Source organism: Pseudomonas caspiana (assembly GCF_040224095.2).
Taxonomy (GTDB): Bacteria; Pseudomonadota; Gammaproteobacteria; order Pseudomonadales; family Pseudomonadaceae; genus Aquipseudomonas; species Aquipseudomonas caspiana.
In genome coordinates this window covers 4,539,871-4,770,556 of the sequence record NZ_CP167995.1, presented here as the reverse complement: position 1 = coordinate 4,770,556, position 230,686 = coordinate 4,539,871, and the positions used below count along the sequence as shown (strand labels likewise).

At 57.0% G+C, this 230,686-nt stretch carries 211 protein-coding genes, 1 tRNA gene and 4 pseudogenes (2 of these 216 running past the window's edge); 143 read left to right on the top strand and 73 right to left on the bottom strand.

Annotation, left to right across the window (positions count from 1 at the left end; all coding sequences use genetic code 11):
• The 4 genes from ABRP31_RS21615 to ABRP31_RS21600 form a co-directional block, all read right to left on the bottom strand.
• On the bottom strand, positions 1–706 hold the 5' portion of the coding sequence (locus ABRP31_RS21615; protein ID WP_349969806.1) for an AbrB family transcriptional regulator. The gene continues 329 nt to the left of window position 1, outside the view; the window shows 706 of its 1,035 coding nt (coding positions 1–706); it begins with the start codon at positions 704–706; its stop codon lies off the left edge, out of view.
• The gene (locus ABRP31_RS21610) at positions 699–2,213 is read right to left on the bottom strand and encodes a tripartite tricarboxylate transporter permease (RefSeq protein WP_087264701.1); all 1,515 of its coding nucleotides are present in this window, start codon (positions 2,211–2,213) and stop codon (positions 699–701) included. The genes ABRP31_RS21615 and ABRP31_RS21610 overlap by 8 nt, the downstream gene beginning before the upstream one ends.
• A 3-nt stretch (positions 2,214–2,216) precedes the next feature.
• A complete protein-coding gene (locus tag ABRP31_RS21605; protein WP_349969808.1) occupies positions 2,217–2,675 on the bottom strand; it encodes a tripartite tricarboxylate transporter TctB family protein in 459 nt (152 codons plus the stop codon).
• A gap of 61 nt (positions 2,676–2,736) precedes the next feature.
• Positions 2,737–3,726 (bottom strand): tripartite tricarboxylate transporter substrate binding protein, encoded by a 990-nt coding sequence (locus ABRP31_RS21600; RefSeq protein WP_167384308.1) that lies wholly within the window; start codon positions 3,724–3,726, stop codon positions 2,737–2,739.
• A gap of 444 nt (positions 3,727–4,170) precedes the next feature.
• Here ABRP31_RS21600 and ABRP31_RS21595 point away from each other — a divergent pair, with 444 nt between their 5' ends.
• Both ABRP31_RS21595 and ABRP31_RS21590 read left to right on the top strand, forming a co-directional pair.
• The gene (locus ABRP31_RS21595) at positions 4,171–4,848 is read left to right on the top strand and encodes a response regulator (RefSeq protein WP_087264698.1); all 678 of its coding nucleotides are present in this window, start codon (positions 4,171–4,173) and stop codon (positions 4,846–4,848) included.
• Positions 4,835–6,223 carry a sensor histidine kinase N-terminal domain-containing protein gene (locus ABRP31_RS21590; RefSeq protein ID WP_349969810.1) on the top strand — a complete coding sequence of 463 codons (1,389 nt, stop codon included), beginning with the start codon at positions 4,835–4,837 and terminating at the stop codon, positions 6,221–6,223. Before ABRP31_RS21595 ends, ABRP31_RS21590 begins: the two co-directional genes overlap by 14 nt.
• Before the next feature lie 193 nt (positions 6,224–6,416).
• Here ABRP31_RS21590 and ABRP31_RS21585 read toward each other — a convergent pair whose 3' ends face one another.
• Both ABRP31_RS21585 and ABRP31_RS21580 read right to left on the bottom strand, forming a co-directional pair.
• On the bottom strand, positions 6,417–7,238 hold the full coding sequence (locus ABRP31_RS21585) for an HDOD domain-containing protein (protein ID WP_087264696.1): 822 nt from the start codon (positions 7,236–7,238) through the stop codon (positions 6,417–6,419).
• A gap of 106 nt (positions 7,239–7,344) precedes the next feature.
• A complete protein-coding gene (locus ABRP31_RS21580; RefSeq protein ID WP_087264695.1) occupies positions 7,345–8,286 on the bottom strand; it encodes a folate-binding protein YgfZ in 942 nt (313 codons plus the stop codon).
• Positions 8,287–8,429: 143 nt separating this feature from the next.
• On the opposite strand from ABRP31_RS21580, the gene ABRP31_RS21575 reads away from it, so the two are divergent.
• Together ABRP31_RS21575 and ABRP31_RS21570 are read left to right on the top strand one after the other, a co-directional pair.
• The gene (locus ABRP31_RS21575) at positions 8,430–8,684 is read left to right on the top strand and encodes a succinate dehydrogenase assembly factor 2 (RefSeq protein ID WP_087264694.1); all 255 of its coding nucleotides are present in this window, start codon (positions 8,430–8,432) and stop codon (positions 8,682–8,684) included.
• Positions 8,668–9,135, top strand: a complete 468-nt coding sequence (locus tag ABRP31_RS21570; RefSeq protein WP_349969811.1) for a protein YgfX — start codon at positions 8,668–8,670, stop codon at positions 9,133–9,135. The genes ABRP31_RS21575 and ABRP31_RS21570 overlap by 17 nt, the downstream gene beginning before the upstream one ends.
• Here ABRP31_RS21570 and nadB read toward each other — a convergent pair.
• Positions 9,104–10,720 (bottom strand): L-aspartate oxidase, encoded by a 1,617-nt coding sequence (gene nadB, locus ABRP31_RS21565; RefSeq protein ID WP_349969812.1) that lies wholly within the window; start codon positions 10,718–10,720, stop codon positions 9,104–9,106. The two genes, ABRP31_RS21570 and nadB, sit on opposite strands and share 32 nt — an antisense overlap.
• A 496-nt stretch (positions 10,721–11,216) precedes the next feature.
• Here nadB and rpoE point away from each other — a divergent pair, with 496 nt between their 5' ends.
• From rpoE to pdxJ, 11 genes are all read left to right on the top strand, one after another.
• Positions 11,217–11,798 carry an RNA polymerase sigma factor RpoE gene (rpoE, locus tag ABRP31_RS21560; RefSeq protein WP_020288878.1) on the top strand — a complete coding sequence of 194 codons (582 nt, stop codon included), beginning with the start codon at positions 11,217–11,219 and terminating at the stop codon, positions 11,796–11,798.
• 31 nt (positions 11,799–11,829) lie between these two features.
• The gene (locus tag ABRP31_RS21555) at positions 11,830–12,420 is read left to right on the top strand and encodes a sigma-E factor negative regulatory protein (RefSeq protein WP_087264691.1); all 591 of its coding nucleotides are present in this window, start codon (positions 11,830–11,832) and stop codon (positions 12,418–12,420) included.
• An 8-nt stretch (positions 12,421–12,428) separates the two neighbouring features.
• The gene (locus ABRP31_RS21550) at positions 12,429–13,391 is read left to right on the top strand and encodes a MucB/RseB C-terminal domain-containing protein (protein ID WP_349969814.1); all 963 of its coding nucleotides are present in this window, start codon (positions 12,429–12,431) and stop codon (positions 13,389–13,391) included.
• A 350-nt stretch (positions 13,392–13,741) separates the two neighbouring features.
• Entirely contained in the window at positions 13,742–15,130 is a 1,389-nt protein-coding gene (locus tag ABRP31_RS21545; RefSeq protein WP_372489462.1) for a DegQ family serine endoprotease, read from the top strand.
• Positions 15,131–15,301: 171 nt separating this feature from the next.
• Complete coding sequence (gene lepA / locus ABRP31_RS21540) at positions 15,302–17,098, top strand: translation elongation factor 4 (RefSeq protein ID WP_087264688.1); 1,797 nt, start codon at positions 15,302–15,304, stop codon at positions 17,096–17,098.
• 9 nt (positions 17,099–17,107) lie between these two features.
• Complete coding sequence (lepB, locus tag ABRP31_RS21535) at positions 17,108–17,962, top strand: signal peptidase I (protein WP_087264687.1); 855 nt, start codon at positions 17,108–17,110, stop codon at positions 17,960–17,962.
• A gap of 114 nt (positions 17,963–18,076) precedes the next feature.
• Entirely contained in the window at positions 18,077–18,454 is a 378-nt protein-coding gene (locus tag ABRP31_RS21530) for a DUF4845 domain-containing protein (RefSeq protein WP_087264686.1), read from the top strand.
• A complete protein-coding gene (rnc, locus tag ABRP31_RS21525; RefSeq protein ID WP_027899778.1) occupies positions 18,451–19,140 on the top strand; it encodes a ribonuclease III in 690 nt (229 codons plus the stop codon). The genes ABRP31_RS21530 and rnc overlap by 4 nt, the downstream gene beginning before the upstream one ends.
• Positions 19,133–20,035: a GTPase Era gene (era, locus tag ABRP31_RS21520; protein WP_087264685.1), complete on the top strand. Its 903-nt coding sequence runs from the start codon at positions 19,133–19,135 to the stop codon at positions 20,033–20,035. The genes rnc and era overlap by 8 nt, the downstream gene beginning before the upstream one ends.
• A gap of 69 nt (positions 20,036–20,104) precedes the next feature.
• Complete coding sequence (gene recO, locus ABRP31_RS21515) at positions 20,105–20,791, top strand: DNA repair protein RecO (RefSeq protein WP_087264684.1); 687 nt, start codon at positions 20,105–20,107, stop codon at positions 20,789–20,791.
• Between the two features lie 50 nt (positions 20,792–20,841).
• The gene (pdxJ, locus tag ABRP31_RS21510) at positions 20,842–21,588 is read left to right on the top strand and encodes a pyridoxine 5'-phosphate synthase (protein ID WP_349969816.1); all 747 of its coding nucleotides are present in this window, start codon (positions 20,842–20,844) and stop codon (positions 21,586–21,588) included.
• 125 nt (positions 21,589–21,713) lie between these two features.
• Here pdxJ and cmoB read toward each other — a convergent pair whose 3' ends face one another.
• From cmoB to lon, 4 genes are all read right to left on the bottom strand, one after another.
• A complete protein-coding gene (cmoB, locus tag ABRP31_RS21505) occupies positions 21,714–22,673 on the bottom strand; it encodes a tRNA 5-methoxyuridine(34)/uridine 5-oxyacetic acid(34) synthase CmoB (protein WP_087264682.1) in 960 nt (319 codons plus the stop codon).
• Positions 22,670–23,446 carry a carboxy-S-adenosyl-L-methionine synthase CmoA gene (gene cmoA / locus ABRP31_RS21500; RefSeq protein ID WP_193441838.1) on the bottom strand — a complete coding sequence of 259 codons (777 nt, stop codon included), beginning with the start codon at positions 23,444–23,446 and terminating at the stop codon, positions 22,670–22,672. Before cmoA ends, cmoB begins: the two co-directional genes overlap by 4 nt.
• 59 nt (positions 23,447–23,505) lie before the next feature.
• Positions 23,506–23,898: a protease inhibitor I42 family protein gene (locus tag ABRP31_RS21495; protein WP_349969818.1), complete on the bottom strand. Its 393-nt coding sequence runs from the start codon at positions 23,896–23,898 to the stop codon at positions 23,506–23,508.
• A gap of 117 nt (positions 23,899–24,015) precedes the next feature.
• Positions 24,016–26,436, bottom strand: a complete 2,421-nt coding sequence (gene lon / locus ABRP31_RS21490; RefSeq protein WP_349969819.1) for an endopeptidase La — start codon at positions 26,434–26,436, stop codon at positions 24,016–24,018.
• A 265-nt stretch (positions 26,437–26,701) separates the two neighbouring features.
• Here lon and ABRP31_RS21485 point away from each other — a divergent pair, with 265 nt between their 5' ends.
• Genes ABRP31_RS21485 through ABRP31_RS21470 form a run of 4 tightly spaced genes read left to right on the top strand, consistent with a single transcriptional unit; the run spans position 26,702 to position 31,013 of the window.
• Complete coding sequence (locus tag ABRP31_RS21485; protein ID WP_349969821.1) at positions 26,702–27,373, top strand: methylamine utilization protein; 672 nt, start codon at positions 26,702–26,704, stop codon at positions 27,371–27,373.
• Positions 27,370–29,721, top strand: coding sequence for an EAL domain-containing protein (locus ABRP31_RS21480; RefSeq protein WP_349969822.1), 2,352 nt, complete (start codon positions 27,370–27,372; stop codon positions 29,719–29,721). The genes ABRP31_RS21485 and ABRP31_RS21480 overlap by 4 nt, the downstream gene beginning before the upstream one ends.
• A 3-nt stretch (positions 29,722–29,724) precedes the next feature.
• Positions 29,725–30,591 carry a DUF3034 family protein gene (locus ABRP31_RS21475; protein ID WP_349969823.1) on the top strand — a complete coding sequence of 289 codons (867 nt, stop codon included), beginning with the start codon at positions 29,725–29,727 and terminating at the stop codon, positions 30,589–30,591.
• A 2-nt stretch (positions 30,592–30,593) separates the two neighbouring features.
• Complete coding sequence (locus ABRP31_RS21470; protein WP_372488972.1) at positions 30,594–31,013, top strand: group 1 truncated hemoglobin; 420 nt, start codon at positions 30,594–30,596, stop codon at positions 31,011–31,013.
• A gap of 62 nt (positions 31,014–31,075) precedes the next feature.
• Here the strand turns inward: ABRP31_RS21470 and ABRP31_RS21465 are convergent, their stop codons facing one another.
• A complete protein-coding gene (locus tag ABRP31_RS21465; RefSeq protein ID WP_349969825.1) occupies positions 31,076–32,068 on the bottom strand; it encodes a GntR family transcriptional regulator in 993 nt (330 codons plus the stop codon).
• Positions 32,069–32,420: 352 nt separating this feature from the next.
• On the opposite strand from ABRP31_RS21465, the gene ABRP31_RS21460 reads away from it, so the two are divergent.
• The 8 genes from ABRP31_RS21460 to ABRP31_RS21425 all read left to right on the top strand — a co-directional run bounded on the left by ABRP31_RS21460 (position 32,421) and on the right by ABRP31_RS21425 (position 40,270).
• Positions 32,421–33,794 carry an amidase gene (locus tag ABRP31_RS21460; protein WP_349969875.1) on the top strand — a complete coding sequence of 458 codons (1,374 nt, stop codon included), beginning with the start codon at positions 32,421–32,423 and terminating at the stop codon, positions 33,792–33,794.
• An 86-nt stretch (positions 33,795–33,880) separates the two neighbouring features.
• Positions 33,881–34,762 (top strand): polysaccharide deacetylase, encoded by an 882-nt coding sequence (locus ABRP31_RS21455; protein ID WP_349969827.1) that lies wholly within the window; start codon positions 33,881–33,883, stop codon positions 34,760–34,762.
• A gap of 27 nt (positions 34,763–34,789) precedes the next feature.
• The gene (locus ABRP31_RS21450) at positions 34,790–36,130 is read left to right on the top strand and encodes an MFS transporter (RefSeq protein ID WP_087264673.1); all 1,341 of its coding nucleotides are present in this window, start codon (positions 34,790–34,792) and stop codon (positions 36,128–36,130) included.
• A gap of 10 nt (positions 36,131–36,140) precedes the next feature.
• Positions 36,141–36,902: an SDR family NAD(P)-dependent oxidoreductase gene (locus ABRP31_RS21445; protein ID WP_349969828.1), complete on the top strand. Its 762-nt coding sequence runs from the start codon at positions 36,141–36,143 to the stop codon at positions 36,900–36,902.
• 112 nt (positions 36,903–37,014) lie between these two features.
• Positions 37,015–37,764, top strand: a complete 750-nt coding sequence (locus tag ABRP31_RS21440) for an SDR family NAD(P)-dependent oxidoreductase (protein ID WP_349969830.1) — start codon at positions 37,015–37,017, stop codon at positions 37,762–37,764.
• A 21-nt stretch (positions 37,765–37,785) separates the two neighbouring features.
• Positions 37,786–38,085 (top strand): hypothetical protein, encoded by a 300-nt coding sequence (locus tag ABRP31_RS21435; protein ID WP_087264670.1) that lies wholly within the window; start codon positions 37,786–37,788, stop codon positions 38,083–38,085.
• Entirely contained in the window at positions 38,082–39,089 is a 1,008-nt protein-coding gene (locus ABRP31_RS21430; protein ID WP_349969832.1) for a GTP-binding protein, read from the top strand. Before ABRP31_RS21435 ends, ABRP31_RS21430 begins: the two co-directional genes overlap by 4 nt.
• A complete protein-coding gene (locus ABRP31_RS21425; protein ID WP_087264668.1) occupies positions 39,086–40,270 on the top strand; it encodes a PotD/PotF family extracellular solute-binding protein in 1,185 nt (394 codons plus the stop codon). The genes ABRP31_RS21430 and ABRP31_RS21425 overlap by 4 nt, the downstream gene beginning before the upstream one ends.
• Positions 40,271–40,464: 194 nt before the next feature.
• On the opposite strand, the gene ABRP31_RS21420 is transcribed toward ABRP31_RS21425, so the two are convergent.
• The 3 genes from ABRP31_RS21420 to ABRP31_RS21410 all read right to left on the bottom strand — a co-directional run bounded on the left by ABRP31_RS21420 (position 40,465) and on the right by ABRP31_RS21410 (position 46,775).
• Positions 40,465–42,879 carry a glucose/quinate/shikimate family membrane-bound PQQ-dependent dehydrogenase gene (locus ABRP31_RS21420; protein ID WP_349969833.1) on the bottom strand — a complete coding sequence of 805 codons (2,415 nt, stop codon included), beginning with the start codon at positions 42,877–42,879 and terminating at the stop codon, positions 40,465–40,467.
• A gap of 131 nt (positions 42,880–43,010) precedes the next feature.
• A complete protein-coding gene (locus ABRP31_RS21415; RefSeq protein WP_349969834.1) occupies positions 43,011–44,393 on the bottom strand; it encodes a carbohydrate porin in 1,383 nt (460 codons plus the stop codon).
• A 345-nt stretch (positions 44,394–44,738) separates the two neighbouring features.
• Positions 44,739–46,775, bottom strand: a complete 2,037-nt coding sequence (locus ABRP31_RS21410; protein WP_349969836.1) for a TonB-dependent receptor — start codon at positions 46,773–46,775, stop codon at positions 44,739–44,741.
• Between the two features lie 254 nt (positions 46,776–47,029).
• Between ABRP31_RS21410 and ABRP31_RS21405 the strand changes: the two genes are divergently transcribed.
• Both ABRP31_RS21405 and ABRP31_RS21400 read left to right on the top strand, forming a co-directional pair.
• Complete coding sequence (locus ABRP31_RS21405) at positions 47,030–47,257, top strand: VF530 family DNA-binding protein (RefSeq protein ID WP_087264664.1); 228 nt, start codon at positions 47,030–47,032, stop codon at positions 47,255–47,257.
• 38 nt (positions 47,258–47,295) lie between these two features.
• Positions 47,296–47,949 carry a Pr6Pr family membrane protein gene (locus tag ABRP31_RS21400; RefSeq protein WP_349969837.1) on the top strand — a complete coding sequence of 218 codons (654 nt, stop codon included), beginning with the start codon at positions 47,296–47,298 and terminating at the stop codon, positions 47,947–47,949.
• Between the two features lie 188 nt (positions 47,950–48,137).
• On the opposite strand, the gene ABRP31_RS21395 is transcribed toward ABRP31_RS21400, so the two are convergent.
• From ABRP31_RS21395 to ABRP31_RS21385, 3 genes are all read right to left on the bottom strand, one after another.
• Positions 48,138–48,908, bottom strand: coding sequence for a siderophore-interacting protein (locus tag ABRP31_RS21395; protein ID WP_349969839.1), 771 nt, complete (start codon positions 48,906–48,908; stop codon positions 48,138–48,140).
• Entirely contained in the window at positions 48,905–49,492 is a 588-nt protein-coding gene (locus tag ABRP31_RS21390; protein WP_087264661.1) for a PadR family transcriptional regulator, read from the bottom strand. The genes ABRP31_RS21395 and ABRP31_RS21390 overlap by 4 nt, the downstream gene beginning before the upstream one ends.
• 197 nt (positions 49,493–49,689) lie before the next feature.
• Positions 49,690–52,794: a transglycosylase domain-containing protein gene (locus tag ABRP31_RS21385; RefSeq protein ID WP_349969840.1), complete on the bottom strand. Its 3,105-nt coding sequence runs from the start codon at positions 52,792–52,794 to the stop codon at positions 49,690–49,692.
• 443 nt (positions 52,795–53,237) lie between these two features.
• Here ABRP31_RS21385 and ABRP31_RS21380 point away from each other — a divergent pair, with 443 nt between their 5' ends.
• A complete protein-coding gene (locus ABRP31_RS21380; RefSeq protein WP_349969841.1) occupies positions 53,238–54,230 on the top strand; it encodes a hypothetical protein in 993 nt (330 codons plus the stop codon).
• Between the two features lie 43 nt (positions 54,231–54,273).
• Here ABRP31_RS21380 and ABRP31_RS21375 read toward each other — a convergent pair whose 3' ends face one another.
• Together ABRP31_RS21375 and ABRP31_RS21370 are read right to left on the bottom strand one after the other, a co-directional pair.
• Entirely contained in the window at positions 54,274–54,963 is a 690-nt protein-coding gene (locus tag ABRP31_RS21375) for a hypothetical protein (protein ID WP_349969843.1), read from the bottom strand.
• 116 nt (positions 54,964–55,079) lie between these two features.
• On the bottom strand, positions 55,080–56,222 hold the full coding sequence (locus ABRP31_RS21370; protein WP_349969844.1) for an OpgC domain-containing protein: 1,143 nt from the start codon (positions 56,220–56,222) through the stop codon (positions 55,080–55,082).
• Positions 56,223–56,523: 301 nt separating this feature from the next.
• Between ABRP31_RS21370 and ABRP31_RS21365 the strand changes: the two genes are divergently transcribed.
• The 3 genes from ABRP31_RS21365 to ABRP31_RS21355 are packed head-to-tail and all read left to right on the top strand — an operon-like array spanning position 56,524 to position 59,347.
• A complete protein-coding gene (locus ABRP31_RS21365; protein ID WP_349969846.1) occupies positions 56,524–56,895 on the top strand; it encodes a GtrA family protein in 372 nt (123 codons plus the stop codon).
• Positions 56,892–57,821, top strand: coding sequence for a glycosyltransferase family 2 protein (locus ABRP31_RS21360; RefSeq protein ID WP_349969847.1), 930 nt, complete (start codon positions 56,892–56,894; stop codon positions 57,819–57,821). The genes ABRP31_RS21365 and ABRP31_RS21360 overlap by 4 nt, the downstream gene beginning before the upstream one ends.
• Before the next feature lie 23 nt (positions 57,822–57,844).
• Complete coding sequence (locus ABRP31_RS21355; protein WP_349969848.1) at positions 57,845–59,347, top strand: hypothetical protein; 1,503 nt, start codon at positions 57,845–57,847, stop codon at positions 59,345–59,347.
• A gap of 17 nt (positions 59,348–59,364) precedes the next feature.
• On the opposite strand, the gene ABRP31_RS21350 is transcribed toward ABRP31_RS21355, so the two are convergent.
• Together ABRP31_RS21350 and ABRP31_RS21345 are read right to left on the bottom strand one after the other, a co-directional pair.
• The gene (locus ABRP31_RS21350) at positions 59,365–60,978 is read right to left on the bottom strand and encodes an FMN-binding glutamate synthase family protein (RefSeq protein ID WP_349969849.1); all 1,614 of its coding nucleotides are present in this window, start codon (positions 60,976–60,978) and stop codon (positions 59,365–59,367) included.
• 214 nt (positions 60,979–61,192) lie between these two features.
• Positions 61,193–61,558, bottom strand: coding sequence for a hypothetical protein (locus ABRP31_RS21345; RefSeq protein ID WP_087264652.1), 366 nt, complete (start codon positions 61,556–61,558; stop codon positions 61,193–61,195).
• Between the two features lie 195 nt (positions 61,559–61,753).
• On the opposite strand from ABRP31_RS21345, the gene ABRP31_RS21340 reads away from it, so the two are divergent.
• The 3 genes from ABRP31_RS21340 to ABRP31_RS21330 all read left to right on the top strand — a co-directional run bounded on the left by ABRP31_RS21340 (position 61,754) and on the right by ABRP31_RS21330 (position 63,696).
• On the top strand, positions 61,754–62,035 hold the full coding sequence (locus ABRP31_RS21340) for a type B 50S ribosomal protein L31 (protein WP_087264651.1): 282 nt from the start codon (positions 61,754–61,756) through the stop codon (positions 62,033–62,035).
• Between the two features lie 165 nt (positions 62,036–62,200).
• Positions 62,201–63,292, top strand: coding sequence for a D-alanine--D-alanine ligase (gene ddlA / locus ABRP31_RS21335; RefSeq protein ID WP_349969852.1), 1,092 nt, complete (start codon positions 62,201–62,203; stop codon positions 63,290–63,292).
• Positions 63,289–63,696: an NUDIX domain-containing protein gene (locus ABRP31_RS21330; RefSeq protein ID WP_087264649.1), complete on the top strand. Its 408-nt coding sequence runs from the start codon at positions 63,289–63,291 to the stop codon at positions 63,694–63,696. Before ddlA ends, ABRP31_RS21330 begins: the two co-directional genes overlap by 4 nt.
• Before the next feature lie 7 nt (positions 63,697–63,703).
• Here the strand turns inward: ABRP31_RS21330 and ABRP31_RS21325 are convergent, their stop codons facing one another.
• From ABRP31_RS21325 to gap, 8 genes are all read right to left on the bottom strand, one after another.
• A complete protein-coding gene (locus ABRP31_RS21325; RefSeq protein WP_087264648.1) occupies positions 63,704–65,212 on the bottom strand; it encodes a sigma-54-dependent transcriptional regulator in 1,509 nt (502 codons plus the stop codon).
• Between the two features lie 214 nt (positions 65,213–65,426).
• Positions 65,427–65,783: a DUF5064 family protein gene (locus ABRP31_RS21320; RefSeq protein ID WP_087264647.1), complete on the bottom strand. Its 357-nt coding sequence runs from the start codon at positions 65,781–65,783 to the stop codon at positions 65,427–65,429.
• A 111-nt stretch (positions 65,784–65,894) separates the two neighbouring features.
• Positions 65,895–66,350, bottom strand: a complete 456-nt coding sequence (locus ABRP31_RS21315) for a YbaN family protein (RefSeq protein WP_349969854.1) — start codon at positions 66,348–66,350, stop codon at positions 65,895–65,897.
• On the bottom strand, positions 66,347–66,961 hold the full coding sequence (locus ABRP31_RS21310) for a biliverdin-producing heme oxygenase (RefSeq protein WP_349969856.1): 615 nt from the start codon (positions 66,959–66,961) through the stop codon (positions 66,347–66,349). The genes ABRP31_RS21315 and ABRP31_RS21310 overlap by 4 nt, the downstream gene beginning before the upstream one ends.
• A gap of 119 nt (positions 66,962–67,080) precedes the next feature.
• Positions 67,081–69,690 carry a TonB-dependent receptor gene (locus ABRP31_RS21305; protein ID WP_349969857.1) on the bottom strand — a complete coding sequence of 870 codons (2,610 nt, stop codon included), beginning with the start codon at positions 69,688–69,690 and terminating at the stop codon, positions 67,081–67,083.
• Positions 69,691–69,810: 120 nt separating this feature from the next.
• Complete coding sequence (locus ABRP31_RS21300) at positions 69,811–70,776, bottom strand: FecR domain-containing protein (RefSeq protein WP_372488969.1); 966 nt, start codon at positions 70,774–70,776, stop codon at positions 69,811–69,813.
• A 66-nt stretch (positions 70,777–70,842) separates the two neighbouring features.
• Positions 70,843–71,361 (bottom strand): sigma-70 family RNA polymerase sigma factor, encoded by a 519-nt coding sequence (locus ABRP31_RS21295; protein WP_349969859.1) that lies wholly within the window; start codon positions 71,359–71,361, stop codon positions 70,843–70,845.
• Positions 71,362–71,597: 236 nt separating this feature from the next.
• The gene (gap, locus tag ABRP31_RS21290) at positions 71,598–72,599 is read right to left on the bottom strand and encodes a type I glyceraldehyde-3-phosphate dehydrogenase (protein ID WP_087264643.1); all 1,002 of its coding nucleotides are present in this window, start codon (positions 72,597–72,599) and stop codon (positions 71,598–71,600) included.
• A 219-nt stretch (positions 72,600–72,818) separates the two neighbouring features.
• Here gap and edd point away from each other — a divergent pair, with 219 nt between their 5' ends.
• The 10 genes from edd to ABRP31_RS21240 all read left to right on the top strand — a co-directional run bounded on the left by edd (position 72,819) and on the right by ABRP31_RS21240 (position 84,982).
• Positions 72,819–74,645, top strand: coding sequence for a phosphogluconate dehydratase (gene edd, locus ABRP31_RS21285; RefSeq protein WP_349973798.1), 1,827 nt, complete (start codon positions 72,819–72,821; stop codon positions 74,643–74,645).
• Entirely contained in the window at positions 74,642–75,619 is a 978-nt protein-coding gene (locus ABRP31_RS21280; protein ID WP_087264641.1) for a glucokinase, read from the top strand. The genes edd and ABRP31_RS21280 overlap by 4 nt, the downstream gene beginning before the upstream one ends.
• Before the next feature lie 139 nt (positions 75,620–75,758).
• Positions 75,759–76,496, top strand: a complete 738-nt coding sequence (locus ABRP31_RS21275) for a response regulator (RefSeq protein ID WP_087264640.1) — start codon at positions 75,759–75,761, stop codon at positions 76,494–76,496.
• A 60-nt stretch (positions 76,497–76,556) separates the two neighbouring features.
• Positions 76,557–77,963 carry an ATP-binding protein gene (locus ABRP31_RS21270; RefSeq protein WP_349973810.1) on the top strand — a complete coding sequence of 469 codons (1,407 nt, stop codon included), beginning with the start codon at positions 76,557–76,559 and terminating at the stop codon, positions 77,961–77,963.
• A gap of 165 nt (positions 77,964–78,128) precedes the next feature.
• The gene (locus ABRP31_RS21265) at positions 78,129–79,415 is read left to right on the top strand and encodes an ABC transporter substrate-binding protein (RefSeq protein WP_087264639.1); all 1,287 of its coding nucleotides are present in this window, start codon (positions 78,129–78,131) and stop codon (positions 79,413–79,415) included.
• Between the two features lie 113 nt (positions 79,416–79,528).
• The gene (locus tag ABRP31_RS21260; protein WP_087264638.1) at positions 79,529–80,437 is read left to right on the top strand and encodes a carbohydrate ABC transporter permease; all 909 of its coding nucleotides are present in this window, start codon (positions 79,529–79,531) and stop codon (positions 80,435–80,437) included.
• Positions 80,430–81,275, top strand: coding sequence for a carbohydrate ABC transporter permease (locus tag ABRP31_RS21255; RefSeq protein ID WP_087264637.1), 846 nt, complete (start codon positions 80,430–80,432; stop codon positions 81,273–81,275). Before ABRP31_RS21260 ends, ABRP31_RS21255 begins: the two co-directional genes overlap by 8 nt.
• A gap of 2 nt (positions 81,276–81,277) precedes the next feature.
• The gene (locus tag ABRP31_RS21250; protein ID WP_349973801.1) at positions 81,278–82,438 is read left to right on the top strand and encodes an ABC transporter ATP-binding protein; all 1,161 of its coding nucleotides are present in this window, start codon (positions 81,278–81,280) and stop codon (positions 82,436–82,438) included.
• Positions 82,439–82,550: 112 nt separating this feature from the next.
• On the top strand, positions 82,551–83,906 hold the full coding sequence (locus ABRP31_RS21245; protein WP_087264635.1) for a carbohydrate porin: 1,356 nt from the start codon (positions 82,551–82,553) through the stop codon (positions 83,904–83,906).
• 221 nt (positions 83,907–84,127) lie between these two features.
• The gene (locus ABRP31_RS21240) at positions 84,128–84,982 is read left to right on the top strand and encodes a D-hexose-6-phosphate mutarotase (protein ID WP_087264634.1); all 855 of its coding nucleotides are present in this window, start codon (positions 84,128–84,130) and stop codon (positions 84,980–84,982) included.
• A gap of 107 nt (positions 84,983–85,089) precedes the next feature.
• Here ABRP31_RS21240 and ABRP31_RS21235 read toward each other — a convergent pair whose 3' ends face one another.
• Positions 85,090–85,956 (bottom strand): MurR/RpiR family transcriptional regulator, encoded by an 867-nt coding sequence (locus tag ABRP31_RS21235; RefSeq protein ID WP_087264633.1) that lies wholly within the window; start codon positions 85,954–85,956, stop codon positions 85,090–85,092.
• A 218-nt stretch (positions 85,957–86,174) separates the two neighbouring features.
• Between ABRP31_RS21235 and zwf the strand changes: the two genes are divergently transcribed.
• From zwf to ABRP31_RS21220, 3 genes are read left to right on the top strand one after another with little or no spacing between them, the layout of a single operon-like run.
• Positions 86,175–87,644 (top strand): glucose-6-phosphate dehydrogenase, encoded by a 1,470-nt coding sequence (gene zwf / locus ABRP31_RS21230; protein WP_087264632.1) that lies wholly within the window; start codon positions 86,175–86,177, stop codon positions 87,642–87,644.
• A complete protein-coding gene (pgl, locus tag ABRP31_RS21225; protein ID WP_349973804.1) occupies positions 87,631–88,344 on the top strand; it encodes a 6-phosphogluconolactonase in 714 nt (237 codons plus the stop codon). The genes zwf and pgl overlap by 14 nt, the downstream gene beginning before the upstream one ends.
• Positions 88,345–88,361: 17 nt before the next feature.
• Entirely contained in the window at positions 88,362–89,036 is a 675-nt protein-coding gene (locus ABRP31_RS21220; RefSeq protein WP_349973806.1) for a bifunctional 4-hydroxy-2-oxoglutarate aldolase/2-dehydro-3-deoxy-phosphogluconate aldolase, read from the top strand.
• Between the two features lie 106 nt (positions 89,037–89,142).
• Here ABRP31_RS21220 and ABRP31_RS21215 read toward each other — a convergent pair whose 3' ends face one another.
• Positions 89,143–90,318 carry an aminotransferase class V-fold PLP-dependent enzyme gene (locus ABRP31_RS21215; protein WP_349973808.1) on the bottom strand — a complete coding sequence of 392 codons (1,176 nt, stop codon included), beginning with the start codon at positions 90,316–90,318 and terminating at the stop codon, positions 89,143–89,145.
• Positions 90,319–90,495: 177 nt separating this feature from the next.
• The gene (locus tag ABRP31_RS21210) at positions 90,496–90,732 is read right to left on the bottom strand and encodes a DUF3820 family protein (protein ID WP_087264628.1); all 237 of its coding nucleotides are present in this window, start codon (positions 90,730–90,732) and stop codon (positions 90,496–90,498) included.
• A 219-nt stretch (positions 90,733–90,951) separates the two neighbouring features.
• Here ABRP31_RS21210 and ABRP31_RS21205 point away from each other — a divergent pair, with 219 nt between their 5' ends.
• Positions 90,952–91,422 (top strand): PA2169 family four-helix-bundle protein, encoded by a 471-nt coding sequence (locus ABRP31_RS21205; RefSeq protein WP_349970481.1) that lies wholly within the window; start codon positions 90,952–90,954, stop codon positions 91,420–91,422.
• Between the two features lie 116 nt (positions 91,423–91,538).
• Here the strand turns inward: ABRP31_RS21205 and ABRP31_RS21200 are convergent, their stop codons facing one another.
• The 5 genes from ABRP31_RS21200 to ABRP31_RS21180 form a co-directional block, all read right to left on the bottom strand.
• Complete coding sequence (locus ABRP31_RS21200; protein WP_349970479.1) at positions 91,539–93,041, bottom strand: GGDEF domain-containing protein; 1,503 nt, start codon at positions 93,039–93,041, stop codon at positions 91,539–91,541.
• A gap of 373 nt (positions 93,042–93,414) precedes the next feature.
• Complete coding sequence (locus ABRP31_RS21195; RefSeq protein WP_087264625.1) at positions 93,415–94,779, bottom strand: heavy metal sensor histidine kinase; 1,365 nt, start codon at positions 94,777–94,779, stop codon at positions 93,415–93,417.
• A complete protein-coding gene (locus ABRP31_RS21190) occupies positions 94,769–95,458 on the bottom strand; it encodes a heavy metal response regulator transcription factor (RefSeq protein ID WP_087264624.1) in 690 nt (229 codons plus the stop codon). Before ABRP31_RS21190 ends, ABRP31_RS21195 begins: the two co-directional genes overlap by 11 nt.
• Positions 95,459–95,634: 176 nt before the next feature.
• Positions 95,635–98,736 (bottom strand): multidrug efflux RND transporter permease subunit, encoded by a 3,102-nt coding sequence (locus tag ABRP31_RS21185; protein WP_349970477.1) that lies wholly within the window; start codon positions 98,734–98,736, stop codon positions 95,635–95,637.
• Positions 98,733–99,893, bottom strand: coding sequence for an efflux RND transporter periplasmic adaptor subunit (locus ABRP31_RS21180; protein WP_349970475.1), 1,161 nt, complete (start codon positions 99,891–99,893; stop codon positions 98,733–98,735). Before ABRP31_RS21180 ends, ABRP31_RS21185 begins: the two co-directional genes overlap by 4 nt.
• Before the next feature lie 81 nt (positions 99,894–99,974).
• Between ABRP31_RS21180 and ABRP31_RS21175 the strand changes: the two genes are divergently transcribed.
• The 7 genes from ABRP31_RS21175 to ABRP31_RS21145 all read left to right on the top strand — a co-directional run bounded on the left by ABRP31_RS21175 (position 99,975) and on the right by ABRP31_RS21145 (position 107,261).
• On the top strand, positions 99,975–100,514 hold the full coding sequence (locus tag ABRP31_RS21175; protein WP_349970473.1) for a hypothetical protein: 540 nt from the start codon (positions 99,975–99,977) through the stop codon (positions 100,512–100,514).
• 425 nt (positions 100,515–100,939) lie between these two features.
• Positions 100,940–101,524: a fimbrial protein gene (locus tag ABRP31_RS21170; protein WP_087264621.1), complete on the top strand. Its 585-nt coding sequence runs from the start codon at positions 100,940–100,942 to the stop codon at positions 101,522–101,524.
• Between the two features lie 178 nt (positions 101,525–101,702).
• Positions 101,703–102,452 carry a molecular chaperone gene (locus ABRP31_RS21165; protein WP_349970470.1) on the top strand — a complete coding sequence of 250 codons (750 nt, stop codon included), beginning with the start codon at positions 101,703–101,705 and terminating at the stop codon, positions 102,450–102,452.
• Positions 102,453–102,585: 133 nt separating this feature from the next.
• Positions 102,586–105,141, top strand: a complete 2,556-nt coding sequence (locus ABRP31_RS21160) for a fimbria/pilus outer membrane usher protein (RefSeq protein ID WP_372489460.1) — start codon at positions 102,586–102,588, stop codon at positions 105,139–105,141.
• On the top strand, positions 105,138–105,869 hold the full coding sequence (locus ABRP31_RS21155) for a molecular chaperone (protein WP_349970468.1): 732 nt from the start codon (positions 105,138–105,140) through the stop codon (positions 105,867–105,869). The genes ABRP31_RS21160 and ABRP31_RS21155 overlap by 4 nt, the downstream gene beginning before the upstream one ends.
• Before the next feature lie 108 nt (positions 105,870–105,977).
• The gene (locus ABRP31_RS21150; protein WP_349970466.1) at positions 105,978–106,934 is read left to right on the top strand and encodes a fimbrial protein; all 957 of its coding nucleotides are present in this window, start codon (positions 105,978–105,980) and stop codon (positions 106,932–106,934) included.
• Between the two features lie 102 nt (positions 106,935–107,036).
• The gene (locus tag ABRP31_RS21145) at positions 107,037–107,261 is read left to right on the top strand and encodes a hypothetical protein (RefSeq protein WP_349970487.1); all 225 of its coding nucleotides are present in this window, start codon (positions 107,037–107,039) and stop codon (positions 107,259–107,261) included.
• Between the two features lie 114 nt (positions 107,262–107,375).
• Here the strand turns inward: ABRP31_RS21145 and ABRP31_RS21140 are convergent, their stop codons facing one another.
• The 4 genes from ABRP31_RS21140 to ABRP31_RS21125 form a co-directional block, all read right to left on the bottom strand.
• A complete protein-coding gene (locus ABRP31_RS21140) occupies positions 107,376–108,128 on the bottom strand; it encodes a YkgJ family cysteine cluster protein (protein WP_087264617.1) in 753 nt (250 codons plus the stop codon).
• 106 nt (positions 108,129–108,234) lie between these two features.
• On the bottom strand, positions 108,235–108,555 hold the full coding sequence (locus ABRP31_RS21135; protein ID WP_349970464.1) for a hypothetical protein: 321 nt from the start codon (positions 108,553–108,555) through the stop codon (positions 108,235–108,237).
• A gap of 43 nt (positions 108,556–108,598) precedes the next feature.
• Positions 108,599–109,105: a GNAT family N-acetyltransferase gene (locus tag ABRP31_RS21130; RefSeq protein ID WP_349970462.1), complete on the bottom strand. Its 507-nt coding sequence runs from the start codon at positions 109,103–109,105 to the stop codon at positions 108,599–108,601.
• Positions 109,102–110,001 (bottom strand): chemotaxis protein, encoded by a 900-nt coding sequence (locus ABRP31_RS21125; RefSeq protein ID WP_087264615.1) that lies wholly within the window; start codon positions 109,999–110,001, stop codon positions 109,102–109,104. Before ABRP31_RS21125 ends, ABRP31_RS21130 begins: the two co-directional genes overlap by 4 nt.
• Before the next feature lie 324 nt (positions 110,002–110,325).
• Here ABRP31_RS21125 and hmpA point away from each other — a divergent pair, with 324 nt between their 5' ends.
• The 7 genes from hmpA to cyoE all read left to right on the top strand — a co-directional run bounded on the left by hmpA (position 110,326) and on the right by cyoE (position 117,747).
• Positions 110,326–111,507 carry an NO-inducible flavohemoprotein gene (gene hmpA, locus ABRP31_RS21120; RefSeq protein WP_349970459.1) on the top strand — a complete coding sequence of 394 codons (1,182 nt, stop codon included), beginning with the start codon at positions 110,326–110,328 and terminating at the stop codon, positions 111,505–111,507.
• 418 nt (positions 111,508–111,925) lie between these two features.
• Complete coding sequence (locus ABRP31_RS21115) at positions 111,926–112,450, top strand: disulfide bond formation protein B (protein WP_087264613.1); 525 nt, start codon at positions 111,926–111,928, stop codon at positions 112,448–112,450.
• Positions 112,451–112,904: 454 nt separating this feature from the next.
• Positions 112,905–113,864 (top strand): ubiquinol oxidase subunit II, encoded by a 960-nt coding sequence (gene cyoA, locus ABRP31_RS21110; RefSeq protein WP_087264948.1) that lies wholly within the window; start codon positions 112,905–112,907, stop codon positions 113,862–113,864.
• A gap of 3 nt (positions 113,865–113,867) precedes the next feature.
• A complete protein-coding gene (gene cyoB, locus ABRP31_RS21105; RefSeq protein WP_087264612.1) occupies positions 113,868–115,886 on the top strand; it encodes a cytochrome o ubiquinol oxidase subunit I in 2,019 nt (672 codons plus the stop codon).
• A gap of 2 nt (positions 115,887–115,888) precedes the next feature.
• A complete protein-coding gene (locus ABRP31_RS21100; RefSeq protein WP_087264611.1) occupies positions 115,889–116,512 on the top strand; it encodes a cytochrome o ubiquinol oxidase subunit III in 624 nt (207 codons plus the stop codon).
• Positions 116,513–116,848 (top strand): cytochrome o ubiquinol oxidase subunit IV, encoded by a 336-nt coding sequence (gene cyoD, locus ABRP31_RS21095; protein ID WP_087264610.1) that lies wholly within the window; start codon positions 116,513–116,515, stop codon positions 116,846–116,848.
• A gap of 11 nt (positions 116,849–116,859) precedes the next feature.
• The gene (gene cyoE / locus ABRP31_RS21090) at positions 116,860–117,747 is read left to right on the top strand and encodes a heme o synthase (protein WP_087264609.1); all 888 of its coding nucleotides are present in this window, start codon (positions 116,860–116,862) and stop codon (positions 117,745–117,747) included.
• 84 nt (positions 117,748–117,831) lie between these two features.
• On the opposite strand, the gene ABRP31_RS21085 is transcribed toward cyoE, so the two are convergent.
• Positions 117,832–119,352 (bottom strand): hypothetical protein, encoded by a 1,521-nt coding sequence (locus ABRP31_RS21085; RefSeq protein ID WP_349970455.1) that lies wholly within the window; start codon positions 119,350–119,352, stop codon positions 117,832–117,834.
• Between the two features lie 307 nt (positions 119,353–119,659).
• Between ABRP31_RS21085 and ABRP31_RS21080 the strand changes: the two genes are divergently transcribed.
• Positions 119,660–120,547 carry a glycosyltransferase family 2 protein gene (locus ABRP31_RS21080; RefSeq protein ID WP_349970453.1) on the top strand — a complete coding sequence of 296 codons (888 nt, stop codon included), beginning with the start codon at positions 119,660–119,662 and terminating at the stop codon, positions 120,545–120,547.
• A gap of 27 nt (positions 120,548–120,574) precedes the next feature.
• Here ABRP31_RS21080 and ABRP31_RS21075 read toward each other — a convergent pair whose 3' ends face one another.
• Positions 120,575–121,000 (bottom strand): VOC family protein, encoded by a 426-nt coding sequence (locus ABRP31_RS21075; protein ID WP_087264607.1) that lies wholly within the window; start codon positions 120,998–121,000, stop codon positions 120,575–120,577.
• Positions 121,001–121,125: 125 nt separating this feature from the next.
• Between ABRP31_RS21075 and ABRP31_RS21070 the strand changes: the two genes are divergently transcribed.
• Both ABRP31_RS21070 and ABRP31_RS21065 read left to right on the top strand, forming a co-directional pair.
• Positions 121,126–122,010: a LysR family transcriptional regulator gene (locus ABRP31_RS21070; RefSeq protein ID WP_349970450.1), complete on the top strand. Its 885-nt coding sequence runs from the start codon at positions 121,126–121,128 to the stop codon at positions 122,008–122,010.
• Between the two features lie 109 nt (positions 122,011–122,119).
• Complete coding sequence (locus tag ABRP31_RS21065; RefSeq protein ID WP_087264605.1) at positions 122,120–123,139, top strand: branched-chain amino acid aminotransferase; 1,020 nt, start codon at positions 122,120–122,122, stop codon at positions 123,137–123,139.
• 90 nt (positions 123,140–123,229) lie between these two features.
• Here the strand turns inward: ABRP31_RS21065 and ABRP31_RS21060 are convergent.
• The 4 genes and pseudogenes from ABRP31_RS21060 to ABRP31_RS21045 all read right to left on the bottom strand — a co-directional run.
• Positions 123,230–123,724: pseudogene (locus ABRP31_RS21060) on the bottom strand (ATPase); the annotation flags it as partial.
• 92 nt (positions 123,725–123,816) lie between these two features.
• Positions 123,817–124,207: pseudogene (locus ABRP31_RS21055) on the bottom strand (ATPase); the annotation flags it as partial.
• A 158-nt stretch (positions 124,208–124,365) separates the two neighbouring features.
• A complete protein-coding gene (locus ABRP31_RS21050; protein ID WP_349970446.1) occupies positions 124,366–125,154 on the bottom strand; it encodes a transporter substrate-binding domain-containing protein in 789 nt (262 codons plus the stop codon).
• Between the two features lie 190 nt (positions 125,155–125,344).
• The gene (locus tag ABRP31_RS21045; protein WP_349970444.1) at positions 125,345–126,133 is read right to left on the bottom strand and encodes a transporter substrate-binding domain-containing protein; all 789 of its coding nucleotides are present in this window, start codon (positions 126,131–126,133) and stop codon (positions 125,345–125,347) included.
• A 325-nt stretch (positions 126,134–126,458) separates the two neighbouring features.
• Here ABRP31_RS21045 and ABRP31_RS21040 point away from each other — a divergent pair, with 325 nt between their 5' ends.
• Positions 126,459–127,073: a YitT family protein gene (locus tag ABRP31_RS21040; RefSeq protein ID WP_087264601.1), complete on the top strand. Its 615-nt coding sequence runs from the start codon at positions 126,459–126,461 to the stop codon at positions 127,071–127,073.
• A 78-nt stretch (positions 127,074–127,151) separates the two neighbouring features.
• On the opposite strand, the gene ABRP31_RS21035 is transcribed toward ABRP31_RS21040, so the two are convergent.
• Both ABRP31_RS21035 and ABRP31_RS21030 read right to left on the bottom strand, forming a co-directional pair.
• Positions 127,152–127,391 carry a hypothetical protein gene (locus tag ABRP31_RS21035; RefSeq protein WP_349970442.1) on the bottom strand — a complete coding sequence of 80 codons (240 nt, stop codon included), beginning with the start codon at positions 127,389–127,391 and terminating at the stop codon, positions 127,152–127,154.
• A gap of 50 nt (positions 127,392–127,441) precedes the next feature.
• The gene (locus tag ABRP31_RS21030) at positions 127,442–128,326 is read right to left on the bottom strand and encodes a manganese catalase family protein (protein WP_087264600.1); all 885 of its coding nucleotides are present in this window, start codon (positions 128,324–128,326) and stop codon (positions 127,442–127,444) included.
• A 746-nt stretch (positions 128,327–129,072) separates the two neighbouring features.
• Between ABRP31_RS21030 and ABRP31_RS21025 the strand changes: the two are divergent.
• Positions 129,073–129,852: pseudogene (locus ABRP31_RS21025) on the top strand (PAS domain-containing protein); the annotation flags it as partial.
• Between the two features lie 84 nt (positions 129,853–129,936).
• Positions 129,937–130,392: a methyl-accepting chemotaxis protein gene (locus ABRP31_RS21020; protein ID WP_372489459.1), complete on the top strand. Its 456-nt coding sequence runs from the start codon at positions 129,937–129,939 to the stop codon at positions 130,390–130,392.
• Positions 130,393–130,595: 203 nt separating this feature from the next.
• Here ABRP31_RS21020 and ABRP31_RS21015 read toward each other — a convergent pair whose 3' ends face one another.
• Positions 130,596–130,838 (bottom strand): hypothetical protein, encoded by a 243-nt coding sequence (locus tag ABRP31_RS21015; RefSeq protein ID WP_349970440.1) that lies wholly within the window; start codon positions 130,836–130,838, stop codon positions 130,596–130,598.
• Positions 130,839–131,619: 781 nt separating this feature from the next.
• The gene (locus ABRP31_RS21010) at positions 131,620–132,507 is read right to left on the bottom strand and encodes a LysR family transcriptional regulator (RefSeq protein ID WP_349970438.1); all 888 of its coding nucleotides are present in this window, start codon (positions 132,505–132,507) and stop codon (positions 131,620–131,622) included.
• Between the two features lie 131 nt (positions 132,508–132,638).
• Here ABRP31_RS21010 and ABRP31_RS21005 point away from each other — a divergent pair, with 131 nt between their 5' ends.
• Positions 132,639–133,385 carry an SDR family oxidoreductase gene (locus ABRP31_RS21005; protein ID WP_349970436.1) on the top strand — a complete coding sequence of 249 codons (747 nt, stop codon included), beginning with the start codon at positions 132,639–132,641 and terminating at the stop codon, positions 133,383–133,385.
• A 68-nt stretch (positions 133,386–133,453) separates the two neighbouring features.
• The gene (locus tag ABRP31_RS21000) at positions 133,454–134,140 is read left to right on the top strand and encodes a glutathione S-transferase family protein (RefSeq protein ID WP_349970434.1); all 687 of its coding nucleotides are present in this window, start codon (positions 133,454–133,456) and stop codon (positions 134,138–134,140) included.
• Between the two features lie 293 nt (positions 134,141–134,433).
• Here ABRP31_RS21000 and ABRP31_RS20995 read toward each other — a convergent pair whose 3' ends face one another.
• A complete protein-coding gene (locus tag ABRP31_RS20995) occupies positions 134,434–134,970 on the bottom strand; it encodes a hypothetical protein (RefSeq protein ID WP_372488962.1) in 537 nt (178 codons plus the stop codon).
• Between the two features lie 329 nt (positions 134,971–135,299).
• Positions 135,300–135,384, bottom strand: a tRNA-Leu gene (locus tag ABRP31_RS20990).
• Between the two features lie 108 nt (positions 135,385–135,492).
• Between ABRP31_RS20990 and queA the strand changes: the two genes are divergently transcribed.
• From queA to ABRP31_RS20960, 6 genes are all read left to right on the top strand, one after another.
• Complete coding sequence (gene queA / locus ABRP31_RS20985; RefSeq protein ID WP_087264576.1) at positions 135,493–136,557, top strand: tRNA preQ1(34) S-adenosylmethionine ribosyltransferase-isomerase QueA; 1,065 nt, start codon at positions 135,493–135,495, stop codon at positions 136,555–136,557.
• Between the two features lie 14 nt (positions 136,558–136,571).
• Positions 136,572–137,687: a tRNA guanosine(34) transglycosylase Tgt gene (gene tgt / locus ABRP31_RS20980; protein WP_087264944.1), complete on the top strand. Its 1,116-nt coding sequence runs from the start codon at positions 136,572–136,574 to the stop codon at positions 137,685–137,687.
• Between the two features lie 51 nt (positions 137,688–137,738).
• On the top strand, positions 137,739–138,074 hold the full coding sequence (gene yajC, locus ABRP31_RS20975; RefSeq protein WP_349970430.1) for a preprotein translocase subunit YajC: 336 nt from the start codon (positions 137,739–137,741) through the stop codon (positions 138,072–138,074).
• 63 nt (positions 138,075–138,137) lie between these two features.
• Positions 138,138–140,006, top strand: a complete 1,869-nt coding sequence (secD, locus tag ABRP31_RS20970; RefSeq protein ID WP_087264574.1) for a protein translocase subunit SecD — start codon at positions 138,138–138,140, stop codon at positions 140,004–140,006.
• Positions 140,007–140,015: 9 nt separating this feature from the next.
• Positions 140,016–140,927, top strand: coding sequence for a protein translocase subunit SecF (secF, locus tag ABRP31_RS20965; RefSeq protein WP_087264573.1), 912 nt, complete (start codon positions 140,016–140,018; stop codon positions 140,925–140,927).
• 170 nt (positions 140,928–141,097) lie between these two features.
• A complete protein-coding gene (locus ABRP31_RS20960; RefSeq protein ID WP_027899883.1) occupies positions 141,098–141,640 on the top strand; it encodes a glycine zipper 2TM domain-containing protein in 543 nt (180 codons plus the stop codon).
• A 117-nt stretch (positions 141,641–141,757) separates the two neighbouring features.
• Here the strand turns inward: ABRP31_RS20960 and suhB are convergent, their stop codons facing one another.
• Positions 141,758–142,573 carry an inositol-phosphate phosphatase gene (gene suhB / locus ABRP31_RS20955; RefSeq protein WP_027899882.1) on the bottom strand — a complete coding sequence of 272 codons (816 nt, stop codon included), beginning with the start codon at positions 142,571–142,573 and terminating at the stop codon, positions 141,758–141,760.
• Between the two features lie 208 nt (positions 142,574–142,781).
• Between suhB and trmJ the strand changes: the two genes are divergently transcribed.
• The 22 genes from trmJ to ABRP31_RS20845 all read left to right on the top strand — a co-directional run bounded on the left by trmJ (position 142,782) and on the right by ABRP31_RS20845 (position 162,225).
• Positions 142,782–143,555, top strand: coding sequence for a tRNA (cytosine(32)/uridine(32)-2'-O)-methyltransferase TrmJ (trmJ, locus tag ABRP31_RS20950; RefSeq protein WP_087264572.1), 774 nt, complete (start codon positions 142,782–142,784; stop codon positions 143,553–143,555).
• Positions 143,555–144,331 (top strand): serine O-acetyltransferase, encoded by a 777-nt coding sequence (cysE, locus tag ABRP31_RS20945; protein ID WP_027902651.1) that lies wholly within the window; start codon positions 143,555–143,557, stop codon positions 144,329–144,331. Before trmJ ends, cysE begins: the two co-directional genes overlap by 1 nt.
• Positions 144,332–144,489: 158 nt before the next feature.
• Positions 144,490–144,981: a Fe-S cluster assembly transcriptional regulator IscR gene (gene iscR, locus ABRP31_RS20940; protein WP_087264570.1), complete on the top strand. Its 492-nt coding sequence runs from the start codon at positions 144,490–144,492 to the stop codon at positions 144,979–144,981.
• A gap of 44 nt (positions 144,982–145,025) precedes the next feature.
• Positions 145,026–146,240 (top strand): IscS subfamily cysteine desulfurase, encoded by a 1,215-nt coding sequence (locus tag ABRP31_RS20935; RefSeq protein WP_087264569.1) that lies wholly within the window; start codon positions 145,026–145,028, stop codon positions 146,238–146,240.
• An 84-nt stretch (positions 146,241–146,324) separates the two neighbouring features.
• Positions 146,325–146,711, top strand: a complete 387-nt coding sequence (iscU, locus tag ABRP31_RS20930) for a Fe-S cluster assembly scaffold IscU (RefSeq protein ID WP_002552476.1) — start codon at positions 146,325–146,327, stop codon at positions 146,709–146,711.
• A gap of 47 nt (positions 146,712–146,758) precedes the next feature.
• The gene (gene iscA, locus ABRP31_RS20925) at positions 146,759–147,082 is read left to right on the top strand and encodes an iron-sulfur cluster assembly protein IscA (RefSeq protein ID WP_087264568.1); all 324 of its coding nucleotides are present in this window, start codon (positions 146,759–146,761) and stop codon (positions 147,080–147,082) included.
• 8 nt (positions 147,083–147,090) lie between these two features.
• Positions 147,091–147,609, top strand: coding sequence for a co-chaperone HscB (gene hscB, locus ABRP31_RS20920; protein WP_087264567.1), 519 nt, complete (start codon positions 147,091–147,093; stop codon positions 147,607–147,609).
• Positions 147,610–147,654: 45 nt separating this feature from the next.
• A complete protein-coding gene (gene hscA / locus ABRP31_RS20915; protein WP_349970423.1) occupies positions 147,655–149,517 on the top strand; it encodes a Fe-S protein assembly chaperone HscA in 1,863 nt (620 codons plus the stop codon).
• Between the two features lie 3 nt (positions 149,518–149,520).
• Entirely contained in the window at positions 149,521–149,862 is a 342-nt protein-coding gene (fdx, locus tag ABRP31_RS20910; protein WP_087264565.1) for an ISC system 2Fe-2S type ferredoxin, read from the top strand.
• A gap of 13 nt (positions 149,863–149,875) precedes the next feature.
• A complete protein-coding gene (gene iscX, locus ABRP31_RS20905) occupies positions 149,876–150,076 on the top strand; it encodes a Fe-S cluster assembly protein IscX (RefSeq protein ID WP_349970420.1) in 201 nt (66 codons plus the stop codon).
• A 90-nt stretch (positions 150,077–150,166) separates the two neighbouring features.
• Positions 150,167–150,592: a nucleoside-diphosphate kinase gene (gene ndk / locus ABRP31_RS20900; RefSeq protein WP_002552482.1), complete on the top strand. Its 426-nt coding sequence runs from the start codon at positions 150,167–150,169 to the stop codon at positions 150,590–150,592.
• A 30-nt stretch (positions 150,593–150,622) separates the two neighbouring features.
• Positions 150,623–151,771 (top strand): 23S rRNA (adenine(2503)-C(2))-methyltransferase RlmN, encoded by a 1,149-nt coding sequence (rlmN, locus tag ABRP31_RS20895; protein ID WP_087264943.1) that lies wholly within the window; start codon positions 150,623–150,625, stop codon positions 151,769–151,771.
• 26 nt (positions 151,772–151,797) lie between these two features.
• Positions 151,798–152,556 carry a type IV pilus biogenesis/stability protein PilW gene (gene pilW, locus ABRP31_RS20890; protein WP_087264563.1) on the top strand — a complete coding sequence of 253 codons (759 nt, stop codon included), beginning with the start codon at positions 151,798–151,800 and terminating at the stop codon, positions 152,554–152,556.
• Complete coding sequence (locus ABRP31_RS20885) at positions 152,556–153,551, top strand: RodZ family helix-turn-helix domain-containing protein (RefSeq protein WP_349970411.1); 996 nt, start codon at positions 152,556–152,558, stop codon at positions 153,549–153,551. Before pilW ends, ABRP31_RS20885 begins: the two co-directional genes overlap by 1 nt.
• Before the next feature lie 3 nt (positions 153,552–153,554).
• A complete protein-coding gene (ispG, locus tag ABRP31_RS20880; RefSeq protein ID WP_087264561.1) occupies positions 153,555–154,664 on the top strand; it encodes a flavodoxin-dependent (E)-4-hydroxy-3-methylbut-2-enyl-diphosphate synthase in 1,110 nt (369 codons plus the stop codon).
• Positions 154,665–154,686: 22 nt separating this feature from the next.
• Positions 154,687–155,976 carry a histidine--tRNA ligase gene (hisS, locus tag ABRP31_RS20875; protein WP_087264560.1) on the top strand — a complete coding sequence of 430 codons (1,290 nt, stop codon included), beginning with the start codon at positions 154,687–154,689 and terminating at the stop codon, positions 155,974–155,976.
• 39 nt (positions 155,977–156,015) lie between these two features.
• Positions 156,016–156,657 carry a YfgM family protein gene (locus tag ABRP31_RS20870; protein ID WP_027902637.1) on the top strand — a complete coding sequence of 214 codons (642 nt, stop codon included), beginning with the start codon at positions 156,016–156,018 and terminating at the stop codon, positions 156,655–156,657.
• A complete protein-coding gene (gene bamB, locus ABRP31_RS20865; protein ID WP_349970409.1) occupies positions 156,650–157,801 on the top strand; it encodes an outer membrane protein assembly factor BamB in 1,152 nt (383 codons plus the stop codon). The genes ABRP31_RS20870 and bamB overlap by 8 nt, the downstream gene beginning before the upstream one ends.
• Before the next feature lie 140 nt (positions 157,802–157,941).
• A complete protein-coding gene (der, locus tag ABRP31_RS20860; protein WP_087264558.1) occupies positions 157,942–159,411 on the top strand; it encodes a ribosome biogenesis GTPase Der in 1,470 nt (489 codons plus the stop codon).
• 334 nt (positions 159,412–159,745) lie between these two features.
• Entirely contained in the window at positions 159,746–160,894 is a 1,149-nt protein-coding gene (locus ABRP31_RS20855) for a pyridoxal phosphate-dependent aminotransferase (RefSeq protein ID WP_349970406.1), read from the top strand.
• Positions 160,882–161,673, top strand: coding sequence for an amidohydrolase (locus ABRP31_RS20850; protein WP_349970404.1), 792 nt, complete (start codon positions 160,882–160,884; stop codon positions 161,671–161,673). Before ABRP31_RS20855 ends, ABRP31_RS20850 begins: the two co-directional genes overlap by 13 nt.
• Positions 161,674–161,802: 129 nt before the next feature.
• Entirely contained in the window at positions 161,803–162,225 is a 423-nt protein-coding gene (locus ABRP31_RS20845; RefSeq protein ID WP_087264555.1) for a hypothetical protein, read from the top strand.
• 179 nt (positions 162,226–162,404) lie between these two features.
• Here ABRP31_RS20845 and leuA read toward each other — a convergent pair whose 3' ends face one another.
• From leuA to xseA, 3 genes are all read right to left on the bottom strand, one after another.
• Positions 162,405–164,075 carry a 2-isopropylmalate synthase gene (leuA, locus tag ABRP31_RS20840; RefSeq protein WP_349970401.1) on the bottom strand — a complete coding sequence of 557 codons (1,671 nt, stop codon included), beginning with the start codon at positions 164,073–164,075 and terminating at the stop codon, positions 162,405–162,407.
• A gap of 387 nt (positions 164,076–164,462) precedes the next feature.
• Positions 164,463–165,299 carry a peptidoglycan DD-metalloendopeptidase family protein gene (locus ABRP31_RS20835; RefSeq protein ID WP_349970399.1) on the bottom strand — a complete coding sequence of 279 codons (837 nt, stop codon included), beginning with the start codon at positions 165,297–165,299 and terminating at the stop codon, positions 164,463–164,465.
• A 6-nt stretch (positions 165,300–165,305) separates the two neighbouring features.
• On the bottom strand, positions 165,306–166,685 hold the full coding sequence (gene xseA, locus ABRP31_RS20830) for an exodeoxyribonuclease VII large subunit (RefSeq protein ID WP_349970397.1): 1,380 nt from the start codon (positions 166,683–166,685) through the stop codon (positions 165,306–165,308).
• 127 nt (positions 166,686–166,812) lie between these two features.
• Here xseA and ABRP31_RS20825 point away from each other — a divergent pair, with 127 nt between their 5' ends.
• From ABRP31_RS20825 to tadA, 6 genes are all read left to right on the top strand, one after another.
• Positions 166,813–167,592 (top strand): sulfite exporter TauE/SafE family protein, encoded by a 780-nt coding sequence (locus ABRP31_RS20825; RefSeq protein WP_349970395.1) that lies wholly within the window; start codon positions 166,813–166,815, stop codon positions 167,590–167,592.
• 68 nt (positions 167,593–167,660) lie between these two features.
• A complete protein-coding gene (locus ABRP31_RS20820) occupies positions 167,661–168,209 on the top strand; it encodes a sugar ABC transporter ATPase (protein WP_087264551.1) in 549 nt (182 codons plus the stop codon).
• 94 nt (positions 168,210–168,303) lie between these two features.
• Positions 168,304–169,773, top strand: coding sequence for an IMP dehydrogenase (gene guaB / locus ABRP31_RS20815; protein ID WP_087264550.1), 1,470 nt, complete (start codon positions 168,304–168,306; stop codon positions 169,771–169,773).
• A gap of 105 nt (positions 169,774–169,878) precedes the next feature.
• Entirely contained in the window at positions 169,879–171,456 is a 1,578-nt protein-coding gene (gene guaA / locus ABRP31_RS20810; RefSeq protein WP_087264549.1) for a glutamine-hydrolyzing GMP synthase, read from the top strand.
• Between the two features lie 275 nt (positions 171,457–171,731).
• Positions 171,732–173,105, top strand: a complete 1,374-nt coding sequence (locus tag ABRP31_RS20805; protein ID WP_349970392.1) for a multicopper oxidase family protein — start codon at positions 171,732–171,734, stop codon at positions 173,103–173,105.
• The gene (gene tadA, locus ABRP31_RS20800) at positions 173,105–173,587 is read left to right on the top strand and encodes a tRNA adenosine(34) deaminase TadA (RefSeq protein WP_087264542.1); all 483 of its coding nucleotides are present in this window, start codon (positions 173,105–173,107) and stop codon (positions 173,585–173,587) included. Before ABRP31_RS20805 ends, tadA begins: the two co-directional genes overlap by 1 nt.
• A gap of 72 nt (positions 173,588–173,659) precedes the next feature.
• On the opposite strand, the gene mltF is transcribed toward tadA, so the two are convergent.
• A complete protein-coding gene (gene mltF, locus ABRP31_RS20795) occupies positions 173,660–175,120 on the bottom strand; it encodes a membrane-bound lytic murein transglycosylase MltF (RefSeq protein ID WP_087264541.1) in 1,461 nt (486 codons plus the stop codon).
• Between the two features lie 237 nt (positions 175,121–175,357).
• Here mltF and purL point away from each other — a divergent pair, with 237 nt between their 5' ends.
• Together purL and ABRP31_RS20785 are read left to right on the top strand one after the other, a co-directional pair.
• On the top strand, positions 175,358–179,254 hold the full coding sequence (gene purL / locus ABRP31_RS20790; protein ID WP_349970390.1) for a phosphoribosylformylglycinamidine synthase: 3,897 nt from the start codon (positions 175,358–175,360) through the stop codon (positions 179,252–179,254).
• A 6-nt stretch (positions 179,255–179,260) separates the two neighbouring features.
• Complete coding sequence (locus tag ABRP31_RS20785) at positions 179,261–179,572, top strand: YqfO family protein (protein ID WP_243246098.1); 312 nt, start codon at positions 179,261–179,263, stop codon at positions 179,570–179,572.
• A 95-nt stretch (positions 179,573–179,667) separates the two neighbouring features.
• On the opposite strand, the pseudogene ABRP31_RS20780 reads toward ABRP31_RS20785, so the two are convergent.
• Positions 179,668–180,090, bottom strand: a pseudogene (locus ABRP31_RS20780) (murein L,D-transpeptidase family protein); the annotation flags it as partial.
• Between the two features lie 185 nt (positions 180,091–180,275).
• Positions 180,276–180,827 carry an NUDIX hydrolase gene (locus ABRP31_RS20775; RefSeq protein WP_349970385.1) on the bottom strand — a complete coding sequence of 184 codons (552 nt, stop codon included), beginning with the start codon at positions 180,825–180,827 and terminating at the stop codon, positions 180,276–180,278.
• 156 nt (positions 180,828–180,983) lie between these two features.
• Here ABRP31_RS20775 and ABRP31_RS20770 point away from each other — a divergent pair, with 156 nt between their 5' ends.
• From ABRP31_RS20770 to purT, 5 genes are all read left to right on the top strand, one after another.
• Positions 180,984–181,580 carry a CoA pyrophosphatase gene (locus tag ABRP31_RS20770; RefSeq protein ID WP_087264536.1) on the top strand — a complete coding sequence of 199 codons (597 nt, stop codon included), beginning with the start codon at positions 180,984–180,986 and terminating at the stop codon, positions 181,578–181,580.
• Positions 181,581–181,622: 42 nt separating this feature from the next.
• The gene (locus tag ABRP31_RS20765) at positions 181,623–182,147 is read left to right on the top strand and encodes a gamma carbonic anhydrase family protein (protein WP_087264535.1); all 525 of its coding nucleotides are present in this window, start codon (positions 181,623–181,625) and stop codon (positions 182,145–182,147) included.
• Entirely contained in the window at positions 182,147–182,341 is a 195-nt protein-coding gene (locus ABRP31_RS20760) for a DUF1289 domain-containing protein (RefSeq protein ID WP_371856717.1), read from the top strand. Before ABRP31_RS20765 ends, ABRP31_RS20760 begins: the two co-directional genes overlap by 1 nt.
• A gap of 192 nt (positions 182,342–182,533) precedes the next feature.
• Complete coding sequence (locus ABRP31_RS20755) at positions 182,534–183,001, top strand: VUT family protein (protein ID WP_087264533.1); 468 nt, start codon at positions 182,534–182,536, stop codon at positions 182,999–183,001.
• Between the two features lie 99 nt (positions 183,002–183,100).
• Complete coding sequence (purT, locus tag ABRP31_RS20750; RefSeq protein WP_349970382.1) at positions 183,101–184,282, top strand: formate-dependent phosphoribosylglycinamide formyltransferase; 1,182 nt, start codon at positions 183,101–183,103, stop codon at positions 184,280–184,282.
• A gap of 202 nt (positions 184,283–184,484) precedes the next feature.
• Here the strand turns inward: purT and ABRP31_RS20745 are convergent, their stop codons facing one another.
• The 3 genes from ABRP31_RS20745 to ABRP31_RS20735 all read right to left on the bottom strand — a co-directional run bounded on the left by ABRP31_RS20745 (position 184,485) and on the right by ABRP31_RS20735 (position 188,161).
• Positions 184,485–185,807, bottom strand: a complete 1,323-nt coding sequence (locus ABRP31_RS20745) for an MFS transporter (protein ID WP_349970380.1) — start codon at positions 185,805–185,807, stop codon at positions 184,485–184,487.
• 292 nt (positions 185,808–186,099) lie between these two features.
• A complete protein-coding gene (locus ABRP31_RS20740; RefSeq protein WP_349970378.1) occupies positions 186,100–187,335 on the bottom strand; it encodes a transporter associated domain-containing protein in 1,236 nt (411 codons plus the stop codon).
• A gap of 13 nt (positions 187,336–187,348) precedes the next feature.
• Positions 187,349–188,161: an inner membrane protein YpjD gene (locus ABRP31_RS20735; protein ID WP_087264528.1), complete on the bottom strand. Its 813-nt coding sequence runs from the start codon at positions 188,159–188,161 to the stop codon at positions 187,349–187,351.
• A 209-nt stretch (positions 188,162–188,370) separates the two neighbouring features.
• On the opposite strand from ABRP31_RS20735, the gene ffh reads away from it, so the two are divergent.
• The 11 genes from ffh (at position 188,371) to ABRP31_RS20680 (ending at position 199,723) form a co-directional block, all read left to right on the top strand.
• Complete coding sequence (gene ffh / locus ABRP31_RS20730; protein WP_087264527.1) at positions 188,371–189,747, top strand: signal recognition particle protein; 1,377 nt, start codon at positions 188,371–188,373, stop codon at positions 189,745–189,747.
• A 248-nt stretch (positions 189,748–189,995) separates the two neighbouring features.
• Complete coding sequence (gene rpsP, locus ABRP31_RS20725; RefSeq protein WP_027902602.1) at positions 189,996–190,253, top strand: 30S ribosomal protein S16; 258 nt, start codon at positions 189,996–189,998, stop codon at positions 190,251–190,253.
• 5 nt (positions 190,254–190,258) lie between these two features.
• Positions 190,259–190,795 carry a ribosome maturation factor RimM gene (gene rimM / locus ABRP31_RS20720; protein ID WP_087264526.1) on the top strand — a complete coding sequence of 179 codons (537 nt, stop codon included), beginning with the start codon at positions 190,259–190,261 and terminating at the stop codon, positions 190,793–190,795.
• A gap of 3 nt (positions 190,796–190,798) precedes the next feature.
• A complete protein-coding gene (gene trmD, locus ABRP31_RS20715; RefSeq protein ID WP_087264525.1) occupies positions 190,799–191,551 on the top strand; it encodes a tRNA (guanosine(37)-N1)-methyltransferase TrmD in 753 nt (250 codons plus the stop codon).
• Between the two features lie 42 nt (positions 191,552–191,593).
• A complete protein-coding gene (gene rplS / locus ABRP31_RS20710; RefSeq protein WP_027902605.1) occupies positions 191,594–191,944 on the top strand; it encodes a 50S ribosomal protein L19 in 351 nt (116 codons plus the stop codon).
• A 111-nt stretch (positions 191,945–192,055) separates the two neighbouring features.
• A complete protein-coding gene (xerD, locus tag ABRP31_RS20705; protein WP_087264524.1) occupies positions 192,056–192,952 on the top strand; it encodes a site-specific tyrosine recombinase XerD in 897 nt (298 codons plus the stop codon).
• A gap of 151 nt (positions 192,953–193,103) precedes the next feature.
• On the top strand, positions 193,104–193,844 hold the full coding sequence (locus ABRP31_RS20700) for a DsbC family protein (protein WP_087264523.1): 741 nt from the start codon (positions 193,104–193,106) through the stop codon (positions 193,842–193,844).
• 103 nt (positions 193,845–193,947) lie between these two features.
• Entirely contained in the window at positions 193,948–195,252 is a 1,305-nt protein-coding gene (locus ABRP31_RS20695; protein ID WP_349970373.1) for a homoserine dehydrogenase, read from the top strand.
• 107 nt (positions 195,253–195,359) lie between these two features.
• Positions 195,360–196,769 carry a threonine synthase gene (gene thrC / locus ABRP31_RS20690; RefSeq protein ID WP_087264521.1) on the top strand — a complete coding sequence of 470 codons (1,410 nt, stop codon included), beginning with the start codon at positions 195,360–195,362 and terminating at the stop codon, positions 196,767–196,769.
• A 104-nt stretch (positions 196,770–196,873) separates the two neighbouring features.
• Complete coding sequence (locus ABRP31_RS20685; RefSeq protein WP_372488951.1) at positions 196,874–199,225, top strand: transporter substrate-binding domain-containing protein; 2,352 nt, start codon at positions 196,874–196,876, stop codon at positions 199,223–199,225.
• Positions 199,226–199,426: 201 nt separating this feature from the next.
• Positions 199,427–199,723 carry a DUF3509 domain-containing protein gene (locus tag ABRP31_RS20680; RefSeq protein ID WP_087264520.1) on the top strand — a complete coding sequence of 99 codons (297 nt, stop codon included), beginning with the start codon at positions 199,427–199,429 and terminating at the stop codon, positions 199,721–199,723.
• Between the two features lie 170 nt (positions 199,724–199,893).
• On the opposite strand, the gene ABRP31_RS20675 is transcribed toward ABRP31_RS20680, so the two are convergent.
• Complete coding sequence (locus ABRP31_RS20675) at positions 199,894–200,784, bottom strand: TIGR02285 family protein (RefSeq protein ID WP_167384303.1); 891 nt, start codon at positions 200,782–200,784, stop codon at positions 199,894–199,896.
• A 276-nt stretch (positions 200,785–201,060) separates the two neighbouring features.
• Between ABRP31_RS20675 and ABRP31_RS20670 the strand changes: the two genes are divergently transcribed.
• From ABRP31_RS20670 to ABRP31_RS20660, 3 genes are all read left to right on the top strand, one after another.
• Positions 201,061–201,603 (top strand): YaeQ family protein, encoded by a 543-nt coding sequence (locus ABRP31_RS20670; protein WP_087264518.1) that lies wholly within the window; start codon positions 201,061–201,063, stop codon positions 201,601–201,603.
• Between the two features lie 124 nt (positions 201,604–201,727).
• Positions 201,728–203,443 carry a single-stranded-DNA-specific exonuclease RecJ gene (gene recJ / locus ABRP31_RS20665; protein WP_349970369.1) on the top strand — a complete coding sequence of 572 codons (1,716 nt, stop codon included), beginning with the start codon at positions 201,728–201,730 and terminating at the stop codon, positions 203,441–203,443.
• A gap of 102 nt (positions 203,444–203,545) precedes the next feature.
• Entirely contained in the window at positions 203,546–204,652 is a 1,107-nt protein-coding gene (locus ABRP31_RS20660; RefSeq protein ID WP_087264516.1) for an NADH:flavin oxidoreductase/NADH oxidase, read from the top strand.
• Between the two features lie 165 nt (positions 204,653–204,817).
• Here the strand turns inward: ABRP31_RS20660 and ABRP31_RS20655 are convergent, their stop codons facing one another.
• From ABRP31_RS20655 to ydcS, 5 genes are all read right to left on the bottom strand, one after another.
• Positions 204,818–206,242 (bottom strand): gamma-aminobutyraldehyde dehydrogenase, encoded by a 1,425-nt coding sequence (locus ABRP31_RS20655; protein WP_349970366.1) that lies wholly within the window; start codon positions 206,240–206,242, stop codon positions 204,818–204,820.
• A 23-nt stretch (positions 206,243–206,265) separates the two neighbouring features.
• Positions 206,266–207,087, bottom strand: a complete 822-nt coding sequence (locus ABRP31_RS20650; protein ID WP_349970364.1) for an ABC transporter permease — start codon at positions 207,085–207,087, stop codon at positions 206,266–206,268.
• Positions 207,077–208,003 carry an ABC transporter permease gene (locus ABRP31_RS20645; protein ID WP_349970362.1) on the bottom strand — a complete coding sequence of 309 codons (927 nt, stop codon included), beginning with the start codon at positions 208,001–208,003 and terminating at the stop codon, positions 207,077–207,079. The genes ABRP31_RS20650 and ABRP31_RS20645 overlap by 11 nt, the downstream gene beginning before the upstream one ends.
• A gap of 13 nt (positions 208,004–208,016) precedes the next feature.
• Complete coding sequence (locus ABRP31_RS20640; protein WP_349970360.1) at positions 208,017–209,057, bottom strand: ABC transporter ATP-binding protein; 1,041 nt, start codon at positions 209,055–209,057, stop codon at positions 208,017–208,019.
• Between the two features lie 211 nt (positions 209,058–209,268).
• Entirely contained in the window at positions 209,269–210,420 is a 1,152-nt protein-coding gene (gene ydcS, locus ABRP31_RS20635; RefSeq protein WP_349970358.1) for a putative ABC transporter substrate-binding protein YdcS, read from the bottom strand.
• Positions 210,421–210,633: 213 nt separating this feature from the next.
• Between ydcS and ABRP31_RS20630 the strand changes: the two genes are divergently transcribed.
• From ABRP31_RS20630 to ABRP31_RS20560, 15 genes are all read left to right on the top strand, one after another.
• Positions 210,634–211,371, top strand: coding sequence for a tellurite resistance TerB family protein (locus ABRP31_RS20630; RefSeq protein ID WP_087264511.1), 738 nt, complete (start codon positions 210,634–210,636; stop codon positions 211,369–211,371).
• A 484-nt stretch (positions 211,372–211,855) separates the two neighbouring features.
• Entirely contained in the window at positions 211,856–213,478 is a 1,623-nt protein-coding gene (locus tag ABRP31_RS20625) for a methyl-accepting chemotaxis protein (protein ID WP_087264938.1), read from the top strand.
• Positions 213,479–213,487: 9 nt separating this feature from the next.
• Positions 213,488–214,027, top strand: a complete 540-nt coding sequence (locus ABRP31_RS20620) for a chemotaxis protein CheW (RefSeq protein ID WP_349970355.1) — start codon at positions 213,488–213,490, stop codon at positions 214,025–214,027.
• Entirely contained in the window at positions 214,024–215,331 is a 1,308-nt protein-coding gene (locus ABRP31_RS20615) for a protein-glutamate O-methyltransferase CheR (RefSeq protein ID WP_349970353.1), read from the top strand. The genes ABRP31_RS20620 and ABRP31_RS20615 overlap by 4 nt, the downstream gene beginning before the upstream one ends.
• Positions 215,328–216,017: a chemotaxis protein CheW gene (locus ABRP31_RS20610; RefSeq protein WP_087264508.1), complete on the top strand. Its 690-nt coding sequence runs from the start codon at positions 215,328–215,330 to the stop codon at positions 216,015–216,017. The genes ABRP31_RS20615 and ABRP31_RS20610 overlap by 4 nt, the downstream gene beginning before the upstream one ends.
• The gene (locus ABRP31_RS20605) at positions 216,014–218,407 is read left to right on the top strand and encodes a hybrid sensor histidine kinase/response regulator (protein ID WP_349970351.1); all 2,394 of its coding nucleotides are present in this window, start codon (positions 216,014–216,016) and stop codon (positions 218,405–218,407) included. The genes ABRP31_RS20610 and ABRP31_RS20605 overlap by 4 nt, the downstream gene beginning before the upstream one ends.
• Positions 218,404–219,414, top strand: coding sequence for a chemotaxis response regulator protein-glutamate methylesterase (locus tag ABRP31_RS20600; protein ID WP_349970349.1), 1,011 nt, complete (start codon positions 218,404–218,406; stop codon positions 219,412–219,414). The genes ABRP31_RS20605 and ABRP31_RS20600 overlap by 4 nt, the downstream gene beginning before the upstream one ends.
• A 45-nt stretch (positions 219,415–219,459) precedes the next feature.
• Complete coding sequence (locus ABRP31_RS20595) at positions 219,460–220,464, top strand: PleD family two-component system response regulator (RefSeq protein ID WP_087264505.1); 1,005 nt, start codon at positions 219,460–219,462, stop codon at positions 220,462–220,464.
• 224 nt (positions 220,465–220,688) lie between these two features.
• Positions 220,689–221,784 (top strand): peptide chain release factor 2 gene (gene prfB, locus ABRP31_RS20590; RefSeq protein ID WP_144443302.1). Its coding sequence is split into 2 segments (ribosomal slippage): positions 220,689–220,760 and positions 220,762–221,784, totalling 1,095 coding nucleotides; the frame shifts between segments, so codons are not numbered across the junction.
• Positions 221,785–221,858: 74 nt separating this feature from the next.
• A complete protein-coding gene (gene lysS / locus ABRP31_RS20585) occupies positions 221,859–223,361 on the top strand; it encodes a lysine--tRNA ligase (protein WP_349970346.1) in 1,503 nt (500 codons plus the stop codon).
• Between the two features lie 300 nt (positions 223,362–223,661).
• Positions 223,662–224,393, top strand: a complete 732-nt coding sequence (locus ABRP31_RS20580; protein WP_087274109.1) for a TetR/AcrR family transcriptional regulator — start codon at positions 223,662–223,664, stop codon at positions 224,391–224,393.
• Positions 224,394–224,417: 24 nt separating this feature from the next.
• On the top strand, positions 224,418–224,963 hold the full coding sequence (locus ABRP31_RS20575; RefSeq protein WP_349970343.1) for a hypothetical protein: 546 nt from the start codon (positions 224,418–224,420) through the stop codon (positions 224,961–224,963).
• 60 nt (positions 224,964–225,023) lie between these two features.
• On the top strand, positions 225,024–226,301 hold the full coding sequence (locus ABRP31_RS20570; RefSeq protein WP_087274105.1) for a flavohemoglobin expression-modulating QEGLA motif protein: 1,278 nt from the start codon (positions 225,024–225,026) through the stop codon (positions 226,299–226,301).
• Positions 226,302–226,510: 209 nt separating this feature from the next.
• On the top strand, positions 226,511–227,368 hold the full coding sequence (locus ABRP31_RS20565; protein WP_349970484.1) for an alpha/beta hydrolase: 858 nt from the start codon (positions 226,511–226,513) through the stop codon (positions 227,366–227,368).
• Positions 227,361–227,690 carry a hypothetical protein gene (locus ABRP31_RS20560; protein ID WP_349970341.1) on the top strand — a complete coding sequence of 110 codons (330 nt, stop codon included), beginning with the start codon at positions 227,361–227,363 and terminating at the stop codon, positions 227,688–227,690. Before ABRP31_RS20565 ends, ABRP31_RS20560 begins: the two co-directional genes overlap by 8 nt.
• A 175-nt stretch (positions 227,691–227,865) precedes the next feature.
• Here the strand turns inward: ABRP31_RS20560 and ABRP31_RS20555 are convergent, their stop codons facing one another.
• From ABRP31_RS20555 to ABRP31_RS20545, 3 genes are all read right to left on the bottom strand, one after another.
• Positions 227,866–228,648 carry an OmpA family protein gene (locus ABRP31_RS20555; protein ID WP_087274101.1) on the bottom strand — a complete coding sequence of 261 codons (783 nt, stop codon included), beginning with the start codon at positions 228,646–228,648 and terminating at the stop codon, positions 227,866–227,868.
• A 60-nt stretch (positions 228,649–228,708) separates the two neighbouring features.
• Positions 228,709–229,137: a DUF4398 domain-containing protein gene (locus ABRP31_RS20550; RefSeq protein ID WP_087274099.1), complete on the bottom strand. Its 429-nt coding sequence runs from the start codon at positions 229,135–229,137 to the stop codon at positions 228,709–228,711.
• A gap of 259 nt (positions 229,138–229,396) precedes the next feature.
• The gene (locus tag ABRP31_RS20545; protein ID WP_087274097.1) at positions 229,397–229,735 is read right to left on the bottom strand and encodes a pilin assembly protein; all 339 of its coding nucleotides are present in this window, start codon (positions 229,733–229,735) and stop codon (positions 229,397–229,399) included.
• 235 nt (positions 229,736–229,970) lie between these two features.
• Between ABRP31_RS20545 and ppc the strand changes: the two genes are divergently transcribed.
• On the top strand, positions 229,971–230,686 hold the 5' portion of the coding sequence (ppc, locus tag ABRP31_RS20540) for a phosphoenolpyruvate carboxylase (protein WP_349970337.1). The gene runs 1,921 nt beyond the window's last position; the window shows 716 of its 2,637 coding nt (coding positions 1–716); its start codon is at positions 229,971–229,973; the stop codon falls past the right edge of the window.

Here is a 230,686-nt window from a genome sequence, read left to right as displayed (position 1 = left end):
ACTGGCCAATCTGGCTACTGCCGTCCGGTAAGCCAATATGCAGGTCGAAGCTGACGCTGATGATCGCGCTCACCAGCAGTGGGCCGAATAACCACGGGTTCGGCTGCTTCAATCGTTGCCAGAGCCAGGCCACTGCCGCCCCAAGCGGGAACAAGAGCGCCAGCCACAGCCAGTTGACGCTTCCGGCATGGACGATTGGCGTGCCTTCGCCCATCAGGTATTTGAATATCGCCGGAACGCAAAGCACCACCATCAGTACCCGCAGGCTTTGCCCTGCGGCAACGCTGCTGAGGATGGCGCCATTGCGTGAACCGAGGTTGACCATTTCACCCGAGCCGCCGGGCATGCTGGAGAAGAACGCCGTTGCACGGTCCTCTCCGGTACGAAGCATGAGCCACACGCCGACGACACTGGAAAGACTGGTAATCAGTGCAGCGAGAAAAATCAGCCCGAAATGCGCCATGACTTGGTCGATCACGACGGGCGTGAAGTGCAAGCCAATACCGATGCCGACAATCCATTGGCCGCATTTGCGGCCGCCGGGGATTTCAGCCAGTTGCCACGGTGTCAGGCAGCGGACGAGGATGATCGCCAATAGCGAGCCGACCATCCAGGGAAGAGGCCAGCCGACCAGGCTGGCGAGGTAACCGCCAGCCAGGCCGACCAGCGGTGTCGCCCACCAGCTTTTTAACGGTCGATCAGACACTGGTCGCTGCACTGCGCTGGGCAGAGCGCTTGCGCCAGATACGAATGATCGGGAACAGCAGCATGAAAATGGTCAGCACCCAAACGCCAATGGTAATTGGACTGGACCACAGAATTTCCATCGCACCGTTGGAGATCGACAGGGCGCGGCGCAGGTTCTGTTCCATCAGACCGCCGAGGATGAAGCCCAGCAGGATCGGCGACAACGGGAAGTCCAGCTTGCGCAGGATGTAACCGAAGATACCAATACCGACCATCAGGAACAGGTCGAAGGTGGTCGCGTGTACTGCATAGACGCCAATCCCGGTAATGATCGCGATCACCGGCACCAGTGCCCAGTTAGGCACGTTGAGGATGCGGGTGAAGATACGGATCATCGGAATGTTGAGGATCACCAGCATGACGTTGGCGATGAACAAGGAAGCGATCAGACCCCAGACGATGTCTGGTTGCTGTTGGAATAGCATCGGCCCCGGTGTGATGTTGTAAAGCGACAGCGCACCGATCATTACCGCAGTGGTTCCCGAACCTGGTACACCCAGAGTCAGCATTGGTACCAACGCGCCGCACGCCGAAGCGCCAATCGCGGTTTCCGGTGCTGCCAGACCACGCATGTCGCCCTGGCCAAACTTGCCACTGGCACCTGCCATGCGTTTTTCGGTCATGTACGCCACGGCACTGGCCAGTGTCGCACCGGCACCTGGCAATACGCCCATGATGAAACCCAGCAAACCGCACCGGATATTGACCACGAACACCGCGCCCGCTTCCTTCAGGTTGAAGAGCATGCGCCCCGTAGCCTGTACGGCTTCCTGACCGCGGTGGGTTTTTTCCAGCAGCAACAGGATCTCGCTGATGGAGAACAGACCGAGAACCAACACTACAAACTGGATGCCGTCGGTGAGGTGGATGTTGTCACCGGTGAAACGATACACGCCGCTGTTGGCGTCGATGCCGACCGCCGACAGGAACAGCCCGATCAAAGCCGCAATAAAGGTTTTGACGGGACGATCACCCGCCATGCCGCCGAGACAGACAATGGCAAACACCATCAGTACGAAATATTCCGCAGGTCCGAAGGCGATCGCCCATTTCGCCAGCAGGGGCGCGAACAGCACCATGCCGCAAGTGGCGATAAAGGCACCGATGAACGAGCTCCATGCCGACAGCGACAAGGCAACGCCTGCCAGACCCTGACGTGCCATTGGGTAGCCGTCGAGGGTGGTCATGACGGTCGATGCTTCGCCTGGAATGTTCAGCAGAATCGAGCTGATCCGGCCGCCGTATTCACAGCCTAGGTAAACCGCTGCCAACAGGATCAGCGCCGATTCTGGCGGCAGGCCCAAAGCAAAGGCAATCGGGATCAATAGCGCGACACCGTTGATGGGCCCCAGGCCTGGCAACAGCCCGACCACGGTACCGATCAGCGTCCCGCACAGTGCGGTAATGAGGTTGTAGGGAGTCAGCGCAACGCCGAAGCCCTGGCCCAGGTAGCTGAAAGTATCCATTGATTAGTTCTCCAGAACGTCGAGCAGGCCCAGGGGCAACGGAACGTCCATGGCTTTATCGAACAGCAGGTAAAGGCCGACGCTCATCAGAATCACCACGATCACGCTGGGCAACCAGCGGCCGCCATACAGACGAGCCATCGGGATGCCGATCGAAATGCTGCTGAGGATGAAACCCAGCGGTTCAAAGGTGCCGGCAAAGATCAGCAGCAAGACCACGCAGGCCACGATCTTGATGATGGTCTCGCGGTCCAGTGCGGGCTCTTCTTCGGTGTGTACGATGGGAGCCGGGCGCAACAGCATGTAAACCAAAGCCAGGCTCATCAGCCCCAGCATCAGCAGGGGAAACGCCCGAGGGCCAACCGGCTCGTAGGAAAACGGTGCCTGATAAGGCCAGGCCATGACTGCCAGGCCCGCACAGACCAGCAGCAGTACAGCGGCGAAAATACGTTGGATCACCATGGTGAAAACTCCCGGGTTGCGCTGCCGCGCAGGCAGCTGCAACCGCTAGTCAGTCGATCGATCACTGAATCAGGCCGAATTCCTTGGCCAGGTTCTTGTAGTCAGCAACCTGTTTCTTCACATAGGTGTCCAGCTCTGCACCGGTCATGGCGAACGGGAACAATTCACGCTGGTCACGCAGCTTGGCGAAATCTTCCGAGGCCAGCAGCTTGTCGAACGCGGCTTTCCACCAGTCGTATTCGGCATCGGTGACTTTTGGCCCAAGGTAGAAGCCGCGAACCACTGGCCAGACGATGTCGTAGCCTTGCTCTTTGGCGGTCGGAATGTTTTTCATTTCCGGCTCGTCCAGACGCTTCTCGGAGAACACGGCCAGCAGACGCATGTCGCCGCTGAGGATATGCGGCATGGAGTCGGAGATGTCCGTGCTGCCCACTTGAATGTGTCCGCCAAGCAGCGCAGTGGCAATTTCACCGCCGCCTTCCAGGGCGACATAACGCAGGTCACGCGGGTTGATCCCGGCGGCTTTGGCAATCAATGCAGTCTGCATCCAGTCCTGGCTGCCCACGGTGCCGCCCGAACCAATCACGACTTTGCTTGGGTCGGCCTTCAGCGCCTTGACCAGGTCGTCGAGGGATTTGTAAGGCGAATCGCTCTTCACTGCGATGGCGCCGTAGCTGGTACCTACTGCGGCGAGCCAGCGCACAGCGCCCTCGTCAAAACGTCCGAACTTGCCTTGCGCCAGGTTCAGCAGTGAACCGCTCGACCAAGCCACCAGCGTGCCTGCATCAGCAGGGCGCTGAGCGACGACTGCGTTGTAGGCCACAGCGCCAACACCACCGGGCATGTAGGTCACACGCATCGGTTTGGTGAGAATTTTCTCGTTGATCAGCGCGCTTTGCACCAGTTTGCAGGTCAAGTCGAAGCCGCCACCTGGCGAGGCCGGGGCGATACATTCAGGGCGTTTGGGTTCATCGGCCGCGAACAGTTGCGTGGCGAGCATCATGCAGCCAGCAGCCAGTGCGAAACGACGCAAGGATAAGGTCATGGTCAGTCTCCAGATTTTTGTTTTTGGGTGTGAAGCAGTGTTCGATTCGGTTTTACAGGCAGCCACGAAAGGGCAGGCCAGTAAGCGGCTTCATCGCAGTGAATGAATATCGAAGGGCAACGAGAAGGCGCCAGCACTGAAGTGCGTGCAGCGACCGGTCAAGGCGAATACGGCGGGATGAGAATTGCATGCGGGCGCGATAGCCCTGGACATTGGCTGTGTCATGGTCGACTCCGTTCTTGTTCTTATTGTGAAAGCGCATCGTGACGCTTTTCTATACGCCCATTGAAACGGACGTTTTCGCGATCCTAACCAGCGAAACTTTCATAAACCTTTCAGCTACCTTTCAATAGCAACCTAAATTGAGTTTAGAGTTGTTTCAGTGCTTCACAGCCTGCGAAGCGCCTGTAAACTCCGGGCTCCATAAAGCCACGCAATCAGGAGAAGTCGATGCGTGTTCTTCTCGTTGAAGATCATCTGCAGTTAGCCGAGAGCGTCGCCCAGGCCCTGAAAAGTGCCGGGCTGACCGTCGATGTACTGCACGATGGTGTTGCTGCTGATCTGGCATTGAGCAGCGAAGAATATGCCGCGGTAATTCTCGATGTCGGCCTGCCTCGCATGGATGGTTTTGAAGTACTGGCGCGTTTGCGCGGACGAGGCAAGAACTTGCCCGTGCTGATGTTGACAGCGCGCAGTGACGTGAAGGACCGCGTTCACGGCCTCAATCTAGGGGCTGACGATTATCTGGCCAAACCTTTCGAGCTTTCAGAGTTGGAGGCGCGGGTCAAAGCCCTGCTGCGCCGCAGTGTGCTGGGGGGCGAACGGCAGCAGCGTTGTGGTGTGCTGGCTTACGATCTGGATACCCGTCGATTCACTCTGGGCGACGAATTGCTGACCCTGACTTCTCGGGAGCAAGCAGTGCTTGAAGCGCTGATTGCCCGGCCGGGACGAGTGATGAGTAAGGAGCAAGTAGCCTCTCAGGTCTTCGGTCTGGATGAAGAGGCCAGCCCCGATGCTATCGAAATCTACGTGCACCGGCTGCGCAAGAAGCTTGATGGACATCCGGTGGCGATCGTGACGTTCCGCGGCCTGGGCTATTTGCTGGAAAGCCGCGATGAGCAGCCATAACAGCCTGCGTTGGCGGCTACTGTGGAACCTGGGCGTTCTGCTCACCGTGTTGATGCTGGCCAGCGGTCTGAGCGCGTACTGGAATGGCCGCGAAGCCGCCGATATCGCGTATGACCGAACCTTGCTGGCCTCGGCGCGAACCATTGCTGCCGGGGTTTCGCAGCGTGATGGGACACTGAGCGCCGATGTGCCGTACATCGCCCTGGACACGTTCGCCTATGACAGCGCGGGTCGCATCTATTACCAGGTCAACGACATTAACCGAAAGCTGATTTCCGGTTACGAAAACCTGCCGCCTCCACCTCCCGGTACATTGCGCACCGATGATTATCCAGCGTTGGCGAGCTTCTATACCGCCCGCTATCAGGGGCAATCGGTGCGAGTGGTCAGTCTGCTCAAGCCGGTCAGCGAGCCGAATATGAATGGCATGGCTGAGATACGTGTCGCGGAGACCGAAGAGGCCCGTGTCAGCATGGCGCGCAGTTTGATGGCTGATACTTTGCTCCGGTTGGGCATGTTGGGGGCGGGGGCGTTGTTGCTGGTCTGGTTTACCGTCAGCGCCGCACTGCGGCCTCTGGAACGCTTGCGCACTGAAGTGGAAGCGCGGCAACCGGATGACTTGCGTGCCTTGCCGCTGGTTGAGGTACAGCACGAATTACGCCCATTGGTGAATGCGCTCAATCACTTCACCGAACGGCTGCGTCAGCAGTTCGAACGGCAGGCGCAATTTATTGCCGACGCTGCTCATGAACTGCGTACTCCCCTGGCTGCCCTGAAGGCGAGGGTAGAGTTGGGTCTGCGTGACCCCGAGCCTGCTCATTGGCGCACCACCCTTGAAGCTGCGGCACAAGGCACCGATCGTCTGACGCATCTGGCGAATCAGCTGCTTTCTTTGGCGCGGATTGAAAACGGTGCTCGGGCCATTGCCGAGGGCGGCGCGCAAACTCTGGATCTGAGTCAACTGGCCCGCGAGCTGGGTATGGCGATGGCGCCGCTGGCACATGCGCATGGCGTTTCCCTGGCGCTGGAGGCGGACGAACCTGTGTGGCTGCAGGGAGAGCCGACGCTGCTCAACGAGCTTCTGAGTAACCTTGTCGATAACGCTCTGGCGCACACGCCTTCAGGTGGCAACGTGATCCTGCGGATCAGCGCACCGGGCGTACTTGAGGTCGAGGATGATGGTCCGGGTATTCCCGAAGCTGAGCGTAACCGCGTGTTTGAGCGCTTTTATCGCAGTAGTCAGCAGGGCAAGGGATCAGGTCTGGGCTTGGCGATTGTCGGAGAGATATGTCGCGCGCATCTGGCGCAGATCACCCTTCATGATGGTGCAGCGGGCGGTTTGAAGGTGCGGGTGAGCTTTATCTCGGCGCAGTAGGCCTTAAGGTATTGCAGGCTTTGCGGGAGCTTCTGTGCTGGCCCGCTAGCTCGAATTTCCTGTGGGAGCGAATTTATTCTCGAAGGGGTCGGTACATCCAGCCTTTATATAGACTGAAATACCGTCTTCCCGAATCAATTCGGCCCCACTTAGTCTGGACCTGTTACATGTCGATCGTGCCGGTATCGCGTTCCTAATAAAGCATCATCTTCGCTTCATCCATTTCCGCCCATAGATGACCGCCGCTCATGTCCAGGCCTAGCTGGAGAAAAGCGGGAAGGGTGCTCATGTCTATCTGGCTATAGGGATGCGCGGTCTCTTTGTGGATATGCACGGTCGCTATTTGTACCAAGTCGATGTAGTCCGCTGATTTCGACACCCGTGTGAAATCCTGGAACCGTGTGGGAACTGTCGCTAATGGCTCAGGGAAGTCCCACGAGCGCAGCAGTCGTTCACCGATCACCGGATGAATGGCTTCGATGACGTGGTTGAGGCTGACCGGGTCCGATAGCAGCTCGAAGTGATCCTCGGCGTAGGTCAGGATCGGTAGCACGCCGATCAAATGGATCAATCCGGCGAGCGTTGCTTTGTCCGGCTTGAGTTCAGGGCGGCGGTAGCTCAGCGCATAACTGATCCCTGCCACTTGCAGGCTCTGTCTCCAGATTTCCCGCAATTTGCTTTCCACTACTTCGGACTTGGCATGGAACATCTGTTCCACCACTAGCCCGATAGCAAGGTTGCAGGTGTAGTTGACGCCCAGCCGGGTAATGGCAGTGTTGACGTCGCTTACTTCAAAATTCGGCCGTAGCAGCGGGCTATTCACCACCTTGATCAAGCGTGCTGAAAGGGCGGTGTCGCTGCCGATCACGCGGCTCAACTCGGCAACGCTGATTTCGGTGTTCTCAGCCGCGAGGCGAATCTTCAATGCTACTTCCGGAAGGGTAGGCAAGAACAAAGCGTCTCTATCGATCGCCTTGATCAAGTTCCTTTGCACCTCTTCAGCCATCTTGCTCATGTCGCATCTCATAGACGTTTGGGTAGTCCCGCGCACTGTCGTGCCTGAGGCGCGCGGAGGCGGGACAGATATGCAGACATTTCCAGCGTGAAGGTGTTCGCCTGTATCAGCGCTGTGTTTCGAGTTTGCTATCCAGCGTGTATGGCAAGTCAGCCAGTTGAAGCGCCGGGCCTTCCGGTGAGCCGAGCTGAATCCGGGCATTTTCGACGGCATCAGCCTGAAGCACGGCCAGCAACTCGATACCATCCTCGGCTTTTGCCGACAGGACGACGTTACCGACGGCGCTGGCATGTACCGGGGAGAACAGTGCTGCGCCGGGCTCTGGCAGTTCTTGATCCGCGAGAGTCAGACGATAAAGACGGCGCTTGAGCTTGCCGAGGTACTGCATGCGAGCAACGATTTCCTGGCCCGTATAGCAGCCTTTTTTAAAGCTCACTCCGCCAACGGCCTGCAAGTTGAGCATTTGCGGGATGAACTCTTCGCGGGTGGCGCCGAATACCTGGCCGATACCTGCGCGAATCTGACCCAACTGCCAATCGTTGAGTGTGCCTTCGCTCAGGTGAGCAGCCAGGCGCGTTTGAATATCGCCGGCCTGATCGGCGCGGACCCACAATTCGGCTCTGGCAGGAGATACCCGGATCGCGATCAAATCGTTGGCGCGAGCAACTGCATCGGTATCTTGAGCGAGGTCAAGGCCAAGGTTTACCAAGGCGCCGTCGCCGTTGTGCAGGCCGAAACGCACCCATGAGGCGCTCTCATCGGTCAGTTTCGATTTGGAGAATACGGCGTACTTCTTCAGATCGGCCAATTGCGGCTCGATCAGTTCGGTGGCCATTGCCAGCAGGCAGCCATCGCCTTCGAGCAGGATGCGAAAGCTCGACTGCATGCGGCCCTTTTGCGTGCAGCGTGCACCCAGCGTCGCTTTGGCTTCGCTCAGGTAGTCGAGATTGCAAGTCAATTGGCCTTGCAGGAATTTGCTGGCATCAACGCCGCGGACGGCGAGAACACCTTCATGGGAAAGCGGGCAGTAGAAAGCTGAGTCGGCCATGGGTCATCGCAACGGGAAAAAGTCTGGGGCACATGATAGTGCCGAGTCCGGCTAATGGGTACATGAAAACTACTGCGACTAATGCACGGTTCGCTCATGAGGCTTGCGGTTGTATACTCGCCGCCTATTTTGAGGAGCGCTCCATGGTCGAAGACGTCGAACTCAACCGCCTTTACTGGCACAGCCGCCGCGGTATGCTTGAACTGGATGTGCTGCTGGTACCGTTTGTCCGGGAAGTCTATCCGACGCTCAACGATGTTGACCGCGAACTGTATCGCCGCTTGCTGACGTGTGAAGACCAGGACATGTTTGGCTGGTTCATGCAGCGTGCCGAATCTGAAGATGCCGAACTTCAACGCATGGTTCGCATGATTCTGGACCGTGTCCAGCCCAAGTGATCGCTTCGAATGCCATTGGCATGCCTCAAGGGCATTGCTGGTGGCATACAGCGGCGCGCAACTTCTGGCTCTGATCTCTCTTTATTTACTGGCTGTTCCAGGTTGGGCGGTGGGGCTCGGTCTGGCGCTATGTATGGCTCATGGCATCTGCGTGTTACCCGGTTCAATTCTGCTGAACGGTAGCACTGCCTTTACCGGCCTGCGGCGCAACGCCGAAGGCTGGCAGTTGTGGAGCCGGCGCGATGGCTGGCAGTCCGTGCAGTTGTGCCGCGACAGCATCGCGCTGCCTATGATTGTTGTGCTGCGTTTTCGCCTTGCGGGTGAAAGTCGCAGCAGATGGCGGATGACGCGTGGTCTGTGTATCCCTCGCGACGCACTGGCGCCGGATATTCACCGGCGACTGCGACTACGACTGAAATTCAGTCGACGTAGGTGGGCGGCACCAGAATAGTGTCCAGCGCTTCGGGCAGCATGTCCGGGTAATCCAGCGTGTAGTGCAGGCCCCGAGACTCCTTGCGCTCCATGGCCGAGCGGATCATCAGTTCGGCAACCTGTGCAAGATTGCGCAACTCAATCAAGTCTCTGCTGACTTTATAGTTGCTGTAGAACTCATCAATCTCATCAAGCAACAGTCGCACTCGATGCTGAGCGCGCTGCAAACGTTTGTTGGTGCGCACGATTCCCACGTAGTCCCACATGAATCGTCTTAGCTCATCCCAGTTGTGGGCGATGATCACGTCTTCATCGGAGTCGGTCACTTGACTGGCATCCCACATCGGCAAAGGCACGACTTCCGGGATCTGGGGCAGTTGCTCAAGAATGTCTGCTGCCGCTGAACGGGCATAGACGAAGCACTCGAGCAGTGAGTTGCTGGCCATGCGGTTGGCACCGTGCAGACCAGTGCAACTGGTTTCACCAATGGCATACAGGCCAGGTACGTCGGTGCGGCCGCGAGAGTCAACCATCACGCCGCCACAGGTGTAATGCGCCGCCGGGACTACCGGTATCGGCTCGCGGGTGATGTCGATGGCGAATTCCAGGCAGCGCTCATAGACCGTCGGGAAATGGCTCTTGATGAAGGCTTCAGGTTTGTGGCTGATGTCCAGATAGACGCAATCGATACCCAGGCGCTTCATTTCGTGGTCGATGGCGCGAGCAACGATGTCGCGAGGCGCCAGTTCAGCACGGGAGTCGAAGCGCTGCATGAAGCGTTCGCCGTTAGGCAGCTTGAGGTAGGCACCTTCCCCGCGAAGCGCTTCAGTGATCAGGAAGCTCTTGGCTTGCGGGTGATAAAGGCACGTCGGGTGGAACTGGTTGAATTCCAGATTCGCTACCCGACAACCTGATCGCCAGGCCATAGCAATGCCATCCCCGCACGCGCCGTCAGGGTTGCTGGTATAGAGGTAGACCTTGGCTGCACCGCCAGACGCCAGGACAGTGAAGCGTGCGCCATAAGTGTCGACTTCGCCGCTGCTGCGATTAAGCACGTAGGCGCCCAGACAGCGTTGTCCTTCCAGGCCGAGACGGCGCTCGGTGATCAGGTCGATGGCAACGCGTTGTTCCAGTAACTCAATATTGGGCCTGGATCTGGCCTGCTCCAGCAATGTCGTGAAAATTGCTGCGCCGGTGGCATCTGCCGCGTGAATGATACGGCGATGACTGTGACCACCTTCGCGAGTCAGATGGAATTCGAAACTGCTGTCTTCGCTGCCTGAGTGATCTTCACGAGTGAAGGGCACGCCTTGATCGATCAGCCACTGAATTGCTTCGCGACTGTGTTCAACGGTGAAGCGCACAGCGTCTTCATTACACAGTCCGCCACCCGCATCGAGCGTGTCCTCCACGTGGGATTGCACGGTATCGCTTTCATCAAGAACCGCGGCAACCCCGCCTTGGGCCCAGAATGTGGAGCCATTGGCCAGCTCTCCCTTGCTAAGGACCGCGATGCGAAGATGGGTGGGCAGTGTCAGAGCGAGGCTCAAGCCTGCTGCGCCGCTGCCGATTACCAGTACGTCGTGTTGAAAATGTTGGCTCATCTCTGAACTCCGCATGCTGCGGCCACTAGTATAAGTAAGGGTCTAGCGGCACAATAGCCGCGCCTTTATGGCAATGTGGAACCATGAAGGGCCCGGATTGTGCTCCAGTCCGTGTCTGAATGCATACCGTTACCCGTCAGTTAGTGCGCAGACTCCGTAATACTGCGGCTATCTTCCTACGAAGTGACGTTATTGGTCTCACGCTGGCGATAGAACTCAGGGAACTTTTTATGATGGCCCGGGTTCAATAGCTGGTTGCCTGTAAAGGGACGGCGTCGGCTTTTAATGGGGCTGGATGAAGCTGCCACCTGCGAATTCGACGACTAGATTATTCGCGCAGCCGACCTGGTTCGAGCTGCGTTTTTCCGTGCGGACCATTGAGCGTCCACAGGAAACTTGCCTGGAGGGGAGAACTTTTGCGAGAAGCCCGAGTCTATGTATGCAAGCCGACACACTGGCGGGTACAGCGCTCCTTCAAGCTCTATGAGGAGTGTTCATGCTAACCCAGGAAGAGGATCAGCAGCTGGTCGAACGCGTTCAGCGCGGCGACAAGCGAGCTTTTGATCTGTTGGTGCTGAAGTATCAGCACAAGATTCTCGGGTTGATCGTGCGTTTCGTGCACGACACCCATGAAGCTCAAGACGTTGCGCAGGAAGCCTTTATCAAGGCCTATCGTGCACTTGGAAATTTTCGCGGTGACAGCGCCTTTTACACGTGGCTGTACCGCATCGCCATTAACACGGCGAAGAACTATCTGGTATCGCGCGGTCGGCGACCACCAGATAGCGATGTAAGGTCTGAAGACGCGGAGTTCTACGATGGCGATCATGGCCTCAAGGACATCGAGTCGCCGGAGCGTGCATTGTTAAGGGATGAGATCGAGGGCACTGTCCATCGAACCATCCAGCTTCTCCCGGAAGATTTACGTACGGCACTAACTTTACGTGAGTTCGACGGTCTGAGTTACGAGGACATTGCCAGCGTCATGCAATGTCCGGTGGGTACCGTGCGATCTCGGATTTTCCGCGCTCGGGAAGCCATCGATAAAGCCCTGCAGCCGTTGTTGCAGGAATCCTGAGACAGCGGCGATAGCCAAGAGAGGAACCGCCATGAGTCGTGAAGCCCTGCAGGAATCGCTGTCCGCAGTGATGGATAACGAAGCGGACGAACTGGAATTACGTCGAGTGCTTAATGCAATCGACGATGCGGATACACGTGCCACATGGTCGCGTTATCAGATTGCTCGTGCAGCGATGCACAAAGAGCTGTTGATGCCTCACTTGGATATCACGGCTGCAGTCTCTGCCGCGATCGCCGATGAAGTCAGCCCGTTGAAAGCCGGTCGTGGCCCATGGCGTAGCCTGGGACGTCTTGCAGTTGCTGCCTCTGTTACAGTTGCCGTTCTGGCTGGTGTACGTCTGTACAACCAGGATGACATTGCCGGTGCACAGTTGGCGCAACAGGCTCCACAGCCTGCCAGCCTGTCTGTTCCTCAGGTGAAAGGTCCGGCTGTACTGGCAGGTTACACCGAGAGCAGCGAACCTGCTCAAGGCCCAATGGTTAACGGTGTTCTGCAAGGTCAGGCTGGCCAGGATCAGCGTATCCCCGGCTACCTGCGTCAACATGCTCAACAGGCAGCGTTGAAAGGTACTGAAAGCGCTCTGCCTTACGCTCGCGCTGCAAGCCTGGAAAACCGTTAAGGAGGATCATGCGCGCCATCCCTCTATTGCCCTTGTTGCTTGGTGGATGGCTTGTCCTCCCCGCTCATGCCGATGATGCGCAAGACTCGCTGAAGCGTCTTGCGCAGGCTGAGCAAAAGCAAAGCTTTCAAGGCACCTTCGTTTACGAGCGAAATGGCAATTTCTCTACTCATCGAATCTGGCATCGGGTAACTGATGGCAAGGTTCGTGAGCGCCTGCTCCAATTGGATGGTTCCGCTCAGGAAGTGTTACGCGTTGATGGGGTAACCCAGTGCGTCAGTGGCACTTTGGAAGCAGGAGTCTCCAATGTCCCTGATTCTGCAGTTCATGCATACGATGTTAAGAAGCTTTCCGCCTGGTACGACATGAAAGTCGTTGGTACTTCGCGTGTGGCTGGTCGTCCGGCAAAAATCATTGCACTGGCGCCCAAGGATCAACATCGTTACGGCATTGAGTTGCACCTCGACGATGAAACCGGATTACCACTCAAGTCGCTCCTGCTAAGTGAAAAAGGGCAGCTCCTTGAGCGATTCCAGTTCACTGAATTTGATACTGCCAGCGTCCCTGCTGATCAGATGTTGCAAGCCAGCGCTGATTGCAAGCCTGTGGACGTTGCCAAGGCCAAGCCAGAAGCGTCCAGAAAACCAGCGCCTTGGCGTCTGGAGTGGACGCCGCCAGGCTTCGAGTTGAGCAGTAGCGCAGTTCGCAAGGACTCGGCTTCCAGCGTCCAGGTCAGCAATCTGATGTATGACGATGGCATTGCCAGATTCTCGGTCTTCGTAGAACCCATCGGTGGTGCGGCGGTAACTGATACGCGGACTCAGTTGGGTCCCACCGTTGCTGTGTCTCGTCGGCTCACGACGCCTAAAGGCGACGTGCTGGTGACAGTTGTGGGTGAAGTGCCAATTGGTACGGCCGAGCGAGTTGCGCTTTCGCTTCGCAGTACTGATCTGCAAGCCAGCAAGAAGTAGTTCGGAAAAGTGATGGTCAGTGCCCAAGATGTAGAAGGTTTCATCTTGGGCCAGGTAAGCCGCAGAGCAAGCATTTGCAGGGCTTATGGTCAGTTCTCCGAAATGTTTGGTGAGCTTTCCAGGTTGCAAAAACTCTCGTTTTTTTCTATAGGTCACAGCCTCGCAGCTCTGGCCTTTGTTGTTTCAGGGCCAGGAAAGTGGCTGCCGGAAATCTGCACTCGGTCGAGTGCCATGGCCGTCGGTCTTCTGGGACGTTCGGTCTGTACTGCTTAACTATGCTCGTTGTGAACGGGAGCCATATGTCGATACCAAGCTTGAAATCCTATCTCTCACTGTTTGCCGCTGTGCTGATGCTTGGGCAAGTCGTCACGGCTCAGGCCGAGGCGTTGCCGGACTTCACCAGCCTTGTCGAGCAAGCTTCCCCTGCCGTCGTAAACATCAGTACCCGTCAGAAAATGCCGGAGCGCTCCGTCGCTCAGAACCAAATGCCTGATCTCGAAGGCTTGCCGCCGATGTTGCGCGAGTTTCTTGAGCGCAGCGTGCCGCCAGGTTCTCGTCCGCCTGGGTCGGGTCGTGGAGACCGTCAGCGTGAAGCGCAATCGCTGGGGTCAGGTTTCATTATTTCGGCTGACGGCTATGTCCTGACCAATAATCACGTGATCGACGGGGCTGATGAAATTCTGGTTCGTCTGTCTGATCGCAGTGAGTTGAAAGCCAAACTGGTCGGTACGGATCCGCGCACTGACGTTGCCGTTTTGAAAATCGAAGGAAAAGACCTGCCTACGGTCAAGCTCGGCAACTCCGAGAAACTTAAAGTCGGCGAGTGGGTATTGGCGATCGGTTCACCGTTCGGCTTCGATCATTCGGTGACCAAAGGTATTGTCAGCGCCAAAGGCCGTAGCCTGCCGAACGATACTTATGTGCCGTTTATCCAGACTGACGTGGCGATCAATCCGGGTAACTCCGGTGGTCCGCTGTTCAACATGTCGGGTGAAGTGGTCGGTATCAATTCGCAGATTTTCACCCGCTCCGGTGGTTTCATGGGCCTGTCGTTCGCGATTCCTATCGATGTAGCGCTGGACGTTGCGAATCAGATCAAGGCTAGCGGCAAGGTAAACCGTGGCTGGCTGGGCGTTGTGATTCAGGAGGTTAACAAAGACCTGGCTGAATCCTTCGGTCTCGACAAGCCTGCCGGTGCGCTGGTTGCTCAGGTGCTCGACAACGGTCCGGCTGCGAAGGGTGGTCTGCAGGTTGGTGACGTCATCCTGACTGCCAATGGTACGCCCATCGTGATGTCGGCTGATCTGCCGCACTTGATTGGCAACCTCAAGGATGGCAGTAAGGCTGAGCTGGGCATCATTCGTGACGGCAAGCGTCAAAACCTGACTGTTACGGTGGGCGCGTTGCCTGATGAAGGTCAGGAGATGGGCTCCGGTGCTGCCGCTGGTGTTGAACGCAGTAGCAATCGTCTGGGTGTGTCGGTTGCAGATCTGACCGCTGAGCAGCAGAAGACTCTTGAGCTCAAGGGCGGCGTGATCATCAAGGAAGTGACCGACGGTCCGGCGGCTCTCATCGGTCTGCAAGCTGGCGATGTGATTACCCACTTGAACAATCAGGCCATCAGCTCGGCGAAAAACTTCACCGAAATAGCTAAAGCGCTGCCGAAGAATCGCTCTGTCTCCATGCGTGTATTGCGTCAGGGCCGTGCGAGCTTCATTACCTTCAAGCTCCCTGAATAGCAGGGTTGATTAACAAGGAAGGGCGGCGCTGACCGCCCTTTTTTGTATCCGGAGTGTGCCCTGATGCTTAACCAGTCGCCTCTTAACGTGACGCCCCAGCGTTAGTTCAGGTACAATTCCCGGCTATTTTTTGGCGGGTAATCTGCCTGCATCCTTTTTGAGTGTTGATCCGTGAGTGATTTGAGTCATATCCGTAATTTCTCCATCATCGCCCACATTGACCATGGCAAGTCGACGCTGGCCGACCGCTTCATTCAAATGTGCGGTGGCTTGTCCGAGCGCGAAATGGAAGCTCAGGTACTTGACTCCATGGATCTCGAGCGTGAGCGCGGGATCACCATCAAGGCCCACAGCGTCACGCTGCACTACAAGGCCAATGACGGCAAAACCTACCAGTTGAACTTCATCGACACCCCAGGCCACGTTGACTTCACCTATGAAGTCAGCCGCTCCCTGGCCGCGTGCGAAGGTGCGTTGCTGGTTGTGGATGCCGGTCAAGGCGTTGAAGCCCAGTCCGTTGCCAACTGTTATACCGCCATCGAGCAAGGCCTTGAGGTCATGCCGGTACTGAACAAGATGGACTTGCCGCAGGCCGATCCGGATCGCGTCAAAGACGAAATCGAGAAGATTATCGGCATTGATGCCACTGACGCCGTAGCGTGCAGCGCCAAGAGCGGTATGGGCGTCGATGAAGTGCTGGAGCGTCTGGTTCAGACCATTCCTGCACCCACCGGTAATATCGAAGATCCGCTGCAGGCGTTGATCATCGACTCGTGGTTCGACAACTATCTGGGCGTTGTCTCCCTGGTTCGTGTGCGTCACGGCCGGGTGAAGAAGGGCGACAAGATCCTGGTCAAGTCCACTGGCAAGTTGCATCTGGTCGACAGCGTGGGTGTGTTTACTCCCAAGCACACGGCCACTGCTGATCTGAAAGCCGGTGAAGTAGGCTTCATCATTGCAGGTATCAAGGACATTCACGGTGCGCCGGTGGGTGACACGCTGACCTTGAGCACCACGCCTGATGTTGAAGTCCTGCCGGGTTTCAAGCGCATCCAGCCTCAGGTTTATGCCGGTCTGTTCCCGGTCAGTTCCGATGATTTCGAAGACTTCCGCGAAGCGCTGCAAAAGCTCACGCTGAATGACTCGTCCTTGCAGTACTTGCCAGAAAGCTCTGACGCACTGGGCTTCGGCTTCCGTTGCGGCTTCCTCGGCATGCTGCACATGGAAATCATCCAGGAGCGTCTGGAGCGTGAGTACGATCTGGACCTGATCACCACTGCGCCTACCGTTATTTTTGAGCTGTTGCTCAAGACAGGCGAAACGATTTACGTCGATAACCCGTCCAAACTGCCAGACATTTCGGCCGTGGAAGACATGCGCGAACCGATTGTCCGGGCAAATATTCTTGTGCCGCAGGAGCACCTGGGCAACGTCATTACGCTGTGCATCGAGAAACGCGGTGTTCAGCATGACATGTTGTTCCTGGGGACTCAGGTGCAGGTGACTTACGATTTGCCGATGAATGAAGTGGTTCTGGACTTCTTTGACCGTCTCAAATCCGTAAGTCGTGGTTACGCATCGCTGGACTATCATTTCGACCGTTATCAGTCTGCCAATCTGGTTAAGCTGGATGTGCTGATCAACGCCGAGAAGGTCGATGCACTGGCGCTGATCGTGCACCGTGATAACGCGGCTTACAAAGGCCGTGCGTTGACCGAAAAGATGAAGGAGCTGATTCCTCGGCAGATGTTCGATGTAGCGATTCAGGCGGCCATTGGCGGTCAGATCATTGCGCGTACAACCGTCAAGGCTCTCAGAAAGAACGTATTGGCCAAATGTTACGGCGGCGACGTCAGCCGGAAACGTAAATTGCTCGAGAAGCAAAAGGCCGGTAAGAAACGCATGAAGCAGGTCGGCAACGTGGAAATTCCACAAGAAGCTTTCCTTGCAGTGCTCAGGTTGGAATAGTCAGGTCCTATGTCACTAAATTTCCCGCTGTTGCTGGTCATCGCTGTTTTTGTCTGCGGTTTGCTGGCGTTGCTCGATCTGGTCATCCTGGCACCTCGTCGCCGGACTGCCATCACGATGTATCAGGGCAGTGTCAGCCAGCCGGATGTTGCGGTGGTTGAGCGCCTGAACAAAGAGCCATTGCTGGTTGAATACGGCAAATCGTTCTTCCCGGTACTGTTCATCGTGCTGGTGCTGCGTTCGTTTCTGGTCGAGCCGTTTCAGATACCGTCAGGATCGATGATCCCGACGCTGCGGGTCGGCGACTTCATCCTGGTGAACAAGTTTTCCTACGGGATTCGCTTGCCAGTCATTGATGAAAAGGTCATTTCGATTGGTGAGCCGAAACACGGCGATGTAATGGTGTTTCGCTACCCAAGCGACCCAAGCGTCAATTACATCAAACGTGTAATCGGTTTGCCGGGTGACCAGATTCGCTACACCGGTGACAAGAAGCTGTTCGTCAACGGTGAGCTGGTGGCCAAGCAGTTGATCGGCACCGAGCCTGGAACGCTGGGCAGCGCTGAGCTTTACAGCGAGAAGCTGGGTGAAGTTGAGCATCAGATCCGCCAGGAAATGAGCCGCTATCGTGCGCCGCCTGACCGTGAGTGGACTGTGCCTGCCGGCCATTACTTCATGATGGGCGACAACCGCGACAACTCCAACGACAGCCGCTACTGGGATGATCCCAACATTCCCAAGGATGAGTTGGGCATGGTTCCGGACAAGAACATTGTCGGTAAGGCTTTTGCTGTGTGGATGAGCTGGCCTGAGCCGAAACTGAGTCACTTCCCTAACTTCTCGCGAGTAGGGTTGATCAAGTAATCAATGCGGCGCTGTGTTCTACAGCGCCGTATGTCATTTGGGCTTGCTCGAAAATGTACCGCGACTGATGAAACCATCTGCGTGTGCGATGACGAGCTATCCTTGGGGTCGTACATGACGTTCGCCAGCTCGCAAAAGGGATGGTCGTTTACAGGAGTATTGCTGGCGATAGCGCTGGGAATATTTGTACTGAGCGTGGCTTTCAAGCTGGTCCCGCACTACCTCGATAACAGAGAGATGAAAAAAATCATCAATGCGGTTGATAGCAACCGGGCTCTGGAAATCAGTACGGTCAGCGAGTTTTACAGTTATGTCGGCAAGAGCATGCAGGTCAACAGTATTCGGGATGTGGATTTGAATAAGGCGTTAAGCGTGACGGTAGAGAACAACAGGTTCCTTGCCCATTTGAAATATGAAAAACGTGAATCACTGATCCAGAACATTGATCTGGTGGTGATGTTCGACGACACCTTCAGCGTGGGTAAACCGTGAGCGTTTCCTTGAGTCGCCTGGAGCGTCAGCTCGGCTATACCTTCAAGGATCAGGAACTGATGGTCCTGGCCCTGACCCACCGCAGCTTCGCTGGGCGCAATAACGAGCGCCTGGAGTTCCTCGGTGATGCCATTCTTAATTTTGTCGCCGGTGAAGCGTTGTTCGATCGCTTCCCGCAGGCCCGCGAAGGCCAGTTGTCGCGCCTGCGAGCGCGTCTGGTAAAGGGTGAAACCCTTGCCTTGCTGGCTCGCGGTTTTGATCTGGGTGAATACCTGCGTCTGGGGTCTGGCGAATTGAAGAGCGGCGGATTCCGTCGCGAGTCGATTCTGGCCGACGCCCTTGAGGCGCTGATTGGTGCGATTTATCTGGATGCAGGCATGGAGATGGCTCGCGAGCGCGTGCTGGCCTGGCTGACTACCGAGTTCGACAGCCTGACGCTGGTCGACACCAACAAAGATCCAAAAACCCGACTGCAGGAGTTTCTGCAGTCGCGTGCCTGCGAACTGCCACGTTACGAAGTGGTGGATATCCAGGGCGAACCGCATTGCCGGACATTCTTCGTCGAATGCGAGATCACCTTATTGAATGAAAAAAGCCGGGGGCAGGGTGTCAGCCGTCGTATTGCCGAACAGGTAGCAGCGGCTGCAGCACTTATTGCCCTTGGCGTGGAGAACGGCCATGACTGATTCAATCGCAACACGCTGTGGCTATGTTGCCATCGTCGGCCGCCCGAACGTGGGCAAATCCACGCTGCTCAACCACATTCTCGGTCAGAAGCTGGCGATCACATCGCGTAAGCCGCAGACCACTCGCCACAACATGCTGGGCATCAAGACCGAAGGCGCTGTGCAGGCCATCTACGTTGATACTCCGGGCATGCACAAAAATGGCGAGAAAGCGCTCAATCGCTACATGAACAAAACGGCGTCGGCGGCGTTGAAAGACGTTGATGTTGTGATCTTCGTGGTTGACCGTACCCGCTGGACCGATGAAGACCAGATGGTTCTGGAGCGTATTCAGTACGTACAGGGCCCGCTGATCCTGGCGATCAACAAGACCGACCGTATCGAAGACAAAGCAGAATTGATGCCGCATCTGGAGTGGCTGCAAGGTCAACTGCCGAATGCGTCAATCGTGCCAATCTCCGCGCAGCACGGGCACAACCTGGACGCGCTGGAAAGCCTGATTGCCTCGCACCTGCCAGAAAACGATCATTTCTTCCCGGAAGACCAGATCACTGACCGCAGCAGCCGTTTCCTGGCCGCTGAGCTGGTTCGCGAGAAGATCATGCGTCAGTTGGGTGCCGAGCTGCCGTACCAGATCACCGTGGAAATCGAAGAGTTCAAGCAGCAGGGCAAAACCCTGCATATTCACGCGCTGATCCTCGTCGAGCGTGATGGTCAGAAGAAAATCATCATTGGTGACAAAGGCGAGCGTATCAAGCGTATTGGTACCGAAGCGCGCCGTGACATGGAGCTGCTGTTCGACTCCAAGGTCATGCTCAACCTTTGGGTTAAAGTCAAAGGTGGCTGGTCCGATGACGAACGCGCCCTGCGTTCGTTGGGTTACGGCGACCTGTAAGCCTGATTCAACGGCGCGACTGTTCTGGTCGCGCCGTTCTCGTGCCTTTGCTTTCCTAGAGCAGCCTGAATGACCAGCGTGCCAATCGGCCAACCTGCTTACGTGTTGCATAGCCGGGCGTACCGTGAAAACAGCGCACTGGTGGACTTCCTCACGCCTCAGGGCCGGTTGCGTGCCGTGCTGCGTAGTGCGCGAGGCAAGGCGGGCACGTTGGCTCGGCCGTTTGTCCCGTTGGAAGTAGAATTCCGTGGCCGTGGCGAGCTGAAAAACGTCGGCCGTATGGAAAGCTCCGGCGTCGCCAGCTGGATGGTCGGTGATGCGCTATTCAGCGGGCTCTACCTCAACGAACTGTTGATTCGCCTGCTGCCTGCCGAAGATCCCCATCCCGCGGTATTCGATCACTATGCTGCAACGTTGCAGGCGCTCGCCCAAGGGCGGCCGTTGGAACCATTGCTGCGCTCGTTCGAATGGCGTCTGCTGGATGAACTGGGTTACGGCTTCGCGCTGGACGTCGACATCAACGGTGAACCACTGGACGCCAAGGGCATGTATCGACTGCAAGTGGATGCGGGGCTGGAGCAGGTGTATCTGTTACAGCCAGGTTTGTTCAATGGCACTGAACTGCTGGCCATGGCTGAGGCTGACTGGAGTGCCCCAGGCGCCTTGTCCGCCGCCAAGCGGTTGATGCGTCAGGCGCTGGCCGTGCATCTGGGCGGCCGTCCATTGGTTAGTCGCGAACTGTTTCGCAAGCCCTAATCAGGCTTTATGCTCACCGACCTGTTTCGATCATATTTCAGGAGACACCCGTGACTCACAGCACTCGCATCCTTCTTGGCGTGAATATCGATCACGTTGCCACTTTGCGTCAGGCCCGTGGCACGCGTTATCCGGACCCGGTCAAGGCCGCGCTGGACGCGGAAGAGGCGGGTGCTGATGGCATCACCGTGCATTTGCGTGAAGACCGCCGTCACATTCAGGAGCGCGACGTACTGCTGCTCAAGGACGTGTTGCAGACCCGCATGAACTTCGAAATGGGCGTCACCGAAGAGATGCTGGCGTTTGCCGAGCGCATTCGTCCGGCTCATGTTTGCCTTGTACCGGAAACCCGTCAGGAACTGACCACTGAGGGTGGTCTCGACGTAGCGGGGCAAGAAGCCCGTATCAAGGCCGCGGTCGAGCGCTTGAGCAAGCTTGGTTGCGAAGTGTCGTTGTTCATCGATGCTGATGAGCAGCAGATCGCTGCTTCAAAGCGTGTAGGCGCACCTGCCATCGAATTGCACACTGGCCGCTACGCCGATGCTCAAACGCCGACCGAAGTCGCTGAAGAACTGAAGCGGATCGCTGATGGCGTGGCTTTCGGCTTGGGCGAGGGCTTGATCGTCAATGCCGGTCACGGCTTGCATTACCACAACGTCGAGGCCGTGGCCGCGATCAAGGGCATCAACGAACTGAACATCGGCCACGCGTTGGTGGCGCATGCGCTGTTTGTAGGGTTCAAGGCGGCGGTGGCAGAGATGAAGGCGTTGATTGTGGCGGCTGCGCATAAAGCCTGATTTTGAGTGGGGGCTGTGGGAGCCGAGCTTGCTCGCGATAAGGGCGACGCGGTTTGCCTGATGTTCTGCGCCGTCCCAATCGCGAGCAAGCTCGGCTCCCACAGGAGATCAGTGGTACATGATCTTTACGGCTTACGCCCCACGATCACTGCGCGCATCGGCGCGGGCAAGCCCTCCACGGTTTTGCTGTGGTCTTGCGGATCGAGGAAGTCACTCAGCGACTGGTAACGCATCCACTCGGTGCTGCGCTGCTCCTCAACAGTGGTCACGCTGACATCCACGCAACGCACGTCAACGAAGCCTGCCCTGCGTAACCACAGCTCCAGAGCGGCTACCGACGGCAGGAACCATACGTTGCGCATCTGCGAATAACGGTCTTCCGGGACCAACACCTGGTGCACGTCGCCTTCAACCACCATGGTTTCCAACACCAGTTCGCCACCTTTGACCAAGCAATCCTTGAGTGCCAGCAAGTGGTCAATGGGCGACTTGCGGTGATACAACACGCCCATGGAAAACACTGTGTCGAAGCCTTCCAGCCGCGGGGGCAAGTCTTCCAGCGCAAACGGCAGATGCCACGCCGGTAGCTCGGGCAAGTATTTCTGCATGGCCTGGAATTGGCAGAAGAACAGCCAGTTCGGATCGACACCGATCACGCTGTCAGCCCCGGCACCCAGCATGCGCCATTGGTAGTAACCGTTGCCACAACCCACATCCAGCACGCGTTTACCTTTGAGGTCCAGATGTGGCGAGACACGCGACCACTTCCAGTCTGAACGCCACTCGGTATCAATGTGCACGCCGAATACATCGAACGGGCCTTTGCGCCAGGGAGACAGCCCCATCAGCGCAGCGTGGGTTTGTGTTCTGGTCTGATCGTCGCAATCGACTTCCAGGGTGAAGCTGTCCTTGAGTTCGACACGTGACGGTTTCAAATCCGGCAGCGCATTGAGTGCGCCTTGCCAGCGTTCCAGGTCGCCATGACCCTTGGCCATTTTTGTGTCGAGTTGGGCCTGCAGGCCGTTGGCCCATTCAGCCAGAGGAGTGCCCGCCAGACGGCGGACCAGTGGGGCGAGATCAATCATGGCAGGGCAATCAACGAGGCAAAGTTAAGGCACTGGAACCACGGCACCACTTTGGAAAAGCCCGCGTCGAGCAGGCGTTGGCGGTGTTCTTCGAGGCTGTCGGGTTTCATCACGTTTTCGATGGCGCTGCGCTTCTGGGCAATTTCCAGCTCGCTGTAGCCGTTGGCGCGCTTGAAGGCGATGTGCAGATCGGTGAGCAACGTGTGTTCCTGCTCATCATTGAAACGCAGCTTTTCAGACAGAATCAGCGCGCCACCCGGCACCAGAGCCTGGCGAATACGGCCCAGCAATGCGAGGCGCTCTTCAGGCGCGATGAATTGCAGGGTGAAGTTGAGTGCGACCACCGAAGCAGGCTGAAACTCAAGGGCCAGAATGTCGCCATCAATCACTTGTACCGGCAGCAACTCCTGAAACATCGAATCCTGTGCGTTCAGGTATTCACGGCAGCGCTCGACCATCGCGGCCGAGTTATCCACCGCGATCACTTTGCAGCCTTCGACCCGCACATGGCGTCGCAGGGCCTGGGTAACCGCGCCGAGTGAGCTGCCCAGGTCATAGAGCACGCTGTTGGGCTGGGCGAATTGCGCCGAAAGTACGCCGAGGTTCTCGACAATCGTCGGGTAGCCGGGCACCGAGCGCTTGATCATGTCCGGGAACACCCGCACTACATCTTCGTTGAAGGCGAAGTCCGGCACCTGGGCAAGCGGCTGGGCGAAAATGCGGTCGGGTTCTTTGCTCACGGTGGTTCCGGCAGGGGCTGAAAAGTGCGGCATTTTAGCCAAATCCGCGCCTCGGCTGAAACCTCATCTCATCGAACGACAGCAAAACCTGTTCAGTTGACGGTAATGGTGCAATCGAACGTCTGTTCCGGTGGCACTTCCGGGGCCCAAGGCTGTTGATAAACCATCAGCAGGCGGCCAGTTCCGGCGGTTGACGCCTGATAGCGCCACACCGATTGCCCGGCACTGCCAACCATGTTTTTGTCGCCTGAGTTGTTGTAAACCTCAGGACCGAGACTGCGCAGGATTGAGGGCGCAGCGTCCTGGATCTGCCAGCGATAACCGGTTGTGGGCGAGCTGGGCAAGCTCAGCATCAGTGTCTGACCTGTTTTAAGCGGCAGCGGGCAGTCGCTTTGATCTTCGAGGGTGACGATTTGTCTGGGTTGCTGCGCACAGGCGGCGAGCAGTGACAGGCTGAACAGGGCTAGCAGACGCGCAGGGGGCATAGTGGCTCCGGTCTTTCATACGAAACCGGAGCATAACCGATGAGTTATGGATGTGGGAGAGAGTTAGCTAGTACTACTCTGGGCAAGCACCGCTCCCACAAGAAAAATCATCACCTGTTAAAACAACACCTTCGCCACATCAGCAAAGCGTTTGGCGAAGTGCACGGTAATCCCTTCCTTCAGATAGTCCGGCAGCTCCTCGAAGTTGCCCCGGTTAGGCTCCGGCAGAATCAGTTCATTGATTTTCTGCCGACGCGCCGCGATAACTTTCTCCCGAACGCCGCCAATCGGCAGAACATGCCCGGTCAGCGTCAGCTCGCCGGTCATGGCCACGCCTTTCTTCGGCGCCTGATTGCGGGCCAGGGACAGCAGAGCGCTGGCCATGGTCACGCCCGCACTCGGGCCGTCTTTTGGCGTTGCACCTTCGGGAACGTGCAAATGCACGAACGCTTCGTCAAAGAAGGTCGGATCGCCGCCGAATTGCTTGAGATTCGAGCTGACATAGCTGTAAGCGATTTCTGCCGACTCTTTCATCACGTCACCCAATTGCCCCGTGAGTTTGAAACCACGGTTGAGGGTGTGAATTCGCGTCGCCTCAATCGGCAGGGTCGCGCCGCCCATGCTGGTCCATGCGAGACCAGTGATGACGCCGGTACCGGCCAGCACCTGCTCGTTACGGAAGACCGGCATACCCAGCGAGGCTTCCAGATCTTTCGGACCAACCTTGATCGTCGACTTGGGCGCGTCGATCAATTTCACCACAGCCTTGCGTACGACTTTGCTCAGCTGTTTCTCCAGCTGCCGGACCCCGGCTTCCCGCGCATAACCTTCAATGATCGAGCGCAGCGCCGTGTCGCTGATGCTCAGGCTGCCCTTGGACACGCCAGCCTTTTCCAGTTGCTTGGGCCACAGGTGGCGTTTGGCGATGGCCATTTTTTCTTCGGTGATGTAACCCGACAGGCGAATCACTTCCATCCGGTCCAGCAATGGGCCGGGAATCGAGTCCAGGGTGTTGGCGGTGCAAACGAACAGCACTTTCGACAGATCCAGACGCAAATCCAGATAGTGATCGAGGAATTCGACGTTCTGTTCCGGGTCAAGGGTTTCCAGCAGCGCCGACGCCGGGTCGCCTTGGAAGCTCTGGCCCATCTTGTCGATTTCATCGAGCATGATGACCGGGTTCATGACCTCCATATCCTTGAGCGCCTGCACCAGCTTGCCCGGTTGAGCGCCGATGTAGGTACGGCGGTGGCCTTTGATCTCCGCCTCGTCGCGCATGCCGCCAACACTGAAGCGATAGAACGGCCGACCGAGAGATTCGGCAATCGAGCGGCCGACACTGGTCTTGCCAACGCCCGGCGGGCCAACCAGCAAGACGATCGAACCACTGATCTCGCCTTTATAGGCCCCCACCGCGAGGAACTCGAGGATCCGCGTCTTGATGTCGTCCAGACCTGCATGGTGCTGGTCCAGCACTTTACGGGCGTGCTTCAGATCCAGTTTGTCTTTGCCAAAGACACCCCAAGGCACGGAGCTGGCCCAGTCCAGATAATTACGGGTAACCGCATATTCCGGAGAGCCGGTTTCCAGCACTTTGAGTTTGTTGATTTCTTCATCGATGCGCTTGCGGGCCTGGGAGGGCAAGGTTTTGCCTTCCAGACGGGCCTCGAACTGCTCGATGTCGGCGCTGCGGTCGTCTTTGCTCAGGCCCAGCTCCTGCTGGATGACCTTGAGCTGCTCCTTGAGGAAGAATTCGCGCTGGTGCTCACCGATTTTGCGGTTCACCTCGGCGGAGATTTCCTTTTGCAGACGCGCTACTTCGACTTCCTTGCGCAGCATGGGCAAGACTTTTTCCATGCGTTTGAGCATGGGCACGCAGTCGAGGACCTCCTGCAACTCGACGCCAGTGGCCGAGGTCAGCGCTGCGGCAAAGTCAGTCAGCGGCGAAGGATCGTTGGGGCTGAAGCGGTTGAGATAGTTTTTCAACTCTTCGCTGTACAGCGGGTTGAGCGGCAGCAGCTCCTTGATGGCGTTGATCAAGGCCATGCCGTAAGCCTTGACCTCGTCGGTCGGCTCGTTGGGCTGATGCGGATATTCGACTTCCACCAGATAGGGCGGGCGATGGTGTTTGAGCCAGGTCTTGATCCGCACCCGGCTAAGGCCCTGGGCGACGAATTGCAGTTTGCCGTTTTCGCGGCTGGCGTGGTGCACCTTGACCAGCGTGCCGTACTCCGGCAGCGCAGCGGTATTGAAGTGTCGTGGGTCCTCGGGAGGCGTATCCATGAAGAACAGCGCCAAAGAGTGATGGTCGGACTTGCTGACCAGCTCCAGGGTTTCGGCCCAGGGCTCTTCATTGACGATCACCGGCAATACCTGAGCCGGGAAGAAAGGGCGATTGTGAATCGGGATGATATAGACCTTGTCCGGCAGGTTCTGCCCAGGCAAAGCGAGCGTGGTGCTGCTGGAGTTCAGCGTTACTTCGAGCTCGGCTTCTACGTCTTCTGGCAAATCTTGTGAGTCTGCTTGCTGGTCGCTCATGGGGCACCTGCACAATTGAACATGGTGCTTAGATGGGGCAGTCGCCCTCAGGTTTCAATGGCAGCTGTCGATAGCCTATTGAGAGGAAGAAAAAACAAGCCATCCAAGGCCCCGGAACGACCTTTCGTCGAAACCTCATCGATGATGGCTAAATGCCTTTCCTCAGTGCGTGATCTTCCGTCTGACCGCAGCTACTCTGCGAGTGAGACCCTTCGTTGCCAAGGCTGGCGTTGTTTTATCCGGCTTTGCCGTTGTGGATTAGCTTATGAGCAAATTATTGTCGTTGATCGTTTTGACCGGTTGCTGGGCTTTGGGCGCGGCTTCAACTTCTGCTGCCACGCTGACCGCCCGGATTCTCGATCAACAAGGCAAGCCACTGAGCAATGCCGTGCTGACCCTGCAGGGGCCTCCCGGCAAGAGCATTGCGCTAAAGGCCGACATGGATCAGCGTGATCAGGAGTTCGTGCCGCGTGTATTGGCCGTGCACAGCAACACTGAAGTCAAATTCCCCAACAGCGACAACATTCGCCATCAGGTTTATTCCTTTTCTCCCGCCAAGCGTTTTGAACTGCGCTTGTACAGCGGTACTCCGTCCGATCCGCAATTGTTCGATAAACCAGGCGTCGTCGTACTGGGCTGTAACATCCATGACTGGATGGTCGGCTATATCTACGTCACAGACGAACCCTGGTTCGCAGTCAGCGACGCCAGCGGTGTAGTCAAGTTTGACGACATGCCCGCCGGGCATTATTCGGCAACCCTGTGGCACCCGAAGACCATCGATATGCAGCCTGCCAGCGGTGGCGAATTTGATGTTCCTGCTACGGGGCTGAGCAAGGACTTCAAGCTGGAGGTAGAGCCGAGTACTGACGAAAAGCCGGACGGCGCTGCCCCCAGCGCATTTGGTGATGCTTTCCATAAAGCTGCTCACCAATGAATCTGCGCACAAGTTTTCAGGCGCGAATTGCCTGCGTGCTTATCGCATTGCTGCTGGTTGTAGTGGTAGCGGTGTTTCTCGCTGTCAAAGCGGCAACCGGCGACGCTGTTCGCTCTCAGGCGCAGACCCAGCTGGAGGTGGGCACTCGCGTGTTCGCCGATGTCATGGACATGCGTGGCAAGCGTCTGCGTGACGGCGTGCAACTGGTCTCGGCTGATTTCGGCTTTCGCGATGCAGTCGCCAGTTCCGATGCTTCGACCATCCGTTCGGTGTTGCTCAATCACGGTAGCCGGATCAATGCCAGCGACATGTTCCTGCTGAGCATGGACGGTACAGTCGTAGCCAGTACGATCCCGCAAATCGTTGAGGGCACCAAATTCCCGTTTGACCAGACGTTGCGCGATGCTCGCCGCAAAAGTCAGTCCATGGTCATCGTCCCGGGTGGCGGCGTACCACATCTGCTAGTGGAAAGTACCGTTTTGGCGCCATTGCCCATCGGTCGAGTGGTCATGGGTTTCAGCATGGATGCCGAACTTGCCCAGTCCTTGCGCTCGCTCAGTGGTCTTGAGGTGTCATTCCTCACCGTCGAAAACGGTAAGCCCGGACACTTGATCAGCACGCAACCTGCAGAGCTGGAGGACAGCCTGGTAGCGCTGATGCTCAACCCGGCTGAAGGTCGGATGCACATGACCGAGCATGGTGGCCTGAGCTTCTTGAGCCAGACCATGGTGCTGGACAGCATTGACGGGAGTCAGGAGCAAGTATTCGCGCTACTGCAAAGCCCGATTGATAAAGCCATGCTGGCCTTCGCTCCGCTGGATGAAAAAATCTTCTGGATCTCGATTATTGCGTTGCTGGCTTCGCTGATCGGCACTTTGGGACTGGCGCGCAGTGTTTCCCAACCTGTTCAGGTACTGGCCGGAGCTGCCAGACGTATTGGTGAGGGCGATTATAAAACCCCCGTCACATTGGCTCGCAGTGACGAACTGGGTCAATTGGCTGTGGCCATCAACAACATGCAGCAAGGCATTGCTGTTCGCGAAGATCAATTGGCGCACAACGCTCTGCATGACCCACTGACCGGTTTGCCTAATCGGGCACTCGCGATGGAGCGCCTGAGTAGTTCCATCGCTGCGCAGCGTGCCATGACCTTGCTGTATTTGAGTATCGATAACTATCTGGAGATCAGTGACGCGTGCGGTTCTGCCGGTGTTGACCAGCTGCTGCAACAGATCGGCAAGCGCTTGCAGGGCACTTTGCAACCCGGTGACACCCTGGCGCGGCTGACAGCCAATGAATTTCTGGTGCTGTTGGACCATATCGGCAGTGACGGCGCGGTAGGTCGCGCCGACCAATTGCAGCGCCTTTTGGATCAGCCTCAGCATGTCGACAGCAACGACGTCACGCTGGAATGCAGTATCGGCATTGCCAGCTATCCCGCGCACGGCGATTGCGCTGTAGAACTCCTCAAACGCGCCGCCATCGCCCGTCAGGATGCTGCGAATCTGCCAGGCCGGTTGCAGGTCTATCAAGACGGTCGCGATCTCGCCCACCAGCGTCAGATCAGCCTGATTCGCGATCTGCGTCATGCTGCGAAAAAAGGCGAGCTGATGCTGCACTACCAGCCCAAGCTGGATATTCGGCAAGGCACTGTACGTCAGGCAGAAGCCCTGTTGCGCTGGACGCATCCGCAGTTCGGTAACGTTTCGCCAGCCGAATTCATCGTGCTGGCCGAGCGCACGGGCAGCATCCAGTTGCTGACCAACTGGGTGATTGAAGAGTCCATGCGTCAGTTGGCTGAATGGTCCAAACGCGGTCTGTACTTGCAGGTGTCGGTCAATATCTCTGCCGATGACTTGCTCGGTGAGCACCTGGTCGAACGTGTCATCAAACTCCTCAAGCTGCACAGCGTTCCTGCCGATCAGCTGATTTTCGAAATCACTGAAAGCGCGGTGATGCGTGAGCCTGAGCAGGCGCTGATCGTGCTCAATCGCCTGCGCGATCTGGGCATCAGCCTCTCGGTGGATGACTTCGGTACCGGTTACTCGTCGCTCGCGCACCTCAAGCGTCTGCCGGTGCAGGAATTGAAAATCGACCAATCGTTCGTGCGTAACCTGGATGAAACCAGTGAAGACGCAGTGATCGTGCGTTCCACCATTGAGATGAGCCATAACCTGGGTCTCAAGGTGGTCGCCGAGGGCGTTGAATACGAACACAGTCTCAAGTTACTGGAGCGTTGGCACTGCGACACGGCTCAGGGCTATCTGATCAGCCGACCGTTGCCTGCAGTCGCCTTCGAAGCCTGGATGGCCAAGTCCTTGTCTTCACCCAGTCTGATGGTTCATTAAGCTATGAATTACAAAAAAACTTCAGTTGTGCTGAGTTGTGTTCTAAGTGCCTTCATACCGTTTGCAGAGGCTGACAATGGTCGTTTGATCGCTACGGGAGGCGCTTCAAGCATCGAAGGCGCAGCGGGTGGCGGTATTACGCCGTGGGCCGTGCTCACCGGTTATGGCGAACAGGGCGAGTGGGGCACCAGCGTTTTCGCGACTCATGTAGACCTGCCGGATTACACGCTGGATGTGGCAGGCATGTCGGTCGCGTATGACAACCGCGTGGAGCTGTCCTACGCTCACCAGCGCTTTGATCTGGGGACGTTGCAGAAGGACCTCAGCCTGCCGGAAGACAACCTGACTCAAGATATCTTTGGCGTGAAGGTGCGCCTGTTCGGCGACCTGATTTACGACAGCCTGCCGCAGGTGTCGCTGGGCATCGAATACAAGAAGCAGAATGACTTCCTGATCCCCAGCCTTATTGGTGCCAAACGCGATTCGGATGTCGAGGGCTATCTGACCGCCAGTCGCCTCTTCATGGGCGCTGCATTCGGCTACAACCTGGTGGTCAATGGTGGCGTGCGCTACAGCCGCGCCAATGAAACCGGTCTGCTTGGCTTCGGCGGTGATCGTCGCGATACCCGTAGCGTGCTCAAGGAAGGTTCGGTCGCAGTACTGTTCAACCCGCGCTGGGCTGTCGGAGTTGAATACCGTGAAAAGCCGGACAACCTGTCGTTCGCCGGTGAGAGTGATTGGGCTGATTTGTTCGTGGGATATTTCCCTAACAAACACCTCTCCGTGGTACTGGCTTACGCGAAGCTGGGAGAAATCGCCACGCTGGAAAACCAGAACGGAGCTTATCTGTCCATTCAGGGGAGTTTCTGATCATGCGCTTGCTCAGCTTTTTTTTGATTGTGTTGTTAGCTGGCTGCGCTCAGCAACCGCCCAAGGATGACAGCCTTTATCAGGCGCTTGGACAGCGCGCCGGGATTCAGCGCATTGTCGAAGGCATGCTCATCATTGCGGTAAAAGACGAGCGCATCGGCGAGCGCTTCAAAAAAATCGATATCGTGCGCCTGCGCGACAAGCTGGTTGAGCAGCTGTGTGTCGAGGCTGGTGGACCGTGCAAATACACGGGCGACACCATGGCTGAAGCCCATAAGGGTCAGAACCTGACGCGCAGTGATTTCAATGCGCTGGTTGAGGACCTGATCGATGCCATGGACGCCGAAGGTATTTCGGTGCCAGACCAGAATCGTTTGATTGCCCGGCTGGCACCGATGCGCGGGGAAGTGATCGAGAAGTAGTGATGGCTTTAGCCGGGAAGGCGCCAGCCAGGCAGAATGGCTCTCCCGGCTGAAGCCGGATCTCAACTCAACCGCGTCAAATACCCGGGCACTTCCTGTTCCGGCAATACCGACAGCACTTTAAGGCGTTGCAGCATGCGCTGTCGCGCGCGTTGCAGATGTTCCTTGAGGTTAAGTGCTGCGGCGTCGAACGCGCCATGCAGCAGCAGTTCGATAATCAGGCGATGCTCGGCCAGCATCGCTTCGTCGGCACCGATGCCCAGGAGCCGGTAGAAGATCCGGCTGATAATCATCGGACTTTGCCCCTGGCGAATCAGCGTGGCGATCTTGCGATTTTGCAGGTCGGCCAGGCAATGCTGGTGCAGGTCCTCCTCTATGCGCTCGATATCTTCAAGGCTGCAGTGTTCGGCGTTTTGCGCCTGGACGACCCGCTCAAGCATCGCTTCCAGCGTTTCGCGACTCAGGCCCGGGGCTGTCTGGCGCAAGGCCTCGGGCTCCAGGCAGGCACGCAGCTCGTAGTCTTCAGTCACTTCGCGCGCCGTCAGCGGGCCGGCCAGCCATTGCGAGTAGGGTTCTTTTTCCACCAGCCCGCGATCACGCAAACGCATCAGCGCTTCACGCACCACGGCGCGGCTGACGCCGTAGTACTGCGCGGCGCTTTTTTCGTCCAGCCGGTAGTGTCCGAAGGCCATGCAGCTTGAAATCGCCGCGCTGATTTCATCGTAAATGCGCTCGCCCAACGGGCGGGTATCGACCAGCTCTTCACTGCTATCCAGGCCAAACTGTTTATGACTGAGGGTCAGGCGCAGTGGCTCAACCTCCGTGCCTTCCGGATTGACCAGATACCCGCGGCCATCAAATCGGCAGATCAGCCCCTCGTCATGCAGCAGGTTGAGCGCCTTGCGCACCGGCACTCGGCTGGTGCCGAAAAGGTCGGCAAGCGGTGCTTCAAGCAGCACCAGGCCGGTGCTCGCCGCTCCGCTGACAATGGCGTCGCGTAACACCTGCCGGATCGTGGCATAGCGTGAAGCCGTGCGCGAATCGTCTCCTGACATCGGTTTCCTGAGTTTCTCTAAATGATCGACGGCGGATTCTCGCACATAAGTCCGTTTGTCACCTCGGGCTACGTGCGATGCACATTCATGGGGCTCACTGTTACTAATATGCACCTAAACGTATCTTTTATAAAAAGTACATTTTTTGCGATGAAGATACGTTTTGCAAAAATGCTCACTCAAATATTCAGTCATCCACAGCATTGAAAGCGCTCTGGCGTAGTCGTTTGCGATGTTCTGGGACGTTCTGATCCTACCAACGCTGAAAAGCTGATTCAGCTTTGGCATGGATTCTGCCTTTATTAAATGTACATTTTATTAATTAGTACATTTTTATCGAGGCTGAATGCTGATGATCAAAAGCACTAGCCAAGGCAGGTCGACGGATGCCAGTGCAATGGCTGAGGAATTTGCATCGGGTCGCAATGATCCGGTGCAGGCACTCGAACTGGCCTTGCAACAGGCCCAGCGCACTGATCACGTATTTATCTCCCTGAGCGTCGAACGTGCTCGTCGTGAGGCCAAGGCCTCTGCGGCTCGTTGGCAGGCGGGGCAGCCTCTAAGCCCATTCGATGGAATACCCGTTGCCTGGAAAGACTTGTTTGATGTCGCTGGTACCGTCACCACCGCCGGTGCCGCTGTGCGTAACAACCTTGGGGCTGCGCTGCTGGATGCACCCACCACTGGCCTCCTGGCGCGGGCGGGCATGGTCAGTTTGGGGAAAACCAACCTCAGTGAGTTTGCTTACTCGGGGTTGGGCCTCAACCCGCATTTCGGCACGCCGATCAATCCGTGCAGCGATGATCAACCTCGCATTCCCGGTGGATCGTCTTCCGGTTCGGCGGTCGCCGTCGCTGCGGGCATTGTGCCTATCGCCATGGGGACCGACACCGCGGGCTCAATCCGCATTCCGGCCGCTTTCAATGGCCTGGTAGGGTTTCGCAGCACCACTCGACGTTACAGTCGGGAGGGTGTCTTTCCCTTGGCCCATACCCTGGACAGCGTCGGTCCGCTGACCCGCAGCGTACGTGACGTCATCGTTATTGATGATGTGCTGCGTGCCCGTAACAAGCCGACTTCGCAGATACCGCGCAGCTTGGTCGGGCAGCGCTTCTGGGTCGATGAGGTGGTTTTGCAGGACGAACGTGTCGAGCCTGCTGTGCGCAATAACCTTATGCAAGCGGTTGCGCGGTTGCATGAAGCCGGTGCGCTGGTCGAGATGCGGCCGTGCGCCGCCTTCCAGGCCACCTTGCAGCTGATTCAACAGCACGGCTGGCTGGGCGCTGCGGAGGCGTTCGCGTTGCACCAGAACCTGCTCGACAGCGATGCGGCCAGCCAGCTCGATCCCCGGGTGCGCATACGCCTTGAGACGGCCCGGCACATGCCCGCCAGCCAGCTACTCAAACTTTATAGCCGCCGTGAGCAATTACAGGAGCAAATCAGCCTGGAGCTCGACGGCGCCTTTCTGCTGACCCCGAGCGTGGCCCATGTGGCCCCGCCGCTGGCGCCTTTGCTGGCGGACGACGAGCTGTTTTTCCAGACCAATCTGGCCACCTTGCGCCTGACCATGCCCGGCAGCCTGCTGAACATGCCGGGCATTTCCTTGCCCAGCGGCCATGACGAACGTGGTTTGCCAACTGGGCTGTTGCTCAGCGTGCCCGCGGGGGAAGACGCGCGTCTGTTGCGCGCCGCGCTGGCCGTCGAAGAGGCAATGGACAAGACCTGAGTGATTTCGAACAGCAATCACTGAAACCCCGGCAACCAGCGCTGAATGCGTTAGCGCTGGTCTGATCAACAAGCAGGAGTAGCAAAATGGCTAAAGAGATCTTGTGTGCATTTGGCGTCGATGTTGATGCGGTAGCGGGCTGGTTGGGTTCCTACGGCGGTGAGGATTCTCCGGATGACATCTCCCGTGGCCTGTTCGCGGGTGAAGTGGGTGCGCCGCGTCTGCTTAAACTGTTCGAGCGTTACGGCTTGCGCACCACCTGGTTCATTCCCGGCCATTCCATGGAAACCTTCCCCGAGCAAATGAAGGCTGTGGTCGATGCCGGTCATGAAGTCGGTGTGCACGGTTACAGCCACGAAAACCCGATTGCCATGACGCCGGAGCAGGAAGAGATCGTCCTCGACAAGTCCATCGAGCTGATCACGCAAATGACTGGCAAACGTCCGACCGGTTACGTCGCACCCTGGTGGGAATTCAGCAACGTCACCAACGAATTGCTGCTCAAAAAAGGCATCAAGTACGACCACAGCCTGATGCACAACGATTTCCATCCGTACTACGTCCGGGTTGGCGACAAGTGGACCAGTATTGATTACAGCCAGCATCCCGACACCTGGATGAAACCCTTGGTGCGCGGTGAAGAAACCGATCTGGTGGAGATTCCGGCCAACTGGTACCTCGATGACCTGCCGCCCATGATGTTCATCAAGAAAGCTCCCAACAGCCATGGCTTCGTCAACCCCCGCCATCTGGAAGAAATGTGGCGCGACCAGTTCGACTGGGTCTATCGCGAACACGAGCACGCGGTGTTCACCATGACTATCCACCCGGACGTCTCCGGTCGCCCGCAGGTGCTGTTGATGCTGGAGCGTTTGATCGAACACATTCAGAGCCATGAGGGCGTCAAGTTCGTCACCTTCGACGAAATTGCCGACGACTTTGTCCGCCGTAACCCACGTAACCGCTGATTCATTGGCCTGTCCGAGGCGTCACTCATGTCTATTTACAACAAGCTTGACCTGACTGGCTGGAAACCCCAGCAATTGACTCCAGACGAAGTGCGATTCGCTACCTGGATCGCATTCTTCGCGTGGGTTTTTGCGGTGTACGACTTCATTCTGTTTGGCACGTTGTTGCCGGAAATCGGTCGGCATTTTGCCTGGAGCGAAGTCGAGCAAGCCGAGATTGCCACTTGGGTGGCAGTGGGAACCGCAGTGGTCGCCCTGGCCATCGGGCCGTTGGTAGATCGGCTGGGTCGACGCATGGGCATTATCTTCACCGTCAGCGGTTCGGCGATCTGTTCGGCGCTGACGGCGATTGGTGGTTCGTGGGGGAAATCGCCGTTGATTCTGATCCGTTCGCTGGGTGGCCTGGGGTATGCCGAAGAAACGGTCAACGCGACTTACCTGAGTGAAATCTACGCGGCCTCCGATGACCCGCGTCTGGCTAAACGTCGCGGCTTTATTTACAGCCTGGTGCAAGGTGGCTGGCCAGTCGGCGCATTGATTGCTGCGGGATTGACTGCGGTGCTGTTGCCAATCATCGGCTGGCAGGGCTGCTTCGTTTTTGCGGCGATCCCGGCCATCGTCATTGCGATTCTGGCGCGCAAACTCAAGGAGAGTCCGCAGTTCCAGATCCATCAGCGTATTACCCAACTGCGTAAAGCCGGTGATGTGAGCCAGGCTCAAGCCGTGGCGCTGACTTATGGCGTGGATTACGAAGAGCATCGCACTGCGGGTCTCGCCGCGGCGTTTCGTGGCACATCGCGCCGTGCAACTCTGGTGATTGGTGCGGCCATTCTGCTCAACTGGGCAGCGATTCAAGTGTTCAGCGTGCTCGGTACGTCAGTGATCGTCAGTGTGCATCACGTGTCCTTCGAGAACTCGCTGATCATTCTGGTGTTGTCTAACCTGGTGGGTTACTGCGGTTACCTGAGCCATGGCTGGATGGGCGACAAGATTGGTCGTCGCAACGTCATCGGTCTGGGCTGGATGCTCGGCGGGCTGTCCTTCGCCGCGATGCTCTACGGCCCGAGCAACATGCCTACGGTGATCGGCCTTTACAGCCTGGGTCTGTTTTTCCTGATCGGCCCTTACTCGGCGGCGTTGTTCTTCATCAGCGAAAGCTTCCCCACCAGCATCCGCGCTACTGGCGGCGCAATCATCCACGCCATGGGGCCTATCGGCGCGGTGATTGCCGGTTTCGGCGCTACTTCTGTCCTGAGCGCTGGTGGCGACTGGCAGACCTCCGCCTTGTACTTCGGCGCGCTGCCTTGCTTCCTCTCCGGTGCGCTGATGTTTGCCGCCCGACATGTCCGTCCGGAAACCGTGAAATAAGGAATTGCAGATGACTCGTAAAGTTGCAGTGATCACCGGTGCCGCCAGCGGCATCGGGCAAGCGCTGGCCGTCGCGTTCGCGCAAAAGGGCGTGGCAGTGATGGGCGGTTTTTATCCAGCTGATCCTCATGATCCTCAGGAAACGGTTCGCCTGGTGGAAGCAGTGGGTGGTGAGTGCCTGATGGTGGCGCTGGACGTCACCCGCACGCAGTCGGTGGATGCGCTGGCCGATCAGGCGTTCAAGGCCTTCGGCCGAATCGATTACGCCGTGGCCAACGCTGGCCTGCTGCGCCGTGCGCCTCTGTTGGAAATGACAGACGAGCTCTGGAACGAGATGCTCGATGTGGATCTGACCGGCGTGATGCGTACCTTCCGCGCCGCAGTCAGGCACATGAGCGAGGGCGGCGCGCTGGTGGCAATTTCCTCTATTGCCGGCGGGGTTTACGGCTGGCAGGACCATGCTCACTACGCCGCCGCCAAGGCCGGCGTGCCCGGGCTGTGCCGTTCATTGGCGGTAGAGTTGGCTGGCCGGGGTATTCGCTGCAATGCGGTGATTCCCGGCTTGATCGAGACGCCGCAATCCCTGGACAGCAAAAATTCCCTGGGCCCGGAAGGCCTCGCTCAGGCAGCCAAAGCGATCCCGCTTGGCCGTGTGGGGCGGGCCGATGAAGTCGCCTCACTGGTGCGTTTCCTGTGCAGCGACGAGGCCAGTTACCTGACCGGACAAAGCATCGTGATCGACGGAGGGCTGACGGTGCGTTGGCCTGAGTAATTCGCCAGTCCGAATCGCGGAATCAAACACGAAAAACGATCTGAACTGGAAATGCTTTTCTGTAGGAGCGCCACTCCGGGCCCTCCTACAGCACTGAACAGGAAATCCGCGTATGCAACAACTGATCAACAAACGCGCCGTCATTACGGGCGCAGGCAGCGGAATTGGTGCTGCCATCGCCCGCGCCTATGCAGTCGAAGGGGCACAATTGCTGTTGGGCGATCGCGATCCGATGAGCCTGACGAAAGTCGCTCAGGAGTGCCGTCAATTGGGCGCGCAGGTGCACGAGTGCGTCGCCGACGTCGGCAGTGTCGAAGGCGCGCGGGCCAGTATCGACGCCTGCGTCGAGCACTTCGGTGGCATCGACATTCTGGTCAATAACGCAGGCATGCTCACCCAGGCGCGCTGTGTCGATTTGAGCATCGAGATGTGGAACGACATGTTGCGTGTAGACCTGACCAGTGTCTTCGTGGCGAGTCAGCGGGCACTGCCGCACATGCTGGCCCAAGGGTGGGGGCGCATCATCAACGTTGCTTCGCAACTGGGTATCAAGGGCGGCGCCGAGCTCACTCACTACGCTGCGGCCAAAGCCGGGGTGATCGGCTTTACCAAGTCGCTGGCGCTGGAAGTGGCCAAGGACAACGTGCTGGTCAACGCCATCGCGCCTGGCCCGATTGAAACGCCATTGGTGTCGGGGATCAGCAGCGCCTGGAAAATCGCCAAGGCTGCCGAGTTGCCCCTGGGACGTTTCGGTCTGGCCGAAGAAGTCGCGCCAGTAGCGGTGCTTCTGGCCAGTGAGCCAGGCGGCAATCTGTTTGTCGGCCAGACGCTCGGGCCGAATTCTGGCGATGTGATGCCCTAGTGAGCGAATGAGGATCACCTGATGTGTGGATTGTGCGGCCTGCTGGGCGAAGACGTGCACTGGAGCGACCCGCTGGGCGGTGAATTGCCCCGGCGGCGTGAACGCCTGCGGCGTATCGCGGCGATCAACAGAGTGGTGGCGCCGTTTCGCCTCAAGGTTGAAGACTTTCAGGGCTCGTCCTACCTGTTGCTTGGTGCCACCGGCAAGCAGGAGCTGGCGTCAGGCCTCGATCAGCTATTGGAGAAAGCCGAACTGCTGATCGGTCGACAGCTGGACCCGCTTGACCCCCTCGTGCTGGATCATTTGCAGAGGTCATCATGAGCATCGCGTTGAACGTTATTACCGGCTTCCTCGGCAGCGGCAAGACCACCTTGCTCAAGCGACTGTTGCAGGACGAAAACCTCGGTGATACAGCGTTGCTGATCAATGAATTCGGCGACGTGGGTATCGATCATCTGCTGGTTGAGGAAGTCGCGCCCGACACCGTATTGCTGCCCAGTGGCTGTGTCTGTTGCTCCATTCGCGGCGAACTGAAGGACGCGTTGATGGGCCTGCTTGCCCGGCGCGCCAAGGGCGAGATCCCGCCGTTTCGCCGCGTGATTCTGGAAACCACTGGCCTGGCGAACCCGGCGCCGATCCTCGCGACCCTGAGCAACGATCCGCAACTGCGCGGGCGTTTTCATGTGGGGCTGATTGTGACCCTGGTAGATGCCTGTCACGCCACCCTGCAGGAGCGTTTGCACCCGGAGTGGCTGGCGCAAGTGGCGGCGGCGGATCGTTTGTTGCTGAGCAAGACTGATCTGGTGGATGAGCCTTCGCTGACTGAGTTGCGAGCACATCTGCAGGCACTGAACTTCTCTGCGCTCATGATGGATACCGCGCAGGTTCACAGCGGCGATCAGTTATTGCTGGGCGAAGGATTGCTCGATGCAGAGCCAGCCCAGGAGGTGGCACGCTGGAAGTTGCATCGCGTGCAATCCACCGCGTCAAAGCATGGTGATGCGCAAGTGTGCTGCTTGAGGTTCGAGCAGCCACTGGATTGGGTCGGTTTCGGGGTATGGCTGTCGATGATGTTACGATGCCACGGTGAACGAATCCTTCGAGTCAAAGGACTGCTCAACGTGAATGCCAGCCAGGCCCCTATCGTGATTCATGGTGTGCAGCATTGCCTGCATGCACCCGTGCACCTGTCGGCCTGGCCAGGGGACGATCACAGCTCGCGGCTGGTGTTTATCCTGCGCGGCCTCGACCCTGAGCTGTTGCGCCGTTCGTTTGATGTCTTTGCCCGCTGCTTCGCTCCGGCCATCAGCGAGACCGCAGCATGACCATCACGCTTCGCGTCCTGGGTACATCGGTCACGTTGCTTGAATCAATCCGCGAGCGTGCCGAGCAGGAACTGGGTATCTGCCTGGAGTATCAGGTGCACGACGTGCAGACCGCGCAACGCATTGCGGTGATGCAGCCCGACAGTTATGACCTTTACGATCAGTGGTTCCACAACGTCGACTTTGTGTGGCCAGCGCGTGCCATCCAGCCCATCGATACCCGGCGCATCGCTCTCTGGCATGAGATCAATGACTTGCCCAAGCGCGGCCGCTTGCGGCCCTCGGACCGGCTTGGCAGTGGCAGCGTCCCCAGCGAGCGTCTGTTCGTGCAGCATGATGGCACGCTGGGAAGTACGGTCAGCGAGCGCATCAGTATGCTGCCGCTAACACACAATGCCGATAGCTTTGCCTATCGCCCGGAGCGCGTGCCCGTCGGTCTGGACAGTGATCATGAGAGCTGGGGCTGGCTACTTGATCCAGCCTGGGGGGGACGTATCGCCCTGCAAAGCGATGCGGCCATTGGTGCGCTGGATGCAGCACTGGCGTTGCAGGGCGCAGGCCTGGCGCAGTTCAAAGACATCGGCAACATGAGCATCGAGGAAATCGACGTACTTGCCGATGTCTTGGTGCGCAAACAGCAGGAAGGGCATTTCGGCGCGTTCTGGTCCGATGATGAAGAGGCCGCAGAGTTGATGCTCAGCCCGACCATCGATATCCAAAGCCTCTGGTCGCCCACCCTGGTGCGGCTGCATCGAGCTGGCGTGAAGTACCGCGTTGCGGTGCCCCGTGAAGGCTATCGCGGCTGGTTCGGCGGTTTGTCGCTGTCGCGCCATGCCAAAGGTCCGGTACTCGATGCTGCCTACGCGTACCTCAACTGGTGGCTGTCCGGCTGGCCGGGTGCAGTCATGGCACGCCAGGGTTATTACATCGGTAACCCGGCACGCAGCCGCGATCACCTGAGTGCGGCGGAATGGGATTACTGGTACGAGGGCCTGCCTGCCCGTGAGCAACTGCTCGGCAGCGACGGCCTGCCGCTGATTGACGCCGGAGAAGTACGTGATGGCGGCTCCTATGAACAGCGCATGGGCCATATTGCGGTGTGGAATTCGGTGATGGATGAGCACAATTATCTGGTCAGGCGCTGGAGCGATATCCTGCGGGCAGGGCGAAAAACGCGGTAGAGACAGGCAGTAACTCACCATTCAAGCCAGGGTGCAGGAGCCGAGCTTGCTCGCGAAGCGCGATAGCGCGGTCAACCTGCCACGACCTCTGTGGGAATTAAGCCGGGCAACAATTTCAGGCAGGGTAAAAAAAATCGTCCACAAAAAAGGCGGCCATCTTTCGATGGCCGCCTTTTTATCGCGTTAGCAAAACATCAATCCGGCAGTTTGAACGCCATCACGTAGTCGCCTTGCTTGGTACCCAGCGAGCCATGACCGCCGGCCACGACGAGCACGTATTGCTTGCCGTCCTTGCCGGTGTAGGTCATCGGTGTGGTTTGCGCGCCTGCTGGCAGACGACCTTCCCACAGTTGCTTGCCGTTACGAACGTCGTAAGCACGCAGGTATTGATCAAGCGTACCGCTGAGGAAGGCGACGCCACCGGCGGTGGTGAACGTACCGCCCAGGCTTGGAACGCCCATGCTCAACGGGATCGGAACCGGCGAGCTGTCACGCACGGTGCCGTTTTTGTGTTTCCAGATGGTTTGATGATTGGTCAGATCCACGGCAGCCACATAACCCCACGCAGGTGCCTGGCAAGGCAGACCCATTGGCGATAGCAACGCTTCGAGAATCACGCCGTATGGCGCGCCTTTGTTCGGCTGTACGCCTTCGGTTTCGCTTTTACGACCAGGCCCGCCTTCCACTTCTGCGGCTGGCACCAGTTTGGAGCGGAACGCCATGTAGCTCGGGTTGACGAAGGCGATCTGACGCACCGGGTCAACCGAAATGCCGCCCCAGTCGAATACGCCGAAGTTACCTGGATAAACGATCGAACCTTGCAGCGATGGCGGAGTGAACGGGCCTTCGTAGCGCAGGGATTTGAAGTCGATCCGGCACAGCGCCTGGTCGAACGGCGTTACGCCCCACATGTCGCGTTCTTTCAACGGCGGCGGCATGAAGTTCAGGTCGGACTTGGGTTGGGTTGGCGAGGTACGGTCGCCCGCCACTGCGCCGCCTGGAACCGGTATCTCATTGATCGGGATGATCGGCTGACCATTGCTGCGGTCCAGCACGTAGATGCTGCCCTGCTTGGTCGATACCAATACCGCAGGCTTGATGCCGTCGGCTGTTTTCATGTCCATGAGGGTCGGCTGACCGCCCACGTCCATGTCCCACAGGTCATGGTGAGTCAGCTGCATGTTCCAGCGGACTTTGCCGGTAGCGATGTCCAGGGCGACGATGCTGGCGCTGTATTTCTCCGACTCGTCAGTACGGTCACCGCCCCACTGATCTGGAGTCTGGTTACCCATCGGCAAGTAGAGCATGCCGAGTTTCTCGTCGACGGCGAACATCGACCACATGTTAGGCGAGTTACGTGTATAGGACTTGCCTTCAGCAAGCGGAGTCGTATCGTCCGGGTTGCCGCTGTCCCAGTTCCACACCAGACGACCGGTGTGGACGTCGAATGCACGGATCACGCCGGAAGGCTCGTCGGTGGAAACGTTGTCGGTCACGTGACCGCCAATTACCACCAGGTCCTTGGTCACTGCCGGTGGCGACGTGGAGTAGTAACCGCCCGCCGCGAAAGTACCGATGTTGGCGCTCAGGTCGATGGCGCCTTTGTTGCCGAAGTCTTCACAGACCTTGCCCGTGTCGGCGTTCAGCGCGATCAGGCGGGTGTCAGCAGTCGGCAGGAAGATGCGACGCGGGCAAACATTGCTCCCAGTGGAAGCGACGGCCGGTGTTGCCGGGCTCTGCGCTGGCGCTGCGGCATAGGCAGCGTCATCGTGGTACGACACGCCACGGCAGGTCATGTGTGCCCAGCCTTTGAAGTTGGCCGCATTCTGAGTGCTGATCTTCGGATCGTAGCGCCAGATTTCCTTGCCGGTGTCCGGATCAAGAGCAATCACCTGGCTATGCGGCGTACAGACGTAAAGCATGCCGTTGACTTTGAGCGGCGTGTTCTCGGCCGTGGTTTCGCCCGGATCGTTCGGGCCTGGAATGTCGCCAGTGCGATAAGTCCAGGCGGGTACCAGTTTGTTGGCGTTATCCGGAGTGATTTGCGCCAGTGGCGAGTAACGGTCACCGAAAGCGGTGCGGCCGTAAGACTGCCAGTCGCCGTCAGGCATGGCGGGCGCGGCGCTTGTCGTGCCCGCAGTGTCGCGGTCCAGTTGCCCTTTGAGTTCACCAGGGTTGGTGAACTGGCTGGCCAATGCAGTGAGACCTGCCAGCACTACCGCAACGGTCAGTGCGCCGGTGCCTTTACCGCCTGGCTGACCACGCAGTACCGGACGACGGAACCATGGCAGCAGCATCACGATGCCCAAGGCAAACCACAGTGCCAGACGCGGCACCAGTTGCCACCAGTCCAGACCCACTTCCCACAATGCCCAGACGGTGCTGGCGAACAGGATTGCTGCGTACAGGCCGAAAGCCGCACGGCGTCCAGTGATGAGCAGAATGCCCGTCACCGCGAAGCCAATGCCGGCCAGCAGGTAATACAACGACCCGCCCAGTTGCAGCAGTTTGACGCCCAGGCCCAGCAGGACCAGGCCCATCAGCAGTATCACCAGCCCGAGCAACGTCGGTAACAGGCGATTTTTACTCAAAGCACCGTCAGTGCTCATAGTGTGAATCTCCAAGGACAGATTTAAGTGATGAAGCTTTGTTATTCGCGCAGGATTCGCTGAAGAATTCTCTGCAATACTTTGAAACTAGTTGTTGATACGAACTAATGACAGCAGAAATCAGCCGTCGGTCAGAACGACGACTGAATTTTTAGGCCGGCCACCAGCGCATCGTCCACTTTGTCGACCCCACCGGGATGGCGCACGAACTGCAGATTCGGGCGCACCGTCAGCCAGTTGGTCAGGTGCACGCCGTAATACAGCTCGGCGTTGTATTCGGTGTCCTGCAGGGGTGTGAAAGCCGGATCGTTGTAGTCGTAAACGGCGGCTGCCTGATTAAGGGCGGCGGCGTTCTTGCGGTAGGCCGGGTTGACGTGGATGCGCGAGACAGCAAGGCCGATGTCGTCTTTGGGGCGGGCATCAAACGGGCCTTTGTAGAACGCACCGAGCGCTACGTAGTTGTCGACCATGTTGGTCTTCTTGTCGTGCATCGTGCCGTTGGCGAATACGCTCAAGCCGCGGCTTGGGTCGTTGTCGCGACGGGTGACCTGCTGCAGCAGGTTCAACCACATGCCGTGTTTGCTCGATGCACTGCGATAGGTACCGTCAGTAAGCGCTGCCGACTGGCCATTGCTGCTCTTGTAAACGTCCTGGCTGTCGGCGGTGCTGTAGTAATAGCCTGCGCGATATTCACCCGGCAGACCATCGACCTTGGGCGACCAGACCAGCTCGACGGGCAAGACCGCCCCTTGGGTGCCGCTGCCGCTGAGTTTGAAGCCGTTGTCGTTTTCCAGATTCGAAGGGTTTTGCTCGAATGCGCCGACCTGGGCGAAAAATTCCGGGGTGATCTGGTATTTGATGCGCATTGCCCACTGGCTGATCGGCCAGTTGTACACCGTACCGCCATCCCAGTTACCCACTTGGGAACCGCACAGTGAAAGGTTCTGGAAGTCGCAGGGGAAGCTGCCAAAATCCTCGCCCTGATTGAATCGGCCGAGCTTCACGCTCAAGGCCTGATCAAGGAATTTTTGCTGATACCACAGCTGCGTCAGTCGCGTAACGCTGCCACGGCCCCAGACTTCCTGTGAGGAAGACAGCGTTCCCGTGCGCGGGTCACTGACACGGTCGTTGCTGATGTTGTCGCCGTTGCGATTATTCACCGTCAACTGGAACTCGGCATCCTGCCAGCCGAGGATCTTCTGCAGATCGAGATGGGCGCCGAGGGCGTATTGATCGCTGTAGCGCACAGCGTTGTCGTGGCTGTAACCGCCATGCAGGTTGGAACCCATCTCGGCGGTGTAATCGAATTTGAAGTCGTAGCCCTGTTGTGACAGTTCGGTACGCTTGCCGGCCCAGTCGCCCAGCATCCATGGCGAGCTACTGTCGAATGCGGGAGCGGCCTGTGCGCAACTGGCCAGACCTGCGACGGCAAGTCCACAGAGCCTTGCGGCAAAGTTAAGGCGTGAAGGGCAGGGCAGGGCAAAAGCCAAAAAACGTCTCGGGTCGGCAGACATAGGTATCGTTCTTTTGAGTTATTCAGGAAAGGCGTGCGGCGCTATGCCGCGGTTCTGCACTGCGAAAGCAGTTGCAAAATCGGTTCAGCTGGCGGGGTGTAATGATAGGGGGCTAACGAGTTAGTAAACAGCAACAAAACTGACATGGATCATTGCGGGGATTGCAACAGTGCGGCAAAGGCTACGCCGGGACGATAGCACCTGAGGTCCACGGCTCGAGTTGTCCAACTGCAACGATGTCCTGTGGAGTGAGCTTGCTCGCGATTCGATTTTCTTTTGACAAGTCATCGTCTGATCTGACGCTATCGCGAGCAAGCCCCGCTCCAACAGGAGGGCGCGGATTTATCAGAACGTCGTCCGCAACCCCACTTCTACACTGCGCCCCGGCGCCGGGGCTATGTCGCGCAGGATTGAACTGGCGTAGCGCACTGTCTGGTTAGTCAGGTTCTCGCCGTTGACAAAGGCCAGCCACTGGCTGCCGCCCAGATTGAATTTGTACCCGGCGCTGGCGCCGAGCGTTGTGTAGCCATCCGTGCCGGTTTCATTATCTGGAACCCTACGCTGTGAGCTGGCGTGTTCCACATCTATCCGCGCTTGCCACTTGTCCAGCTCCCACAGCAGGCCACTGTTCAAGCGCAACGGAGCAATACGCGGCAAGGCTTCTCCTGTGTCCAGGTTTTTCGCACGTGTGTAGTCACCGGAAAGCTCCAGCGCCAGGCTGCCGTACTGGTTTTCTCCCAGCTTCCAGTGGTCCTGTGCTTCAACGCCGCTGAACCTCGCACGAACGCCTGAGTAGTTGTATTCAGGGATCCCGTCTGCGTCCTCTTCGCCGTCGTCATTCAGCGTCCGACCTGTGCTCAATAGGCCGATGTAATTGGAGAAGTGGCTGTAGAACACGCCAACGCTGCCCTTGTGGGTGCCATTGTCAAAACGTAAGGCCAGATCGCTGGACACGGCTTTTTCTTTGGACAGCCCTGCATCGCCGCGTTCGTATGTGCCAGTGGCAACGTGCGCGCCGTTGGCGTAGAGCTCGTAGAAGGTCGGTGCGCGCTCGGTATAACCCAGAGTTGCGGCCAGCGACCAGACGGGCGTCAGGGTGTAGACCGCGCCGGATGACAGACTGCCAGCGGTGAAACTGCTGGAGTTGTCGGTGCTGGCGAAGCGCTCGTTACCTTTGGCGTCCGGGTCGACAGTGGTGTGCTCGATGCGACCGCCCAGACTCAGCTTGAGGCGCTCGGTCGCTTGCAGTTCTTCGAGGATGAACAGCGCGCCCGCGTCAGTATCGGTCTGCGGCACGAATGCTTCGTCGCCCAGCGCAGAGAACTCGCCACGGGTCACTTGCGCGCCGATCACGCCTTCAAGTGGGCCGATGGGTTGATGACGCGCTTCGACGCGGGCTTCGTAACCTTTGTTCCTGAACGTAGTGCCGACTTCGCCGCCTTCAATTTCACGGTGTTCATATTCGGTGTACCCGGCGTCCAGTTTTACCGAGCTGAACGGGCCCGACAAATTACGGATTTCCGAGGCAAAAGCGTAGTGCTCCTGCTCCATGCGAATGCGCACATCTTCTTCTGCCGGCGAGCCGTAATTGGAGTCGTAGTTGCTGTAGGACACACCCGCGTAGCCATCGTCCCATGTGTAAGAACCGCCCACCGCGCCGCCATCCTGACGGCCGTCGCTGTTGTTCAGTCGATGTTTCTTGTCGTTGCCTTCTTCGGCAGCACGTTGCTCGCTGGTACGGGCATAGCCCGGGATGCGCAGGTCGTTGAACTCTCGAGCATTGGCGTCGATGTGCAAAGCGAACTGACCATTACCGGCTTCCAGCTTGCCCGCGCTGCTGCGAGTTGTGTCCGCACCGCCATAACGCAGTTCACCGGCACCGTGAATGCCCTCAATGGCCTCAGTCGGAATGCGATTGTCGAACGTGTTCACTACGCCGCCGATGGCGCTGCCGCCATACAACAGTGCCGCCGGCCCCCGCACGACTTCAATTCGCTCGACGTTCACCGGGTCCAGCGGGACGGCGTGATCGTAGGACAGCGACGAGGCGTCCAGCGCACCGACACCATTGCGCAGGATGCGAATCCGGTCGCCGTCCAGCCCACGAATAATCGGTCGACTGGCGCCGGGCCCAAACCAGGAAGACGAAACCCCCGGCTGTTTGTTGAGTGTTTCACCCAGGCTGCCTTTTTGTTGGAGCGTCAGATTATCGCCCTCCAGCACCGTTGCCGGAGATGCCAACTGGTCACTGCCCAACGGGTTGGCGGTAATGACTTGCGGCTCTAGGTCCACGATGTTGGCCGCGTGCGCAGTTGAGGCAAGCAGCATGGCAGCCGCCATTGGCGTGAGGCGCCAGAGCAAGTATTTGGAGGGACTAGACATGCGAAGTTCCTTGGCAGACGAGCGCATTCTGAGGCGCCCGGTGAAGCGTTGAGATGGTAAGTTGTTGTTACAATATAACATCTCTTTGTCGGCTGAAAAGGGAACTTTTCGGACACGTCCTACACTTGAAGTGGGCGCTAGCTGACTGCCGAGCCAAACTCTTCGCACGCTAAGCTCTTCCCGCTGTCTGAAGGCTCGGCTAAGGTGCGCAGCTTCCGGGAAGTGCCCCTATCCATTCAGCTTGAAGGTTTCGCATGACTACACCTCACTCCAACCCTTTGCACGGCGTAACGCTGGAACAAATTCTCAACGCATTGGTTGAGCACTACGAGTGGTCGGGTCTGGCTGAACGCATTGATATTCGCTGCTTCAAGAGCGATCCAAGCATCAAGTCCAGCCTGACGTTTCTGCGCAAGACGCCTTGGGCCAGGGAAAAGGTCGAGGCGTTGTACGTGAAGTTGCACCGCAGCAAAGGCTGGTAATTTCGCCTGGTTCGAAGACTGGGCTTCAAGGAAAAACGATGTACTTCCAACACCTGAAAAGTGCGCAAGGACAGCGCTGTTACACGATGATTGCCGCCTGCCTCGGGTGGTCAGGACTGGCCATTCAGCTTTACCTTGTTTTCATTGCTCGCTGGACCGATGACGCGAGCCTGATTGGTGGGCTGGTGCGGTTTTTCAGCTTTTTCACCGTGTGGAGCAACACCTTGGTGGCGGTGGTCCTGACCTGTGCGCTGAGTGCCAGAACCTCGGCCGCGCATCGATTCTTCCGGCACCCGGTAGTGTGCAGTGGTATCGCGGCAAGCATTGTTTTGGTCGGGCTCGCTTATAACGTATTGCTGCGCCATCTGTGGCACCCGGAAGGTTGGCAATTTGTGGCTGACGAGTTGCTGCACGACGTCATGCCGTTGGTGTTCCTGCTGTACTGGTGGCTGTACGTGCCCAAGGGGATGTTGCGGATCGAGCACGTGCTTCTGTGGATTCTTTACCCGGTGATCTACTTTTCTTACGTACTTCTACGCGGCAGCTCGATCGGCGATTACATGTATCCGTTTATCAACGTTGGCAACATCGGCTATGTGCAGGCGTTCACCAATGCGGGTGGAGTGCTGATCGGGTTTATCGTGATTGCGCTGGTGTTGCTTGGGGTGGACAGATTCAGCGCTAGACGCTGAGCCTGTCGAGCTGGCCGGGTTTCCATTGCACCGCACCGTTTCACGGCAAACACAGGACTTGTAGGAGCTGCCGAAGGCTGCGGTCGCGGTTTATCAGCAGAATTGCTTCGCAGCCTTCGGCAGCTCCTACAGAAAAAAGCATTCCAAATCAGCTAGCTGTAGTTGGTTCGATGAGAGCTACAGGTCCATCAGCCCTCATCACTCCCATCCAGCCGCCAGTACCCTGCAGCCTTCACAAACTCTTCTTCCAGTCCGAACTCACCGAGCAGTACGCGGCGCAGTTTGCGCGATAGCAGTGATTCGGTTGCGATCCAGGCGTACAGCTTGCCTTCTGGCATTTCCAGGCGGCGGGTGACGTCCACCAGATCCTGTTCGCCCCGGACGATCCAGATCACGTCGACCTGGGCCTGGCTGTCGAAAACCTGCTGTTCACCTGAGTCCGCAACTTCGACCACGACCAGCGCGCTGCGGTTGGCAGGCAATGCTTCAAGGCGTCGGGCAATCGCGGGTAGGGCGGTTTCATCGCCGATCAGCAGATAGCTATCGAAGATATCCGGCACGATCATCGAACCTCGTGGCCCCGCGATATTCAGGAACTGTCCCGGTTGAGCCTGCGCTGCCCAGGTCGCCGCAGGGCCTTCGCCGTGCAGCACAAAATCGATGTCCAGTTCGCCACTGTGGGCATCGTAGCGGCGCGGGGTGTAATCACGCATGACCGGTTTTGGCCCATCGCTCGGCGAGCCCGGAATGAAATTATCCAGCGCGGCCTGTTCTTCAGGCGTGGTGGCGAAAATCAGCTTCACGTGGTCATCGGTACCCAGGCTGATGAAACCGGCCAGATCCGGGCCGTGCAGGGTGATTCGACGCATTTTAGGTGTTACGTCTACCACTCGCAGCACTTCAAGTTTGCGGCGTTTGATCTCATGGCTGACGCGATGAATGGATTGCTGTGAATTCATACCGGCTTCTCCGAATGGATGTGGGGGCCATCAACAATGGCTTTGGCGGTGTTATTGAGCAGGTCGCGAACCCGGATGATTTCTGCCGGGCTCCAGCGACCGTGATGCAGTTGCAAGGCATGGCGCAGGTTGTGCACGGCTTCATGGATTTCTGCGGGACGGTCATGACCGCGCAACGAACGCTTGCTGACGTCGATGCGCATCTTCACGCCATCGAGCGCGACTTTCTGCTCTGCCAATGAGGCTCGACCGGCGTCGGTGACGGCGTAGTGTTTTTTGCCGCCTTGGGCATCGCCTTCGATCAGCTCGCTTTCTTCAAGGAAGGTCAGGGTCGGGTAGATCACGCCGGGGCTTGGGCTATAGGCGCCGTCGAACATGCCTTCGATCTGGCGGATCAGGTCGTAGCCATGACAAGGCTGTTCGGCAATCAACGCCAGCAGCAGCAATTTCAGATCGCCCGGCGCGAATACGCGAGGCCCGCGTCCACCGCGTTCCCGGCCAGGCCGTTTTTCAAAACCATCTCGCCCATCGCCATGCTCGCGATGAGACGGACGGTGGTCATTGTCGTGAGGGTCATCACGCATGTCTTCATCTCCTGGTACACGTTAGATATACCTTAAGATATATCTTAAGGATTGCGCAAGGAATAAAGATGAACGGTTCTCGTTTGCGTCCTTGAGAGAATTTATTGAATGGTTGTAGGAACTCACGAGCAACGCGAGGCAGCGATTGCGGTTTGCCCGACACACCGCAATCGCTGCCTCGCGTTGCTCGTGAGTTCTTACAGTGGCGTGGTCGGCTTACAGAGCGTATGGCCGCCGGGCTCCAGATACGGATTCAGGATTGGCGCCATGCCCTTGAGCACTTGCACGGGCAACGCCGAGGTGAACCGGAAGCCCTCGGCCGCCCGGCCCGGCACGAACGCGGTCAGGGTGCCGTAGTGGTTGTCACCCAGATAGAACACGAACGTGGCCGTCCGGTTGATCGCGCGTGAACTGAGAATACGTCCGCCAGAACCGATGCTCTCAATGCGGTTATCGCCTGTCCCTGTTTTGCCACCCATAGCCAGGATTGAGCCGTCCTGCAATTTGAAGCTGCCGGACACGCGTTTGGCAGTGCCGCTGTCGACCACTTGCGACAATGCCTCGCGCATTGCTGCGGCAACTGCCGAAGGCAAGACACGCTGGCCCAGCTCCGGGTTATTGGCCAACCGGGTTTCGTAAGGCGTGTCGGCAGCAAAATGCAGGCTGTCGATGCGCAGGGTCGGCAAGCGAATACCATCGTTCTGGATGATGCCAATCAGTTCAGCCAGCGCAGCGGGGCGGTCGCCGGAGCTGCCGATCGCAGTGGCCAGTGACGGCACCAGATGGTCAAACGGATAACCGACACGCTGCCAGCGCTGATGAATATCGAGGAATGCCTCAACCTCCATCATGGTGCGAATGCGGCTGTCACGAGCGCTCTTGTGCCGACTCTTGAAAAGCCAGCCGTACACTTCCTGGCGCTCATAACGGCTGGCGGCAACGGCATCCTTGAATTGCGCATCCGGGTGTTGCAGCAAGTAACCCACCAGCCATAGGTCCAGGGGGTGAGCCTTGGCGATGTAGCCCTGATCCGGCAGGTTGTATTTGCCCGGGCCGTAGCTTTCATACAAATCAGCCAGACGCTTCTCGCTCAGCTTCGGCCCCACCTTCTCTTCGGCCAGGTGCGCGCGGATGAAGGTGTTGAAGTTAGCCTGACTGGCACCCGGCAGCAGGTAACGGTGCACAGCGGCAAGCCTTATCGCCGTCGGATTGATACCGTCCAGAAACGTATCGAGCCGCTCCTGAGTGGTCTTATCCTTGTAGCGCTTCCAGAAACGCAGCAGGAACACCGAACCTTCACGATCAGCAAAACGACTCAGGTATTCCTGACGGCGTGGATCGTCATCATCCTTGAGCAACTCGGCGCTGTTGTTCGGTCCTTGATAGGTGCTATAGCGCACGATGTCGCGCATCAGCCGGATGAACGGCAGGTTGATCGACTCGCGCAATGATTCGCGCAAAGTCGGCAAGCGGTTGTTGTCTTCTTTGCGGAAATTGTTGAAGTGATGCATGCCGCCACCGGTGAAGAAGCTTTCTGCCGGGCTGGCCGAGTAGCGTCGGTCCAGGGCTGCTGAAAGCATTTTCGCCAGGTCGCGATCCTTGTTCTGGATCAGATAATCCAGCGCCCAGCGCGTTAGACGATCCTGGTCCGCTACCGGCTCCTTGTTCAGCGCGCTGACACTTTGTGCGGCATACCGGTCATGCAGTTCGGCAATGATTTCCAGGTAGGTCGTCATTACCCGCATTTTTGCGGTGGAGCCGAGTTCCAGCTTGCTGCCTTCGTTGATGTCGAAAGGCTGATCGGTGCTGTCCGTCTGCACCCTTACCCTTGATCCATCCGGGCCCCGTTCGAACAGCGTAAAGCTGTAACGCACCTGGGTTGTACTGGCGGGGGTCAACAAGCGCTCGCCCAGCAGCCCGACTTGTGCAGCAAAGGCCGGGTCCGCGAGATCTTTCAGGTACTGACTGACATTGTTTTGCAGTTCGCTTTGCAAGGTGCTGGTGGCCGAAAGATCAAGGCGGTCCAGATCGTACAGCGGACGATTGAGCAGCCCCGATAACCGACTGCGGGCAACGCTGATACCTTTATTAGTCTCGATGGGCTGAATAGTCGGTTGTTCAACCCAGTTGCGATAGTTCAGGTCGGCCTTGAGTGCAGCGTTGGCCAGAGCGCTATCGATCACCTGATTTTGTGCCAACAGACGAATGTGGCTGTCCGTCAACTCCGCCAGCTCGGTACGACCTTTCGCCAGATAGTGCGAAGGCCGACGTTGAGCGATAACCAGCGATAACACTTCACGCAATGCCAGACCGCGCGCCGCGAGACTTTGCGGGTCGCTGGCGTTGGAGGCTAGTACTTGATTGGTCTTTACGAAGTCAGCCCCGTACCAGACCCGTAGCCCCTCCGCCATGCCATGTACTTCGCCATGCCCCGGTACTGCCGACAGCGGTACGCTATTCAGGTAATCGCGCACTACTCGTTGACGAGCCTCAAGGGTTTGCTGGCCCGGCTGATACGCGCGCACGCTGGCGGAAATCATTTGCCGAATTTTTTCCGAACCCGACAGCGTCAGCCCGTCGGGGGAGTGCCGATACTTTTCCAACTGCGTAGCCAGCGTACTGCCGCCCGCTGATTGCCCCGGCAAACCGATCAGCTTCGAGACTTGAGAAATCGCTGCCTTGGCAAAACGGGGCCAGTCCACCGCCGGGTTGGCCATAGGTTGTTGTGGGTCGAGCAAATCCCGGTTTTCGATAAACAGCAGGCTGTGTACCAGTAACGGCGGGATGGCAGCAAAGCTTGGGTAGAACTGCTGCGGGTAACGGAATTGATAGAGGTCGACGCCGCGGCAATCAGTGATCGACAGCCCTGCCTGAATCTTCTCTTCATAAGGGACGAAGAAGCCACGTCTGGCGTAGGCCAACAAATCGGGGGAAAAGCGGACCTGTTCGGTGATCAGATAGTCGCGCTTGAGCAGGCGCGGCAGAAACTCGTTCAGTGATGAGTAACCCAGTCGCTTGTCGAAGGGGCCTTCACCAGGGTAAAGCATCGAATCACTCGGGCCCGGATGCATCGAGTAGCTCAAGTTTGCTGCAAAGCGATTGAACTCCAGCGCCTGCAAGCGCGAGCTGCGTGACTCGATGACCATCGCAACAGCCAGCGCCGCAATCCCCATCAGCAGCAAAACCCAAAACACGCGCCACACGTAACTTTTGCGGCGAGGGGCTTTCGGCATGGGAGCGCGGTCGCTACGGTCCGCTGTAATCACCGTCTGTTTCGCATCAGCATGCCGTAAAACGCCCATTTTCGATTGGCCCGGTTAAACCTGTTAATCGCACCTGACTCAAGCTTAGTCGCTGACCGGGATTGCGGGAAAAATTGTCTAGGGCTGTAGGGCGCTTCCTGAGCAGCGGCAGGCTGCTTACCAATCCCTGGCGTGCTCAGGCCGCAGGTCCATCAGCGGCTCGTAAGGTTTATCGGCCGGGGCCGGGATTTTTTAAATGCTTGCGCTTATAAAAGTCTCGAGCTGAATGACAGCGCTCTTCTTCGTTTCCCTGCAACTTTACGGTGTAAGCGAAGAGTAAGTGAGTAGGAAAATACGCTAATAAATCGCTTGTGTAGGAAGTGTCTGATTTTGGGTGTTGATTGTTGACTCGAATGTTAAACGCTGGTTACGTCGATTTTGTCAGTCACAACAGTGCTTGACATAAAGCATCTAAATAGCAATTTAATTATTCAGGAAATATCATGAACAAGAACAAGAAATGGGTTTTCAGCACACTCGCGTCTGCAGTTTTGTTAGCTTCTTCGTGCCAGCTATTAGCGCAAGCTGCTGACTGCGATGATCCGACTGTTATGGACGTGGTCGTCGAAGAGCAGATCAAGATGGGTAGCGAACCTGTTGAGTTAGGTCTGGAGTCGCAGTCGACTATCGAGCCTGCGCTAGTGCCCGAAGAACAGAATGCGGTAGAGGCACCAGAGTTTATTGTGCTATCGGACAAGATTCACCAGATTCAAGAGGTACTGGAAAATAGCCGATCGGTGCACCACTATAGCTTTACATCTGTTCGGGGTCAGGATGTATTGCTGGGGACGCCGGAGCCGAAGATGCTTAATCAGCTGTGGAAAGTCGAGTATCAGGTGAACGGCAGTGACTGGAAGGTCAAAGCTGTTTCATTTCCAGAAGCCTTTCGCGGGCTGGATGCTGGCTCCGTTGTTAATATTCGTGTGAGCGTGGTGGAGGGCGCGCAGGTGGAGAATATTCATTATAAGGTCGTTATAGGCTCTTACCCTAAGATGACCTACGATTTACATCATCAAGAAGGATTTCTGAGGATACCTTATGGCTTTACCAAGCCCAAATTTTTGGCCACGCAAGCAATTGACAACTCTTTGCTGGAGGCAAAATTCTGGGACTCCAAAGGGGCTCCACTGGAGGGCGGTGAAATTAGTCTAAGTTTTTCAAATATAGGATCCAAGGATATGGATCCTGTGGTTGTGGTTTCAGGAGGTGACGGGAAAGCCTTAAAATTAATTACGTTTGAAAAGTGTGAAGGAGGATGGCTCGCGGAAAGCTTTATTCATAAACAGGAGAATGGGAAGAATACATGGGCTACCCGATATAAGGTTGGGTCATATGTTGGTACTAACGTTTTGCTTGAGGTTTTAGCTGATAAGCCTCATGAGTATAATTTCGGACATATCTGTAATCGTTTTTTAATTAATTGGACTAAGCACTAGTAATTAGAGGCGCACTGTCATTTTTACAGGGCGCCTCCATGGTCTAAGCTATCAAGTCGATAAGTGAGCTTTCCCGCTTTTCTGCATTTTCTGCAACTTGCCGGACCCAATCTTCGTTAGGGTCCTTCTTTCTGTAGCTCATTGTTCCATAGTCAATTACCTGCTGGAAATTCAAGAGGCTAAGTTCATATTTACCTCCGAATTTCTCGGTGTCGTGGTCGACGATCGACATGATAGTTTTAGCGTGGCTTTGAACCGAAGCTGTGAAATCTTTGAATGAGTTCATCGCTTTAGTAAGGCGCTCTACTTCAGCGTCATTCAGATTTCCTTTAGGGTCCAGCACCTTGATTTGCGCCTCGCCATCAAGCGTGTAGCTCCAGTTTTTTACGGCTAGGTCAGGGTCAAGAAAGTGTAACTCTTTCATGAATTTTTCGAATGTCTCATTAACGTTTTCAAGGTCATCTTCGGCCTGCGCATATTGATTTATGATCCACTCCTGCCTGGTCATTGGGATCTTTTGGTACTTGCCACTCTCAGTGTCAAATCCATAACTAGTCTGCCCATTCCACGGCTCCTCCTCCTTCGTATAAAACTCCTTCGCAAATTTCTCCGCTCCCGTCAGGATGCGCTCCGGCTTCACGGCAGTCGCTTTCACCTCCTGTTCAACCTTGTTGGGGACAGGCACAGACACGGGCAGTTTTACTGGACTTGATGCAACGGCATTGATGTTCACGAGAATTCCCTCTCTTGGTTGGTTGTCTCCCTTTGCGTAGCGGCCGGTGGTTGTAAAACTTGGCCTGATAACGCTGTGGGAAACTTCCGAGAGGGACTCTTATTGAGACGCTGTTCTCAAACAGCGACCGCGTTAGCGGGTTTGGGTTTGCCAAGACGTTTATTAAAATCGAGCCAGGCAGCCATCAACATCATCAGCCCCAGACCGACGATGGCGGTGCAGACTTGCATCGGCCAGGTGTCACCGGCCAGCGCGTTGATCATGTCCGCCATCGGTGCGAGCAATACTCCCAGACAGAAGATTTCCAATGAGTAGCGACCCATTCGGCACGTCTGCTGCGCAGGCCAGCTCTGCACCCACGTGTTACGGGCTGGCAGCAGTTTGGCGACGCAATAGGCCAGCGCCAGGAAATGCAGCAAACGCATCGGCCCCAGATCAGTCTTGTTGATCGGATACAAGCCGTCGGCAACGAACTGCGGCATCAGCACCGGATGCAATGCTGGAAATTTCCAGGAGAACGCCATGACCGCTGCAGCCAGCACATACAAGGCGCAAAGCATGAACAGCGGCTGTTGCGTGAGGGGACGTTGATCGACTTTGATTGCCGGTTTGGCCTCGGACGTCAGCGCGCAGGCACCGCCGAGCACGAACAACAATTGCCACGCCACCGGGTTGAAGTACCAGACGCCGCCGCCCTCATAGGCGGAAATATTCCAGCCTTCCAGCGGCACCATCAGGTATAGCCCGATCGACAGGCCGACGGTCAGGGTCATGTTGCGTAACATCATCGGCAGGATTACCGGCAAGGCCAGCAACAGCAGAATGTACAGCGGCAGCGGGTCGGTCAGGTTGGGTTTGAAGCGCAACAGCAACTGATCAGCCAAGGCTTGCTGCGGGTCAGCGACAAAATGTTGCAGGCCCATCTCCTGAATCATGTCGCGGGTTTCGACGTAATGATTGGCAACGAAAACAATGCCCATCAACAGCGTCAGCAGGAAGATGTGCACGACGTAGAGCACCCATGTCCGGCGCAATATTCGTACGGTCGAAACCACAAAGCCGTCGCGCTGGGCAATGCGGCCGTAGGCAAGGATCGCGGCGTAACCCGCCAGGAAGACGAAAATTTCCGCAGCGTCACTGAAGCCGAAGTTGCGTACGGTCAATTGGGCAAGAGGGTTGTCAGGCACGTGATCCCAGAAAATGAAGATCAGCGCCAGGCCCCGAAAGAAGTCGATGCGCAGGTCGCGTCCGTTAGTCATAACGGTAGGCTCTTTAATGTCGTAATGGATAAAGATCAGCCGCGAGGGCTCTAGGTTCCGCGCCGCCGGTCACTCAGGGTGTCCTGACGGGTTCGGCGGCGCGGCAGGGTGGAGGATTTTTAGCGCAAATGCAAAGGCAAGCTAATTACAGAATGTCTCGATGCCTGTGATGCCCTCAATAGGGGCTCCGACCATTGGTCATACGCCGTTCAGGCGTTGTTCTTTACTTAGGGGGTCATCCAGCTGTGCTGTCGGTTGTCAGGGAAGCCGGTACATTAAGTACAGCCAGGGTGAGGCACGAATGACACCAGATCTGAAGGGGTTTTTACGTTACGTGTTGGTGGGCATCTCCAACACCGTCATCCATTGGACGGTGTTTTTTGCCCTGTGCCTTGGATGGCACGCCCCTCAATCGTTGAGCAATGTCGCAGGCTTTGTCGCTGCTGCGTCCTTCTCGTTTTACGCCAATGCTCTTTATACCTTCAGCGCACGATTGTCATGGTCGGGCTATCTGATTTTCATGTCGCTCATGGGGGCGCTGAGCTTCATTGTTGGCCATATTTCAGATCGGCAACAAACACCGCTACTAGTGACGGTGGTTGTTTCTTCAGGGCTTAGCCTGGGTCTTGGCTATTGCTGTTCCAGGTATTTGATTTTCAGGAGGCACTCTTGAAAATCTCGTTGATAGCGCCGGTTTTCAACGAGGCCTTGTCTATTCCCCTGTTTTACCAGGCTGTCCGCCAGGAACCGGGGTTGCAAGGGATTGTTCTGGAGATTGTCTTCATCAACGACGGCAGCACCGATCCAACGCAGCAGGTGGTCCGGCAGCTCATCGCCGAAGACAACGACGTGTTGCTGGTTAATTTGTCCCGCAATTTTGGTAAAGAGGCTGCTCTTCTAGCCGGTCTCGAATACTCCAGTGGCGATGCAGTCATTCCTATTGATGTGGATTTGCAGGACCCGATAAGCGTCATTCCACGCATGATCAATGAATGGCAACGAGGTGCTGATGTGGTGTTGGCCAGACGCCAGGACCGTTCAGCTGACAGTCGTTTGAAGCGTTACACGGCTGCGCTGTTTTATCGCGTTATGAATGTCATTGGCAGTACACGGATTGAAGCAAACGTAGGTGACTTCCGTTTAATGGATCGTAAAGTTGTGGACGTTATAAAAGCGCTGCCGGAGCATGAGTTGTTCATGAAAGGGTTACTTTCCTGGGCCGGATTCCACACCGTGATTGTTGACTATGACCGCGCCGTGCGGATCGCGGGGGAAACCAAATTCAATGCAAGGAAGCTGTGGCATCTGGCACTGGATGGCGTCACTTCTTTCAGCACATTACCGCTGCGAATCTGGACCTATGTCGGCTGTACGCTTTCGTTATTTGCGGTTTGCCACGGGGTTTACCGTGCGGTGGACGGGTGGGTGCTAGGGCACGAAATACCGGAATATTCGCTGCTGATGACCATACTATTACTTCTAAGCGGTATTCAACTCATCGGCATTGGCATACTCGGCGAATATGTGGGCCGAATGTATATGGAGGTTAAACACAGGCCGCGTTACGTCGTGCAGAGCACCGTGGGTGCTCATGAATAATCTGCGTAAGGCGGAGATGGATAATGAGCAGCGTACTCAGTAAGGAGTTGTCGCGGAGAGAGGTATTCTGGTTTTATCTGTTTGCTGTCAGTGTCTTTGTTTTTCCGATTGTTCAGGTGGATTATCTTTTTTATGACGATAATCAGCGGGCCTTATTGCTGATTGAAAGTAATTGGCGCAATGAAGGGAGAATATTGATAGAGTTTTTTTATCGCGTCCTGAGTTTCACCTCCGAAACCCCTAATCTGTTCCCGCTCGCCTACCTTTTCGCTGTTCCTTCGGCTGCTTTTGGATTACGTGCGCTGGCATACCATTATTTCTTGCAATGCAAGCTGACGGATTGTCTGGTGTTACTGCCGTTGTTTTATAGCCCTTTTTCACTGGGTATATTCATTTATCAGTACGACGGTCCTGCCGTCATGATCGGAATATCCGCAGTCATTTACTCCGTCGCCTATGAATCTGGACGGAGTAGCCTGAAATTGTGGATTCCAGCACTGTTGGTTGTTGTGGGGTTGGCAATCAATCAGTTGACATTCAATATATTGCTTGGCCTTTACTGTGTTGAGGCCGCGTACGCTATATCGCGCGGTTTGCCGTTTGATGAGGTCATGAGGTCAATCTATCTTAGAGCGGCGCACGTTGTAGTGGCTCTAGTAATGTATGGGATGACCGTGTATCCGCTGATGAGTGATGAACGCATTCCTTTTGTTCCGATTGATGCGCATTGGCTGACGGAAATAATGACACGCCTGCACACTGTGATTGACCGGATTGCATTGTTGGTAAACCCGGGTAATCAATGGTTGTGTGTGACGCTAATTATAACGGCTGCGCTTGGTTATCTTTTTGCAGTCCCCGGTATCTTGAAACGTGCCATTCCTTCGAGCCAGAAAGCGGTGTTGCTGAGCCTCTACTTCATGGCCATCCCGCTCTTGGTTATGACTGTCCCGGGGTTTACGTTACTATTGAAGATTTTTGATCCTGCGGCGAGAGTCTTGATTGGACTCTCTTCCCTGTTAATGGGCGTTATGCTCTTTGCGCATTCACTTTTGGGGCGTGTGAATGGCGCCGCACGTTATGTGCTAATCGTGCCAGTGCTGTGTATGCTTTCTTTTTCTTTCATGTTCGGACGGGTATTGCTCACGCAAAAAAAACTGGAAGACAGTGTGCTGCACTCGTTAGCTTACGATATCAACTCCAGAGTTGAACTGCGGGAAATCAACTATCTGTATTTAGTGCCTCCCGAGAGTGCGCAGAAGTGGTTGCCAGCCAGTGCCGATACGTTCCGTGAGGTGCCCGCGCTCAGTTATGTTTTGAATCGAAATGTTCTGTTTATCCCGGAGCAGCTTCCAGCTGTGGGTATCGAAAATGTCAGGGGGCTGCCGAGCACAGTATTCAATGCCTTGAATGAAAAAACAAAAGTAGTTGATAACAGGTTCTATGATATTTACCAAGGGGAAGGCGGTGGTTACATCCAATTGAAGAATGTAACCACCTACCAGCCTGAGCGGAGTGGCCAATGACGCTGTTGATGTACGTGTCAGGCAATCGCATTAGGCTCAAAACTATCAGCCCGCGCCATCTGCCACATGTTTGAATAAAAACTGCCGTCCACCTCGCCCGTCAACAACTGCCCCGGTTCCAGAAAGACATGGGACTGGGAAAACAGTTTGATTTCGGTAGCCGACATGCGCCGCACCAGATGCTTGGCTTCCAGTTGCGAAGGATGATCCAGACCCGCTGCCGCGAGCATTTCGGCCAGACCTTTGAGCGTATTGCGATGGAAGTTGAAGACCCGCTGAGCCTTGTCTGGCACAACCAGTGCACGTTGCCGCAGAGCATCTTGAGTCGCGACTCCGGTGGGGCATTTGTTGGTGTGGCACGATTGCGACTGAATGCAGCCAATGGCGAACATGAAGCCGCGTGCCGAGTTGGCCCAGTCGGCGCCGATGGCCAATACGCTGGCGATATCAAAGGCGCTGACGATCTTGCCGCTGGCACCCAGTTTGATCTTGTCTCGCAGGTTCAGGCCAACAAGCGTGTTGTGCACAAACAGCAAGCCTTCGCGCATAGGCACGCCCATGTGGTCGGTAAACTCTACGGGGGCGGCGCCTGTGCCGCCTTCGGTACCGTCGACCACGATGAAGTCCGGCAGGATGCCGGTTTCGAGCATGGCTTTGGCAATGCCCATAAACTCCCATGGATGGCCCAGGCAGAACTTGAAGCCCACCGGTTTACCGCCCGACAGCTCGCGCAACTGAGCAATGAACTGCATCAGTTCGCACGGCGTGGAGAAAGCGCTGTGGCGTGATGGTGACACGCAGTCTTCGCCCATCATGATGCCGCGGGTTTCGGCAATTTCCTTGGTGACTTTGTGTTTGGGCAGAATACCGCCGTGGCCTGGCTTGGCACCCTGGCTCATCTTGATTTCGATCATCCGCACCTGAGGGTCGTTGGCCTGCGCGGCAAAACGTTGCGGATCAAAGCGACCATCTGCCGTCCTGCAGCCGAAATAACCGCTGCCTAGCTCCCATGTCAGGTCTCCGCCGTGTTCGCGGTGATAGGGGCTGATGCTGCCTTCACCGGTGTCATGGGCGAAGTTGCCAAGCTTCGCGCCCTGGTTCAAGGCACGAATGGCATTGGCGCTGAGTGAACCAAAGCTCATTGCCGAAATATTGAAAATCGAGGCCGAGTACGGTTGCGTGCATTGCGGACCACCGACGATCACCCGAAACGCGTTCGGATCGCTCAGCGGTGCAGGTCGCATGGAGTGGCTGATGAATTCGAAGCCGGTCTGGTACACATCAATCAGCGTGCCGAACGGCCGGTCGGCCGACTCGTTCTTCGCCCGCGAGTAGACCAGCGACCGCTGTGCACGGGAGAAGGGCAGGGCATCGCTGTCGGACTCCAGCAGGTACTGACGGATCTCCGGGCGTATGGCCTCTACGGCGTAGCGAATGTTGCCGAGAATCGGGTAGTTGCGCCGCACCGAATGGGGCGACTGCAGCAGATCGATTATCCCCACCAGCGATAGTAAACCGGTCAGCAGCGTGAAGGGCCACAGCCATTCGTGGTGCCAGAACGGGATGCTCAACAGGGTGAAAAGCACACAACCAACGAAGAAGGCGTAACGACTGAGAATCGACAGACTCATACGGTTTCCTGGGCTAATGACGGCGGTTTTTCGATTTGATTTTTTTGTATTCGTGGCGCAGCGCTTTGCCTGGTCGCGCAGCTCTGCTGCGGCTGTTCAGCAGGTTGTGCGTCAGGGTGCAATAAAGCAGGAATTGCCTTCTGGTTTCTGAAGAGCTATCGGCAGGATTGAGGATAGCTGAATGATGCGGATTGAGCGGTGCCGAGGGGCTGATTCAGTCCTCCAGCACCCACGGCTTGATGCGGCGCATGCGTTCGGCCATTTCATAAACATCTTCTCGCCCCTCAAGGCTGGTCCAGCGCAGATGTTCGATCAATGTCTGTTCTTTCGGGTTGAGCGCGACAAAGCCCAACTCATCTGCCTTGCGCATAAACGTATCGCGAGGTTGCGATGGCGTGCTGGCAGCGATCACTTCCTGGAGTGCGCTTTGCAGCATCGATACGTATCCAACCAACATTGATGGGTTGCACAGCACGTCAGTCTTGTTGACATAACCGTCGAGCAGACGCAGCGAGTCCCTTGCTTCGATCAGGCGGCTATAGGCTTGAAGGGGTATTTGATAGTGATCTGGTTGAGACATGGCTTGTTTCCATCCGGCCAATACGCCAGGAGACCAGTCCCGGACCGTTGATCCAGCAACGGCGGGCGAACCTTAGCGGCTAGTGTCGGCCTAATCAAGTTCACGAATGATGCAAGTCACAACAATCGATTTTGGTCGGGAACGACTGATATGTTATGTTGTAACTCAAATATCAACTGACTAGCTGGAGGCATCATGAGACCTGATATCCACCCAACCTACCGACAAGTGCTGTTCCATGACACGGCGGCTGATGTGTTCTTCCTCATCGGTTCGACGGTCGATACCGATCGCACGCAAAAACACAGCGACGGCGAAACCTATCCTTACGTAGCCCTCGACGTGTCCAGCGCTTCGCACCCGATGTACACCGGGCAGCAGCGTAAAACCACCACTGAAGGCCGGATTGCGGGCTTCAATAAGCGCTTTGCCACGTTTGGCTCTGGCGCGAAGAAAGACACCGCCGAAGCTGAATGACGCGGTATCGGTCTCACGGCATGGATGATCAAAACCTGATCTTCCATGCCGTGAGATTTTTTTTGCCTTTTCTTTGACTTCTGACGACCAGATGCACGCATCGCCGCTGGACTAAAAGGCGAATTTGCTTTTGACTCTGCGGCCTGTAAATCAGGAGTTGTCGCTTTGAAAAAATCAGTCGCCATCCTCTTCGGCGGACAATCCAGCGAACACGAAGTCTCGCTGCAGTCAGCCAGGAACGTGATCAATGCGATCGACCGCGGCACCCACGATCTGACGTTGATCGGCATCGACAAGTCGGGCCGCTGGCTGCGCTTCGATGAAAGCGATTACCTGCTCAATGCCAGCGACCCGGCAAAGATCAGCCTAAGTGCTTCGGGCAAGCGCCTGTCGTTACTGCCGGGCAGTCTGGGTGGGCAATTTGTGGAAGTGGGGTCGGGCGTAGAGTTGCCGCGCATCGACGTTGTGTTCCCTTTGATTCACGGTGCATTCGGTGAAGACGGTTCGTTGCAGGGGCTGTTGCGCTTGCTGGCGATTCCTTTTGTTGGCCCGGACGTACTCGCCTCCGCAGCCTGCATGGACAAAGACGTGACCAAACGGTTGCTGCGCGATGCCGGTATCGCTGTGGCGCCATTCGTGGTGGTCAGTCATGGGGAATCGGTAGAGTACGCGACCGTCGTTGCGCAGCTTGGCTTGCCGATGTTTGTCAAACCTGCGAGTCAGGGCTCGTCGGTGGGCGTCAGCAAAGTCACCGATGAAGCCGGTTATGTCGCCGCTCTGGCGCTGGCCTTTGAGTACGACCACAAGGTGTTGATCGAAAAAGGCATCGTTGGACGTGAAGTCGAATGCGCTGTACTCGGCAACCGTCAGCCGCAAGTCAGTGTCTGCGGTGAAGTGATCGCCAATGACGAGTTCTACGCCTACGACACCAAATACCTGAACGGTGATCAGGCGCGTATCGCGATCCCTGCTGAACTGGCGTCCGATGTCAGCGACGAGGTGCGTGACGTTGCACTGCGTGCGTATCAAGTGCTGGGCTGTGCCGGTCTGGCACGGGTGGACTTCTTTGTCACTGACGCGCGGGACATCATCATCAATGAAGTGAACACGATTCCCGGTTTCACCTCGATCAGCATGTACCCCAAACTCTGGCAGGCCACAGACTTGTCCTACTCCGGCCTGATTGATCGTCTGATCGCGCTGGCACTTGAGCGAGCCGACGAAGCGCGACAACTCAAGACCGAGATCTTTTCATGAAGCTGATTCATATCGCTGCGGCGTTGTTGATCGGGGCGGACGGGCGGACCTTGCTGGTACGCAAGCGTGGCACGCAGGCGTTCATGCAGCCGGGTGGCAAGATTGACGCCGGTGAGTCTGCTGCCCAGGCGCTGGCTCGTGAGCTTGAGGAAGAACTTGGGTTGCGTATCGATCCGGCCAGCGCCGGTTACCTGGGCTCCTTCGCGGCACCTGCCGCCAATGAACCAGGGTTCGAGGTGCGTTGCGAATTGTTTGAAGTGCGCACCAATGTCCAGGTGGTGCCCGCGGCCGAAATTGAAGAAATCGTGTGGGTCAGCGCCGACAGTCATGGACAACTGAATCTTGCACCGCTGACCCGGGATACGATCCTGCCGATCTATCGGAACATGCTCGCCGAGGCCTGATCATCGATCAGGCTTTTGCGGGAATTCCGTATTTACGCAGGCGATGGGCAATGGCGGTGTGCGAGGTCTGCAAGCGCGCCGCCAGTTGTCGGGTCGACGGATAGTCGGCGTAGAGCTTTTCCAGCAACGCTTTTTCGAATGAGTCCACGGCCTGTTCAAGGCTGCCGACTTCGCCATCAATTTCACCGGCAACGGCCGTGCCGGCGATATCCAGATCACCAATGTCTACCAGATTGCTTTCACTGATCGCAGCCGCGCGAAAAATCACGTTCTGTAACTGACGCACATTGCCCGGCCAACGGTTGCCCAGCAATGCCGGGTAGGTGCCGGTCGCGAGGCGGCAGACCGGACGCTGAATCTGTGCACAGGCCTGTTCCATGAAGTAGCGCGCCAGCAGCAGGATGTCCTGTCCGCGATCACGCAAGGGCGGGACTTCCAGATTGAGCACGTTCAGGCGGTAGAACAAGTCCTCGCGAAAGGTGCCTTCGCTGACCATTTTCTCCAGGTTGCGGTGCGTCGCACTGAGGATGCGCACGTTGACCTTTACTTCCTTATCCCCGCCGACGCGCCTGAAGCTGCCGTCGTTGAGGAAACGCAACAGTTTGGCTTGCAGGTAGGGCGACATCTCGCCGATTTCATCGAGAAACACCGTGCCCTGATTCGCCAGTTCCATCAGCCCCGGTTTGCCGCCCCGTTGTGCGCCGGTGAACGCGCCGGGGGCGTAACCGAAGAGTTCGCTTTCGGCGAGGTTTTCCGGCAGGGCGGCGCAATTAAGCGCCAGGAAAGGCGCGGAGTGTCGGGCGCTGGTCGCATGGCAGGCGCGAGCCACCAATTCTTTGCCGGTGCCGGTTTCACCCTGAATCAATAACGGCGCATCCAGTGCTGCAACCCGTTGCGCACGGGCCTTCAACGTGCGGATAGCCGTAGACTCGCCCAGCAGAGCGTCGAAGCCTTCTGCATGGTCGTGGTGCAATGCCGACAGACGTTCGCCAATTCGGCTTGGCTGGTAGAGGGTAAGCAGCGCGCCTGCATCAGTGATTGGCGTGGCATCCAGCAGCAAAGCTTCGCCGTTGAGGGTGACTTCACGCAGGGGTAAACGAAAGCCGTTTTCCAGTAGCGCGCTGTGCAGACCCGGATCGGCAAACAACTCGGCCACCGGTTCACCGGCAGGCTCGCGCCCAATCAGCGCGATCAACGCCGGGTTGGCCAGCAACACATGCCCGGCACTGTCCAGCGCCAATACCGGATCGGTCATGGCCGCCAGCAGTGCATCCAGTTGCAGGTGACGGCGTTGGCCGGGAAGAATATCAACGACCGTGATGGCTTCAACGCCACGCACGCGGAACAGCGCGTCCTTGAGTTCCTCCAGCACTTGATGGCTGAGAGTGGGAGCGTCGATGTAAACGTTGGGCGGCACCATTTCTACCGCATCCAGATTCAGATTGCGCCCACCCAGAATGGCCAGGACTTCCTGAGTGATGCCGACGCGGTCGATGAAACTGACGTGTATACGCATGGGGCGCTAAAGATTCTGGGCGAAGAGGGGGGCGATTATGCCAGTAATCAATTGCTACGGAGTCAGGAAGTGGGTTTGGGTTGCCGGGACCAGATTCTGTATTGACTAAGCGGCTGCCATCGCTGCCTTGCGTTGCTCGTGAGCTCCTACATCATTTCTGTAAGAGCTCACGAGCAACGCGAGGCAGCGATGGCGATTCATCAGGAACAAATTTTCAAACCAAATGTTCAGGCTTCACCGGCTCGCCCGGTTCAATGCCCAGCTTGTCGTGAACGTCCTTGAACATCCGGTCATATTCCTCATGCATCGCCAGCGGTACCAGGGCCGTGGGGGGCATTCCGTGTTTGACCGCGATCTGGTTGGCGTTATGAGCAAAGTTGCAAGCCAGGTCTTTTGGCAGTTCGAACTCATCCTCAAACGCTTTACCCCCGACTTCGCCCTGCATCTTGAAATGCATGCACTTGCCTTCCTCAGGATTTTCGCTGACCTCGTAATGGATATGGATGTCGTAGCCAAAATCCGACGCCTGCAGCGGCGCGCGGGTGATGTGCAAATGGCCTGGTTCGAACATGTCAGTGCCCCTTGATTGATCGGTAAGTGTTCCGGTAGACCCTATGAGTCTATTGACGTTCGGTTGAGCACCAACCTTAGATCAACGGGAGTGACAGGGGCATGACGTGGATCAGGGGGCGTCGCTTACCGGCTCTGGTCGCGACCAGATCCACAGGTTGCCTAGTACCATGCCACCAATGGCTGCATATACCGGCCAGCCGTGCATCAGGTAAAGCATCACAGCTGCACAGACCAGCATGCTGACAGTTGCGCTGATCTTGGCTTTACGCGTGACCCGGCGACCGTTGCGCCAATTGCTCAGGATGGGCCCGAACAGCTTATGGTTTTCCAGCCACGCACTCAGCCGCGGCGAGCTTTTTGTGGCCGCCCATGCAGCCAGCAGGATGAACTCGGTGGTGGGCAAGCCAGGGATGAAAATAGCCGCGATGCCTATACCGAGGCTGATATAAGCGAGCATGCCAAACAGAAGGCGGGAGAGTCTGGAACCGGGTGGTTTGGAGGTCATGGTCAATACAGGCAGGTTCAGAAAGCCCGGCCAGCTTAACAGCACCGGGCGTTTTTTCATGCTTGAACCGACTCGACCTTTGGCGCGTGGGCGTAGGCGTGTTGCAGCAGCACATTGAAACGCTCGAAGGCGGCGATGGCACCTTGATCCGCCTGAGCCTCTTCCTGTTCGGTAAGGTCCAGTCCGTCCAGCGTTCTGATGAAGCTTTTCCAGCCCTCCGCGCGGCCCCCCGCAGGCTCGCCCAAGTGCCGCGCACCGAAGGTTTCACTCAGGTTCAGCGCAGCGGCACGCTTCATCAAAAATGCCGCACCGAGTTTGGAACCCTCTGACACGAACAGCCAGCCCATGGCCTGGGCCTTGGTCGGGTTTTGCACCGCACCGGCGATTGCGGGGGGAGTGTCGGTGTTCAGGTCGGCAAGATCGGCTTTAGCCTGTTCTGCGCGGCAGCGTGCAGGCAGATCAGGGACGATTTTCTTTAGCTCGGCGTCGTTGTACAGATCCTGCAGTTCAGCCTGGAACAAATACTGGGCAACGACGAAGCGCTTGTAGCTTTCCAGTGTTTCAAAAGGCGCATTGGCTTTCACTGCCTTGTCGAGTTGCTCGTGTGGCGCATGGGTAATCTGGTTCAGGCGCTGAGAACGCAGGGCAGGGCGATTGTGTTCGGAGGTCATTTGGGTTCTTCCCTGGCAAAAAAATGAAGAGGCTGTTGAATAGACGTATGACTCACCCTTGAAGCGTAAAAAAACATGCCGCCGACGATCATCGACGGCACGCTTCAGGGGGGGATTGTTTAGATATCCCAGACCACGTTGACGCTGAAGTTGCGGCCGGGCTGAGTCAGGCGATCCAGGTTGGCCGGAGCGGTGACGGCCGCTTCGCCAGCGTTGTCATAGCCGCGCACGTCGTCCCATCGCCAGTATTTTTTGTCAGTCAGGTTGTACAGGCCCGCATTCACGGTTACATCGTTGGTGACCTTGTAGTACCCGCTGAGGTCCAGAACACCGAAACCTGGCGTCTTGAACGGGCTCGATGAACCGTCTGGCTCGTTGAAATCAAGGTCACTCACACGGTCCTTGCGTTTGACCAGTGTCCAGCTGAGCAGGCCGCCATAGTTATCCTGTTCATAGCCGAGACCGAATACGCCGGTCAGTGGGTTGATGCTATTGAGCGGCTCCCCGCTGTCGTTGTTACGGCCATACAGATAGCTGACCGCGCCTTGGGTATAAAGGCCTTGTGGTGCGCCAAATGTATCCAGGTTCAGGCGGCCTTTGAGTTCAACGCCCTTGACGGTGGCGTGAGCGATGTTGTTGGCCCGAAAGCTCGCTCCGGTTGCAGTGCCAGGCTGAATCTGGTCTTCATCAATGAAGTCGCGGTATTTGTTGTAAAACACCGCAACGTCGAAAGAGCCAGCTTCAAAGCGACCACGCAGTCCGGTTTCATAGCTCTTGCTCTTTTCCGGCTCAAGGTCAGGGTTGGGCTCGACGGTGTATCCGCTTTGCAGGTTTTCGAAGCGTCCGTAAAGCGCCTTGGCGCTTGGCGTCCGGAAACCCTCTGCATACTGGCCATACCAGGTGTATTGATCATTGAAGGCGTAAGTGATGCCCAGCTTGGGTGAAACGCGGTGCCATTTTTTGCTCTCGTCGCTGACACTGTCCCGATCTGCTCCAACGGTGGTGAGGAATTCCTCGGTGATGTGCGGATCCAGACGGGTGTAGTCGTAGCGTGCTCCCGGCAAAAACGTCCAGTTATTCCAGCGGATTTCATCCTGAGCAAACAGGCTGTAGGTGTTGATGGTGGGATCCGGGAAATCACTGGCGGGCGCCAGCGTATTCTGTGGAAGAGGCTGGCCCACCGCGCTGCAAGTACCGAAACCTGCTGTCGAAGCGCAGACTTCACCGCCGGTGCGTAGGCCGGTGACTTTCTGTTGCTTGAGTGTGGTGCCGTAGGTTAACAAGTGCTCGGTATCGCCAATGCTGAACGCCTTGTCCAGTTGAGCATCAAGAATCCATTGTCGATCCTTGTAAGTGGTCTCCCGGGAACGCCACACATCGCGAGCGATGGGGAAATAACGTTCCAGCGTGGTCTGGTCGGTCTTGGCGATCTGATAATTCAGACTCAACTTCACGTTGTCGACCAGCAGGCTGTTGAGCTCGAAGCTGTTTTCCAGACCAAACCGCTCACGGCTGATAGTGTCGTTCCCGGTGCGCCCACGGTAAAAATTCAAGCCGGTGCCTACGCCGCCAGTGAACAGGCCACCGACTGCGCTCAGTTGGTTGGTATCGCGATCATCTTTGTACTTTTCGTAGGTCAGGCCCAGGCGGGAGCCTTCGCCATAGTTCCAGCCCAGTTTGGCCAGAATGTTGGTGGTACGCGCATCTTCCGGGTTGGCTTCAGTGCGCTCCAGCCCTGTGCCACCGGTACTGCCATAGGACTCGGTCTCGTGACCGTTGCGCTGGCTCAGGTGCAGGAGGCCGTCGAAGTCGCCCTGGCGGCTGGCAAAAGTACCTGAGGTCAGCCAGCTTTCATCGGCCGAGCTGTAGCCGGTTTTCAGGCGCGCACCTACATCCTTGCCGTCTTTGATGATGTCATTGGCATCCAGCGTGTAGTAACTGACCGCGCCACCAATGGCGCTGCTGCCATAGAGCGCCGACGCCGGGCCGCGCAGAATTTCGACGCGTTTGACGATTTCCGGGTCGACGTAATTACGGTGGGTGTTGGCATACGGACCGGAGAAATAGTTGTCCGGCACTTCGACGCCATCGACCTGGGTCAGGATCCGGTTGCCATCGATTCCGCGGATGTTATAGCCGGTTGTGCCGGAGCGCTGGCCTGCACCGCCCACGGAAACCCCGGGCTCATAACGCACAAGGTCGCGAATGGTGTTTACGTTCTGCCGATCCAGTTCTGCGCGCTCATGCACCGACACCGAGCTGGGGACCGAGGCAACATCCTGAGCCTGACGCGTTGCACTGACCGTGATCTGGTCCAAGGCGACAACCCCGGCGCTGCGCTTTTCCAGCACCACGTTGTTGTTGCCCACAGCGCGATAGTTCAGGTTCGAACCGGCCAGCATTTTTTCCAGTGCGTTGGCTGGCGACAGCGAGCCGCGTACACCGGGGGAGGTGACGTTATTGGCCAGCTCGGAAGAAACCCCTACTTGCCAGCCGGTAATGCGGCTGAATTCGTTAAGTGCCGAGGCCAGTGGCTGCTGCGCGATGTTGAATGCATAAACCCCGGCAGTCCGGGTCGGTGCCGCTGTTGTGTCGGCTTCGCTGGCAGTGGCCGCATGCAATGGGCCGGACCAGCCAGCGGCGGACAGAATCGCCAGGGTCAACAGCGAGAGTGCAGACTTGTGCAGCCCGGCGGTGCGGGACGCATGGGGCGTGGCGGGATTACGCATTGTCGATGGGGCTCCGTTGTGCAGTCTTTTTAGTATTCTGCAGCTGTCGTTAATACGAATCAGTTGCATTGGCTAAGACGAGACGCGCGACGGATGGCTATCGAGTAAAAATAATTTTATTTAGTTGAGAATGACCAGTGCAGGCAGTTCATGTAGTTGGGCTGACGTGATGTGCGCCAGGGAGCGAACCACGTCCACCGGGTTGTCCAGGCGGTAATTTCCGGTCACTGCAACGCCGTTCAGTTTGCTGTTGGTGTTGACGATCCAGCCGGGGTAGTAGCGGCGCAGCTCTGCGAGGACTTCGCCCATGGGGCAGTTATCAAACACCAGTCGACCCTGAATCCAGGCCAGATCCTTGGTCTGGTCAAGCGTTTGTCGATGACTGAAGCCGTCAGGCCCCACCCGGATACTGTCGCCACCGGCGAGCTTCACTGCGTCGTTACCCTTCGAAGCACGAACATCCAGTGCCCCGCGCTGCACCTGGATTTGCGCAACGCCATCCAGGTAGCGCACGGCAAAAGCGCTGTCATTGGCGCGCATGCTAACTGCGCCTGCAAGCACCTCCAACGGCGGCCCCTGACTGACCGGCACTTCGAAGAACGCTTCACCCTGAAGCAATTTGGCAACCCGGCTTGTGTCCGTCACATCGCTTGAAAAGGCTGAGTTGGTGTTGAGCAGCACTTTGGAGCCGTCATCGAGTTGCAGGCGCTGACGTTCACCGACTACCGTCAAGTGATCAGCCTGCATGCGAAGACCCAGATTACTGAAGCTGAATACGCCAATCAGCAGCACTGCGGCGGTTGCCACAGGTATCCAGCGGGAACGCAGACGGCGCCAGCGTGATGGCTGGCTGGCGTCCAATTCGACTGCCGCCAGAGCAACCGGTTGTGAGTGCCAGATCGCCTGAACCTTGGCAAAGGCCTCTCGATGGGCAGGGGCGGCTGCCAGCCAGGCCTGAAAGCGGGCCTGTTGTTGCTCGTCGCTGTCATCCAGCTCGATCAGCCAGTTCAAGGCTTGATCCATCACGCTGTCGCTCAATACTTCTTCGGCGATGGCGCGTGCGCGATGGAATTCAGGGTCCTTCACGGGAAGTCCTCGGTCGTTCTTGTACGTGTCGGCCGAAGCCGGATTTGCCGCAGACTGCTGCAACGTTCAAGGGTGGTCAAGCCTTGTTGCAACAGCCACACAGATCGCCATGATCAATTTCAGCTCCTTCTGCACGGTGCTCGCGGACACACCAAGCTGTTGCGCTATCTCCACGTAACTGAGGCCCTGAAGGCGGCTGAGGCTGAAAATCCGTTGTTGGCGAGGCGTCAAAGTGGCGAGGCTTTTACTGAGATCTTCAACCATGCGTTTAGCGTGGGTTGCATCTTCCAGCGATGTTATCGGGGCACTGACGTTTTCCATCTCGGCCGTCGTCGCGTCATCGGCGAGCGTGCGGTCTCGTACGCGTCGGGCGCGCAGGTGATCCAGCGCCAGATTGCGGGCGGTCTGAAAAATAAACGGTTCCAGATGCTCGATGGCCCGGTTGCTCAACGCACCGGTTACACGCAGATATGTTTCCTGAAGCAGGTCCTCTGCGGTGCTGGGATTACTGACAATCCGCTGCAGAGTGCGCAGCAGAATGGATCTATGAGAGACAAAAACTTCGTTTAAACGCGATTGACTCACCGTGGAGTACTCGACCGAGAAAAGCAGCGGGTGATAATGCTTCTCATCCGCTTATCTGGTCAAGTGGCGTTCTGCGCTTATATGAGATTGGGCGGGTTTCTTATGGGAGCAGAGCTTGCTCGCGATAAGGCTGGATGCGGTCCAAAGTGAACCGCGTCCAGCCTTATCGCGAGCAAGCTCTGCTCCCACAGGATTACATTCCAATTCAGGAATGATGGTTCCTCAGGCTGAGAGTTTCACTGCGCGTTATGCAGCGCCAGGCAGTTGTCCAGCATGCGGTTGGAGAATGCCCATTCGTTGTCGTACCACGCCAGAACTTTAAGCAATTTACCGCTGACCTTGGTGTGATTGGCGTCGAAAATAGACGACAGCGGGTTATGGTTGAAGTCGTGAGAAACCAGCGGCAGGGTGTTGTAGCCCAAGACCTTCGAATGCTGGCTGGCTTCTTTCATCAGCGCATTGACGTCCGCAGCGGTGGTGTCGCGAGTCAGTTGTACGGTCAGGTCCACCAGCGACACGTTGATCACTGGCACCCGCACCGCCATGCCCGTCAGTTTGCCCGCCAGTTCCGGCAGCACCAGACCCACTGCTTCGGCTGCTCCGGTCTTGCTCGGGATCATCGACTGAGTGGCCGAACGCGCGCGGTAAGGGTCAGTGTGATAAACATCAATCAGGTTCTGATCGTTGGTGTAGGCATGAATAGTGGTCATCAGGCCGCTTTCGATACCCAGTTCACGGTGCAGTACTTGCGCCACCGGCGCCAGGCAATTGGTCGTGCAGGATGCGCTGGAAATGATTTGATGCGATTGACGCAGCGTGTCGTGGTTCACGCCATAGACGATGGTCGCGTCGGCGCCTTGAGCCGGTGCCGAGATAATGACCTTGCGAGCACCGGCAGTCAGGTGCGCGGCAGCCTTGTCGCGGCTGGTAAACAAGCCGGTGCATTCGAACACGACGTCGATGTTCTGGGCTTTCCAAGGCAACTCGGCAGGGTTGCGAATGGCGCTGACCGCAATACGGTCACCATTGACCGTCAGGCTCTCGCTGTCACATTCGACTGTGCCGGAAAAAGGCCCGTGAACCGTGTCGAAACGCAGCAGGTGAGCGTTCATCTCGCTGTCGCCCAAATCATTGATGGCGACGACCTGCAGGTCTTGGCGGTAGCCTTGGGTATACAGTGCGCGTAGGACGTTGCGGCCGATGCGGCCAAAACCATTGATTGCGATACGAAGAGTCATACAGCCGTCCTTTCTGAATTTGTTGTTGGAATTACAAGATTATTCGCATAGAAATAGAAAACAAGCCTTTTTAGTGGCAATATTTTGTTTTATCTACAACGAGAAGCCTGTAAGGCCAAAACAGTTGATCGAGATCAAGCTTTTACAGATAAGGCCTGTGCCTCGAAATCTGCAAGGTCTGAAACGGGTGACCACATACGTTAGCCTGGAGTTCAGCACATGCATCCCCGCATCCTTGAAGTAACCGAGCGGCTGATAGCCCGTAGTCGCGAAACCCGGCAGCGCTATCTGCAACTGATTCGAGGCGCCGCCAGCGACGGCCCGATGCGCGGCAAGCTGCAGTGCGCCAACTTTGCTCATGGCGTTGCAGCCTGTGGTCCTGAAGACAAAAACACTTTGCGCATGATGAACGCGGCTAACGTTGCCATCGTGTCCTCCTACAATGACATGCTCTCGGCGCATCAGCCGTACGAGCACTTCCCGAGTCAGATCAAACAGGCTTTACGTGACATTGGTTCGGTCGGTCAGTTTGCCGGTGGTGTACCGGCCATGTGCGACGGTGTGACACAGGGCGAGCCGGGCATGGAGATTGGCATCGCCAGCCGCGAAGTCATTGCCATGTCTACTGCCGTAGCGCTGTCCCACAACATGTTCGACGCCGCATTGATGCTGGGCGTCTGCGACAAGATCGTGCCGGGCCTGATGATGGGCGCGTTGCGCTTTGGTCATCTGCCGATGATTTTCATCCCGGGCGGACCGATGGTTTCCGGTATTTCCAACAAGGAAAAAGCTGATGTCCGTCAGCGCTATGCCGAAGGCAAGGCCACTCGTGAAGAGTTGCTCGACTCGGAGATGAAGTCCTACCACGGCCCAGGCACCTGCACCTTCTACGGCACCGCCAACACCAACCAGTTGCTGATGGAAGTCATGGGCCTGCATTTGCCGGGGTCTTCGTTCGTCAATCCGTATACCCCGCTGCGTGATGCGCTGACTGTCGAAGCCGCACAGCAAGTGACGCGCATGACCATGCAGAGCGGCAACTTCATGCCCATCGGTGAGATCGTCGACGAGCGTTCGCTGGTCAACTCGATTGTCGCGCTGCATGCCACCGGCGGTTCCACCAACCATACGCTGCACATGCCGGCCATCGCTCAGGCCGCCGGTATTCAACTGACCTGGCAGGACATGGCCGACTTGTCTGAAGTCGTGCCGACCCTGACCCACGTTTATCCGAACGGCAAAGCCGATATCAACCACTTCCAGGCTGCTGGCGGCATGTCTTTCCTGATTCGCGAATTGCTGGAAGCCGGTCTGCTTCATGAGGACGTCAACACCGTGCTGGGGCGTGGCCTGAGCCGTTATACCCAAGAGCCATTCCTGGAGGATGGCAAGCTGGTATGGCGCGAAGGCCCGATTGAAAGCCTCGATGAAAACATCCTGCGTCCTGTCGCCAAAGCGTTCTCTCCTGAGGGCGGCTTGCGTGTAATGGAAGGCAATCTGGGGCGCGGTGTGATGAAGGTTTCGGCCGTCGCCCTGGAGCACCAGATTGTTCAGGCCCCGGCAAAAGTCTTTCACGATCAGCAGGATCTGGCGGATGCGTTCAAGGCTGGAGAACTGGAATGTGATTTTGTTGCAGTCATGCGCTTTCAGGGGCCGCGCTCCAACGGCATGCCTGAATTACACAAAATGACACCATTTCTTGGTGTGTTGCAGGACCGGGGTTTCAAGGTCGCACTGGTAACGGACGGACGCATGTCAGGCGCATCGGGCAAGATCCCGGCGGCCATTCACGTCTGCCCTGAAGCCTACAGTGGTGGCCCTTTGGCACTTGTTCGGGATGGCGACATTATCCGTGTGGATGGCGTAAAAGGGACCTTGCAAGTTTTGGTCGAACCGGCAGAATTGGCCGCCAGAGAACCTGCAGTAGGCCATCTGGACAATGCGGTCGGCTGCGGTCGCGAGCTGTTCGGTTTCATGCGCATGGCCTTCAGCTCCGCCGAGCAGGGCGCCAGCGCCTTTACCTCGAGTCTGGAGACGCTTAAGTGAAGTTGGCCTTGGTCGGTGATATTGGCGGTACCAATGCACGTTTTGCCATTTGGGAAGACGACAAGCTGCATTCGATCCGGGTATTCCCGACCATCGACTACGCCAGCCCGGAGAAAGCCGTAGAGGTTTATCTTCAGGATCTGGAGCTGCAACGGGGCGACGTCGGTTCAGTCTGTCTGGCGGTTGCCGGGCCGGTGGACGGCGATGAGTTCGAGTTCACCAACAGCCACTGGAAGCTCAGCAAGTCGGCTTTCTGCGCGAACCTGAAAATTGACGACCTGCTGTTGATCAATGACTTCAGTGCAATGGCATTGGGCATGACGCGGCTGGCCGATGACGAGTACCTGACAGTCTGCCACGGCATCAGCGAGCCAGATCGGCCGCGTGTGGTGGTGGGGCCAGGCACCGGGCTCGGGGTTGGCACCTTGCTCAGTGTCGGTGTCAATCACTGGATGGCCTTGCCGGGCGAAGGCGGGCATGTTGATCTGCCGATCGGCAATGCGCGTGAAGCCATGTTGTGGATGCGGCTGATGGCCGAGCACGAACACGTCAGCGCCGAAACCGTCCTCAGTGGTGCCGGTTTGTTGCTGCTGTACCAGGTCAGTTGCGCGCTGGATGACATCGAGCCGGTGTTGAAATCTCCTGCAGCAATTACTTCGGCAGCCGTTGCGGGTGACCCGGTGGCGGCCGCCGTGCTGGAGCAATTCTGTGTGTTCCTCGGGCGTGTGGCAGGCAATAACGTCCTCACCGTGGGCGGTCGTGGCGGGGTGTACATCGTTGGCGGTGTCGTGCCGCGCTTTATCGATTTCTTCATGAACAGCGGATTCAAGCGCGCCTTCGCCGAGAAAGGCGTGATGAGCGATTACTTCAAAGGCATCCCTGTCTGGCTTGTAACGGCCGAGTATCCAGGCCTGATGGGAGCCGGTGTGGCTTTGCAGCAGGCATTTGGCGAGGAGCGCGCGGTAGAGTTGTAGTTTTTCTGTGTGCGCTGCCGAAGGCTGCGATGAAGGTGTGTCAGGTAAACCGCCTTCGCAGCCTTCGGCAGCTCCTACAGGGTTTGTGTTCAGGTTCCATCCCTAACAATAACGATCCATAGCAACAAGGACGATCCCAGTGAGCTCAGTCAGTAAATCGATCCTGCTGGTCGATGACGACCAGGAGATTCGTGAGTTGCTGCAAACCTACCTGAGCCGCTCCGGCTTTCAGGTGCGTGCCGTCGGAGATGGTGCGGGCTTTCGTCAGGCATTCAATGACGAACCCGGCGACCTGCTGATCCTCGACGTGATGCTGCCCGACGAAGACGGCTTCAGCCTCTGCCGTTGGGTACGCCAACATGTTCGCCATCCCCATGTACCCATCATCATGCTCACCGCCAGTTCCGATGAGGCAGATCGCGTGATCGGTCTGGAGCTGGGCGCGGATGATTACCTGGGCAAACCTTTCAGCCCGCGAGAGCTGGTCGCGAGAATCAAAGCCTTGCTGCGCCGCGCGCAATTCGGGCAAGAGCGCGCTGGTGGTGACGTGCTCACCTTCGATGAGTGGCGGCTGGATATGGTCAGCCACCGGCTGTTCCACAGCGATGGCGAGGAAGTCATCTTGTCCGGCGCCGACTTTGCGCTGCTCAAGCTGTTCCTCGATAACCCGCAACAGATTCTCGACCGCGACACCATCGGCAATGCCACGCGTGGCCGGGAGTTGATGCCGCTGGAGCGAATCGTCGACATGGCGGTCAGTCGTTTGCGTCAGCGCCTGCGTGATACCGGCAAGTCGCCGCGGCTGATCCGGACCGTGCGTGGCAGCGGTTATCTGCTGGCCGCCAATGTGATCTGCCAAGCCAGCAGTGGTTACTGAGTGCTAATCAACGAAGCACCACGGCGCTGTTTGCCGCTGCCACGCTCGTTGCTGGGGCGCATGTTGCTGCTGACCCTGCTGGCGGTGTTGCTGGCTCAGGCGTTATCCAGCGTGATCTGGCTGTCTCAGTTGCGCGCCACGCAAATGGAAGGTCTGGTCACCAGTGCACGCAGCCTTGCGCACTCCATGGCGGCCAGCGTCAGTTACTTCCGGTCCTTGCCGTTGGCCTATCGCCCGTTGGTGCTCGACCAACTGCGCAGCATGGGCGGCACGCGTTTTGTCGTGTCTCTCAACGATCGTCCGCTGGACATGAAAGTGCTGGATGCCACGCCGCGTAAACAGGCAGTACTGACTGCCGTCGACGACGTGCTGCGCCAGCATCTGGGCAACGATCCAGCCATTGCCGTGTGGTTCGTACGCCCTGAAGACCTGCGCATCTTCAACAGCGGCCTGACCCTTGATGAGCTGCCGCGCTCCTGGGCGCATTACGCACTCAGCCTGGAGCCTGTTAATCCACCCGTGCTGGTGACGCAAATCGAGCTGGCAGCTGGGGAGTGGTTGTACATCGCGTCGTTGCTGCCCGAGCCTTACACCACTCTCGAAGAGCAGGACCTGCCGCTGCAGCAGGTCTGGTTCATCCTGCTCACCAGCGGTTTTCTGTTGTTGTTCATCGGCTTGTTGGTGCATTGGCAGAGTCGCCCGCTCAAGCGTCTGGCGCGGGCTGCGCGAGACATGTCGCTGGGCGCGGACGTCGAGCCGGATGTTGAAGGCGGTGCCAGTGAAGTGGTGGAGGTCAGCAGGGCGTTCAGCGCCATGCGCACTCGGATCAGCCGCTACCTGACCGAGCGGGGGCAATTGTTCAGCGCCATATCCCATGACCTGCGCACACCGATCACCCGCTTGCGACTGCGTGTGGAGTTGCTCGAAGATGAGGCCCTGCAAGCCAAATTCACCCGCGACCTCGATGAGCTGGAGTTGTTGGTCAAAGGCGCGTTGCAATGCGTCAAGGACACGGACATTCACGAGAACATCGAGGCTGTGGACCTCAATCAGGTGCTCGACTGCCTGGTTGAGCCGTACTTGTTGCCCCAAGGCAATGGCAACGCGACGCAAGAGGGTAAGGCGCTGGGGCCTTATCCCGGTAAGCCGCTGGCCCTCAAGCGTTGCATTGGCAACCTGATCGACAACGCCCTCAAGTACGGCACCAAGGCGCATATCAAAATCGAGGACAATCTTCAGGCTTTCGTCCTGCACGTGGACGACGAGGGGCCGGGCGTACCCGAACAGCGCCTTGAGCGGGTCTTCGAACCGCACTTCCGGCTGGCAGGCAATCAGCAGCAAGGCTACGGCCTGGGCCTGGGCATTGCTCGCAACATCGCACATAGCCATGGCGGCGAAGTCAGCCTGCAGAACCTGCGTGGTGGTGGGCTGCGCGTGACGTTGTATTTGCCTAGAACCACAGAGTAACTGACGACGTTGGACCCTTGTGGGAGATTTCACCGCGTTCGGGAATGTAACCATCCTGTGACCATCGCACGTCCCTTCGTTACTGTTCTTTCAAAACCCTTGGTTAGACTCCATGCAGCGCAAGCACAGACTTGCTCATGCATAACAACAAGAAAGGTTAAATCGATGAATTCAATCTCCCGCCTCGCAGCTGTCATCTCTGTCGCCTCGTTGTTCCCTCTGAGTGCTCTTGCCGCTGATTCGAAAGGCACCGTGGAAGTCGTCCACTGGTGGACTTCCGGTGGTGAAAAAGCGGCTGTGGATGTGCTCAAGGCTCAGGTTGAGAAAGACGGCTTCACATGGAAGGACGGCGCAGTCGCCGGTGGTGGTGGCGCTACGGCGATGACGGTGCTCAAGAGCCGTGCTGTAGCGGGTAACCCGCCAGGCGTGGCGCAGATCAAAGGTCCTGATATTCAGGAGTGGGCGTCCACTGGCTTGCTGGACACCGACGTTCTCAAGGACGTCGCCAAAGAAGAGAAGTGGGACAGCCTGCTCGACAAAAAAGTCTCCGACACCGTCAAGTACGATGGCGACTATGTGGCCGTGCCGGTCAACATTCACCGCGTCAACTGGCTGTGGATCAACCCGGAAGTCTTCAAGAAAGCCGGTATCGAGAAAAATCCGACAACCCTCGAAGAATTCTACGCAGCGGGCGACAAGCTGAAAAAAGCCGGCTTCATCCCGCTGGCCCACGGTGGCCAACCATGGCAGGACAGCACTGTATTTGAAGCGGTCGTGCTGTCGGTGATGGGCGCAGACGGCTACAAGAAAGCCTTCGTCGATCTGGACAACAGCGCGCTGACAGGCCCGGAAATGGTCAAGGCTCTGACCGAACTCAAGAAAGTCGCGACTTACATGGATGTCGACGGCAAAGGTCAGGACTGGAACCTGGAAGCAGGCAAGGTCATCAATGGCAAAGCCGGCATGCAGATCATGGGTGACTGGGCCAAGAGCGAATGGACCGCAGCCAAGAAAGTCGCCGGCAAAGACTACGAGTGCGTACCTTTCCCGGGCACCGACAAAGCCTTCACCTACAACATCGATTCGCTGGCGGTCTTCAAGCAGAAAGACGCCGGTACTGCTGCTGGTCAGCAGGACATCGCCAAAGTCGTGTTGGGTGAAAACTTCCAGAAAGTCTTCAGCATCAATAAAGGCTCGATCCCGGTTCGTAACGACATGCTCAGTGACATGGGCAAGTACGGCTTCGATTCCTGCGCTCAAACCGCTGCCAAGGACTTCCTGGCTGATGCCAAATCTGGCGGTCTGCAACCAAGTATGGCGCACAACATGGCAACCACGCTGGCTGTTCAGGGCGCGTTCTTTGATGTCATCACCAACTACATCAACGACCCGAAAGCTGACCCGGCCGATGCTGCGAAGAAACTGGGCGCGGCCATCAAGTCAGCCAAGTAATTCGTTTGCGTAGTCACTAAACCACCCCAGCCGCAGTCCGTGCTGATGACACCGTATCCCGGTGTCAGGCACGCCTGCGAACTGGAAATGATGTTTTCAATGTGAGTGATTCGATGAGCTCTGTCGCTGCCCTCAGCAAAGCCTCGCCGCTTGATGCGCTGCAACGCTGGCTGCCCAAGTTGGTGCTCGCGCCGAGCATGTTCATCGTGCTGGTCGGTTTTTACGGTTACATCCTCTGGACGTTCGTACTGTCGTTTACCAATTCGACCTTTTTGCCCAGCTACAAGTGGGCCGGGTTGTCGCAATACGTGCGTTTGTACGAAAGCGATCGTTGGTGGGTGGCAAGCAAGAACCTGATGGTTTTCGGTGGCATGTTCATCGCGATCAGCCTGGCAATCGGCGTGCTGCTGGCGGTGTTCCTCGACCAGCGTATTCGTCGCGAAGGGTTTATCCGCACGATTTACCTGTACCCGATGGCGTTGTCGATGATCGTCACCGGTACCGCCTGGAAGTGGTTGTTGAACCCGGGCATGGGGCTGGACAAAATGCTTCGGGACTGGGGCTGGGAAGGCTTCCGCCTGGACTGGCTGGTAGACCCGGATCGCGTGGTGTACTGCCTGGTGATTGCCGCTGTGTGGCAGTCCTCGGGGTTCATCATGGCGATGTTTCTTGCGGGACTGCGTGGCGTTGATCAGTCGATCATTCGTGCAGCGCAGATCGATGGCGCGAGCATGCCGAAAATCTACTGGAAAGTGGTGCTGCCAAGCCTGCGTCCGGTGTTCTTCAGTTCGGTGATGATTCTCGCCCACATCGCAATCAAGAGCTTCGACTTGGTGGCGGCAATGACAGCTGGCGGACCGGGTTACTCCTCGGACCTGCCCGCCATGTTCATGTACTCGTTCACCTTCAGCCGTGGCCAGATGGGTATGGGTTCGGCCAGTGCGATTCTGATGCTCGGCGCGATCCTGGCGATTCTGGTGCCGTACCTGTATTCCGAGCTGAGGACCAAGCGCAATGACTAGTCATGTCGGCAAACCAGCCTTCAGCTTTGGTCGAATCGCAATCTATGCGGTGTTGATCCTCGCGTGTCTGCTGTATCTCGTACCACTGGTGGTCATGCTCCTTACCAGCTTCAAAACACCTGAAGATATCGGTACGGGCAACCTGCTGAGCTGGCCAACGGTAGTCACCGGGATTGGCTGGATCAAGGCCTGGGGGACGCTCGATGGCTACTTCTGGAACTCGATCAAGATCACCGTGCCTGCCGTTCTGATTTCAACGGCCATCGGTGCACTTAACGGTTACGTGCTGTCGATGTGGCGTTTTCGTGGTTCGCAGTTGTTCTTCGGTCTGTTGCTGTTTGGCTGCTTCCTGCCGTTTCAAACGGTATTGCTGCCAGCGTCTTTCACGCTGGGCAAGATGGGGCTGGCCAGCACTACGACCGGTCTGGTGTTTGTGCACGTGGTTTACGGTCTGGCCTTCACCACACTGTTCTTCCGTAACTATTACGTGAGCATCCCGGACGCACTGGTCAAGGCTGCACGGCTGGATGGCGCGGGCTTCTTCACCATCTTCGGCAAGATCATTCTGCCGATGTCGACGCCGATCATCATGGTCTGCCTGATCTGGCAGTTCACCCAGATCTGGAATGACTTCCTGTTCGGCGTGGTGTTTTCCAGTGGTGATTCGCAGCCCATTACCGTGGCGCTGAACAACCTGGTCAACACCAGTACCGGGGCCAAGGAATACAACGTTGATATGGCGGCCGCGATGATCGCCGGGCTGCCGACTCTGCTGGTCTACATCGTCGCCGGCAAGTATTTCGTGCGTGGGCTAACGGCCGGCGCAGTCAAGGGGTAAACATGGCAACGCTCGAATTACGTAATGTAAACAAGACCTACGGCGCGGGCCTTCCGGACACGCTGAAGAACATTGAATTGCAGATCAAGGACGGCGAATTCCTGATTCTGGTCGGTCCGTCCGGCTGTGGTAAGTCAACCCTGATGAACTGCATTGCGGGTCTGGAAAATATCAGCGCCGGTTCGATCCTCATCGACGACGCCGATGTCAGCGGCATGAGCCCCAAGGATCGTGACATCGCCATGGTCTTTCAGTCCTACGCGCTGTACCCGACCATGAGCGTGCGGGAGAACATCGAGTTCGGTCTCAAGATTCGCAAGATGAGCGCGACGGCCATTGACGAAGAAGTCAATCGCGTTGCCAAGCTGCTGCAGATCGAACACCTGCTCAATCGCAAGCCAGGGCAATTGTCCGGCGGCCAGCAACAGCGCGTTGCCATGGGGCGAGCTTTGGCGCGGCGGCCGAAGATTTACCTGTTCGACGAACCACTCTCCAATCTCGACGCCAAGCTGCGGGTCGAGATGCGTACCGAAATGAAGCTGATGCACCAGCGTCTGAAAACCACCACTGTTTATGTGACCCACGATCAGATCGAAGCGATGACTCTGGGCGACAAAGTGGCGGTCATGAAGGACGGCATCATTCAGCAGTTCGGCACGCCCAAGCAGATCTACAACGACCCGGCCAATCTGTTCGTCGCGAGCTTCATTGGTTCGCCGCCGATGAACTTCATCCCCCTGCGTTTGCAACGCAAGGAAGGGCGTCTCATCGCGTTGCTTGATAGCGGTCAGGCTCGCTGCGAGTTGCCGTTGGGCATGACTGATGCCGGTCTGGAGGACCGCGAGGTGATCCTTGGTCTGCGACCTGAACAAATCGTGCTTGCTCCGACCGAGGCTAATGGCCTGCCGACTATTCGCGCTGAAGTGCAGGTCACCGAACCGACCGGTCCGGACACGCTGGTTTTCGTCACGCTCAACCAGAGCAAAGTCTGCTGTCGTCTGGCGTCGGACGTCGCACCGCAGGTAGGCGAAAGCCTGACGCTGCAATTCGACCCCGCCAAAGTGCTGCTTTTTGATGCCGCCACCGGCGAGCGCCTTGGTGTGCTTGCCAGCGAGCCGCCCGTCGAGCGTGCGGCCAATGTCACCCAGATCAACCGTAACTGACCGGGCACTGCCAGCCGGGCGCTCACTGCCATAAGAGCGCCCTGCCAGCGAATACGAAGTAGTCGATGTCAATGCCGTAAAAGCTAATAACAATAAAATGAGGATCCAAGGGATGAAGAAGCTACGTAATAAACCGCTTAATCAGTTCCAGCTTGTCGGTGGTTTGTCCGTATTGAGTGCGCTGGTTTTTTCCAGTGCTGCCTATGCCATCGAACCTTACAACCCCAACGGGCATATGACCGGAGACTGGGGCGGCGTGCGTAAGGAACTGTATGACAAAGGCTATGATTTCTCGCTCGAATACGTCGGTGAGATGGGGTCCAACATCCACGGTGGCTACGACACCGACAAGACGGCTCGTTACAGCGACCAGTTCGCACTCGGCGTTAACATCGACCTGCAAAAGGCTTTTGGCTGGAATGATGCTGAGTTCAAGTTGGCAATCACTGAACGTAGCGGTAAGAACATCTCCAACGATCGTCTCGGCGACCCGCGCGTCGGCACGCTCAGTTCGTCTCAGGAAGTATGGGGTCGCGGTCAGACCTGGCGCCTGACGCAAATGTGGGTCAAGCAAAAGTTCTTCGACGGCAAACTCGACATCAAGGCTGGTCGAATGGGCGAGGGCGAGGACTTCGGCAGCTTCCCTTGCGACTTCCAGAACTTGACGTTCTGCGGTACTCAGGCCGCGAACTACGTGGACACCTGGTACAACTGGCCGGTCAGCCAGTGGGCGCTGCGTGTGAAATACAACATCACGCCTCAGGTGTACGCGCAGATCGGCGTCTACGAGCAGAATCCGTCCAACCTGGAAACCGGTAATGGCTTCAAGCTGAGCGGCAGCGGTTCCAAAGGTACGCTGGTGCCGGTTGAAGTGGTGTGGTCGCCGACCGTCAACTCGCTGCCTGGCGAATACCGTCTGGGCTATTACTTCAGCAGCCCGAGTGCCGACGACCGCTATGAGGACGTCAATGGCCAGCCTCAGGGTCTGACCGGTGCGGCGTTCAAGTCGCGTAACGAAAAGACCGGCTGGTGGGTTGTGGCGCAGCAACAGGTCAGTACCTTCAGTGGCGACTCGTCTCGCGGCCTGACCCTGTTTGCCAACGCCACCGTGCATGACAAGGACACCAACTTCGTCGACAACTTCCTGCAAGTCGGTATGGTCTTCAAGGGACCTTTCGATGCGCGTCCGAAGGATGACATCGGTATTGGTGTTTCGCGTATCCACGTCAACGATAACGTCACCGATCGTGCCCGTCAGATCAACGCGGTCAATGGCATCGACGACTATGACAACCCTGGCTACCTGCCAATCCAGAAGAGCGAGTACAACTCCGAGATCTACTACGGGGTACACGTAACCGACTGGCTGACTATTCGTCCTAACCTGCAATACATCAAAAGCCCGGGTGGCGTAGATCAAGTGGATAACGCACTGGTCGCGGGTATCAAGTTGCAGACCAAGTTCTAAACGTTCAAGGGTCGTGTGTGCTTTACGGGCAGCCTGGCTGCCCGTTTTTTTGAGTAGCAGATATGGAGTATCTGATTGAAATGCATATGCCTGTGGGAGCAGAGCTTGCTCGCGACAAGGCTGGACGCGATCCGAAGTGAACCGCGTCCAGCCTTATCGCGAGCAAGCTCTGCTCCCACAGTTAGAGTTTACCAAGCAATTTTTCGACTGGAGCGGATTGGATGTCCGAACACCCCCTACAGCGTTTCTTCACATCCCGACGCGCCCGACCTACTTTCGAGTGGGAGCGTCATCAGCACCGTGATGTGCTGCTGATCAATCACCCGCTGTGTCAGGCCGTATTCAGTCGTCAGGGTGCGCAGCTTCTGCATTTCCAGCCAGCGGGGCAGAAGCCCTGGCTCTGGTGTGCATCGCGCTGGCCACAAGTGGGCGCGATTCGCGGTGGCGTGCCGGTGTGTTGGCCGTGGCACGGACGTCACCCGAGTGAATCGGGTTGGCCGGCGCATGGCTGGGGGCGATTACTGGACTGGAAACTGATCGACAGTTGCGAAAGCGAATCCGGGGTCAGCCTGCATTGGCGATTGCAACTCTGTGACTGGCAGGCTGATTTGTACGCTGAACTGGGGCAGGGCATGGAGCTGCGGCTAAGTACCTGTCACGAAGACAGCGAGCCTTGCCAGTTTGGCCATGCTTTACATGCTTACTGGCGCATCAGCGATGTGGAAGACGTTGCGTTGCAAGGTCTGGAAGGCGCTCAGGGTTATGATCAGTTGAGTCGGCGTGCCTGTCAGCAAGAAGGTGAGCTGCGCGTCGCAGGTGGCTGTCAGCGGGTGTTTGAACATAGCGGACCGTTGCAGCTAAAGGATCAAACGTGGCAACGCCGCCTGGGCATCAATAGCGCCGATAACGCGAGCACTGTCGTCTGGCATCCCGGTAACAGGCCGCTGTTGGGTGTGGCAGGCAATGAAGCATCCGGTTTCGTCTGCGTCGAGGCGGCGTCGGGTCATGATGAAAGCCTGAGCCTTGCGCCCGGTGAGCAGGTCGAGCTGAGTCTGCAGGCGTGTTTGCTGCATTGATGGCTAAGCTGAACGCCTTTTCTATAGGAGCTGCCGAAGGCTGCGAAGCATTTATCCTGACACACCGCGATCGCAGCCTTCGGCAGCTCCTACAAAACGCCTAAGCGTTACCCCTGATCCTCAATCGGATACCGGCTGTCATTCAAGCTCTCTTTGATCTTGCGCAGGTGCGGCTGGAAATCCACGCCACGGCGTAAGGTCATGCCGGTAGCGAGCACGTCGAGCACGGTGAGCTGGATGATCCGCGAGGTCATCGGCATGTAGATATCGGTGTCTTCCGGCAGCGGGATATTCAGGCTAACCGTACTGGCTTGGGCCAGTGGGGAGCCAGCAGCGGTCAGGCCCAATACCGAGGCACCATTGGCCCGCGCAATGCGTGCTACTTCCACCAATTCCCGCGTACGGCCTGTGTAGGAAATGATCACAAACAGCTCGCCGGTGTGTGCCACCGAGGCAATCATGCGCTGCATGAGCACGTCGGCGTGGGCGGTCACCGCCAGATTGAAGCGGAAGAACTTGTGCTGGGCGTCCAGCGCAACAGGCGCTGAAGCACCGAGGCCGAAGAAGTGGATCTGCCTCGCTTGAATCAACATGTCCACAGACTTGCTGATCAGCGCCGGGTCTAGTTGCTGAACGGCACTGTCCAGCGAGGCAATCGCGCTGCCAAAAATCTTCTTGGTATAGGCCTCGGGATCATCGTCGGCTTCTACGGCCCGGCTGACGTACGCCGCACCGCTGGCCAGACTTTGCGCGAGCTGCAATTTGAGTTCTGGGTAACCGCTCACGGCAAACGAGCGGCAAAAGCGGTTGACCGTCGGCTCGCTGACTTTGGCGGCCTGTGCCAATGCCGCGATACTGAAGCGAGTTGCTTGTTGTGGGTTAAGAAGAATCGCTTCAGCTACCTTGCGCTCAGCCTTGTTGAGCTCTTCGAGGCGGCTCTGGATCTGCTCCAGAAGATTTCTTGAGTGGTCCATTCAAAGTCCTAATCAGGCAGATTTGCGCAGGTTTTTTTCAGGGCAGGCACATAGGCCCTTTAGCCTGTAGCAAAGGTGGCCTATCGTACTCAGGGCCTGTGTTGATCACCACTGGAATATGCTTTTAGATGCAATGTTGTGGTTATTACTACATATGGCCTTGAGTAACGCCTTTAAAAAAGGTATTTGTAGCTTAACTTGATAAAAGAACCAACATTATGCTCTCGATTACGGTTGAACCGTGCACTTTTGCCTTGTTTGGCGCCTTGGGCGACCTGGCAGTGCGCAAACTGTTCCCGGCGCTTTATCAGCTCGACCGCGCTGGATTGCTGCATGCCGACACGCGAATTCTCGCGTTGGCGCGTGAGCCTGGCGACGCACAGCAGCATTTGGCACACATCGAAGAATCGTTACGCCGCTTCGTTCCCGAAGCACAGCTTGAAACGGAACACGTAGAGCGTTTTCAGGCGCGCCTGAGTTACCTGCACGTCGACTTTCTCAAGGCAGAGGATTATGTCGCGCTGGCCGAGCGGGTGGGCGATGCCGAAACCCTGATCGCTTATTTCGCCACACCTGCTTCGGTGTATGGCGCGATCTGTGAAAACCTGGCGTCGGTCAACCTGACCGATCGCACCCGTGCCGTGCTGGAAAAGCCCATCGGTCACGACCTCGCTTCGTCGCGTCGGGTCAATGATGCCGTGGCGCAGTTCCTGCCGGAAAGCCGCGTCTACCGCATCGATCACTATCTGGGCAAAGACACCGTTCAGAACCTGATCGCCCTGCGCTTTGCCAACAGCCTGTTTGAAACCCAGTGGAACCAGAACCACATTTCCCATGTGGAAATTACAGTTGCGGAGAAAGTCGGTATCGAAGGCCGTTGGGGTTACTTCGATCAGGCCGGGCAGTTGCGCGATATGATCCAGAACCACTTGCTGCAACTGCTGTGTCTGATTGCCATGGACCCGCCGAGTGATCTGTCCGCCGACAGTATTCGCGATGAGAAGGTGAAGGTGCTCAAGGCCCTTGCACCGTTCACGCCGGAGCGTCTGGCCACTCAGGTTGTTCGTGGTCAATACACCGCGGGTTACAGCGAAGGCAAAGCCGTGCCGGGTTATCTGGAAGAAGAGAATTCCAACACCCAGAGCGACACCGAAACCTTCGTCGCCCTGCGTGCCGATATCCGTAACTGGCGCTGGTCAGGTACACCGTTCTATCTGCGTACCGGCAAGCGCATGCCGCAAAAGCTGTCGCAGATCGTGATCCATTTCAAAGAGCCGCCGCACTACATCTTCGCCCCCGAGCAGCGCATGCAGATCAGTAACCGTCTGATCATTCGTTTGCAGCCGGACGAAGGTATTTCCTTGCAGGTGATGACCAAGGATCAGGGCCTGGACAAAGGCATGCAGTTGCGTAGCGGCCCGTTGCAACTGAATTTTTCCGACACTTACCGCAGCGCGCGCGTCCCTGATGCCTATGAGCGTTTGCTGCTGGAAGTCATGCGCGGCAATCAGAACCTGTTTGTTCGCAAAGATGAAATTGAGTACGCCTGGCAATGGTGCGATCAGTTGATCGCCGGTTGGAAAAAGGCGGGCGATGCGCCCAAGCCTTATGCCGCCGGATCGTGGGGGCCGATGAGCTCCATTGCCCTGATTACTCGTGATGGGAGATCGTGGTATGGCGATATGTGAACTTGAATTCCCGCAGGGCCTCGTGGCTCGGGATTTCGATAATCCGCAGCAGTTGGCCGAGACGCTGGCAGCCAACGTAGCCGAACAGCTCAACGCTGCGATCAATGCCAAGGGCGTGGCGACACTGGTTGTATCTGGTGGGCGTAGCCCCGTGGCGTTTTTCCAGAGCCTGGCGCAGCAGCCGCTGGACTGGTCGAAAGTGGTCATCAGCCTGGCTGACGAGCGCTGGGTGCCGGTTGAGCACGCCGACAGCAATGCCGGCCTGCTGCAGCGTTTCCTGCTGCAAGGCCCAGCGGCCAAGGCGCGTTTCTTCGGTCTATACACCGTCGCGCCGAGCCTTGAAGAGGCTGCCGAGGCGGCTGATCAGGCACTGGCCGAGTTGCCGCCGATTGACGTGCTGGTGCTGGGCATGGGTGATGACGGGCACACCGCCTCGCTGTTCCCGAACAGCCCGAACCTGAAGGAAGCGTTGCAGTTGGACAGTAAACGCCGCTGCCTGCCAATGCTTGCGCCCTCTGTCCCGCATCAGCGCTTGACCATGACCCGTCAACTGCTGGCTTCGGCCCGTCTGCCGATCCTGTCGGTTTCCGGTCAGGCCAAACTCGACACCCTGCGGGCCGCACTGGCGGGCGATGACCTCGCTGAAATGCCAATCCGCGCCTTCCTTGACTCTTCACTTGAGATTTACTGGTGCCCATAACAAAAGGATCCGCCGCCATGAACACCGTCGATAACACTCAGCCGCTGAACAGCATGGCGAACAAGATCAAGCAGATTGACGAACTCTGCGCCAAGGCAAAAATTTTGCCGGTCATCACCATCCTGCGTGACGAGGACGTTCTGCCTTTGGCTGACGCCCTGGCCGCCGGTGGCATGACGGCGCTGGAAGTCACCTTGCGCTCGGCCTTTGGCCTGAGCGCAATCCGTATTCTTCGTGAGCAGCGCCCTGAGCTTTGCGTTGGCGCTGGCACTATTCTCGACCGGCACATGCTGGCCGACGCCGAAGCGGCCGGTTCGCAGTTCATCGTCACGCCAGGCAGTACGCAGGACTTGCTGCAAGCTGCGCTCGACAGTCCGCTGCCGCTGTTGCCCGGCATCAGCAGTGCTTCGGAAATCATGATTGGTTATGCGATGGGTTATCGCCGCTTCAAGCTGTTCCCGGCTGAGATCAGCGGCGGCGTCGCAGCGATCAAAGCCCTTGGCGGTCCCTTCAATGAAGTGCGTTTCTGCCCAACTGGCGGCGTCAACGCCGACAACCTCAAGAACTACATGGCGCAGCCTAACGTCATGTGCGTCGGCGGTACGTGGATGATCGACAACGCATGGGTCAAGAACGGCGACTGGGGTCGTATCCAGGAAGCCACCGCACAGGCAATGGCGTTGTTTGATTGACCTGAACGCTTACCACTGTAGGAGTGAGCTTGCTCGCGATTGGATTTAACAAGCGAGATATTTGCTGCTGATACACCGCTATCGCGAGCAAGCTCACTCCTACAGGTCACTTCAACTGCTGCAACGCCTCGACCAACAACCCCATATCCGCCGCCGAGGTACTGAACCCCGGCGTAATCCGGATACACGGCCCGCACGCCGCGCCCTGGCGGGCGACGGTGAACAGGTTGTAGTCCTGCAGCAAGCGTTCGACCATTTTCTGCTGATCCGCGTGATGAGTGAAGCGCAGCGCGGTGATCCCGCAATACAGACGCGGATCGTCCGGGGTTAGAACTTCGATGTGCTCCATATCTCTTGCCGGCTTGACCCACAGGTCGCGCAGGTAACTCAGGCGTGCGCCTTTGCTGGCTGAGCCACCCATCGCCGCGTGTTCTTCGAACACTTTGGGCAAGGTCATCCAGGCTGGAATATTCGGCGTGCCGTAGGGCACCAGAGACAGAATGTCATCGCTGGCATAGCGGGTGTCACCCATGTCTGGGTCGATAGCCGAAATCCTGTCCCGTGCCACGTAGATAAAACCCAGGCTCAATGGCGCGCCAATCCATTTCTGCAGGTTGTAGCCAGCGAATGCCACACCCAGTTCATCGAGCTTAAAGTCCAGCTGTCCCAGCGCGTGGGCACCGTCGAGGATGACATCCACGCCGTGCTCTTTCGCCAGACCGGCAATGGCCTGAACCGGCATCACCAGCCCTGTGCGGTGGGTAACATGCGTCAACGCCATCAGCTTGAGTCGGGGATACTGCTCGAAGGCTTGCTGATAGCTGCTGAGCAGGCTTTCGTAAGTCGCCGGGTGGTCGTGAGAGATTTCGATAACTTCAACGCCACGGCTTTTGGCCAGCCAGCGCATGGCGGATTGCACACTGATGTAGTCCAGATCGCAGATCAGTACCTGATCGCCGGGTTGCAGCTGGTTATAGTTGCGGATCAGCGACTGCAATGATTCGGAGGCGCAGCGGGTGATAGCAATCTCCTGCATGCTCACCTGTAGCAACTGCGCCAGTTGAGCGTGGATCATGCCGCTGTCGTGGGTATCGAACTGACGACGCACATACACCGAGTTGCTCCGGTTCACGTAATCGATGTTGCGCCGATAGTCTTCCATGACTTCACGCGTCATGCGCCCGAAGTAACCGTTCTCCAGATTGATTGGCCCTGGCTCGACGTCATAACGCTCGGCGATGGCCTGCCAGAACTGTTCATCCCTTGCCTGTTGCTCGAGCATTGCGTCCTCTCTTTGTGACTGAATGACTCATTCTGTGGAATCCAATGCTGTAGGAGCTCACCGAGGTTACGAGGCCAGCGATGGCGGTGTACCAGACAAACCGCTATCGCTGGCCTCGTAACCTCGGTGAGCTCCTACAGAGTCAACTTGCAGATAAGCTCCAGAAGTCTGTTGCGATTAGCGGTCGTTGTACTTCTTCCGTGGCTGCGTGCGCAGCGGATCAAGCAGCTCTGAAAGACCGTTGTGGTCGATCTCCTGCATCAACGCCAGCAAACTGCCCAGCTCGCTTTTCGGGAAGCCTTCCCGCGCAAACCAGTTCAGGTATTGGCCCGGCAAGTCAGCGAGCAGGCGGCCTTTATATTTGCCAAATGGCATCTCGCGAGTCACCAGTAGCAAAAGTTTTTCCGGATCCATGAGATTCGCGTCACCCGATTTCAATACGCCCTAACGATACGTGCATTCTGCATGCAGGCCAAAGGACAGATCATGCAGAAATCACGACCCATCTGTCTGGTTATTGTATTAACCTATTGATTTTAAAGGATTAAATATATTCAAAAAACTGGCATGCGCCCTGCAATTACCTAAGCATGCAAATCATTTTGTATAAACCTGCCCATGAGGAACTTGAAAATGACTGACATCAATAAAGAATCGATCTCCGTTCTGAACGACCTGATCGAAACCAGCAAAGATGGCGAAAAGGGTTTTCAGACCAGCGCAGAAGATATCAAAAACCCTGCGATCAAGGCTTACTTCCTGAGCCGTTCTACAGAAATCGCCACTGCAGTTCGTGAATTGCAAACTGAAGTCCGTGCACTGGGCGGCGATCCAGAGACTTCCTCCAGCGTCGGCGGTACGCTGCATCGTGCTTGGGTGGACTTGAAGTCAACCCTGACTGGCAAGGATGACAAGGCGATCCTTGAAGAAGTTGAGCGTGGCGAAGATGTCGCCAAGAAGGCGTATAAAGAAGCGCTGGAAAAAGCTCACGAGAAAAACCTGCCTGCCAACGTAATTGCGTTGATCACCAAGCAGCAAGCTGGTGTGCTGGCAACTCACGACAAAGTCAAAGCTCTGCGTGACGCTGCTCGCGCTGCAAGCTAAGACCCGCGACACTAAAAAACGCCAGCCAGTCTGGCGTTTTTTTATGCCCGCGATTCGTTGGAGAAGGACTTGTGAGTGCGAATTGATTGGCGAAGAGGCCGAAGCTAAAAGGCCGATCAGGCGTGAGCGGTCTCAACCCTGTTACGCCCATTGTGTTTGGCCGTATACAGCGCCTTGTCCGCAGCACTGAACAGGTTTTCGATGGTTTCTTCGAGTTGTGCCTGCGCGCAGGCGATGCCGATGCTGACCGTGATCGGCTGTGTATCACCGGCATAAGGGGCGAGGTTTTCTATCGCACTTCTAATGGTTTCTGCGATGACCTTTGCACCTTCGAGCCCGGTTTCGCCCAGCACTGCCACAAATTCTTCGCCACCATAACGGGCGACAAAATCACCCGGTCTTCTGATGCTATTGGCAATGGTCGTCGCAACGTTGCGTAGCGCTCCATCTCCGCCGTAGTGACCGTGGCGATCGTTGAATGCCTTGAAGTGGTCAACATCGATCACCAGCAATGAAATTGGCTTGCCTGTGCGCATGCTGCGCATCCATTCGCTTTTCATCACTTCATCGAGACGTCGTCTGTTGGCAAGTCCGGTCAAGGCATCGGTGGATGCCCGGGCATTGAGTTCTTTCTCAGCTTGATGACGCAGCCTTAACTCTCGGCGCAGCAGCAGGCTTAACCACAGGATACCGAGGCACAACACCGTGGTCGCAACGCCGACCAGCAGCACATTGCGGTTCCAGATGGCATAGACCTCTTTCACTGATAAGCCCGCCACCACAATCAACGGAAGGTTGCCGACATGGGAAAAGGTGTACAGGCGTTCTTTACCGTCTATGGATGAAACGCTGATAAAGCTGCCGTTACCTTCGCGCAGGATGCGCTTGAAGTTGGGGCTGTTGGCAAAGCTCTCTCCGATGACGTCTCTACCGGGTATTTCCGGGTGTCGGGCGAGCATCACGCCGTCAGTGTTGAGCAGCGTGACATTGCTGTCCGGGCCGATATCCAACGTTCGAAACAACTGCTTGAAGTAAACCAGGCGCATCGCAGCGCTGGCGACTCCTTGAAATGAACCGTCAATACCGGATATCCGCCGGCTGAAGCTGATGCACCAGTCTTTGAAGCCCCAATGCGCCTTGAAGGGTGCACCCACCATCATCTCCAGCGACGGATTGTTCACGTGCTCCTGAAAATGCGGGCGGTCTGCGAGACTGTAGGGGCGGGGACGCGTCGAGGTCGAGTCGGCGAGGATGAAGCCGTTCTTGTCCAGCAACAGCAGATCGCCCTTGTAACGTGCGACGGTAGAGCGATCGAATAAAACCAGTTGGCGTAAATTGGAAGGAATATTTTGCAACTCGGGCATTCGCCACGCGTTGATCATGCCTTGCAGCGAGGTGTCGTAAAGCTCAGCGTTACGCATTACATCGGCGTCAATCAACCGCACGATGTTGGAAGAAGCTCGTGCGGCAGCTTCATGGGCGTCCCGGCGCTCGCGCATCAATAGCGAGACGACAATGACCGCTATAGCGGCGATCGCCAGCACACTGCCGCACACCAGGAAAACTTCTGGCCGAGTCCATTTTTTATGCGGTGCCTGCATGGCGTGATGAGCAATCATTGCGCGGAGGAGCTCGGTAAATGATCAATGCTTCTTCAACTCTTTGTTTTAAAAGAGTTTTAAGAGTTTTATATATTTAGCGTCTTTGTCGACCCGGTATTTATAACTCAAATGGGACGCGCCGAAACAGCGGTGTTTTATCGCACGCGTGAATGCGTTTTATTTCGTGAGCAATTATTCGGGTTAACCGATACGGCGTTGTAACGCCGCGCTTGGGGGAGAACTATGTTTGCCGCAAGCGTGATCTTGATCCTGGAGGGCCGGCTTTATCCGGGAGAGCGGTGTTTCTGGCGAGGAACATTTAGCGAGCATTTCCATGACCTCCCGGCTAAAGCCGATCCTGCGGAGCGGTGCTCGGAGACTGCGCCGACCATCACAACGGCAGGTTGATCCCAAAGGTATTGATACCCTCGCGGCTGTGCACGAACACGCTGCCGCCATGCATCAGGGCAATGGCTTTGACGATGGCCAGCCCAAGGCCATGGTTGCCGCCGCTGTTGGCGCGTGAGGCGTCGACCCGATAAAAACGCTCGAAGAGTTTGGGCAGGTGCTCGTTGGCAATCTGTGTGCCGGGATTGGCTACGCCGACACTGACATGATCGACCTGTTTGCTAATGTCGACGCGGATCAATTGCCCTGCTTGTGTGTGCTGCACGGCGTTGTGCAGCAGGTTGATCAGCGCTCTGCGCAAGTGAGTCTTTTCCATTGGCACAAGAGCATCACCATGGACTTCGACCCGTACCTGCGCATCCTCAAGAATAAAATCCAGATAATCCAGTGTGGTTGCCACTTCCTGAGCCAGAGAGGCGCAGGTCAGTTCCGTGACCTTGCTACCCTGGTCGGCACTGGCCAGAAACAGCATGTCGTTGATGATCGAGCGCAGCCGTTCAAGCTCTTCCAGATTCGATTGCAGTACTTCGAAGTAGTGTTCTGCCGAGCGGCCCCGGGTCAAGGCCACCTGAGTCTGGCCAATCAGGTTGGTCAACGGCGAGCGCAGTTCATGGGCGACATCTGCATTGAAGGATTCAAGCCGCGCATAGGCTTGCTCGACTCGCTCCAGTGTCGAGTTGAAGGAGGTCACGAACTGGTTCAACTCCGGCGGCAGCGGCGTCATTTGCAGGCGCCCCGAGAGGCGCGGTGGGGCGAGTTTGCGCGCCTCCAGCGAGAGACTCGTCAATGGCCGCAAACCGATACGCGCGACCCAGTAGCCCAGCATTGAAGCGAGCAGGATGCCCAGCGCCGCAAAGCCGATCAGGGCAATCATCAGCGAGTGCTGGGTTTGCAGGAATGTCTCAGTGTCGACAGCAATCAGGAAACGTAACGGAGGACGTTGTTCTTTGGCTTCGAACTGGCTGACCAACACTTTGAACGGGGATTGATGCCCGGAAATTCGCAGGTCACGCATGCCCAGCGGGCCGTTGGCGAAGCTGCGAATGTGAGGGTCCGGGTTGCCGAACTCATACACCGGATTGTCGCTGACCACCCAGAAACGCAGGCGCTTGTCCTCTTCGCTGAGCAGTCTGAGTTTGCTTTTGATCCTGCCCCAGTGCTCGACGTCACTGTGGCGGTTGACCGCGGATTCCAGCACGCTGTAGCGCGCTTCAGCCTCGGCTTCCGGCAGCAGCGCCATGCTTTTGTCGACCTGCAAATACAACGCCCAGCCAATCAACGTGAAGACCAGCAGCGCGACCAGAGCGAACAGGCCGCTCAGACGCAGGGCGATGGAGTCAGTCTTCACTGCGTTCTCCAGCACGGCTTTCCAGCACGTAGCCCATACCTCGAATGGTGTGCAGCAGTTTCTGTTCGAACGGCCCATCCAGTTTTGCCCGCAGCCGTTTGATCGCCACCTCTACGACATTGGCGTCGCTGTCGAAATTGATGTCCCAGACCATTTCGGCAATCGACGTTTTCGAAAGGATCTCTCCTTGGCGGCGGGCAAGTACGCTAAGCAACGAAAACTCTTTCGCCGTCAGGTCCAGACGCAACCCGGCGCGGGTGGCCTTGCGGCTGATCAGGTCGATCCACAGGTCGGCAATGCTGATTTGCACTGGCTCGTGACCGCTGCTGCGGCGGGTCAGGGCTTGCAGGCGAGCGACCAGTTCAAGAAATGAAAACGGCTTGCCCAGATAGTCATCGGCGCCTTCACGCAGCCCGCGAATACGGTCATCCACTTGCTCGCGGGCGGTGAGCATGATCACCGGCGTCTGCTTGCGAGCGCGCAACGTGCGCAATACGCCAAAGCCATCCAGGCCGGGCAGCATCACGTCGAGAATGATCACGTCGTAATCGCTCTCTAGCGCAAGGTGCAGCCCCTCGATGCCATCGCGGGCGAGGTCCACGGTGAAGCCTTGTTCGGTCAGGCCGCGATGCAGGTAATCGGCGGTCTTCTCTTCGTCTTCGATGATCAGGACACGCATGGGGCAGGTCTCAATGGGTAAAACATAACTGTCTCAATGCGCTGTATTGAAGCGCATCTTCCGTAGGAGCTGCCGAAGGCTGCGAAGCATTTATCCTGACATGTCGCGATCGCAGCCTTCGGCAGCTCCTACAGGTCGACAATTCGCGGCGCGATCACGTTGTGTCAGGGGAGTAATCATTTGTTCATTACCAAAGCAGGCTCAGCCTCAGCCTTGCGCTTATGAAACACCCGCTCCAGCTGAAGGTAGATCACCGGTGTGGTGAACAGCGTCAGCAACTGGCTGACCAGCAAACCGCCAACCACGGCAATCCCCAGCGGCTGACGGAGTTCGGCACCGACACCATAACCGAGCATCAAGGGCAGGGCGCCAAGCAATGCCGCCAGAGTGGTCATGATGATTGGACGGAAACGGGTGAGGCAGGCTTCGTGAATCGCGTCCAGCGCGCTCATGCCGCGATCGCGTTGCGCCTCCAGGGCGAAGTCCACCAGCAAAATACCGTTCTTCTTGACGATACCGATCAGCAGGACCACACCGATCAGGGCCATGATCGAAAAATCCTGCCCCATCAACCACAGCAGTAACAGCGCGCCGATACCGGCTGAGGGAAGAGTGGAAATAATCGTCAGTGGATGGACAAAGCTTTCATAAAGCACACCCAGGATGATGTACACCGCCACCAGCGCCGCAAGAATCAACCACGGCTGATTGGCCAGTGAACTCTGAAACGCCTGCGCCGCACCCTGGAAGTTACCGATGATCGATGCCGGCATGCCGATTTCGTTTTTGGCTTGATCGAGCATGCGCACTGCATCGCCCAAAGCCACGCCGGGTGACAGGTTGAACGACAGGTTGGCGGCGGGGAACATGCCGTCGTGGGCGATGGACAATGGCCCCATGGTCGGCGCGCCGACCTTGGCCAGCGCTGACAGCGGTACCATTTCGTTGGTCAGCGGCGATCGCAGATAGAAATACGCCAGGCTTTCGGCTTTGCCGCGCTGTTTGGCATCCAGCTCCAGAATCACTTTGTACTGATTGATTTCGGTCTGGAATTCGCTGATTTGTCGCTGGCCAAAAGCGTCGTACAGGGCCTGATCGACATCATTGGTGGTCAACCCGAAGCGCGCTGCAGCACTGCGGTCGATATTGATATGAGTGACGCTACCGCCTAGTTGCAGGTCGTTGGACAAGTCGCGGAATGCCGGGTTGGTGCGCAGTTTTTCCGTCAGGCGCTGGGTCCAGGTATTGAGCAGCGGACCGTCATTACTCTTGAGCACGTATTGATACTGACTTCGGCTCGGACCGGGACTCAGGTTGATATCTTGTCCGGCGCGCAGGTACAGCACGATGCCGGGAATCTTCGCCAGCTTCGGGCGTATCCGGTCGATGAACTCACTCACCGAAACGTCGCGCTCACCCCGGGGTTTAAGGGATATCCAGAACCGCCCGTTGGCGATGGTCTGGTTGCTACCGCTGACCCCCACCGAATGGGAGAACGCCTGGACTGCAGGATCGGCGCCGACGATTTTTGCCAGTTGCAGGTGTTTCTCCACCATGTCGGGATAGGAGATATCGGCCGCAGCCTCGCTGGTGCCAAGGGCGAATGCAGTGTCCTGGACCGGAAAGAACCCTTTCGGAATCAGCACGTAGCCAACGCCAGCCAGCACCAATGTCAGCCCGAAGATCCCGAGCATGATTCGTTGATGAGCCAGCGCCTTGTTCAATCCGCGCTCATAGAGTGCCAACAGGCGTTCGCTGAAACCCGGTTTTGCATGCGGGTCATGTTTCGGCGCGCGCATGAACAGCGCCGCCAGGGTTGGTGCCAGCGTCAGTGAAACGACAACCGAAATCAGGATGGTCGCGGTGGCGGTGAGTGCAAACTCCTTGAACAGCCGCCCGACCACACCGCCCATAAACAGCAGTGGAATGAACGCCGCAACCAGCGAGAAGCTGATCGACACCACCGTGAAACCAATTTCGCCAGAGCCCTTGATGGCCGCCTCGCGCATGCCGTCACCGGCTTCAAGGTGTCGATGGATGTTCTCCACTACCACGATCGCATCGTCCACCACGAACCCGACCGCCACCACAATCGCCACCAGCGTCAGGTTGTTCAGGCTAAACCCAAACACGTACATCATCGCGAAACTGGCAACCAGCGACACGCCCAGCACAGCGCTGACGATCAGGGTGGCCGACAGCTGGCGCAGGAACAGGGCCATCACCGCGACCACCAGCAAGATTGCGATCACCAGGGTGATTTCCACTTCGTGCAGCGAAGCGCGAATGGTTCGGGTGCGGTCGTTGAGCACCGAGACGTCTACCGAGGCCGGGAGCATTTCCAGCAAGCGCGGCAACTCGCGCTGAATGCGGTCCACGGTTTCCACGATATTGGCGCCGGGCTGGCGGAAGATCGTCACGTTGACGCCTTGCTGATCCCCCGACCAGGCCTGCACGTAAGCGTTTTCCGAGCCATTGATGACCCGCGCCACATCCTTCAGGTGTACGGGCGCGCCGTCCTTGTAAGAGACGATCAGTTGCGCGTAGTCCTGAGGCCGGAATAACTGATCGTTGGAGGCAATAGTGGACACGCTGTCCTTGCCATACAGCGCGCCTTTGGCGAGGTTGAGACTGGTCTGTTGCACCGCCACACGAATATCGGCAAGGGTCAGGCCCAATGCGGCGAGCTTCTCCGGTGCAGCCTGTACGCGAATCGCCGGACGTTGCTGGCCGGTAATGAACACCTGCCCAACACCGTCAATCTGGCTCAGTTGCCGCGCCAACAACGACTCCGTCACGTCGCTCAGTTCGGTAGGCGGCATCAGGTTGGAACTGACGCTGAGAATCAGCACCGGGCTGTCCGCCGGGTTGACCTTGCGCCAGGTCGGCAAATTGGGCATGTCAGCGGGAAGTCGGCCTGCTGCGGTATTGATCGCGGCCTGAACTTCCTGCGCGGCGGTGTCGATGCTTTTGTTGAGGGTAAATTGCAGCGTCAGGTTGGTTGAGCCCAAGGCGCTGCTGGAGGTCATTTGCGTCATGCCGGGGATGGCGCTGAATTGCACCTCCAGCGGTGTCGCCACTGACGAGGCCATGGTTTCCGGACTGGCTCCGGGCAGTTGCGCAGTGACTTGAATCGTCGGGAATTCGGCTTCAGGCAGCGGCGCCACGGGCAGCCGAGGGAAGGCAATTGCGCCCAGCAGAACCATGGCAAACGTCAGTAATAATGTGGCGACCGGATGGTCTACGCACCAGGCTGAAATCGATCCGCGGCCCTTCATCGTGTGCCGTCCAGCTCAGCCGTCTGGCTAGTCTCTGTCGTGTTACGCAGCACTTCGATTTTCGATCCCGCCTTGAGTCGTGACTGGCCGTCACTGACCAGCACGTCGCCAGCCTTGGGACCGGAGATCAGCATCAGGCTGCTGTCCTGATACAGCACCTGCACCGGAACTACCTCGACCTTGTCGCCATTGACCCGGAACGCGAAGTGTTGATCGATACCGCGCTGCACCACCTGCGGCGGCACTCGCAATGCATCGCGGTCAATTGCCGTCTGGATTTTTACCGTGACCAATTGACCTGGCCACAAGAGCTGTTTCGGATTATTGAACTCGGCCTTGGCGCGAATCGTCCCGGTGGTGGCCGAGACCTGATTGTCGATCAAGGTCAGTTTGCCGTCGCCGAGCAGGGTGCCGTTGTCGCCGTCACCGAGGAATGCTTTGACCCCCGCTGGCGTATTTGAGGCGATCAAGCCTTGCAGCGTCGGCAGCATCTGTTGCGGCAGCGAAAATTCGACTGAGACCGGATCAATCTGCGTAACGGAAAACAGGCCCTGAGCATCGCTGACACGCAGGAAGTTGCCTTCATCGACATTGCGAATCCCGACCCGACCTGTCACCGGAGAGCGAATCTGTGTGTACGACAACTGCACTTGAGCGGCGTTTATCGCTGCTTCGTTACCCATCGCAGTGGCTTTCAGTTGATGAACCGTCGCCTGCTGCTGGTCGAAAGTCTGTTTGGAGATACCGTTGTCTTCACTGAGCAGCCGGTAGCGCTTGAGATCGACCTGAGCCATGTCCAGTTGTGCTTTGCTTTGCGCCAGTTGCGCCCTGGCTTGCTCCAGCGAGGCGCGAATCGCTCGGTCATCAATGGTCGCCAGCAAATCTCCGGCTTTCACCGTTTGCCCTTCCTTGACCAGCACTTTTGTGAGGATGCCATCCACTTGCGGGCGGATGATCACGCTGTGCAGTGAAAGCACGGAACCAATCCCCGTCACAAAACGCGGTACATCTTCCTCGGTTACTTTGACGACTTTGACCGGCACCGCCGCCGGTGCGCTCACCTTGGCCGTCGCAGGACGCGTCAGGCTCCAGCTGGAAACACCGATCAGGCCGAGAATAACGGCAACGGCGAGGACGGTTCTGGTCTGTTTACGCATTCGAGAGGCGCCGGGAAGTCGGGAGAGGGAAGGTCGTGGTTGTTGGCTCCTCTCTTATACCCCCCCAACCGGGTCAGCAGAATGACGGCCGCCTGTCAGAATTGTCAGCAAGAAAAGCGCACTGCGAGCGAACGTTATCAAGAAACCCTGGCCCGCGACGATATCCATAGAAAGGAATTCGCAGAAATTTACCTGCTTGTTCCGTTTGGTTTTTGTACCAATCGAAATGTACTCAGTCGGAGCAAGCCCATGAAACGCAGCGTCTCAAATTGGAACCGTTGTTACGAAGTCGTTCATGAGGTGCGCAAGGTGGTCGCCTTGATGATTGTCGCCCCCTTATGTCTGAGTGCTTTTTCAGCCTCCGCAACTGAAGGGCGAATCAGCTTCAGCGGGCAAATTACCGAGGCAAGTTGCGCAGTGCTGCCAGCGACGGGCTCAGTCGCAGGTGCTCATACCCAACGGATCAACGTTTCGGCGCACATGTCCATCGTGGTTGATACGTCGCAAAACGCCTGTGCAGCATCAGTTATTCCATTCTCGACGCAGTACCAGCCGCTGCCAGTATCGCTGTCGACGAGTAACCGCTCAGGTGCCGGGGTTTTGACCCTGACCTATCAGTAGTCTGCGTTGCAGATAACATCAAACATGGTTTGAACACGGCTCTGTTGCAGTCAGCCAAGTTGGCTGCCCCACGACCGTGTCTGCTGCGCTATAGCACCGTGGCCTCTCAACGCAACCCCTTGGCCAAGCTGTTACTGGATGAGCAAGTGACAGGTCTGGTAGCAAAATAAGCGGCAGGTTGTAGTGGTGCTGTCATCTTTGCGTGAAGTATTGCCTGACCTTTGTAATCAGGTATTGTCGCGAGGCTGCGTATTACGTGGGCTGCAAAAAAGTTACGGTTACTCCTACAGAAAGTTCCTGCAAGTTCCATGGGTTAATCCCTGTTGTTAAAGTAATAAAGCCGACATCGATCTAAAAGATCGAACCTTAATAGTGCGTGGCGTCCGATTCAGGGCATACACGAAATAACACAAGGAATGTCGTTAATGAAAAAAATTACTTCTGTACTGGCCATTAGTGGCGCCTTGGCGTTGGGCCTTTCCAGTACCGCTAATGCTGCGAACAACGGCGTACTGAAATTTTCCGGCACGCTGACCAATATTTCCTGCAGCGTTGCGCCCGGCGCAGGTACCGGTCCAGGCACCTCGCCTGGTGACATTGCCGTTGACCTGGGCAACGTATCTTTCTCCGAAATTGGTACCTCTGGTGAAAACAAACTGGAGACTGCGACCCCTATCCAGTTGTTGGTCAACTGCACGGCGGGTGCCGATCAATACAACCTGGTGAAGATGCGCTTCAAGGCCGGTATGGGTCACGGCACAGATGACAATGACAGCAAATTGCTCCGTGTAACCGGCTCGGCAGGCGGTGTTGCCATCGGTGTGCTCAACGCTACGAATCAGCTTATGGATTTGTCCGGAAATCAAACCATCGATAAACCACTGGTCAAAGATGGCGCTGGTGGCGCGACGGCTGAGCTCAACCTCGCAGGCGTGTACATGCTCAACGGCACGTCAACCCGACCAGGTACCGCCATGGGCGACCTGCCTTTTACGCTCGATTACGAATAATGCGTCGTACGGAGCGAGTTCATCTCGCTCCGTCTCTTGGTAACGCACTCCATAAAATAGAAGGGCATGGACGATCGCAGGGCCGGTTTTAGCCGCTAACGGTTTTAATCCGGCCCTGCGAACAGTGTCTTGTGGAAGACACTGGGGCGTTCATACCAAGCACAAGGCGAATGCCAGTATGTTTCTGTTCTTACATCGCCGCATCGTGCTGTTGGCTTCACTGGTTTTGTGGCTATTGCTACTTAACACAAGCGCGCAGGCGAGCATCGTGATCAACACCACGCGCATCATCTATCCGGCCGCAGACAAGGAGGTCAGTTTCGGCGTACATAACGTCGGCAATAAAGAGATCCTTGTTCAAAGTTGGCTGGAGACAGGCACCGAGCAAACAGATCCGGACAAGTTACCGTTTGTCATCACTCCTGCAATTGCACGTTTACCCAGTGATGGCAGGCAGTTAGTGCGGATTATCTATGCGGGTATGGGCATGCCCCAGGATCGCGAGTCAGTACTCTGGCTCAACGTTCAGGAAATCCCTCAGGTTGCCGCGCAAAACACATTGCAGATCGCCATTCGGCAGCGCATGAAACTGTTCTTCCGGCCCAAGGGACTTGTGGGTGATGTCGCCGAGGCGCCCGAGCATCTGCGATGGAAGCTGCACGCGGATAATACGCTGCACGTTGAAAATCCCGGGCCATTTCACGTTTCGATGGTCAGGATTACTGCGCATCGAGGCGATAGCGAGTTGCTCGACAAGGACAGCCAGATGATCGCTCCGGGCCAACAACTGCGATTACCGTTGAAAGCGTCTGGTAATGGCGCGACGTTGAGCTTTATCAGCATTAATGACTTTGGCGGTCAGGTTGTTTATCGCGCGGGGTTGAAAACCGGCGAAGTTACACAGGCCGTCAAAGTGGAGCCACAGTAGCGGCTACCTCTCTATCGTCACCTTGTTATTTAACTATTTGAGCCACGCCACGTGCGCTGGCTCATAAGTCGTGTGTCTGCCTGAAAGGGATTCGGGCATGGCTCAAGGCCTCCAGATCGAGTGGAAACAGCTAATGGAATGGCTTTACAAAAACATTGGGGAGTTAACCCCGGGATCCATCCTGCAGTTAGCAAAGGGGGTCAAGTCCAAACCGGTAAAGGTCAGTCTGGCGTTGGGTGTTGTGCAATTGCTATCCATGCAGAGCTGGGCTGCCCAGAGCGCTCCAGTCGCTGGCGTGAAGTTCAATACCGCATTCATCCAGGGCAGCGACCAGCCCCCGGAACTGAGCGAGTTTTTACAGGCTAATACGGTATTGCCTGGCACTTACCGGGTGGACATCTATGTCAATCGGGCTCTCAGCGGCAGACGCGATATTGTGTTCGCCAACAACGCACTGTCCGGCCGCATCGAACCGTGTCTGACGCTCGAGATGCTTCAGGCTTTCGGGTTGGATCTGGATCGCCTGGGCGCTGAGCAGACGGCCCGAAACCCGCACGCGTGCTTTGATTTACCAGCGAACATCGAGTTCGCCAAGGTCGACTATCAACCCAATTCGCTGCGCCTGAACATCAGCGTGCCGCAAGCGTCCATGCAACGCAGTGCCAGAGGCTACGTACCACCCGAATTGTGGGATGAGGGCGAGGCAGTGGGGTTTGCCAATTATTCATTCAATGCTGTGCGCCGCAGTAATCAGCGTGAGAGCACCGAGCAGTATTACGTGGGGCTGCGCAATGGCCTGAACCTTGGCGTATGGCGCTTACGCAACGAGTCATCGCTCGTTTACAGCGACGGGCAGTCTTATCGCTTCAGCAGTAATCGGACCTATCTGCAACGCGATCTTGGTGCGCTGCGCAGTCAATTGACGCTTGGTGAAACCTTCACCGATTCACAAGTGTTCGACAGTGTGCGTTTTCGTGGTGTCGGGGTCAGTTCCGACGATGCCATGCTGCCCGACAGCGAGCGCAATTACACGCCGGTGATCCGGGGTACAGCCGAAACCAATGCGTCAGTGGAAATCCGGCAAAACGGCTTTTTGCTTTACAGCGGCAATGTGTCGCCGGGGCCGTTCGAGATCAGTGACATTTATCCGAGCGGCTCCAATGGTGATCTGCAAGTCACCATCATCGAGGCGGATGGCCGTCGACGTACCTTCACGCAAGCCTATGCTTCGTTACCAATCATGGTGCCTGAAGGTGCCTTTCGTTACAGCCTCGCGGCGGGGCAGGTCGACAGCGGTATGGATGACGGTGCAACGCCGACGTTTGCCAGTCTTGCCCTGATCTACGGTTTGACCGAGCACGTCACTGGTTATGGTGGCCTGCAAATGGCTGAGGATTATCAGGCAACCAATATCGGTACCGGTCTCAATACCGGGTACGGCGCACTCTCCGCCGACCTGACTCATTCCATCAGTGAGACAGGTCAACAGCGTCAGGCGGGACACAGTGTGCGCTTGCGATACGCCAACGCGCTGGATGTAACAAACACTACTTTTGCCGTTGCTGGTTATCGTTATTCCACCGAACTTTATCGATCCCTCAACGAGCATGTCGAAACGAGCCGCATGCGTTTTCGGCGTGACATGACCGGCCGTCCCAAGGACCGGATGGAGTTGACTGTTACGCAATCCTTGCCTGCGCAATTGGGCAGTCTGAGTCTGACTGCATCCGAGCAGCGGTACTGGGGCAATGATGGTAAAACCCGGCAGTTTTACCTCGCTTACAACGCCGCCTGGCGCACGCTTAGCTACAGTTTGTCGCTGGAAAATAACCGTGAGTTCGGCAATCAAGGGCAGGGTGAAAGTGACAATCGAATCGCAGTCAGCCTGACCCTGCCACTGGGTGAAAACCCAAGCTCTGCAAGACTGTCATTCAATGCTGTACGAGACAGCTCGGGTGGGTACAACGCGCAAACCGGTCTAAGTGGGCAGGTGCTGGCTAAGCGCCATGCTTTTTACTCGGTACAGGCCGGACACGACAGCAGCTCCGGCAGCTTTGGCTCTGGAAAAATCAACACCACCCTGCCGTATGGCCGCTTCGAGGCAGGCTACAGCCAGGGACGTGATTACGATGCGTTTAGCCTCGGGGCTTCGGGGTCAGTGTTGGTTCATGGCGGCGGCATCAACCTGGGGCAGTCGCTGGGCGAAACCTTTGCTTTGGTAGAAGTGCCGAAGGTCGGCGGGGCCAGGCTGTCCAGCTTCAGCAACATCGAGACAGCTGCCAATGGTTATGCGGTGCTGCCTTATGCGCAGCCCTATCGAAGTAACTGGGTCAGTCTGGATACCCGACAGCTTGGGGCGGATGTGGAGCTGGATAACGCGGTTAACCAGATCGTTCCACGCCGCGGCGCGATGCCGGTGGTGCGTTTCAAGGCTTCAACCGGGCGTCGTGTGCAGTTCGAACTTGTTCAGTCTGACGGCAGCAAAATCCCCTTGGGGGCAAGTGTTGAAACACCTGAAGGCAAGGCTTTGGGGGTAGTCGACCCGACCGGGCGGGCCCTTATCCTCAGTGAGCAGGACAGCGGCGAGTTGCGCGTCAGATGGGCCAGTCAAAGCTGTCGCGCAGCGTTCACCTTGCCAACACGTGATCCGCTACGTGCCTACGAACGCATCCGGGTAACGTGCCAATGACGAAGCTTATTTGTATCGGTCTCGCGGCCTTGCTGTGCAGTTTCAATGTGCAGGCGACAGTGTCGCTGAACGGGACTCGGTTGATCTTTGACGGTCGCTTTCCCGAGGCGAGTCTTGAGGTCGTCAATCGCAGTGATCACGAGGTGTTGATTCAAGCCTGGCTGAGTGACCCGACCAACATCGACGGCAGCCTTGAAAGCGCTGCGGTTGAACTGCCGTTCGTGCTCAGCCCGCACCTGGCGCGCCTGGACGCGCACGGCAAGCAAACGCTCAGGGTCTTGTATCAGGGGCAGGGCATGCCGCTGACCCAAGAGTCGTTGCTGCATCTGTACGTCCTGGAAATTCCACGCCGGACAGCAGGCAGCAACGCGTTGAACATTGCCATCCGCCAGCGCATCAACGTGTTCTATCGCCCGGCTGGTCTTGGCGACGATCCGGCTGCAACCGCCCATCGACTGCGCTGGACACTGGCTTCAACGTCGTTACGCGTGAATAACCCGACCCCCTATCATGCCGCTCTTCAGGATGTGCGGGTGGGTGGAGCGGTTGCCAGCGATTATCTGATGCTGGCACCCGGCGCCAGTCATGAGATGCCGGTTCCCGTTGCTGCGGGCGCTCGGAGTCTGTCGTTCAGGGCGCTGAACGATTATGGCGGGGCAGATGTTTACTGCGCTGCGGGCAATAGCAACGGCTTTGACAACACTGAACATCGGCAAAAGGACTGCTGAACGATGAATACCTCTCTACGAGTTGCACGCAATTTTCTGAACGTTAGTGCCTTATGCCGAGGATATGTTGTAGCGAGGCTTGCCCCCTCCCGCAGGGTTTTCTGGCTCATGATGTTTTTACTGACCCCCGCCACTGGCTTCGCAATGGTGTGCAAAACCCAAGGGGCAGGCGAAACGGTGATACGTGCGAATCTGGACAGCAGCGTGGCCATCCCGGCGAGTGCTCCCGATGGCGAGATCGTCTGGCGTTCAGAACGGCAAGATCTTCAGGTCGAATGCATCAAGGACGGCGCGCAGTCTGGGGCGGAAGAGATTTTCCTTATCGTCAATCCGGACAATTTGAACGTCGGTCAGGGTATTCGGGCTGGCGTGACCCTCTCTGGGGTTGATTATCAGCAGAGCAGCGGGCGAATCAGCACGGGCCATTATTTGCCTGCGTGTCTTGAAGGAAGTGGGGATATCGGTGCCTGCCCCACGGCCAGATTCAACCTCGCGTTTTCCGTCTTCATTCAGAAGTCTGGTCCAACCCCTCACTCAGGTGTTGCCAGTGATTTGCTCGATTACAGAGTGTTCCAGCTCGACGGCGCCAGAGGGGCAAATCCATTGCCGGGTCAGAGCCTTGACTATCGGATCAATAACCTCAACGGCCTGCGTTTTGTGGCCTGTGATGCACAGTTGCAGGTCGTGCCGGAAAGTATTGAGTTCGGCAACGTCGGCATTCAGAACGTCGCAGTGGGCAGGGTGATCGAGCGTCGGCCTTTTTCACTTGTTACCCGACGCAGCTGTGATTCGCCGTTCAGTCTGGGCGCACGTTTCAGACCCGTCAGTGGCAGTCTTTCGGGCAGCTATCTGATTCCTGCCGCCAATGACGGTGTCGGTATCCGCATTCTGAGCGCTCGTGATGATGCGGTGTTGAAGTACAACGAACCCTTTCATCTGGCTGATTTGCTCAACGACGTTCAGGCCGCCAGCGTCGACTTCAATGCCGAACTCGTCTGGCAGAAGAACAGCCCTAAAGCCGGGCCGTTCGCGGCCGAAGTCATGGTTGACCTGTTCTACAAATAGGCTCAGCCGATAAGAGGTTTGGGGCAGTGCAGGCGGCGGGCAAACGATTCAGGTATGCTGCGCGGCCTTTCGATGACTGATTGCCATTTTCTGGAGCTTTTCATGACTTCTACTGACTCAACATCGGCTCCTGAAACCGTCGTCGCCGAGGATTCGGCCACTGACAAAAAAGCCGCCATCCCCGCGTTCAGCTTTCCTTTCAAGCCAGCCGATTTTGCGCAGGCGAAAAAAGATGATCCCTGGTATCAGAAGTCGAACAAGCACGGGCACAACAAAATCCCAGGCGCTGCGCCGCACGGCACCCGCAAGTCGATGGGCAAACGCTAAGCAATGATAGGGATTGTGTAGGCGCTGCCGAAGGCCGCGATCAGGTTTCCTGATTTACCGCCCTTGGCAGCTCTTGCAGGTCTTTCATTGACGCAAGCGTTCCTCCTGTAACTCTCAACTCGCCTGAAGCGGTATGAACATGTAGCCCGCAGGCTCGCCAGTGGCCAGTTGAGCACCCGCAAGATTGAGTGTTTCGATAACCGTGTCGCCGGCCACGTGAAAGGTCCAGCCGTTATTGACCGGCGCTACGTCGGTGCCGTCCACCAGATCCATGACCGCGGTTGCAAAAGCTTCCATATCCGGTAAGTACGCCACAAAGCCGTTGCCTTTCAGCGCCGTGGCACTGATCCCCAGTCGCTGGCAAATCGCCTCTTTGGCTGCTATGTCCTCCCGGTCAGCCTGACGAGACTGTTCAATCAGGCGGCCGAGTTCACTGTCGGCCAATTGGCCGCCGACGATCAAATCCGGTCCTTGCTCCCATGATTCAGGCGGACAGTCCTTGGCTTCCGGGCGCAGTGGAATGTGCGGGTTAATTTCCATCGGGTAGATCCTGCAGACCAGAGGTCTGCGGTCATAGATGCGGCAGAGCTTGTCAGCGTCAAGATTCCGGCAAGGCCCGACGTTATAAGCGGCGAAGGTGATCGCCACCTGTGCCTGGGTTGAACCACTCTGGACGGGTGTCGAGCGACGCGTGGCGTGTCCCAGTTGGGCCTCTGGTACGCCATACCCATTTGTCAGAAACGCCTCGGTCAGGATGATCAGCGAACCGCCGTCGGCCGCCCACTGCAAGGCTTCCCCGAGAGTGAGAGGCACGTGGTGGTCGGTGCAGCAACGGCCGCAGCCGACGCAGGAAAATCGGGTATTCATTGCGATAAGGGTCCGTCTTGACAGGCGCCGGACGCAGCAGAGAGCAGGCCTGCTTGCGCGACTGAGACGGTGTTCGAAGCAAATTGTGAGCCAGCGGCCAGCGCTGCTACTTTTTCAACGTGGCGGGTAGCTCGGTCCATTCACTGACCGTGGCTTTTTTACTCTGCCGGTTGTAAAGGCACAATTCCGCGCCTGGCTGATTTTTCATGTGCGGCTGTGGATAACGGCCTCGGAGCATCAGCGCTTCATAGCCGACGTTGTCGTCGAACCCGGTCTTGCCGACAGCACGTACTTCCTTGAGCTGGCTGGCTTTCATACAGCTGTCGATCACCGCCTTGTCCAGGGCTTTCCAGGCATCTGGGCTGGAAGCGTTGGCCTGGCTGGCAAGTGCCGCCGAGGCCATCAGCAGGAAGGTGGATGCTTTCATCGTCGTTCTCCATGGGCATCGATTGATGCTGGAGTATGCCAGATCAAACCTGATCGGTTTCCAGGCGCTGGACGTACCGCATGTTTGCTTTCTCGTACAGGCAGCGAGCGGCGAGGTTGTTCTCCATGACCTTGAGGTCTGCCCAACCTTCGCCCCGTTGGCGGAAAATGTGGAAAACATGGTCGAGCAACTGCAGCGCCAGACCCTGGTTTCTGGCGCGGGGGTGTATCACCAGGTCTTTGATAAAGGCGCTCGTCCAACCCTGAATCAGGCCGACCATGCCCTGATCGTCCCAAAGGGCGAAGCACAGAGCCGGATCGTATTCAGGATCTGTCTGCCAATTACTCACCCAATCGGAGTAATCAGGCAGATGGATATCATCGGCGTAACCCTGCTGCAACAAGGCATAAGCCTCTGGCGCGTCTTCAAGGGTGAACGCCGTGAGGCGGATATGACCTGGCCACGTCTGTGCCGGGACCAGGTTGTCCAGGTCGCGGCGCATCAGCCAGCAATGCCGGTCTGAACCGCCGAGGCGGTCCATTACGTTCATGCGCCCTGGGCCTGAACCGCTCGCGCGGCGACAATCAGGCAGCGGGTCAACTCGGGTGAAGAGAACTTGGTCAGTACCGCGTTGGCACCTGCTATCTTGGCTTTTTCACTGTTCATGGCACTGTCCAGCGACGTGTGCAGCAGGATGTACAAGTCTTGAAAATCAGGCGTCTCGCGCAGTGTTCGGGTCAGCGCATAACCGTCCATCTCAGACATTTCGATGTCCGAAACCACCACGTTGATCTGCGCCGGAGAACCTTGTAGTTCAAGCAATACGTCAATGGCTTCCTTGGCACTGCGTGCTGTATGGCAATCCAGACCGAGATTGCGCAGGGTGAGCAGCGATTGCTGCAACGCCACCTGGCTGTCATCGACCACCAGAATTCGCGTCGCCGCCAGTAGCTCGGCTTCCTCCATGGTCAGTTCGTCCGGCTGCGCAACGATCTGCGCCGGTGCGATGCCATGGATGACTTTTTCGATGTCCAGCACTTGTACCAGTGTGCCGTCGACCTGAGTCACGCCGGTAATGAACGATCGACCATTGGCGCCAAAGGGTGGTGGGCGGATGTCGGTTGTCAGGCAATGGACAATCTTGCTTACGGCCTGAACGTGCAGACCTTGTTTCGACCGGCTTACATCAGTGACGATCAGGCAGCCGCCGTCCGGGTCGACCAAAGGTTTTTCGCCAATGGCCCGACTCAGGTCGATGACTGACAATGAGGCGCCTCGCAGTGTGGCAACGCCTTTGACGTGTGGGTGCGATTCGGGAAGTCGCGTGAGGGCAGGGCAGGGGATGATCTCGCTGACCTTGAGCAGGTTGATAGCCATCAACTTACCGCTGCGTAATGTGAACAGCAGCAGAGAAAGTGAATCTGCTCGGACGTTCTTGGTGGACATATGAACCTTCTGGCAATAAGTGTTTTGCCGCAGTAAGCAGCAAACAGCCTTCTCTGGAGAGGTTATCGACCCGGCACTGGCGCTCTTGAGGTTTTTTGTGCGCGAGCCGGGCTTTCCCTGACCAGTCGAAAGGTCGATAGGGGGCTGGATGACATTTACGACGCCGAGTCATTAAGACTCTTTGTAGTCGTAATGACCACGAAATCAGCTGTGTCTATTTGACTATGGTTTCGTAAATCGCTGATTTTGCTGGTTTTTAATTCTGGCACGGTTTCTGAAATGGCCTAGGTACATTCTACAAAGCCTGTGTGCCTGGAGTACATCATGTTAAGCGCCTCGGATCGTGCCATCGTTAAAGCCACCGTGCCACTGTTGGAAAGTGGTGGTGAGACACTGACTACTCACTTTTACAAAAAAATGCTCAACGAGTACCCGCAAGTCAGGCCGCTGTTCAATCCTGCACACCAGGCCAGTGGCGATCAGCCCAGAGCATTGGCCAATGGTTTGCTGATGTACGCTCGACACATCGACCAGCTTGAGCAGCTGGGAGACTTACTGGCGAAAATCATCAACAAGCATGTGGCCCTGCAAATTCTCCCCGAGCACTATCCGATTGTAGGCAGTTGCTTGCTGAGCGCTATCTCAGAGGTGCTCGGTGACGAAATTGCGACCGACGAAGTATTGCAGGCCTGGGGACGTGCGTATCAGCAACTCGCCGACGTGCTGATCGGTGCCGAGAGCGCCATCTACGAGCAAAAAGCTCAGGCCCCTGGCGGCTGGCGCGGTACTCGGGAATTCAAGCTGGTGGCTAAAGTCGCCGAAACCTCGGAGATCACGTCGTTCTACCTGCAGCCAGCAGACGGCGGAAAGTTGCTGGACTTCGCCCCGGGCCAGTACATCGGTCTGCAATTACAGATTGGCAACGAGGAGATGCGCCGCAATTACTCGTTGTCGGCAGTGGCGGGTGATAACCAATACCGGATCAGCGTGAAGCGCGAGCCCCATGGCAAGGTGTCGAACTATCTGCATGATCAGTTTCAGGTAGGCGACAGTCTGCAGCTGTTCCCGCCATCGGGCGAGTTCACCCTGACCGCCAGTGACAAGCCACTGGTGCTGATCAGTGGCGGAGTGGGCATTACGCCAACTCTGGCGATGCTCGACGCGGCGCTTGCAACATCGCGCCCGATACATTTCATCCACTGCGCCCGCAATGGCGGCGTACATGCGTTCCGTGACTGGGTCGATGGCCTGGTGGTTCGGCATCCGCAGCTCAAACGTTTCTATTGCTATGCCGAAGATGACGGTGTCAGCCCCGCCGGTGACGCGGTCGGCCTTCTTGATCAGGCACGTCTGGAGCAGTGGCTGCCCAAGGAGCGGGATCTGGATGTGTATTTCCTTGGCCCTAAATCCTTCATGCAGGTCGTCAAGCGCCAGCTCAAGGCGGCCGGAGTTCCGGAGAAGCAAAGCCGCTTCGAGTTTTTCGGTCCGGCCTCTGCCCTTGAGTGAGGTGCGACAAATAGCCGCGCCCTTCTATATATAGAAGAGATTGCCAGCCATGCCTCTCGAGAGGTGCTGCCGCGTAGCGGCCAACATGTAGTTCTTTGCATGGAAATTCATTTTCTGTAGGCGCTGCGGAGTCATTGACTCTGGAAGCTGACGGCCTGCGACAAATAGCCGCATCCTTCTATATATAGAAGGATGCGGTTTTTTGCGTGGGGTGCATTGGCTCTGGCGCTGAATCATCGAGACAAACACCACCCGGCCGCCAAATATGGCCATATGGCGGCTACAGGCTTGAGTTGTCCCTCATGGGCCACGATTATCGCGAGCGATCAGGGCGCTGTGCCTTTACAATCCGGTGTCTGCCCTTAGGGGGCGTAGTGATCGAACGGTCCGAATGGACATCCTTTCGAAAGGTATGTGAATGAGCGACAACATGTTGTACCTAAAACGCGAAAAGCGCTTCCTGGTCCTGCTGGGCGTTATCTGCCTGGCGTTGATAGGCGGAGCGCTGTACATGCAGATCGTACTGGGCGAGGCACCGTGCCCGCTGTGTATCCTGCAACGTTATGCATTGCTGTTCATCGCAATATTCGCTTTCATCGGCGCTGCCATGCCTGGCCGTCGCAGTATCACTGCGCTTGAAACGCTGGTCGTGCTGAGTGCGGTTGGCGGGATCGTTGCGGCTGGCCGCCACGTCTACATCCTCTCGCATCCTACCGAAAGCTGTGGCATCGACGTCCTGCAACCGATCGTCGACGGCCTGCCATTGGCCTCGATGTTCCCGATCGGATTTCAGGTAAGCGGCTTTTGCACGACCCCTTATCCGCCAGTCCTCGGATTGTCCCTCGCACAGTGGGCCCTGGTCGCGTTCGTATTGACCGTTGTGCTGGTGCCGATCGGGATCATCCGCAACCGTCGCAAGTACCGCGGACTACAGGGCTTGTGATGAAAAAATGCCCCTACAAAAAGGGGCATTTTTTGTGAAAAATTCGTGAGCTATTTCGCGATTTTTACAGATCCTGATACAAACTGTTGCTAAAAAAAACATAGTCATTAAATTTCTAGATATCTACAATCCCCGCACTTGCCGCGCAGGGTCATCCCGCGATGAGCATTTTCGAGGTCAAAAAGCGCCTTTTGCGCAGGCTGTGCCGGTAGCGCCAGTCGGTCTCTGAAAGCACCATGAATGTCCGCACCAAAGGGAATTGGCCCGTTTCCGGGCTTGATGCCATGCATTCGAATAAGAAATTAAAGATAAATATGGATTTGTCGTTACGCTTTGCATGCGTCGTGACAGGCTTTGTTCAATCCAAAAAATATGCCAACACAGGCAGGTTTCGGTGTTGGCGTTCGAAAACCAATTGCACCCGCAAGCTGCTTTTGCTTTTAGAGGTCGTGAGATGAGTAAAAAAAGGTACCCCAGGTTTTTTGGCTTCTTGGCCCTTTTCAGCATGCTTTTGCTCAGTGGTTGCGAGGGCGTGCCTCTGCTCGATCCTAAAGGGCAAATAGGGCTCGACGAGCGCAACCTGATTATCACTGCAACGCTGTTGATGTTGATCGTGGTAATCCCGGTGATTTTCCTGACGATCATTTTCGCCTGGAAATACCGCGCTTCGAACAAGGCTGCTACCTACACGCCTGACTGGTCGCACTCCACCAAGATCGAAGCCGCCGTCTGGGGCATCCCGATGGTGCTGCTGCTGGTCCTCTTCTACATCACCTACAAGTCCACCCACGCGCTGGACCCGTATCGTCCGATTGAATCCGACGTACCGCCGGTCACCATCGAAGTGATTTCGCTGGACTGGAAATGGGTGTTCATCTATCCGGAACAGGGCATCGCTACGGTCAACAAGATCGTCTTCCCTGCCAACACTCCGGTTAATTTCAAGATTACTTCCGATTCGGTGATGAACTCGTTCTTCATTCCGGGTCTGGGCGGCCAGGTTTACGCCATGGCTGGCATGCTGACCAAGCTGCACCTGATCGCTAACGAGAACCACGAGTTCAACGGTATCTCCGCCAACTACAGTGGCGCAGGTTTCACCGGTATGAAGTTCAAGGCGATCGCAACCTCCAAGGCTGATTTCGACGCCTGGGTCAGCGAAGTCAAGAGTTCACCTAAAAAGCTTGAAGCTTCGGAATACGCTGCTTTGCTCAAACCGAGCGAGCGTAACCCGGTCGAGCTGTTCTCCGAGGTCACCCCGAACCTGTTCCAGACCGTCATCGACAAGTATGAAGGCATGAAACCAGGCAAGAAAAACCCTCACGAGCAGGAAGGTACTGCTGAAGAGTCGGCTCAAGCCGGTCAGGTCGGGATGGACATGGGTAAGCATGTAGCTGCTGGGGCAGAGGAGTAAACGATGTTTGGTAAATTAAGTCTGGACGCGATCCCGTATCACGAGCCAATAGTCATGATCACCCTCGCGATGATCGCGCTGGGTGGCATTGCGTTGGTCGCGGCGATCAGCTATTTCAAAAAGTGGACCTACTTGTGGACCGAATGGCTAACGTCAGTCGACCACAAGAAGATCGGTGTGATGTACATCATCGTTGCCATGGTCATGCTGTTGCGCGGTTTCGCCGACGCCGTGATGATGCGTACCCAGCTGGCTTTGGCCCAGAACGGCTCGGAAGGCTATCTGCCGCCTGAGCACTATGACCAGATCTTCACCGCTCACGGTGTGATCATGATCATCTTCATGGCGATGCCATTCTTCACCGGCCTGATGAACATCGTCGTGCCGTTGCAGATCGGTGCCCGTGACGTTGCCTTCCCGTTCCTGAACTCCCTGAGCTTCTGGCTCCTGGTGTCCGGCGTACTGTTGGTCAATATCTCCCTGGGTGTCGGCGAGTTCGCCAAAACCGGTTGGGTTGCTTACCCGCCTCTGTCCGGTCTGGCTTACAGTCCTGGAGTGGGGGTCGACTACTATATCTGGGCGCTACAGCTATCCGGACTCGGGACAACGCTCACGGGTGTCAACTTCCTCGTCACCGTGCTGAAAATGCGCGCGCCTGGCATGAAGTTGATGGAAATGCCGATTTTCACCTGGACCTGCACCTGGGCAAACGTTCTGATCGTGGCTTCGTTCCCGATCCTGACCGCTACCCTGGCAGCGCTGACGCTTGACCGTTACCTGGACTTCCACATTTTCACGAACGAGTTGGGCGGTAACCCAATGATGTACGTGAACCTGTTCTGGGCATGGGGTCACCCTGAGGTATACATCCTGGTACTGCCGGCGTTCGGTGTGTTCTCGGAAGTCATCTCTACCTTTACCGGCAAGCGCCTGTTCGGCCACAAGTCGATGATCTACGCCAGCGGCGGGATCTGCGTGCTGGGCTTCATGGTATGGCTGCACCACTTCTTCACCATGGGTTCCGGTGCCAGCGTTAACGCCTTCTTCGGTCTGGCGACAATGTTGATTGCGCTACCGACGGGTGTGAAGCTCTTCAACTGGCTGTTCACCATTTACCAGGGTCGTCTGCGCTTCACCGCGCCAGTACTCTGGACCCTGGGCTTCATGATCACCTTCTCGATCGGCGGTATGACCGGCGTTCTGTTGGCGATCCCTGGTGCTGACTTCGTACTGCACAACAGCCTGTTCGTAATCGCTCACTTCCACAACGTCATCATCGGCGGTGCGGTATTCGGTTACATTGCTGGCTTCGCGTTCTGGTTCCCTAAAGCGTTCGGCTTCAAGCTGAATGAAACATGGGGCAAGTCTGCGTTCTACTGCTGGTTCTTCGGTTTCTTCATTGCGTTCATGCCGCTGTACTTCCTGGGCTTCCTGGGTATGACTCGTCGTCTGAACACCACTGATAACCCGGCCTGGAACCTGTACCTGGACATCGCCTGGGTTGGTGCAATGGTGATTGCCGTTGGTATCGCATGCCAGCTCATCCAGATCTTCGTCAGTATCCGTGACCGCAACAAGCCAGAGAATCGTGATCTGACTGGCGACCCATGGAATGGCCACACTCTGGAATGGTCGACTTCTTCGCCACCACCGTTCTACAACTTCGCTGAACTGCCTAAAGCAGACGATCTTGATGCTTTCACTGCAGCCAAGCGCAACGGCACTGCTTACAGCGTACCGGCTCACTATTCGGCTATTCACATGCCGAACAACACTGCGACCGGTCTGGTGATGGGTCTGCTGTTGACGGTGTTCGGTTTTGCCATGATCTGGCACATCTGGTGGTTGGCTATCGCCAGCCTGGCGGCGACGGTTGTTTCGTTCGTCATCCACGCCGCACGTGACGATCAAGGCTACATGGTGCCCGCTGAAGAAGTGGCGCGTATCGAAGGTGAGCAGCACAAGGTCCTCGTGGCTCAGGGTGCATACACTCCTGGCAAATCCACACTGGAACAGGTTTAAACATGTCGAACTTAGTATTGAATCCAGGAGATGCCCACGGTCACGACGACCACGGGCATGATCACCACGACGCGGGGCCAATGACCGTCTACGGTTTCTGGCTCTATCTGATGACCGACTGCGTGTTGTTCGCATCCTTCTTCGCGATCTACGCGGTGCTGGTGAACAACGTCGCAGGCGGCCCTTCGGGGCACGACATCTTCGAACTGCCATTCGTGGCCGTCGAAACCGCGTTCCTGTTGTTCAGTAGTATCACCTACGGCTTCGCCATGCTGGCGGTCCACAAGGGCAAGCAGAGTCAAGTGCTGGGCTGGTTGGCCCTCACTTTCCTGTTCGGTGCCGGCTTCATCGCGATGGAAATCTACGAATTCCATCACCTGATCGTCGAAGGCTACGGCCCTAGCCGCAGCGGCTTCCTGTCTGGCTTCTTCGCACTGGTAGGCCTGCACGGCCTGCACGTGACCAGTGGTCTGATCTGGATGGGCATCATGATGTATCAGGTCAAGACTCGCGGCCTGACGTCGACCAACGCTACCCGTCTGAGCTGCCTGAGCCTGTTCTGGCACTTCCTGGACGTAGTGTGGATTTGCGTCTTCACCGTTGTTTATCTGATGGGGACTCTGTAAATGGCTAACGCACACGCGCATATCTCTGCTGAAGATCACAGCCACGGCGTGAAGGACTACGTGATTGGCTTCGTCCTGTCCGTGATCCTCACTGCTATCCCGTTCGGCGTGGTGATGTACCCGATCATGTCCAAGTCAGCTACGCTTGTGACTATCCTGTTGTTCGCTGTAGTTCAGGTTCTGGTTCACCTGCGCTACTTCCTGCACCTGGATCGTTCGGAGGCTCAACGCAATAACGTGTTCGCATTTGCGTTCACGGCGATGGTCATCGTTCTGCTGGTCGGCCTCTCGTTGTGGATCATGTTCAGTATCCACACCGTCATGATGGCTAAATGAGGTAACCCCTGATGTCCCTTAAGCACTTTATCCAAATCACCAAGCCGGGGATCATTTTCGGTAACGTGCTTTCGGTGGCGGGTGGCTTTTTTCTGGCCTCCAAAGGGCAAATTGACTTCGGCATGTTTCTGGCCGCCGTCATTGGCACCTCATTGGTCGTGGCATCCGGTTGTGTATTCAACAACTGCATTGATCGTGACATTGACCAGAAGATGGAGCGCACCAGGAACCGTGTGCTGGTGCAAGGCCTTGTCTCATTGAGACTGGCCCTGCTCTACGCGACGATTCTGGGTGTTGGCGGGGTTGGTTTGTTGTACACCAAAACCAACCCGCTCGCGGCTTTGCTTGCAGTGATTGGCTTCGTGATTTACGTCGGCTTCTACAGCCTGTATTTCAAACGTAAGTCGGTCCACGGCACGCTGATCGGTAGCTTGTCGGGGGCCATGCCTCCGGTAATTGGCTACTGCGCAGTGAGCAACAGCTTCGACTTTGCGGCATTGACCCTGCTGGTGATGTTCAGCCTCTGGCAGATGCCGCATTCCTATGCCATCGCGATTTTCCGTTTCAACGACTATCTGGCTGCGAAGATTCCGGTACTGCCGGTTGAGCGCGGCATCAAGGTCGCCAAGCGTCATATCCTGCTCTACATTCTGGCGTTCCTGGTAGCCACATTGATGTTGACCTTCGGTGGTTACGCCGGGCTCAACTATCTGGCGGTTGCTGCGGGCATGGGTATGTACTGGCTGTATATGGCCTGGAAAGGCTACAAGGCAGTGGATGACACTGTCTGGGCCCGTAAGCTGTTCGTATTCTCCATCTTCACCATCAGCGCTCTGAGCTTCATGATGTCGGTGGACTTTCAGGTAACCAAAGATCTGTTGGTGACATACGCCTTCTGATCCCCCGGTTAACCTGGAAACAGAAAACCCCGTTGCTCGGTTGAGCTGCGGGGTTTTTTATTTTCCGGTGTTTTCGCCTGTCACTTAATTTCCAAACCGAAACTCATACTTGCCCGTCGGCTGCTCCAGCGCATAAGCCTGCATCACCTCCCTGAGCGTTTGCGCCGACGGCTCGTCGGTCGCGTAAAACGCTACGTGGTTGAACGCAGTAGCGATCTTGGGAATGTGCATCTGCAGTTCGCCGACCTTGATCCAGTTGTCCGGGTGTTCGGGGAACCACTCCTCGTAGATGAATGCGTAGTGGACGTTCTTGCGGTCCATCAGGTCTTTGATCCACCCCGACCCACTTTCTGTCTTGCGCAACTTCAGAGCCTCGAGGTTACCCAGCCCCCAGAGGTCCAGAACGTATTGCCTGGAGTTCAATGCCACCAGTCCCAGGTCGTTGACCGCCACTGGCGCGTTTAGCCGCTGGGCTATCTGCGACATCGGATATTGCTGGTTGTAGACCGCTGCTGATGCCAGCGGCGTGCTCAGCGTGGTGTAAACCAGTTGCGCGAAGGCCAGCGGGAGCAACCCGAAGATGATCGCCGTGGTGCGTCCCCTGAAGTGGGTAATGCACATGTGCAGGAAAAATACCCCGAGGAATGTCAGCCAGTAAATTTCATAGCGACCGAACCAGCCATTCTTGCCGAACAGAGCGTGCAGGGCGGTCACCGTGATCAGCAGCATGATCAACAGCTTGCGCTTTGGCATGAACGCACACATGACCAGCATCGCCAGAATGACCCAGCCATACTTCTCGAATTGCCCGATGGCATTCATCGCGATGGACGACAGTCCTGTCGTGTCCGATTTGGCGATGACCGAGGAGGGCAGATAGCCAACCCCCAGGCGCGCCAGAAACAGAGAAAACAGTGCCACGGCACTCACCAGTGCAACCCCGCAGACCAGCGGCCTCAGACGCTCACCCTTGCACAGCAAATAGAGCAACACCGGAAGAGACACCGCCAGCCCTTCGTAACGCACCAGTGGCAATAGCAGGATGGCCAGATAGACGCCCTTGCTAGTGACACGTTCGCCATAAAACTCTTTGCGCAGCACGCCCGTTGCGATCAACGCCACCAGATAAATCTGCAGGCAATGCTCCATGCCGTTGAAGATCAGTCCGTAAAAGTTGGTCGCCAGAAACCAGCCGCCCAGAATTAAACAACGATGGGCAACGCTGACGTCCGTCAGTAGCCGGTTGAAGAGCAGGCAGGTTAGAAGCGAGAAACCAATGTTCAGTAGCAGCGGCACCCACAAAATTAAATTGCCGAGCGGGGTGAAGGGCGCCAGCAGGAAAGGCCAGAGGATACTGGACGAAGGGGCTGAGTACTCATCGGGGTTGATGCCGTAATGTCCGCTGAAGATACGTTTGGCCAGATCGATGTGGATATAGGGATCATCCAGGGTGTACATCAAAGTGCCGCCGTTGGTGATCAGTATTGATGCCAACAGCAGAATGACAGGCAGAAAAAACAACAATAGGATGACACGGCGATCGGCCGCTTGAGTGGTAACCGGGGCAGCTACGTTAATGCCTGTTTCCATGGCTTGATTGCTCATTAAGTCGATCAAGGCGGGAGGGTCCTGTCCTGACATCACGCGTTTGAGCCTAAAGGAGAAGACGATCAAGTCAAATCAATGACTTCAATCGGGGGTGAGTAAACGATGGGGTAGAATATCGCCAATTTAATGGCTATTGGCAAACGTGGGCATGTCGGCTTGCCTGACCGATGGCAACGGTTCCATTTGAGTAACGTTTTTTTTACATTTCAACGCATAAGCTGTCGCTAATCGTCTATAACCGACGTGCTCTGATCGCAGCACATCGATAAAATGGCTTTCGTCGACATCAACTTGAAACATGACAATGACCGAACTTTCTACCGAAAAGCTGCCGGCGGTTTTACCGCCTCTCGTATCAATTGTTGCGCCTTGCTATAACGCAGAGAAGTTTCTTGAGGATGCCATGGCAAGTATCTTTGCCCAGGATTACGAGAACTTCGAAGTCATTGTCGTGGACGACGGTTCGACCGATAATAGTTTTGCTCTGCTGCAATCACTCCAGTCAAAGTATAAGTTTCAGCTTTACCAGCAAGAAAACCAGGGTGTCAGTGCCGCGCTTAATCACGGTATGCAATACGCCAAAGGTACTTATGTCGCCACCCCCGACCTGGACGACATCATGTTGCCGGAGTCCGTACGAATTCGCGCCGAATATCTGGACAAGCATCCGCATGTTGGCTGTGTGGGTGCATTGATCATTTATATGGACAGCGAAGGGCGAGATACCAAGCGTCAGTATCGCGACTACATTGAATACCTCAAGTTTGAGCAGGTACTCAGTGGTGCAGTCGTGGTGGGCGCGCCGGTTGCGCTTTACCGGCTGGACGCGATTAAGGCGGCCGGATTCTATGATCCGAATATCAGGGTTCAGGATTTTCAGATGACCCTGAAAATTGCTCATCAGGGCTACGGGATTGACGTGCTACCGGTGTGTGTCACCCGCTATCGTCGGCACGCGAATAACCTGTCGCGCAAGTATAAAGTGCTGCTCGACGCCGATCTGCAGACCATCGCACCTTATAAGTCGCATCGCGATTATCACAAGGGCAGAACCTTGATCGTGCACAAGGCGCTCAAATATGCGGTGGTTTCAGACAAGAGACACGCCTGGAGCCTATTGCGCTCCATTCCGCTTCGGCACATGAACATGAAGACCCTCACGCGCTTCAAGCGGCTGGTGCTGAGCCACTGAGCAAGTGGCACGGCACCAGCGTTTGCCTCACTTGGCGAACAGTTGACCGATGTCTTTGAACGCTTTGAATTCCAGGGCGTTGCCACAGGGGTCGAAGAAGAACATGGTGGCTTGCTCACCCACTTCGCCCTTGAAGCGCACATAAGGTTCGATCACGAACTTGATGCCCTGTGAGCGCAAGCGCTCAGCCAGTATTTCCCAATCTTCCCAGCTCAACACCACACCAAAATGCGGCACTGGCACGTCGTGGCCGTCCACGACATTGGTGGATGCCGATTCTTGCGAGGCGGTTTTGGGGTGTTCGTGGATCACCAATTGGTGACCGTAGAAATCGTAATCAACCCAATGATCGCTGGAGCGACCTTCGGTGAAACCGAACACCTCAGTGTAGAAGTGGCGTGCGGCTGCCAGGTCATAAACGGGAATAGCTAGATGGAAAGGGGCTAGGCTCACGGTATTAGTCCTTTTTCTGTGTAGCAAAGGCTATGGAAGACGACCTATTTTAGATAAGAATAAATTTATACAAAGCAGATATATTGACTACTCAGCTCAAATAAAATCGATCAATCGGATGGCTCATGCTGCGTGAATTGAAGACCTTTATTGCGGTGGCCCGCTACGGCACGTTCGCGGCGGCGGGCATGCACATCGGTTTGACCCAGTCAGCCGTCAGCTCGCAGATCAAGAATCTTGAACAGGCGCTGGGCGTGCGGTTGTTTGATCGTACCGGGCGACAGGCGATCCTCAATGCCGCTGGCGTTCGTGCGTTGCCCATGGCGCAGGAAATGTTTGAGCTGTTCAATCGCATGTCGACGCCGGTGGACCCGGACGAGTACCGCGGCGAGATGAAGATTGGCGCGATTGCCAGTGCGCAAACCGGGTTCCTGCCTCAGGCTCTGTTGCGCCTGAGACGTCGCGCCCCGGCTGTGGAAGCCAAACTGGTGCCGGGCGTGTCGCTCAACCTGCTTAGCCAGCTGGATGCCGGTGAGCTGGACGTGGCCATTCTGATCAAGCCGCCCTTCGAGCTGCCTAAAGAGCTACATGTGCAGGTGCTGGAAACCGAACCCTTTGTGCTGATTGTGCCGCTGGATGTCGACGAGTCCGATCCGCTCAAGCTGTTGGTCGAACAGCCACATGTGCGCTACGACCGCGCTTCGTTCGGTGGGCGGCAGGTCACCCGGTTTCTGCGTGAACAGCAGATTGACGCGCATGTGGCGCTGGAGCTGGATGAGCTGGACGCCATCGTCAAGTTTGTCGAAAGCGGGTTGGGCATTTCGCTGATACCTCAGGCAGGGCTCTGGCTGGAGCGCGATGCCAGGGTGCGGGTGATCAGCCTGGGCGACCTGACGTTCCATCGCGAGGTAGTGCTGATGATGCGTCGCAGCCAGCGTGACTTGCCACTGCACAAGCTGTTCACTGACTGCCTGGCGCCAGATGCGGGGTCAGCAAAACAGGCAGATTGAACGGTGTATCAAGCTTTATGCGTTTTTCAGGCCGCAAGCCGCAGATGATCTGGCAGAATACGGCCATGGCCTGATTCGTCCAGGCAGCCGCTAAATGAAAGAGGGCGTTATGAGTCACGACAGCATCAATTGGGACACTCTGGGTTTCGACTACATCAAAACTGATATGCGCTACCTCTCTCACTGGCGCGACGGCGCATGGGACGAAGGCACGCTGACTGAAGACAATGTGCTGCATATCAGTGAAGGTTCTACCGCGCTGCACTACGGCCAGCAGTGTTTCGAAGGCCTGAAGGCTTATCGCTGCAAGGACGGCTCGATCAACCTGTTCCGCCCTGACCAGAACGCCCTGCGTATGCAGCGCAGCTGTGGTCGTCTGTTGATGCCGCAAGTGCCGACCGATGTGTTTATCGAAGCCTGCAAAAAAGTGGTTGCTGCCAACGAGCGCTTCATCCCGCCTTACGGTTCTGGCGGCGCGCTTTATCTGCGCCCATTCGTGATCGGCGTAGGCGACAACATCGGCGTGCGCACTGCACCTGAGTTCATCTTCTCGATTTTCTGTATCCCGGTAGGTGCCTATTTCAAAGGTGGCCTGAAGCCGAACAACTTCGTGATCTCCGGTTATGACCGCGCGGCACCGCAAGGTACAGGCGCAGCCAAAGTTGGCGGTAACTACGCAGCCAGCCTGATGCCTGGTTCGGAAGCCAAGAAGCTGAGCTTTGCTGATGCCATTTATCTGGATCCGCAAACCCACACCAAGATCGAAGAAGTCGGCTCGGCCAACTTTTTCGCGATCACTCACGACGACGTATTCGTCACGCCCAAATCGCCTTCGGTGCTGCCGGGTATCACCCGCCTGTCGCTGATCGAGCTGGCGCAGAGCCGTCTGGGCCTGAAAGTGGTTGAAGGTGATGTGTTCATCGACAAGATCGCTGACTTCAAAGAAGCCGGCGCTTGCGGCACTGCTGCGGTGATTACGCCAATCGGCGGGATTTCCTACAAGGACAAGCTGCACGTGTTCTACAGCGAAACCGAAGTTGGCCCGGTAACCCGCAAGCTCTACGCGGAACTGACCGGCGTACAGTCGGGGGACGTTGAAGCGCCAGCAGGCTGGATCGTCAAGGTCTGATGTAAACCTGTAGGAGCTGCCGAAGGCTGCGAACGAGGCTGTGTCAGACAGACCGCTTTCGCAGCCTTCGGCAGCTCCTACAGATCTCCGTTATTTTGTGGAATCTGCCTCCTTCGCCGGCCCCAGCACAATCACCAGGTGCCGCAAGTCTTCCACACTCAAACTGATGCTCTTGCCCGATGGGCTCTCGCTCACTTCACCCAGCGCATACACCGTAAAGAACTTCACCTCTTCGGCATGGCTCAGCAGTTCGCTAATGTATCGGCTGGAGCGGTAGGCTTTCATCTGTGCAGGCGACACGTATAGCGTCACCAGCTTGCCCTCAAGGCGGTCGAAGAACTTGAACTTGAACCCCAAACCATAGCGCTCTACCAGGCCGCCGCCGTACAGCACGCGACCGTTATCGCCCAATTTCGCGTATTTGATATGCCGGAAGTAAGAGCGCAGCGTCAGTTCGCCCTGGCCAGGAATCTTCAGGGTCAGCAGCTTGAAGTCATCGGCGGATAATTGCGCTTTGGCCTGGCGATAGCTGTCGACCAGACGTTCGAGGTTGTTGGTGCGGGTCTCGCTGTCACGAGGTGGTTTGGCCGTTGAAGCCTTCACGGGCACAGGTTCGTCCGCGACTTGTACGGTAACAGCAGTCGGTTTGGCGTCTTTGGTTTTTGCTGCGCCCGGTGTTTTTATGGCTGGGTCAAAGACATCGATGTAGTCATCCAGCTTGCGTTTGGCCTTGCGGATGCGCGTCTGCGGTTCGGTTTCCTCGATGTCAGCAGGTGGCTGGTTTTCTTCAGCCTGCTCGTCTATCCACTCGCAATCCGGGTGATGATCAGAGTGCGGATTGGCGCGAAAGTGGGCCGACACAAACGTCGGGTTGTCCTGCGGCTTCACGTCATAACGTACACCCGTAATCTTCGCCCCGAGTCTGCGGCAGGCCTCGGTCGAACAGAGAAACTCAAAACGCTGTCGCGGCTCTTCCTGGGAAAAGTATTCCCGTCGCGCAGCACTGATCGACAACTCCTCCTGGAGCTCGACACAGAACGCACGGGTGATGGTTTTATTGGTTTTCATCTGGCAGGTCCGACAGGTCAGAAGCACGCCGTAGTGTCTTTGACATAACTGTGTCCTGCAATAGACATTGGTTCTGTTTGCGCCACAGGTCTGTAGCTCACGAGCACCGCTATCGCTGCCTCGCGGTGCTCGTGAGCTCCTACAAAAAAGCGCGGGTTTTACTGTCCCGGCACTGCCAGCCAGTTACCCACTGCTTTCTGATACGCGCCAGTCGCTTTGCTCAAATGCAGCCACTGATCGACATAGCTTTTCCAGGCCACATCGCCACGAGGCAGCAGGTACGCTTTCTCGCCGTATTGCAGAGACTGGGTCGGGTTGATCGCGCACAGGCCCGGCAGGCGTTTCTGTTGGTAGAGCGCTTCAGACGCTTCGGTGATCATCACGTCAGCTTTCTTGTCGAGCAACTCCTGGAAGATGGTCTTGTTGTCGTGGAACGCCAACTGCGCGTTGGGCAAGAAGGCTCGGGCGAACGCTTCGTTGGTGCCACCGGCGGGTTCGATCAGGCGTACAGAAGGCTTGTTGATCTGCTCGATGGTTTGATACAGCGCCACGTCCTCACAGCGTGCCAATGGGATTTTGCCGTCGACGTCCAGCGTGCTGCTGAAGAACACCTTCTTCTGGCGTTCCAGCGTTACCGAAATCCCGCCCACAGCAATGTCGCATTTCTCGGCAACCATATCTGGCACCAGGGTTTTCCAGGTGCTCGGCACCCATTGCACTTTCACCCCAAGGCTTTGCGCCAGCGAGCGGGCCAGTTCGATATCAATGCCTTCGTATTCACCGTCCTCGCGCAGGAATGAATACGGCTTGTAATCGCCGGTGGTGCACACTGCCAGTTGTCCCTCTTGCAACACCTTGTCCAGATGCGACGGCAGTTCCTGTGCCTGGGCAAAACCCGACAGCCCGAAAAGCAGGGCGGCGGTAGCGCTGTGTTTCATGTTTTTCATAGGAGTGGAAGCTCGAGGGTTGGAGTGATGCTGCGGACAAAGCAAGAACGGCGCCAGTTCATGCTAACGCTTACAGGTCCAGACCCTGTAGGAGCTCACGAGCACCGCGAGGCAGCGATAGCGGTTTACCTGATACACCGCCATCGCTGCCTCGCGGTGCTCGTGAGCTCCTACAAAAAAAGCGCGGAAATTACTGTCCCGGCACGGCCAGCCAATGACTGACCACGGTCTGATACGCCCCGGTCGCCTTGCTCAGGTGCAGCCATTGATCGACATAAGCCTTCCATGTGGTGTCGTCCCGCGGCAGCAGATAGGCCTTTTCGCCGTACTGCATGTAGCGCGTCGGGTTGATCGCACAGAGCCCGGGCATGCGCTTCTGCTGATACAGCGCCTCGGACGCATCGGTAATCATCACGTCAGCTTTCTTATCCAGCAGTTGCTGGAAAATCGTCTTGTTGTCGTGGAAGGCCAGTTGCGCTGCAGGCAGGTGGGCGCGCACAAAGGCTTCATTGGTACCCCCGGCTGGCTCGATCAAGCGCACGGTAGGCTTGTTGATCTGCTCGATGGTTTGATACAGCGCCTGATCTTCACAGCGGGTCAAAGGGATCTTGCCATCCACGTCCAGCGTGTTACTGAAGAAGGCCTTCTTCTGACGCTCCAGCGTCACCGAAACGCCGCCCATGGTCACGTCGCATTTACCGGCCAGCATGTCCGGCATCAGGGTTTTCCAGGTGGTCGGCACCCACTGGATTTTCACCCCAAGGCTTTGTGCCAGAGTGCGCGCCATTTCGATGTCGATGCCTTCATATTCACCGTCCTCACGCAGGAAGGTATAGGGCTTGTAATCACCCGTGGTGCAGACGGCCAGCTCGCCTGACTGCAAAACCTTGTCCAGATGCGAACCTGAATCCTGCGCCATGGAGAAGCCGGAGAAGCCGAGCAGCAGGGTAGCGGTGATGCAACGTTTCTTATTATTCATGACGGGCAGAACTCGAAAGTTAAGTAATGAGGCGGCGTAATCCTGCCTGACAATGTTCCGCGATTCCATCGTTCGCGTTGCCGGGCAGGAGGTAGCTTGTTGCCGAGAGCGTTTAACGCGGAGGTTCCGGTTTTAAGTCTCGCGACGCACCATGGCAGTGCGATCCGGCGCATAAGTAGTGCGTATTTTGCTAGCGGGCGCGTGATATGCGCATATTTTTCTATTTAACGCGCACATCGATCTTTTATTAGGTAATCTGTGCGCGATTTGGCTGGCAATGCTCAGCCTGCCAACTATTCGTCCGTACACCTTCCAAGAGTTCGTCATGACCCAGATCGCCGCCACGCAAACCGTCAAGCATTCCGTTTTCGAAGACGTATTCGCGATAGTCATCGGTACGTTGATGGTGTCCTTCGGCGTGATGATGCTGCGTCAGGTGGGCGGTGTGACCGGCAGCAGCGCCGGGATCGCGTTCCTGATCAGTTATGCAACCCACCTGTCATTCGGGGTGGCGTTCTTCCTGATCAACCTGCCGTTCTATTACCTGGCCATTCGCCGCATGGGCTGGGCGTTCACCCTCAAGACCTTCTGTGCGGTCGCGCTGGTATCGGTATTTTCCGAGCTGCACGCACGCTTCATCCACATCGACCAACTGCAACCGATCTATGCGGCTTTGCTGGGCAACTTGATGATGGGCCTGGGGTTCATCGTTTTGTTCCGGCACAAGGCGAGCCTTGGCGGGATCAATATTCTGGCCTTGTATCTGCAGGACCGCTTCGGTCTGCGTGCAGGCAAGTTACAGATGGTGGTAGACGTCCTCGTCGTACTGGGTTCGCTATACCTTGTCAGCTTGCCGATACTGCTGGCGTCCATCGCCGGTGCCGTAGTGCTCAATCTGATCATTGCCATGAACCACCGGCCGCATCGCTACACCGCTTGAGCCTTTTAACGATGCCCGAATAAAAAGAGCAGCTCCGGTCAAGGGGCTGCTCTTGTTCATGCAGTGGGTCACTGGTCTTTACTCTGGCGGTGGGCCTGACCGATAGCTGATTGCCGCATAACTACTGTCGGATCCTGAGTGGAGCTCTCGGGTCAACTGCCCGAGTGTGCGCAGGCTGTTAAGGGCCTGATTCACCCGAAAGCCTCGTTTGAGGTCAACTGCCTGCTGATCGAAACGCTTGAGCGTTGAATCAAATACTGCAGGTGCAAACTCCAGCGATTCGAGATCCTGGTGGTGCGAGTGCTCAGATAAATCCATGGCTACCTCCGTTCACGTTTGATTAAGGGGGCATCGCGTTGATGCTGTGATCAAGCGTCTCTGCCCTGGACGAAACCGGAGCCCAGATCGGCGGCGGTGATCGGGTTCGAGTCCGGGTCGGACATGGTTCGGTTTTTCAGGTTGAGCAGCACTTCTTCGTCGTCAGATGACAGCACCACCGAGGCACTACCATCGCCGCCGTCTACAGCTGGCTCTGGCGACTCGACGTATTCCCACTCTTCACCTTCATTCCAAGGGCCGCGCAGGTCAGGGCCGCCATTGGACATGTTGAAGTAGACGTTGGTGAATTCCGGCATGCCCGGGAGCTTGCCTTGTGGGAAGTTGGGTTGAATGGATTGCAGCGCTTTTTCGAACGACTTCTGGTGGGCAATTTCTCGGGTCATCAAGAAGCCCAGCGCTTCTTTGATACCTGGATCATCAGTGACGTTCATCAAGCGTTCATAGACGATCTTGGCCCGTGCCTCTGCAGCGATGTTGGAGCGAAAATCGGCTGTTGGTTCGCCAATGGTGTCAACGTAAGCGGCAGTCCATGGGACACCGGCTGAGTTGGTCAGCGGCGCGCCGCCTCCATACAGCAGGCTGGTGATGTGCGAATCGTTACCGGCGCCGTTGATCGCCCGATACAGTTCGCCTTCTTCCTGCACGCCTTCGGCCAGTTGGCCTTTACCGCCACGGTTGAGCATGCAGATAATCGAGCCGATGATTTCCAGATGGCTCAGCTCTTCCGTTGCGATGTCCATCAACAGGTCTTTACGGCCTGCATCTTCCTCGGCCAGGGCTTGCGTGAAATAGCGCGCGGCTGCTGCCAGTTCACCTTGAGCCCCACCAAATTGCTCAAGCAGAAGATTAGCCAACCCCGGATCCGGTCTTGCTACACGCACGGTGTATTGCAAACGTCGGTTATGCATAAACATGATTTCAATCCTCAACTTTATCTTGGCCAAAACGGCTATGTGGTCATCTGCGTGATCACAGAAAAGAGAGCAATCGAGGAGAAGCGCCGTTCCGGAAAGTTGACCAGCGGCATGGGAATTCGTTAAACGGCGGGTATTTGCATTCGTGTGGATGTACAGAGGAGGGGCGGTGGATCCTTTTGAATTGCTGGCGTGATGCCAGCTATCGCCTTGCGTCGCTGACTGACCCACGGGGTTATGTCCGTTCTGCGTGAAGCCCCACAAAATGAGCAGCCCCCGCCTCAGCGTGATGCAGTGGCCCGGCAAAAGTCTGTGCCTGCTGTAATGGCAAAACGAACAATGGATCAAACTGCGCGACCTGCCTGACGTTACGCCCGCGCCTCAGGCGTGGGAGCAACCCTGGTGGGGCAAAGTGTTGGGCATGACTCGCCAATGACTGCACGCACTTTGCTTGTTTGAGGCTTCTTCGGTATTAGCCTTTTCAATAATCAGGTATAGAAAGGCGCCATGAGGGTTCATTAATGAAGCCTGGAAAACTGGCATTTCTGGATCCAATTTTAATTTTTTAATTCGTTCAACTGTATAGCCGGTGGTTATCCGCGAGTTATCTCATTACTCTGCAAAACGTTGTTCTAGAGCCTCAAGTCTTTGACGTTGCGGCCGCTATCAAACGTAGACGCGGCGAACTATCAGTTTTGATTGCGCTTGCCTGTCTCTGACAAAAATGTGTGCGGAGTAACTGCTTTATGATTTTCAATAAACGATTGAAGCAGGAGTTATTAACGATAAGCGAAAAGCTTTCGTCCATGGAACAGGTACGCGATAGTCTTGAAATTGAAATGCTGTCCATCAACCTTGATGAGCGCGGCAAAATCGAATCGGTCAATAGTAAGTTTGAACAGGAAATGGGCTATACCAGCAAAGAGCTGGTCGGCCGCTCGCTGGTCGAGCTCGTACCCAAATATGCTCAGAGCACTGACCACTTTGCGCGCATGAGCAAAGCCATCCAGCAAGGAAAACACTGGGCAGGCGCGCTGCAGATTTTTCGCGGCGATCAGAAAGAAGCGTGGTTGCGGGTGATTATTCAGCCCGTGACTAACAACGGCGGCAAGCTCAAACAGTTCTCTCTCTACGCGAGCGATCTGACCCGTACCATCGAGGCGTCCCGCGAGCACGAAAATCTGATCGAAGCGCTGCAACGCTCCACTGCCGTTATTGAATTTGATCTGAGCGGCCACGTGCTGGCTGCCAACAAACGCTTTCTTGACTCCATGGGTTACACGCTGGCGCAGGTTGCCGGCAAGCACCACAGCATGTTCTGTGAACCGCACGAGGCGAACTCCTCCGAGTACCAGGCTTTCTGGGAAAAGCTGCGCCGTGGCGAGTTCGTGGTTGATCGCTTCAAACGTATCGACAGCCGTGGTCATTCCGTCTGGCTGGAAGCGTCCTACAACCCGATTACGGACGCGCATAATCGTCTCTATAAAGTCGTGAAATTCGCGACGGTCATTACCGAGCAAGTCGAGCGCGAAGAAGCCGTTTCCGAAGCAGCAAAAATTGCCTTCACGATTTCGAAACACACCGACGAAACTGCGCGCAAAGGCAGCGTTGTGGTCCAGGAAACCGTCGACGTCATGCGCGCCCTGGCGTCGCAAATGGAGTTGGCGGTAGAAGGTATCGGCGCACTCGACAAGCAATCGCAAATCATCGGCTCGATCATCACCGCCATCAGCAGCATTGCCGATCAAACCAATCTGTTGGCCCTCAACGCCGCCATCGAAGCCGCCCGCGCCGGTGAACAAGGCCGAGGCTTCGCTGTAGTAGCTGACGAAGTCCGCCAACTCGCCTCCCGCACCAGCGCCGCCACCGCCGAAATCATCGATGTTGTGCAGAAAAACCAGAAGCTTGCAGAGCAAGCCGTGGGCGTTATCGAGCACGGTAAAAAACAGGCCGAACAAGGCCTGGAACTGTCAGGTCAGGCCGGCAAAGTCATCGTCGAAATTCAGGACGGGGCCAAGCAGGTGGTGAGCGCAGTGGGGCAGTTTGCGAATCAGGTTTCGGGTTGAGGCGTTGAGCTCTTAGCTGCGCAGTAAAGCTCCTAGTGCACATCCGTAGGTTGGAAAACCGCTTTCGCGAATGAATTCGCTCCTACAGGTTGAGCAGAACTTGTAGGACTGGCTTTAGCCGGGAGAGCGGTCTCAATGGCAACACAGCAGTTTCCTTTCGGCTAAAGCGAGTCATGCAAACGCACGGATCGCATCGCTCTCAATCAATCCTCAGGATCAACCTGACTCTCCGGCTTCCAGCGTGCCACCAGATCAGCCATCCCGGCGGTAATGCCATCGGTGTTGTCTTCGATGATCTGTAAATGGCTGGCGATGCTATCGGCGGCGTCTACTGCACCGCGCTCATCGAGCCAGATTCGAACCTCTTCCATGGCCGCACGCAGCGCGTTGATATTTTGGTCGAGGCTGGCAAGCAAGGCGGGGGTTGGGTCATCAGGCACTGACATGGTCTTTCCTCCATAAAAAGGAAAGTGTAGATGCGACCGCAGCGCAGTCAGGCAGATCAAACGGCTACTGTGTGTCCAGGCTTTTCAGCTGACCCCAGGGCTGCCTCAACCCGGAGGAATAGTACCCAGCAAACCGACGCCGATTGCTGCCGCTAAAAAGATCGCCATGTAAATCGTAAGCTTGCCCATAAAGCCTCCCGAGGATGGGTGATGTATCACGTCCAGAATCACACTGGGAACGACCCGATCAGTTGAAGACTTACGGTTGTCGGGGTGGCTTTATTATCGGGGGGGAGGGTGTTTGCAATACAGATTCAGATGGGGGAGAAAAATACGGATCAGATGGGTGTATAGGTGAGCAGAGGACAAGGTTTTACAGTGGGAAAAAAGCTAACTTGCATTCTTCCGATCAGAGCGAGACCCAGGCCTCAACGAATCTGCGCTCCGATTTCGCTGATTTCATCTCCTGAAAGTCCCACCAATCTCCTGGAACTATCCCGTACTCCGCGCTCGCAGCTTCGAGCACTTCTTGACGATGATCCAAATGAATAAACCAGGCCCGTTTTCGTAACCGCATCAAGTGAGCGTTGCACCTTGATTTAGAAATGTATCAAACGGCCCTGGCAGTAAATCAGGACACTTTTGAGAGTCAGCCCCCGCATCTAGGATGACTACTTAAGTTAAGCCACGTTGAGGAGTAAGAATGGCGTGAGCGGCGATTTTCTTCCAAAGGGCCGACACGCTGTGGTTTTCCGCTCGCACTGTGGCCGTTGCAAGGAGGCTATTTAGGGCGCTCATGGAATGCAGCAAAAACATCCGCCATAAAATCCATGAAAACGATGGCTCGCTGGGGCAGCAATCGATTCGCCAGGTATACGATTTGGATCGGGACGGGTGGCGCCACGTATTCGCCAAGCAGCAATTGCAGATTGCCACTTTTCAGTCCGTCCTCATAAAGCCATTGAGGCCCCTGCGCGATTCCCAATCCTGCATTGACGTACTCACGTATCGCCTCAGGCGAGTTGACACGCAGTCGTCCGGAGATCGGGACATCAGTATCCTTAAACCGCCAGTTGGTTCCAGTGGATAGGAGGGTATAAATGAGGCAGTCGTGTTCCTTAAGGTCATCAGGCGAAGAGGGAGCGCCACGTTTTTCCAGGTATGCACGGCTGGCAACGCAGACACGCTCGAACCACGCCAGTGGTCGGGCTCGCATTGCACTGTCCTCCAGATGCCCAATACGAATCGCGAGTTCTGCGCCCTCGTCGACTAAATTGACGTAGCGATCATTGATTTGAAGATCGAGCGACAGTTCGGGATAGCGGCCCAGAAAGCTCGCGACGTGCGGTACGATGAAGGTGTGGGCCAATGCAGTCGGGCACGCGACGCGCAGTAACCCGGACGGCGTTACGTTCCCTCTCAGTGAGGACTCTGACTGCTCCACTGAGTCCAGAATACGCCGCGCATCTGCGTAGTACCGTTCACCCTCGGGCGTGAGCATCAGCTTTCGCGTGGATCGGTGCAGGAGCCTGGTTTGCAAATGGTTTTCAAGGGCAGCAACGTAACGACTGACGTTTGGTTGCCCTAGTCCTAAATCACGCCCCGCAGCAGAAAAACTACCTGTCTCGACAGCGCGTACAAAACAGCTCATCAATAACAACCGGTCCATCGCGCCTCATTCATGCGGATTCAGCATGAGATCTATTCTATTTACCCATCTTATCAGTGCGCTGACATGAATGCATAGTTGCTCTCAGATGGTCAGTCGTCCGGCTGACCGCCCAAAGAGAGGAAATTTACATGTCCCGTTTGCAAGGCAAGCGTACCCTCATCACTGGCGGTACGAGCGGCATCGGTCTGGAAACCGCCAAGCAATTTCTCGCCGAAGGCGCACGCGTGATCGTCACAGGCGTTAATCCTGAGTCCATGGCAAATGCTCAAGCTATTTTAGGTAGCGAAGTCCTTGTGCTGCGAGCCGATTCAGCCAGTGTCGCAGCCCAGAAGGAGCTGGCGCAGGCTGTTCAGTCTCATTACGGGCATCTCGATGTTGCCTTCCTCAATGCTGGCGTATCCGTCTGGAAGCCAATCGAAGACTGGAACGAGGAGATGTTTGATCGCTCCTTCGACATCAATGTCAAAGGCCCTTACTTCCTTCTGCAAGCACTATTGCCGGTCTTCTCTAATCCTGCATCGGTGGTGCTTAACACCTCGGTAAGTGCCCACTTGGGCTCCGCGCGTTCATCCATTTATGCCGCGACAAAGGCTGCCTTTCTGAACATGTCGAAAACGCTCTCTAGCGAGCTTCTACCGCGTGGTGTTCGAATAAATGCGGTCAGCCCTGGTCCGGTCGACACGCCGCTGTACGACAAGGCGGGTATACCCGACGCCTACCGCGAGCAGGTCAATAAAGAGATTGCGGCGACCATCCCATTTGGCCGTTTTGGCACGCCTGAAGAAGTCGCTAAGGCAGTGTTGTACCTCGCGTCGGACGAGTCTCGTTGGACGGTGGGAACAGAAATCATTGTTGATGGTGGTCGCTCGCTTTAACGAGGTAGTCGCGCCTTCGAGTCAGTACATCCCGCTTCCTCTCTGGAGGCGGAGTTGTTGAAACCACAGTGGGTATTCAAATGTCGCAATCACGGCTCACGCTTGTTAGCCACGGGCTTTGTCCGTTTGTTCAGCGAGTGGCCATTTTACTCCTCGAAAAAGAGGTTCCATTTCAACGGGTCGATGTGGATTTGAAGGACAGGCCCGACTGGTTTCAGGTCATGTCGCCAACGGGCAAAGTCCCGCTTCTAATGGTGCAAAAAGGCGATGAGGAAGCCACCGTACTTTTCGAGAGCGTGGCTATCTGCGAGTACATCGAACAGGTGTATCCGGAGCCCGCTTTGCACCCGAAAGATGCAATTTCCTGCGCTCAACACCGTGCCTGGATTGAGTTCGCCACGGGTATGCTCGCTGATGCGTGGGGATATTTGAACGCAACGGATCAGCAGACAGCGCTTGGTAAGTCTTCAGCGCTGAGGGGAAAGCTAGAGCGACTGGGCGGTGAAAAGATGGAGGGACCGTACTTCGCTGGCGAAACGTTCAGTATGGTGGATATTGCTGTCGCCCCGGTTTTTCGCTACTTCGACATACTGGGGTTCGAACCAAGTCATTCATTGTTTGATGGACTTGGTCGTATTGCCGAGTGGCGTCATGCACTGGCTAATCGCGCCAGCGTTCAGGCTGCTGTCGCCGAGGATTATGCAGACCGGTTCCGCAAACATCTGCTGGAGGGGAGGGCCATTGTAGTCAGATGAGTCATAAATATCAGTCCAGTGTTTAGTATGGCGTGACTGAGCCTGGTGCGACAGTGGAGCCGGGTCTCCTTTGCGAATTTGCAGTAGGCCCGCTTTCCTGTTGTGCAGGAACGTGCCAATACAACGGATAGTGATCTGAGCTTTCGTTAGTGCTCTATGTCAGCTGTTGGTCGATGGCGGACATGCGCGAATGACTGTATTCGACCGATTATGTTGAAAAAGCCGGTCCGCTCAAACTGCCCGGATATTATGGCGCTGAGTTCCCACATACCTTGACCTGTCCGGAACGCCGACTAGTAATTGTCGGCGAATCGACACATTTCACTTTCGCCCAAAGGCACAGGTTTGCTCGGCTCCGACCCGTGCGAAAGTTGCCTGGCCGACACCGTACAATCGGAACTCCCCGACGCGTTAAGTTCGTAGTCTGCCCCCGGCTTGGGTACGAAAGTGAACCTGTTGTAGCAACCATCGCGGTTGTAGACAAAAGCCACGGGTTCGCCTGCGGGTATCTTGAATTCGCTCTTGACTGTGCCAGGTGGCTGCGCGTCGATGACTGGCATGTCCACGCTTTCGTTATTGCGGTCAGCGTAGCCTTTGCGCGGCGCCACTAGCACCCCGGCGCCGGGCAGGCGGAAGTCGATGCAAGCGGATTTGGGTATGGCCCTGACCATGCCGTCGCTGAAGACTCGCAAGCGTGCTGTCTGATCACTTGCTGGCAGGCTGTAGGGTGTTGAAAAGGATCTGACATTCGCCATTGATCCGCAGCCACTGAGCAATGCCAGGAGGCTTGTGCCGATCAACGCGTTAATAGAAAGCGGGAATAGGTTCAAGATGATGGTCCATGCGATTCAAATGTCCGTGCTAACGGCGACAAAGCAAGAGTTGCCGAGCATGTGATGCTCAGTAAGTTGATGCTTCGCTGCGATAGTTGCCTTGCTTTGTCCACGAGTGTGGCAATAAGTGCCTTGGCTCAGTGCAACGTAGGGCAGTCGGTTGGAGCGGCGCTGCGTTGTCCGGGCCCGGATTTGTGTTGCGGATGTCGCGGAAGATAAGACAGGCGCAGGTAAGGGAAAACGCAAATTCCACCCACAAAAAAACCGGCGCAGTGGCCGGTTTCTTTGTATTCAAGCTGCATTGAGCAGCAGCTTGAAGTGTGTCGTGGTGCCCCGAGGGAGAATCGAACTCCCACTTCTTTCGAAAACGGATTTTGAATCCGCCGCGTCTACCAATTCCGCCATCAGGGCTCAATGGCGGCGAAGTCTACAGACGGTATTACCGTTGGTCAATCACCTTTCATGGTCAATTTTGTCTCTTTCCGCTAAACTTCGCGGCCCTGCTAGACGAACTCGATCATGCGCGTTGCTGACTTTACCTTCGAACTCCCTGATTCTCTGATCGCTCGCCATCCTTTGGCCGAGCGCCGCAGCAGTCGTTTGTTGACCCTGGACGGGGTTACGGGCGCGCTGGGCCATGAACATTTTTCCGATTTGCTGGAGCACGTGCGCCCCGGTGACTTGATGGTGTTCAACAACACCCGAGTGATTCCGGCGCGCTTGTTCGGCCAGAAAGCGTCCGGCGGCAAGCTGGAAATTCTGGTGGAGCGCGTGCTGGACACGCACAGCGTGCTGGCCCATGTGCGGTCGAGCAAGTCGCCTAAGCCGGGGTCGATGATTGTCATCGATGGTGGCGGCGAGGCCGAGATGGTCGTGCGTCACGATACATTGTTCGAGCTGCGTTTCACCGAACCAGTCTTGCCATTGCTGGAGCGCGTCGGCCATATGCCGTTGCCTCCTTATATAGACAGGCCCGATGACAGCGCCGACCGTGAGCGTTATCAGACGGTGTATGCCCAGCGTGCCGGTGCGGTTGCTGCGCCAACAGCGGGTCTGCATTTCGATCAGCCACTGCTGGATGCCATGAAAGCCAAGGGCGTGGAAATGGCGTTTGTGACCCTGCACGTTGGCGCGGGTACGTTCCAGCCGGTGCGGGTCGAGAAGCTTGAAGACCACCACATGCACAGCGAATGGCTGGAAGTCGGCCAGGATGTGGTCGATGCCGTGGCGGCGTGTCGTGAGCGTGGCGGTCGAGTGATTGCTGTCGGTACGACCAGCGTGCGCTCGCTGGAAAGCGCGGCCCGCGATGGTGTGTTGAAGCCTTTCAGCGGTGACACCGATATCTTTATTTTCCCGGGGCGTCCCTTCCACGTGGTCGATGCTCTGGTGACCAACTTTCATTTGCCGGAATCCACGCTGTTGATGCTGGTTTCGGCATTCGCCGGTTATCCCGAGACCATGGCTGCCTACAAGGCGGCGGTGGAAAACGGCTACCGCTTCTTTAGTTACGGTGATGCGATGTTCATCACCCGCAATCCCGCGCCGACCGCTCCCAAGGCATCGGGCCCAGAGGATCACGCATGAGCCGCACCAGTCGTATGTCTTTCGAGTTGTTGGCCACTGACGGCAAGGCGCGTCGTGGTCGTTTGACCTTCCCGCGGGGCGTGGTGGAAACCCCGGCGTTCATGCCGGTGGGCACTTACGGTACGGTCAAGGGCATGCTGCCGCGTGATATCGAGGCCACGGGTGCGCAGATCATTCTGGGCAACACCTTCCACCTGTGGCTGCGTCCGGGCACCGAGGTCATCAAGGCTCACGGCGACCTGCATGATTTCATGAAGTGGAATGGCCCGATCCTGACCGACTCCGGCGGTTTTCAGGTGTTCAGCCTGGGTGCGATGCGCAAGATCAAGGAGGAGGGCGTGACCTTCGCCTCTCCGGTGGATGGCGCCAAGGTGTTCATGGGCCCGGAAGAGTCGATGCAGGTTCAGCGCGACCTGGGCTCGGACATCGTGATGATCTTCGACGAATGCACCCCTTACCCGGCTGACGAAGATGTCGCCCGTGTGTCCATGGAACTCTCGCTGCGCTGGGCCAAGCGTTCGAAAGTCGCTCACGGCGAAAGCACGGCGGCACTGTTCGGTATCGTTCAGGGCGGCATGCATGAAAGCCTGCGCAAACGCTCGCTGGAAGGTCTGGATCAGATCGGCTTCGATGGCCTGGCCATCGGCGGTCTGTCGGTAGGCGAGCCCAAGCACGAGATGATCAAGGTGCTGGATTATCTGCCAGGCCTGATGCCTCCTGAAAAACCTCGTTACCTTATGGGGGTAGGCAAGCCTGAAGATCTGGTTGAGGGTGTGCGCCGCGGAATCGACATGTTCGATTGCGTGATGCCGACCCGCAATGCCCGCAACGGTCATTTGTTCATCGATACAGGTGTATTGAAGATCCGTAACGCGTTCCATCGTCATGATGATTCGCCACTGGATCCGACCTGCGATTGCTACACCTGTCAGAACTTCTCGCGCGCTTATCTGCATCACCTGGACAAGTGCGGCGAAATGCTGGGAAGCATGCTTAATACGATCCACAATTTGCGGCATTACCAGCGCCTTATGGCTGGTTTGCGCGAGGCTATTCAACAAGGTACATTGGCCGCCTTTGTCGATGCCTTCTATGCCAAGCGCGGGATTCCAACGCCGCCGATGGACTGAGTCAAAACAAGTTTTTCTGCTTTTTACTTAATTATGCAACTGGAGTGCTAAATGAGCTTTTTCATCTCTCCCGCTTTCGCGGACGCTGCTGCACCTGCTGCTAGCCCTATGGGTGGCGGTTTTGAATGGATCTTCCTGGTCGGCTTCCTGGTCATCTTCTATCTGATGATCTGGCGTCCACAAGCCAAGCGCGCCAAAGAGCAGAAGAACCTGCTGAGCAACTTGCAGAAGGGCGACGAAGTGGTTACCACCGGCGGTATCGCTGGCAAGATCACTAAAGTGACTGATGATTTCGTGGTTATCGAAGTTTCCGACACTGTTGAGCTGAAAATGCAGAAGGGCGCTATTGCTGCCACGCTGCCAAAGGGCACCCTGAAAGCGATCTAAGATTCAGACTTTTACCAATCGACGGGGCGCGCAAGGCGCCCCGCGTTATAAGCGGGCGGCGTGATGCTGAACAAATACCCTCTGTGGAAATACGTACTGATCCTGGCGGTGCTGGTGATCGGTTTTATTTATTCCGCACCCAATCTCTATCCTGACGATCCAGCGATCCAGATCAGCGGCGCAAGCACTGCGTTGCAGGTGGGTCAGGCTGATCTGGAGCGTGCGAGCAAAGCGCTTGTTGATTCCGGAATCGCGGTCAAGGCCTCTTCGCTGGCCGAGAATGGCAAAGGCGGTTTGTTGCGTCTGAGCAAGCAGGAAGACCAACTGCCAGCCAAGGATGTTGTGCGCAAGGCTTTGGGTGATGACTATGTCGTTGCACTGAACCTGGCCCCGACTACTCCGAACTGGTTGCGCAATGTGGGCGCAACTCCGATGAAGATGGGTCTGGACTTGTCCGGTGGTGTGCACTTCCTGTTGGAAGTTGACATGGACAAGGCCCTGGATGCGCGTCTTAAAGTTTATGAAGGCGAAGTCAAAAGCCTGTTGCGCAAGGAAAAGGTGCGTTATCGCAGCCTGCCGCAACTGGGTGGCGCAATTCAACTGGGTTTCAGCGATGACGCTGCCCGTGAAGAAGCCCGCAATCTGGTTCGCAAGAATTTCACCGATTTCGAAATCACTCCGGCTGAGCTGAACGGTATTCCTGTTCTGCGTCTGGCGATGACACCGGCCAAGATCAACGAAATCCGCGATTACTCCATCAAGCAGAACTTGACCACGGTGCGTAACCGGGTCAACGAGCTGGGTGTTGCTGAGCCTCTGGTTCAGCGTCAGGGCGCCAACCGCATCGTGGTTGAGTTGCCGGGTGTGCAAGATACCGCTGAAGCCAAGCGTATTCTGGGCAAGACCGCCAACCTTGAATTCCGTCTGGGTGCAGGCCCTGATGATTCCAAAGCCACTACCGAAATGTTCGAGTTCCGCGAAGGCGGTCGTCCGGCAGCGCCGGTTGAGCGTGGTCTGATCATCACCGGTGATCAGGTGACTGACGCCAAGGCCAGCTTTGACGAACATGGTCGTCCACAGGTGAACATCACGCTGGACGGTCACGGTGGCGAATTGATGAGCCGTGCGACCCGCAGCAATGTGGGCCGCAGCATGGCGGTGATCTTCATCGAGCAGAAACCGACGACGACTTACACCAAGCAAGTCGTGGGCGGTGTCGAGAAAGACGTGCCGGTTCAGACTTTCAAGGAAGAGAAGAAAATCATCAGCCTGGCGACCATTCAGTCGCCACTGGGCGCTCAGTTCCGGATTACCGGTCTGAATGGTCAGGGTGAATCTTCCGAGCTGGCGCTGTTGCTGCGTGCCGGTGGTCTGGCTGCTCCGATGTACTTCGCTGAAGAGCGCACAATCGGTCCGAGCCTGGGTGCTGACAACATCACCAAAGGTATCGACGCTTCTCTGTGGGGCATGCTGTTCGTTTCGCTGTTCATCATGGCGATCTATCGCTTCTTCGGTTTGATCGCGACAGTCGCTCTGGCGCTGAACATGGTCATGCTGTTGGCCTTGATGTCGCTGTTGAGTGCGACCCTGACCTTGCCGGGTATTGCCGGTATCGTCTTGACGATGGGTATGGCGGTGGACGCCAACGTGCTGATCTTCTCGCGGATACGTGAAGAAATCGCTAATGGCATGACTATTCAGCGTGCGATCCATGAAGGTTTCGACCGCGCTTATACCGCGATCCTCGACGCCAACCTGACGACGCTGCTGGTCGGCGGCATTCTCTTCGCGATGGGCACTGGCCCGGTGAAGGGCTTTGCAGTGACCATGTCGCTCGGGATCTTTACCTCGATGTTCACGGCCATCATGGTGACCCGCGCAATGGTCAACCTGATCTATGGCGGGCGTGACTTCAAGAAGTTGTGGATTTAAGGGGCTGCCATGTTACGTACCATTAACTTCATGGGCGTGCGCAATGTTGCGTTCGCCGTCACGATGCTCCTTACCGTTCTGGCGTTGTTCAGCTGGTTCCATAAGGGCCTCAATTATGGTCTGGACTTCACCGGCGGTACGCTGATCGAGCTGACTTACGAGCGTCCTGCCGATCTGGGCAAGGTTCGTGAGGAACTGGTCAGCTCTGGTTATCACGACGCGGTGGTGCAGAACTTCGGCGCCACCACCGATCTGCTGGTGCGTATGCCCGGCGAAGATCCGCAACTGGGTTCCCAGGTTGCCGATGCTCTGCGTAAAGCGGGCGGCGACAACCCGGCTACCGTGAAGCGTGTCGAGTTCGTCGGTCCGCAAGTGGGTGAAGAGCTGCGCGACCAGGGCGGTCTGGGCATGCTGCTGGCGCTGGGCGGTGTTCTGATCTACCTGGCATTCCGCTTCCAGTGGAAGTTCGCGGTGGGTGCGATCATTTCCCTGATTCACGACGTGGTCGTGACCATGGGTATTCTGTCGTTCTTCCAGATCACCTTCGACCTGACGGTGCTGGCGGCAGTTCTGGCCATCATTGGCTACTCGCTGAACGACACGATCGTTGTATTTGACCGCGTGCGGGAAAACTTCCGTTTGCTGCGCAAGGCATCGCTGATCGAGAACATCAACATCTCCACTACCCAGACGCTGCTGCGTACTGTGGCAACGTCGGTTTCGACCTTGCTGGCAATTGCTGCTTTGTGGGTATTCGGTGGTGATAACCTCGAAGGCTTCTCCATCGCGCTGTTCGTGGGTGTTGTGGCGGGTACTTACTCCTCCATCTACATCGCGAACGTGGTGCTGATCTGGCTGAACCTGACCACGGAAGATCTTATCCCTCCTGTAGCCGTTGAGAAGGCTGACGATCTACCCTGATCGCCGCTTTTTCTTCCGGGTGTGATGCCAAAAGGGCATGAGTTTTGAACTCATGCCCTTTTTTGTGCTCCAAGGCTTGGGTTCGTGGATTGCCGAGATTCGCACTGGAGCGGCAACGATCCCAAGTGCTGCGTAGCAAAGTCTACGTTTGAGATGGTCAGGAGGTTCACGTGAACAAATCGTTGCTTGTTGGTGCTGTGCTGGGCGCTGCCGTTGTTACGGCTGGCGGTGCTGTTGCCACCTACAGCCTCGTTAAAAGCGGCCCGGAATATGCGGATGTACTGGCAGTCGAGCCGGTTAAACAGCAAATAAAAACGCCGCGTGAAGTTTGCAAAGATGTAACCGTAACCAAGCGTGCTCCGGTCAAGGATGAGCACCAGATTGTAGGTAGCGTGATCGGTGCTGTTGCGGGTGGCCTGCTGGGTAACCAGGTAGGCGGCGGCAACGGCAAGAAGATTGCTACCGTAGCGGGCGCTGTTGGCGGCGGCTATGCCGGCAACAAAGTTCAGGAAGGTATGCAGAATCGCGACACTTACACCACCACCGAAACTCGCTGCAACACGGTCAATGACATCAGCGACAAGGTCGTGGGTTATGACGTGAAGTACAAGCTGAATGACAAGGTGGGTCAGGTGCGGATGGATCGTGATCCGGGCGGTCAGATTCCAGTCAACAAGGAAGGTCAGCTGATTCTGGGTCAAAACCAGCAATAAGCTTGAGTCTGTGTTGATCAGAAAAAGCACCTTCGGGTGCTTTTTCTTTTTCTGCATGGCTTAAAAGTTACAGGCACAAAAAAACCGGCGCTCGGCCGGTTTTTATGGCGCTGAATCTTAACGCTTCATCGTGGCCGGCAGGTGCGGTGCGATGGAGGTCAGAACAGCTTTGAAGCACTTGGTGTTGCCGGCAACGATGTGGCCTTTCTCAAGGAAGTCGTGACCGCCTGTGAAGTCGCTGACCAGGCCGCCTGCTTCTTGAATCAGCAGTGCGCCTGCAGCCATGTCCCACTCGGACAGGCCTGATTCCCAGAACGCGTCGAAGCGGCCGGCAGCTACATAGGCCAGATCCAGGCTTGCGGCGCCAGCGCGGCGGATGCCTGCAGTCTGGCCTACCAGGCTGCGGAACATGCCCAGGTAGTTTTCCAGATTGTCCATCTGATCGTCGCGGAACGGGAAGCCGGTGCCGAGCAGGGCGCCGTCAAGGCTGGTGCGCGGGCTGACGCGCATGCGGCGACCGTTGAGTTGCGCGCCATTGCCAGCGCTGGCGGTGAATTCTTCCTGGCGAACCGGGTCCAGCACCACTGCGTGAGCCAGACGGCCTTTGTGTTTGCAGGCGATGCTGACGGCGAAGTGCGGGATGCCGCGAACGAAGTTGGTGGTGCCGTCCAGTGGGTCGATGATCCACAGGTAGTCAGCGCCTTCGCCGCTGCCTTCGTGCATGCCGGTTTCTTCACCAAGGATGCCGTGAGTCGGATAGGCCTTGCGCAGTGCGGTAATGATCAGTTGCTCGGCAGCGCGATCGATTTCGCTGACGTAATCCTTCGCACCTTTTTCATCGACCTTGATGGTATCCAGGCGCTCGATGGAGCGGAAGATCAATTCGCTGGCGCTGCGGGCGGCGCGCAGCGCGATATTCAGCATGGGCTGCATGGACGTTTCACCTAGGTCGTTAAAGAAAGCCGAACATTGTATTGGCTGTGCCGGAAATTTTCCAGTGGTTAACGGGATGTATTGAGTATGTAGGGCGGCGCTTGCCTGATCTCACAGGGCTGGCTGTAGCCAGTCGCAACCGTTCATGGCGTTCACTCCGGCGGTTCTGTAAGATTTCACCCCCTCTACTTATCTGTGAGCACTCGCCTTGCTGCAAAACATTCGTGTTGTCCTGGTCGGTACCAGTCACCCCGGTAACATCGGTGGGGCTGCTCGTGCCATGAAAAACATGGGGCTTTCGCGCCTGGTGCTCGTTGATCCGCAGTTTTTTCCTCACCATGAAGCTGACGCCCGCGCTTCAGGTGCTGGCGATATTCTGGAAAAAGCCCAGGTCGTCGCGACCCTCGAAGATGCTTTGGTGGGATGCAATCTGGTCATGGGCACCAGTGCCCGCGACCGCCGCATTCCGTGGCCGCTGCTCGACCCTCGTGAGTCCGGCGTGATGGCTGCCGAGCAGGCAGGGCAGGGCGCAGAAGTGGCGCTGGTGTTCGGTCGTGAATACGCCGGCCTGACCAATGAAGAACTGCAGCGATGTCATTACCACGTGCATATCCCATCCGATCCCGAGTTCAGCTCGCTGAATCTCGCTGCGGCAGTGCAAGTTCTCAGCTATGAGGTGCGCATGTCGTGGCTGGCTGCTCAGGGGCAGCCCACCAAGGTTGAGAAGGTTGAAGTGACTTCCGTGCGTAGCGCTGATCTGGCGACCATGGATGAGATGGAAGGCTTTTATGGCCATCTGGAATCTACCTTGGTGGCAATCGGTTTTCTCGATCCGGAAAAGCCTCGCCACCTGATGGCCCGGCTGCGTCGTCTTTACGGGCGTAGCGAGGTCAACCGGTCGGAGATCAGTATTTTGCGCGGCATCCTTACCGAGACTCAGAAGGCTGCACGTGGTGAACCTTATAAGCGGAAGGAACAATGATGTTCGAGCGTCTGCGTGAAGATATTCAAAGTGTGTTTCATCGTGATCCTGCTGCCCGTAACTCCTTTGAAGTATTGACCTGCTACCCCGGCATGCATGCCATCTGGCTGCATCGACTGGCGCATATTCTGTGGACCAATGGCTGGAAGTGGCCTGCGCGGGTAGTGTCGAACTTTGGTCGCTGGATGACCGGTATCGAAATCCATCCGGGTGCCAAAGTCGGGCGGCGTTTCTTCATTGATCACGGCATGGGCATTGTGATCGGTGAGACGGCTGAAATCGGCAATGACGTGACGCTTTATCAGGGGGTAACGCTCGGCGGCACCAGCTGGAATGCCGGCAAACGCCACCCGACACTTGAAGATGGCGTTGTGGTGGGGGCGGGTGCCAAGGTTCTTGGGCCGTTTACCGTCGGTGCTGGCGCCAAGATCGGCTCCAACGCGGTGGTGACCAAGGCGGTACCTGCCGGGGCTACAGCGGTGGGGATTCCGGGTCGCATCATTATCAAGTCCAGTGATGACGTTGAGGCCAAGCGCAAAGCCATCGCCGAGAAGCTGGGGTTCGATGCTTACGGTGTCAGCGAAGACATGCCTGATCCGGTCGCGCGTGCGATTGGCCAGTTGCTGGATCACTTGCAGGCAGTGGACGGTCGCCTGGAAGGCATGTGCGAGGCGCTCAAGGGATTGGGCAGTGATTATTGCGCCAAGGAGCTGCCCGAGTTGCGCGATGAAGTATTTGATTGCGTGAAAGACAAGAGCGAAAGCAAGGTCGGTTGACCGGCCTTTAATCTGGGGCGTGCCATGCGCCCTAGCGTTTGCTATGATGCGGCCGCTCTTTTGCTCTTAATCCCGACTGTTTTGCTAGGTCTTATAGTTGACTTAAATACTCGGGAATAGCATACTCGCTCCTATTCCGAACCTCTGCGGTACACGCCATGCGACTGACTACTAAAGGCCGATACGCTGTAACTGCCATGCTTGATCTGGCGTTACACGCGCAGAACGGGCCAGTGTCTCTGGCCGACATTTCCGAGCGTCAGGGCATTTCCCTGTCCTACCTTGAGCAACTGTTCGCCAAATTGCGCCGTGGCAATCTGGTTTCTAGCGTTCGTGGTCCAGGCGGCGGTTACCAGTTGTCCCGCGATATGCAGGGCATCAAGGTTGCTCAGGTTGTCGACGCGGTCAACGAGTCCGTCGATGCGACACGCTGCCAGGGTCTGGGTGATTGCCACGCTGGCGACACCTGCCTCACCCACCACTTGTGGTGTGACCTCAGTGAGCAGATCCACGAATTTCTAAGCGGTATCAGTCTGGCCGACCTTGTCACTCGCCGTGAGGTACAAGAAGTTGCCCAGCGCCAGGATCTGCGTCGCACCAGCGCCAAGACCCAGTACCTGGATAAGATTGAAACGTCCGCCGTTGAATGAGCGTAGATGAATCAGCGGTGCGCCTGCCTGATAGGAGAGATTCAATGAAGTTGCCGATTTACCTTGATTACTCCGCGACGACCCCGGTCGATCCGCGTGTCGCTCAGAAAATGATTGAGTGCCTGACCGCTGACGGAAACTTCGGTAACCCGGCATCGCGTTCCCACGTGTTTGGCTGGAAGGCTGAAGAGTCGGTCGAAAATGCACGTCGTCAGGTCGCCGACCTGGTCAATGCCGATCCGCGTGAAATCGTCTGGACTTCCGGTGCTACCGAGTCCGACAACCTAGCTATCAAGGGTGTTGCGCATTTCTACGCCAGCAAAGGCAAGCACATCATTACCAACAAAATCGAGCACAAAGCCGTGCTCGACACCACGCGTCAGCTTGAGCGTGAAGGTTTTGAAGTCACCTACATCGAGCCGGGCGAAGACGGTCTGATTACTCCTGCACTGGTTGAGGCCGCATTGCGCGACGACACCATTCTGGTTTCGATCATGCACGTGAACAACGAAATCGGCACCATCAACGACATCGCTGCTATCGGTGAGCTGACTCGCTCCCGTGGCGTGCTGTTCCATGTTGATGCTGCGCAGTCTACCGGTAAGGTCGAGATCGATCTGGCCAGCCTCAAGGTTGACCTGATGTCGTTCTCCGCACACAAGACTTACGGCCCTAAAGGTATCGGTGCGCTGTACGTCAGCCGCAAGCCGCGTGTTCGTCTCGAAGCGGCCATGCATGGCGGTGGTCACGAGCGTGGCATGCGTTCCGGTACCTTGGCGACGCACCAGATTGTCGGCATGGGTGAAGCATTCCGTATCGCCAAAGAGGAAATGGCCGCAGAAAACGTGCGTGTCAAAGCCTTGAGTGATCGCTTCTTCAAGCAGGTCGAGCATCTCGAAGAGTTGTACATCAACGGCAGTATGACTGCTCGCGTGCCGCACAACCTGAACCTGAGCTTTAACTACGTCGAAGGCGAGTCGCTGATCATGGCGCTCAAGGATCTGGCGGTTTCGTCCGGTTCTGCCTGCACCTCGGCGTCGCTTGAGCCGTCATACGTGCTACGCGCCCTTGGTCGTAACGACGAACTGGCGCATAGCTCGATACGCTTCACCTTCGGCCGATTCAGCACCGAAGAAGAAATGGACTACGCCGCGCAGAAGGTTTGCGAAGCGGTCACCAAGCTGCGTGCACTTTCGCCGCTTTGGGACATGTACAAAGACGGCGTCGATATTTCCAAGATCGAGTGGGCGGCGCACTAATTTAAAGCCGCCTTTACCGACAGGCCATGTTTAACCGGTTGTTGCATGGCTTGCAGAGCGGCTCCCTGATAGAGGAATAGCATCATGGCTTACAGCGAAAAGGTCATTGACCATTACGAAAACCCGCGCAATGTCGGCAAAATGAACGCGGAAGATCCAGATGTTGGCACCGGCATGGTCGGCGCTCCTGCTTGCGGCGACGTTATGCGTCTGCAAATCAAGGTCAACGAGCAGGGTGTCATCGAAGACGCCAAGTTCAAGACTTATGGTTGCGGTTCAGCGATCGCTTCCAGCTCTTTGGCGACCGAGTGGATGAAGGGCAAGACTCTGGATGAAGCAGAGACCATCAAGAACACTCAGCTGGCCGAAGAACTGGCTTTGCCTCCGGTGAAAATTCACTGCTCGGTACTCGCTGAAGACGCTATCAAAGCGGCTGTTCGTGACTACAAGCAGAAGAAAGGCCTGCTGTAATAGCAGCGTTTTTTAAAGAAGCTGGTGTGAAGTAATAAGGAGTTCCGATGGCTATCAGCATGACAGAAGCTGCCGCAAATCACGTACGACGCTCCCTTGACGGGCGTGGCAAGGGTGATGGCGTTCGTCTGGGTGTTCGCACCACAGGCTGTTCAGGTCTGGCCTATGTGCTTGAGTTCGTCGATGAGGCGCAAAGCGAAGATTCCGTGTTCGAATTGCACGGCGTCAAGGTGATCATCGATCCGAAAAGCCTGGTCTATCTTGATGGCACCGAGCTCGATTTCGTCAAGGAAGGGTTGAACGAAGGCTTCAAGTTCAACAACCCTAACTCGCGCGGTGAATGTGGCTGCGGCGAAAGCTTCAACGTCTGAGGCTTATTGTGGGTACTCCTTGTCATTTCGCTCTATTCGAGCTTCAGCCGAGCTTTCGCCTCGATCTCGATCAGTTGGCGACGCGCTACCGTGAGCTTGCTCGCGGGGTTCATCCCGACCGTTTTGCGGACGCTTCCGAGCGTGAGCAGCGGTTGGCGCTTGAACACTCCGCCAGTCTCAACGACGCCTATCAGACGCTCAAGAGCGCTCCGAAGCGGGCGCGTTATCTGTTAGCGATGCGCGGCGAAGTGCCGCTTGAAGTCACCGTGCATGATCCCGAGTTCCTGCTGCAGCAGATGCAGTGGCGTGAAGAGCTTGAGGACTTGCAGGATGAGGCCGATCTGGCCGGCGTCGCGGTGTTCAAGCGTCGCCTCAAGACTGCTCAGGACGAACTGAACGAAAGCTTCGCTGCCTGTTGGGATGATGCTGCGCAACGTGAACAGGCAGAACGCCTGATGCGACGTATGCAGTTCCTCGACAAGCTCTCTTACGAAGTGCGCCAGCTTGAAGAGCGCCTCGACGATTAACTCCGTGCTGCTTCTGGCCGCACGCCTGTGAAATTCTGATAAAGCATGGCTCTACTGCAGATCGCCGAACCCGGTCAAAGTCCTCAACCTCATCAGCGCCGTCTGGCGGTTGGTATTGACCTGGGGACTACCAATTCGCTGGTCGCTGCACTGCGCAGTGGCCTCTCCGAACCGCTGGCCGACGCTGAAGGGCAAGTCATTCTGCCGTCTGCCGTGCGCTATCACGCCGATCGTGTGGAAGTGGGGCAGGCTGCCAAAGCCGCCGCTTCGACCGATCCGTTCAACACCGTGCTCTCGGTCAAGCGCTTGATGGGTCGTGGTCTGTCCGACGTCAAGCAATTGGGCGAGCAGCTGCCTTACCGTTTTGTTGGCGGTGAGTCGCACATGCCGTTCATCGAGACGGTTCAAGGGCCGAAAAGCCCGGTTGAAGTCTCTGCCGATATCCTCAAGGTTCTGCGTCAGCGTGCTGAACAGGCGCTGGGTGGTGATCTGGTCGGAGCGGTGATCACCGTTCCGGCTTATTTCGATGACGCTCAGCGTCAGGCCACCAAGGACGCTGCGAAGTTAGCGGGCCTTAACGTATTGCGCCTGCTCAATGAGCCAACCGCTGCGGCCGTGGCTTACGGCCTGGATCAGAGCGCGCAAGGCGTTGTCGCCATTTATGACTTGGGCGGCGGCACGTTCGACATCTCGATTTTGCGTCTTACTGGTGGCGTGTTCGAAGTCTTGGCAACCGGCGGTGATAGTGCGCTGGGTGGCGATGACTTTGACCATGCAATTGCCGGCTGGATTGTCAGCGAGGCAGGCTTGTCTGCGGATATCGACCCGTCCGCGCAGCGCAGCTTGTTGCAGGCGGCTTGCAACGCTAAAGAAGCGCTGACCAGTGAGCGTTCCGTCGATGTCGAGTACGGCGACTGGAAAAGCACGCTGACGCGTGAAGCTTTCGAAGCGCTGATTGAGCCAATGGTCGCGCGCAGCCTCAAATCCTGCCGTCGTGCCGTGCGTGATGCCGGCATTGAGCTGGATGAAGTCGAGGCGGTGGTCATGGTCGGCGGTTCTACTCGTGTCCCTCGCGTGCGTGGCGCTGTAGCTGAATTGTTCGGTCGCCAGCCTTTGACAGATATCGACCCGGATCAGGTGGTCGCCATTGGCGCGGCGATCCAGGCAGATACCCTGGCTGGCAACAAGCGTGACGGTGGTGAGTTGCTCTTGCTCGATGTGATTCCGCTCTCGCTGGGGCTGGAAACCATGGGCGGTCTGATGGAGAAGGTGATTCCGCGTAACACCACCATCCCGGTCGCTCGTGCGCAAGAGTTCACCACTTACAAAGACGGCCAGTCGGCAATGATGATTCACGTGTTGCAAGGCGAACGTGAATTGATCAGTGACTGTCGCTCGCTGGCTCGCTTCGAGCTGCGCGGCATCCCGGCCATGGTGGCGGGTGCGGCCAAGATCCGTGTGACTTTCCAGGTAGACGCTGACGGTCTGCTCAGTGTGGCTGCCCGCGAGCTTGGCTCGGGCGTTGAATCGAGCATTCAGGTCAAACCGTCTTATGGTCTGACCGATGGCGAAATTGCCAAAATGCTCAAGGATTCCTTTGCCTACGCCAGTGACGACAAGGTTGCCCGCGTTTTGCGTGAGCAGCAGGTTGACGCTCAGCGCCTTGTGGAGGCGGTGGAGGGCGCACTGGAAGCCGATGGTGAGCGCCTGCTGGATGCCGAAGAGCGCATGGTGATCAATCTCCAGTTGCAGGAATTACGTGACTTGATGCAAGGCACTGATGGCCCCGCCATCGAGCAGCAGACCAAGCGTCTGTCACAGGTGACCGATGCATTTGCAGCCCGCCGCATGAACGTGACGGTAAAAGCCGCTTTGGCGGGGCGCAATCTGAATGACATTGAGGAATAACTGATGCCGCAGCTGATTTTTCTGCCCCATGCCGTGTTGTGCCCGGAAGGGCTGGTTCTGGAGGTCGAACCTGGCACGTCTATTCTCGAAATTGCTCATGAGCATCACATCGAGATCGAGAGTGCTTGCGGTGGTGTCTGTGCCTGCACCACCTGCCACTGCGTCATTCGCGAGGGCTTTGACTCGTTGAATGAAGCGGATGAGCTGGAGGAAGATATGCTGGACAAGGCGTGGGGGCTGGAACCGCAGTCCCGTCTGTCCTGCCAGGCCATCGTCGGAAATGAAGACCTGACCGTTGAAATTCCGAAGTATTCGCTTAACCATGCGGCTGAAGCGCCGCACTGATCGAGAAGCTGTCATGAGTTACGGTTGGAATGACGTACAACGAATCGCTGAGGAGCTGGCCGAGACTCATCCCGGCGTCGATCCTTACTCGGTGGGGTTCACCAGGCTGCAACTGATGATCAAGCAGTTGCCGGATTTCGACGACACCTCTGGCCGCGTCGGCGAGAAAGTGCTCGAAGCGGTTCAGACGCTTTGGGCCGAAGAAATCGGCTGATCCAATTTGCACGTTAGGCAATAACCTCAAACCCGCGTATAATTCGCGGGTTTAATTTTTCGCTTTAATCATCGTTTCTGGAGTTACACCATGGCTGTTCAACGTACTTTCTCCATCATCAAGCCTGACGCCGTTGCTAAAAACGTAATCGGCGAGATCACCACTCGTTTTGAAAAAGCCGGTCTGCGCGTCGTTGCTTCGAAACTGAAGCAGCTGTCCAAGGCTGAAGCTGAAGGTTTCTACGCTGAGCACAGCGCTCGTGGCTTCTTCGGCGATCTGGTTGCTTTCATGATCTCTGGTCCTGTTGTTGTTCAGGTTCTGGAAGGCGAAAACGCCATCGCTCTGAACCGTGAGCTGATGGGCGCTACCAACCCTAAAGAAGCTGCTGCTGGCACCATCCGTGCTGACTTCGCTGATTCCATCGACGCCAACGCTGTTCACGGCTCCGATTCCGAAGCAGCCGCTGCTCGCGAAATCTCGTACTTCTTCGCAGCTACAGAGGTTACCGCTCGCTAAGTCCTGGACTAACGAGTGAAGGGTGAATTCATGATTGCAACGACTGGCAAAACAAACCTGTTGGGTCTGACCCAACTGGAAATGGAAAAATTCTTCGATTCTATCGGGGAGAAGCGCTTCCGTGCCGGTCAGGTCATGAAGTGGATTCACCACTTTGGCGTCGATGATTTCGACGCCATGACGAACGTCAGCAAGGCCCTGCGCGAAAAGCTCAAGGCCTGCGCTGAAGTTCGCGGTCCTGAAGTCGTCAGCGAGGACATCTCCAGCGATGGCACCCGTAAGTGGGTGGTGCGTGTGGCGTCCGGTAGCTGCGTCGAAACCGTCTACATCCCTCAGGGTAAACGCGGCACCTTGTGTGTTTCGTCCCAGGCGGGCTGTGCGCTGGATTGCAGTTTCTGCTCTACCGGCAAACAAGGCTTCAACAGCAACCTCACCGCCGCCGAAGTGATCGGTCAGGTGTGGATTGCCAATAAATCCTTTGGCAGCGTCCCGGCTACTGTCGACCGTGCAATCACCAACGTGGTGATGATGGGCATGGGTGAGCCGCTGCTGAATTTCGATAATGTCATTGCCGCCATGCATCTGATGATGGATGACCTGGGGTATGGCATTTCCAAACGTCGGGTGACGCTGTCCACCTCTGGCGTGGTACCTATGATTGACGTGCTCGCTGAGCACATCGACGTATCGCTGGCGTTGTCGCTGCACGCGCCAAACGATGCGTTGCGTAATCAGTTGGTGCCGATCAACAAGAAATACCCGCTGAAAATGCTGCTTGAGTCTTGCCGTCGCTACATGGCGACTCTGGGTGAGAAGCGCGTGTTGACCATTGAGTACACCTTGCTCAAAGACGTCAATGACAAGGTCGAGCACGCGGTTGAAATGATCGAGCTGCTCAAGGACACGCCTTGCAAGATCAACCTGATCCCGTTCAACCCGTTCCCGCATTCCGGTTACGAGCGTCCGAGCAACAACGCAATTCGTCGCTTTCAGGATCAGTTGCATCAGGCTGGATACAACGTCACGGTGCGTACTACCCGTGGCGAGGATATCGACGCAGCCTGCGGTCAACTGGTCGGGCAGGTCATGGACCGTACTCGCCGCAGTGAACGTTACATTGCTGTACGTGAATTGAGTAGCGAGGCGAGTGTGGCTCAAAGCGCCGCGACTCGAACCTGATCGCGAACCTGTCTGAGAGATTCTCAATGTCCGTGCGTGCCGCTCTGCTGCTCTGCTTTCTGACCGCGCTGGCTGGTTGCGTCACCACGGGCAACGTCGATCCCATGAGTACCAGCAAAGGTCGAGACGCGGCGCGCCAGGCCTACGTTCAATTGGGTATTGGCTATTTGCAGCAAGGCCAGAGCGAACGCGCCAAGGTTCCGTTGAAAAAAGCGCTTGAGCTGGACAGTTCCGATGCAGATGCCAACGCCGCGTTGGCGTTGGTGTTCCAGGTGGAAATGGAACCCGAGCTGGCTGACCAGCACTTTCGAAAGGCCCTGTCTTCCAGTCCCCGTGACGCTCGCATCCTCAACAACTACGGCAGCTTCCTTTACGAGCAGAAGCGCTACAAGGAAGCTTATGAGCGTTTTGAACAGGCCGCCGCTGATAACCTCTATCCTGAGCGCTCGCGGGTTTTTGAAAATCTCGGGATGACTGCGGTGATGCTTGGTAACCGCGAAGTTGCCGCTGAGCACTTCACCAAAGCCTTGCGCATGGACCGTCAGTTGCCTCGTGCATTGCTGGAAATGGCTGAGTTGTCTTACGAAGACAGGCATTATGTGCCCTCGCGTGATTATTACGACCGGTTTAGCCAACTCAGCGAGCAAAATGCACGTAGTCTATTGCTTGGTATACGGTTGGCAAAAATCTACGAAGATCGTAACAAGGCAGCCAGTTTTGGCCTGCAACTCAAAAGACTCTATCCCGGTACGCCGGAATATCAGCAATACCTGTCGGAGCAATGATGAAAGCGGTGCATCCCGAAGTCGTAGCAGCCACTCGCGTCAACCCTGGCGAAACCTTGCGTCAGGCCCGTGAGAGTAAAAACTGGTCGCTGCCAGACGTCGCGCTGAGGCTGAACCTCACCGTAACTTCGTTAAGTAACCTGGAAGCGGGTCAATTTGACAAACTGCCGGGCCATACCTTCGCTCGCGGTTATGTTCGTGCGTACGCCAAGGTTCTGGAGCTGGATCAGGCAGCACTGGTCACCCAATTCGATCAGTACACCGGTACAGACAGCGCGGGTAGTTCGGTACATGCCTTGGGCCGTATCGAAGAGCCTGTACGCCTTTCTCACAATATTCTGCGAATCGTCAGCCTGCTGTTGCTGATTGTTCTGGTCGGCGGTGGCTTCTTCTGGTGGCAGGATCAGACTTCCTTGCGTGGCAAGGATTCAGGTCTGAGCCTTGAGCACGTTGAAGTCGAGAGTGCTGACGGCACGACCCAGATTCACCCGCTGGACGAGCCCGAAGATCAGGCCGTCGTCGAAGCGCAAACCACGGACTCTGCGCCACTGGCCCTGAACCCTGCGACGCCAGCGGCATCTACGCCTGCTCAGGCCCCGGTTCAGACCCCAGCGGCTCCGTCGTCGACCACCCCACCTGCCAGCTCAACGGCGACTGCGCCGACGAACAGTGCGCCTGCAACTGCCCCGTCAGCCCCCGCTGTTGCGCCTGCACAATCTGCACCCGCCACTGCACCTGAGGCAGCTGTCGCCGGTGCGGGTCAGGTGAGCATCTCGTTTACTGCCGATTGCTGGACGCAGGTTACTGACAGCACCGGTAAAGTTTTGTACATGGGCATCAAACATAAAGGCGATAGCCTGGATGTGAGTGGCAAGCCGCCGCTCAACGTACGTCTGGGGGCTGCAGCCGGTGCTCAGGTCAGCTACAACGGCATGCCTGTCGATGTAGCTCCGTTCACCAGCGGCGCTACCGCTCGCCTGAAGCTGGGGCAATAAACTATGCACGGTGAATCTCCGATCAAGCGTCGCGAATCCCGCAAAATCTGGGTCGGTTCTGTTCCTGTGGGTGGCGATGCCCCCATCGCGGTGCAGAGCATGACTAATAGTGACACCAACGATGTTGCAGCCACTGTTGCGCAAATCAACCGCCTTGAAGCGGCAGGCGTGGACATTGTTCGGGTTTCAGTCCCGGACATGGATGCAGCTGAAGCCTTTGGCCGCATCAAACAGTTGGTCAAGGTGCCGCTGGTTGCCGACATTCACTTCGACTACAGGATTGCCTTGCGCGTTGCCGAGCTGGGCGTTGACTGCCTGCGTATCAATCCGGGCAACATCGGTCGTGAAGATCGCGTGCGTGCTGTAGTCGATGCCGCTCGTGATCGCGGTATCCCCATCCGTATCGGTGTTAACGCCGGTTCGCTGGAAAAAGACCTGCAAAAGAAATACGGCGAACCAACCCCGGCAGCACTGGTTGAGTCCGCGTTACGCCATGTTGAACACCTTGAGCGTTTGAATTTCCAGGACTTCAAGGTCAGTGTTAAAGCCTCCGATGTGTTCATGGCCGTTGAAGCTTATCGCTTGCTGGCCAAGGAAATTGTCCAGCCGCTGCACCTCGGTATCACTGAAGCGGGCGGATTGCGTTCTGGCACAGTGAAATCAGCCGTTGGCCTAGGTATGCTGCTCGCCGAGGGAATTGGCGATACTATCCGCATCTCGCTGGCCGCTGACCCGGTTGAAGAGGTGAAAGTCGGTTACGACATCCTTAAATCGCTGCGCCTTCGTTCTCGTGGGATCAACTTCATTGCCTGCCCGAGCTGCTCGCGGCAGAACTTCGATGTGGTCAAGACCATGAACGAGCTGGAAGGGCGGCTTGAGGATTTGCTGGTGCCACTGGATGTTGCGGTTATCGGTTGTGTGGTCAATGGACCGGGTGAAGCCAAAGAGGCTCACGTTGGTCTGACTGGCGGCACGCCGAACCTGATCTATATCGACGGCAAGCCAGCGCAAAAACTGACCAATGACAATCTGGTGGATGAGCTGGAACGCTTGATCCGCCAGAAAGCGGCCGAAAAGGTCGAAGCTGACGCAGCCCTTATCGCGCGCGGCTAACCAGAATTGCTAAGGATTTTTTGTGAGTAAGTCTCTGCAAGCCATTCGTGGCATGAACGACATCCTGCCCGATCAGACCCCGCTGTGGCGTCATTTCGAAGGCACTGTCTCGCGTTTGCTGGATAACTACGGTTACCGGCAGATTCGCATGCCTATCGTGGAATTCACTGATCTGTTCAAGCGCTCCATCGGTGAAGTGACCGATATCGTCGAAAAAGAGATGTACACCTTTGCCGACCGCAATGGCGACTCGCTGACCCTGCGGCCTGAAGGTACGGCAGCGTGCGTACGTGCGGTGCTTGAACACGGTATTACCGGCGGTGGGCAAGTGCAGAAATTGTGGTACATCGGCCCGATGTTCCGCCACGAGCGCCCGCAAAAAGGCCGTTATCGTCAGTTCCACCAGATTGGCGTCGAGGTTTTCAATCTGGATGGTCCGGACATCGATGCAGAACTGATCGTGCTGACCTGGCGTCTGTGGGGCTTGCTGGGTATTCGCAACGCGGTGAAGCTCGAACTCAACAGCCTGGGCACCAGCGAGGCGCGTGCGCGTTATCGCGATGCGCTGGTCGAGTTCCTTTCGGCTCGCCTCAGCGAACTGGACGAAGACAGCCAGCGTCGCTTGAAGACCAATCCGCTGCGGGTACTGGATACCAAGAACCCTGAGACTCAGGCGCTGCTGGTTGATGCACCGAAACTGGCGGATTATCTGGACGACGAATCCCGCATCCACTTCGAAGGCCTCAAGGCGCGTCTGGATGCAGCGGGTATTCCGTATGTGATCAATCCCAAGCTGGTTCGTGGTCTGGATTACTACAGCAAAACCGTTTTCGAGTGGGTGACCGATCAATTGGGCGCTCAGGGTACAGTCTGCGCGGGCGGTCGTTACGACGGTCTGGTCGAACAGATGGGTGGCAAGCCAACCACTGGTGTTGGTTTTGCCATGGGTATCGAGCGTCTGGTGCTGCTGCTTGAAACACTCGAGCAGATCCCGGAAGAAATTTCCCGTCAGGTTGACGTGTACCTGTGTGCGTTTGGCGAAGCTGCTGAACTGGCTGCATTGGCGCTGACCGAGCGCGTCCGTGACGAGCTGCCGAACCTGCGCTTGCAGGTGAATGCTGGGGCTGGCAGTTTCAAAAGCCAGTTCAAGAAAGCCGACAAGAGTGGTGCCCTGTTCGCGTTGATCCTCGGGGAAGAGGAACTGGCGCAGCAGATCATCGGCGTTAAACCCCTGCGTGGTCAGGGTGAACAACAAAATATTGCCTGGGATGCTCTGTCCGAGCACCTGGCCTCCTGCGTCGTGCAGGGTTGAAGCTGATTTACAGCCGTTTTAGCGAATAGGAGTATTGGGGTGTCAGGTACTGAAGATGATGAACTGGCGGCAATGAAGGACTGGTGGCAGCGCAATGGTAAACCCCTGGTGACGGGTGGTTTGCTGGCGTTGGTAGTGGTGCTTGGCTGGCAGGCCTGGACCAGATACGAAAGCAATCAGTCGCAAGGTGCTTCGGCGCTCTACCAGCAATTGCTGGAAACAGCCCTCACGCCAAGCGGTCAGGCTGACACGGCCCGTGTTGCTGATATCGCCAACAAGCTGAAAAGCGAGTTCGGTGGTTCTGCTTATGCCCAGTACGGCAGTCTGTTCGTGGCCAAAGTGGCTGTCGATAATGGCAAGCTTGACGACGCTGTCGCCGAGTTGAAGCTGGTCACCGACAAGCCGGCCAGCGATACGCTGGGTGAAATCGCTCGTCAGCGTCTGGCTCGCGTACTGGCTGCACAGAACAAGGCTGACGACGCGCTGAAGCTGCTTGACGGCGATGCTGAAAAAGCATTCCTGGCCAGCCGTGAAGAACTCAAGGGCGACTTGCTGGTACAGCTCGGCCGCACCGACGAGGCACATGCTGCATACCAAAAAGCCAAATCCGCGCTGTCTGAAGAAGCGGCCGTAGGTGGCTTACAAATGAAGCTCGACGACTTGGCCAAAGGGGATGCGTGACGTGATCCGTTGGAAACATGCAGCATTGCTGGCTCTGGCCATTTTGGCCGCGGGTTGCAGCAGCAACAGCAAAAAGGAATTGCCACCGGCCGAGCTGACCGACTTCAAAGAAGAAGTCGTGCTGCAGAAGCAGTGGAGCCGCTCCATCGGTGAGGGGCAGGGCGAAACCTACAACATCCTGGTTCCGGCCATTGATGGCGACCGTATCTACGCCAGCGATGTCGAAGGTTTCATCGTCGCAATGGACCGCATGGACGGTAAGGTTCTTTGGGAAAAAGACCTTGAGCTGCGTGTTTCCGGTGCCGTTGGCGTTGGTTACGGCATGCTGATGGTTGGCACCCTGAAGGGCGAAGTCGTTGCGCTGGATGCCAGCACAGGCGAAGAAAAATGGCGTTCGCGTGTGACCAGTGAAGTGCTGGCCCCGCCTGCCACCAATGGTGACGTGGTTGTGGTCCAGACCCAGGATGACCGTATTGTCGGCCTGGATGCGGCGACCGGTAATCAGCGCTGGATTTACGAAAGCACACCTGCAGTACTGACTTTGCGCGGTACGGGTGCGCCGATCGTAACCAATCGCCTGGCAGTGGCTGGTTTGTCGACCGGTAAAGTCGTTGCTCTGGATACATCTAACGGTGTGCCTGTGTGGGAGCAGCGTGTAGCGGTTCCTCAAGGTCGCTCCGAGCTGGATCGCGTCGTTGATATCGACGGCGGTCTGCTGTTGTCCGGTGGTACGTTGTATGTCGCTACCTATCAGGGCCGGGTTGCCGGTCTGGAGCTGGAAAGCGGCCGTGTTATCTGGCAGCGCGATGCATCGAGCTACTCCGGTGTGGCCCAAGGCTTTGGCAGTGTTTATGCCAGCCTGGCCTCCGGCACTGTCGAAGGTATCGACGAGCGTTCGTCCTCAGCATTGTGGAGCAACGAAGCGCTGGCCCGTCGTCAATTGGGTTCGCCAGAAGTGTTCTCCAGCTATGTAGCCGTTGGCGACATGGAAGGCTATCTGCACCTGTTGAGCCAGGTTGATGGTCGTTTCGTGGGCCGCGAGCGTATCGACAGCGACGGCCTGCGGGCTCGTCCGCTGGTAGTGGGAGACATGATTTACGTCTATGGCAACAGCGGCAAGCTGGAAGCCCTGACGATCAAGTAATGACTGTCTATGCTTGAGGCCTGAGCCTCTGGCGACCCCGCTCCGGCGGGGTTTGCAGCACTTTGCGGTGCTGCTCCGAACTCCGGCCGCTGCCCTGCAGCGGCTTTTGTATTTTCTGAAATAACGAAGTGGAGAGCCGCATGGTTCCCGTAATCGCCCTGGTGGGTCGACCGAACGTCGGCAAGTCCACCTTGTTCAACCGCCTGACCAGGACTCGCGACGCTATCGTCGGCGATCTGTCCGGTCTGACCCGTGATCGCCAATACGGTGAGGCCAAGTGGCAAGGGCGCTCCTACATTTTGATCGACACCGGTGGTATCTCCGGTGATGAACACGGCATGGATGAAAAGATGGCCGAGCAGTCGCTGCTGGCTATCGAAGAAGCTGATGTGGTGCTGTTCCTTGTTGATGCGAAGGCCGGTTTTACTGCGGCTGACCAAATGATCGGCGAGCACTTGCGCAAACGTGGCAAGCGCTCATACGTCGTTGCCAACAAGGTCGACAACATCGACCCTGAGCTGGCTCGTGCCGAGTTCGCGCCATTGGGTATGGGGGATGCCATTCCTGTAGCCGGTGCTCATGGTCGCGGTATCAGCCAGATGCTGGAAATTGCCCTCAGCCAATTCCCGAAAGACGAAGGGGAAGAGGAAGAAGGTGAAGCCGAGGTTGTTGCAGAAGGCGAGGAAGCCAAGCGCATTCCTGGTCCTAGCGAAAAAGACGGTATCAAGATCGCCATCATCGGTCGTCCAAACGTCGGCAAGTCGACGCTGGTCAACCGCATGCTGGGTGAAGACCGGGTTATCGTTTATGACGAGCCAGGCACCACCCGCGACAGTATCTACATCCCGTTTGAGCGTAACGACGAGAAGTACACGCTGATCGACACCGCCGGTGTGCGTAAGCGCGGCAAGATCCACGAGGAAGTTGAAAAGTTCTCGGTGGTGAAAACCCTGCAAGCGATCAAAGACGCCAACGTGGTGATCTTTGTCATGGACGCCCGCGAAGGCGTGGTAGACCATGATTTGAACCTGCTGGGCTTTGCCCTTGAAGCAGGTCGTGCTCTGGTTATCGCGTTGAACAAATGGGACGGCATGGTGCCGAGCGAGCGCGACTATGTGAAGACCGAGCTTGAACGTCGATTGTTCTTCGTCGACTTTGCCGACATCCACTTCATCTCCGCACTGCACGGCACTGGTGTGGGTAACCTGTACCAATCGGTGCAGAACTCCTTCAAGTCCGCGGTAACCCGTTGGCCAACCAGCCGTCTGACTCAGATTCTTGAAGATGCGGTCAGTGAGCATGCACCACCGATGGTGGGCAGCCGTCGTATCAAGCTGCGTTACGCTCACTTGGGTGGTGCTAACCCGCCGCTGATCGTGATCCACGGTAACCAGGTTGAGAAAGTACCGAAGTCTTATGTCCGGTATCTGGAAAACACCTACCGTCGTGTGCTCAAACTGGTCGGTACGCCGATCCGTATCGAGTTCAAAGGCGGCGAGAACCCGTATGAAGGCAACAAGAACACGCTGACAGACCGCCAGGTCAACAAGAAGCGTCGAATGATGTCGCACCACAAGAAAGCTGACAAGAAGCGCAGAGACAAGCGCTGATAGCGTTGCCTGCGCGGGGCTTATGTGGGAGCTGAGCTTGCTCGCGAAGAACTATGACGCGGTCTGCTTCAAGCCGCGTCGCTTGTATCGCGGGCAAGCCCTGCTCCCACAGAACCGGCTTTAGCCGGGAGGAGGGCGGTACATTCTCGACATCTTCTGGGTCAAGAATATCGCCCTCCCGGCTGAAGCCAGTCCTACCGTGTACTGCGGATTGTGTAAAAAGCTTTCTCAAGAAAAGGCGCTAATAGCGCCTTTTTTTATGCGCGCGCTATGGGCTATTCTGCCTGACCCCGTGCCGCCGTGGAGCCGGGCGTACAGCAGGAAAAAAGGCCCCATGATTGACAGCAAGCTGCCCAATGTTGGCACCACTATTTTTACCGTCATGTCTCAGCTCGCAGCTGAAACGGGCGCGATCAACCTGTCCCAGGGTTTTCCCGATTTCGATGGTCCACAAGCTTTGCGCGATGCGTTGAGCCGTCACGTCGCTGAAGGTCATAACCAATACGCGCCGATGACCGGCCTGCCAGCGTTGCGCCAACAGGTCGCGGCGAAGATCGCCCGCTGCTACGGCCGTCAGGTTAATCCCGACACTGAAATCACTATTACGCCGGGCGCTACTCAAGCGATTTTCTGTGCCATCCAGGCCGTTATTCGCGCGGGAGACGAAGTCATCGTCTTCGACCCTTGCTATGACAGCTATGAGCCTGCGGTCGAGTTGGCGGGCGGGCGCTGCGTGCATGTTCAGCTAGACCTGAATGACTTCTCCATCGACTGGCAGAAGCTGCGCGATGCGCTGAGTCCTCGGACCCGGATGATCGTTATCAATAGCCCACACAACCCAAGTGGCGCATTGATCAGTCGTGCCGAACTCGATCAACTGGCTGCACTTATCGCTAATCGGGATATCTACCTGGTCAGTGACGAGGTCTATGAGCATCTGGTATTTGATGGCGTACAGCACGTCAGCATTCTGAGTCACGAAGAGCTTTACCAGCGTGCTTTTGTGGTCAGTTCATTTGGTAAGACTTATCACGTGACCGGCTGGAAGACCGGTTACGTGGTGGCACCGCCCGCACTGAGCGCAGAACTGCGCAAGGTTCACCAGTACGTGAGTTTTTGTGGTGTCACGCCGCTGCAATGGGCGCTGGCTGACTTCATGGCTGAGCACCCCGAACATGTTGAAGAGCTGCCTGGGTTTTATCAGGCCAAGCGTGATTTCTTCTGCGACCAACTGCAGGGCTCGCGTTTCACGTTTGATCGTGTTGGCGGGACTTATTTCCAGCTTGTGAACTATGCGCAGATCCGCCCGGACCTCAACGATGTAGAGATGTCGCTATGGATGACTCGCGAGCATGGCGTGGCGAGTATCCCGGTCTCGGTGTTTTACCAAAACCCACCTGAAGGCCAGCGGTTGATCCGGCTGTGCTTCGCCAAACGTGAGGAGACGTTGCGTCAGGCAGCGGAAAAACTATGCGCGATTTGAGTGAACTGCCGAACCTGAATGTAGCGCTGGTCCAGACCTCATTGGTCTGGCACGACCGCAAGGCCAATCTTGAACACTTCGCCGCGCTGTTGGCGTCGATCAAGGGCGCTGACCTGGTGATTCTGCCGGAAATGTTTACCACGGGCTTTTCGATGGCCTCTGAGACCCTCGCCGAGCCGGAAGGCGGTCCGACATCCAGGTGGATGCTGGAGCAGGCAAGACTGCTAGGTGCCGTGATTACCGGTAGCGTCATCGTCAAGGACGCCGATGGCAGTCACCGTAATCGGCTCTTGTGGGCACGTCCGGATGGTGAGTTGCTGCATTACGACAAGCGCCATCTGTTTCGCATGGCGGGTGAGCACGAGCATTACAGTCCCGGCGAGCGGCAAGTGCAGTTCGAACTCAAGGGCTGGCGTATACGTCCGCTGATTTGCTATGACCTGCGTTTTCCGGTCTGGAGTCGTGACGCCCAGCACACCGACTTACTGCTATACACCGCAAACTGGCCGGGTGCCCGACGCATGCACTGGAACCGTCTGTTGCCAGCGCGAGCAATCGAAAATCTGTGTTATGTCGCGGCGGTTAACCGGACTGGAACTGATGGTAAGGGCTTCGCTTATACCGGCGACAGTCAGGTACTCGACTTTCAAGGTGAGAGCCTTTTCAACGCAGGGGAGGCCGATGGCGTTTTCGAGGTGACGTTGAATGCTGCGGATCTTGCGGCTTACCGCACAAAATTTCCGGCTCATCTTGACGCAGACACATTCGAGATTCTCTGAATCTGTTCAACACCAGTTGCAGCACTTTCGCCATCGGTCGTTTGGTTGTTTGTGTCAAAAAGTTTCAGGTATTTACTGAAGTTCTGACGACGGTGGCCGATAGCGCTTGTATCAGTCCAGGAGTTGACCATGACCACCATCAATACAAGCTCGCTTGGCATGTATTCCAGCAGCTTCACTGCTAATGTCAAAACCAATACAGACGCCAAGGCTGCTGAGACCAAAACTGGCGAGACGTCTTCGGTTGAAGTCAATCTTCGTGACAGTGTTTACCAGACCGGCGAAAGCGCCAAGGCGGGCGCCTCAGCTCCGGCGAGTCCTGCCCAGGAGCAAATCGAGCAAATCCAAAAGCAGATCAAAGAAGTCCAGAAACAGCTTCTACAGCAGCAACAGCAACTCGCGGCTGCTCAGGCCAGTAAGGGCTCGGAAGAGGAAAAGGCTCTTCAGGTCATGTCTCTGCAGCAACAGATAGCCGGAACCCAGGCTCAGTTGGCGACGCTGCAAGGCGCGCTTCTGACGCTGATGAAAGGTACTGTAAGCACTACAGCCTGATCCTCGCACAAACAAAAAGGCCCTGAAGATTTCACTTCAGGGCCTTTTTTGTTGCCTGGAGCAACCTGTGAATGAGCACTTTATGTCGGAGCCAATTGGTTGGCGAGACGTCTGATCTGCGTCAGCAGAAAATCCGCCTCGCGAACAAGTTCGCTCCTACAAGTACCAATCCATGTCAATCAGGCAGCCTTTGCTTCTGCCTGGCTCAGCGAACGGTTCAGTGCACTAAACAGCGCCTTGAAGCTCGCTGTGGTGATGTTTTCGTCAACACCCACGCCGTGGACCGCACGATCACCGTTCACACGCAGCTCGATGTAGGCAGCGGCTTTGGCGGTGGTGCCTGCGCCAATGGCATGTTCGTTGTAATCCATGATTTCCACACCGATTGGCAGGCTCGATACCAGCGCTTCCAGTGCACCGTTGCCTTTGCCTTTCCAGCGCTGGGTTTCGTCGTTGACGCTGACTTCGGCGTCCACTGCACTGGTATTGTTCTCTTCCTGCAGGCGGTGGCTGATCAGCGCGTACGGCTTGTTGGCTTGCAGGTATTCACGCTTGAACAGCGCGTAGATCTGCTGAGCACTCATTTCCAGGCCCAGGCGATCAGTTTCGCCTTGAACCACCTGGCTGAACTCGATCTGCATGCGGCGCGGCAGAGAGATGCCATATTCCTGTTCCAGCAAGTAGGTGATGCCGCCTTTGCCGGACTGGCTGTTGACGCGGATTACTGCCTCGTAGCTGCGGCCGATATCAGCCGGGTCGATCGGCAAATACGGCACTTCCCACAGCGCGTCGTCTTTCTGCTGAGCGAAGCCTTTGCGGATTGCATCCTGGTGCGAGCCAGAGAACGCGGTGTGAACCAGATCGCCAACGTATGGTGCACGTGGGTGAACCGGAATCTGATTGCACTCTTCAACGACTTTGCGTACGCCGTCGATATCGGAGAAGTCCAGCTGTGGATCCAGACCCTGGGTGTACATGTTCAGCGCTACGGTCACCAGGTCTACGTTACCGGTGCGTTCGCCGTTACCGAACAGGCAGCCTTCGACACGGTCTGCACCGGCCATCAAGCCCAGCTCGGTGGCAGCGATGCCAGTACCACGGTCGTTGTGGGTGTGCAGGCTGATGATCACGCTGTCGCGACGGTTGATGTTGCGGCAGAACCATTCGATCTGGTCGGCATAGATATTAGGGGTAGCAACTTCAACCGTGGCAGGCAGGTTGAGGATGACCTTGTTCTCAGGCGTCGCGTTCCAGACTTCGATGACCGCGTCGCAGACTTCCTTGGCGAAGTCGAGCTCAGTGGCGCTGAAGGTTTCCGGGGAGTATTCAAACGTCCACTGGGTTTCAGGCTGTTCTGCTGCGTATTTCACAAACATTTTGGCCGCGCTCACTGCGATTTCTTTTACGCCAGCCTTATCCTGATTGAAGACAATACGGCGGAACGATGGGCTGGTGGCGTTATACAGGTGGACAATGGCCTTCTTCGCGCCGCGCAAAGATTCGAAGGTGCGGGCAATCAGGTCTTCACGGCCCTGGGTCAGCACTTGAATAGTGGTGTCGTCCGGGATGTGGCCGTCTTCGATAAGCGTACGCACGAAGTCAAAGTCGGTCTGCGATGCGGCTGGGAACGATGCTTCGATTTCTTTCACGCCGACGGCGACCAGGGTCTTCCAGAAACGCAGCTTCTTCACCGCATCCATTGGCTCGATCAGCGATTGGTTGCCGTCACGAAGGTCCGAGCTGCACCAGATCGGCGCCGCAGTGATGGTCTTGGAAGGCCAGGTGCGGTCAGGCAGATCAATGGTCGGGAAAGCACGGTACTTCTTCGAGGGATCTTTGAGCATTGGCATTAGCGCGAATCCTTTGGGGTACTTATTTTGTATGGGCCGGGAAAAGGCGGCCAACCGATAAAGCGAGAGGCGGGGTGAGGCACATCGATCTAGCTTGGCAGTCGTGCACTGACCAGGCTGAGACAGCGATGTTGCCGCAACAAAATGAGGGTTTGAGAGGTTTTCATAAGCCAACCGTACCCATTAGGGTGAAAGTTGGCAAGCAGTTGGAAAAAATTGAGAGAAGTTCTCTGTGAACGAATGTTAGTGGTTATTTATGGCTTGAATCTTTAGTGAAAAGATTATTTATTGCGCAAGTTCTTTTCCTTGCAGGAGCTGCCGCAGGACGAGAAACAATGTGACAGACAAAATCGCTTCGCAGCCTGCTGCGGCTCCTACAGAAAATTATTACGGCTGAAATGCACCGATGAATATCGCCGGATCAACCCGCGCATCATTCAGGCTGACGTTCCAGTGCATGTGCGGGCCTGTTGCGCGGCCGGTTGAGCCGACGCGACCCACCACGCCACCACGAGGCACGGCATCGCCGACTTTCACGTCGATCTTCGACATGTGGCAGAACATGCTGATAAAGCCCTGGCCATGGTCGACAAACACAGTGTTGCCGTTGAAGAAGTAGTTGCCGGTCAGGATCACTTTACCTGCCGCCGGGGCCTTGATTGGTGTGCCTGCAGGGACCGCAAAGTCCAGGCCGGAATGCGGGTTGCGCTCTTCACCGTTGAAGAAGCGGCGTACGCCGAACTTGCTGGAGAGCGGGCCCGCCACAGGTTTGTCCAGCGCCAGGTTGCTCGGCGTGCCGGGGCTGAAGCTGCGATAGGCCTTCAACTGCTCGGCCAGTTCGCCGTCGATGCGCTTCAGGTCATCCGGATTGGGATTGACCTGACGCTGATTTTTCAAGGTGATGCGTTGTTCCGGGTACTTCTTGTTGCCAACGACAAAGTTAAGGGTGCGATTGCCGCTGGCATCTTTCGCGATCAATTTCTGCGCGCCTGGCTTGGCCGTTAATGGCACGCCGACAATAGCCAGCCAGCGGACGCCCTGTTCCTTGACCACCAGGACCGGTTTGCCGTCGTACGTGGCGGTTGGCGCCTGAGCCGCATTACCCAGATCAACCACTGCCACGCCTCCGGGCACAGGCTTGTTCAACAGGCGGGTGATGTAACTGTCAGCGTGAGCGGGCAGGCACAAGCAAAGAGCAAACACAGGGGCGAGAAAACGCAGCATCAATAATCAATCCAGAAGAGAAAGGGTGACAGGCGTCAGGTGATTGTCTTCCACCCGCACTTGCAGTTCGCCTTCGCCGAGTCGGGCGGTCAGACGCTGGCCGGTACGAGTCTGCGCAGCGTTGCGAATGGCGTTGCCGCGCTCGTCGAGCAAAATGCTGTAGCCGCGACCCAGTGTCGCCAGCGGACTGACCACTTGCAGGGTTTGTACTTGCGTTTGCAATTGCAGACGGCGGGTTTTCAGCGCATCGCGCATGGCTTTGGGCAGACGCTCGGCCAGTACGTCCAGACGCTGGCGCAGGAACGCCAGTGTGCGACCAGGGTGCTGCGCGGCGAGTCGGCTTTCCAGATGAGCCAGCCTGACTTGTCTTTTGTGCGTCTGCTGCTCGAAGGCTCGGCGCATGCGCATGTCCAGATCGTCCAGACGTTGCGCTTGCTGGCGCAGACGTTCGCCAGGGTGTCGCAAGCGGCGGGAGACACCTTCCAGACGCAAGCGCTCGCGCATCAGCTTGTCTTTTATACGGCTGACGAGTCGACGATGCAGGTTATCCACCCGGCGATGCAGGTCGCTGGAGTCGGGGGCCAACAACTCCGCGGCGGCCGAGGGCGTCGGGGCGCGAACGTCCGCCACAAAGTCACTGATGGACACATCGGTTTCATGGCCGACGGCGCTGACGATGGGCGTAACGCAGGCGTCGATGGCGCGAGCCACTGCTTCTTCGTTGAAGCACCAGAGGTCCTCCAGCGAGCCACCACCACGGGCCAGGATCAACGCATCGAAACCTCGTGAGTCCGCTAACTTCAGGGCGCGAACAATCTGGTTGATGGCTTCACGACCCTGAACCGCTGTAGGGATCAGCGTCAGTTCCACCTGAGGCGCGCGGCGACGGAAGACGCTGATGATGTCGCGGATCACAGCGCCGGTCGGCGAGCTGATAATGCCGATACGCTGCGGGTGAAGGGGCAGGGCGACTTTACGCTGGGCGCTGAACAGTCCTTCGGTGCTGAGCTTTTCTTTCAGTGCATCGAAGGCCAGTCTCAGCGCGCCATCTCCCGCAGGTTCTACGGTGTCGAGGATTAACTGATAATCGCCGCGACCTTCAAACAGCGAGACCTTGCCGCGTACCTTGACCTGCAAACCGTCCTTCAGCGCCTGGCGAACCCGCGCCGCGCTCTGTCGGAACAGCGCACAACGTACCTGAGCACCGGAGTCCTTAAGGGTGAAATACACATGACCGGAAGCCGGGCGCGACAGGTTGGAGATTTCGCCCTCGACCCAGATATTGCTGAACACATCCTCCAGCAACACCCGGGCACGGCCGTTGAGCTGGCTGACAGTAAGGATTTCCCGGTCGAGGCCGAGTCTTGCGAAGGGGTCTTTGATCATGGAGGGCATGATAAAGGCAATGCGCAACAAGCGCACGACGGGAAATACATCTGCCCCTGTAGATCGTACGAGCAGCGCTCCTACAGGAAATGAATTAAATTCAGGCGAGGTTCAAGGAAGAAGATCAATGGGAAGCATCGACCTCATCGGAGCATTCACTCAGTTGGGTTTTACACCCCTGAACTGGCTGTTCATCGTGTCGGGTATTGTCGCGGCATACATCGTCTTCGGCATTGCAGGCTTCGGCACCGCACTGGTCGCCGGGCCGATCCTGATCAACTTCATGCCGCTGTCGCAGATCATTCCTTTATTAGTGCTGCTGGATTTCATTGCCGCGTTTGGCAATCTGCTGCCTTCACGACAGTCGGTGGTTAAATCCGAACTCCTGCGCTTGCTGCCGTGCATGGCGCTGGGTTGCAGCCTTGGCGTGGTGTTCCTGCTCAATCTGAAATCCGATCTGCTTCTATTATTAATGGGCGTGTTCATCACCTGTTATGCGCTTTATAGCCTTGCGGTCAAAACAAGGCCTGCTCAACTGGCCGCAGGCTGGGCGATACCGATGGGCACCGTCGGCGGGCTGTTTGGTGCGTTGTTTGGAAGTGGCGGCTTTCTGTACGCGATCTACCTCAATAGTCGGCTGGACTCCAAGGAGCAGGTGCGGGCCACACAAAGTGCTTTGATCAGTTGCAGCACCATCGTGCGCTTGACCTTGTTTCTGATTGCCGGGGTTTACGCGCAGATTCCCCTGCTGGTTCTGGCGTTGTGCTTGTTGCCCGCCATGGCGCTAGGCTCCTGGATAGGGCGGAGATTGACCCTGCGTATGTCGCGGGAAACGTTCGTCAGGTTGGTAACGTGGCTGGTGCTGGTCAGCGGTATCGTGCTGATCGGGCGCTACTTTGCCCATTGATGCCGACTTGACCTGAGCCGCTGGGGCTTTAAGCTGCCGACCCTCGAACCCTTCAGCCAAAGATCACCATGAACAGCCAAAGCATTATTGTCCCGCAGATTTCCGGTTTCCCCGGCCGTGAGGCTCGGGCGCGTCTGATTCTGCGCTGGCTGGTCAAGCTCAATGTGGTTGAACCGGAGCTGACCACCTGCGGGCGTACCTACAATAAAATGGCCTACGCCATTGCGCCAGGCGCCCGTGCAGTCGTCGAAAATCCTGACGCGCTGCCATTTGGTCAGCCAGTGAATGGTCTGGAAATCGTCACCAAGCGCTGCATCTATACACCGCTGAAGGATTTCGCCGAAGAAGCCGGTTGCCCGGAGTGCCGCAAGGAAATCGGTGAAGCGCTGTTCGACAGTCTTGAAGACTGGATGCCCGGCCACACTGATAACTTCATCTGCCCGGAATGCCGTCACGAAGACGACATAAACGGCTTTCTGTTCCTGCAACCGTGCGGCTTTTCGAACCTGGGTTTCATTTTCAACGACTGGCTCGATGCTTCTTTCAAACAGAGCTTTCTGGATGACTTCGCCGAACGTCTGGATCGTCCGGTTTCCTTCGTCAAAGTGCGGCTATGACGTCGTGTGATAATTGCCTAAGGTTTACATTGAGCCGACGGGGGTGTCTGGGTATAATGGCGCGCTTCCAATTTCCCGCTCGGGAGCCCCCGCGATGCTGCGTATCAGCCAAGAAGCACTTACTTTCGACGACATTCTCCTTGTGCCCGGTTATTCCGAGGTACTTCCTAACGAAGTCAGTCTGAAAACCCGTTTGACCCGTGGCATCGAATTGAACATTCCGCTGGTCTCCGCTGCCATGGACACCGTGACTGAAGCCCGTCTGGCAATTGCCATGGCTCAGGAAGGCGGTATCGGTGTTATCCACAAGAACATGACCATCGAGCAGCAAGCTGCCGAAGTCCGCAAGGTCAAGAAGTTCGAGGCCGGTGTCGTAAAAGACCCGATCACCATCGAGGCTGATGCCACGGTTCGTGACCTGTTCGAACTGACCCGTCAGCACAACATCTCTGGTGTACCTGTCCTGCACAATGGCGACCTGGTCGGCATCGTGACGTCCCGCGACGTACGCTTTGAAAATCGTCTGGATGTTCCTGTTCGCGAAGTGATGACGCCTAAAGAGCGTCTGGTCACTGTTCGCGAAGGTGCTGACAAGAACGAAGTGCGCGAACTGCTGCACAAGCATCGTCTTGAAAAAGTCCTGATCGTCGACGCCAATTTCGCGCTCAAGGGCATGATGACCGTCAAGGACATCGAAAAAGCCAAGGCATATCCGCTCGCCAGCAAGGACGACCAGGGTCGTCTGCGCGTTGGTGCAGCGGTCGGCACCGGTAAAGACACTGGTGAGCGTGTAACTGCGCTGGTTGCAGCGGGCGTTGATGTGGTGGTTGTCGACACCGCTCACGGTCACTCCAAAGGTGTTATTGATCGCGTTCGCTGGGTCAAAGAAAACTTCCCGGAAGTGCAGGTCATCGGCGGCAACATCGCCACTGGCGCTGCTGCCAAGGCACTGGTTGCCGCTGGCGCTGACGCAGTCAAAGTGGGTATCGGCCCAGGTTCGATCTGCACCACGCGTATCGTTGCTGGTGTTGGTGTGCCGCAAATCAGCGCTATCGCCAACGTCGCCTCTGCTCTTGAAGGCACCGGCGTTCCATTGATCGCCGACGGCGGTATCCGGTTTTCCGGTGACCTGTCCAAGGCCATCGTTGCCGGTGCTTCCTGCGTGATGATGGGCTCGATGTTTGCCGGTACTGAAGAAGCGCCAGGCGAAATCGAACTGTTCCAGGGTCGCTCCTACAAGGCTTACCGCGGTATGGGTTCGCTGGGTGCGATGTCTCAGGCTCAGGGCTCGTCCGACCGCTACTTCCAGGATTCGTCCGAAGGTGCCGAGAAACTGGTGCCGGAAGGTATTGAAGGCCGTGTTGCCTACAAAGGCTCGCTGACCGCAATCATCCATCAACTGATGGGCGGCCTGCGTTCTTCCATGGGCTACACCGGCAGCGCTGACATTGAAGAGATGCGCACCAAGCCTGAATTCGTGCGTATCACGGGTGCCGGTATGGCTGAATCCCACGTCCATGACGTGCAGATCACCAAGGAAGCGCCGAACTATCGCGTCGGTTGATCCGGATTGCATCGTGGTTTGCGCCACGATGCAGCCCGACGAATTTTATAGCCGGGGCTGTTGACGCAGCCCCGTGTCGTTTCTGTTTATTGACGAGAATGAGTCATGGCCCTCGACATTCACGCCCACCGTATCCTGATCCTCGACTTCGGTTCCCAGTACACCCAGTTGATCGCGCGTCGCGTGCGTGAAATCGGCGTTTACTGCGAGCTGCACCCGTTCGACATGGACGACGAAGCCATTCGTGAGTTCGCTCCAAAAGGCGTGATCCTCGCTGGCGGTCCCGAGTCCGTACACGAAGCCAACAGCCCGCGCTGCCCGCAAGCGGTATTTGACCTGGGTGTGCCGGTTTTCGGTATCTGCTACGGCATGCAGACCATGGCCGAGCAGTTGGGCGGCAAGGTTGCAGGTTCTGACCTGCGCGAGTTCGGCTACGCCCGCGTTGACGTGGTTGGCAAAAGCCGTCTGCTCGATGGCATCGAAGACCACATCGACGCCGACGGCCTTTTTGGCCTCGACGTATGGATGAGCCACGGCGACAAAGTCACCAAGCTGCCAGAAGAGTTCCACATCCTGGCCAGCACACCGAGCTGCCCGATTGCCGGCATGGCAGACGACGCTCGCGGTTACTACGGCGTGCAGTTCCACCCGGAAGTGACCCACACCAAGCAGGGCGGTCGCATCCTGTCGCGCTTCATCCTCGACATCTGCGGCTGCGAGGCACTGTGGACACCGTCGAAGATTGCTGAAGACGCCATCGCTCAGGTTCGCGCTCAGGTCGGTACTGACAACGTATTGCTGGGCCTGTCTGGCGGCGTTGACTCTTCTGTTGTTGCCGCTTTGCTGCACAAGGCAATTGGCGACCAGTTGACCTGCGTATTCGTCGACAACGGCTTGCTGCGTCTGCACGAAGGCGAGCAGGTCATGGCCATGTTCGCCGAGAACATGGGCGTCAAGGTCATCCGCGCCAACGCTGAAGACCAGTTCCTGAACAATCTGGCTGGCGAAAGCGACCCGGAGAAAAAGCGCAAGATCATCGGCCGCACCTTCATCGATGTGTTCGATGCCGAATCCTGCAAGCTGGACAACATCAAGTACCTGGCTCAGGGCACGATCTATCCGGACGTAATCGAGTCGGCTGGCGCGAAAAGCGGCAAGGCTCACGTCATCAAGTCGCACCACAACGTGGGCGGCCTGCCGGAAGAAATGAACCTCAAACTGGTCGAGCCACTGCGTGAGCTGTTCAAGGACGAAGTGCGTCGCCTCGGTCTGGAACTGGGTCTGCCGTACGACATGGTTTACCGTCACCCATTCCCGGGCCCAGGCCTGGGCGTGCGGATTCTCGGTGAAGTGAAGAAGGAATACGCCGACCTGCTGCGTCGCGCAGATCACATCTTCATCGAAGAACTGCGTAAAGCCGACTGGTACCACAAAGTCAGCCAGGCGTTTGTAGTGTTCCAACCCGTCAAATCGGTTGGCGTGGTCGGCGATGGTCGTCGTTACGCATGGGTCGTTGCACTGCGCGCCGTGGAAACCATCGACTTCATGACCGCACGTTGGGCGCACCTGCCTTACGAGCTGCTGGAAACCGTCAGCGGCCGGATCATCAACGAGATCGAAGGCATTTCCCGCGTGACCTACGATGTGTCGAGCAAGCCACCGGCGACGATTGAGTGGGAATGATTGATCCGCTCCTCGCTGTTAGTTAAAAGCAGGAGTTAAACAAAAGCCGGGGTCACCGAAAGGTGCTCCGGCTTTTTTGCAGAGCCCAGCACAAAGCATGTTTGTATGCATGCGGTCGCTGTAGGAGTCGTCGTAATCTCCGGCAGTCGATGCCTGTGAAATCGTAACCTGTACACCGCCGCACTTAAGTTTTGCCAGATGCAGGTGTATCGTATTCGCCCCTCGCAGCGACTCTCGACTGCGACTCGTGTCTGGTTTTTGAGGTGTGCGCGTTTATGTCTTTTACCCGTCGACAAATACTCGGTGGCCTTGTCGGTCTTGCCGTGGTTGGGCTTGGGGCGGGAGGGGCTTCGCGTTACTGGCTGGGCCGTCGCGGGCCGGGTGAGGGTCATGATTTCGAGCTGATCGCCGCGCCGCTGGATGTCGAGCTGGTAGCCGGGCATCAGACCCCAGCCTGGGCGTTTGGCGGATCCGCGCCGGGGACCGAGCTGCGAGTACGGCAGGGCGAGTGGCTGCGCTTGCGCTTTATCAATCACCTGCCGGTTGAAACCACGATTCACTGGCACGGTATCCGTCTGCCGCTTGAGATGGATGGCGTGCCCTATGTGTCGCAACTGCCGGTCAAGCCGGGCGAGTATTTCGACTACAAATTCCTGGTGCCGGATGCCGGCAGCTATTGGTATCACCCCCATGTCAGCAGCAGCGAAGAGCTGGGCCGTGGATTGGTCGGGCCGCTGATCATTGAAGAGCGTGAGCCGACTGGTTTCAAGCATGAGCGCACGGTCAGCCTGAAAAGCTGGCATGTGGATGAGGTTGGCGCATTCACCGAGTTCAGCGTGATTCGCGAAGCGGCGCGGGAAGGCACGGCGGGGCGACTTTCTACCATCAATGGCATTCCTCAGGGCGTAATCGAGTTGCCTGCGGGGCAGATTACTCGGGTACGTATTCTCAACCTCGATAACACCGTGACCTATCGCCTTAATCTGCCGGGCGCCGATGCGCAGATTTATGCGCTGGATGGCAACCCGATCAAGCCTCGGCCATTGGGCAAGGATTACTGGTTGGGGCCTGGGATGCGCCTGTGTCTGGCGATCAAAGCGCCGCCTGCAGGTGAAGAGTTGTCATTTCGAAATGGCCCGGTGCGTTTGGGGACTTTTCGTTCGGTAGCCAATAACGATGCGCCAGGCGAATGGCCGCCGGAGCTGCCAGCCAATCCTATTGCCGAGCCGGATCTGGAAAACGCCGAGAAGCTCAATTTCAACTTTGAATGGGTCGGTTCGGTGTCGGTCAACGTCGACAACGGCAAGCCGCCGAGTCTGTGGCAGATCAACGGTGAGGCGTGGGATATCACAGACAAAACCTGTGCTGATCGCCCGATTGCAAAACTGGTGCTGGGCAAGAGCTACATCTTTGAACTCAAGAACATGACCCAGTATCAACACCCGATTCACCTGCACGGGATGAGTTTCAAGGTTCTGGCGTCTGACCGCAGGAAGATCATTCCTTATTTCACCGACACTTTCCTCTTGGGCAGAAACGAGCGCGCACGGGTGGCGCTGGTGGCGGATAATCCCGGCGTGTGGATGTTCCACTGCCATGTGATCGATCACATGGAAACCGGACTTATGGCAGCAATAGAGGTTTCTTGATGCGGCAGCCGCAAATCATTGATCGCAGTCGCGATCAGGACTTCATGCGCGAAGCGTTAGCACTGGCGGCTCAAGGTGCTGAGCTGGGCGAGGTGCCTGTCGGCGCGGTGCTGGTGCAGGACGGCGAGATCATTGGTCGTGGCTTCAATTGCCCCATCAGCGGCAGTGACCCCAGTGCTCATGCCGAGATGGTTGCCATACGGGCAGCGGCGCAGGCGGTCAGCAATTATCGACTGCCCGGCAGCACGCTGTATGTCACGTTGGAGCCGTGCAGCATGTGCGCGGGGCTGATCGTCCATTCGCGTATTACTCGCGTGGTCTACGGCGCACTTGAGCCCAAGGCTGGCATTGTCCAGAGCCAGGGGCAGTTTTTCACTCAGGGCTTTCTCAACCATCGTGTGTTGTTTGAAGGTGGGGTGTTGGGTGAAGAGTGCGGCGCGATGCTGAGCGAGTTCTTCAGGATGAGACGGGCGAAGGGCTAACGCTGAGCTGCTTGGTTTGAAATGAGATCCCCTGTGGGACCGTATTTCAATTCGGCCAAGCGAGGCGCTCGTTTACAGCGGAGGATTTTCTTCGGCGGGTTTGGTCTTGTTCACACCCGGCACATGCAGATTACTTTCTGCAACCTGACTGCCTTCCAGTTGCGGCTGAGTGGCCCAGGTCAGGATGTCGTAATAGCGGCGGATGTTGGCAACAAAGTGCACCGGTTCGCCACCTCGGGCATAACCGTAGCGAGTCTTGCTGTACCACTTCTTCTGCGACAGGCGGGGTAGCATTTTTTTAACGTCGAGCCATTTGTTTGGATTCAGACCCTCGTTTTCCGCCAGCTTGCGCGCATCTTCCAAATGGCCACTGCCTATGTTGTAGGAAGCGAGAGCAAACCATGTACGATCCGGCTCTAAAATCGTGTCATCCAGCTGTTCCTTCACATAGGCAAAGTACTTCGCGCCACCCTGAATGCTCTGTTTGGCATCCAGTCGGTTGGACACGCCCATGGCTTGGGCGGTGTTTTGCGTCAGCATCATCAGGCCGCGCACGCCGGTCTTGGAAGTTACGCCCGGCTGCCATAGTGATTCCTGATAACCGATAGCTGCCAGCAGGCGCCAGTCCACTTGTTCTTTCTTGGCAGACGCCTGGAAGTGTTTTTCGTATTTAGGCAGGCGCTCCTGCAAATGCTGGGCGAAGGTGTAGGCGCCCACATACCCCAAAACATCAACATGCCCGTAATAGCGATCTTTCAAGCGCTGCAGGGTGCCGTTCTTGTTGACCTTGTCGAGGTAGGCGTTGATTTCGTTGAGCAGGCTGTTGTCTTCGCCAAGAGCTACTGCCCAGCGCTGTCCCTTGCCTTCACCCAAATCGAACGCGACGCGGACATTGGGGAAGTAAACCTGATTCATTGCCAGCTCGTTGGAATCCACCAGCGTGATATCAGTCTGGCCTTCATCGACCATGCGTAGCAGGTCAACTACTTCAACAGCGTCGGATTCTTCGTACTCAATCGCAGGATTTTGCGCTTTCAGCGCTGCCATTTGTTCGGCGTGGCTGCTGCCTTTAAGAACGGTAATGCGTTTGCCGACCAGATCCGCAGGTTCAGTAGGGCGTGACTGGCCGTTGCGATAAATGACCTGCGGAGTGACATCCAGGTAGGAATGGGAGAAGCGCGCCTGCTTTTTACGTTGCTCTGTGTCGATCAAACCAGCGGCTGCCAGCACCGGGCCGCCTGGTTTCTGGATCTGATCAAACAACTCATCAAGGTTGTCGGCTGTTTCGATCTTCAGTTCCACGCCGAGATCTTCGGCGAAACGCTTGACTAATTCGTACTCGAAGCCAGTTTCCCCGTTGCGATCCTGGAAGTAGGTCGCGGGGCTATTGCGAGTGACCACGCGCAGCACGCCGTCCTCCTTTACTCGCTCCAGTGTGTTGGGTTTATCCACACAGGCGCCGAGCATCAGGAAGAGTCCGGTTGCGATGAGCCATCTGGCACAACGAGGGCGGAAGTCTGATTGGGAAAACATCGGAGCAGTATACGCAAAGCGCACCCGTCGCCATATCTCGACAGCGAAGCTCCGGTCTGCTAGAGCGCAGCCTTTCTTATGGCCAACCTGAGAGTCGCCTGAGCGGCAATATCAGCCGCAACCTGGCTCGCCGATATGCGGACACCGTCAATCTGGCCGTTTTGGGTGCTCAAGCAGTCGCTTTAGGCTAGAATGCACGGCCTCAAAGCACACCCCCTTCCCGAGGCTGTCCCGAAGATGTTGATCCTGCGCGGTGCTCCTGCCCTTTCTGCCTTTCGCCACAGCAAATTGCTGGAACAACTGAAACAGAAAGTTTCAGCTGTCAGCGGCTTGTATGCCGAATTTGCCCACTTTGCCGAAGTCACTGGCGATCTGACTGGCGAGGAACAGGAGGTTCTCGTTCGCATCTTGAAATACGGCCCGAGCGTGCCGGTTCAAGAGCCGAGCGGCCGGTTGTTCCTGGTGATGCCACGTTTCGGCACTATTTCACCGTGGTCCAGCAAAGCCAGCGATATCGCCCGTAACTGCGGCCTGACAAAAGTCCAGCGCATCGAACGCGGCATTACCTTCTATGTAGAAGGCCAGTTTAACGAAGCTGAAGCGCAAATCATTGCCGGTTGCCTGCATGACCGCATGACGCAAATGGTGCTGGGTTCCGTAGAGGAGGCCGAAGGCCTGTTCACTCACGCCGAGCCCAAGCCGCTGACTGCGATTGATGTGCTGGGCGGTGGTCGTGCTGCGCTGGAGAAAGCCAACGTCGAGCTCGGTCTGGCTCTGGCTGAAGACGAAATCGATTATCTGGTCACCAGCTTCAATGGTCTGGGGCGCAATCCTCACGACATCGAACTGATGATGTTTGCCCAGGCGAACTCCGAGCACTGCCGTCACAAGATCTTCAACGCCAGTTGGGATATCGACGGCGAAAGCCAGGAAAAAAGCCTGTTCGGCATGATCAAGAACACCTACCAGATGCACAGCGAAGGCGTCCTGTCTGCTTATAAGGACAACGCTTCGGTGATCGTCGGCAGCGTGGCGGGTCGTTTCTTCCCGGACCCTGAAACCCGCCAGTACGGTGCGGTGCAGGAGCCGGTGCATATTCTGATGAAGGTCGAGACTCACAACCACCCGACTGCGATTGCCCCGTTCCCGGGCGCATCGACCGGTTCTGGTGGCGAGATTCGCGACGAAGGCGCTACCGGTCGCGGTGCCAAGCCTAAAGCTGGCCTGACCGGTTTCACCGTTTCCAACCTGCAGATTCCAGGCTTCGAACAACCGTGGGAAGTGAACTACGGCAAGCCTGAGCGCATCGTGACTGCGCTGGACATCATGCTTGAAGGTCCATTGGGTGGCGCCGCGTTCAACAACGAATTCGGCCGTCCGGCCCTGACCGGTTATTTCCGTACTTTCGAACAGTCCATCAGCACGCCGCACGGCGATGAGGTTCGTGGTTACCACAAGCCGATCATGCTGGCTGGCGGTATGGGTAACATCCGTGCCGAACACGTGCAGAAAGGCGAAATCACCGTTGGCTCCAAGCTGATCGTGCTCGGAGGCCCTGCAATGTTGATCGGTCTGGGCGGCGGTGCTGCTTCTTCCATGGCCACCGGTACCAGCTCTGCGGATCTGGATTTTGCTTCAGTTCAGCGTGAAAACCCTGAAATGGAGCGTCGTTGCCAGGAAGTCATTGACCGTTGCTGGCAGTTGGGTGACAAGAACCCGATCAGCTTCATCCATGACGTCGGCGCGGGTGGTTTGTCCAACGCCTTCCCTGAGCTGGTCAATGATGGCGGCCGCGGCGGTCGTTTCGAACTGCGTAACGTGCCAAATGACGAGCCGGGCATGGCCCCGCTGGAAATCTGGAGCAACGAATCCCAGGAGCGTTACGTCCTGGCGGTGGGGGCCGAAGACTTCGAACGCTTCAAGGCAATCTGCGAACGTGAGCGCTGCCCGTTCGCGGTAGTGGGCGAGGCGACTGCCGAGCCACAACTGACCGTGACCGACAGCCACTTTGGTAACAATCCGGTTGATATGCCGCTGGAAGTATTGCTGGGCAAGGCTCCACGCATGCACCGCAGTGCTGACCGCGAAAACGAGCTGGGCGATGATTTCGACCCAAGCGTGCTGGATATCGAAGAAAGCGTACAACGCGTTCTGCACCACCCGGCCGTTGCCAGCAAAAGCTTCCTGATCACTATTGGTGACCGCAGCATTACCGGTCTGGTCGCTCGTGATCAGATGGTCGGTCCGTGGCAAGTACCGGTGGCCGACGTCGCCGTGACCGCCACCAGCTTCGACGTCAATACCGGTGAAGCGATGGCGATGGGCGAGCGTACTCCGCTGGCATTGCTGGACGCCCCTGCTTCGGGCCGTATGGCCATCGGCGAGACGCTGACCAACATTGCTGCCTCGCGTATCGAAAAGCTTTCCGACATCAAGATGTCTGCCAACTGGATGTCCGCTGCCGGTCACCCTGGCGAAGATGCTCGTTTGTACGACACGGTCAAAGCTGTCGGCATGGAGCTGTGCCCGGCGCTGGGCATCACCATTCCAGTGGGCAAGGACTCGATGTCCATGAAAACCCGCTGGAGCGATGAAGGTGTCGAGAAGAGCGTGACGTCGCCGCTGTCGCTGATCGTGACCGGCTTTGCGCCAGTGACCGACATCCGCAAGACGCTGACCCCGGAACTGCGCATGGACAAGGGCGTTACCGACCTGATCCTGATCGACCTGGGTCGTGGCCAGAACCGTATGGGTGCTTCGATCCTGGCTCAGGTTTACGGCAAGCTCGGTCGTGTTGCGCCGGACGTCGACGACTCCGAAGACCTCAAGGCTTTCTTCGCCGTCATTCAAGGTCTGAACGCTGACGGCCATCTGTTGGCTTACCACGACCGTTCCGATGGCGGTCTGTTGACCACCACGCTGGAAATGGCTTTCGCGGGTCATTGTGGTCTGGACCTGCACATGGACGGCCTGGCTGAAACGTCTGCCGATCTGGCCGCGATTCTGTTCAACGAAGAGCTGGGTGCAGTGATCCAGGTTCGTCAGGACGCCACGCCGGATGTACTGGCTCAATTCAGCGCGGCCGGTCTGGAAGATTGCGTCGCGGTGATCGGTCAGCCGGTCAACAACGACGAGGTTGCGATCAGCTTCAATGGCGAGCCAGTGTTCAGCGGCCAGCGCCGTTTGCTGCAGCGTCAGTGGGCTGAAACCAGCTACCAGATCCAGCGCCTGCGTGATAACGCCGAGTGTGCCGATCAGGAATTCGACGCGCTGCTGGAAGAAGATAATCCAGGCCTGACCGTCAAGCTGGGCTTCGACGTCAACGAAGACATTGCTGCGCCTTACATCAAGACTGGTGTGCGTCCGCAAGTGGCTGTGCTGCGTGAGCAGGGCGTCAACGGTCAGGTCGAAATGGCAGCTGCCTTTGACCGCGCCGGTTTCAATGCGATTGACGTACACATGAGCGATATTCTGGCGGGCCGTGTCGACCTGAACGACTTCAAAGGCATGGTTGCTTGCGGCGGTTTCTCGTACGGGGACGTGCTGGGCGCTGGCGAAGGCTGGGCCAAGTCGGCGCTGTTCAACACTCGAGCGCGTGATGCGTTCCAGAGCTTCTTCGAGCGTCAGGACAGCTTCACCCTCGGTGTGTGCAACGGTTGCCAGATGCTGTCCAACCTGCACGAACTGATTCCGGGCAGCGAGCTGTGGCCACACTTTGTGCGCAACCGCTCCGAGCAGTTCGAAGCGCGGGTTGCCATGGTGCAGATTCAGGAGTCGCCGTCGATCTTCCTGCAAGGCATGGCCGGTTCGCGTATGCCGATCGCCATTGCTCACGGTGAAGGTCACGCCGAATTCGCCAGCGATGAAGCGCTGGTCGCTGCCGATGTTTCCGGTACTGTCGCGCTGCGCTACGTCGACACCCACGGCAAGATCACCGAAGCCTACCCGGCCAACCCGAACGGTTCGCCGCGCGGTATCGGTGGCCTCACCACCCGCGACGGTCGCGTCACCATCATGATGCCGCACCCTGAGCGTGTATTCCGTGCTGTGCAGAACTCGTGGCGTCCGGAAGACTGGAACGAAGACGGTGCGTGGATGCGCATGTTCCGCAATGCCCGTGCCTGGGTGAACTAAGAAGCAATGTACAAGCTCGCGTTCTTTGTACCGCCGAGCCATGTGGAACAGGTCAAAAGTGCCGTATTCGCCGCTGGTGCAGGGCGAATCGGGGCTTACGATCAGTGCTCATGGCAAGTGCTCGGCCAAGGCCAGTTCCGCCCGCTGGATGGCAGCCAGCCATTTATCGGGCAGGGCGGCGTGGTCGAGCAGGTCCAGGAATGGAAAGTCGAGCTTGTCGTTGCGGATGAGTTGATTCAGCAAGTAGTGGTGGCTCTCAAGCAGAGCCACCCCTATGAAACGCCGGCCTATGAGGTTTGGCGGCTGGAAGATTTGTAATTCCCCTGTAGGAGCTGCCGTAGGCTGCGATGCGATTTATCTGATACACCGCCATCGCAGCCTTCGGCAGCTCCTACAGGAATCCGGCGTTCTCTCTACGGCCTGATCTCAATCATCGTGCCGTCCTTCACCAGACTCCACACTTCCCGCATGTCGTTGTTCTTCAGCGCGATGCAGCCGTTGGTCCAGTCCAGCGTGTGGAAGTACCACTCCGGATATTCCTCATCCACTGGCGTGCCATGAATCATGATCATGCTGCCGGGCTTTACCCCTTCGCGTTTCGAGCGTTCGGTGTCCGTCGCGTTCGGATAGGAGATGTGCATCGACAGGTTGTAGTTGGTACTGGTCTTGCGCCAGTCCAGCCAGTAGAAACCTTCCGGTGTGCGCTGATCGCCTTCCTTGAGTTTGGTGCCTTTGGGTTGCTTGCCCAACGAAATGCGGTACGTCTTCAGGGGTTCGCCGCCACTGATCAGTTGCAACTGGCGAACTGACTTGAGTACCAGGACCTTTTCGATTTTTTTATCGGCGATGTTTTCAACGTTGATTACTTTTTCGCCGACGATCTTCTGCTCGCTGCCTTTGGGAACAATGGTCTGGGTGAACGAGGCCTGGGACAACGGCATGAAAGACAAGCACAAAGCAGCGAGCAACCAACGCATCGAAACGGTATCCCTGAAGCGGCGCCTGTAATGGGCTGGCCTGATTAAGTGTCTTGAATGGGCCGCGATGGCGGCAGGGCCTCGTTGCGCACAGGGTAAATCTGCTCGCGACGATCAGCGAAGTAGCATTCTAGGGTACGCCGGACCGTCATGAAAGCCAGCTCCGACCAGGGAATGTCAGCTTCGTCGAACAGCTGCACTTCCAGGCTTTCGATTCCTGCAGCGAATTGCGGTGTGGCCAGCTCGCCCCGGAAGAACACATGAACCTGATTGATGTGTGCAACATCCACCAACATGTAAAGCTCCAGCTCGCCGGGTGTCGCGCAGGCTTCCTCATCGGTCTCCCGGCGGGCGGCCTGCTCCATGGTTTCGCCGTTTTCCATGAACCCGGCCGGCAGGGTCCAGAAACCCAGGCGCGGTTCGATGGCACGACGGCAGAGCAAGACCTTGCCATCCCACACCGCCAGACAGCCCGCGACGACATTGGGGTTCTGGTAATGAATGGTCTGGCAGTGCTCACAGACAAAGCGCAGGCGGCTATCGCCTTCGGGAATGCGCTGAATCACTGGTTTGCCACATTGGCTGCAGAATTTCATGGACGAGTTCGAATAGTGAATTCAGCCGCTATCTTGGCGTGCGCTGCGGGTGATCGGCAAGCTGCGCTTTAGTCTTGCTTGCATTGTCCTACAAGGGCTTGGGCGGTTGGCCACTTTGGTGCATGATGCGGGGTAGGCAACAGATCGAGATTTCCCATGCTGGATGAGCTACTTCGCCGTGTAAGCAGTCATACGCCGAGCACCTTTGAGACGGATCGACTTTTTCCCGAAGCTGCAGTGTTGCTGCCGATTACCCGCAGTGATGAGCCGGAGTTGATTCTGACGCTGCGTGCCAGCGGGCTGTCGACCCATGGCGGCGAAGTGGCCTTTCCAGGTGGGCGGCGTGACCCTGAAGACAGCGATCTGATCTTTACCGCGCTGCGTGAAGCCGAGGAAGAGATAGGTCTGCCGCCGGGGCTGGTTGAGGTGATCGGGCCGCTCAGTCCATTGATCTCCAAGCACGGCATCAAGGTCACGCCCTATGTGGGATTGATCCCCGACTTCGTCGAATATCGCCCCAACGATGCCGAAATCGCCGCGGTGTTCAGCGTGCCGCTGGAGTTCTTTCGTCAGGACACCCGTGAGCATACCCACCGCATCGACTATCAGGGTCGCAGTTGGTACGTGCCCAGCTATCGTTACGGCGAGTTCAAAATCTGGGGGCTGACGGCGATCATGATCGTCGAGTTGATCAACGTGCTTTATGACAGCAAGATCAGCCTGCATCACCCGCCTGAACACTCCGTGATCTAAGCGTCGATTAAACGGGCCGCAGAGCCTTGAGGATACTTACCCATGAAATATCGTCTGGGCGATTTTCGCGTCGAAACCCATCCGCAAAGCTGGGTCGCGCCCAATGCTGTACTGATCGGCAAGGTCAGGCTGGAGGCGGGAGCCAATGTCTGGTTCAACGCTGTGCTGCGCGGTGATAACGAGCTGATCCATATCGGCGAAAACAGCAATGTGCAGGACGGCACGGTGATGCACACCGATATGGGCTCGCCGCTGCAAATCGGCAAAGGCGTGACGATTGGCCACAACGCCATGCTGCATGGTTGCAGCGTCGATGATTACAGTCTGATTGGGATTAATTCGGTAATTCTCAACGGCGCGAAGATTGGCAAGTACTGCATCATTGGTGCTAATTCACTGATCGGCGAAGGCAAGGTTATCCCCGACGGCTCGCTCGTCATGGGTTCGCCGGGTAAAGTAGTACGCGAACTTACTGATGTGCAGAAGAAAATGCTCGAAGCCAGCGCCGCCCATTACGTCCATAACGCCCAGCGCTATGCTCGCGACCTGATACCGCAGGAAGATTGATGGAAGCCGAACGCCGCGTCGCATCCCCCTGCGTAAGCATCTGCGCGCTGGATGACGATGATGTCTGCCTCGGTTGCCAGCGCACCGTGAAAGAAATCACCGACTGGCACGCCATGGACAACGATCAGCGCCGCGCCGTGCTCAGGCTGTGTCACGAGCGTGCAGAGGCGAGTGGGCTGGTGTGGAAAATGTAATCGCGCAATGTCGCTTTTCCTGTGGGAGCTGAGCTTGCTCGCGATGAGGGCGCCGCAAATACTGGGTAGATCGCGTCCAGCTTCATCGCGAGCAAGCTCGGCTCCCACAGGTTGAATCTCATTTCAAATCAGCCATCGCGTTGCATCGGCTGATACCATTACGCATCTTTCCCGCCACATAAGCCTCACCTCATGCTCTTCCTGATCGCCTACATCAGCAGCGTCGTGCTGATCAACTTTGCTTTTTCCGCCGCGCCGCATCTGGACGTGATCTGGTCCGCCTGGGGTGGGTTGGTGTTTGTCTTGCGAGATATGGTGCAAACCCGCTTCGGGCATGGCGCGATCCTGGCAATGCTGGCGGCCCTTGTGCTGTCGTACGTGACGTCAGACCCTACTATTGCGCTGGCCAGTGCCACAGCGTTTGCGGTCTCCGAATGCATCGACTGGCTGGTATTCACGGTAACCAAACGGCCGCTGCGTGATCGTCTGTGGCTCAGTTCGGCGCTGAGTATCCCGGTGGATACCTTCATCTTTTTCGGCCTGATCGATGCGCTGACTCCGCCCGTGATTATCACGGCGTTGCTGTCCAAGTTCGCCGGTGTCACTGCCGTCTGGCTGATCATGGCCTGGCGTGCGCGCAAGAATGCTTGTGCGGGCTGAGAATTACGGGCCTTCGTGGTAAATTGCGCGCCTTTCTCCACAGCGGTCGCTCGCACCTGACGCGGGCTGCCCTCGATATCTGCTCCACGAGGACCTGAGATGACTCAAATCGGAACTCCACTGTCGCCTGTCGCGACCCGTGTATTGCTCTGCGGCTGCGGCGAGCTCGGCAAGGAAGTAGTGATCGAACTGCAGCGCCTGGGCGTTGAAGTGATCGCTGTCGATCGTTATGCCAACGCGCCTGCCATGCAGGTTGCCCACCGCAGCCACGTGATCAACATGCTCGACGGTGCCGCACTGCGTGCAGTGATCGAAGCCGAGAAGCCGCACTACATCGTGCCGGAAATCGAGGCCATCGCCACGGCCACTCTGGTTGAACTGGAGGCCGAGGGCTTCACGGTCATCCCGACTGCCCGCGCCACCCAATTGACCATGAACCGTGAAGGCATTCGTCGTCTGGCCGCTGAAGAGCTGGACCTGCCAACGTCGCCGTATCATTTCGCCGATACCTTCGAAGACTACAGCAAGGCTGTCCAGGACCTGGGCTTCCCGTGCGTGGTCAAGCCGGTAATGAGTTCTTCGGGCAAAGGCCAGAGCCTGCTGCGCACTGCTGATGACGTGCAGAAAGCCTGGGATTACGCTCAAGAAGGCGGACGTGCCGGTAAAGGCCGCGTGATCATCGAAGGCTTCATCGACTTCGAATACGAAATCACTCTGCTGACCGTGCGCCACGCTGGCGGCACTACCTTCTGCGCGCCAGTGGGTCATCGTCAGGAGAAGGGTGACTATCAGGAATCATGGCAGCCACAGGCCATGAGCCCGATTGCGCTGGCTGAATCCGAGCGTGTTGCCAAGGCCGTAACCGAGGCACTGGGTGGTCGCGGTCTGTTTGGTGTTGAGCTGTTCATCAAAGGTGATCAGGTATGGTTCAGCGAAGTCTCGCCGCGTCCGCATGACACTGGCCTGGTGACGCTGATCTCTCAGGATCTTTCGCAGTTCGCCTTGCACGCTCGCGCCATTCTGGGCCTGCCAATCCCGCAGATTCGCCAGTTCGGGCCATCGGCGTCGGCAGTGATTCTGGTGGAAGGTCAGTCCACGAATACGACCTTCGCCAACCTCAATGCAGCGTTGAGCGAGCCGGACACGGCACTGCGTCTGTTCGGCAAGCCTGAAGTCAATGGGCAGCGCCGCATGGGCGTTGCCCTGGCTCGCGACGAGTCCATCGAAGCTGCACGTGCCAAAGCCACCCGTTCTTCGCGGTCTGTGAAAGTCCAGCTGTAAGGCTGCCTTGCATGAGATGGCGCGGTGTCACTGACACCGCACCATCGCGAAGCAAACATATACCTGTAGGAGTGGACGAGCATCGCGAGGCCGCGATAGCGTTGTATCAAGCAGGACACCATCGCTGCCTCGCGGTGCTCGTGAGCTCCTACAGAAAAGAATTAAAAATCAGGTGGTTGCATTTATAGGGCACTTCCCTGAGCTAAGCGATTTTATCCAGATCCGCCTCACGCGTTTCTTTCAGGCACAGCACGGCAATCACGCTGAGCAACGCTGCTGCCGACACATATCCGCCGACCCAGCTCAAGCCGCCCATCGCCACCAGTTTCTGAGCGAAGAAAGGGGCGACCGATGCTCCGACGATACCTCCAAGATTGTAGGCTGCTGACGCGCCGGTGTAGCGCACGCGAGTTGGGAACAGCTCGGGCAGCATCGCGCCCATGGGGGCGAAGGTCACACCCATCAGGAACAGCTCGATACACAGAAACAGCGCCACCGCCCATGTTGTGCCGTGGGTCAGCAGCGGCTCCATGGTGAAGCCGGAAAGGATCGCCAGCACGCCGCCGATGATCAGCACCGGACGACGTCCATAACGGTCGCTGGCCCATGCCGCCAGCGGGGTCGCTGCTGCCATGAACAGCACCGCGAAGCACAGCAGGGCGAGGAACGTCTCGCGGCTATAACCGAGCGTCGATACGCCGTAGCTCAGGGAAAACACCGTCGAGATGTAGAACAGCGCATAGCAGACCACCATCGATGCAGCGCCCAACAGCACCGGCGCCCAGTACTGGCTGAAGAGCTCCACGATTGGCATCTTCACCCGCTCATGGCGGGCAATGGCGTTGGTGAAGACCGGGGTTTCTTCCAGCTTCAGTCGCACATACAGCCCAACCATCACCAATGCAGCGCTTAGCAGGAACGGGATCCGCCAGCCCCATGAGCGGAATTGCTCATCATCCAGTGTCATGGCCAGTGTCAGGAACAGCCCGTTAGCAGCGAGGAAGCCAATTGAAGGGCCGAGTTGCGGGAACATGCCGAACCAGGCGCGCTTGCCTTCGGGGGCGTTCTCCGTGGCGAGCAAGGCTGCGCCGCCCCATTCACCGCCCAATCCCAATCCCTGTCCGAAACGCAGCACGCATAACAGAATCGGTGCCCAGGCACCTATTGTTGCGTAACCCGGCAGCACGCCGATCAACGTAGTACATACGCCCATCAGCAGCAACGAGGCAACCAGTGTCGACTTGCGGCCGATGCGATCGCCGAAGTGGCCGAACAGCGCCGAGCCTAACGGGCGGGCAAGAAAGGCGATACCGAAGGTCAGAAACGCCGACAGCATTTGTGCGGTGCCGGACGTTTGAGGGAAGAACACCGGTCCGATCACCAAAGCGGCGGCGGTGGCGTACACGTAGAAATCGTAGAACTCGATAGCGGTGCCGATGAAGCTGGCGGTCGCAACGCGTGTCGCAGAATTGGCCGGGCGAGCCGTTGCGCTCTCATTTTCATGGGCGGCAGAAGTCGTAGTCATGCGGGGTTTCCTGACAGTCATATGCCTGTCGGCGATCTCCAAAGATGAAGATCTACGGCGGCATTCATTAATTATTGTGGGTACAGCGCTGATCAGGTTAGCCCGGATGGGGCGAAAGGCGTTGGTCATGCCAGGGGTAGGGCAGAGCCAGGGAGATGCGCGAGACGTTCAGGCTGAATGACTGGCCGGATCACATGAGGTGCGGGTAGCACACGGATCGGCGGGCTGGGTAAGCGGCTCGATTATAGGAATCGCGCCGCCCTTATAACAAGAGGCCTGTAGCAAGGGGCTTTCAGCGGGTCGTCGGTTTCTGCCACATCATGACCCGCGTCACTCGATTGTCTTCGGTTTCGAGGATTTCCAGGCGATACGGCCCGATCTTCAGGCAGACAGCGCTTTCCGGAATGGTTTCCAGTGCTTCAGTGACCAGACCATTGAGCGTCTTGGGGCCATCGGACGGCAAGTGCCAGCCGAGGCTCTTGTTCAGATCACGAATCGAAGCGGCACCCTCAACCACCAGACGACCGTCGGCCTGTGGATGGATGTGCGGGTTGTTCAGCGTCTGCTCGTTTTCGAATTCGCCGACGATTTCTTCCAGAATGTCTTCGAGGCTGACGATGCCCAAGACTTCGCCGTATTCATCGACCACCACGCCCATGCGGCGTTGTTGCTTGTGGAAGTTCAGCAGTTGCAGCTGAAGCGGAGTGCTCTCCGGTACGAAGTACGGCTCATAGCACGCGGCGACGATCTGTTCTTTGGTCAATTCGCCCTTAGGCAGCAGGTGGCTGATCTGCCGGGTATTGAGCACGCCTTGAACCTGATTGATGTCGTTGTGATAAACCGGCAGTCGGGTGTGTCGCGAAATGATCAGGCGCTCCACGATCTGTTCGATGCTGTCGTCCAGGTTGACGCCATCCACTTCACTGCGTGGCACCAGAATGTCGTTAACCGTGATGCTGTCCAGCGCATGGATGCCCGACAACACCGGCGAGCGGCCCGGATGGTGTTCATTCACGCCGTCACGATGCGTGTGCTGGCGTTCGCCATCGTCATCAACTGCAGCAACCTGTTTATTGCGTTTGCCGAAAGGGCGTAGCAGCGTCTTGGCGACGCAATTGAACACCCACGCCAGTGGCCAGAGAATGACCATTGGAATGCGCAGCAGGCTGTTAGCCATGTGCACGATGGCTTCCGGATGACGAGCTGCGAGCCTGCGCGGGATGAGTTCAGCAAAGATCAGCGTGATGCTGGTGACACTGATCCAGGCCAGTGTCGGGCCGTTATAAAACCAGTAGTTCATCGACAGCAACGTGACGATCACAGTAATCAATACTTTGATCAGGGTGTTGGCGAGGATCAGGCTGCCCAGTTCGAATTTGAGCTCGGGCCAGCCTGGCGTCGAATGACGGTCGCCGTTACGCCGCATTTTCAGGTGGTGGTGGGCGCTTTCAATGGCCGTGAACAGGGCTGCCCAAAGAATTAACAGGGCCACGACACCGAGCATCGGGGCGATTGGCAAATTATCCATAATCAGCGAACCGTCAGATGTGCAGAATGAATTCGCGGACCAGCTTGCTGCCAAAATAGGCCAGCATCAGCAAGCAGAAACCGCCGAGGGTCCAGCGGATAGCCTTGTGTCCACGCCAGCCGAGACGGTTACGGCCCCATAGCAATACGCTGAATACTACCCAGGCCAGGCAGGCCAGTAGGGTTTTGTGCACCAGATGCTGTGCGAAAAGGTTCTCGACGAACAGCCAGCCAGAAATCAGCGACAGTGAAAGCAGTGACCACCCGGCCCAGAGAAAGCCAAACAACAGGCTTTCCATGGTTTGCAGCGGCGGGAAATTCTTGATCAACCCCGAAGGGTGCTTGTGCTTGAGTTGATGATCCTGCACCAACAACAGCAATGCCTGCACCACCGCAATGGTAAACATGCCATAGGCCAGGATCGAGAGCAGGATATGGCTGAGGATTCCCGGCTCTTCAACGATGGGTTGCACAGTACCGGCTGGCGCGAACTGCGCGAGCAGCACGGTAATGAGTCCGAGCGGAAACAGAAGTACGAGCAGGTTTTCCACCGGAATGCGCACGGTTGCCAGTAGCGACAGAGCAATCACTGCGACAGCGATCAGGCTTGCAGCGCTGAAAAAGTCCAGGCCAAGCCCGATAGGGCGGATCAACTGGGAAAAAAGTCCGAAGGCGTGAGCAACAACGGCCAGCGTGCCGAGCAGGCAAAGCAGCCGTTTGTCGGCGCGTTTCGCCTGGCTGAGGCGGATGCCTTGGTAGATAGTCGCAGCGGCATAAAGGCAGGCGGCGGCGAGGCTGGGTAGCAGGCTGGGTGGCAAAGGGAACATAAATCCTGATGGACGGGCCTTTAAAGGCGCTGAGTTTGGCATACAACCGTCATTTCACGAAAGACCACAGATGCAGACTCCTAGTGTCCGTTGCGCAGAGTCTTCGCTATAATCCGCCACCTGCTCAAGCCGCAGGCTCGCCGAGCGCCATTTTATAACGGGCCGGGCCGCACCAACCGGGGTTCTCCAAGAGCCTGAAAGGATCGCGCATGTTTGAAAACCTGACAGACCGTCTCTCACAGACGCTGCGCCATGTAACTGGCAAGGCCAAGCTGACTGAGGACAACATCAAAGACACCTTGCGCGAAGTGCGTATGGCTTTGCTCGAAGCCGACGTTGCCTTGCCGGTTGTCAAAGACTTCGTCAACAAGGTCAAGGAGCGCGCTGTCGGCACCGAAGTGTCGCGCAGCCTGACGCCGGGCCAGGCCTTTGTGAAGATCGTTCAGGCCGAGCTGGAAGACATGATGGGGGCGGCCAACGAAGAGCTGACCCTTAATGTCACGCCGCCTGCCGTGATTTTGATGGCGGGTCTGCAGGGTGCTGGTAAAACCACCACAGCTGGCAAGCTGGCCAAGTTTCTTAAAGAACGCAAGAAGAAGACCGTCATGGTTGTGTCTGCCGACGTTTATCGTCCGGCGGCCATCAAGCAGCTTGAAACGCTGGCGGGCGACATCGGCGTTACTTTCTTCCCGTCTGATATCAGCCAGAAGCCGGTAGACATCGCTGAAGCGGCAATAAAAGAAGCTAAGCTCAAGTTCATTGACGTCGTCATTCTGGACACCGCGGGTCGCTTGCACATCGACGCGGAAATGATGGGCGAGATCCAGGCGTTGCATGCGGCGGTCAAGCCTGCCGAGACATTGTTCGTGGTTGACGCCATGACCGGTCAGGATGCTGCCAACACCGCCAAGGCCTTTGGTGATGCACTGCCCTTGACCGGCGTGATCCTGACCAAGGTCGACGGTGATGCACGAGGCGGTGCGGCATTGTCCGTGCGCGCTATCACTGGCAAGCCGATCAAGTTCATCGGTATGGGCGAGAAGAGCGATGCGCTCGAGCCGTTCCACCCGGACCGTATTGCGTCGCGAATCCTCGGCATGGGTGACGTGCTTAGCCTTATCGAACAGGCCGAGCAGACCCTCGACAAGGACAAGGCCGACAAACTGGCCAAAAAGCTGAAGAAAGGTAAAGGCTTCGACCTCGAAGACTTCCGCGATCAGCTGCAACAGATGAAAAACATGGGCGGCCTTGGCGGGCTCATGGACAAGCTGCCAAGCATCGGCGGCGTCAACCTGTCGCAGATGGGCAATGCCCAGGGCGCAGCAGAGAAGCAGTTCAAGCAAATGGAAGCCATCATCAACTCGATGACTCCAGCCGAGCGTCGTGATCCGGATCTGATCAGCGGTTCGCGCAAGCGCCGCATCTCCATGGGGTCGGGGACTCAGGTGCAGGACATCGGGCGTCTGATCAAGCAGCACAAGCAGATGCAAAAGATGATGAAGAAATTCTCCGCAAAAGGCGGAATGGCCAAAATGATGCGCGGCATGGGCGGAATGTTGCCCGGCGGCGGCATGCCAAAGATGTGATGTATCGCGCGCAGGACCCTCTGCGCGCATCCCACATAGGGGCTTGCCCCTACGTAAATCCCCGCTTTGCGGGTCTACACCAGCCGTTGATAGCGACGGCTCCTTGGCAAATCTGGATGGCACAACAGCAAGTGCCGGAAAAAGACATTTGCAAAAGTCCGGATATTCCTTAGAATATGCGGCCTTTCGGGCACCTATGCCCGCTGTGCATCATAGATTTGCAGCACCGACTACAGGAACGATGTTCAATGCTAACTATTCGTCTTGCCCTGGGCGGCTCCAAAAAGCGCCCGTTTTACCACCTGACTGTTACCGATAGCCGCAATGCGCGCGACGGTTCGCACAAAGAGCAAATTGGCTTCTTCAACCCGGTTGCCCGTGGTCAGGAAGTTCGTTTGTCCGTGAACGAAGAGCGCGTTAACTACTGGCTGAGCGTGGGTGCACAAACATCCGAGCGCGTTGCCCAGTTGCTGAAAGAACACGCCAAGACCAAGGTCGCGGCCTGAGCAATATGAACGCGGCGCCAACGACTGCCGACGACTTGATCGTCATTGGCAAGATTTATTCGGTACATGGCGTTCGCGGCGAAGTGAAGGTCTTTTCCTTTACTGATCCGATTGGAAACCTGTTGGATTACAAAACCTGGACGCTTCGGCGCGAAGGCAGCGTTAAACAGGTAGAGCTGGTCAGCGGACGCTTGCAAAACAAGTTCCTGGTCGCAAAGCTCAAAGGTCTCGATGACCGTGAAGAAGCTCGTCTTCTGGCCGGTTTTGAAATCTGCGTGCCGCGTAACCTGTTCCCTGATCTGACCGACGGCGAGTACTACTGGTACCAGCTGGAGGGTCTCAAGGTCATCGACCATCAAGGGCAATTGCTCGGGAAAATCGATCACCTGCTAGAGACGGGCTCGAATGATGTAATGGTGGTCAAGCCCTGCGCAGGCAGCCTGGATGATCGCGAACGCCTGTTGCCCTATACGGAGCAATGCGTGTTGGTGGTTGACCTGGAAGCTGGCGAGATGAAGGTGGATTGGGATTCGGACTTCTAAGCAATGGCTAGCCTGCGCATAGAAGTGATCAGTCTGTTTCCCGAGATGTTTTCCGCCATCAGCGATTACGGCATTACCAGCCGTGCGGTGAAACAGGGGCTGTTACAGCTGACTTGTTGGAATCCGCGGGACTACACCACGGATCGACATCACACTGTTGACGATCGCCCATTTGGCGGTGGTCCGGGCATGGTGATGAAGATCAAGCCTCTGGAAGATGCTCTGGTTCAGGCCAGGCAAGCAGCAGGGGATGCGGCGAAGGTTATTTACCTGTCGCCACAAGGCCGCAAGCTGAATCAGTCTGCGGTCCGCGAACTGGCGCAAGAGGAGGCGTTTATCCTCATCGCCGGTCGTTATGAAGGCATTGACGAGCGTTTTATTGATGCTTATGTCGATGAAGAGTGGTCGATTGGTGACTATGTACTGTCTGGTGGCGAGCTGCCGGCAATGGTGCTTATCGATGCGGTTACGCGGCTGCTGCCTGGAGCTTTAGGGCATGCGGACTCTGCGGAGGAAGATTCCTTCACTGATGGTCTGCTGGATTGCCCGCATTACACCCGACCGGAGGTGTATGCGGATCAGCGTGTTCCCGACGTGTTGCTAAGTGGCAATCACGCGCACATCCGGCGTTGGCGTTTACAGCAGTCCCTTGGGCGGACCTATGAACGACGCGCCGATCTTCTGGAAAGCCGCTCGCTTTCTGGAGAAGAGAAGAAGCTGCTCGCGGAATACATCCGCGAACGGGACGATAGTTAACGTATCGATGGTAGATCAGACGATTTACCTTAGGAGCACAGCATGACTAACAAAATCATCCTTGCACTCGAAGCAGAGCAGATGACCAAAGAGATCCCTACCTTTGCCCCGGGCGACACTGTTGTCGTTCAGGTGAAAGTGAAGGAAGGCGACCGCGCTCGTCTGCAGGCGTTCGAAGGCGTAGTAATTGCCAAGCGTAACCGTGGCGTGAACAGTGCTTTCACTGTTCGTAAAATCTCCAACGGTGTTGGCGTTGAGCGTACTTTCCAGACCTACAGCCCGCAAATCGACAGCCTGGCTGTGAAACGTCGTGGTGACGTTCGCAAAGCCAAACTGTACTACCTGCGTGACCTGTCCGGTAAAGCAGCTCGCATCAAGGAAAAACTGTCCTGAGTACAGTTTTCTGATGCAAGAAAAAAGCAGCCTACGGGCTGCTTTTTTGTGCCTGGGGTTTTATTGTCCTCAGTCAGTTCCTCATGCAGCACTGCTCAAGCGCGAATTACTATGCCTGCCATCGATGACCCTCTGATCGACCGATTTCTCGATGCTCTCTGGCTGGAGAAAGGGCTTTCGGATAACACGCGCGATGCCTATCGCAGTGACCTTGCCCTGTTCAACGGCTGGTTGCAGGAGCAAGGCCTGCAACTGATCAATGTCGGACGCTCGGCGATTCTGGATCACCTGGCCTGGCGTGTGGACAAGGCCTATAAGCCGCGCTCTACAGCCCGGTTTCTTTCCGGTGCGCGTGGCTTTTACCGCTATCTGTTGCGCGAAAAACTGATTCAGATCGATCCCACATTACAAGTGGATATGCCTCAGCTTGGCAGACCGCTGCCCAAGTCATTGTCGGAAGCAGACGTCGACGCGTTGTTGGCTGCACCTGACCTGAGCGAAGCGATCGGACAGCGAGACAAAGCCATGCTGGAAGTGCTTTATGCCTGTGGTTTGCGAGTGACTGAATTGATCAGCCTGACGCTGGAGCAGGTCAATCTGCGGCAGGGTGTGCTGAGGGTCATGGGCAAGGGCAGCAAAGAGCGTCTGGTGCCGATGGGTGAAGAGGCCATTGTCTGGATTGAGCGCTACATGCGCGGTGCCCGTGATGAGCTATTGGCCGGGCGTCCCAGTGACGTGTTGTTTCCCAGTCAACGCGGCGAGCAAATGACTCGCCAGACCTTCTGGCACCGGATCAAGCATCAAGCCATGGTTGCCGGCATCAGCAAGTCCTTGTCGCCTCATACGCTGCGTCACGCTTTTGCTACGCACCTGCTCAATCATGGTGCTGATTTACGCGTTGTGCAGATGCTGCTTGGACACAGTGATCTGTCGACCACGCAAATCTATACCCATGTCGCCCGCGCCAGGTTGCAAGACATGCATGCCAAGCATCACCCACGCGGCTGAGCGGAGTCACGGGCGGTTTTACTGCCAAGTCTTGCGTCAGTCCGGGTAAGGTTTACGGCCCTTATGTGATAGTCTTTGCCGGTTTCGCAGATTGAAGCCGAAGGGCGTTTTTTTTGCCCCAGTCAGTCTGCCCACCGCCCGAGGAGTTTTCATGCGCGTGACCACGATTATCGCTGCCGCAGCCGTTGCGTTGGCCAGTACGTTCAGTATGTTTGCCCAGGCGGATGCTCCCGCCGATCAAGCCATTCGCAAGACCCTGGATTCGCTCAAGCTCGAGTTGCCGGTTGAAAGTATCGGCGCCAGCCCGTTAAGCGGACTGTACGAAGTCAAACTCAAGGGCGGTCGCGTGCTGTATGCCAGCGCTGATGGCCAGTTCGTGATGCAGGGCTACCTGTTTCAGATCCAGGACGGCAAGCCGGTCAACCTGACCGAGAAGACCGAGCGTCTGGCCATCGCCAAGACTATCAATGGTATTCCGACCGCCGAGATGGTGGTGTATCCGGCGATTGGCGAAACCAAATCGCACATCACGGTGTTCACCGACACCACTTGCCCGTACTGCCACAAGCTGCACGCTGAAGTGCCGCAGTTGAATAAAATGGGCATCGAAGTTCGTTATGTCGCTTTCCCGCGTCAGGGTCTCGGCTCGCCGGGCGACGAACAGCTTCAGGCTGTCTGGTGCTCCAAGGATCGCAAGGCTGCCATGGACCGTATGGTTGATGGCAAGAACATCGAAGCGCCCAAGTGCGCCAACCCTGTCACCAAACAATTCGAAGTGGGTCAATCGATCGGTGTGAACGGCACACCGGCCATCGTTTTGGCTGACGGCCAGTTGATTCCGGGTTACCAACCCGCTGCACAAGTGGCCAAACTGGCGCTCAGCGCCAAATAAATCAGCGCGTCCCATGACCGTTGAGTAAATAGAGAGCCGTGTGGTGAAGCACGGCTGTTTTCCACGGTCGGTTTCAAGCCGGCCGTTTTACGGGGAGTTCATAGTGAATCCGGTCAAAGTAGGCATCTGTGGGCTGGGTACCGTCGGTGGCGGTACCTTCAACGTACTTAAGCGTAACGCCGAGGAAATTGCCCGCCGTGCGGGTCGTGGAATCGAAGTGGCACAAATTGCCATGCGTTCGCCAAACCCCAACTGCCAGATTACCGGTACACCGACCACCAGCGACGTCTTCGCGGTGGCTACCAACCCTGAAATCGATATCGTCATTGAACTGATCGGCGGCTATACCGTAGCTCGCGATCTGGTCCTCAAGGCCATTGAAAACGGCAAGCACGTAGTCACTGCCAACAAAGCGCTGATTGCTGTGCACGGTAACGAAATTTTCGCCAAGGCGCGTGAGAAGGGCGTGATCGTAGCGTTTGAAGCTGCGGTTGCGGGCGGTATCCCGGTCATCAAGGCAATTCGTGAAGGTCTGTCGGCTAACCGCATCAACTGGGTTGCCGGGATCATCAATGGCACCGGTAACTTCATCCTTACCGAAATGCGCGAGAAAGGCCGCACCTTCCCTGACGTTCTGGCCGAAGCCCAGGCGCTGGGTTATGCCGAAGCTGATCCGACGTTCGATGTCGAAGGTATTGATGCTGCACACAAGCTGACCATTCTGGCGTCCATTGCCTTTGGTATCCCGCTGCAGTTCGACAAGGCCTACACCGAAGGCATCACCAAACTGACCACTGCTGACGTGAATTACGCCGAAGCGCTGGGCTATCGCATCAAGCACCTTGGCGTAGCGCGCAGCACTCCTGCGGGTATCGAATTGCGTGTACACCCGACGCTGATTCCTGCTGACCGACTGATCGCCAACGTCAACGGCGTGATGAACGCGGTCATGGTCAATGGCGACGCTGCGGGTTCGACGCTGTTCTATGGCGCTGGCGCAGGCATGGAGCCTACTGCTTCGTCCGTGGTTGCTGATCTGGTCGATGTCGTCCGTGCGATGACCTCCGATCCGGAGAACCGCGTACCGCATCTGGCGTTCCAGCCTGACTCGCTGTCTGCTCATCCGATTCTGCCGATCGAAGCCTGCGAAAGCGCGTATTACCTGCGCATCCAGGCCAAGGATCATCCGGGTGTGCTGGCCCAGGTGGCGAGCATTCTGTCGGAGCGCGGAATTAACATTGAGTCGATCATGCAGAAGGAAGTCGAAGAACATGACGGCCTGGTGCCGATGATTCTGTTGACCCATCGTGTGGTGGAACAGCGCATGAATGACGCCATTGAGGCCCTGGAAGCGGTGCAGGACGTGGTTGGCCCGGTAGTCCGGATCCGCGTCGAACATCTTAATTAACATTCAGCTTCAAGCTTGAAGCTGCAAGCTGCAAGTGATCGGCCGTCGTGCTCGCCGCTTGCTGCTTGAAGCTTACAGCTTGAAGCTCAAACCGAAGGTTTGATCTCATGCGCTACATCAGTACCCGCGGCCAGGCGCCGGCCCTGAATTTCGAAGACGTGTTGCTGACTGGTCTGGCCAGCGACGGCGGCTTGTACGTACCGGAAAACCTGCCGCGCTTTACTCAGGAAGAGATCGCTTCCTGGGCAGGCCTGCCTTATCACGAACTGGCTTTCCGGGTGATGCGCCCGTTTGTGACCGGCAGCATCCCGGATGCGGATTTCAAAAAGATCCTTGAAGAGACCTATGGCGTGTTCGCCCACAGCTCGGTTGCGCCATTGCGTCAGTTGAATGGCAACGAGTGGGTTCTGGAACTGTTCCACGGCCCAACGCTGGCGTTCAAAGACTTCGCGTTGCAATTGCTGGGTCGTCTGCTGGATTACGTGCTGGCCAAACGCGGTGAGCGTGTTGTGATCATCGGTGCAACGTCGGGTGATACCGGCTCTGCGGCCATTGAAGGCTGCCGCAAGTGCGATAACGTGGACATCTTCATCCTGCACCCGCACAACCGGGTATCGGACGTTCAGCGTCGTCAGATGACGACCATCTTTGGCGACAACATCCACAACATCGCCGTGGAAGGCAATTTCGACGACTGCCAGGAAATGGTCAAGAACAGCTTTGCTGATCAGGGCTTTCTCAAAGGCACGCGTCTGGTCGCGGTCAACTCGATCAACTGGGCGCGGATCATGGCTCAGATCGTTTACTACTTCCACGCCTCGCTGCAGTTGGGCGGCCCGGCGCGTTCGGTGTCGTTCTCAGTGCCTACCGGCAACTTCGGCGATATTTTCGCCGGCTACCTGGCACGCAACATGGGCTTGCCGATCAATCAGTTGATCGTCGCCACCAACCGCAACGATATCCTGCACCGCTTCATGAGCGGCAATCAGTATGTAAAAGAGACCTTGCACGCGACCCTGTCGCCATCGATGGACATCATGGTGTCGTCGAACTTCGAGCGTCTGCTGTTCGATATGCATGGCCGTAACGGTGCCACGCTTGCGGGGCTGATGGACAGCTTCAAGCAAGGCGGCGGTTTCAGCGTCGACGAAGAGCGCTGGACTGAAACACGCAAACTGTTTGATTCGCTGGCCGTCAGCGACGCGGAAACCTGCGAGACCATCGCGGATGTTTTTGCGAAGACTGGCGAGGTGCTCGACCCACATACGGCGATCGGTGTGAAGGCCGCCAGGGCCTGTCGTCGTAGCCTGGATACCCCGATGGTGATCCTCGGCACGGCGCATCCGGTCAAATTCCCGGAAGCAGTGGAGAAAGCTGGTGTAGGAAAAGCGCTAGAGCTACCTGCACATTTGTCTGATTTGTTCGAGCGCGACGAACGCTGCACCGTTTTGCCTAATGACCTGAAAGCCATACAGGCCTTCGTCAGTCAGCATGGCAACCGGGGTAAACCGCTCTAACGGTATATCCGTGTAACAACTTAAGGCCCGCTCACCAGCGGGCCTTCTCGTTTCTGCGTGCCACACTTCGGGAGTTTTAGACACTTACGGATGAGTTAGTCGCTGTGAAAAATGCAAACACAGGAGGCGCCTTCGACGGCAAGAACATCGCCTCCAGCAAAAGCACGCTGTGCGTGCTGTCATTGTTAGTGGCGGTGCTGTTCATGCAGCCCAGTCATGCTGAGCGGACCCTTTCTTTCAGCCTTGCCCCACCGTTCATGACGGTGGAACCCTTGGAGTTGTCTGCTTCAGATCGTCAATGGCTCGATGACCGTCCAGCGTTGCGAGTCGGAGTGGTGACCATCGACTATGAACCGGTGGATATCGCCAGCGACCGCAACCGATACCAAGGCATCAGTGCTGACTACCTGAGCCTGATCGCGAGCAGGCTCAACGTCAGGATGCAGGTCCGTGGGTTTCCCAGGCCCGAAGGGGCGATTAATGCATTGCGCGACGGAACTGTCGATATCGTCGCTACTGCCAACAATTTTGAACGGGGTTTCAACGATATTCGTTTATCCGCCGGTTATGTTGTTGACCGCTCGGTGGTGGTGGGGCGTAGCGGCGGGCGTGGTCTTGCGGAAGGGCTAAAGGGCAACAAGTTAGTGGTGCTCGACGGTTATCTGGATTTGCATGCCGTGCAAGCTGCTTACCCCCGGAGTGAAATCATTGTTGCTCCGAGTCTGTTCAGTGCCATGGAAGCGGTGAGCCATGGTGATGCAGACGCTTTCATTGGTAATGACGTTATCGTGCGGTCGTACATGGCATTGCGTCCTTACCTCGGGTTGCAGGTCCAGTACGACAGTCTGCTGCCTGAGGACAGTTTTTCCTTCGCTGTTCACTCGGGCCAACCGCAATTGCTCAGCCTGATTGACGCGTCTCTGGCCAGTCTGGGGTCAGCAACCACTCGTGAAATACTCGGGCGCTGGACCCTTGGGCTGGGGGCTGATACTGCCAGCCAGCGCATCTCGCTCAACCGTGCCGAGCGACGCTGGATTAGCAAGCACCCGGTTGTCACAGTCGCGTCTCAACAACACCCGCCATACATCTACAAGGACAAGAACGGGCAGTGGATCGGTCTTAACGTCGATGTATTGAATCGCATATCGCGTATGACCGGGCTGCAATTCATCCATGAAGAGAGTCGCCACATTGAGCAGACATTAAACCTTCTGCGCAGCGGTCAGGCACAGATGAACACTTCGCTTGCCGAAAATGCCGAGCGTCGCGAGCTGCTCAATTTCACTTTTTCATTTGGCGGTAACAGCTGGGTTTACGTGCTGCGCGCCGGTGATACCTCTCCGGGCTCGTTGGGTGAATTGACGGGACGTACGTTGGCACTGCCTGCCAGGCATGCGCTGGAAGGCGTCATCAGGCGCGAGCATCCGCGCATCAACTTGATGCTGACGGCCGACTATGAAGAAGCGCGTAGCCTGGTGGAATCTGGTGTCGCTGAGGCAACGATCCAGAACGAGGCCGGGGCTTATCTGGATCCTCGCGGTGTCCTGAAGGTGGGCCGGGGTGTTGAGGGCTGGTGGTCCTCTGACCGATTATCTGTCATCAAGTCTCAACCGGAATTGCTCGATATTCTCAACAAGGCGCTGGAGGAGTTTCCTATCGCGGAAATGCGCGCGATCCGCAGCAAGTGGCTTTCATCTGCCACTCCCCAGGGCAGTCTCTGGGCCCGTATTCCTGACTGGCTGTATTGGGGGGTTGGCGTCGCATTGCTAATGGGGTTGGTCTCACTGGTCTGGAGCAACCGCCTCAAGGTTCAGATCCGTCAACGTCTCAAGGCAGAAGAGGCCTTGAATGACCAGTTGATCTTCAAGCACGCACTGTTTGATGGCATACCCAACCCTGTGTATGTCCGGGACCTGAAAGGCCGGTTGATTTCCTGTAATCGAAGTTACGAGGAGAGCCTGGGGATCAGCTTTGAGCAGATGAACGGCCGACGCCTGATCGATGTGGAGTTGATACCCCGCGAGACCGCCGAGCAACTGCATGGGGATTACATCAAGCTGCTGGAAACCCGACAACCTATCTTTGCTGACCGCAGCATGCGGTTGATGGACAGGCAAATCGACGCCCTGCAGTGGACCGTGCCGTTCTATCGGGCCGACGGCGAGGTGCAGGGGTTGTTGGGTGGGTGGATCGATATCAGCGAGCGCAGGCAACTCGAAATACAGTTGGATGAAGCCAGGGAGCAAGCGCTTCGCTCCAGTGAAGCAAAAAAAGTTTTCAGGGTTGACGCTGGTCTCGAAATCCGCAGAACGCTGCAAGGCATTGTGAGCCTGCTGGAGCTAGAGCTCGAACAGGCGATGGACAAAGGGTTGCGCTCGCCCAGGCTTGTTGAAGACGCGCTGGGTGCGGCTCGCTCATTGCTCGACATGATCGACGCCGGTGATGTGGCCGCATGAGGCGCGAAGTGGTGTGCAGTTCCTGTGGGAGGGAGCGTCAAGGCCGTGTCATCAGTGATGACGGCGACCTGCAGTTTTTTCTCTGTCACATTCGACAGGCATGCTCGGATGAGTCGCTTTGCACACCATCGAGAACTTTCCAGTAACGACGATGGTCATTGATAAGCACCTTTGCATTCAAACTGTTGAGTGGTGATCTAGATGGAAAATATCAGCTTACTGCTAAGCGAAGCGCTGACGCCTTACCAGGCTGTTCTTGGGCCTGTTGGTCTTTCGGGTGAACGCTTGGTGTCAATCAGGGATGTAGCCGGTGCAGTGGTGATCGAGCGCACATTTACCGCGGCTCATTTGCGCGACAAGCGCCAGCTCACAGATGTAGTCGACGGTTTGCGTCGCGATCTGATGGTCGCCGAAGGGCGAATCGAACCTTGTGTGATTGCTGCAATGCGCAACGCAGCGCTTGGTCGTCCGTTCGTCACGGCGCAGGGTTTTGTTTGACGTGATCTGGAACCTTGAGGTCCATAGGCGTTCTGACTATTTACGACAGGTCGAGACATTGTGCTCCGGTGGCTCCACCTGTTCGTACTGGTCCCGAATGGACCACGGTTTACCCCGAGTAGTCTCCCCGCTGCTCGGGGTTTCTTTTTTTGGATGCCTTAAGCCTTGAATTATCGGCCTTGGGTATCAAAGAAATTCTTGGCATCTTTCAGATACTGCTCGCGTTCAGGTGACGGTATCCATTGCGCGTAGAATCCCAGCAGTTTTGTCTCGCGTAACAGGCGCATCTCGCGATTGATGATTTCCATCGCCTGTCGCCCCTGCTCGGTGTCTGAGCAGCCAATGTGGGTGAACTGGTATTTGGGGACCCCCTTGATCGGCAAAAAGGCAACGTCCTGTTCGGCAATATCTTGCTGGCGCGCTTGATAAAGCGCCTCCGGCCAGTAGCTGATCAAGCCCTGTAATCTTCCCAGGCGCTCCATTTGCAGCAGGCTGCCGACTGCATCGCTGCCATAGTGCACATTTAACTCGTCGGTGGGGGCAGCGTCCAGAATCCGGTCAATCACCTGTCCGTAGCTGCGTTCCGCCACTATGCCTATCTTGACGGTCTTGCTTTTCAGTAAAGCTTCCAGATCGACGGTGTTGCCTTTCATGAACGGTGTGAACTGCGCCATGTCCTGGTTGCGCACAATCAATCCATTGCTGAACACGACGTAGGTAGGAATCGAAAACAGAATGCTTTTGGCTCGCTCCGGAGTCCAAAGAACAGTCGGGTCGCAAGCGAAAACACCGTCTTTGAGCATTTGCGTCCCACGCGCCCGGTTGACGCGCATCAGCAGGTGCTCGTATTCAGGCATCCTGGCCGTAAGCAACGGCATCAGTCGGTCGATTGCACCTTTACCCTCATCAGGGCCGGAAAAGATTGTCGCTGGGGGCAAGTCACGCAGTAGCCATATCAGCGTGTCTTTGGCATGACTGGTGGCGGTCAGGCACATCATGCTTAATACGGTCAGGGTTGCGACCAGAACTCTTAACGCAGGAGGCGAGTTGCGATAATGCATTCGCGGATGTCTTCCCCGGGAAATGGCTTGAGAGAGTTGTCAACTGATGTGCCTGAGGATAGACGCTTTGAAGCCGACGTGAGGGGCAGTATCCCCCAAGACTGCTGCGCGCGAATATCGGGTTTTACCTGACAGGCTTTAGGGTGTTTGGACCTTTTGAACCACGTGGACCATTTCCCCTGATGTATTCATTGCAGCCGAACAGCGGGGTCGGGTCGTTCAATGAGGCGGCATCGGGTAGACTTGCCGCCTTTCCCCGTATCTAGAAGCCCGTTCATGGCCCAGCCGTCCACGACCTACAAATTCGAACTCAACCTCACCGATCTTGATCGCGGGGTTTACGAAACCGTAAAACAGACCATTGCCCGCCACCCTTCCGAAACCGAAGAGCGCATGACCGTGCGCCTGCTGGCCTATGCGTTCTGGTACAACGAGCAACTGTCGTTCGGCCGTGGTCTGTCGGACGTAGACGAGCCAGCCCTGTGGGAAAAAAGCCTGGATGATCGTGTTCTGCACTGGATCGAAGTCGGCCAGCCAGACGCGGATCGCCTCACCTGGTGTTCACGTCGTACCGAGCGCACCAGCTTGCTGGCTTATGGCAGCCTGCGCGTCTGGGAAGGCAAGGTTATTCCCGCCATCAAGAACCTGAAAAACGTCAACGTCGCAGCTGTCCCGCAAGAAGTGCTGGAAGTGCTGGCCAAGGACATGCCGCGGGTCATCAAGTGGGATGTAATGATCAGCGAGGGCACAGTCTTCGTTACGGATGATCGCGGTCAGCATGAGGTTCAGTTGCAGTGGCTTGCCGGTGAGCGCGGCTGAAGTCGCGCTGTACGCAGCTTCTCCCGTAGGAGCGCACGAACATTGCGAAGCCGCGATAGCGGTGTAAGTGCACTGCAAACAAATCAGTCAGCTATTTCACGTTTGGTCGGAATCAAAAAAACGCATGCGCATCGAATCTCGCCCATTGCCGCTCACCCTGCCTTTTCTTGGTGACTTGCCACCGCTGCTGACACGGCTTTATGCCGCGCGCGGCGTGCTGTCGGAAGCCGACCTGGATAAAAGCCTGGCGCGGTTGATCCCGTATCAGCAGCTCAAGGGGATCGATGATGCGGTGGACTTGTTGGTCACTGCCCTGAACGAGCGTCAGCGAATCCTCATTGTGGGTGATTTTGACGCGGACGGTGCAACGGCAAGCACCGTCGGCGTGCTGGGTTTGCGGCTGCTGGGGGCCGCGCATGTTGATTATCTGGTGCCCAACCGTTTCGAGTATGGCTATGGCCTGACCCCGGAAATTGTTGCGGTGGCCTTGCAGCGCGAGCCGCAATTGCTGATGACGGTCGATAACGGTATTTCCAGCGTTGAAGGTGTTGCCGCAGCCAAGGCGGCGGGTCTGCAAGTGCTGGTCACCGATCACCACTTGCCGGGTCATGAACTGCCCGCCGCCGACGCCATCGTCAATCCCAATCAGCCAGGCTGTACCTTCCCCAGTAAAGCCTTGGCAGGCGTCGGGGTGATTTTCTACGTGTTGATGGCCTTGCGCGCCCGGCTACGCGATAGCGGCTGGTTCGAGGCGAATCAGCGTGTGCAACCGAATCTGGGCGAATTACTTGATCTGGTCGCGTTGGGCAGCGTCGCTGATGTGGTCCCGCTGGATACCAACAATCGTATTCTGGTGCATCAGGGCTTGCTGCGTATTCGTGCGGGGCGTGCGCGTCCTGGCCTCAAGGCGATTCTCGAAGTCGCACGTCGCGACCACACGCGCATCACCTCCACCGATCTCGGTTTCATCCTCGGCCCGCGCCTGAACGCAGCGGGGCGCCTGGACGACATGAGCCTGGGGATCGAATGCCTGCTCTGTGAAGATGAAACCCAGGCGCGTGAAATGGCCGTGCAGCTTGATGAGTTGAATCAGGACCGCAAGTCGATTGAGCAGGGTATGCAGCGTGAAGCGCTGGCCCAGCTGAAAGACTTGCCGCTGGAGTCCATGCCGTTCGGCCTGTGTCTGTTCGAGCCAGACTGGCATCAGGGGGTGATCGGGATTCTGGCCTCGCGCATGAAAGAGCGTTATCACCGCCCGACCATCGCTTTTGCCAGCGCAGGCGAGGGCATGCTCAAAGGCTCGGCTCGCTCAGTGCCAGGTTTTCATATCAGGGACGCGCTGGATGCTGTGGCGGCCAAGCATCCCCAGTTGATCAGCAAGTTTGGTGGTCACGCCATGGCAGCGGGCTTGTCACTGCCTGAGGATAATTTCAGCGCATTTGCCCAAGCCTTCGATGAGGAGGTTCGCCGTCAGCTTGGCGAAGATGATCTGACTGGCCGCTTGTTGTCCGATGGCGCACTGGCTGTTGAGGAGTTTCACCTGGAATTGGCCCGCGCGCTGCGTAACGCAGGCCCTTGGGGGCAGCACTTTCCCGAGCCGTTGTTTCACGGTGTCTTTCAATTGGTAGAGCAGCGGGTGGTGGGCGAGCGGCATCTCAAGATGGTGCTCAAAAGTGAATGCGGCAGCGTGAAGCTTGATGCCATCGCGTTTGGTGTCGACCGCGATGTCTGGCCAAACCCGAATATTCGCTGGGTCGAGCTGGCCTACAAGCTGGATCTGAACGAGTTCCGCGGTAATGAAACGGTGCAACTGATGGTCGCGCATATCGCGCCGCGGTAGGGCACACAGCAGGAACCCTCAAAGGTATTGAATTGTCGACTAGGCTTCAGGCACGTTTTTTCATCGCGTGTCCTGCTGCCTATTCCAGCCTGAGAGGTCCCCATGAGCCTGTTGTTAGAACCCTACACTCTTCGCCAGCTAACGCTGCGCAACCGCATCGCGGTATCCCCGATGTGTCAGTACTCTGCGGTCGACGGCCTCACCAACGACTGGCATCTGGTTCATCTTGGAAGTCGCGCGGTGGGCGGTGCTGGCCTCGTCTTCACCGAGGCCGTAGCGGTCACCAAAGACGGCAGAATCACGCCTGAAGACCTTGGACTGTGGAACGACGAGCAGATCGAAGGCTTACAGCGCATCACCCGCTTCATCAACGCTCAAGGCGTCGTTGCAGGGATTCAGCTAGCCCACGCCGGACGTAAGGCCAGCACCTGGCGGCCATGGCTGGGCAAGTCGGGCAGCATCAAGGCCGAAGAGGGCGGCTGGACCCCTTGGGGGCCATCGCCGATTGCCTTCGATCCAAAACACACGGCTCCGGTGCAATTGAGCGAGGCGCAAATTCAGGACGTTATTCAAGCCTTCGTGGCCTCTGCCAAACGAGCGCTGACGGCCGGTTTTAAGGTCGTCGAAGTGCACGCCGCCCACGGTTATCTGTTGCACCAGTTCCTGTCGCCGCTGAGCAATCAGCGTCAGGACAAATACGGCGGGTCGTTTGAAAATCGTATTCGCCTGACGCTGGAAGTCACCCAGGCCGTGCGTGCCGTGTGGCCAGAAGAGTTGCCATTGTTTGTGCGGGTCTCGGCCACTGACTGGGTTGAAGATGGCTGGAACCCGGATGAAACCGTCGAGCTGGCGCGCCGTTTGAAAGCGATTGGTGTGGACCTTATCGATGTGTCATCCGGCGGCACCTCTGCCAATGCTGAAATCCCCGTCGGCCCCGGCTATCAGACGCGTTTTGCTGAACGGGTTCGTAAGGAGTCGGACATCGCGACCGGCACCGTTGGCATGATTACCGAACCGGCTCAGGCCGAACATATCCTGCGCACGGGGCAGGCCGATATCATTCTGCTTGCACGCGAATTATTGCGCGACCCTTACTGGCCATTGCACGCCGACGACGACCTTGGTGGCCGTAAGGCAACCTGGCCTGCGCAGTACCAACGTGCGACCCATCGTGATCAGCCGATTCACGAGTCCGACTTGCGGGATTAGTGATTCGGGGAAGGGGCCTGCTTGCTTGCAGGCTTTTGCCTTTTTGACTTTTTGCCTTTTTGACTTGGCAGGGCCGGCTTAGCCGGTCCTGCCAGGTTTCAAACCTCCAAAAACAGCATTGGAAACGCTGAATTCGTGACGCAGGGTATTCCGTTGGAGTATCCCTCAGTGCTTGAACATCACATGCCTCACCGTGGTGTAATCCTCCAGACCATACATCGACATGTCTTTGCCATAGCCAGAGAGCTTCTGCCCGCCATGGGGCATTTCGCTCACCAGCATGAAGTGAGTGTTGACCCAGGTGCAGCCGTATTGCAGACGTGCAGCCAGGCGGTGGGCGCGACCGATATCCTGGGTCCAGACTGACGAAGCCAAACCGTAATCCGACTCGTTGGCCCACGCCAGCACTTGCGCTTCGTCATCGAACGAGGTGACCGATACCACCGGGCCGAACACTTCACGTTTGACGATTTCGTCGTCCTGTTGCGCATCGGCAATCACGGTAGGCTCGAAGAAGTAGCCATTGCCTTCTACTGCCTTGCCTCCCGTCACCAGACGAATGTGCGACTGAGCGAGGGCTCGTTCGACAAACCCCGTCACGCGGTCCCGATGCTGGGCACTGATCAGCGGGCCCATCTCGGTTTCAGGATCGCTCTGCAGACCGTATTTGATGCTGCTGACGGCTTCTCCCAGCTTGCTGACGAAGGTTTCATAGACATCCTTTTGCGCATAGATCCGACATGCGGCGGTGCAGTCCTGACCTGCGTTGTAAAAACCAAACGTACGAATACCCTCGACTGCGGCATCAATGTCGGCATCGTTAAAGATGATCACCGGCGCTTTGCCGCCCAGTTCCATGTGCATGCGTTTCACACTGTTTGCGGTGCTGGAGATGATATGTGCGCCTGTGGCGATGGAGCCTGTCAGCGAAACCATGCGTACTTTCGAGTGGGTTACCAACGCGTTACCCACTGTGGTGCCGCGCCCGAATACGATGTTCAGCACCCCGGTCGGGAAAATGTCCGCAGCCAGTTCTGCGAGGCGCAACGCTGTCAGCGGGGTCATCTCCGAGGGCTTGAGCACCACGGTGTTGCCGGCGGCTAAGGCAGGGGCGATCTTCCAGGCGAGCATCATCAGCGGGTAGTTCCAGGGCGCAATTGATGCGATGACTCCGATCGGGTCGCGGCGAATCATCGACGTATGACCTGGCAGGTATTCACCTGCGGCCGATCCCCCCATGCAACGACTGGCCCCGGCAAAGAAGCGGAACACATCGGCGATAGCCGGGATTTCGTCGTTCAGGGCAGCGCTGTATGGCTTGCCGCAGTTGTCCGATTCCAGCTTTGCCAGCTCTTCACCGTGGGTGTCGATAGCGTCGGCCAGCTTGAGCAGCAATAGCGAGCGATCCTTGGGCGCCGTTTGCGACCAGCTTGCAAAGGCTGCATCGGCAGCACGCACGGCGCTGTCTACCTGAGCTTCGCTGGCTTCGTTGATTTCCACCAACACGCGCCCCAGTGCCGGGTTGAATACCGACTGCAGCGGTCCTTCACCCTTCACCAGTTGGCCGTTGATCAACAGTTTGGTTTGCATGGGCATCTCCCTTTGAAGTCGATTTATTTTCCGCCACTTCCCGCTACATTTTCACCGCCGCGCGTCAGGTAATACGCCCCAAGAATCGGCAGCATCGTGACCAGCATCACTAACATGGCGACCACGTTGGTGACGGGCACGTCCCTTGGGCGGCTGAGCTGGTTAAGCAACCAGATCGGCAGTGTGCGCTCATGTCCTGCGGTGAAGGTGGTGACAATAATTTCGTCGAAGGACAGGGCAAAGGCCAGCATGCCGCCTGCCAGCAAGGCCGAGCCGAGATCGGGCAGGATGATGTAGCGAAAGGTCTGCCAGCCGTCAGCCCCCAGGTCCATGGATGCCTCAATCAGGCTTTGTGACGTGCGGCGCAAGCGAGCAATGACGTTGTTGTAGACGATCACCACGCAGAAGGTAGCGTGCCCGACGATGATGGTGAACATGCCAGGTTCGATGCCCAAAGTCTTGAACGCCGCCAGCAGGGCCAGGCCGGTAATGATGCCGGGCAGGGCAATGGGCAGAATCAATACGAGGGATATGGCGTTCTTGCCAAAGAAATCCCGTCGGTACAGCGCGAGGGAGGCGAGGGTACCCAAGACCATAGCGATCAGCGTCGCGACCAGCGCGATTTTCAGCGATAACTTGATGGCTTCCAGTACGTCCGGCCGGGAAAAGGCCACGCTGAACCATTTCAGGGTAAACCCTTGGGGAGGAAAGCTGAACGCGGCGTCCTGAGTGTTGAACGCGTACATGAAGATAATCAGGATCGGGAAGTGCAGAAACACCAGACCGCCCCAGGCGGCGACCTTCAGCCAGATCGGCGCTTTTTCTGTCTTGGGTTCAGAGCGCATCGAATGCCCCCAGTCGTTTGACGATGTTCAGGTAAACCGCAATCAGCAGGATCGGTACCAGCGTAAAGGCGGCGGCCATGGGCATATTGCCGATGGCTCCTTGCTGGGCGTACACCATGCTGCCGATGAAGTAGCCAGGCGGGCCAATCAGTTGCGGCACGATGAAATCGCCCAGCGTCAGTGAAAAGGTAAAGATTGATCCTGCGGCGATGCCCGGGATGGACAACGGCAGGATCACCTGCATGAAGGTCTGGTGCGGGCGTGCGCCAAGGTCGGCCGAGGCTTGCAGCAGTGAAGGCGGCAAGCGCTCCAGTGAGGCCTGGATTGGCAGAATCATGAACGGCAGCCAGATGTAGACGAAAACCATGAATCGCCCTATATACGAGGTCGACAGCGTGCTGCCGCCCACGCCTGGAATGCCGAGGATAAACTGCAGCAGCGGCTCAAGCCCAAGATGCTGAATGAACCATTGCGCTACGCCGCCTTTGGCCAGCAGTAAGGTCCAGGCGTAAGCCTTGACGATATAACTGGCCCACATGGGCAGCATCACCACGATGTAGAAAAATGCTTTGGTCTTGCCACGGGTATAGCGCGCCATGTAGTACGCAATGGGAAAGGCAATAATGCCGCTCGCGATGGACACGGCAATGGCCATTGTCAGCGTGCGTTTGATGACGTCGAAATTTGCGGGCTGCACCAGCGCTGCGAAGTTGGCCAGGGTCAGGTCCGGCGTGACCGTCATGCTGAAGTCGTCGAAGGTGTAAAAACCTTGCCACAGCAAACCAAGCAGTGAGCCCAGATACACTGCGCCGAACCAGATCAGCGGCGGTACGAGCAGCAGCGACAGGTATAGATTTGGCCGTCGGTAGAGTAAATCGCTGAGCCTTCGCAAGGGCGATGTGTCTGATCGAACCATGGGCTGGCTCATGTCACGGGCCTGCATTCGCAGGGGCATCCTTGAGAATGACCATAGCATCGCGTGACCATCGCATATGCAAGCGCTGGCCGGGCTGATAAGGCGCGCCGTTGTCCTGCCATTGGCTATTGGCCTGACTGACGTTAAGGCTTTGCCCGCCGTCCAGGGTCAGTTCGTAGCGGGTGGTGCTGCCTTGATAGAGGATGTCGTGCAACTGGCCGCTGACTTCAACCTCATGGCTGCCGAGCGCCCCCTCGGCGAAGCGGATATGTTCCGGGCGAATAGAGAAAGGCAGTGCGCTGCCGCTCAATTGTGCGGCCAGATCGCCCTGCAGCACATTTGAGGTGCCGACGAATTCGGCGACAAAACGAGTTGCAGGTTTCATGTACAGATTGCGCGGCGTATCGACCTGCTCGATTCTGCCTTTGTTGAACACCGCGACCCGGTCCGACATGGAAAGCGCTTCGGTCTGGTCGTGAGTGACAAAAATAAAAGTGATGCCCAGTTGGCGCTGAAGCTTTTTCAACTCGCCTTGCATCTGTTCGCGAAGTTTCAGGTCAAGTGCGCCCAAGGGTTCATCCAGTAACAACACCCGAGGACGATTGACCAGTGCCCGGGCCAGAGCTACGCGCTGGCGTTGGCCGCCGGAAAGCTGAACGGGTTTGCGCTCGCCATAACCGCCCAGAGCAACCATCGCCAGAGCCTCATCGGCTCTCGAATAACGTTCCTGCTTGCCGACGCCTTTGACTTTCAGGCCATAGGCAACGTTATCGCGCACATTCATGTGGGGGAAAAGGGCGTAATCCTGAAAGACCGTATTCACGTCACGCTGATAGGGCGGCAGGCCAGCGGCTTCTTCGCCGTGGATACGAATCGAGCCAGCGCTGGGTTGTTCGAATCCTGCAATCAGGCGCAGGCAAGTCGTCTTGCCCGAGCCTGAGGGACCCAGCATGGAAAAGAACTCGCCGTCCTCAATCTCGATGCAAACCCCGTCAACGGCCTTTACCTCGCCAAACTGTCGGGACACGTTGGTGAACTGGACTGCAAGGGGCATGGTAGAACTCCGATTTTCGACGGCGACAGACAAACTGCAATCCTTTGAATGGGAGTGCATTTTCTGTAGGTCCTGCCGAAGGTTGCGAACGATTCATCCTGATAAACCGCCATCGCCACCCGGTCACACCTACAGGCCCAATGTTTGTCGCGATACAACGCGGTGTTCTTCGTACCGGGGTTGTACCTGCGCAAACACGACGTTTCGGGATTTACCTGCCTCCCATAATCGCGATGTAATCCTGAGTCCAGCGGCTGTAAGGCACATACTTGCCGCCTTCGGATTGTGGCGTTTTCCAGAAGGCAATGTGTTCGAATTGATCGAAACCGTTAGTCGCGCAACCTTGTGGGCCTAACAGATCACTGGCCTTGCACGCTTCTGGTACCGCAGGCAGCGAACCGAACCAGGCGGCCACATCACCCTGTACTTTGGGTTGCAACGACCAGTCCATCCATTTGTAGGCGCAGTTCGGGTGTTTGGCATCGGCGTGCAACATGGTGGTGTCCGCCCAGCCAGTGGCGCCTTCCTTGGGGATGGTTGAGTCCACTGGCTGTTTATCCGCTTTCAGACCATTGACCATGTAGCCCCAGGAGCTGGATGCCGCTACGCCTTCGTTCTTCACGTCGCTCATCTGCACGGTTGCGTCATGCCAGTAGCGATGGATCAGCGGTTGCTGTTTGCGCAGTAGATCGAGTACCGCAGCGTATTGAACTTCGGTCAATTGGTAAGGATCAACGATACCCAGTTCAGGCTTGGCTGACTTGAGATAAAGCGCGGCGTCGGCCATATAGATCGGCCCGTCGTAAGCCTGAACCCGACCTTTGTTAGGTTTGCCGTCGGGCAAATCCTGTGCCTCGAACACCACACTCCAGCTCACGGGCGGGACTTTGAATACGTCAGTGTTGTACATCAGCACATTCGGGCCCCATTGGTAGGGGGTGCCGAACGTCTGCTGATTAACCACGTACCACGGTCCGCCTTTGAGACGTGGGTCCAGGTTTTTCCAGTTGGGGATCAATTCGGGGTTGATGGGTTGAACGCGTTTACCGGCAATCAAGCGTAAGGACGCGTCGCCGGATGCGGTTACCAGATCGTAACCACCCTTGGTCATGAGGCTGACCATTTCATCAGAAGTTGCTGCCGTTTTTACGTTGACCTTGCAGCCGGTCTGCTGCTCGAACCCCGTGACCCAGTCATAAGCCTTGTCGCTTTCGCCGCGTTCTATATAGCCCGGCCATGCAACGATATCCAGTTGGCCCTCGCCTTCACCCACGGTCTTGAGTGTTTCGGTTGCCTGTAAGCTGGCGCTGGCAATGAAAGCGGTAAACGCGGCGCTCAGCAATGCGGTTTTGTGTGCTGACATCAGAATCCCTCTTCTTTAGTTATGGTCGGGGCAGTAATCAACAGTTGTAGCGCAACAAACGGAGAGGCGGCGGGGCTTATCAGTGTTTCGATAATGTGCAGCAGCGTCGGGTGCGTTGCAACATCCGGAAGCACACCTGCACTCCAGCCTGGACACACTTCGTTTTACTCTGGCTTGTATCCAATTGAATGAACAAGTCTGTGGAGGCTTTCCATGAACACGCGTGGCTTACTCGACCAACTTCTTAAGTCCGGTCAGGAGATGCTCCAGAACAAGGCCGGTGGTGCAGGACATCAGCAGGGCGGCAAGAAATCCTCTGCTGCTGGCGGTCTGGGCGGCTTGTTGGGTGGTGCAGGTGGCGGTGGTCTGAGCAGTCTGCTGTCGGGAGCAGGCGGTGGGGCTTTGGCTTCAGGCGCCATGGGTTTGTTGATGGGGAGCAAAGGCGCACGCAAGGTCGGCGGCAAAGTGCTGACTTATGGTGGCCTGGCCGCGCTGGGTGTCATTGCCTACAAAGCGTACGGTAACTGGCAGGCTAAACAGGGCTCAGCACCGCAGGGTGAGCCGCAAACCATCGATCGTCTGCCGCCCGAGCAGGTTGAAGAGCACAGTCAGGCCATCCTGCGTGCACTGGTTGCGGCCGCTAAATCTGACGGTCACGTTGACGAGCGCGAGCGCGAGCTGATCGAAGGTGAATTTACCAAGCTGACGGGTGACCAGGAGCTACAGCAATGGCTTCACGCTGAATTGCACAAACCACTGGACCCGGCTGAAGTCGCTCGCGCTGCGAAGACCCCGGAAATGGCGGCGGAAATGTACATCGCCAGTGTGATGCTGGTTGATGAAGAGCATTTCATGGAGCGCGCTTATCTGGACGAGCTGGCCCGTCAATTGAAGCTGGCGCCTGCTTTGAAGGCCGAGCTGGAGATACAGGTCCGTCAGGCCCAGGGTTAAAGGCAGTCAGTTGTGCTTGCTCGCAGTAAATGACAACGCGTTATGCCCTTTAGCTGCGTCTCATGTATCGCGAGCAAGCCTCGCTCCCACAGGTCCTGCGCCATCTCGTAGGACCGGCTTTAGCCGGGAGGACGTCGGGGCATTCGCTAAATATCATTCGCCAGAAATACCGCTCTCCCGGCTAAAGCCAGTCCTACGAGGCGAGGCCAGCGCTTACAGGCAAACATAGAATCTCCCGCAGTTCCTGCGGCAAGCTAGCCCCAAACACCCATCTACAACGCCCCATGTAACCCCTGCATTCATTCGAATACCTAAGGCCTGTAAGAAAATTCTTGGGAGTTAGCGGGAATGTGCCTAATTTTTCTCTGAAACTACCCCCTAAGTTTGTAGGAGCGTGGGCTATACTCAGGCCGCGTTGGGCCGTTCGTCGGTCCGCTTCTTGAACCCGGCGTGAAGTCCGGTGTTGAACTCTTGAGGGATGACCGTGAAGAACTGGACCTTACGCCAACGGATTTTGGCGAGTTTCGCCGTAATTATCGCCATCATGCTCTTGATGGTTGTCGTCTCTTTCTCCCGTCTGTTATCGATCCAGTCCAGTGAAGAAGAAGTTCGCCTCGATGCACTGCCGGGCGTGTACTACAGCACCCTGCTGCGTAGCGCTTGGGGCGAAAGTTACATTCGCACCCTTGAATTGATTGGTGAAGGCGAAGGACGTGAGCTGACGGGCCCGGAAAAAGACCAGTTCAAAGATTTCGAGGCGCGCCTCCAGCAGCAGGTCGACAACTACAAGCAAACCATATTCGACGACGCCGACAAGGCAAACTTCACCGACTTCGAGCGGCAGCGCGAGACCTATACACGCCTCCTCAATGACGTGCATACCAATTTTCAGCGCGGTGATTACCTCAAAGCCAAGACAGAGTTTTACGATCAGACCAGGCCCGTATGGTCGCTGGGCCGTAAGCAACTGAACGACATCATTGTCATCAACAAGAAAGTGGCTGATGACGCTACTGACCGAATTGTCGTCGCTGTTACTGGCGCAAAAATCAGCATGGGCCTTTCTCTTCTCGTCGCGATTATTGCCGCAACGGCGTGTGGGCTTTTGCTGATGCGTTCGATCATGTCGCCGATGCAGCGCATCGTCAGTATTCTGGAGACCATGCGCACGGGCGATCTGAGCAAACGACTCAATCTGGATCGCAAGGACGAATTCGGCGCCGTGGAAACCGGCTTCAACGACATGATGACTGAGCTGACAGGCCTGGTATCTCAGGCCCAGCGCTCATCGGTGCAAGTCACGACATCAGTCACCGAAATTGCTGCTACCTCGCGGCAGCAGCAGGCCACCGCTACAGAAACCGCTGCGACGACCACCGAGATCGGCGCGACGTCCCGGGAAATTGCTGCCACGTCTCGTGATCTTGTCCGTACCATGACCGAAGTGACCAGCGCCGCGGATCAGGCTTCGATCCTTGCCGGTTCTGGCCAGCAGGGCCTGGCGCGCATGGAAGACACCATGCATCAGGTCATGGGCGCGGCCGATCTGGTCAACGCCAAACTGGCCATTCTCAATGAGAAGGCGGGCAACATTAACCAAGTGGTCGTGACCATCGTCAAGGTCGCCGACCAGACCAACCTGCTGTCGCTCAACGCTGCCATCGAAGCGGAAAAAGCCGGTGAATATGGCCGTGGTTTTGCCGTGGTCGCGACTGAGGTGCGTCGCCTGGCTGATCAGACTGCCGTTGCGACTTATGACATCGAGCAGATGGTCCGTGAGATCCAGTCGGCGGTGTCTGCCGGTGTGATGGGCATGGACAAGTTCTCCGAGGAAGTGCGTCGCGGCATGTTCGAGGTTACGCAGGTGGGCGAACAACTTACGCAGATTATTCATCAAGTGCAGGCTTTGGCGCCTCGGGTGTTGATGGTCAACGAAGGCATGCAGGCGCAGGCCACCGGTGCCGAGCAGATCAATCAGGCGCTCGTGCAGTTGGGCGATGCCAGCAGCCAGACCGTGGAGTCCTTGCGTCAGGCCAGTTTTGCCATTGATGAGTTGAGTCAGGTGGCGGTCGGTTTGCGCAGCGGCGTTTCGCGTTTCAAAGTCTGAGTACTGACCATGAGCGATCAACCGGTCAGTCGCGGCAGTTCTTCGGTGGTGCCGAAAAACAAGTTGTTCCTGCTGTTTCGTATCGGCGACGAACGCTATGCGCTGGAGGCGGTGCAAATCGCCGAGGTGCTGCCGCGTCTGCCACTGAAGGCCATTGCCCAGGCTCCACGTTGGGTCGCGGGAGTGTTGGCCCATCGCGGCGATATGATCCCCGTAATCGACCTCGCCGCTTTGGCGTTCGGCCAGACCGCCAAGTCGCGCACCAGCACGCGATTGGTGCTGGTGCACTATCAGGTTGATGCCGAACAACCGAGGCGCTTGCTCGGGCTGATTATCGAGCAGGCCACCGACATGCTGCGATGCGCACCAGACGAGTTCAAGGATTACGGTCTGGATAGCCCAGATGCTTCTTATCTGGGGCCGGTGCGTGAAGATGCTTCAGGGCTGGTGCAATGGATCCGCGTTCAGGACCTGCTCAGTGATCAGGTCCGCGAGTTGCTCTATCCGGCGCAGCCCTCGGAGCTTGAATTTATCGAGGAGACGCCATGAGTCATGAGGCGCGCTTCTTCAGTTTTCTCAAGGACCGTATCGGCCTTGATGTTGCTTCGGTGGGCGAGGCAATCGTCGAACGTGCGGTACGCCAGCGTTATCTGGCCACTAAAGTCATCGACAGCGATGGTTACTGGCAGCTTCTGCAGTCGTCAGCAGACGAACAACAAGCGTTGATTGAGGCTGTAATCGTCCCCGAGACCTGGTTTTTTCGCTATCCGGAATCCTTTGTCTCGTTAAGCAACCTCGCCAAGGCACGCATCGCCGAGCTGAACGGCGTGCGGCCGATTCGTATCCTCAGCCTGCCGTGTTCCACTGGTGAAGAGCCTTATTCCATTGCCATGGCCTTGCTGGACGCTAACGTTCTGGCGCCACAGTTTGCGATCGACGCAATGGACATCAGCCCGATATCGATCCAGCGCGCACAGCGTGGGGTGTACGGTAAAAACTCGTTTCGTGGTGATGACATTTCATACCGCGATCGCTATTTCAATGCGACCGAAGACGGTTTTGAGCTACAGGCCCGGGTTCGTGAACGGATCAGTTTTCGCGCCGGCAACCTGCTTGATCCGGCACTGATCAATCAGACGGCTTACGACTTTGTGTTCTGCCGGAACTTGCTGATCTATTTTGATCAGCCCACCCAGAAGCATGTGTTTGAAGTGCTCAAGCGCCTGACCCGCGATGACGGGATTTTGTTTATCGGGCCAGCCGAAGGCAGCCTGTTGACGCGCATGGGCATGCGCTCGATTGGCATTCCTCAGACCTTCGCGTTCAGTCATTACAACGCGTCGCAGGAACCTGTAGCACCGTTTGCTGAACCCTCGCCGCGCAGTGGATTGGTGGTTCCGCCGGGTTTTAACCCGCGAAGCGTTTCGCGCCCTCAGCCACGACCGACCACGGTATCGCTTACGACCCCGCAACGATCCGCATCCGTTGTAGCGGGAGCGGGGAGCGGTGCTGCAGCAAAGGGCAATGACGACGTTGCGACATTGCTCGCCACCATCGCCAGCCTGGCCAACGAGGGCAAAAGCGCTGAAGCGCGCGCCGCGTGTGAGCGTTTCCTGAAGAGTCATGAACCCGAGGCTCAGGTATTTTACTGGCTCGGTTTGCTCAGCGAGGTCGAAGGCAGCAATGCCCAGGCTCAGGGCTTTTACCGCAAGGCGCTATATTTGCAGCCGCAGCACCCTGAGGCATTGGCGCAACTTGCAGCATTGCTGGCGGCCCAGGGCGATAGCGCCGGCGCCCGCAGGCTCAATGAACGTGCGGCCCGCAGCGTGAGTAAGCAAGGTAGCCCACGATGAGTAGAATCTATAGCTATTCGAGCTTCATTCACGAAGACGCCCAGGCCGTTGATGACTGCTGGAATCACATCGGTATTCACGGCGACCGGTCGTGCCCGTTGCTGGTCGAACACATTCATTGCCGTAACTGCCCGGTCTATTCGGCGGCCGCGACCACCTTGCTGGATCGTTACGCGCTGACCCGAAGTGACAATGATCATGTTCAAACCGCTGATCTGCAGGTCAAGACCAAGACTCGCTCGATTCTGGTTTTCCGTCTGGGCGAGGAGTGGCTGGGCTTTCCCACTCGTTGCCTGGTAGAGATCGCTCCGCTGCAAGCCATTCACTCCCTGCCGCATCAGCGCTCGCGGGCACTGCTCGGCGTGGCCAATGTTCGGGGTGCGCTGGTTGCCTGCCTTTCCCTCATTGAGCTGTTGGGGCTGGATACGACGGTTGTGCCTGCGCAATCGAGCCGGATCATGCCACGCATGCTGATTGTGGCCGCTGAGGGCGGCCCGGTGGTGGTGCCGGTAGATGAAGTTCATGGTATTTATGCCATCGAAGAACACCTGCTGGACTCGGCCTCGACTTCCGGAACCCATGCCAACGCACGTTTCACCCGTGGTGTCTTGCAATGGAAGGATTACAGCCTGCGCCTGCTCGATGAAGATCAACTGTTGTCGGCGGTCAATCGGAGCCTTTCATGACGCCAGATGAAATGCGCGATGCCTCGCTGTTCGAGCTGTTTACTCTTGAGGCTGAAGCTCAGACTCAAGTATTGAGTGCGGGCTTGTTGGCGCTGGAGCGTGACCCGACCCAGGCTGATCATCTGGAAGCCTGCATGCGCGCCGCCCACTCGCTCAAGGGCGCGGCGCGTATCGTAGGTGTCAATTTTGGGGTCAGCGTTTCCCATGTCATGGAAGATTGTCTGGTAAGCGCCCAAGAGGGTCGGCTTTACCTGCAGCCGGAACATATCGACGCGTTGTTGCAGGGCACAGACCTGTTGATGCGCATCGCGACGCCCGGCGTCAGCAATGTTGCCCAGGCCGATATCGACGCTTACGTGGAGCGTATGAACACCCTGATGGCCCAGGGCAGCGGCATGGTGCGCGGCGCGACGTTATCAACACCGTCCGCTGACGATGCGTTGTTGGCGAGCGCGATGGCCCTGACTCAAACGGCGCCACCGGTAAGTGATCCGTTGCCCGCGCTCGATCTACCAGCGGAAAACCCGGTGTCGGGTTTTTCGGCCCCGTCAGTGTCAGTACCCGATACATCTACCGAAGAAAGTCTTGCTGAGCCAGTCCCTACGCCTGCCCTGCGACGCAATCGCCGGGCATCCGAGGCCGGCGAGCGTGTGCTGCGGGTGACTGCCGAGCGACTGAACAGCTTGTTGGATTTGTCGAGTAAGTCCTTGGTCGAGACGCAACGCATCAAGCCTTACCTGGCCAATATGCAGCGGCTCAAACGTATCCAGACCGGCAGCAGCCGCGCGCTGGACGATCTGGAGGCCAGTTTTGGCGAGGCCGGCCTTGGCCCGGATGCGCAAAAAGCCTTGGATGAAGCGCGTCGTTTACTGGCCGAAGCCCAGCAAATGCTGGTCAATCAAACCGCAGAACTGGACGAGTTTGGCTGGGTGGCGGGGCAGCGAGCGCAGGAGCTTTATGACACCGCGCTGGCTTGCCGGATGCGACCTTTTGCCGATGTGCTCGCCGGTCAGGCGCGTATGGTGCGTGATCTCGGACGCGAACTGGGCAAGCAGGTACGCCTGGAAATCGAAGGCGAAAAAACCCAGGTTGATCGCGATGTACTGGAGAAGCTTGAAGCGCCGTTGACCCATTTGCTGCGTAACGCCGTAGACCATGGCATCGAGCTGCCTGAAACGCGCCTCGCTGCAGGTAAACCCGCAGAAGGACTGATTCGCCTCAAGGCGTCCCATCAAGCCGGCCAGTTGCAGGTCGAGCTCAGTGATGACGGCGGTGGCGTGGACCTTGAACGGCTGCGTGGCAACATCATCAAGCGCCAATTGTCACCTGCTGAAACCGCGTCGCAACTGAGCGAAGAAGAACTGCTGACGTTCCTGTTCCTGCCCGGTTTCAGCTTGAAAGACAAAGTCACCGAGATTTCCGGGCGCGGTGTTGGCCTTGATGCCGTTCATGACATGGTCCGTCAATTGCGCGGCGTGGTCTTCGCCGATCAGCAGGCAAACAAAGGCACCCGGTTTGTGATGGAAGTGCCGTTGACCCTGTCGGTGGTGCGCAGTCTGGTGGTGGAGGTGGGCGGCGAAGCGTATGCCTTCCCGTTGGCACACATCGAGCGTATGAGCGATGTGCACAGCGACGATATTGTCCAGATCGAAGGGCGTCAGCATTTTTGGCATGAAGGGCGTCACGTTGGGCTGGTCGCCGCCAGCCAGTTGCTGCACCGGCCAGCAAGCCAGAGCAACGAAGGCGTGCTCAAGGTCGTGGTGATCCGCGAGCGCGATGCGGTCTACGGTGTTGCGGTCGAGCGTTTTATAGGCGAGCGCACGCTGGTGGTGTTGCCCCTCGATCCACGGCTGGGCAAGGTTCAGGACATCTCTGCGGGGGCTTTGCTTGACGATGGCTCTGCGGTGTTGATCATCGATGTCGAGGACATGCTTCGCTCGGTAGAGAAGTTGCTTAACACCGGGCGCCTGGAGCGTATCGACCGACGCAATCGTCAGATTGACGCTGTATCGCGCAAACGCGTGCTGGTGGTCGACGATTCGTTGACGGTACGTGAGTTGCAGCGCAAGTTACTGGTCAATCGCGGCTACGAAGTGGCCGTTGCCGTGGACGGTATGGATGGCTGGAATGCATTGCGCGCAGAAGATTTCGATTTGCTTATCACCGATATCGACATGCCCCGCATGGATGGTATCGAGCTGGTCACGCTGGTTCGCCGGGATACCCGATTGCAGTCCCTGCCGGTGATGGTCGTTTCCTATAAAGATCGCGAGGAAGATCGCCGTCGTGGTCTGGACGCAGGAGCCGATTATTATCTGGCCAAGGCCAGTTTCCATGACGATGCGTTACTTGATGCCGTTGCTGAATTGATTGGGGATGCACAGGCATGAAGATCGCAATCGTCAATGACATGCCTATGGCCGTCGAGGCGCTGCGTCGCGCCCTGGCCTTCGAGCCTGCGCACGAAGTGGTGTGGGTCGCGGGCAATGGCGCCGAAGCGGTGCGTAAATGTGCCGAACTGGTTCCGGACGTCATCCTCATGGACCTGATCATGCCGATCATGGACGGCGTTGAAGCCACGCGACAAATCATGGCTGCAACGCCATGCGCAATCGTCATCGTCACCGTAGACCGCCAGCAGAATATGCACCGCGTCTTTGAGGCCATGGGCCATGGAGCGCTGGATGTCGTGGATACGCCTGCAATCGGTGCAGGCAACCCCAAGGATGCTGCGGCGCCTCTGTTGCGCAAGATCCTCAATATTGGCTGGCTGGTGCGGCCAGAACAGCGCTCTGAGCAGGTGGTTTCGGCACCGGTGCGCTCAAGCGGTCAGCGTCAGCAACTGGTTGCGATAGGCTCATCGGCGGGTGGACCCGCCGCGCTGGAACAATTGCTGAAAGGACTGCCGGTCAACTTTCCGGCCGCCATCGTACTCGTTCAGCATGTTGATCAGGTGTTTGCTGCCGGTATGGCCGAATGGCTCAGCACCTCGTCCGGGCTACCGGTACGTCTCGCTCAGGAAGGCGAACCGCCACGACCTGGCACGGTATTACTGGCGGGCACCAACCACCATATTCGATTACTCAAGAACGGTACGCTGGCCTACACGGCAGAGCCGGTCAATGAAATCTATCGACCATCGATCGACGTTTTCTTTGAAAGTGTGGCCCGTTACTGGACCGGCGATGCGGTAGGTGTTTTGCTGACCGGCATGGGGCGCGACGGGGCTCAAGGCCTGAAACTCATGCGTCAGCAAGGTTATTTGACCATCGCACAGGATCAGCAATCCTGTGCGGTGTACGGCATGCCCAAAGCGGCAGCGGCCATTGATGCGGCGGTCGAGATCAGACCGCTGGAGACTATTTCGATGCGCCTGAAAGAGGTGTTCGCCCGATGAGAATTCAGGTGGCTTCACGTTCAGGCGTTGATCAGGAGTTCTTTAATGAATGACTTGCAGCTGGACTCCCTCCAGCCAGATGACGAAAACTCGGCCATGGTGTTGCTGGTCGATGATCAGGCGATGATCGGCGAGGCGGTCCGGCGAGGGTTGGCCAACGAAGAGCGTATCGATTTCCATTTTTGTGCTGATCCGCATCAGGCCATTGCTCAGGCCATCCAGATCAAGCCTACGGTCATTCTGCAGGATCTGGTCATGCCAGGCCTGGACGGCCTGACGCTGGTGCGCGAGTACCGCAATAATCCGCTGACCAAAGATATTCCAATCATCGTGCTCTCGACCAAGGAAGACCCGATGATCAAGAGCGCCGCGTTTTCTGCCGGTGCCAACGATTATCTGGTCAAGCTACCGGATACGATCGAGTTGGTGGCGCGTATTCGTTATCACTCGCGCTCCTACATGACGCTGTTGCAACGGGACGAAGCGTACCGCGCCTTACGCGTCAGTCAGCAGCAGTTGCTCGATACCAATCTGGTCTTGCAGCGCCTGATGAACTCTGACGGTTTGACGGGCCTGTCCAATCGTCGTCATTTCGACGAGTACCTGGAGCTGGAATGGCGTCGTGCAACCCGTGATCAGACTCAGCTGTCGTTGATGATGATCGACGTCGATTTCTTCAAGGCTTACAACGACAACTTCGGCCACCTTGAAGGCGACGAAGCATTGCGTCAGGTGGCCAAGGCCATTCGCGCCAGCTCTGCCCGGCCTTCTGACCTGCCTGCACGTTACGGCGGCGAAGAGTTCGCGCTGGTGCTGCCCAGCACTTCACCGGGCGGGGCGCGCCTGCTGGCCGAGAAACTGCGCATGACCGTCGCGGGCATGAACATCCCGCACATCGCGCCAACACCGGGCTCGTCGTTGACTGTTAGCATTGGCGTATCGACGATCGTTCCACAGCCGGGCAGCAACAGCCGTCAGTTGATCCAGGAAGCTGACAAGGGTTTGTATGCGGCCAAGCATAATGGGCGTAATCAGGTTTCGGTGGCGTAGGCGAAATCGTGGTGACCTTATCGCGGGCAAGCACCGCTCCCACATTTAAATCGCATTCCTCCTGTAGGAGCGGTCCTTGCCCGCGATAAGGTCACCAGAATTTGCAGATCACACACCGCATCATTGGCTTGCGCGCCAAACCACTGCCCAACGGGCTGCCTTCATCCGGTTCTCTCGGGTATACTCGTCGGCTTTGAAAATTTCGCCTGCGAGTGCTGCCCACCATGGAAATCAACCCGATCCTAAACAGCATCAAGGACCTGTCCGAGCGCTCCGAAACCATTCGGGGGTATCTTTGACTACGATCACAAACATGATCGTCTGACCGAAGTTAACCGCGAGCTCGAAGATCCAAATGTCTGGAACAATCCCAGCTATGCCCAGGAACTAGGCCGCGAGCGTTCCCTGCTGGCCCAGATCGTGGAAACTCTGGATGAAATGTCCTCTGGTCTGGCTGATGCCAAAGACCTGCTGCTGATGTCCGCCGAAGAAGAAGATCAGGCCGCCGTCGATGACGTGGCTGCCGAGGTCGAACGCCTGCGTGCATCGCTCGAGAAGCTCGAATTTCGGCGCATGTTCAGCGGCGAGATGGACCCGAACAACGCCTACCTTGATATTCAGGCCGGCTCCGGCGGCACCGAGGCTCAGGACTGGGCCAACATCCTGCTGCGCATGTACCTGCGCTGGGCTGACAAACGCGGTTTCGACGCCACCATCATGGAACTGTCCGCGGGTGAAGTCGCCGGTATCAAAGGCGCTACCGTGCACATCAAGGGCGAATACGCCTTTGGCTGGTTGCGTACCGAAATCGGCGTTCATCGTCTGGTGCGCAAGAGCCCGTTCGACTCCGGCAACCGTCGCCACACCTCGTTCTCGGCGGTCTTCGTTTCTCCGGAAATCGATGACAACATCGAAATCGACATCAATCCGTCGGACCTGCGTATCGATACCTATCGCTCGTCCGGTGCCGGTGGTCAGCACGTAAACACCACTGACTCGGCCGTGCGGATTACTCACGTACCGACCAACACCGTGGTGAGCTGCCAGAACGAACGTTCCCAGCACGCGAACAAAGACACCGCGATGAAAATGTTGCGGGCGCGTTTGTATGAGCAGGAAGTGCAAAAACGCAATGCCGCTTCCCAGGCGCTGGAAGACACCAAGTCCGATATCGGCTGGGGTCACCAGATCCGTTCCTACGTGCTGGACGCCTCGCGGATCAAGGATCTGCGGACCAGCATCGAGCGCAGCGACTGCGACAAGGTGCTGGACGGCGACATCGACGAATACCTGATCGCGAGCCTGAAACAAGGGCTGTAAGGCCGTCAGCCTCGATCTTCAAGACCCCCGTGCAAACGCGGGGGCAACGAACCTGTGATGGAATATTTAAAGACATGAGCGACCAACAACTCGACCCGCAAGCCCTGCAACAGGAAGAAAACACCCTGATCGCCCTGCGCAAGGAAAAGCTTGCTGCCGAGCGCGCCAAGGGTCAGGCCTTCCCCAACGACTTCCGCCGCGACAGCTACTGCAATGACCTGCAGAAGCAGTACGTGGACAAGACTAAGGAAGAGCTGGCTGAAGCAGCGATTCCGGTCAAGGTTGCCGGTCGCCTCATGCTCAACCGTGGCTCGTTCATGGTGATTCAGGACATGACCGGTCGCATTCAGGTCTACGTCAACCGCAAGACTTTGTCGGAAGAAACCCTGGCCGCAGTGAAAACCTGGGACCTGGGCGACATCATCGCTGCTGAAGGCACCCTGGCGCGTTCGGGCAAGGGCGACCTGTATGTTGAAATGACCAGCGTTCGTCTGCTGACCAAATCCCTGCGCCCGCTGCCGGATAAGCACCACGGCCTGACCGACACCGAGCAGCGCTATCGTCAGCGCTATGTTGACCTGATCGTCAACGAAGACGTGCGCGAGACGTTCCGTGTGCGTTCGCAAGTCATCGCTCACATCCGCAGCTTCCTGATGAAGCGTGACTTCCTGGAAGTCGAAACGCCGATGTTGCAGACCATTCCGGGTGGCGCGGCAGCCAAGCCGTTCGAAACTCACCACAATGCGCTGGACATGGAAATGTTCCTGCGGATCGCACCTGAGCTTTACCTGAAGCGTCTGGTGGTTGGCGGCTTTGAGAAAGTGTTCGAGATCAACCGCAACTTCCGTAACGAAGGCGTCTCGACCCGTCACAACCCTGAGTTCACCATGCTTGAGTTCTATCAGGCATACGCGGACTACGAAGACAACATGGACCTGACCGAGGAGCTGTTCCGCGAACTGGCTCAACTGGTTCTGGGTACCACCGACGTGCCATACGGCGACAAGGTCTTCCACTTTGGCGAACCATTCGTGCGTCTGTCGGTGTTCGATTCGATCCTCAAGTACAACCCGGATCTGACCGCTGCTGACCTGCAAGACATCGACAAGGCTCGCGCCATTGCCAAGAAAGCCGGCGCCAAGGTGCTGGGCTTCGAAGGTCTGGGCAAACTGCAGGTAATGATTTTCGAAGAGCTGGTCGAGCACAAGCTTGAGCAGCCGCACTTCATCACTCAGTACCCGTTCGAAGTGTCGCCGCTGGCGCGCCGCAATGATGAAAACCCGAACGTCACTGACCGTTTCGAGCTGTTCATCGGCGGCCGTGAAATTGCCAACGCTTACTCCGAGTTGAACGACGCGGAAGATCAGGCTGAGCGCTTCCAGGCCCAGGTGGCTGACAAGGACGCGGGCGATGATGAGGCCATGCATTACGACGCTGACTTCGTCCGTGCGCTGGAATACGGCATGCCACCGACTGCCGGTGAGGGTATCGGCATCGACCGCCTGGTGATGCTGCTGACCAATGCACCGTCGATCCGCGACGTGATTCTCTTCCCGCACATGCGCCCACAAGCGTAAGTGACGTGAAAAAAGAGCCGCCTGTAATGGGCGGCTTTTTTTTGCGTGACGTTTCAGGTTGTGAAAGCTTCAGTTCAGGCGCATAGATTTAAATTTGCAGCGTAAATGGCATTGGCCACTTGTAATTGAGATCTTCTGTAGGAGATCGCCCTTTGTTACTGACGCAGCGCTGTCGCGCCGTAAACACTGGACTTGTAGGAGCTGCCGAAGGCTGCGATCTCGGTATGTCAGAATGAACGCTTCGCAGCCCTCGGCAGCTCCTACAAAAAATTGGTTGTTAAGTATAAGGAAACTTCTGCCGTGACCCGTTCGATTGCTCAAAATGGAGCCGCTGGTGCAGCCAGCGCCGTGGTGAAAAGTGTTGAGTATCAAGGGCGCAAGGCGAGTCGCCAGGGCAGCGAACAGCGCAGACAGGACATTCTCGACGCCGCCATGCGCATCGTGGTCCGTGACGGTGTGCGTGCGGTACGGCATCGCGCCGTGGCTGCCGAAGCGGGCGTACCGCTGTCTGCCACCACGTACTACTTCAAGGACATCGATGACCTGCTTACCGATGCCTTTTCCCAGTATGTCGAGCGCAGCGCCGCTTATATGGCCAAGCTCTGGGAGAGCACCGAAGTCACCTTGCGTGAAATGGTCGGCCGCACTGATGGCACAACGGCGGGACGTGCGCGTCTGGCCGATGAAATCGCCTTCATGTCCATGGAGTACATTCGTCACCAACTGGCTACCCGCCGCGATTATCTGATTGCCGAACATGCTTTCCATTGCGAGGCTCTGATCAACCCGAGGCTGGCTCGGCTGGTGGACGCCCATCAGGATATTCTGCTCCAGGGAGCCTGCCGCCTTTTGCAGGTCATGGGCTCGGTTCAACCGCTTCAGGACGCTCAAGTGTTGACGGGGGTAATGTGTCGGATGGAGTATCAGGGTCTGCTACATGGCCCGCAGCCCGACGCGGACAAAGAAAACCTCGGTATTCTCACTCGTCAGATGCATCTGGTATTGGGTACGACAAAATCGGTCGACGAGTGAAACCCCCTCTTTCGGGAGTAGCCAATGAAAGCCTGGCGTCTGTTCGTCGCCTTGACGTTCCTGCTATTGAGTGGCTGTCTGGTGACCTTCAAAGATCCGATCCCGGCGCGCGAGGCCGCGCCTGTGCAGTTACTGGGGACCTGGACCAGCAAGAACGCGTGGAGCGAGCCGCTCGAGCTGGAAGTCAGCCGGGCAGGTAGCAACGAATACAAGGCTGTCAGCTATCGTAAGGGGGATCGCAAAAACCGCGATGAATATGCCTTTACCGTGTCCCGGCATGGCACTCGTTGGTATCTGTGTGCCGGGTTGCCGGAAAAATACGGCGGCCATTTCGTGATGGCAGGCTTCGAACTGGCGGAAAGCGGCGAACTGGTGGTCTACAACCTGGACATGGATCGCTTCAAGCAATGGGTAGAGCAAAAGGCTCTGGCGGGTGAAAAAATCACAACCGGGAAAGGTGAGGGCCTGCTGATCACCAGCCCTCTGGATCAGGTTTTCGGTTACCTGAATGACCCGGCCAATTCCGATGTTTTCCTCGAGGTCGCGCGTTATCAGCGACTGTCGAAGTAGGGCGCACGCCCAAGCACCAAGGCCCAACCAACCAAGGCCCAATTAACCAAGGAGCACGGGGTGGACGAGTACCAGCAGACTATTCGAACGTTGTCGGATCGTATCGTCGCAGCGCAGACGCCGATTCGGGTTCTGGATGCGGTGAAGTGGGACGATACAGTGCGCAAGGACTTTCTCGCGGCCAAAGGCAAGGCGCTACCGGCAGTGGATCGCGCCTACTACGAAAATCGACCTTTGGGGTTTGACTCCTCTGAGTTGAAGCTCGAATTTCAGAACATCGAGCGCGACATCACCCGTCAGCTGGGCCAATTCAACCCGGTTGGCCAGATCATGCGCCGCATGTGCAAGGAATACCGCATGGTCGTCCGTATGCTGGAGGCGCGGGGCACGGCGGACTTCGGTCTTATCTCCCAGGAGTTGTACGGCGCAGCGTCCGATGCGTTTCATGCTGGTGATCCGACCCTTGCCGATCTGGGGTTGATGCTCTCCGACTACCTCAACAATATTGCCGGGCGCGGCGACCTCAAAGACGAGCCGAAACTTCTCACGGCCAAAGATGCGGTGTCGCTGCTGCAAAGCCGTCTGAATAAAGTGTTTGGTGAGGCTGAAAGCACTATTCGCGTATTCGAGTCCGACGGTATCGTTGCAGACGCTGCGGCGGGTGCCGACTACATCAAGATCCGCTCCGACGCGATGTTCAACGAGCGCGATGTCCGTGCTCTGGAAGTGCATGAAGGCCTGGTGCATGTGGGCACCACGCTGAATGGCCAGAATCAGCCGATCTGCACGTTCCTGTCGAAAGGGCCGCCGTCTTCGACGGTCACGCAGGAAGGTCTGGCGATACTCATGGAAGTCATCGCCTTCGCCTCCTACCCGAGTCGTCTGCGCAAGCTGACCAACCGCACTCGCGCCATTCACATGGCCGAGGAGGGCGCTGATTTCCTTCAGGTGTTCGAGTTCTATCGTGAGCAAGGCTTTGGCATGTCGGAAAGCTATGGCAACGCCAGCCGGGTGTTCCGCGGTTCGGTGCCCAATGGTCTGCCATTTACCAAAGACTTGTCTTACCTCAAAGGTTTCATCATGGTTTACAACTATATTCAGCTCGCCGTACGCAAGGGCAAGCTGGAACAAGTGCCGCTGCTGTTTTGCGGTAAAACCACCCTTGAAGACATGCGGACCCTGCGCCAACTGGTTGATGAAGGTCTGGTCGTACCGCCCAAGTACCTGCCAGAGCAATTCCGCGACATGAATGCCCTGTCTGCGTGGATGTGCTTCTCGAACTTCTTGAACCACCTGAGCCTGGACCGGATCGAAGCGGATTATTCGAATATTTTGTAGAAACACTGATCCCTTGTAGGAGCTGCCGAAGGCTGCGAAGGCGGTGTGTCATTGGAATCCGATCGCAGCCTTCGGCAGCTCCTACAGGAAGCGCATTTGCATTCAAGTTGTTTTGTCGGTCAGAGCCGCATCAAAGAAAACAAAAGGAATCCCGTTTGAAGTTCCTCATCACCCTCGCGCTGCTCTTGTCCCTGAACGGCTGCAGCTCCATGCTGTTCTACCCGGAACCCGGTCTGCCGTTTACCCCGGAAAAAGCCCACCTGCAATACCGCGACGTCACCCTGACTGCTGCCGACGGTACACAATTGCATGCCTGGTGGTTGCCTGCCAAAGAAGGCGTTGAAGTCAAAGGCACGGTGCTGCACCTGCATGGCAACGGCGGCAATCTGGCCTGGCATCTGGGAGGGAGCTGGTGGTTGCCGGAGCAGGGTTATCAGGTCTTGATCCTGGACTATCGCGGTTATGGCTTGTCTCAGGGGGAGCCAAGCCTGCCTGCGATTTATCAGGACGTGGACGCCGCATTCGACTGGCTCAACAAGGCCCCTGAAGTGCAGGGCAAACCACTGGTAGTGCTGGGGCAGAGCATCGGCGGTGCGTTGGGTGTGCATTACCTGTCCGAGCATCCGCAGCAGCGCTCGCGGCTCAAAGCGTTGATCCTCGATGGCGCACCCGCCAGCTACCGTAAAGTAGCTCGTTACACGCTGAGCACGTCGTGGCTGACCTGGCCGTTTAAAACCCCCCTTTCATGGCTGATCCCCGACGCGGAAAGCGCCATCAATGGCCTGCCGAAGTTAAAGGGCACGCCGATGCTGATATTCCAGAGTATGGACGACACCCTTGTCCCACTCGATAACGGCATCAGCCTCTATCAGGCCGCGCCGCTGCCACGGGTACTGCAACTGACCCGTGGCGGCCATGTGCAGACGTTTGCTGACCCGACATGGCGCCAGGTGATGATCCGCTATCTGGAGGACCCAGAACATTTCAACGGGCTGCGTCGTCTCGCTGAAGTGCCTAACTACCCGACACCTCCCGAAAAAGAGACTTCCGAGAACCGCCATGAGTGAAGAGCGCAACGCTATCCCGCTGGTCATCACCGGTATCTGCACCATCTTCGTCACGGTCGGGACTCTTTGGTATTACGGCTATCTGCACTTTGCCAAGCCGGAAGATGCGCTGTTGCTCAACGAGTTCACCATGCTCAAGACCGTGCCGGGCGAAGACTACAGAATCGCCGCCACACCCGCCGCAGAAGTCGCGCAGTGCATCGATGGTGTGCTGGTGTTGTTCGATACGTCGCAGAAAGGGCTGTCAGGAGTTTTGATCAACAGCAAGAAGCAGGCGGTGCGCTGCACAGGGCAGGAGACGCCGCAGCAGTTGCAGCCTTAAATCGTCGCCGTACTTGTAGGAGTGAGCTTGCTCGCGATAGCGTCGTATCAGTCGATAGACAGGTTGACTGACACGACGCTATCGCGAGCAAGCTCACTCCTACAGGGTTACGTAAGCGATAAAAAAGCCCGGCCTGTTTTCACAGGCCGGGCTTTTGGTTTGCAGCGTCAGCGTTTTACTTGATCGACGAACGCGGCGCTACTGGCTGGTTGTCGTTGGAAACGGTGACTTCCACGCGGCGGTTCTGGGCACGGCCCGAAGCGCTGGTGTTATCAGCAACCGGGTATTCCTTGCCATAACCCTGGGAAACTACACGGGCTGGATCAACGCCCATTTTCACCAGTGCCATGCGCACGGAGTTAGCGCGACGCTCGGACAGGGACAGGTTGTAAGAATCGGAACCCGAGCTGTCGGTATAACCTTCAACGATCACTTTGCGATCCGGGTTATCACGCAGGTAGGTAGCCAACTGGTTAACGTTAACCAGGCCGCTGGACTTCAGCTCTGCCTTGTTCAGGTCGAACAGCACGTCGCCGAAAGTCACCAGGGTGCCGCGTTCGGTTTGCTTGGCGTTCAGGCTGCTTTGCAGTGCCTTGATCTGAGCATCACGAGCATCCAGACGGGCTTGGGCGCGCTGGGCAGAAGCGTTTTTCAGCTCCTCTTCAGCAGTACGCAGGCTGATGGTCTGCTTGGCGACTTCAACGCGCTGGTTGGTCAGATAAGCCAGTTGGTCAACTTTCTTCTCATCTTCGCTGTTGCGATAGGCAGCGTCTGCCTTGTCCAGCCAGTCGCTGGCGTCTTTGGTTTCAAGAGCGGCGACTTTGGTAGCCTGCGGATTGGTCTGCAGAGCCGAGAAATTGGTGCGAGCCTGTTCCAGATTCTGGTTTGGCGGCGTCGAGCAAGCGGCCAGGGCAACGCTCATGGCCAGCAGGGCAGGGATCATCACTTGTTTGCGCATAATAGTTTCGTCCTTTAAATCGAATTCGAAATGCATGAAAAACGTTGGTTACAACGCTGGTTACTGGGCCGGTGCCGGTTGCACCTGACGCAGACCTTCTTCACGTAGTTCGTTGACGCCTTGACGGGCATCCTGCACGGCTCTTTCAGCCTTGGCAGCCTGGGACTTGCGCTCCGCTACGCGGGCATCCCATTCAGCTTGTTCAGCCAGACGGCGTGCTTCGTCGTACTTCTGCTCTTGCATGGCGAGCTCAGCTTGTTTGAGCTTGTCTTGCGCCGATTTCATTTCTACGGCGGAGTACTCGGTGCCGCCCGCGCTGACGGCGCTGTTGACGGCCGATTGGCTCACGGCGTACTGCTCGGTCGGCGGATTACCAGCGCAACCGGCGAGTACGAAGCTGGCACCCAGTGCCAGTGCGGTCAGTTTCAGGCCGCGCAGACCTGTGGACTTGGTTTTGGCAGTAAGCGTATTCATCGTGTTCGACTCCATTATTTAACTCCTGAAAATCTTGAGTGTTCCATGACAGTCGTTGGCCTGAAGCGTGCGAGGTAGCGTAGGGCTGCGCCGTTAGCTATCCGTAGGCTTTTCTGTAATGGCTAATGGCTCGGACACATGCGCTTTTTGAATAGTTCAGGTTTTTTTTGACGTCAATTAATTAGTCGAAACAGGGAACGAATGGTGTGAAAAAACGATCCTGGCGGGTAAATGCCAGGTCGTTTCAAGATAGGCACGGGTCTGGAAACCGGTGTTATTCGGCGTCTTGTTTTTCCGACAGGTCATGCAAATAGCGACGTGAAAGGGCCAGGAAGCGCGGGGTGGGACCGACGTCTTCGTAAACCGGATCGCCTTCTTCGTCAGTGGTGACCACATGTTGACCCTTGACGTAAGGGAAGCTGGCTTCAAGCTCCTCCAGTGCCGCGCCAATCAACTCACCGAGCAATTCCTCGGGATGATGCTTGGGATACATTTCGGTCAGTGCGCTAAGGCGTGCAGCGGACTCCATGTCCAGATGAATCGCATATCGGGTCTTTGTCAGCCGTCCTTTGGCGTTCTCTTCCCAATGGTTGGCAAGTTCACGGATTTTCATAAGGGCCTCTTCATTTACCCACCTGCGGCAGGTCTGCTTGAGTACTGAGCCATGGCTCAGGAATGAGATTAGCCGGGTTCTTCCAAAACGGTTCTCTCACAGGGATTTGGCGTGCTCGATGATTTTGGTGCACTGTTGGTACACAAGGGGTAGATCAGATTTCTGCACGCTTGTTCAGTTGCGACGTGCACTGGCGGGCGGCACCCGTACAAAAAAACAGTGGGGGTAAAGGACGATGGCTGATATCGATGCGCGTTTACGCGAAGATGTGCACCTGTTGGGTGAGCTATTGGGGAACACCATTCGCGAGCAGCGCGGCGGTGAGTTTCTCGACAAAATCGAACGTATTCGCAAGGGCGCCAAGGCGGGCCGGCGTGGCTCGGCAGAGGGCGCCGAACAACTGACCTCCAGCGTCGACGGGCTTGCCGAAGACGAGTTGTTGCCGGTCGCCAGGGCGTTCAATCAGTTCCTCAATCTGGCGAACATCGCCGAGCAATACCAACTGATCCGGCGTCGCGACGATTCACAGCCTCAGCCGTTCGAGTCTCGCGTATTGCCTGAATTACTCGACCGTCTCAAGGCCGCGGGACAGGCTCCCGAAGCCTTGGCGCGGCAACTGGGCAAGCTGGAAATCGAATTGGTCCTGACCGCGCACCCTACTGAAGTCGCGCGCCGCACATTGATTCAGAAGTACGACGCTATCGCGGCCCAACTCGCAGCTCTTGATCATCGCGACTTGAGCAGCGCCGAGCGCGAGCAGATCACAGAGCGTTTGCAGCGTTTGATCGCCGAAGCCTGGCACACCGAAGAAATTCGCCGTACACGGCCTACCCCGGTGGACGAGGCCAAGTGGGGCTTTGCAGTGATTGAGCATTCGTTATGGCATGCCGTGCCCAACTATTTGCGCAAGGCTGATCATGCCTTGCACGCGGCCACCGGGTTTCATTTGCC

Bases quoted from the DNA above. Each gene is read 5' to 3' on its own strand.
- ABRP31_RS21610 (WP_087264701.1), bottom strand. From the start codon at position 2,213: ATGGATACTTTCAGCTACCTGGGCCAGGGCTTCGGCGTTGCGCTGACT.
- ABRP31_RS21605 (WP_349969808.1), bottom strand. From the start codon at position 2,675: ATGGTGATCCAACGTATTTTCGCCGCTGTACTGCTGCTGGTCTGTGCG.
- ABRP31_RS21595 (WP_087264698.1), top strand. From the start codon at position 4,171: ATGCGTGTTCTTCTCGTTGAAGATCATCTGCAGTTAGCCGAGAGCGTC.
- ABRP31_RS21590 (WP_349969810.1), top strand. From the start codon at position 4,835: ATGAGCAGCCATAACAGCCTGCGTTGGCGGCTACTGTGGAACCTGGGC.
- ABRP31_RS21585 (WP_087264696.1), bottom strand. From the start codon at position 7,238: ATGAGCAAGATGGCTGAAGAGGTGCAAAGGAACTTGATCAAGGCGATC.
- ABRP31_RS21580 (WP_087264695.1), bottom strand. From the start codon at position 8,286: ATGGCCGACTCAGCTTTCTACTGCCCGCTTTCCCATGAAGGTGTTCTC.
- ABRP31_RS21575 (WP_087264694.1), top strand. From the start codon at position 8,430: ATGGTCGAAGACGTCGAACTCAACCGCCTTTACTGGCACAGCCGCCGC.
- nadB (WP_349969812.1), bottom strand. From the start codon at position 10,720: ATGAGCCAACATTTTCAACACGACGTACTGGTAATCGGCAGCGGCGCA.
- rpoE (WP_020288878.1), top strand. From the start codon at position 11,217: ATGCTAACCCAGGAAGAGGATCAGCAGCTGGTCGAACGCGTTCAGCGC.
- ABRP31_RS21555 (WP_087264691.1), top strand. From the start codon at position 11,830: ATGAGTCGTGAAGCCCTGCAGGAATCGCTGTCCGCAGTGATGGATAAC.
- ABRP31_RS21550 (WP_349969814.1), top strand. From the start codon at position 12,429: ATGCGCGCCATCCCTCTATTGCCCTTGTTGCTTGGTGGATGGCTTGTC.
- ABRP31_RS21545 (WP_372489462.1), top strand. From the start codon at position 13,742: ATGCTTGGGCAAGTCGTCACGGCTCAGGCCGAGGCGTTGCCGGACTTC.
- lepB (WP_087264687.1), top strand. From the start codon at position 17,108: ATGTCACTAAATTTCCCGCTGTTGCTGGTCATCGCTGTTTTTGTCTGC.
- ABRP31_RS21530 (WP_087264686.1), top strand. From the start codon at position 18,077: ATGACGTTCGCCAGCTCGCAAAAGGGATGGTCGTTTACAGGAGTATTG.
- era (WP_087264685.1), top strand. From the start codon at position 19,133: ATGACTGATTCAATCGCAACACGCTGTGGCTATGTTGCCATCGTCGGC.
- recO (WP_087264684.1), top strand. From the start codon at position 20,105: ATGACCAGCGTGCCAATCGGCCAACCTGCTTACGTGTTGCATAGCCGG.
- cmoB (WP_087264682.1), bottom strand. From the start codon at position 22,673: ATGATTGATCTCGCCCCACTGGTCCGCCGTCTGGCGGGCACTCCTCTG.
- cmoA (WP_193441838.1), bottom strand. From the start codon at position 23,446: ATGCCGCACTTTTCAGCCCCTGCCGGAACCACCGTGAGCAAAGAACCC.
- ABRP31_RS21495 (WP_349969818.1), bottom strand. From the start codon at position 23,898: ATGCCCCCTGCGCGTCTGCTAGCCCTGTTCAGCCTGTCACTGCTCGCC.
- lon (WP_349969819.1), bottom strand. From the start codon at position 26,436: ATGAGCGACCAGCAAGCAGACTCACAAGATTTGCCAGAAGACGTAGAA.
- ABRP31_RS21485 (WP_349969821.1), top strand. From the start codon at position 26,702: ATGAGCAAATTATTGTCGTTGATCGTTTTGACCGGTTGCTGGGCTTTG.
- ABRP31_RS21480 (WP_349969822.1), top strand. From the start codon at position 27,370: ATGAATCTGCGCACAAGTTTTCAGGCGCGAATTGCCTGCGTGCTTATC.
- ABRP31_RS21475 (WP_349969823.1), top strand. From the start codon at position 29,725: ATGAATTACAAAAAAACTTCAGTTGTGCTGAGTTGTGTTCTAAGTGCC.
- ABRP31_RS21470 (WP_372488972.1), top strand. From the start codon at position 30,594: ATGCGCTTGCTCAGCTTTTTTTTGATTGTGTTGTTAGCTGGCTGCGCT.
- ABRP31_RS21465 (WP_349969825.1), bottom strand. From the start codon at position 32,068: ATGTCAGGAGACGATTCGCGCACGGCTTCACGCTATGCCACGATCCGG.
- ABRP31_RS21460 (WP_349969875.1), top strand. From the start codon at position 32,421: ATGATCAAAAGCACTAGCCAAGGCAGGTCGACGGATGCCAGTGCAATG.
- ABRP31_RS21455 (WP_349969827.1), top strand. From the start codon at position 33,881: ATGGCTAAAGAGATCTTGTGTGCATTTGGCGTCGATGTTGATGCGGTA.
- ABRP31_RS21450 (WP_087264673.1), top strand. From the start codon at position 34,790: ATGTCTATTTACAACAAGCTTGACCTGACTGGCTGGAAACCCCAGCAA.
- ABRP31_RS21445 (WP_349969828.1), top strand. From the start codon at position 36,141: ATGACTCGTAAAGTTGCAGTGATCACCGGTGCCGCCAGCGGCATCGGG.
- ABRP31_RS21440 (WP_349969830.1), top strand. From the start codon at position 37,015: ATGCAACAACTGATCAACAAACGCGCCGTCATTACGGGCGCAGGCAGC.
- ABRP31_RS21435 (WP_087264670.1), top strand. From the start codon at position 37,786: ATGTGTGGATTGTGCGGCCTGCTGGGCGAAGACGTGCACTGGAGCGAC.
- ABRP31_RS21430 (WP_349969832.1), top strand. From the start codon at position 38,082: ATGAGCATCGCGTTGAACGTTATTACCGGCTTCCTCGGCAGCGGCAAG.
- ABRP31_RS21425 (WP_087264668.1), top strand. From the start codon at position 39,086: ATGACCATCACGCTTCGCGTCCTGGGTACATCGGTCACGTTGCTTGAA.
- ABRP31_RS21420 (WP_349969833.1), bottom strand. From the start codon at position 42,879: ATGAGCACTGACGGTGCTTTGAGTAAAAATCGCCTGTTACCGACGTTG.
- ABRP31_RS21415 (WP_349969834.1), bottom strand. From the start codon at position 44,393: ATGTCTGCCGACCCGAGACGTTTTTTGGCTTTTGCCCTGCCCTGCCCT.
- ABRP31_RS21410 (WP_349969836.1), bottom strand. From the start codon at position 46,775: ATGTCTAGTCCCTCCAAATACTTGCTCTGGCGCCTCACGCCAATGGCG.
- ABRP31_RS21405 (WP_087264664.1), top strand. From the start codon at position 47,030: ATGACTACACCTCACTCCAACCCTTTGCACGGCGTAACGCTGGAACAA.
- ABRP31_RS21400 (WP_349969837.1), top strand. From the start codon at position 47,296: ATGTACTTCCAACACCTGAAAAGTGCGCAAGGACAGCGCTGTTACACG.
- ABRP31_RS21395 (WP_349969839.1), bottom strand. From the start codon at position 48,908: ATGAATTCACAGCAATCCATTCATCGCGTCAGCCATGAGATCAAACGC.
- ABRP31_RS21390 (WP_087264661.1), bottom strand. From the start codon at position 49,492: ATGCGTGATGACCCTCACGACAATGACCACCGTCCGTCTCATCGCGAG.
- ABRP31_RS21385 (WP_349969840.1), bottom strand. From the start codon at position 52,794: ATGGGCGTTTTACGGCATGCTGATGCGAAACAGACGGTGATTACAGCG.
- ABRP31_RS21380 (WP_349969841.1), top strand. From the start codon at position 53,238: ATGAACAAGAACAAGAAATGGGTTTTCAGCACACTCGCGTCTGCAGTT.
- ABRP31_RS21370 (WP_349969844.1), bottom strand. From the start codon at position 56,222: ATGACTAACGGACGCGACCTGCGCATCGACTTCTTTCGGGGCCTGGCG.
- ABRP31_RS21365 (WP_349969846.1), top strand. From the start codon at position 56,524: ATGACACCAGATCTGAAGGGGTTTTTACGTTACGTGTTGGTGGGCATC.
- ABRP31_RS21355 (WP_349969848.1), top strand. From the start codon at position 57,845: ATGAGCAGCGTACTCAGTAAGGAGTTGTCGCGGAGAGAGGTATTCTGG.
- ABRP31_RS21350 (WP_349969849.1), bottom strand. From the start codon at position 60,978: ATGAGTCTGTCGATTCTCAGTCGTTACGCCTTCTTCGTTGGTTGTGTG.
- ABRP31_RS21345 (WP_087264652.1), bottom strand. From the start codon at position 61,558: ATGTCTCAACCAGATCACTATCAAATACCCCTTCAAGCCTATAGCCGC.
- ABRP31_RS21340 (WP_087264651.1), top strand. From the start codon at position 61,754: ATGAGACCTGATATCCACCCAACCTACCGACAAGTGCTGTTCCATGAC.
- ABRP31_RS21330 (WP_087264649.1), top strand. From the start codon at position 63,289: ATGAAGCTGATTCATATCGCTGCGGCGTTGTTGATCGGGGCGGACGGG.
- ABRP31_RS21325 (WP_087264648.1), bottom strand. From the start codon at position 65,212: ATGCGTATACACGTCAGTTTCATCGACCGCGTCGGCATCACTCAGGAA.
- ABRP31_RS21320 (WP_087264647.1), bottom strand. From the start codon at position 65,783: ATGTTCGAACCAGGCCATTTGCACATCACCCGCGCGCCGCTGCAGGCG.
- ABRP31_RS21315 (WP_349969854.1), bottom strand. From the start codon at position 66,350: ATGAAAAAACGCCCGGTGCTGTTAAGCTGGCCGGGCTTTCTGAACCTG.
- ABRP31_RS21310 (WP_349969856.1), bottom strand. From the start codon at position 66,961: ATGACCTCCGAACACAATCGCCCTGCCCTGCGTTCTCAGCGCCTGAAC.
- ABRP31_RS21305 (WP_349969857.1), bottom strand. From the start codon at position 69,690: ATGCGTAATCCCGCCACGCCCCATGCGTCCCGCACCGCCGGGCTGCAC.
- gap (WP_087264643.1), bottom strand. From the start codon at position 72,599: ATGACTCTTCGTATCGCAATCAATGGTTTTGGCCGCATCGGCCGCAAC.
- edd (WP_349973798.1), top strand. From the start codon at position 72,819: ATGCATCCCCGCATCCTTGAAGTAACCGAGCGGCTGATAGCCCGTAGT.
- ABRP31_RS21270 (WP_349973810.1), top strand. From the start codon at position 76,557: ATGTTGCTGCTGACCCTGCTGGCGGTGTTGCTGGCTCAGGCGTTATCC.
- ABRP31_RS21265 (WP_087264639.1), top strand. From the start codon at position 78,129: ATGAATTCAATCTCCCGCCTCGCAGCTGTCATCTCTGTCGCCTCGTTG.
- ABRP31_RS21260 (WP_087264638.1), top strand. From the start codon at position 79,529: ATGAGCTCTGTCGCTGCCCTCAGCAAAGCCTCGCCGCTTGATGCGCTG.
- ABRP31_RS21255 (WP_087264637.1), top strand. From the start codon at position 80,430: ATGACTAGTCATGTCGGCAAACCAGCCTTCAGCTTTGGTCGAATCGCA.
- ABRP31_RS21250 (WP_349973801.1), top strand. From the start codon at position 81,278: ATGGCAACGCTCGAATTACGTAATGTAAACAAGACCTACGGCGCGGGC.
- ABRP31_RS21245 (WP_087264635.1), top strand. From the start codon at position 82,551: ATGAAGAAGCTACGTAATAAACCGCTTAATCAGTTCCAGCTTGTCGGT.
- ABRP31_RS21240 (WP_087264634.1), top strand. From the start codon at position 84,128: ATGTCCGAACACCCCCTACAGCGTTTCTTCACATCCCGACGCGCCCGA.
- ABRP31_RS21235 (WP_087264633.1), bottom strand. From the start codon at position 85,956: ATGGACCACTCAAGAAATCTTCTGGAGCAGATCCAGAGCCGCCTCGAA.
- zwf (WP_087264632.1), top strand. From the start codon at position 86,175: ATGCTCTCGATTACGGTTGAACCGTGCACTTTTGCCTTGTTTGGCGCC.
- pgl (WP_349973804.1), top strand. From the start codon at position 87,631: ATGGCGATATGTGAACTTGAATTCCCGCAGGGCCTCGTGGCTCGGGAT.
- ABRP31_RS21220 (WP_349973806.1), top strand. From the start codon at position 88,362: ATGAACACCGTCGATAACACTCAGCCGCTGAACAGCATGGCGAACAAG.
- ABRP31_RS21215 (WP_349973808.1), bottom strand. From the start codon at position 90,318: ATGCTCGAGCAACAGGCAAGGGATGAACAGTTCTGGCAGGCCATCGCC.
- ABRP31_RS21210 (WP_087264628.1), bottom strand. From the start codon at position 90,732: ATGGATCCGGAAAAACTTTTGCTACTGGTGACTCGCGAGATGCCATTT.
- ABRP31_RS21205 (WP_349970481.1), top strand. From the start codon at position 90,952: ATGACTGACATCAATAAAGAATCGATCTCCGTTCTGAACGACCTGATC.
- ABRP31_RS21200 (WP_349970479.1), bottom strand. From the start codon at position 93,041: ATGATTGCTCATCACGCCATGCAGGCACCGCATAAAAAATGGACTCGG.
- ABRP31_RS21190 (WP_087264624.1), bottom strand. From the start codon at position 95,458: ATGCGTGTCCTGATCATCGAAGACGAAGAGAAGACCGCCGATTACCTG.
- ABRP31_RS21185 (WP_349970477.1), bottom strand. From the start codon at position 98,736: ATGAAGGGCCGCGGATCGATTTCAGCCTGGTGCGTAGACCATCCGGTC.
- ABRP31_RS21180 (WP_349970475.1), bottom strand. From the start codon at position 99,893: ATGCGTAAACAGACCAGAACCGTCCTCGCCGTTGCCGTTATTCTCGGC.
- ABRP31_RS21175 (WP_349970473.1), top strand. From the start codon at position 99,975: ATGACGGCCGCCTGTCAGAATTGTCAGCAAGAAAAGCGCACTGCGAGC.
- ABRP31_RS21170 (WP_087264621.1), top strand. From the start codon at position 100,940: ATGAAAAAAATTACTTCTGTACTGGCCATTAGTGGCGCCTTGGCGTTG.
- ABRP31_RS21165 (WP_349970470.1), top strand. From the start codon at position 101,703: ATGTTTCTGTTCTTACATCGCCGCATCGTGCTGTTGGCTTCACTGGTT.
- ABRP31_RS21160 (WP_372489460.1), top strand. From the start codon at position 102,586: ATGGAATGGCTTTACAAAAACATTGGGGAGTTAACCCCGGGATCCATC.
- ABRP31_RS21155 (WP_349970468.1), top strand. From the start codon at position 105,138: ATGACGAAGCTTATTTGTATCGGTCTCGCGGCCTTGCTGTGCAGTTTC.
- ABRP31_RS21150 (WP_349970466.1), top strand. From the start codon at position 105,978: ATGATGTTTTTACTGACCCCCGCCACTGGCTTCGCAATGGTGTGCAAA.
- ABRP31_RS21145 (WP_349970487.1), top strand. From the start codon at position 107,037: ATGACTTCTACTGACTCAACATCGGCTCCTGAAACCGTCGTCGCCGAG.
- ABRP31_RS21140 (WP_087264617.1), bottom strand. From the start codon at position 108,128: ATGAATACCCGATTTTCCTGCGTCGGCTGCGGCCGTTGCTGCACCGAC.
- ABRP31_RS21135 (WP_349970464.1), bottom strand. From the start codon at position 108,555: ATGAAAGCATCCACCTTCCTGCTGATGGCCTCGGCGGCACTTGCCAGC.
- ABRP31_RS21130 (WP_349970462.1), bottom strand. From the start codon at position 109,105: ATGAACGTAATGGACCGCCTCGGCGGTTCAGACCGGCATTGCTGGCTG.
- ABRP31_RS21125 (WP_087264615.1), bottom strand. From the start codon at position 110,001: ATGTCCACCAAGAACGTCCGAGCAGATTCACTTTCTCTGCTGCTGTTC.
- hmpA (WP_349970459.1), top strand. From the start codon at position 110,326: ATGTTAAGCGCCTCGGATCGTGCCATCGTTAAAGCCACCGTGCCACTG.
- ABRP31_RS21115 (WP_087264613.1), top strand. From the start codon at position 111,926: ATGAGCGACAACATGTTGTACCTAAAACGCGAAAAGCGCTTCCTGGTC.
- cyoA (WP_087264948.1), top strand. From the start codon at position 112,905: ATGAGTAAAAAAAGGTACCCCAGGTTTTTTGGCTTCTTGGCCCTTTTC.
- cyoB (WP_087264612.1), top strand. From the start codon at position 113,868: ATGTTTGGTAAATTAAGTCTGGACGCGATCCCGTATCACGAGCCAATA.
- ABRP31_RS21100 (WP_087264611.1), top strand. From the start codon at position 115,889: ATGTCGAACTTAGTATTGAATCCAGGAGATGCCCACGGTCACGACGAC.
- cyoD (WP_087264610.1), top strand. From the start codon at position 116,513: ATGGCTAACGCACACGCGCATATCTCTGCTGAAGATCACAGCCACGGC.
- cyoE (WP_087264609.1), top strand. From the start codon at position 116,860: ATGTCCCTTAAGCACTTTATCCAAATCACCAAGCCGGGGATCATTTTC.
- ABRP31_RS21085 (WP_349970455.1), bottom strand. From the start codon at position 119,352: ATGAGCAATCAAGCCATGGAAACAGGCATTAACGTAGCTGCCCCGGTT.
- ABRP31_RS21080 (WP_349970453.1), top strand. From the start codon at position 119,660: ATGACCGAACTTTCTACCGAAAAGCTGCCGGCGGTTTTACCGCCTCTC.
- ABRP31_RS21070 (WP_349970450.1), top strand. From the start codon at position 121,126: ATGCTGCGTGAATTGAAGACCTTTATTGCGGTGGCCCGCTACGGCACG.
- ABRP31_RS21065 (WP_087264605.1), top strand. From the start codon at position 122,120: ATGAGTCACGACAGCATCAATTGGGACACTCTGGGTTTCGACTACATC.
- ABRP31_RS21050 (WP_349970446.1), bottom strand. From the start codon at position 125,154: ATGAAAAACATGAAACACAGCGCTACCGCCGCCCTGCTTTTCGGGCTG.
- ABRP31_RS21045 (WP_349970444.1), bottom strand. From the start codon at position 126,133: ATGAATAATAAGAAACGTTGCATCACCGCTACCCTGCTGCTCGGCTTC.
- ABRP31_RS21040 (WP_087264601.1), top strand. From the start codon at position 126,459: ATGACCCAGATCGCCGCCACGCAAACCGTCAAGCATTCCGTTTTCGAA.
- ABRP31_RS21035 (WP_349970442.1), bottom strand. From the start codon at position 127,391: ATGGATTTATCTGAGCACTCGCACCACCAGGATCTCGAATCGCTGGAG.
- ABRP31_RS21030 (WP_087264600.1), bottom strand. From the start codon at position 128,326: ATGTTTATGCATAACCGACGTTTGCAATACACCGTGCGTGTAGCAAGA.
- ABRP31_RS21015 (WP_349970440.1), bottom strand. From the start codon at position 130,838: ATGTCAGTGCCTGATGACCCAACCCCCGCCTTGCTTGCCAGCCTCGAC.
- ABRP31_RS21010 (WP_349970438.1), bottom strand. From the start codon at position 132,507: ATGGACCGGTTGTTATTGATGAGCTGTTTTGTACGCGCTGTCGAGACA.
- ABRP31_RS21005 (WP_349970436.1), top strand. From the start codon at position 132,639: ATGTCCCGTTTGCAAGGCAAGCGTACCCTCATCACTGGCGGTACGAGC.
- queA (WP_087264576.1), top strand. From the start codon at position 135,493: ATGCGCGTTGCTGACTTTACCTTCGAACTCCCTGATTCTCTGATCGCT.
- tgt (WP_087264944.1), top strand. From the start codon at position 136,572: ATGTCTTTCGAGTTGTTGGCCACTGACGGCAAGGCGCGTCGTGGTCGT.
- yajC (WP_349970430.1), top strand. From the start codon at position 137,739: ATGAGCTTTTTCATCTCTCCCGCTTTCGCGGACGCTGCTGCACCTGCT.
- secD (WP_087264574.1), top strand. From the start codon at position 138,138: ATGCTGAACAAATACCCTCTGTGGAAATACGTACTGATCCTGGCGGTG.
- secF (WP_087264573.1), top strand. From the start codon at position 140,016: ATGTTACGTACCATTAACTTCATGGGCGTGCGCAATGTTGCGTTCGCC.
- suhB (WP_027899882.1), bottom strand. From the start codon at position 142,573: ATGCAGCCCATGCTGAATATCGCGCTGCGCGCCGCCCGCAGCGCCAGC.
- cysE (WP_027902651.1), top strand. From the start codon at position 143,555: ATGTTCGAGCGTCTGCGTGAAGATATTCAAAGTGTGTTTCATCGTGAT.
- iscR (WP_087264570.1), top strand. From the start codon at position 144,490: ATGCGACTGACTACTAAAGGCCGATACGCTGTAACTGCCATGCTTGAT.
- ABRP31_RS20935 (WP_087264569.1), top strand. From the start codon at position 145,026: ATGAAGTTGCCGATTTACCTTGATTACTCCGCGACGACCCCGGTCGAT.
- iscU (WP_002552476.1), top strand. From the start codon at position 146,325: ATGGCTTACAGCGAAAAGGTCATTGACCATTACGAAAACCCGCGCAAT.
- iscA (WP_087264568.1), top strand. From the start codon at position 146,759: ATGGCTATCAGCATGACAGAAGCTGCCGCAAATCACGTACGACGCTCC.
- hscA (WP_349970423.1), top strand. From the start codon at position 147,655: ATGGCTCTACTGCAGATCGCCGAACCCGGTCAAAGTCCTCAACCTCAT.
- fdx (WP_087264565.1), top strand. From the start codon at position 149,521: ATGCCGCAGCTGATTTTTCTGCCCCATGCCGTGTTGTGCCCGGAAGGG.
- iscX (WP_349970420.1), top strand. From the start codon at position 149,876: ATGAGTTACGGTTGGAATGACGTACAACGAATCGCTGAGGAGCTGGCC.
- ndk (WP_002552482.1), top strand. From the start codon at position 150,167: ATGGCTGTTCAACGTACTTTCTCCATCATCAAGCCTGACGCCGTTGCT.
- rlmN (WP_087264943.1), top strand. From the start codon at position 150,623: ATGATTGCAACGACTGGCAAAACAAACCTGTTGGGTCTGACCCAACTG.
- pilW (WP_087264563.1), top strand. From the start codon at position 151,798: ATGTCCGTGCGTGCCGCTCTGCTGCTCTGCTTTCTGACCGCGCTGGCT.
- ABRP31_RS20885 (WP_349970411.1), top strand. From the start codon at position 152,556: ATGAAAGCGGTGCATCCCGAAGTCGTAGCAGCCACTCGCGTCAACCCT.
- ispG (WP_087264561.1), top strand. From the start codon at position 153,555: ATGCACGGTGAATCTCCGATCAAGCGTCGCGAATCCCGCAAAATCTGG.
- bamB (WP_349970409.1), top strand. From the start codon at position 156,650: ATGCGTGACGTGATCCGTTGGAAACATGCAGCATTGCTGGCTCTGGCC.
- der (WP_087264558.1), top strand. From the start codon at position 157,942: ATGGTTCCCGTAATCGCCCTGGTGGGTCGACCGAACGTCGGCAAGTCC.
- ABRP31_RS20855 (WP_349970406.1), top strand. From the start codon at position 159,746: ATGATTGACAGCAAGCTGCCCAATGTTGGCACCACTATTTTTACCGTC.
- ABRP31_RS20850 (WP_349970404.1), top strand. From the start codon at position 160,882: ATGCGCGATTTGAGTGAACTGCCGAACCTGAATGTAGCGCTGGTCCAG.
- ABRP31_RS20845 (WP_087264555.1), top strand. From the start codon at position 161,803: ATGACCACCATCAATACAAGCTCGCTTGGCATGTATTCCAGCAGCTTC.
- leuA (WP_349970401.1), bottom strand. From the start codon at position 164,075: ATGCCAATGCTCAAAGATCCCTCGAAGAAGTACCGTGCTTTCCCGACC.
- ABRP31_RS20835 (WP_349970399.1), bottom strand. From the start codon at position 165,299: ATGCTGCGTTTTCTCGCCCCTGTGTTTGCTCTTTGCTTGTGCCTGCCC.
- xseA (WP_349970397.1), bottom strand. From the start codon at position 166,685: ATGATCAAAGACCCCTTCGCAAGACTCGGCCTCGACCGGGAAATCCTT.
- ABRP31_RS20825 (WP_349970395.1), top strand. From the start codon at position 166,813: ATGGGAAGCATCGACCTCATCGGAGCATTCACTCAGTTGGGTTTTACA.
- ABRP31_RS20820 (WP_087264551.1), top strand. From the start codon at position 167,661: ATGAACAGCCAAAGCATTATTGTCCCGCAGATTTCCGGTTTCCCCGGC.
- guaB (WP_087264550.1), top strand. From the start codon at position 168,304: ATGCTGCGTATCAGCCAAGAAGCACTTACTTTCGACGACATTCTCCTT.
- guaA (WP_087264549.1), top strand. From the start codon at position 169,879: ATGGCCCTCGACATTCACGCCCACCGTATCCTGATCCTCGACTTCGGT.
- ABRP31_RS20805 (WP_349970392.1), top strand. From the start codon at position 171,732: ATGTCTTTTACCCGTCGACAAATACTCGGTGGCCTTGTCGGTCTTGCC.
- tadA (WP_087264542.1), top strand. From the start codon at position 173,105: ATGCGGCAGCCGCAAATCATTGATCGCAGTCGCGATCAGGACTTCATG.
- mltF (WP_087264541.1), bottom strand. From the start codon at position 175,120: ATGTTTTCCCAATCAGACTTCCGCCCTCGTTGTGCCAGATGGCTCATC.
- purL (WP_349970390.1), top strand. From the start codon at position 175,358: ATGTTGATCCTGCGCGGTGCTCCTGCCCTTTCTGCCTTTCGCCACAGC.
- ABRP31_RS20785 (WP_243246098.1), top strand. From the start codon at position 179,261: ATGTACAAGCTCGCGTTCTTTGTACCGCCGAGCCATGTGGAACAGGTC.
- ABRP31_RS20775 (WP_349970385.1), bottom strand. From the start codon at position 180,827: ATGAAATTCTGCAGCCAATGTGGCAAACCAGTGATTCAGCGCATTCCC.
- ABRP31_RS20770 (WP_087264536.1), top strand. From the start codon at position 180,984: ATGCTGGATGAGCTACTTCGCCGTGTAAGCAGTCATACGCCGAGCACC.
- ABRP31_RS20765 (WP_087264535.1), top strand. From the start codon at position 181,623: ATGAAATATCGTCTGGGCGATTTTCGCGTCGAAACCCATCCGCAAAGC.
- ABRP31_RS20760 (WP_371856717.1), top strand. From the start codon at position 182,147: ATGGAAGCCGAACGCCGCGTCGCATCCCCCTGCGTAAGCATCTGCGCG.
- ABRP31_RS20755 (WP_087264533.1), top strand. From the start codon at position 182,534: ATGCTCTTCCTGATCGCCTACATCAGCAGCGTCGTGCTGATCAACTTT.
- purT (WP_349970382.1), top strand. From the start codon at position 183,101: ATGACTCAAATCGGAACTCCACTGTCGCCTGTCGCGACCCGTGTATTG.
- ABRP31_RS20745 (WP_349970380.1), bottom strand. From the start codon at position 185,807: ATGACTACGACTTCTGCCGCCCATGAAAATGAGAGCGCAACGGCTCGC.
- ABRP31_RS20740 (WP_349970378.1), bottom strand. From the start codon at position 187,335: ATGGATAATTTGCCAATCGCCCCGATGCTCGGTGTCGTGGCCCTGTTA.
- ABRP31_RS20735 (WP_087264528.1), bottom strand. From the start codon at position 188,161: ATGTTCCCTTTGCCACCCAGCCTGCTACCCAGCCTCGCCGCCGCCTGC.
- ffh (WP_087264527.1), top strand. From the start codon at position 188,371: ATGTTTGAAAACCTGACAGACCGTCTCTCACAGACGCTGCGCCATGTA.
- rpsP (WP_027902602.1), top strand. From the start codon at position 189,996: ATGCTAACTATTCGTCTTGCCCTGGGCGGCTCCAAAAAGCGCCCGTTT.
- rimM (WP_087264526.1), top strand. From the start codon at position 190,259: ATGAACGCGGCGCCAACGACTGCCGACGACTTGATCGTCATTGGCAAG.
- trmD (WP_087264525.1), top strand. From the start codon at position 190,799: ATGGCTAGCCTGCGCATAGAAGTGATCAGTCTGTTTCCCGAGATGTTT.
- rplS (WP_027902605.1), top strand. From the start codon at position 191,594: ATGACTAACAAAATCATCCTTGCACTCGAAGCAGAGCAGATGACCAAA.
- xerD (WP_087264524.1), top strand. From the start codon at position 192,056: ATGCCTGCCATCGATGACCCTCTGATCGACCGATTTCTCGATGCTCTC.
- ABRP31_RS20700 (WP_087264523.1), top strand. From the start codon at position 193,104: ATGCGCGTGACCACGATTATCGCTGCCGCAGCCGTTGCGTTGGCCAGT.
- thrC (WP_087264521.1), top strand. From the start codon at position 195,360: ATGCGCTACATCAGTACCCGCGGCCAGGCGCCGGCCCTGAATTTCGAA.
- ABRP31_RS20680 (WP_087264520.1), top strand. From the start codon at position 199,427: ATGGAAAATATCAGCTTACTGCTAAGCGAAGCGCTGACGCCTTACCAG.
- ABRP31_RS20675 (WP_167384303.1), bottom strand. From the start codon at position 200,784: ATGCATTATCGCAACTCGCCTCCTGCGTTAAGAGTTCTGGTCGCAACC.
- ABRP31_RS20670 (WP_087264518.1), top strand. From the start codon at position 201,061: ATGGCCCAGCCGTCCACGACCTACAAATTCGAACTCAACCTCACCGAT.
- recJ (WP_349970369.1), top strand. From the start codon at position 201,728: ATGCGCATCGAATCTCGCCCATTGCCGCTCACCCTGCCTTTTCTTGGT.
- ABRP31_RS20660 (WP_087264516.1), top strand. From the start codon at position 203,546: ATGAGCCTGTTGTTAGAACCCTACACTCTTCGCCAGCTAACGCTGCGC.
- ABRP31_RS20655 (WP_349970366.1), bottom strand. From the start codon at position 206,242: ATGCAAACCAAACTGTTGATCAACGGCCAACTGGTGAAGGGTGAAGGA.
- ABRP31_RS20650 (WP_349970364.1), bottom strand. From the start codon at position 207,087: ATGCGCTCTGAACCCAAGACAGAAAAAGCGCCGATCTGGCTGAAGGTC.
- ABRP31_RS20645 (WP_349970362.1), bottom strand. From the start codon at position 208,003: ATGGTTCGATCAGACACATCGCCCTTGCGAAGGCTCAGCGATTTACTC.
- ABRP31_RS20640 (WP_349970360.1), bottom strand. From the start codon at position 209,057: ATGCCCCTTGCAGTCCAGTTCACCAACGTGTCCCGACAGTTTGGCGAG.
- ydcS (WP_349970358.1), bottom strand. From the start codon at position 210,420: ATGTCAGCACACAAAACCGCATTGCTGAGCGCCGCGTTTACCGCTTTC.
- ABRP31_RS20630 (WP_087264511.1), top strand. From the start codon at position 210,634: ATGAACACGCGTGGCTTACTCGACCAACTTCTTAAGTCCGGTCAGGAG.
- ABRP31_RS20620 (WP_349970355.1), top strand. From the start codon at position 213,488: ATGAGCGATCAACCGGTCAGTCGCGGCAGTTCTTCGGTGGTGCCGAAA.
- ABRP31_RS20615 (WP_349970353.1), top strand. From the start codon at position 214,024: ATGAGTCATGAGGCGCGCTTCTTCAGTTTTCTCAAGGACCGTATCGGC.
- ABRP31_RS20610 (WP_087264508.1), top strand. From the start codon at position 215,328: ATGAGTAGAATCTATAGCTATTCGAGCTTCATTCACGAAGACGCCCAG.
- ABRP31_RS20605 (WP_349970351.1), top strand. From the start codon at position 216,014: ATGACGCCAGATGAAATGCGCGATGCCTCGCTGTTCGAGCTGTTTACT.
- ABRP31_RS20600 (WP_349970349.1), top strand. From the start codon at position 218,404: ATGAAGATCGCAATCGTCAATGACATGCCTATGGCCGTCGAGGCGCTG.
- ABRP31_RS20595 (WP_087264505.1), top strand. From the start codon at position 219,460: ATGAATGACTTGCAGCTGGACTCCCTCCAGCCAGATGACGAAAACTCG.
- lysS (WP_349970346.1), top strand. From the start codon at position 221,859: ATGAGCGACCAACAACTCGACCCGCAAGCCCTGCAACAGGAAGAAAAC.
- ABRP31_RS20575 (WP_349970343.1), top strand. From the start codon at position 224,418: ATGAAAGCCTGGCGTCTGTTCGTCGCCTTGACGTTCCTGCTATTGAGT.
- ABRP31_RS20565 (WP_349970484.1), top strand. From the start codon at position 226,511: ATGCTGTTCTACCCGGAACCCGGTCTGCCGTTTACCCCGGAAAAAGCC.
- ABRP31_RS20560 (WP_349970341.1), top strand. From the start codon at position 227,361: ATGAGTGAAGAGCGCAACGCTATCCCGCTGGTCATCACCGGTATCTGC.
- ABRP31_RS20555 (WP_087274101.1), bottom strand. From the start codon at position 228,648: ATGCGCAAACAAGTGATGATCCCTGCCCTGCTGGCCATGAGCGTTGCC.
- ABRP31_RS20550 (WP_087274099.1), bottom strand. From the start codon at position 229,137: ATGGAGTCGAACACGATGAATACGCTTACTGCCAAAACCAAGTCCACA.
- ABRP31_RS20545 (WP_087274097.1), bottom strand. From the start codon at position 229,735: ATGAAAATCCGTGAACTTGCCAACCATTGGGAAGAGAACGCCAAAGGA.